The 170,669-nt window shown below is 56.1% G+C and carries 137 protein-coding genes, 1 tRNA gene, 1 riboswitch and 1 other annotated feature; of the genes, 35 read left to right on the plus strand and 103 right to left on the minus strand.

All coding sequences use genetic code 11. The annotated features are described in order from the left end of the window. Nucleotides 1-94: 94 nt before the first annotated feature. The 4 genes from BMW84_RS20835 to xylA form a co-directional block, all read right to left on the minus strand. Nucleotides 95-1,888, minus strand: coding sequence for a sensor histidine kinase (locus BMW84_RS20835; protein WP_091071689.1), 1,794 nt, complete (start codon nt 1,886-1,888; stop codon nt 95-97). Nucleotides 1,889-2,046: 158 nt separating this feature from the next. Further along, complete coding sequence (locus BMW84_RS20840) at nt 2,047-3,603, minus strand: response regulator transcription factor (RefSeq protein ID WP_091071691.1); 1,557 nt, start codon at nt 3,601-3,603, stop codon at nt 2,047-2,049. Between the two features lie 241 nt (nt 3,604-3,844). Next, a complete protein-coding gene (gene xylB / locus BMW84_RS20845) occupies nt 3,845-5,341 on the minus strand; it encodes a xylulokinase (protein WP_091071693.1) in 1,497 nt (498 codons plus the stop codon). 148 nt (nt 5,342-5,489) lie between these two features. Further along, nucleotides 5,490-6,806 carry a xylose isomerase gene (gene xylA, locus BMW84_RS20850; RefSeq protein ID WP_091071694.1) on the minus strand — a complete coding sequence of 439 codons (1,317 nt, stop codon included), beginning with the start codon at nt 6,804-6,806 and terminating at the stop codon, nt 5,490-5,492. Nucleotides 6,807-7,092: 286 nt separating this feature from the next. On the opposite strand from xylA, the gene BMW84_RS20855 reads away from it, so the two are divergent. Together BMW84_RS20855 and BMW84_RS20860 are read left to right on the plus strand one after the other, a co-directional pair. After that, on the plus strand, nt 7,093-8,253 hold the full coding sequence (locus BMW84_RS20855) for an ROK family transcriptional regulator (RefSeq protein ID WP_175498951.1): 1,161 nt from the start codon (nt 7,093-7,095) through the stop codon (nt 8,251-8,253). Nucleotides 8,254-8,390: 137 nt separating this feature from the next. Continuing rightward, on the plus strand, nt 8,391-8,591 hold the full coding sequence (locus BMW84_RS20860) for a hypothetical protein (RefSeq protein ID WP_091071698.1): 201 nt from the start codon (nt 8,391-8,393) through the stop codon (nt 8,589-8,591). A gap of 136 nt (nt 8,592-8,727) precedes the next feature. Here the strand turns inward: BMW84_RS20860 and BMW84_RS20865 are convergent, their stop codons facing one another. The 12 genes from BMW84_RS20865 to BMW84_RS20920 form a co-directional block, all read right to left on the minus strand. Next, on the minus strand, nt 8,728-8,961 hold the full coding sequence (locus BMW84_RS20865) for a glutaredoxin family protein (RefSeq protein WP_091071700.1): 234 nt from the start codon (nt 8,959-8,961) through the stop codon (nt 8,728-8,730). Between the two features lie 75 nt (nt 8,962-9,036). Next, a complete protein-coding gene (gene trxB / locus BMW84_RS20870; RefSeq protein ID WP_091071701.1) occupies nt 9,037-9,978 on the minus strand; it encodes a thioredoxin-disulfide reductase in 942 nt (313 codons plus the stop codon). A gap of 164 nt (nt 9,979-10,142) precedes the next feature. Continuing rightward, complete coding sequence (locus BMW84_RS20875) at nt 10,143-12,125, minus strand: heavy metal translocating P-type ATPase (protein ID WP_254773076.1); 1,983 nt, start codon at nt 12,123-12,125, stop codon at nt 10,143-10,145. Between the two features lie 1,090 nt (nt 12,126-13,215). After that, a complete protein-coding gene (locus tag BMW84_RS20880) occupies nt 13,216-14,187 on the minus strand; it encodes a hypothetical protein (RefSeq protein WP_139209663.1) in 972 nt (323 codons plus the stop codon). A gap of 417 nt (nt 14,188-14,604) precedes the next feature. Beyond that, nucleotides 14,605-15,900 carry a homocysteine synthase gene (locus BMW84_RS20885; RefSeq protein ID WP_091071706.1) on the minus strand — a complete coding sequence of 432 codons (1,296 nt, stop codon included), beginning with the start codon at nt 15,898-15,900 and terminating at the stop codon, nt 14,605-14,607. Nucleotides 15,901-16,272: 372 nt separating this feature from the next. Beyond that, a complete protein-coding gene (deoC, locus tag BMW84_RS20890; protein ID WP_091071708.1) occupies nt 16,273-16,950 on the minus strand; it encodes a deoxyribose-phosphate aldolase in 678 nt (225 codons plus the stop codon). A gap of 309 nt (nt 16,951-17,259) precedes the next feature. Continuing rightward, nucleotides 17,260-18,090, minus strand: coding sequence for a prohibitin family protein (locus BMW84_RS20895; RefSeq protein WP_091071709.1), 831 nt, complete (start codon nt 18,088-18,090; stop codon nt 17,260-17,262). 125 nt (nt 18,091-18,215) lie between these two features. Beyond that, a complete protein-coding gene (locus tag BMW84_RS20900) occupies nt 18,216-19,268 on the minus strand; it encodes a Gfo/Idh/MocA family protein (RefSeq protein WP_091071711.1) in 1,053 nt (350 codons plus the stop codon). Beyond that, nucleotides 19,265-20,230, minus strand: coding sequence for a DUF4432 family protein (locus tag BMW84_RS20905; protein ID WP_175498953.1), 966 nt, complete (start codon nt 20,228-20,230; stop codon nt 19,265-19,267). Before BMW84_RS20905 ends, BMW84_RS20900 begins: the two co-directional genes overlap by 4 nt. 384 nt (nt 20,231-20,614) lie before the next feature. Continuing rightward, on the minus strand, nt 20,615-22,567 hold the full coding sequence (locus BMW84_RS20910; protein WP_091071714.1) for a WD40/YVTN/BNR-like repeat-containing protein: 1,953 nt from the start codon (nt 22,565-22,567) through the stop codon (nt 20,615-20,617). A 398-nt stretch (nt 22,568-22,965) separates the two neighbouring features. Further along, nucleotides 22,966-24,042, minus strand: coding sequence for a bifunctional 3-deoxy-7-phosphoheptulonate synthase/chorismate mutase (locus BMW84_RS20915; protein ID WP_091071716.1), 1,077 nt, complete (start codon nt 24,040-24,042; stop codon nt 22,966-22,968). A gap of 1,010 nt (nt 24,043-25,052) precedes the next feature. Continuing rightward, nucleotides 25,053-27,308: a PAS domain-containing hybrid sensor histidine kinase/response regulator gene (locus BMW84_RS20920; RefSeq protein WP_091071717.1), complete on the minus strand. Its 2,256-nt coding sequence runs from the start codon at nt 27,306-27,308 to the stop codon at nt 25,053-25,055. Nucleotides 27,309-27,507: 199 nt separating this feature from the next. Here BMW84_RS20920 and BMW84_RS20925 point away from each other — a divergent pair, with 199 nt between their 5' ends. Continuing rightward, nucleotides 27,508-28,053 (plus strand): glutathione peroxidase, encoded by a 546-nt coding sequence (locus BMW84_RS20925; protein ID WP_091071719.1) that lies wholly within the window; start codon nt 27,508-27,510, stop codon nt 28,051-28,053. 144 nt (nt 28,054-28,197) lie between these two features. On the opposite strand, the gene BMW84_RS20930 is transcribed toward BMW84_RS20925, so the two are convergent. The 10 genes from BMW84_RS20930 to BMW84_RS20975 form a co-directional block, all read right to left on the minus strand. Next, nucleotides 28,198-28,542 (minus strand): 4Fe-4S binding protein, encoded by a 345-nt coding sequence (locus BMW84_RS20930; RefSeq protein ID WP_091071720.1) that lies wholly within the window; start codon nt 28,540-28,542, stop codon nt 28,198-28,200. Then, a complete protein-coding gene (locus BMW84_RS20935) occupies nt 28,539-30,152 on the minus strand; it encodes an FAD-dependent oxidoreductase (protein WP_091071722.1) in 1,614 nt (537 codons plus the stop codon). The genes BMW84_RS20930 and BMW84_RS20935 overlap by 4 nt, the downstream gene beginning before the upstream one ends. A 24-nt stretch (nt 30,153-30,176) precedes the next feature. Next, on the minus strand, nt 30,177-31,316 hold the full coding sequence (locus tag BMW84_RS20940; RefSeq protein ID WP_368086734.1) for an ABC transporter substrate-binding protein: 1,140 nt from the start codon (nt 31,314-31,316) through the stop codon (nt 30,177-30,179). A 44-nt stretch (nt 31,317-31,360) separates the two neighbouring features. After that, complete coding sequence (locus BMW84_RS20945) at nt 31,361-31,693, minus strand: 4Fe-4S dicluster domain-containing protein (protein WP_091071724.1); 333 nt, start codon at nt 31,691-31,693, stop codon at nt 31,361-31,363. Next, nucleotides 31,690-33,297, minus strand: a complete 1,608-nt coding sequence (locus BMW84_RS20950) for an FAD-dependent oxidoreductase (RefSeq protein WP_091071725.1) — start codon at nt 33,295-33,297, stop codon at nt 31,690-31,692. Before BMW84_RS20950 ends, BMW84_RS20945 begins: the two co-directional genes overlap by 4 nt. Nucleotides 33,298-33,367: 70 nt before the next feature. After that, nucleotides 33,368-34,150 (minus strand): ABC transporter permease, encoded by a 783-nt coding sequence (locus tag BMW84_RS20955; protein WP_091071910.1) that lies wholly within the window; start codon nt 34,148-34,150, stop codon nt 33,368-33,370. A gap of 120 nt (nt 34,151-34,270) precedes the next feature. After that, a complete protein-coding gene (locus BMW84_RS20960; protein ID WP_091071727.1) occupies nt 34,271-35,074 on the minus strand; it encodes an ABC transporter permease in 804 nt (267 codons plus the stop codon). 22 nt (nt 35,075-35,096) lie between these two features. Continuing rightward, nucleotides 35,097-35,873 carry an ABC transporter ATP-binding protein gene (locus BMW84_RS20965; RefSeq protein ID WP_091071729.1) on the minus strand — a complete coding sequence of 259 codons (777 nt, stop codon included), beginning with the start codon at nt 35,871-35,873 and terminating at the stop codon, nt 35,097-35,099. A gap of 199 nt (nt 35,874-36,072) precedes the next feature. Further along, nucleotides 36,073-37,383, minus strand: a complete 1,311-nt coding sequence (locus BMW84_RS20970; protein WP_091071730.1) for an outer membrane protein assembly factor BamB family protein — start codon at nt 37,381-37,383, stop codon at nt 36,073-36,075. Then, nucleotides 37,380-38,342: a phosphotransferase family protein gene (locus BMW84_RS20975; protein WP_091071732.1), complete on the minus strand. Its 963-nt coding sequence runs from the start codon at nt 38,340-38,342 to the stop codon at nt 37,380-37,382. The genes BMW84_RS20970 and BMW84_RS20975 overlap by 4 nt, the downstream gene beginning before the upstream one ends. Before the next feature lie 273 nt (nt 38,343-38,615). On the opposite strand from BMW84_RS20975, the gene BMW84_RS20980 reads away from it, so the two are divergent. Beyond that, nucleotides 38,616-39,707: an LLM class flavin-dependent oxidoreductase gene (locus BMW84_RS20980; protein ID WP_091071734.1), complete on the plus strand. Its 1,092-nt coding sequence runs from the start codon at nt 38,616-38,618 to the stop codon at nt 39,705-39,707. 259 nt (nt 39,708-39,966) lie between these two features. Here BMW84_RS20980 and BMW84_RS20985 read toward each other — a convergent pair whose 3' ends face one another. Together BMW84_RS20985 and BMW84_RS20990 are read right to left on the minus strand one after the other, a co-directional pair. After that, complete coding sequence (locus BMW84_RS20985) at nt 39,967-41,586, minus strand: response regulator (protein WP_091071736.1); 1,620 nt, start codon at nt 41,584-41,586, stop codon at nt 39,967-39,969. A gap of 4 nt (nt 41,587-41,590) precedes the next feature. Continuing rightward, nucleotides 41,591-43,423 carry a sensor histidine kinase gene (locus tag BMW84_RS20990; protein WP_091071737.1) on the minus strand — a complete coding sequence of 611 codons (1,833 nt, stop codon included), beginning with the start codon at nt 43,421-43,423 and terminating at the stop codon, nt 41,591-41,593. Nucleotides 43,424-43,566: 143 nt separating this feature from the next. Here BMW84_RS20990 and BMW84_RS20995 point away from each other — a divergent pair, with 143 nt between their 5' ends. The 3 genes from BMW84_RS20995 to BMW84_RS21005 all read left to right on the plus strand — a co-directional run bounded on the left by BMW84_RS20995 (nt 43,567) and on the right by BMW84_RS21005 (nt 46,710). Continuing rightward, entirely contained in the window at nt 43,567-44,454 is an 888-nt protein-coding gene (locus BMW84_RS20995; protein ID WP_091071739.1) for a carbohydrate ABC transporter permease, read from the plus strand. After that, entirely contained in the window at nt 44,455-45,291 is an 837-nt protein-coding gene (locus tag BMW84_RS21000) for a carbohydrate ABC transporter permease (RefSeq protein WP_091071741.1), read from the plus strand. A gap of 108 nt (nt 45,292-45,399) precedes the next feature. Continuing rightward, the gene (locus BMW84_RS21005; protein WP_091071742.1) at nt 45,400-46,710 is read left to right on the plus strand and encodes an ABC transporter substrate-binding protein; all 1,311 of its coding nucleotides are present in this window, start codon (nt 45,400-45,402) and stop codon (nt 46,708-46,710) included. An 87-nt stretch (nt 46,711-46,797) separates the two neighbouring features. Here BMW84_RS21005 and BMW84_RS21010 read toward each other — a convergent pair whose 3' ends face one another. The 5 genes from BMW84_RS21010 to BMW84_RS21030 all read right to left on the minus strand — a co-directional run bounded on the left by BMW84_RS21010 (nt 46,798) and on the right by BMW84_RS21030 (nt 55,265). Further along, nucleotides 46,798-47,928 carry an Ig-like domain-containing protein gene (locus BMW84_RS21010; RefSeq protein ID WP_091071744.1) on the minus strand — a complete coding sequence of 377 codons (1,131 nt, stop codon included), beginning with the start codon at nt 47,926-47,928 and terminating at the stop codon, nt 46,798-46,800. Between the two features lie 165 nt (nt 47,929-48,093). Continuing rightward, a riboswitch (cyclic di-GMP riboswitch) is annotated at nt 48,094-48,182 on the minus strand. Nucleotides 48,183-48,346: 164 nt separating this feature from the next. Beyond that, nucleotides 48,347-49,606 (minus strand): Nramp family divalent metal transporter, encoded by a 1,260-nt coding sequence (locus BMW84_RS21015; protein ID WP_091071911.1) that lies wholly within the window; start codon nt 49,604-49,606, stop codon nt 48,347-48,349. Nucleotides 49,607-49,854: 248 nt separating this feature from the next. Continuing rightward, the gene (locus BMW84_RS21020; RefSeq protein ID WP_091071745.1) at nt 49,855-51,540 is read right to left on the minus strand and encodes a glutamine--tRNA ligase/YqeY domain fusion protein; all 1,686 of its coding nucleotides are present in this window, start codon (nt 51,538-51,540) and stop codon (nt 49,855-49,857) included. Nucleotides 51,541-51,633: 93 nt separating this feature from the next. Then, nucleotides 51,634-51,904: a binding site (T-box leader), on the minus strand. Nucleotides 51,905-51,958: 54 nt separating this feature from the next. Then, nucleotides 51,959-53,518, minus strand: coding sequence for a tetratricopeptide repeat protein (locus BMW84_RS21025; protein ID WP_091071747.1), 1,560 nt, complete (start codon nt 53,516-53,518; stop codon nt 51,959-51,961). Nucleotides 53,519-53,645: 127 nt separating this feature from the next. Continuing rightward, complete coding sequence (locus tag BMW84_RS21030) at nt 53,646-55,265, minus strand: peptidase G2 autoproteolytic cleavage domain-containing protein (RefSeq protein WP_091071749.1); 1,620 nt, start codon at nt 55,263-55,265, stop codon at nt 53,646-53,648. Between the two features lie 204 nt (nt 55,266-55,469). Between BMW84_RS21030 and BMW84_RS21035 the strand changes: the two genes are divergently transcribed. The 8 genes from BMW84_RS21035 to BMW84_RS21070 all read left to right on the plus strand — a co-directional run bounded on the left by BMW84_RS21035 (nt 55,470) and on the right by BMW84_RS21070 (nt 65,276). After that, nucleotides 55,470-56,537, plus strand: coding sequence for an LLM class flavin-dependent oxidoreductase (locus tag BMW84_RS21035; protein ID WP_091071751.1), 1,068 nt, complete (start codon nt 55,470-55,472; stop codon nt 56,535-56,537). 251 nt (nt 56,538-56,788) lie between these two features. Continuing rightward, nucleotides 56,789-57,547, plus strand: a complete 759-nt coding sequence (locus BMW84_RS21040; protein ID WP_091071755.1) for an SDR family oxidoreductase — start codon at nt 56,789-56,791, stop codon at nt 57,545-57,547. Nucleotides 57,548-58,009: 462 nt separating this feature from the next. Continuing rightward, nucleotides 58,010-58,402 carry a nuclear transport factor 2 family protein gene (locus tag BMW84_RS21045; protein ID WP_091071757.1) on the plus strand — a complete coding sequence of 131 codons (393 nt, stop codon included), beginning with the start codon at nt 58,010-58,012 and terminating at the stop codon, nt 58,400-58,402. 776 nt (nt 58,403-59,178) lie between these two features. Beyond that, on the plus strand, nt 59,179-60,183 hold the full coding sequence (locus BMW84_RS21050) for a LacI family DNA-binding transcriptional regulator (protein ID WP_091071759.1): 1,005 nt from the start codon (nt 59,179-59,181) through the stop codon (nt 60,181-60,183). A gap of 200 nt (nt 60,184-60,383) precedes the next feature. Beyond that, complete coding sequence (locus BMW84_RS21055) at nt 60,384-61,796, plus strand: tagaturonate reductase (RefSeq protein WP_091071761.1); 1,413 nt, start codon at nt 60,384-60,386, stop codon at nt 61,794-61,796. Between the two features lie 13 nt (nt 61,797-61,809). Beyond that, nucleotides 61,810-63,297 (plus strand): UxaA family hydrolase, encoded by a 1,488-nt coding sequence (locus BMW84_RS21060; protein ID WP_091071762.1) that lies wholly within the window; start codon nt 61,810-61,812, stop codon nt 63,295-63,297. Continuing rightward, nucleotides 63,294-64,697 (plus strand): glucuronate isomerase, encoded by a 1,404-nt coding sequence (gene uxaC / locus BMW84_RS21065; RefSeq protein ID WP_091071764.1) that lies wholly within the window; start codon nt 63,294-63,296, stop codon nt 64,695-64,697. The genes BMW84_RS21060 and uxaC overlap by 4 nt, the downstream gene beginning before the upstream one ends. A 105-nt stretch (nt 64,698-64,802) precedes the next feature. After that, a complete protein-coding gene (locus BMW84_RS21070; RefSeq protein ID WP_254773078.1) occupies nt 64,803-65,276 on the plus strand; it encodes a hypothetical protein in 474 nt (157 codons plus the stop codon). A gap of 109 nt (nt 65,277-65,385) precedes the next feature. Here BMW84_RS21070 and BMW84_RS21075 read toward each other — a convergent pair whose 3' ends face one another. Then, nucleotides 65,386-65,670 (minus strand): KGG domain-containing protein, encoded by a 285-nt coding sequence (locus BMW84_RS21075; protein WP_091071766.1) that lies wholly within the window; start codon nt 65,668-65,670, stop codon nt 65,386-65,388. 167 nt (nt 65,671-65,837) lie between these two features. Here BMW84_RS21075 and BMW84_RS21080 point away from each other — a divergent pair, with 167 nt between their 5' ends. Continuing rightward, a complete protein-coding gene (locus BMW84_RS21080; protein ID WP_091071767.1) occupies nt 65,838-66,338 on the plus strand; it encodes a CarD family transcriptional regulator in 501 nt (166 codons plus the stop codon). Nucleotides 66,339-66,426: 88 nt separating this feature from the next. Here the strand turns inward: BMW84_RS21080 and BMW84_RS21085 are convergent, their stop codons facing one another. Beyond that, nucleotides 66,427-67,815, minus strand: coding sequence for a family 4 glycosyl hydrolase (locus BMW84_RS21085; RefSeq protein WP_217646147.1), 1,389 nt, complete (start codon nt 67,813-67,815; stop codon nt 66,427-66,429). 153 nt (nt 67,816-67,968) lie between these two features. Between BMW84_RS21085 and BMW84_RS21090 the strand changes: the two genes are divergently transcribed. Continuing rightward, the gene (locus tag BMW84_RS21090) at nt 67,969-68,844 is read left to right on the plus strand and encodes a helix-turn-helix domain-containing protein (protein ID WP_091071771.1); all 876 of its coding nucleotides are present in this window, start codon (nt 67,969-67,971) and stop codon (nt 68,842-68,844) included. A gap of 62 nt (nt 68,845-68,906) precedes the next feature. On the opposite strand, the gene rhaD is transcribed toward BMW84_RS21090, so the two are convergent. From rhaD to BMW84_RS21110, 4 genes are all read right to left on the minus strand, one after another. After that, the gene (gene rhaD / locus BMW84_RS21095) at nt 68,907-69,752 is read right to left on the minus strand and encodes a rhamnulose-1-phosphate aldolase (protein ID WP_091071772.1); all 846 of its coding nucleotides are present in this window, start codon (nt 69,750-69,752) and stop codon (nt 68,907-68,909) included. Nucleotides 69,753-69,802: 50 nt separating this feature from the next. Beyond that, entirely contained in the window at nt 69,803-71,059 is a 1,257-nt protein-coding gene (gene rhaA / locus BMW84_RS21100) for an L-rhamnose isomerase (RefSeq protein WP_091071774.1), read from the minus strand. Between the two features lie 633 nt (nt 71,060-71,692). Continuing rightward, complete coding sequence (gene rhaB / locus BMW84_RS21105; RefSeq protein WP_091071915.1) at nt 71,693-73,147, minus strand: rhamnulokinase; 1,455 nt, start codon at nt 73,145-73,147, stop codon at nt 71,693-71,695. Nucleotides 73,148-73,193: 46 nt separating this feature from the next. Beyond that, a complete protein-coding gene (locus BMW84_RS21110) occupies nt 73,194-74,345 on the minus strand; it encodes an iron-containing alcohol dehydrogenase (RefSeq protein WP_091071777.1) in 1,152 nt (383 codons plus the stop codon). Between the two features lie 347 nt (nt 74,346-74,692). Between BMW84_RS21110 and BMW84_RS21115 the strand changes: the two genes are divergently transcribed. Then, complete coding sequence (locus BMW84_RS21115; RefSeq protein ID WP_091071778.1) at nt 74,693-75,448, plus strand: DeoR/GlpR family DNA-binding transcription regulator; 756 nt, start codon at nt 74,693-74,695, stop codon at nt 75,446-75,448. A 125-nt stretch (nt 75,449-75,573) separates the two neighbouring features. Here BMW84_RS21115 and BMW84_RS21120 read toward each other — a convergent pair whose 3' ends face one another. Beyond that, entirely contained in the window at nt 75,574-75,951 is a 378-nt protein-coding gene (locus tag BMW84_RS21120) for a winged helix-turn-helix transcriptional regulator (protein WP_091071779.1), read from the minus strand. A 172-nt stretch (nt 75,952-76,123) separates the two neighbouring features. Here BMW84_RS21120 and BMW84_RS21125 point away from each other — a divergent pair, with 172 nt between their 5' ends. Continuing rightward, nucleotides 76,124-77,158: a zinc-binding alcohol dehydrogenase family protein gene (locus BMW84_RS21125; protein WP_091071781.1), complete on the plus strand. Its 1,035-nt coding sequence runs from the start codon at nt 76,124-76,126 to the stop codon at nt 77,156-77,158. Nucleotides 77,159-77,261: 103 nt separating this feature from the next. On the opposite strand, the gene BMW84_RS21130 is transcribed toward BMW84_RS21125, so the two are convergent. The 11 genes from BMW84_RS21130 to BMW84_RS21180 all read right to left on the minus strand — a co-directional run bounded on the left by BMW84_RS21130 (nt 77,262) and on the right by BMW84_RS21180 (nt 92,907). Then, nucleotides 77,262-78,890, minus strand: coding sequence for a glycoside hydrolase family 13 protein (locus BMW84_RS21130; protein WP_091071782.1), 1,629 nt, complete (start codon nt 78,888-78,890; stop codon nt 77,262-77,264). A gap of 4 nt (nt 78,891-78,894) precedes the next feature. Continuing rightward, on the minus strand, nt 78,895-80,622 hold the full coding sequence (locus BMW84_RS21135; protein WP_175498957.1) for a glycoside hydrolase family 66 protein: 1,728 nt from the start codon (nt 80,620-80,622) through the stop codon (nt 78,895-78,897). 124 nt (nt 80,623-80,746) lie between these two features. Continuing rightward, on the minus strand, nt 80,747-82,342 hold the full coding sequence (locus BMW84_RS21140; RefSeq protein WP_091071785.1) for an ABC transporter substrate-binding protein: 1,596 nt from the start codon (nt 82,340-82,342) through the stop codon (nt 80,747-80,749). A gap of 66 nt (nt 82,343-82,408) precedes the next feature. After that, a complete protein-coding gene (locus BMW84_RS21145; protein ID WP_091071787.1) occupies nt 82,409-83,287 on the minus strand; it encodes a carbohydrate ABC transporter permease in 879 nt (292 codons plus the stop codon). 43 nt (nt 83,288-83,330) lie between these two features. Continuing rightward, entirely contained in the window at nt 83,331-84,293 is a 963-nt protein-coding gene (locus BMW84_RS21150; protein WP_091071788.1) for an ABC transporter permease, read from the minus strand. A gap of 74 nt (nt 84,294-84,367) precedes the next feature. After that, nucleotides 84,368-85,999: a response regulator transcription factor gene (locus BMW84_RS21155; RefSeq protein ID WP_091071790.1), complete on the minus strand. Its 1,632-nt coding sequence runs from the start codon at nt 85,997-85,999 to the stop codon at nt 84,368-84,370. 3 nt (nt 86,000-86,002) lie between these two features. Then, nucleotides 86,003-87,745 (minus strand): sensor histidine kinase, encoded by a 1,743-nt coding sequence (locus BMW84_RS21160; RefSeq protein WP_091071792.1) that lies wholly within the window; start codon nt 87,743-87,745, stop codon nt 86,003-86,005. 325 nt (nt 87,746-88,070) lie between these two features. Then, nucleotides 88,071-88,844: a glutamate racemase gene (murI, locus tag BMW84_RS21165; RefSeq protein ID WP_091071793.1), complete on the minus strand. Its 774-nt coding sequence runs from the start codon at nt 88,842-88,844 to the stop codon at nt 88,071-88,073. Nucleotides 88,845-89,122: 278 nt separating this feature from the next. Then, the gene (gene rhaM / locus BMW84_RS21170) at nt 89,123-89,440 is read right to left on the minus strand and encodes an L-rhamnose mutarotase (protein ID WP_091071794.1); all 318 of its coding nucleotides are present in this window, start codon (nt 89,438-89,440) and stop codon (nt 89,123-89,125) included. Between the two features lie 70 nt (nt 89,441-89,510). Beyond that, a complete protein-coding gene (locus BMW84_RS21175) occupies nt 89,511-91,880 on the minus strand; it encodes a beta-galactosidase (RefSeq protein WP_175498959.1) in 2,370 nt (789 codons plus the stop codon). Nucleotides 91,881-91,995: 115 nt separating this feature from the next. Then, nucleotides 91,996-92,907, minus strand: coding sequence for a helix-turn-helix domain-containing protein (locus tag BMW84_RS21180; protein WP_091071796.1), 912 nt, complete (start codon nt 92,905-92,907; stop codon nt 91,996-91,998). Nucleotides 92,908-93,062: 155 nt separating this feature from the next. Between BMW84_RS21180 and BMW84_RS21185 the strand changes: the two genes are divergently transcribed. Beyond that, nucleotides 93,063-95,714 carry an alpha-L-rhamnosidase gene (locus BMW84_RS21185; RefSeq protein ID WP_091071797.1) on the plus strand — a complete coding sequence of 884 codons (2,652 nt, stop codon included), beginning with the start codon at nt 93,063-93,065 and terminating at the stop codon, nt 95,712-95,714. Nucleotides 95,715-96,076: 362 nt separating this feature from the next. Here the strand turns inward: BMW84_RS21185 and BMW84_RS21190 are convergent, their stop codons facing one another. The 7 genes from BMW84_RS21190 to BMW84_RS21220 all read right to left on the minus strand — a co-directional run bounded on the left by BMW84_RS21190 (nt 96,077) and on the right by BMW84_RS21220 (nt 108,170). Next, nucleotides 96,077-99,118, minus strand: coding sequence for a beta-galactosidase, LacZ type (locus BMW84_RS21190; RefSeq protein ID WP_091071798.1), 3,042 nt, complete (start codon nt 99,116-99,118; stop codon nt 96,077-96,079). A 220-nt stretch (nt 99,119-99,338) separates the two neighbouring features. Then, nucleotides 99,339-100,163 (minus strand): carbohydrate ABC transporter permease, encoded by an 825-nt coding sequence (locus BMW84_RS21195; RefSeq protein ID WP_091071800.1) that lies wholly within the window; start codon nt 100,161-100,163, stop codon nt 99,339-99,341. Beyond that, nucleotides 100,163-101,029 carry a carbohydrate ABC transporter permease gene (locus tag BMW84_RS21200; protein WP_091071918.1) on the minus strand — a complete coding sequence of 289 codons (867 nt, stop codon included), beginning with the start codon at nt 101,027-101,029 and terminating at the stop codon, nt 100,163-100,165. The genes BMW84_RS21195 and BMW84_RS21200 overlap by 1 nt, the downstream gene beginning before the upstream one ends. Nucleotides 101,030-101,145: 116 nt before the next feature. Continuing rightward, nucleotides 101,146-102,459, minus strand: a complete 1,314-nt coding sequence (locus BMW84_RS21205; protein WP_091071801.1) for an ABC transporter substrate-binding protein — start codon at nt 102,457-102,459, stop codon at nt 101,146-101,148. 301 nt (nt 102,460-102,760) lie between these two features. After that, a complete protein-coding gene (locus BMW84_RS21210) occupies nt 102,761-104,518 on the minus strand; it encodes a sensor histidine kinase (protein ID WP_091071803.1) in 1,758 nt (585 codons plus the stop codon). A gap of 26 nt (nt 104,519-104,544) precedes the next feature. Next, a complete protein-coding gene (locus BMW84_RS21215; RefSeq protein WP_091071804.1) occupies nt 104,545-106,098 on the minus strand; it encodes a response regulator transcription factor in 1,554 nt (517 codons plus the stop codon). A gap of 359 nt (nt 106,099-106,457) precedes the next feature. Further along, the gene (locus tag BMW84_RS21220) at nt 106,458-108,170 is read right to left on the minus strand and encodes a hypothetical protein (protein WP_091071807.1); all 1,713 of its coding nucleotides are present in this window, start codon (nt 108,168-108,170) and stop codon (nt 106,458-106,460) included. A gap of 171 nt (nt 108,171-108,341) precedes the next feature. Here BMW84_RS21220 and kduI point away from each other — a divergent pair, with 171 nt between their 5' ends. Genes kduI through kduD form a run of 3 tightly spaced genes read left to right on the plus strand, consistent with a single transcriptional unit; the run spans nt 108,342 to nt 110,757 of the window. Continuing rightward, entirely contained in the window at nt 108,342-109,175 is an 834-nt protein-coding gene (gene kduI / locus BMW84_RS21225) for a 5-dehydro-4-deoxy-D-glucuronate isomerase (protein WP_091071808.1), read from the plus strand. Between the two features lie 36 nt (nt 109,176-109,211). Beyond that, a complete protein-coding gene (locus BMW84_RS21230; protein WP_091071810.1) occupies nt 109,212-109,988 on the plus strand; it encodes a DeoR/GlpR family DNA-binding transcription regulator in 777 nt (258 codons plus the stop codon). A gap of 13 nt (nt 109,989-110,001) precedes the next feature. Further along, nucleotides 110,002-110,757 (plus strand): 2-dehydro-3-deoxy-D-gluconate 5-dehydrogenase KduD, encoded by a 756-nt coding sequence (gene kduD, locus BMW84_RS21235; protein ID WP_091071812.1) that lies wholly within the window; start codon nt 110,002-110,004, stop codon nt 110,755-110,757. Between the two features lie 65 nt (nt 110,758-110,822). Here the strand turns inward: kduD and BMW84_RS21240 are convergent, their stop codons facing one another. The 10 genes from BMW84_RS21240 to BMW84_RS21285 all read right to left on the minus strand — a co-directional run bounded on the left by BMW84_RS21240 (nt 110,823) and on the right by BMW84_RS21285 (nt 125,452). After that, nucleotides 110,823-111,965 (minus strand): WG repeat-containing protein, encoded by a 1,143-nt coding sequence (locus tag BMW84_RS21240; RefSeq protein ID WP_175498961.1) that lies wholly within the window; start codon nt 111,963-111,965, stop codon nt 110,823-110,825. Nucleotides 111,966-112,694: 729 nt separating this feature from the next. Then, the gene (locus BMW84_RS21245) at nt 112,695-113,603 is read right to left on the minus strand and encodes a SurA N-terminal domain-containing protein (protein ID WP_091071815.1); all 909 of its coding nucleotides are present in this window, start codon (nt 113,601-113,603) and stop codon (nt 112,695-112,697) included. Between the two features lie 40 nt (nt 113,604-113,643). Further along, nucleotides 113,644-115,743 carry a 3-keto-alpha-glucoside-1,2-lyase-like domain-containing protein gene (locus tag BMW84_RS21250; protein ID WP_175498963.1) on the minus strand — a complete coding sequence of 700 codons (2,100 nt, stop codon included), beginning with the start codon at nt 115,741-115,743 and terminating at the stop codon, nt 113,644-113,646. 7 nt (nt 115,744-115,750) lie between these two features. After that, nucleotides 115,751-117,121, minus strand: a complete 1,371-nt coding sequence (locus BMW84_RS21255; RefSeq protein WP_091071819.1) for an FAD-dependent oxidoreductase — start codon at nt 117,119-117,121, stop codon at nt 115,751-115,753. A gap of 237 nt (nt 117,122-117,358) precedes the next feature. Next, nucleotides 117,359-118,972, minus strand: coding sequence for a response regulator transcription factor (locus BMW84_RS21260; protein WP_091071821.1), 1,614 nt, complete (start codon nt 118,970-118,972; stop codon nt 117,359-117,361). After that, a complete protein-coding gene (locus BMW84_RS21265; RefSeq protein WP_091071823.1) occupies nt 118,947-120,704 on the minus strand; it encodes a sensor histidine kinase in 1,758 nt (585 codons plus the stop codon). Before BMW84_RS21265 ends, BMW84_RS21260 begins: the two co-directional genes overlap by 26 nt. An 84-nt stretch (nt 120,705-120,788) precedes the next feature. Next, nucleotides 120,789-122,147 carry an ABC transporter substrate-binding protein gene (locus tag BMW84_RS21270; protein WP_091071825.1) on the minus strand — a complete coding sequence of 453 codons (1,359 nt, stop codon included), beginning with the start codon at nt 122,145-122,147 and terminating at the stop codon, nt 120,789-120,791. Between the two features lie 139 nt (nt 122,148-122,286). After that, nucleotides 122,287-123,123 carry a carbohydrate ABC transporter permease gene (locus tag BMW84_RS21275; protein WP_091071827.1) on the minus strand — a complete coding sequence of 279 codons (837 nt, stop codon included), beginning with the start codon at nt 123,121-123,123 and terminating at the stop codon, nt 122,287-122,289. A 24-nt stretch (nt 123,124-123,147) separates the two neighbouring features. Beyond that, the gene (locus BMW84_RS21280; RefSeq protein WP_091071828.1) at nt 123,148-124,095 is read right to left on the minus strand and encodes a carbohydrate ABC transporter permease; all 948 of its coding nucleotides are present in this window, start codon (nt 124,093-124,095) and stop codon (nt 123,148-123,150) included. Beyond that, nucleotides 124,082-125,452, minus strand: a complete 1,371-nt coding sequence (locus tag BMW84_RS21285; RefSeq protein WP_091071919.1) for an FAD-dependent oxidoreductase — start codon at nt 125,450-125,452, stop codon at nt 124,082-124,084. Before BMW84_RS21285 ends, BMW84_RS21280 begins: the two co-directional genes overlap by 14 nt. A 261-nt stretch (nt 125,453-125,713) precedes the next feature. Here BMW84_RS21285 and BMW84_RS21290 point away from each other — a divergent pair, with 261 nt between their 5' ends. Next, a complete protein-coding gene (locus BMW84_RS21290; RefSeq protein WP_091071830.1) occupies nt 125,714-126,874 on the plus strand; it encodes a hypothetical protein in 1,161 nt (386 codons plus the stop codon). Between the two features lie 203 nt (nt 126,875-127,077). Here the strand turns inward: BMW84_RS21290 and BMW84_RS25180 are convergent, their stop codons facing one another. After that, nucleotides 127,078-127,206, minus strand: coding sequence for a hypothetical protein (locus BMW84_RS25180; protein ID WP_302848107.1), 129 nt, complete (start codon nt 127,204-127,206; stop codon nt 127,078-127,080). Between the two features lie 548 nt (nt 127,207-127,754). Here BMW84_RS25180 and BMW84_RS21295 point away from each other — a divergent pair. Further along, nucleotides 127,755-128,243: a pyridoxamine 5'-phosphate oxidase family protein gene (locus BMW84_RS21295; protein WP_091071832.1), complete on the plus strand. Its 489-nt coding sequence runs from the start codon at nt 127,755-127,757 to the stop codon at nt 128,241-128,243. Nucleotides 128,244-128,432: 189 nt separating this feature from the next. On the opposite strand, the gene BMW84_RS21300 is transcribed toward BMW84_RS21295, so the two are convergent. The 3 genes from BMW84_RS21300 to hmpA form a co-directional block, all read right to left on the minus strand. Then, complete coding sequence (locus BMW84_RS21300) at nt 128,433-129,854, minus strand: flotillin family protein (protein WP_091071833.1); 1,422 nt, start codon at nt 129,852-129,854, stop codon at nt 128,433-128,435. A 22-nt stretch (nt 129,855-129,876) separates the two neighbouring features. Next, nucleotides 129,877-130,431 carry an NfeD family membrane protein gene (locus BMW84_RS21305; RefSeq protein WP_139209665.1) on the minus strand — a complete coding sequence of 185 codons (555 nt, stop codon included), beginning with the start codon at nt 130,429-130,431 and terminating at the stop codon, nt 129,877-129,879. 236 nt (nt 130,432-130,667) lie between these two features. Further along, nucleotides 130,668-131,867, minus strand: coding sequence for an NO-inducible flavohemoprotein (gene hmpA / locus BMW84_RS21310; RefSeq protein WP_302848108.1), 1,200 nt, complete (start codon nt 131,865-131,867; stop codon nt 130,668-130,670). A gap of 131 nt (nt 131,868-131,998) precedes the next feature. On the opposite strand from hmpA, the gene BMW84_RS21315 reads away from it, so the two are divergent. From BMW84_RS21315 to BMW84_RS21345, 7 genes are all read left to right on the plus strand, one after another. After that, nucleotides 131,999-132,430: an RrF2 family transcriptional regulator gene (locus tag BMW84_RS21315; protein WP_091071838.1), complete on the plus strand. Its 432-nt coding sequence runs from the start codon at nt 131,999-132,001 to the stop codon at nt 132,428-132,430. A gap of 146 nt (nt 132,431-132,576) precedes the next feature. Then, a complete protein-coding gene (locus BMW84_RS21320) occupies nt 132,577-134,193 on the plus strand; it encodes an ABC transporter substrate-binding protein (protein WP_091071839.1) in 1,617 nt (538 codons plus the stop codon). 81 nt (nt 134,194-134,274) lie between these two features. Then, the gene (locus tag BMW84_RS21325; RefSeq protein ID WP_091071841.1) at nt 134,275-135,225 is read left to right on the plus strand and encodes an ABC transporter permease; all 951 of its coding nucleotides are present in this window, start codon (nt 134,275-134,277) and stop codon (nt 135,223-135,225) included. Between the two features lie 4 nt (nt 135,226-135,229). After that, nucleotides 135,230-136,075: an ABC transporter permease gene (locus tag BMW84_RS21330; RefSeq protein WP_091071843.1), complete on the plus strand. Its 846-nt coding sequence runs from the start codon at nt 135,230-135,232 to the stop codon at nt 136,073-136,075. A gap of 15 nt (nt 136,076-136,090) precedes the next feature. Continuing rightward, nucleotides 136,091-137,107, plus strand: coding sequence for an ABC transporter ATP-binding protein (locus tag BMW84_RS21335; RefSeq protein ID WP_091071845.1), 1,017 nt, complete (start codon nt 136,091-136,093; stop codon nt 137,105-137,107). Next, on the plus strand, nt 137,100-138,017 hold the full coding sequence (locus BMW84_RS21340) for an ABC transporter ATP-binding protein (RefSeq protein WP_091071847.1): 918 nt from the start codon (nt 137,100-137,102) through the stop codon (nt 138,015-138,017). The genes BMW84_RS21335 and BMW84_RS21340 overlap by 8 nt, the downstream gene beginning before the upstream one ends. Before the next feature lie 16 nt (nt 138,018-138,033). Then, entirely contained in the window at nt 138,034-138,480 is a 447-nt protein-coding gene (locus BMW84_RS21345) for a hypothetical protein (protein ID WP_091071848.1), read from the plus strand. Nucleotides 138,481-138,968: 488 nt separating this feature from the next. Here BMW84_RS21345 and BMW84_RS21350 read toward each other — a convergent pair whose 3' ends face one another. Continuing rightward, complete coding sequence (locus tag BMW84_RS21350) at nt 138,969-139,403, minus strand: phosphotransferase enzyme family protein (protein WP_091071850.1); 435 nt, start codon at nt 139,401-139,403, stop codon at nt 138,969-138,971. 115 nt (nt 139,404-139,518) lie between these two features. Then, the gene (locus tag BMW84_RS21355) at nt 139,519-139,935 is read right to left on the minus strand and encodes a VOC family protein (protein ID WP_091071851.1); all 417 of its coding nucleotides are present in this window, start codon (nt 139,933-139,935) and stop codon (nt 139,519-139,521) included. A gap of 284 nt (nt 139,936-140,219) precedes the next feature. On the opposite strand from BMW84_RS21355, the gene BMW84_RS21360 reads away from it, so the two are divergent. Next, on the plus strand, nt 140,220-140,690 hold the full coding sequence (locus tag BMW84_RS21360; protein ID WP_091071853.1) for a DinB family protein: 471 nt from the start codon (nt 140,220-140,222) through the stop codon (nt 140,688-140,690). 400 nt (nt 140,691-141,090) lie between these two features. Here the strand turns inward: BMW84_RS21360 and glmS are convergent, their stop codons facing one another. The 28 genes from glmS to BMW84_RS21500 form a co-directional block, all read right to left on the minus strand. Continuing rightward, nucleotides 141,091-142,923, minus strand: a complete 1,833-nt coding sequence (gene glmS / locus BMW84_RS21365) for a glutamine--fructose-6-phosphate transaminase (isomerizing) (protein WP_091071854.1) — start codon at nt 142,921-142,923, stop codon at nt 141,091-141,093. Between the two features lie 595 nt (nt 142,924-143,518). Continuing rightward, nucleotides 143,519-144,859: a phosphoglucosamine mutase gene (glmM, locus tag BMW84_RS21375; RefSeq protein ID WP_091071858.1), complete on the minus strand. Its 1,341-nt coding sequence runs from the start codon at nt 144,857-144,859 to the stop codon at nt 143,519-143,521. 88 nt (nt 144,860-144,947) lie between these two features. Further along, the gene (locus BMW84_RS21380) at nt 144,948-146,375 is read right to left on the minus strand and encodes a CdaR family protein (RefSeq protein ID WP_091071860.1); all 1,428 of its coding nucleotides are present in this window, start codon (nt 146,373-146,375) and stop codon (nt 144,948-144,950) included. Further along, nucleotides 146,368-147,198: a diadenylate cyclase CdaA gene (cdaA, locus tag BMW84_RS21385; RefSeq protein WP_091071862.1), complete on the minus strand. Its 831-nt coding sequence runs from the start codon at nt 147,196-147,198 to the stop codon at nt 146,368-146,370. Before cdaA ends, BMW84_RS21380 begins: the two co-directional genes overlap by 8 nt. 197 nt (nt 147,199-147,395) lie before the next feature. Then, entirely contained in the window at nt 147,396-148,010 is a 615-nt protein-coding gene (locus tag BMW84_RS21390; RefSeq protein WP_091071863.1) for an anti-sigma factor family protein, read from the minus strand. 130 nt (nt 148,011-148,140) lie between these two features. Beyond that, the gene (gene sigW / locus BMW84_RS21395) at nt 148,141-148,707 is read right to left on the minus strand and encodes an RNA polymerase sigma factor SigW (RefSeq protein ID WP_091071865.1); all 567 of its coding nucleotides are present in this window, start codon (nt 148,705-148,707) and stop codon (nt 148,141-148,143) included. Nucleotides 148,708-148,866: 159 nt separating this feature from the next. Then, the gene (ppc, locus tag BMW84_RS21400; RefSeq protein WP_091071867.1) at nt 148,867-151,659 is read right to left on the minus strand and encodes a phosphoenolpyruvate carboxylase; all 2,793 of its coding nucleotides are present in this window, start codon (nt 151,657-151,659) and stop codon (nt 148,867-148,869) included. A gap of 863 nt (nt 151,660-152,522) precedes the next feature. Continuing rightward, nucleotides 152,523-153,263: a M15 family metallopeptidase gene (locus BMW84_RS21405; RefSeq protein ID WP_091071868.1), complete on the minus strand. Its 741-nt coding sequence runs from the start codon at nt 153,261-153,263 to the stop codon at nt 152,523-152,525. A gap of 10 nt (nt 153,264-153,273) precedes the next feature. Next, nucleotides 153,274-153,783 (minus strand): phage holin family protein, encoded by a 510-nt coding sequence (locus BMW84_RS21410; protein WP_175498965.1) that lies wholly within the window; start codon nt 153,781-153,783, stop codon nt 153,274-153,276. A gap of 77 nt (nt 153,784-153,860) precedes the next feature. After that, nucleotides 153,861-153,965: a CD1375 family protein gene (locus BMW84_RS24945; protein ID WP_217646146.1), complete on the minus strand. Its 105-nt coding sequence runs from the start codon at nt 153,963-153,965 to the stop codon at nt 153,861-153,863. A gap of 3 nt (nt 153,966-153,968) precedes the next feature. Beyond that, nucleotides 153,969-154,337 carry a hypothetical protein gene (locus BMW84_RS21415; protein ID WP_091071870.1) on the minus strand — a complete coding sequence of 123 codons (369 nt, stop codon included), beginning with the start codon at nt 154,335-154,337 and terminating at the stop codon, nt 153,969-153,971. A gap of 29 nt (nt 154,338-154,366) precedes the next feature. Continuing rightward, complete coding sequence (locus tag BMW84_RS21420; protein ID WP_091071872.1) at nt 154,367-157,261, minus strand: hypothetical protein; 2,895 nt, start codon at nt 157,259-157,261, stop codon at nt 154,367-154,369. An 11-nt stretch (nt 157,262-157,272) separates the two neighbouring features. Continuing rightward, complete coding sequence (locus BMW84_RS21425) at nt 157,273-157,794, minus strand: putative phage tail protein (protein ID WP_302848109.1); 522 nt, start codon at nt 157,792-157,794, stop codon at nt 157,273-157,275. A gap of 92 nt (nt 157,795-157,886) precedes the next feature. Then, nucleotides 157,887-158,222, minus strand: a complete 336-nt coding sequence (locus tag BMW84_RS21430; RefSeq protein WP_175498966.1) for a hyaluronate lyase N-terminal domain-containing protein — start codon at nt 158,220-158,222, stop codon at nt 157,887-157,889. Between the two features lie 11 nt (nt 158,223-158,233). Next, nucleotides 158,234-159,154, minus strand: a complete 921-nt coding sequence (locus BMW84_RS21435; protein ID WP_091071875.1) for a DUF2793 domain-containing protein — start codon at nt 159,152-159,154, stop codon at nt 158,234-158,236. A 1-nt stretch (nt 159,155) separates the two neighbouring features. Further along, nucleotides 159,156-159,569: a phosphoglucomutase gene (locus BMW84_RS21440; protein WP_091071877.1), complete on the minus strand. Its 414-nt coding sequence runs from the start codon at nt 159,567-159,569 to the stop codon at nt 159,156-159,158. Between the two features lie 4 nt (nt 159,570-159,573). After that, nucleotides 159,574-160,632, minus strand: coding sequence for a baseplate J/gp47 family protein (locus BMW84_RS21445; RefSeq protein ID WP_091071879.1), 1,059 nt, complete (start codon nt 160,630-160,632; stop codon nt 159,574-159,576). Continuing rightward, nucleotides 160,625-161,062 (minus strand): DUF2634 domain-containing protein, encoded by a 438-nt coding sequence (locus tag BMW84_RS21450; RefSeq protein WP_091071880.1) that lies wholly within the window; start codon nt 161,060-161,062, stop codon nt 160,625-160,627. The genes BMW84_RS21445 and BMW84_RS21450 overlap by 8 nt, the downstream gene beginning before the upstream one ends. Beyond that, entirely contained in the window at nt 161,059-161,352 is a 294-nt protein-coding gene (locus BMW84_RS21455; protein ID WP_091071882.1) for a DUF2577 domain-containing protein, read from the minus strand. Before BMW84_RS21455 ends, BMW84_RS21450 begins: the two co-directional genes overlap by 4 nt. 6 nt (nt 161,353-161,358) lie before the next feature. After that, a complete protein-coding gene (locus BMW84_RS21460) occupies nt 161,359-162,321 on the minus strand; it encodes an XkdQ/YqbQ family protein (RefSeq protein ID WP_091071884.1) in 963 nt (320 codons plus the stop codon). A gap of 9 nt (nt 162,322-162,330) precedes the next feature. Beyond that, on the minus strand, nt 162,331-163,065 hold the full coding sequence (locus BMW84_RS21465; protein ID WP_091071885.1) for a LysM peptidoglycan-binding domain-containing protein: 735 nt from the start codon (nt 163,063-163,065) through the stop codon (nt 162,331-162,333). 1 nt (nt 163,066) lies between these two features. Then, nucleotides 163,067-165,370 (minus strand): phage tail protein, encoded by a 2,304-nt coding sequence (locus BMW84_RS21470; protein WP_091071887.1) that lies wholly within the window; start codon nt 165,368-165,370, stop codon nt 163,067-163,069. A 192-nt stretch (nt 165,371-165,562) separates the two neighbouring features. Next, on the minus strand, nt 165,563-165,985 hold the full coding sequence (locus BMW84_RS21480; protein WP_091071891.1) for a phage tail assembly chaperone: 423 nt from the start codon (nt 165,983-165,985) through the stop codon (nt 165,563-165,565). Between the two features lie 118 nt (nt 165,986-166,103). Next, a complete protein-coding gene (locus BMW84_RS21485) occupies nt 166,104-166,574 on the minus strand; it encodes a phage tail tube protein (RefSeq protein WP_091071892.1) in 471 nt (156 codons plus the stop codon). Between the two features lies 1 nt (nt 166,575). Beyond that, nucleotides 166,576-167,898, minus strand: coding sequence for a phage tail sheath family protein (locus BMW84_RS21490; RefSeq protein WP_091071893.1), 1,323 nt, complete (start codon nt 167,896-167,898; stop codon nt 166,576-166,578). After that, nucleotides 167,898-168,074: a hypothetical protein gene (locus BMW84_RS24875; RefSeq protein ID WP_175498967.1), complete on the minus strand. Its 177-nt coding sequence runs from the start codon at nt 168,072-168,074 to the stop codon at nt 167,898-167,900. The genes BMW84_RS21490 and BMW84_RS24875 overlap by 1 nt, the downstream gene beginning before the upstream one ends. Next, on the minus strand, nt 168,071-168,553 hold the full coding sequence (locus BMW84_RS21495) for a phage tail terminator family protein (protein WP_368086735.1): 483 nt from the start codon (nt 168,551-168,553) through the stop codon (nt 168,071-168,073). The genes BMW84_RS24875 and BMW84_RS21495 overlap by 4 nt, the downstream gene beginning before the upstream one ends. A gap of 314 nt (nt 168,554-168,867) precedes the next feature. After that, entirely contained in the window at nt 168,868-169,341 is a 474-nt protein-coding gene (locus tag BMW84_RS21500) for an ArpU family phage packaging/lysis transcriptional regulator (protein ID WP_091071922.1), read from the minus strand. Between the two features lie 292 nt (nt 169,342-169,633). Between BMW84_RS21500 and BMW84_RS21505 the strand changes: the two genes are divergently transcribed. Both BMW84_RS21505 and BMW84_RS21510 read left to right on the plus strand, forming a co-directional pair. Continuing rightward, nucleotides 169,634-170,062, plus strand: a complete 429-nt coding sequence (locus BMW84_RS21505; protein ID WP_091071896.1) for a helix-turn-helix domain-containing protein — start codon at nt 169,634-169,636, stop codon at nt 170,060-170,062. Nucleotides 170,063-170,106: 44 nt separating this feature from the next. Further along, the gene (locus BMW84_RS21510) at nt 170,107-170,520 is read left to right on the plus strand and encodes an ImmA/IrrE family metallo-endopeptidase (protein ID WP_091071899.1); all 414 of its coding nucleotides are present in this window, start codon (nt 170,107-170,109) and stop codon (nt 170,518-170,520) included. 73 nt (nt 170,521-170,593) lie between these two features. Here the strand turns inward: BMW84_RS21510 and BMW84_RS21515 are convergent. Next, nucleotides 170,594-170,667, minus strand: a tRNA-Pro gene (locus BMW84_RS21515). Nucleotides 170,668-170,669: the final 2 nt, after the last annotated feature.

Below are 170,669 nucleotides of genomic sequence, written 5' to 3' on the forward strand. Positions count from 1 at the left end.
TTCGTCTTTATAGACATATCATACCGCGCTCGTTTGAAAGCGGATACCCGACAGATTTAACGTAAAATCAGTGAAAATTAGACATTGCCCCCCGTCAGTTTCCTTTCAGCTTGTCATAGCTCACCGGAATCGTGAAAACGATTTTCGTCCCGAGGCCGTAGGCGCTTTCGATTTGCAGACCGTGGGCCTCGCCGTAATACATCGTCAGCCGCTGATGCACGTTGCGCATGCCGATCCGGCTCTCCGCTTCTTCGTCGGCGCTGGTGATTTTGGCCATAATTTCCGCCAGCCGCTCGTCGGTCATGCCGATGCCGTCATCCTCCACTACCACAACCACTTCTTCGTCCCGCAAGGCGACATTAACCTTTACATGCACCGTGCCTTCCTTATTCTCCAGTCCATGCACGACGGAGTTCTCCACGAGCGGCTGGATCACAAGCGGCGGAACCATGATCTCCGACGTCCGGGCATCAAATTCGATTTCAAACATCAGCCGGTCCTCATAGCGGAATTTCTGGATCTCCAGATACGAACGGATCATTTCGATTTCTTCCTTAATAGGGGCACGGTCTCTGCCGACCTCCAGGTTTTTGCGCATCAGCTTGCCAAGCAGACGGACGATATTGGCGATTTCTTTTTCGCCCTTTAAATGTGCATTCATGCGGATCGATTCCAGCGCGTTGAACAGGAAATGCGGATGGATCTGGCTGGCCATCATTTTCAGCTTGATCTCCTTCTGCGCCAGCTCCAGCTTGCTGTTCTTCTCATTGGTTTCGACGACCTGGTAGATCAGCCGGTTGATGCTGCCCACCATATAGTTGAACTGGCGCGACAACTGCCCGATCTCGTCGGTACCGTCGATATGCGACACGACCTTCAGATTGCCAAGCGCAACCTGGTTGAGCTGCCGGCTAAGCCGCAGCAGACGGTTCGTGGTCAAGAGCGAGATCGTATATACCAGAACCAGAGCCACCAGCAATACGCCGCTAATAATCATCAGCCCGATGACGCTCACCCGGTTGGCCGCGCTCAGAATGCTTTTGGTTTCGAATACGGAGATGACTTTCAGCTTGCTGACGCTCAGCGGCGGGGTCATTTCATCCACGATGACGTAGGAATCCTTGCCTTTCACCGTTGTACGGATGACCGCCTTGCTTGTCGATTTCAAATCCGTCCCGATATCGAACGTATCCAGCGTGCTCCCTACGAGCTCCGGGTTTTTGGCGGCGACAATGTAGCTCATCTCATCCGTGATAATCGTTTCGAACGGCTCCTGGTACAGCATTCCGTTCAATTCGTTTTGCGACACCTGAACCATAAGCACGCCGGTCTTTTTATATTCCGGAAAATACACCTGGCGGATCAGGCTCAGCTTGTTAATCGTCCATTTTTCGCTGTTCGCAAAGTTTTCCTTGTCGGGGATATACAGCCAGAATATATTTTTGCTGCTGAGCGCTTTTTTATACCAGAGCTTCGATTCGATCTCGGGCGTAAGCGGCACGATGGACATGTCGTCCACGAGCGTATTGTTTTCAATGAAAAAGCGGATATTCGAAACTTCCCTGTACTGCAGGATGTAGTCCTTGAAATCGGTATAGTTCAGATAAGCCTTGGTCAACTCCAAAATGTCCGGATACTGCGTGGTGACCAGCACCTTCAGCGACTTGTCAAAATACAGCAGGTTGGAGATATCCGTAGGCACGCGAAGCTTATTCGACAATTGGCTTTTGACTTTATCCACATTGTTTGTCGCCTGGTCGATCGCCCGGGTAAGCGCGGCTTGGCGAAAATAACTGGTCAGAATAATCCCGACGATCAGCACGGGAATCATGACTACCAGAATGTAGAATACCATTAGCTTATACCTGAATTTCAGATTATTGATCATGCGCACCAGCTTTTTTATCTTGATGGCCCCCTTCGATCACCGCTTCCGCGGTAAATGGCAAACAGGCCGTTCCCCGACCGGTCAGATCGGGAACAGCCTGGCTCACACACTAAGCATACGCGCAAAACCCGGGACGGGCAATAGCTCCTGCTCAGGTATTATTTCTCTTTGCGGAAGGCGGTGGGCGACACGCCGACATATTTCCGGAACTTGGCATTGAAATAATCCGCGTTCATGTAGCCGACCTTTTCAGCCACCTCGTAGACCTTCATGCCCTGGTTCAGGAACTGCTTCGCCTTCTCGATTCTTACTTTGTCCAAATACGTGTTAAAATGCTCGCCTACCTGCAGCTTGAACATTTTGCCTAAATACGCGCTGTTATAATTGAACACTTCGGCAAGCGCGCCAAGCTTCAGATTCTCGTTATACCGCCGCTGAATCAGATCGGTAATCCGTTTGATTTCATCGCCTTTTCCGCCGCCCATCCGCTTCGAAATCTGCTCCAGATAGGCTGCAATCCGCCCTTGCATCCCTGTCAGATTATCGCTGCCGTACAGCTCGCTCATCGGGGAAGGCACGTCGGCAATGGCTGCACGGACATCGGGATTGGCAGCCTCCAGGCGCGCGACAATGCTGCTTATGATCCGGATGAGGTTCTCCTTGAGATAAGCCTCCTCGCGTTTTTCGCCGACAAGCTTGCGAATGATCCGGCCGATCAGCCCGCCGACGGCTTCGTGGTTTCCGGTCTCGACCGTCAGCAGCAGCTGCATTTCTTCGTCGCGTTCCCCATCCGTCTCCAGGTCCGCTTCTTCAGCCTGGACGATGTTCTCCTCGGCCTCTTCCCATAAATCCGGAGTGCCGCTAAGCAGCGTATCGGGCGGTCCGAAAAAGGCATCCTCCAGACGTTCCACGGCTACGTCAAAGGACATTGCAACCTCCTCCGGGACCAAGGCGATTCCGCCTGTCGCGGCTCGGAAATCCAGCCCCTCACCGGAGATTATCCGGTTCAGCTCCTGCCAGAAGGCCGTTCTCGCCTCCGCACCGGTCAACGGCTGCTTCAGCAAAATCCCCAGATAGGGCGGCAGCGAAAACAGCAGTCCTCGTTCGGGCTTCACTTTCTGCTCCAAGAGGCCGCGAACCTGCTCCTCCCGGTAAGCCTCGCCTTTATGGAGGCCCTTCAGCTCGACCAGCACCACTTCCAGGCTGCGGTCCAGCAGTCCAAGAATGGCGGCGGCATCCTCCGCCGCTTCGGTATTCTCCCGCGGCTGCAGCAGGTCTCTCAGCAGCGTCTCGTCGTTGCGAACCGGTCCTTCCGCTTGCAGGCGCGACAGGAATTCCTCTTGCTCTATGGTCTCGCGCAGCTCTTTGAGATAGTTCAGCAGTTCGTCTTCGTCGACCGGCTTCAGCAGGTATCCGTCGACATGATAGGAAATCGCACGCTTAGCATATTCAAAATCGGCGTGGCCGCTGAGAATCAGCACATGGCAGTCCGCTCCCCGGTCGCGCAGCTCGGCAATCAGATCCAGGCCGTCCATCCCCGGCATCCGAATATCCGCAAGGATCAGTTTGGGAGCATGGGTCTGAAATTTCTCAAGCGCCTCGAATCCGTTCGCCGCCGTTGCCACCACGGTATAGCCCTGCTCCTCCCAAGGAATGAGCGTGCGCATTCCTTCCCGCAGCTTGGGCTCGTCATCTACAATCAGCACTTTAATCATATCATCATCCTCCCGGCAAAACTTCGGCTTGCTTCTATAATAGCATTAATTTTGGGTTAACCATGACTACAGAGAATGTTTGGACTTTCGGTCGCTGTTGTCGGGTGAAATCCGGAGACAGCATATGTTTACGATGCGAGCTTTCCAGAGAAAACTTTCGGTCGAACGCTCACGCTCCTGCAGTTCCAAACTTCTCTTCCGCCACTTCCCCTAAACTCTCAGTGTAAACCCATAATAGCCTTTATTGACGGTACGCAGCCAGCTTCTCGTTCAGCTCGCGGGTCTGTCCGTATACTTCTTGGTACAGCTTAAAGAGGCCGTCATATACCGCGGACTGCTCAGCGTTCGGCTTATACACATCCGCCGGACGGATAAAGCTCTCTGCGCATTCGCCGAGCGACTTGAACCAGCCGGCGCCATAAGCTGCGAGCATTGCCGCGCCCATGGCCGGGCCCTGCTCGCTTTCGAGACGGATAATCGAGGCCCCGAAGATATCGGCTTGCATTTGCAGCCAGTCTTCGTTTTTGGCTCCGCCCCCGATCGCTACGATTTCGTTGATCGTTTTGCCGGATTCGCGTACGATTTCGATCGACTCGCGCAGGGAGAACGTGATGCCCTCCAGCACGGCACGGGCGAAATGCGAAAGCGTGTGGCCGGAATCCATGCCGATGAAGCTGCCGCGGATGTTCGCATCGGGATGCGGCGTGCGTTCGCCCGAGATATACGGCGTGAACAGCAAACCGCTGCTGCCCGCCGGGATTTGGCTTACGCCGGCCAGCAGTTCATTGAAGCTCTTATCGGCGGCAAAGGTTTCTTTGAACCAGGTCAAGCTGTGTCCTGCCGCCAGTGTAACGCCCATAATATAGTAGGCATCCTTTTCCCCGTGGTTGAAGAAATGGACTTTGCCTTCGAGATTAAGATCTTTGTTGCTTTCATAGGACAAAACTACGCCCGAGGTGCCGATGCTGCACATCGTGCGTCCTTCGCCCAGGATACCGGCGCCAAGCGCCCCGCAAGCGTTATCCGCGCCGCCGGCGAATACTTTGGTGGTCGCCAGCAGGCCGGAGGCTTCGGCGATTTCCGGCAGCAGCGTGCCGGTTTGGTCAAACGACTCCACCAGCTTCGGACAAAGCGAGAGCGGCAGCGAGAATGCTTCGGCAATCTCCGCGCTCCATTCCTTCGCGCCGACGTCCAGCAGCAATGTGCCGGCAGCATCGGAATAATCCATGGCGTAGTCGCCGGTCAAGCGGAAACGCACATAGTCTTTCGGCAGCAGGAACTGCTTCGCGGCTTCCAGCACATTTGGTTCGTTTTCCTGTACCCAGAGGATTTTCGGCAGCGTAAAGCCTTCGAGCGCCTTGTTGCGCGCAATGTCGATCAGCTTGCCGCCCAGCGTCTTCTCGATTCTGCGGCATTGCGCCGTCGTCCGCGTATCGTTCCACAGAATAGCCGGACGCAGCACTTTGCCTTCCCCATCCACGAGCACGAGGCCATGCATTTGACCGGAGAAGCTGATTCCGTCAACCTGCGAAGGCTCCACGCCCGATACTTCCATCAAACGGCGCAGGCTGACCAGCGTTCCATTCACCCAGTCCTCCGGATTCTGCTCGCTCCAGTTCGGCTGCGGCCGGCTGAGCGGATAGCTCTCCGAATGCTCGAACGCCACTTTGCCCTGCGGATCGACCAGCACGGTCTTTACCGCACTGGTTCCCAAATCTACACCGATTACATATTTCATTCTGAACCTCAACCTCCTGAAATATCGGCTCCTACGGCCGTAATCTATAACAAAAGGGGCTGCCGAAGAATGCAATCTTCGGCAGCCCCCGTTTTCCTTCAGGCTGCTGCCCTCAGGGACCGGAGCCCATAAGGCCCGGCATTTGGGACTACTCAGCCAGGATGTATTGGTTCAAAGTGGCTTTGAGCAGTTCTTGACGGCCGGATTGGTTCGGACGCGGATTTTCGTTGTTCAGCGCGTAGTCGGCAAGGGAAGCCAAAGTAGCTCTGCCGGATACGATGTCGGCGCCGATGCCTTCTTTGAAGCTGCTGTAACGTTTGTCGATGAAGTCGTCGAATACGCGGTCTTCGATCAGCTTGGCAGCAACTTTCAGGCCTTTAGCATAAGTGTCCATGCCGGCGATGTGCGCCAGGAACAGATCTTCAGGTTCGAAGGACGGACGGCGTACTTTGGAGTCGAAGTTGATGCCGCCTTTGCCCAGACCGTCGTTTTTCAGTACTTCGTACAGGGTCAGGGTAGCGTCGTACAGGTTAACCGGGAATTCGTCGGTATCCCAGCCGAGAAGCGTGTCGCCTTGGTTCGCGTCGAGCGATCCCAGCATGCCGTTCAGACGGGCTACGCGCAGTTCGTGTTCGAATGTATGTCCAGCCAGGGTAGCGTGGTTCGCTTCCAGGTTGAGTTTGAAATGTTTGTCGAGGCCGTATTTTTGCAGGAACGAAATGGTTGTAGCGGCATCGAAGTCGTATTGGTGTTTGGTTGGCTCTTTTGGTTTTGGCTCGATCAGGAATTGGGCTTCAAAGCCGATTTCCTTCGCGTAATCCACAGCCATGGAGAACAGGCGGGCAATGTTGTCCAGTTCAAGACCTAGATCGGTGTTCAACAGTGTTTCGTAACCTTCACGGCCGCCCCAGAATACATAGTTGTCTGCGCCCAGGCGTTTGCCGACTTCCAGACCTTTCTTCACTTGGGCAGCGGCGTGTGCGTACACGTCAGCGTTGCAAGTGGAGCCTGCGCCGTGCATGAAGCGCGGGTTGGTGAACATGTTAGCGGTGTTCCACAGCAGTTTCTTGCCGGATTGTTTCATGCCTTGTTCCAGAATATCGACGATGGTGTCGATGTTGCTGTAGAATTCGCGCAGGCTTGCACCTTCAGGAGCGATGTCTACATCGTGGAAGCAGTAGTATTGGAGGTCCATTTTGTCCATGAATTCAAAAGCGGCTTCAGCGCGTGCTTTCGCTTTGTCCAGCCCGCTCAGCTTGTCCCAGCTGCGGATTGCCGTTTCGGCGCCGAACGGATCGGCTCCGCCCGCAGTCAATGTATGCCAATAAGCCATTGCAAATTTCAGATGCTCTTCCATCGTTTTGCCGGCTACGATTTCTTTAGGGTTGTAGTATTTGAATGCAAACGGGTTGGTGGAGCGGCTTCCCTCGTAAGAGATTTTGCTCACTGTTTCAAAATAAGCCATGAATAGAATCCTCCTTGTGTGTTCGCTTTATCCGCAAGCGTTTACAGGACCATCTTAGCACAATTTCGCGACTTTGTATATTGGTTAAACAAAGTTTTTTATTTTTTCAAAAACGTATGTTCAAAGGCTCGCAACAATTGCCGAAAGCACTGCGCCCGCCGCAAACATCCTGCTCTATCATTCCCCCGATGCCGCCGATTCATTATTGCAATTTGCTGGATATCGCTCTACACTAAGGGGCATACCCTAAATGAGAACGTTGCCAAAAAAGAAGGAAGTGTGCTTCGTGAAAGTTACCGGTGATCAGGCGCTGGTCAAAAAAATCAACAAATCGTTAATTTTACATACCATCCGCAAGCAAGCCCCCGTCTCCCGGGCCAAGGTCTCCGAAATGACCGGACTCAATAAAGCCACCGTCTCGAACCTCGTCGCCGAACTCTGCGGCCAGGAGCTAGTGACCGAAGCGGGGCCGGGTGAATCCAGCGGCGGACGCAAGCCGACGATGCTTCATTTCAATCAAGGCGCAGGAAGCGTTATCGGGATCGAACTTCGCGTCAAGCAGTTGACGGCCGTGCTGTGCGACCTCGGCGGAAGCATCCTGGAGGAACGGGAAACGGCGCTGGACCGCCACGATCTGCCTATTGTGCTGGAAAAAATGAAGTCGATGATCGCTGAACTATTCGCCGCCGCCCCCTCTTCCCCTTACGGCATTGTAGGGATCGGGGTAGGCGTTCCGGGCATGGTCGACGAGCATGGCGTCGTGCTCTTCGCGCCCAACCTCGGCTGGGAAATGGTCGATTTGCGCGCGCTGCTGGAAAATGAGTTCTCCGTCCCCGTCACCATCGACAATGAGGCCAACGCCGGCGCGCAAGGCGAGCTGAATTTCGGCGCGGCGCAAGGCGTCCGGCATCTGCTGTACATCAGCGCCGGCTCCGGGATCGGGTCGGGGATCATCATCGGCGGCGAGCTGTACAAAGGGGCCCGCGGCTATGCCGGCGAGACCGGCCATATGACGATCGAAGCGGAAGGCAAACCGTGCAGCTGCGGCAGCCGCGGGTGCTGGGAGCTGTACGCTTCAGAGAAAACTTACGACAATCCGGATCTCCGTCTACCGGCACAAACCACGGCCGGTCTTGTCAAGCATGCAGCCGCGGGCCAGGAGGACGCCCTGCGGCATTTTGCCGCTATGGGCCAATCGCTCGGGATCGGAGTCACCAATCTGATTAACAGCTTTAATCCTGAGCTGATCGTCATTGGCGGTGCTTTGTCCGAAGCGGAGCCCTGGCTGGCCGAACCGCTGCGGCGGGTCGTTGCCGAGCGGACGCTTCCCTACCATAAGCAGCAGCTCGAAATCACCTTCTCCAAGCTGGGCAGCCGTGGGACTAAAATCGGCGCTGGTTTTGCGGCAGTGATGCATTTTCTCGGCAACATCCGGATCTCGGTGTAACCCTTTGGACACATTTGGCTAAAAAAAATTGCACATATCTTCCTGCAATGCGGCAAAACGTGAAGCAATCCTATATAATATAGGTCAGATAAGTGTGACATTTATCACACCATTTTCCCTGAAATGGAGAGAAGTCCATGACCTATGTTGATTTGTCCGACATTTCGACGCAAATGTTCATTGTCGTACTGCTGCTCCTGCTCATCATCGCTCCGCTCATCAGCCTCGGCGTGCTGCGTCTGTTTCAATCCCGGAAGAAGTCCGGACTTATGCTTATATTCAGCGGAATTGCCGTATATGCCGTATTTCAAACGTTCATGTCCATCACCCATTTATAATTGGACCAGGGAACTTATGCATTTCGTTAATGCAAAAAAAGACCGCTCCACTTGCATGGCCCCCGCCAGAATGACTTCTGACAGCCGGGTTGCCTTCGCAAATGGAAGCGGTCTTTTGTGTATTTCAGCTCACCGTTTACTCAGTGGCGAGCGCTTTGGCAAATTGGGTTTTGTTCATGCCGACAATCTTGAAATCGCCGATGACGGTTACCGGTACGGCGCGCATGCCCATATCCCAGACCTGCTGGGCGTAGTCATCGTTCTGTTCGATGTTGCGCTCCTCATAGGAAATTCCTTTTTCGCTCAGAAAGCTTTTGACCTGACGGCAATGCGGGCAGTTGGTCGAAGTGTACACAATTACGTTTTCCATCGTTGATCTCTCCTCTCATATGCATGGAATCTTGTTTATTGTAGCACCGGAGTGCGGTTCGTTCCAAATTCAGGGTTACAGAATCACTGCGCTGTGCTCCAGCGATTCAATGTACTTCTCGGCGTCCATTGCCGCCATGCAGCCGCTGCCGGCAGCCGTAATCGCCTGTCTGTAACGGGTATCCTGTACGTCGCCGCAAGCGAACACGCCCGGAATGTTGGTCTCCGAGGTTCCCGGATTGGTGACGATGTAGCCATTCTCGTCGGTGGTGATTTGTCCGCCGAGGAAGCCCGTGTTCGGATGATGTCCAATCGCCACGAATACGCCGCTGGCTTCGATTACTTCTTCCTTGCCGGTTTCGTTGTTCAGCACTCTGAGGCCGTTAACGCCTCTTTCTCCGGCGGCCACTTCAAGCGGCGTACGGTTCAGTGCCCACTCCACTTTCGCGTTGTCGCGAACGCGGTCCTGCATAATCTTCGAGGCGCGCAGCTCGTTTCTGCGGTGCACCAGGGTTACTTTCGAAGCAAAACGGGTCAGGAAGCCGGCTTCCTCCAGCGCGGAATCTCCGCCGCCGACGACCACGATCTCTTTGCCGCGGAAGAAAAATCCGTCGCAAGTGGCGCAAGTGCTGACGCCGCGTCCGATATTGTCCTGCTCTCCCGGAATGCCGAGATACTTAGCCGTCGCACCGGTCGAAAGAATCAGCGTGTCGGTAACCAGCGGTTCCATGCCTTCCACATACAGCTTGAACGGACGGTCGCCCAGCTCCACGCGGTCCACCCAGCCGGTGATAAAGGTTGCGCCGAAACGTTCCGCCTGCTTGCGCATATTGTCCATCAGTTCGGGACCCATGATGCCTTCGGGGAAGCCCGGGAAATTTTCGATTTCGGTTGTTGTAGTCAGCTGTCCGCCGGGTTGCGGGCCTTCGATCACGAGCGGATTAAGGTTGGCCCGGGCCAAGTAGATCGCTGCAGTCAGCCCGGCAGGGCCAGTACCGACGATAATGGATTTGTACATAGCTATATCCTCCTTCAGATGGACGACTGAGACGTCTATTCTGTATCTAAATTAAAATAATTATAATCTAGAACTTATTATGAATAACTGAAGGAGAAATGTCAATATCACAGACTCGTGCCGCGAATATTTTTTGTGAACAATTCAATTTTAAACAATCTATATTAGCGGAGCAGGCGCAGGCCGTTCAGAATGACGAGGATCGTGCTGCCCTCATGTCCGACCACGCCGAACGGAAGTGCGATGCCTTGCACAAAATTGCTGATCATCAGCACGGCGATCACGCTCACCGCGAACACCATATTCTGCTTCACGATCCGCTGCGTACGCCGGGCCAGCCCGATCGTAGCGGCGATTTCCTCGATGTTGTCGTTCATCAGCACCACGTCGGCAATCTCCAGTGCCGCGCCGCTGCCCTTCATTCCCATCCCGACGCCTACCGTCGCCGTGGCCAGGGCGGGCGCGTCATTGACGCCGTCCCCGACCATCATGACATGCCCGTGTTTCCCGCGCAGCTCTTTAATATGCGTCACTTTATCCTCCGGCAGCAGTCCGGCGTAGACCCAATCGACTCCGGTCTGCCGCGCAATTGCTTCCGCCGTGGCCGGCCGGTCGCCGGTCAGCATCGCCACCTTGACGCCGAGTTTTTGCAGCTTGCGTACTGCAGCTGAGGCACTTGGACGTACCGTATCCTGCAGCGCGATCATTCCGGCGATTGTCTCCCCGCAGAGCATCAGCGACACGGTTTTTCCTTCTTCCTCCAGCCGGCCCCGCAGCTCTCTCCACTCCGTGCGGTCCTTTTGGTTCGCAGCGTCCGCTTCATCCAGGAGATCCGATTTGCCGATCCGCCACAGGTTTCCGCCGACCTGCCCTTCGATCCCCCAGCCGGTCACCGCCCGGCTGTCTTCGACCTCGCATCGCTCCAGCCCTTCCGTCTCCGCAAGCCGGACAATGGCCTCCGCCAGCGGATGGCGGGACAACGCCTCGATGGATGCAGCTACCGTCAGCAGTTCCGTCCGGGAATATCCGGCCGCGGCGATAAAATCCGTAACCTGCGGAATGCCCTCGGTCAGCGTGCCGGTTTTATCGAACGCTACAACAGCCGTACGTGCCATGTTCTCCAGATGGGCACCGCCTTTGAAAAGAATGCCTTTACGCGCGCTTTTGGAGATCGCGGACAGCATCGCCGGCATGATCGACGACACCAGTGCGCAAGGGGAAGCCACCACCAGAAACACCATCGCCTTGTAAAAAGTCGCGTTCCAGCTCCAGTCGAGTACAAATGGCGGCAGTGCAATCAGCAGTACGGTTGCCGCCACCACAATTCGCGCATATACGGATTCCAGGCGTTTGATGAACCGTTGGGAGTCCGGGACCTCCGTTTCCGCTTCTTCCACCATCCGGATGATTTTTGCAAAAAGCGTATGTTCCGCTTCCTTCGAGACCTCGATATACAGCGGCCCCTCCCCGTTCAACGTCCCCGCAAAAACTTCATCGCCGGAAGATTTCTCCACCGGAATGGATTCCCCGGTAATCGACGCCTGGTTGACGGCCGATTCTCCCCGGCAGACGACTCCGTCGGCAGGAATCAATTCGCCTGGCCGGACCAGCAGCAGGTCGCCAAGCGCCAGGGCGGCAATCGGAACTTCATTCATGGAGCCTTGCTCGATCCGCAGCGCCGTCGCCGGTTTGAGCGCGATCAAGGCGGAGATATCCTTTTTGCTCCGTTCCATCGTGTAACTCTCCAGCGCGCCGCTCAGTGCAAAAATAAAAATCAGCATTGCCCCTTCATTCCAATAGCCGATGGCTGCCGCTCCCAGTGCGGCGGCAATCATGAGCAGATTAACGTCGAGATCACGCTCCTTCACGAGCGTCTCCACGCCTTCTTTCGCTTTCATCCAGCCGCCCAGGGTATACGAAATCACGTAGAGCACCACGGAAAAAGCTTCGGACCACCCGCTAACCGCCCACGCCATCAGCATCAGCGCACCGCTCCCGAGCGCTGCTTGCATCTCACCGTTACCCAGCATCGCGAGCGGGTCAAACCGCCGCGGCTTCGGCGCTTGCGGCAGGCGTGCCCCGCCTTGCTGTTTATTTTCTTCCGGCACAGGCCGTGCCATGGGTCTTGAGGTTGTTGTTGCTTGCATAGAAATCACCTTTCCTTATCGATTTATTGGATCCAAATGATAATGAGAGCCATTATTAAAGCCCCTAAAATGACACATGCTGCCCCGGCATCGCCGGGACAGCATGTTAAATGAGAATGATAATCGTTTTTGTGATCATCCAACTAATTTTACTTCGTGCAACTTATAGCCCTACTATACCACATTCAGCGGGTTTGTAAAGACACGGAAAAGCCCATTTTCCGGGAATAGGCGTCCAGTGCCGCAGGTGGGGGACGCAGGATTGGCGCTGAGCTGCGTGGATGGTAACGACGCGGGGATCAGTTAGTGGTGCGGCTTAGATCCCCTGGGTGGCATGGGCGGCGGTGCGGATGACTTGTTGATGTTGGGCGCACGGTCGCGGTGACTGCCGGCTGTGAGCGGCGCGGGTACCCGATGATGGGGAAAGCTGCGGTATGGGTAACTTGTTGGCCGGGAGGCAGTGAACTGATAGTAGAGGGCAGAGTCGGTAAGGGACCATGTTAGGTGAGCGGGTTGGGACCTGTAGGTGGGGGCAGAATCAGAAGGGGAACCTTGTTGGCTAGGCGCGGGTACCTGATGGTTGGGGGATGCCGCGGTTGTGAATGGTTGGCAGGCGGCCGGAACGGTTGACAGGGGCGACCGTGTGGACGACTTGTTGATGCGGGCGTGCTGTCGCAGGAGACTTATGGGGTTAAGGCAGTGTCGGTGCGGAGAACTTTTCGGTTTAGCCGGATGTGAGCAGCTCACTATTGCTAACGGACCTGAGCGCCGTTATTTCGCTAAATTCGCTTTATTTCCCAATCCAACGGACCTGAGCGCCGTTATTTAGTGAAATCAGCCTCAAAATAGGCCGATCTAACACAAATAAGGGCTCCTGTGTCCGTTAGCGCAGAAAAAAGCGTCATTTTGACAAAATAACGGCTCCTGTGTCCGTAAGAATTCTGCATGCGACGGATTACGCATTCTCCCGTTTTTTACGCTCATGTACATTCTTGGATTGAGCGTTAAACGGACCTTGAAAAGCCGCCCCATGTCAAACGGGGCGGCTGAGTCAATGAACGCGGGCGTCATTTCCCGCGTTCAACAGCGGTTACAGCCATCCTCCGGCGGCTGTATCCACATGGTCCTGGCGTGCGATCCAGGTGAGGCACGCCGCACGCAGCAGCGCTTCGGTCCGCTGGGCCGCGCTGCAAAAGATCCCGCTCATGCCGATCCGGTACAGATCGGCAAGCGCGGCCGCCGCCGGCGCTCCGGCGGCCAGCACCACCGCCGCCGGCTTCACGCGCCGCACGGCGGCGAGTACGTCCCCCGCCGCCCGGGCGAAGCCGGCGGCGTCCTCCGGCGCGGCTTCGCCGGCCGCGCCGTCGATCACCACGAAATCGGCGATGCGCCCGATTTCGGCGGCGGCGGCTTGCCGCGTGGCCGGGGCGAGCAGCGCCCCGATCCGGCAAGCCGCCGCATCCGCGTGGCCGAGAGTCTGCTCGGCCACGTCCTCGATGAATTCGCGTAAACGCGCGAATTCGGAGGCGCTGGCGGGATACGGCGCCAGCAGGTCCAGGCGGCCGTCGCGCCCGTGCCGGTGGCGCTCGGCCACGGCCGCGAACAGCGCTTCCAGCTGCACGTCCTGCAGCACGGCCATGCGATAAGGCGACGCCGCAAGCTCCGGCGGCTGCAGGAGCGTGACGGCCGACCACATTCCTTCGGCCGATTCCAGCAACGCGGAAGCCGAGGCGCGCAGCCGGTAATAGATCCGCTGCAGCATCCGCTCGCCCACCGCTTCATCGGTTTCGGACAGCCAGCGGTTGTATAATTCGGCCAGCTCCGGCGCCTGCAGCCATTCTTCGCTGCGGATCAGGCAAGGCCCTCCGGGCATCGTCCCCGTGTCCTCCCGGAAAAGCCGTTCCCCCAAACCTTCATGCAGCACAAGGAACGTGGAATATTCCCTGCCCCGCTTCAAGTAATCACCTTGATACAGTTCCTGGTCGTTCTCCAATTCGTCCGCCGCAATAAATTCCGCCGCCGCGGAGGCCACCGAGGCCGCCCGGCACAACTCTGCTCCCAAAGCCCGCTCCTCGGCACCAAACCCGAATGGGCGATCTTCTTCTTCCTGAATCTGATCCTGCTGGCGTTCACCCTTCATCCTCGCACCCACCCTTTAGCTTTGGATTACTACCGGCTTCCGCATCTTCCGGTGCGCTCACGCCGGCATGTGAAGCTGCTACATTGTTATAGATACGGGAGGGCAGCCGGAAATATGCAAGCGGTATCAAGAAGGACAGCCCAAAAGCAATAACAAAGCCTCCCCTCCTTCTCTCAAAAAAAGGGCAAAGGAAAAAACCTCAAGACCCATAGACTCTCCCATGGTCTTGAGGTTCGAATGAACAGAACTTATCTTAAAAGAAGGTCTCCGGCGTATCCATCTGCCCACTCCAATCCGCGCCGAAGCCCGGTCTGGAGATACCGCAAACCTTGGCGACCCTTAGCCCTGCTGGCTAGCCGCGATCGCCTGCTCCAGATCATACAAAATATCGTCGATGGCTTCCGTACCAATCGAGATGCGCAGCAGTTCCGGGGTCACGCCGGCGGAGATTTGCTCCGCTTCGCTAAGCTGCTGATGCGTGGTGCTGGCCGGATGGATGATCAGCGATTTCGAATCGCCGACATTGGCAAGATGGGAGAACAGCTTGACGTTCTCGATGATTTTTACGCCTGCCGCCGCTCCGCCTTTGATACCGAAGGTCAGAATGGCGCCTTGGCCCTTCGGTAAATATTTCTTGGCCAGCTCATAGGAAGGATGGCTCGGCAGGCCGGCATAGCTGACCCACTCCACATCTTTGTGGTTCTCCAGGTACTGGGCCACCTTCAGCGCGTTCTGGCTGTGGCGTTCCAGCCGCAGGTGCAGCGTCTCAAGGCCTTGCAGCAGCAGCCAGGAGTTGAACGGCGAGATGGTTGCGCCCAAGTCGCGCAGCAGTTGGACTCTTGCCTTGATGATATAGGCTATCGGGCCAACGGCCTCCGTATATACGACGCCATGATAGCTTGGGTCCGGCTCGGTCAGGCCCGGGAACCTGCCGCTCGCTTTCCAGTCGAATTTGCCGCTGTCCACAATCACGCCGCCAATCGAAGTACCGTGTCCGCCGATGAACTTGGTAGCCGAGTGTACGACAATGTCGGCGCCGAATTCAATCGGTCGCAGCAAATACGGACTCGGGAACGTGTTGTCGACAATCAGCGGAATGCCGTGCTCATGGGCAATGGCCGCCACTGCTTCGATGTCGAGCACATTTCCTTGCGGATTGCCGATGGTCTCGGCATAGAGCGCTTTGGTTTTATCCGTAATCGCCGCCCGGAAATTGTCCGGATGATCGGAATCGACGAATTTGACGTTGATGCCGATCTTCGGCAAAGTTTGTGAGAACAGATTGTATGTCCCGCCGTACAGGCTGGAAGAGGACACGATCTCGTCTCCCGCACCCGCAATATTAAGAATCGAGAAGGAGATCGCCGCCGAACCGGAGGCCGTTGCCAGAGCACCCGCTCCGCCTTCAAGCGCTGCAATCCGCTGTTCGAAAACATCCGTCGTCGGATTCATCAAGCGCGTATAAATGTTGCCGAATTCCTTGAGCGCGAACAAATTAGCGGCATGCTCGGCGTCGCGGAATCCATAGGACGTCGTTTGATACAGCGGAACTGCCCGTGATAAGGTCGTTGGATCAATTTCTTGTCCGGCGTGAACGGCTAAAGTTTCAAACGACAGCTTGCGGTCTTCTGACATGGTGATTCCTCCCCGAAATTTTAAAATGGCTAATGCTGGATAAATGAATTGTACCTATTCTCTCACAAACCATGTGATTTGGAAAGAGAAAACTCTTATTATTCCACTGTGTTTTATATGAAAAATAATTTACGCAGCTTTCGCGCCGATACAGCCCTATGTACACGCTTACAATGCAGAACGAAGAGGTTCACCGAAGCAAGGCGGTCTGACAAACAAGCCTTCATTCTAAAGCAGCCCGAATCCACGAACCCCCTTAAAGTTAGCCGCTACGTCTACAATTCCGGAAAATCAAAAGTTCCCCTACATCCTCCCGCTTGTATAAAAGAGGAAACAGCATGCGCTATTTCCCCTTACGGACCTCTTTTTCAATTAATAGCCGCTTTGGTTCAGTTCGCCTTTGGCGATGGCTACGCCGCCGCTGGTGCCGATCCGTGTCGCTCCGGCTTCGACCATGACTTTCGCATCTTCCGCGCTGCGCACGCCGCCGGATGCTTTTACGCCAATTTCAGGACCTACGGTTGCACGCATCAGGGCGATGTCTTCCTTCGTCGCTCCGCCGGTCGAAAATCCGGTCGACGTCTTCACGAAATCCGCTCCGGCTTCCACAGCCAGCTTGCAAGCGCGAACCTTCTCTTCGTCGCTTAACAGGCAAGTTTCAATGATGACTTTGGTGAGCGCCTTGCCCCGGGCTGCATCGACCACTGCCGCGATATCGCGTTTTACCAGCTCGTTGTCGCCGTCTTTAAGCGCACCGATGTTGATGACCATATCCACTTCGCCTGCACCGTTCGCAATGGCATTGGAGGTTTCAAAAGCTTTCGTCTCCGGCGTGGATGCCCCCAGCGGGAAGCCGATGACGGTACATACCTTCACTTCAGGCGTATCCTTCAGCACTTCATGGGCAACCGCGACCCAAGCCGGGTTCACGCAGACGGAGGCGAATTTGTAGGCTTTGGCCTCTTCCGCCAGCTTGATGATATCGTCTTTACGCGCATCCGCCTTCAGCAGCGTATGATCAATGATCCGGGAAATGTTGTTTTCACTCATGGTTTAATTCCTCCAAGATTGTGGTGTTCTCGTACCATGTAATCATACCAATACGGGAACGCTTTGGAAAGCAATGGAGCGCAGCCCGGCCATCCTCCGCCTGTTTGCGGCTCGACCGCTGCCCGGAACGTTGTCTTCATTATTGAAAAAAGCCCTGGGCTGAAAATGCAGCTCAGCCGCGTCGCCCGCTCCACCAAGCTGGAAAACTACGAATCATTGAAGCGTAGACCTCCATACCACCTGCCTCGTATATAAAAAAGGCCGACTCCCTCCGGGAGCCAGCCTTTCTTTACGAAAAGACCTTTCATTTTACTTCTTGCTCAGCGAATCGATGTCGATAAACGGCGTCGCGCCGCCGGTCACGGATGGCAGCACGCCGTTCCATTTTTCCAGCGCCTTCTCCTGAACCTCGATTTGTTTCAGCTGCACCAGCTCCGGGGTCACTTCCTGTTTCTTCAGACGCAGCGACTCGGCTTCCGCCTGAGCTTGGGCGACCTTCTGTTTCGCTTCGATTTCTACGCGGCGCAGGTCATTTTCCGCTTTGAGCGCCTGCTGCTGGGCCACTTGCTTCGCTTCGATCGACTGGTCGAACGCATCGGAGAATTTGAAATTGACGATGTTGATGTCATTGACGATCAGGTCGTATTTGGCCAGCCGCTTGGTAAGCAGATCGCTGATTTCGCCAGCAACCACGTCCCGCCGGGTAATGAGATCCTCCGCCGGATATTTCGCCGTTACTTCCTTGACGATCTCTTGAATCGCCGGATTGATGATAATGGAATCGAAATTGCCGCCGATATTGTTCATCAGATTGTACGCCGAATCTTTATTAACCGAATAGTTCACGGCCACATGGGTCGAAACGGGCTGCAAGTCCTTGGAGGACGCCGACGTATCGGTCTCCGCCTTGGTAACCTGCGTGTTGACCTGGATGACCGTTTGGATGAACGGAATTTTCAGATGAATGCCCGGCGACAGCATGTTGTTGTTCAGCTTGCCGAAGGTTTTGTATAGGCCGATATGTCCGTACTGCACGCTAGCGAATGAATTGAAGGCGACCAGCACGACAATGAGCAAAATAGCTGCGATTGTAACGATTTTTCCCGGACGCATCCGGTTGACTTGCGGATTCACTTCCATGTTATTGAGCCTCCCCAGTGATAGTTCAAGCGATAGGTTTAGCTCTCTATACGGCTGGCACGGGGAGATGGTCGCAACATTTTTGCAGCAGCTGTAATCCGTTTGGAAAAATGGCGGAAGCGGCGCTACATTGAAACTACCGTACTCCCTGATGCGATAGCCGAATCCATGGCCAGCGACAGGCGCAGGTCGTCCAGCGCTTCCTTCAGGGAATAGAAGCTCTTGCCGGTCTGCATGTATTCGCCCATGGCTCGCAGCGCTTCGGCCATGGCGAGTTCTTCGTCGGATAGAGGTGCCGGATAAAACAGGTTCTTATACAGATGTTTGCCGCCTGCCCGCAGCTCGCGGAGCGATGCCGGTGCCAGGCTTCCTTCCATGCCATCCTGGATTCTGCGAATGGTCAAGGCCTCGAAAGCCCCGCCGCCGAGACTGCGGGTCACTTCGTTGTCGCGAATCTCCCCGTGCGAACCGCGGATCAGAATCCGGTTTTGCCGCAGGGGCGAGAAATATTGCGAACGGGTGAAATCGAAGACGGCGCTTTGCCCGCCCTCAAACGACAATAATGCAATATCCTGGAGCTCCGTCTCCACCTTATCCGTGACGCTCCGGCCCCGGACGGGAACCTCCAGCACCGGATGCTCGAACCGCTGGGCGACGATGCGGCAGCGTTCATCCGCCACTCCCAGCCAGCGCCGGATCAGTGCGATGCCATGGTAGCCGTGGCCCGCCGATACCTGCACATGCCGAACCTCGCCTACTGTGCCCGAGGCGATCAAGGCGGTTCGGGCGGCATGATGCGGCTGCAGCGGATACTGCTCAGCCACCTGGATACGCGGGTGCAGCGCCGCAAGAGCGGCCATCTGCCGCAGGCCGGCCTCGTCGGTTGCCGGCGGCGTTTCCGCCAGCACGGGGATGCCGCTTGCGGCCAGCTGTGCCAGCAGATCCGGCGCCGACGACTTGCTGACTGCAGCGACGAGGAAGTCGCATTCGCGGGCCAGCTCCCGCGGCGTGCGGAACAGCGGCAGCCCCCACTCTGCGGCGGCTGCGCGGTATTTGTCCGGATCACGCACGGCGATGCCGGCCGGCTCAAACCATTGCGGCAGCTGCCGGGCCAACCGCAAATACATCTCCCCGCGCCAGCCCAGGCCGATCAGACCGAAACGTGCGGGCTTGTTCACCGCGCACCTCCATCCGGAAGCGCCTTCGCTTCCACTTCTACTTCAAGCTGCCAATGGGCTTTCCCATAGCCGGCTACCCGTTTCACTTTTCCCCGGTTGAATGCCTCCTGCACGCTGTCCAGATAGCCGGTAGCCGGCTCGATGGCAAAGGTATAATCCCCGAACGCGCCGTAATGCGCCCATACCGCCAAATAGGGAACGTCATTCGGATCAAAGCGGAAGACAAGCCCCTCCCCGGAAGCCGGATCGCCAATACCGGCATACCCTTCCGCCAGTGGCTTGGTAAAATAATATTTCTCGGCATGACCGCCGGACGCCATCTCCAGCGTGGAAAGGTCCACGGCGGCTCCGTCTTTTGCTTGGGCGATCGGATAGCGGGCGTAGTCATGTTGACTCCCTAGCCGCCCACGATGGGAATAGGTTAACTGGATCTCCCCTTCTGCCGGAGAGACATTCAGCTTCATGCCCGGCTTGACCCGAAGAAGCGGATGGGCGGCCCAAAGATACGAAAAGGCCGTCTCCGCCCGGTTCTCCAGCTCGTAACGGAACTTCAGCACGTTGTCGCCGAGCGAAATGGTTTTTCGCAGCGTATATGGATAATCCACGCCGTCGATCTCCAGTTGCAGCTGCTCACCCTCCAGGACATGCCGCCAGGGGCGGTTCCAGACTTCACCGTGATCCGGAAAAGACAGATGCTTCCAGCCCTCGTCCGGGCAAGCCGAAGGCGTAATCGTCGGAAACATTTCATCCCATCCGCCCTGGTCGCCTTTCCCCCAATCCGCGGTCCCTTCCAGGGGGTCCCATGGACGGTCTGTCCGGTGAATCCACTCTTTTCCGCTAAGCTTATCGAACAGCGAGACGATTTTCCCGCCGCGGTGTGGAACAAGCGTTACCGTCAGACGGTCGTTCTCTCCGGTTACACATAAATAGCCCTGATTCCAAGATTCCCTCCATACACTCATCCGCATGTCCGCTCCTCCATCCGCATAAGAAATCCGGGACGCTCCGTCCCGGATCATTCGATTACTTGCTTAGCTGCTCCGGCGAGTCCCGCGTTGCGCGTCGCCCAGCTTGCCATATGCCTTCACAATACAGGAGTGCCGTCCGCCTCGCAATCCACGATATTCGGGAACTGATGGACGATTCCCTGATTGCTCAATATATAAACCGAAGGCTTTGCGCCGAAAAAGTCATTGTCCTCTCCGGCTGCGCCTCCCTGCCTTCTGATTTATTGCTTCATGTGGCTAGGCGCGTCAATAAGCACAAATGACCCGCGAGTAAGCCGCTATTTCGTGTGCATTTGCGGGTCACTGCTCATTCACAGCTTTGGCCTTCTGTTGCGGAACTTAATCTGCCGGGAGAATTGCGGGAATCAGTCCCTCCGGGAGCAGCCAGAATTCCTGCGGCTCACTCGACCCTCCCGCCGTTGCCTCGAACACCATATCGTCGCGCAGCATGACGGAATCGGCTTGCAGGGCAGCGTTAACATCCGCCCGTTCCGGGCGTCCCCCCTGCCATCGGTACACATATGCCGTCATCGGAAGGCCGTATACGGAGACTGCTTCGTTAACTCCATCGCGGTCCACGTCCCGCTCTGCGGCATGGCCGGTATCTACCCGCAGCACGCCGGCCGGTTGCCCTGTGCCGCCGATGCTGTAGTAATTGCTCAACGTTGCATTGGCTCCCAAGCTGCCGGTAATCTTCAGCTTCCAGCCGCTGAACAGCAGCGCCGCATCGGCATGCAGATCGTCCGCCTTCCGGTAATTGTACGTTCCGGCAGCGCCGAGATCGAAGTGCCCCTGCGGTGTTTTTAAATCCGCATAGACGTAGTTTTCGTCACCGGCAAGCGTAAAGAATGTCACTGCCACCTCACCCAGTTGGTCTAGCGTCTGCTGCGATACCACCGCTGCGCCCGCCGGCATTCCGGCCCAAGGCTTAACGGCCGGCACCTCTGCCGGCTGCCAATCCAGCCGGTTCAGCCCTTCCGCCTGTGCTCCGCCGGGCCGCGCCGATTGTCCTTGTATGGTTCCGCCCGCGCTATCCACGCTAAGAAAGGTGAAAATCCGCTTCCACTGCTTCCCGCCGTCATCGGTGGAGTAAAGCGTCGCCGGCGTATCGGTACTGCCGGTCGCTAACCAGCCATGCCGCATATCGCGCATCGTCAGCTGCGATGGCAGGTACCCCGGCAGCGTCTGCGCCGACTCGCTCCAGCCCGCTCCGCCGTCCGTCGTCCAGCCCACGCTGACCGCATTGTCGCAAGGCGCGCAATAGCCGGTCATATAGGCCGCTTTTTCATTCAGCGCAAACAACATCCCCGGACCTGCTCCAGGTCCGGAAGGAATTCCGCGATCTTCGCCGTTTTTGAACCCCGGGGCCGCCCCCGCGCCGGCTGTACTGTGATCCAGCACCGTCCGCCAGGTTGCGCCCCCATCCTCCGTATGGAACAGGGAGTACGCTGTCTGGTTCATCCCTGATTCTCCGATGCACTCGATCCAGGCATCGTTTGCTCCCGCCGAGCGGATGACCGCGCCGGTCAGCGTTAAGGTCTTGCGCTGCATCACGTTCTTCCAGGTAAGACCCCCATCCGTGGTCCGCACGATCGCAAAGGCATCCGGTGCCGCCGCCCCGTCGGCGGTATGCGCCGTTACTGCCCAGCCGTGCTTCCGGTCGGCATAATAAACATCGCCGACCAGGTGCTCCGGCGCCGGCAAACCGGACCAGGTTGCGCCGCCGTCCGTGGTCATGGCATTGCCGCTGAAGCCGGTATCCGGCGTTGTAAAATGCAGGTACCCGCCGTTCGGCGCGGCGCCGGCTTCCTCCCAGCGGGCGCCGCCGTCCGTGGTGCGGAGAATCTTTTCCGCGCTGACGAAGCCGTTGATCACCGCCCAGGCGCGCTCGCCGTCCAGGGCGTATATCGCAGACACCGTGCCGCTGCCGGTGTACTGCAAGGTCCACTCCGAGCCGCCGTTGCCGGTGCGGGCGATCCAGCCCTCGCCGCCGACCCAGCCGGCGGCGGGGCCAATCATCCGCAGCGCGGTCACGCTGCGGATCGGCTGCGGCTGCCCGGCCGTGCCGGCAGCCGGTGTGGCCGCGGCCACCGGCCCGCTGCTTGCGGAGGGCCGGGGCGCCGCGGCGCCGACTGCGGGCGGGGACGCGCCCGCAGGGGTTACAAGGCCGCCCGCCGGCGGTGGCGGCCCACCCTCTAGCCGGCGCTCCATGCCGGGGAGCTCGCGGCAGGCGAGCACCAGAACCAGGAGCGCCGCCAGCAGGACCATTATTTTCAAAGCTGTCGATTTCATCGCGTCCATTCCCCTTTTTTCACTCGCTATGGTTATCGCTAATCAACAGTATAAGCAGAGCGGGCAGCCCGGGGATGACGTTCCCGACGCTTGAAGGTTAAAATCTTGTCTTAACTGCAAGAAATATGTAAAGGCCGGCTGCTTATATCCCCTCTCTGCCGTTCCATATCCTGCGTGTTGAACCGTGCTCGCCTCCATTCCGGCTGATACCTCCGGTTAGCTCATGCTTGTTATAGAAAAAACGCAGGATGCCCCTTCGCCATAAACCGGCTGACGGAAGCATCCTGCGTCTGTTTAATATAGTAGATGTATTCGGTGGAGGCCACCCTCCAAGATGCTACTGCATAGCCCTGTCACCTGAAGCAGGCATCTCCGCGCTAGCTGAGCGGTTTCCCCGCTTACTTGTACAGGCCCGAAGCCTTCACGTCATTGAAGAATTGGTTGAACTCGTCAATGTTCAGCTGCTGCGCCGCATCGGACAAGGCCGTCGCCGGGTCGGGATGCACCTCGACCATGATGCCGTCGGCTCCGGCGGCGAGCGCCGCTTTGGCACAAGGGACAAGGATGTCTTTGCGGCCGGTGGAATGCGTGACGTCGACCAGTACCGGCAGATGGCTCTCCTGTTTCAGGATCGGCACGGCCGAAATGTCGAGCGTGTTGCGGGTCCATTTTTCGTAGGTGCGGATACCGCGTTCGATCAGCATGACTTGAGTGTTGCCGCGCGACATGATGTATTCCGCCGCATGCAGGAATTCTTCCATCGTTGCCGCCAGGCCGCGCTTCAGGAGCACCGGTTTGTTCAGTTCGCCGGCCGCCTTCAGCAGCTCGAAATTCTGCATGTTGCGGGCGCCGATCTGGATGATGTCGACGTAGTCGAGCGCCGGTTCCAAATGCGCCGGGTCAACGATCTCGCTGATCGTCAAGAGGCCGTATTCATCGGCCGCTTCACGCAGGATGCGCAGGCCGTCCATGCCGAGACCTTGAAAATCATAAGGCGAGGTCCGCGGTTTGAAAGCACCGCCGCGCATCACCTTGATACCGGCCTTCGCCAGCGCCGCTGCCACAGTGCGGGTCTGCAGCTCGCTTTCGACCGAGCACGGCCCTGCTACCATTACCGAAGCACCGCCGCCGATGGCGATGTCGCCAGGAAGGACAATGACTGTATCGTCCTTTTGGCTTTTGCGGCTGACGAGCAGGCTTTTCTTATGTTCAGCGGACTGCAGGTCAAGCGATGCGGAGAAAATCTGTTTGAAAAGGGTGCGGATCGTACCGCTTGTGAAAGGCCCTTTATTGCTGGCTACCAGCTTCTCCAGCATTTGTTTTTCCCGTTCCGGGTCAAATTTGGGCACACCCTGCTTTTCCTTTACCGCTCCAATCTGTTGCACAACCTCTGCACGTTCCGAGATGAGTTCCAGCAGCTGCGCATTGATCTCATCCAGCCGCCCTCTCAGCGAATCCAATTCCACGTTAACCATTACCTTCCACTCCTTTTCACAAGTTTTTAATGAATCCACCCATCTATCCAGACGCAAAAAGGCCCCTCATCCGCAAGGGACGAGGAGCCGTGGTACCACCCTAATTTAGAAGTCGCTTCATAAGCGGCGCGGCAGGAACATCTCCCATCTCACGCCTAGCGGCTTCTGTCTTGACCCGGTAACGCGGGGCGCGGGCCTCCCTACGCATCTCTTCTGCAGCAGAGACTTCAGGGGCCGACTCGGAAGTGAACTTCAGCGCCAATCTTCTCATGTGGGTGCTCTCAGTCTCCGGCAACCCTTCCCTGTTAAGGTCCGATTTCAGCGCTTACTCTCTTCGTCATTGTCATTCAATCCATATACAGCTGCGGGATTCCGCCAGCGGTTGCTGCTTATTCTAATGAAAAAGAGACTTCGCCGCAAGATTTCGCGACACCGCGTTAAAGCAAAGATGTAAAGATGGTTCGTTATACGGTTCCCGCACCCGTTCAAAATAGTTCTCCTTCATCAGGGACGACAGATGACGCGCCTCACAAAGATTGTTCTCCTTCACAAGGGGGCGGCAATTGCCGCTCCGCATAAGATTTGTGCACAAACCGTTTGGGGAAGGATGTCATTCCGAAGGATACCGGTCAGTGAGTGAAGCGTTCCCAAGCCCTTGGCCTGGCCAATAAAAAGACAGCATACTACTTAACGGACCTCAGCGCCGTTATTTGTTCAAAAACATGTGTTTAACCGTTCTAACGGACATGAGCGCCGTTATTTCCTCCATATTCAAGGGTATGAGGCCATATCTCTGTAAATAACGTCTCTCATGTCCGATAATCCGGGCATTTTTCGCCAAACAGCGGCTCCTGTGTCCGTAAAGAGTAGAGCAGGCTCGCTGCCGAGTTGAAGTAGCGAAAAAGAGATTAGGTATAAGAAGTTACCTTGACCCCAGCGCTGCATAATCCTATCCGCAACAGCTACCAGGCCGGCCGGTTGGCAAGAGCCGCTGAGAGCCTGTTCCCCCGCTAAAAAAACTTCGCGATTACGTTCGTAATCGCTTCGCTGCGCAGCGGTTTGCTGATGTATTCATCCATCCCCGCACCGAGGCAGAGCTCGCGGTCGCCCTTCAGCGCATTCGCCGTCACGGCCACAATGACCGGCCGGCGATCGGGCGACAGCTTGTCGTGAATCAGCCGTGTCGTCTCCAGCCCGTTCAGCTCGGGCATCTGCACATCCATAAAGATCATGTCGTACGCGGCGCGGTCCAAAAGCGCCAGTACTTGCCGGCCGTCCGCGGCGACATCGACGGTATAGCCGCGTTTCTCCAGAATTTTGCGCAGAACGATCTGGTTAATCTCGTTGTCCTCGGCGACGAGAATGCGCAGCGCCCGGCGGGGCGGGTGCTGCGGCTGCGAGGCGCCGGCGTCGTCCGCCGCCTCCTGCTCCTCTTTCAGCACGACGGTGAATATAAAGGTGGAACCGACATCCACGTTGGAATCCAGCACAATGCTGCCGCCCATCAGCTCCACCAGCTGCTTGGTGATCGCGAGTCCAAGCCCGGTGCCTTCATGGCGCCGGCTCATGAAATGGTCGAGCTGAAAAAACGGCTCGAACAACCGGCTGCGGGACGCCTCGGGAATACCGATGCCGGTGTCGGCCACCGACACCTGCAGCGTCACCCGGCCGCTGCAGCGCTCGCCGACGCGGATATGAACGGAGATGCCGCCGGTATTCGTAAACTTCACGGCATTGCCGACCAGGTTGAACATGATCTGCTTGAGCCGGTCGCCGTCGCCGATCAGCTTTTCCGGAACGCCGGAATCGTAGACCACCTCCAGCTTCAGCCCTTTGGCCTCCGCTTTCGGCTGTAGCAGCTCGAGCGAAGACGCGATGCACTCCTTCACCGCGAAGGGATCTTCGTGCAGCGCGGTTTTGCCCGCTTCATTTTTCGAGAAATCCAGAATGTCATTGATGATGCTCAGCAGCGTGTCGCCGCTCTGCCGGATAATGTCCAGATACTCATGCTGCACCGAACCGGGCTCGGTCGTCTCCAGCAGCAGATCGGTCATCCCGATGACCCCGTTCATCGGCGTGCGGATTTCGTGGCTCATCATGGCCAGAAACTCGCTTTTGGCCCGGTTGGTGCTCTCCGCCGTTTCCTTGGCGATCAGGAGCTTTTTCTGCTCGGTAATATCCTTGGCGATGATGTACGAACCGACGGTTGTATTGTTGATGATAATCGGCGCAATCGACGTCAGGACCTCGACCTCATGCCCGTCTTTATGGCGGATATGGGTGCCGTTCGGTTCTTTGGAATGATAATCATCGATCCGGAATTCGCCGCCCGAGTCGGACCGAACATTCATGATGCGCCGCACGTTCATCCCCGCCAGCTCGGGAATCGTATAGCCGGTCAGCTGGCAGGCCTGCTCGTTGCCGTTAATGATGTTTCCCTGCAGATCTAGGGAGATGATCGCGTCGTGATTGTATTTTTTAAGCGAAGTGTACCGTTCGATTGTCTCCTGAAGCTTGCGTTCCATCGCTTTGCGCCCGGTAATGTCGCGGCCCACGGCAAGCACATTCCGCTGTCCGCCATCCTCCACCAGGCGCAGGGTAAACTCAATCCATAAATAATGTCCGTCCGCATGAAGAATCCGCAGCTCCAGATTGTGCAGTTCTTCGCCATGAGGAAAATCGGCGCTGTTCAAATCCTCCGGATGAATCAGCCCGCGAATATCGCGCCCGACCAGCAGCTCCGGCTCGTAGCCGAGCACCTCCTCGATCGACGGGGAACAGTACAGGCAGTGGTTGTCCATCGTGGCATAATAGACAATATCCTTAATATTCCGGGCAATCAGCGGATAAAGCGCATCGTTGGCGGATTTCGGAGCAGCTTCTACCGTATCCTCGGCAATCTCGGTAACATGCAGTATGTACTGCGAAGCCCCGCTTTCAGCCCGGTCATGGATCCGCGTGATGTCAAGCAGCACCGGAACGGCAGCGCCCGAGGCCTTGACCATCTCCAGCCGCAATTTATAAAAGGACTTCGCTCCTGCATTCAAAGTCCCAATCATTTCATTGTACATCCCCGCGGACTCCCGCTGAAGCGAATCCGTAAACGCACAGCCCCGCAGTTGTTCTTCGGAAGCGCCCAGCAACAAAGCGACTTCCGGGCTTACGTTGTCCCATTTTCCGTCCGTGGACAAAATCGCCGCTCCGGCAACTCCCATGCGGTAACCTTGTCCCAGCCGAAGATCCAGCTCTGCCTGATGTCTTAACATATGATCCACCGCCCATTGTGGAGTAATTTCTTCAAATCTTTATTATTAATATCTTGCATATTTCTCCGAAAGTCAAATAGGAAAGACGGCCTAAAAAACTGCCGCATTATGGGAGATTTGACATCGTGCCTTTTGGTTGCTTACAATTTAATTGTTATCAATTTTATACTACATAACCTGAAAGGGATGAATCGCGCTTATGTCTATTTACGATTTTTCGGCCAATACCATCCGCGGCAAGGAAACTTCGCTCGAATATTACAAGGGCCAGGTGCTGCTGATCGTCAACACGGCGAGCAAATGCGGGTTCGCCCATCAATACGGCGAGCTGCAAAAACTCTACGAGCAGTATAAGGATCAGGGATTTACGATTCTCGGGTTCCCCTCCAACCAGTTCGGCGGACAGGAGCTGGAAACGAACGAGGAAGTGAATGTATTTTGCCAAATCAACTATGGCGTATCGTTCCCGCTGTTTGAAAAAATCGAAGTCAAAGGCGCGGACAAACATCCGCTGTTCGCTTATCTGACCCGGGAAGCGGGTTTTGAAGGCTTCGATACCGAAAATTCCAGCGGCCGGCTGCTGCATACGATGCTGTCCGAGCAAGATCCGGCGGCCCTGGCGAACGACGAGATCAAATGGAATTTCACTAAATTTCTGATCGACCGCCAAGGGAACGTCGTGAAGCGTTTTGAGTCATCCGTCGAACCGTTGGAGATGGAGTCCGCAATTGCCGGGCTGCTGTAACTCCAAGAACCGCCGGGAGCTTCCGTTAACCGTTAAGACCATGAAGCTTTCCCCGTAACGTGAAAAAGAGGATATCCCGCCGGAAGCTCAGCTTCCCCGGGATATCCTCTTTTAGTGCATAAAAATGCGTTTTGGTGCCCGCGCTTATGGGCCGCGATGCGCTGCCGTAAACCGTTCGAAGAACGGCGTCGTGTCCCGCTCCGCCATCGTGCCCGCGGCGCGCGGCCCCCAGCCGATCTCCGTCCGCCAGCTTCCCAGCAGGCCGGAAGCGGCCAGCTCCGCTTCGTCGACTTCCACGCTTGCATCGCCTTGCGGCGCAACGTACAGGGCATCTACCGGACAATACGCTTCGCACATAAAGCAGGTTTGGCAGTCCTCCTGCCGGGCGATGACCGCGAGCTTCTCTTCCATGGCGAAGACATTCGTCGGGCAGACCTTGACGCACAGCCCGCAGCCGACGCAGCGGTCCTTGCTGACCAGCTCGATCATAGCGCTACCCCCTCCGTATGCCGCAGCTCACGGGCATGTGGCACCGCTTCGGCCGACAGTGCAATCCGTCCGATGCCGGACAGGATCAGCCGGTGGGTCTGGGCCGGATCGAGCCGCGGATATTCGGCCAGCCGCTGCAGACCGCGGCTCTCCTTGCGGGCCAGCGCGGCGGTGTAAATCCAGCGGGCGGCGGCGAGCATGGCCGCCGCCTCCCGCGCCTTCACGATGCCCTGCACCGAGGCCGGAATCCGGCCGCCCAGCTCGGGCATCAGCCCATCGAGCCGCTGCAGCGCCGCGGCGACGACGGGCTCGCTGCGGAAATAATTGATCCGCAGCGGCAGGATCTCCCGCTGGACCGCGGCGGTCAGCGCCGCGGCCTCCAGCGTATGCGGCGCGTCCTCGCCCGCCGCAAGCCCGTAACGGCCGGCGGGGCGCAGCCGCCGGCTCTCCGCTGCGCGTCCCTGGGCCAGGGCGTAGCGGGCGGCGCCTTCGCCCGCCCAGGTTCCGCTGCACATCGCCCAGGAAGCGTTATAGGCGCCGCCGCCGGAGATGGCGCCGGTCACCTTCTCGCGGGAGGCGGCGTCGCCCGCGGCGTACAGGCCGGGGACCGTCGTCTCGCAGGCGTCCCCGGTAAGGCGCAGGCCGCCCGTGCCGCGCATCGTGCCTTCATAGCGGAGCGTGAGCGGGAATTTCTCCGTAAACGGATCGATTCCCGCCCGCTCCAGCGGCATGAAGAAGATCGGGTGGGCACTCCGAAGGAAGGCCCGCTTCTCCGGCGTATCGGCCAGGTCCAGGCAAGCGTAGACCGGCCCCGTAAGCATCAGCTCGGGAATGCTGCCGAAGGTACGGTCGCCGCGGTGCAGCGGCTGGCCTGCCGCGTCGTACAGCGTGGCCCAGGCCAGCATCCGGCCGCGGGTCACCGTGCCTTCTGCGAAGCTCGGTGCATACTGTCGGCTGAACTCCATGCCGGACAGCTCCGCGCCGGCTTCCGCCGACATCAGCAGCCCTTCGCCGGTCAGCACATTGCAGCCGAGGCCCTTGCTGAGAAAGGCGCAGCCGCCCGTGGCAATGATCACCGCATTCGCCCGGACCTCCCAGGCTTCGCCGGTCAGCCGGTTGATGCCTCTCGCACCGCCGACGCCATGCTCGTCGTGCAGCAGCTCCAGCGCAGGCGACTGATCCAGAATCTTTACCCCCGCCTTGCGCACGACGCCGCGCATCAGCTTCATGTATTCGGGACCGTGCAGATGCGTCCGCAGCGGCTTGCCGTCTTCGTCCTCCGGGAAGTAGTATCCCCAATCGGCAATCCGCGCCAGGTTATGCTCCACCTGATCCAGCACGCGGTGAATCCAGCAGTTCTCGGAGAGATAGCCGCCCGCCTTCAGGCGCTCCTGCACCGCTTGCTCCCGCAGCTCCGCCACCGGCGGAATGACGAGCAGCGTCGTGCCGCCCGGCGCGGTCGCCCCGCTCGTGCCCAAATACCCTTTGTCGGCCAAAATCACCTTCGCGCCTTGCAGGGCCGCGCTCCATGCCGCCCATGCGCCCGCCGGGCCGCCTCCCAGCACCAGCACATCCGTTGTCGTCGCCGATTGCTCTTTCTCCCGCGGCATGTCTCTTTTCCCCCTGTCCCGCCGTTATTTCAGCTGCCAGTCGCTGATGTTAAAGTCTTTCTTGGCCAGCTTCTCCTGCACAAGGAAATTTTTCGTGCCTTCGAGGAGCTTCGTACCGTCATCCGTAAAAGCGGTCTCCTTCAGATCATCGATCGGGCTGACCTGTTTGGCCAGCTCCGGCGTCGTGTTGTTGATTTCGGCGAGGAACTGGTAATATTCGTCCTCATGCTGCTTCAGGTCGGCCAGCGCTTTTTCCCGCGCTTCGTTCCAGACCTTGGCGAAATCCGGGAACTTCTTCAGGTAGTCATCGGACACCACAGTAGCGCTTGACCCCAGCAAATCGGGATGCTTGGAAGAGTCGTCCAGATGGGTGTAGCCCTCATCGATCAGCTTCAGCGCAGGAACGCCGGTATTCGTTGTAGCGTCAATATCCCCTCTTGCCAGCGCAGCCGTCGCATCCGGAATCAGCATGTGCACCAGCTTGTAATCCGTTACGCCCTCCTGCTGAAGCAGGCCGACGATATAGCGGTGCATGAACGACCCTTTCTGGATGGCGATCGTTTTGCCTTGCAGGTCCTTAACCGACGCCGGGCCTCCCTTCTTGCCGATCAGGTAGCCGACTGTATGCGCGGAGGACTGGGAGATCAGGCGGGTTTTGGCGCCGGAGGCGTAAGCGATGATTGCCGGCGTGTCGCCGAGGCTGCCGACATCCAGCCGGCCGCTGATCAGCGATTCCGTCTGGTCCGGCCCGTTCGGGAAGCCGGTCAGCTTCACTTCGGTAATGCCGTACTTTTTGAATTCCTCCTGGATGATGCCTTTGTAAAAGCCCCAACCTTCCGCGCCGCCCGGCAGATTCAGCTTATTCGAGCCGATATAGCCGTAATTGAGCACGGCCGGCACCTCGCGCTTCGCCTCGCCGCCCGCCGCTTCCGCCACATTGGCTCCGCCTGCGGCAGAGCCGTCGCTCCCGGCAGCGTTGTTGCCGCAAGCCTGCAGTAGCAGCATGATCGCCGTGGCTGCGGCTAGCAGCGTAACCCGGGCCCGCGTTTTCTTGAAGCGGGCGGCGGATCTTCCAATGGCAGCATGCCCCGTAATCACCGCCTCCTTCGCCGCAGCGGAATCTTTCAACCTGTTAACCTTCAGTGCATGAATTAAGTTTTTCATGTACGGTCCCCCTCGGTATCTGTGTGTAATAGAATAGGTTATCGTTAAAATCCGGCGCGTTGGCCGAGTTCATATAAATATTGATGCTGCGCCACCGGCCGGCGGCCTTTGCCCCAGCCGACCTTCTCGCGGTAGCCGCCAAGCAGGCCTTGCCGGGCCAAAGCATCCTCCGTAATTCCCGTCACCGCTTCGGAATCGGGCGCGACGTACAGCGCATCGACAGGGCAATACAGCTCGCACATAAAGCAGGTCTGGCAATCGTCCTGCCGGGCGATCACGGGAATGCCGTCTCCGCCCCGGTCAAAGACATTGGTCGGGCAGACCGCCACGCATTGATTGCATTCGATGCACCGCTCGGCGCTGAGAATCTCGATCACAAGGCAACACGCTCCTTCGCCACTTGCTCCGGCTGCACCCATACCTCATCGAGGCCGCCGCTGATCAGCCGGTGATGCTGCGCGCCGTCGCTTTCCTTAAAGTCCTCGCGTTTGTGCATGCCGCGGGTCTCCGTGCGGGCCAGCGCCGAGGCGTACATCCAGCGGGCGGTCGCGGTCATCGCCTCCGCTTCCCGCGCCTTGACGCCTTCCGGCGAGACGGTGATCGGGCGGCTGCGCTGCGCCTGCCACAGTTCATCCAAACGTCCGAGCGATGCGGTCAAGCCTTCGCCGGTACGGAACAGGTTGATGTCGTACGGCTTGACCTCCGCCTGCACGGCGGCGGTGAACTCGGCGGTACGTGCCGCCTCGCCCGGGGCCGCTCCCGCCTGCGCCAGCGGCGAGACGGACAACCCGGCCGGCGTGCGGCCGGCGGCATGGCGGCCGAGCGCAGCGGCGTAATCGGCCGCCCCCTCTCCGGCAAACGAGCCGGAGGACATGGCCCAGGCGGCGTTATGGCTGCCGCCGCCGGTGAACCCGCCGCAGATCAGCTCGCGGGTCGCGGCGTCGCCTGCGGCATACAGGCCGGGAACGCCGGTGCCGCATTGTTCATCCGTGATGCGGATGCCGCCGGTCCCGCGGACGGTGCCTTCCAGCCGCAGCGTGACCGGAAAAGCATCCTTGAACGGATCGATGCCCCGGCGGTCGAACGGCAGGAAGAAGTTCGTCTGCGACACCCGCAGGAGCGGCTGCAGATCTTCCGGCGCCTGGTCAAGCTTGGCGTAGACCTGCCGCCCGGCCAGCAGATTCCGGGCGATGACCGAGCGGCCCTTTTTCGAGCCGGCGCCTTCCACCACCGTACCGTCCTCATAAAAGAAGCTGGCGTAGCTGTAATATGCCGTCTTCGTTACGGAAGAGAACGTCGGGCAAATCGCGTAGGCATTGGAGAATTCCATGCCCGACAGGCTTGCTCCGGCTTCCGCGGCCATCAGGTAGCCGTCGCCGGTCAGCACGTTGCAGCCCAGCGCCTTGCTGAGGAACGCGCAGCCTCCCGTAGCAATGACGACGGCTCCGGCCAGCACGCGCCACGGCTCGCCGCCCTGCGTTCGCACGCCTGCGGCTCCGGCAACTCCGTGCTCATCTGCCAGCAGTTCCAGCGCCGGGCTGTGGTCCAGGATGCGGACGCCGGCTTTGCGGACCAGCTTGCGCATCAGCCGCATATACTCCGGCCCCTGCAGGCTGCGCTTGTAAGGGTTGCCTTCGTGGTCCAGCGGGAACGGATAACCGGCCAGACCCAGCCGGTTCATATTACTGTAGGTCCGGTCGAGCACCCGGTCCATCCAGGCATGCTCCGCCAGCTTGCCGCCCATCGCGTACCGGCTTGCTTTCGCTTCCTCGCGCTGCCGGGCTTCCGGCTTGACGTACCACACGCCCGTTCCGGACGGCGCCGTCGCTCCGCTGGAACCGCAGTAGCCCTTGTCGGCCAGCACGACTTTCGCGCCTTTGGCCGCGGCCGTCAATGCTGCCCACGTTCCGGCCGGTCCCCCGCCGATCACCAGTACATCCGCTGTCAACTGCAGCGGTTCTTGAAACGCCAAGCTGCTCATTGTTTTACCCCCTATGCATATTTTTCCTTGTTAGAAGAATTTGTTGGATAGTTAAAGACGGTTTCCTCTCCTAGCCCTGGTAGCTGTCGCGCCAGTGCAGCGCCTTGCGTTCAATGATCCGGAACAGCGAGTCGATCAGCTTGCCGACGACGGCAAAAATGAGAATGCCGACAAAAATCACTTCCGTGTCCGAATTTTGTTTGGCTTCATTGATCAGGAACCCAACCCCGGATTGCGAGCCGATCAACTCGGCGACGACCAGGCCGATCCAGGCGACCGCCATGGACAGCCGCAGTCCGAGCAGAATGCCCGGCAGCGCTGCCGGAAGCACCAGCCGCCGCAGCCGTTCCAGCGGACCGAAGCCCAGCACATGCGCCACCTCATAGAGCTTGTTGTCCACGCCGCGGATGCCGGCAAAGGTATTGATATAGACCGGGAAAAACGCGCCGGTTAATATAATCGCCACCTTGGACCACTCGCCGAAGCCGAACCAGAGGATGATCAGCGGCGCAATCGCGAGATGCGGAACGAGCCGCAGCACCTGGATACTCGGGTCCAGCACATATTCCGCCCGTCGGAATAGGCCGGTCACAATTCCCAGCAGCAGGCCGGCGGCTCCGCCGACGATAAAGCCGATGCCTGCCCGGTACAGGCTCACGCCGAGATGATGGGCCAGACCGCCATGTGCGGCCAGATCGCCAAACGTCGAAGCGATGGAGAGCGGCGCCGGCATAAATTGCGCCGAAATCCAGCCCGCACTCCCGGCAATTTGCCAAAGGATGAGGATTGCCGCCGGGATCAGTGCAGCGGTCACCCCATCGGACAATAGCTTTTTACCGCCAAATTTCGGCATAACTTTATCGTTGTTAGCTGAAATTACGGAGGCTGTTCCGCTGTAATCCCGGGCTTCAAGCTTCCCCTTGGCGTTGTTCAGGATGATTTCAATGCCTTCGCTCATGATGTAATCTCACTCCTATCCAAGGTAATGGTCCTGCCACCGGAGCAGCCGCTGTCCAAGCAGACGGACCAGCGTATCGCTGATCAGGCCGGCGGCGGCAAAAACGATGATTCCGACAAAAACAACCGGCGTATCGGCAAACTGGCGGGCATCCGACATCATATAGCCGATGCCCGAGGTGGAGGCGATCAGCTCGGCGACCACCAGCCCCAGCCAGGACAGCCCCAGCGACAGCCGGAGGCCCAGCACGATGTTTGGCACGGAGGCCGGCAGCACCAGCCGGACTATTTGCTTTGCGCGGCTGAAGCCCAGCACCCGGGTCACTTCAAACAGCTTGTTGTCCACGCCCCGGATGCCCATAAACGTATTGATATAGAGCGGAAAAAACGCTCCCTTCGCAATCAGCAGCACCTTCGATTCCTCGCCGATCCCGAACCAGAGAATAAAAAGCGGCACCACCGCCAGGCTTGGGATCATCCGGATCATCTGCAGCGTCGGGTCGAGCAGCCGTTCGGTCCGGCGGAATAGCCCGACCAGCAGGCCGAGTCCAAGGCCCAAACCGCCGCCCAGCGCAAACCCCGAGAGTGCGCGGACCGCGCTGATCCGGAAGTTGCTCCACAGATCGCCGCCGGCCGCAAGGTCGATAAACGACCGCGCAATGGTCGTCGGTGCCGGAAACAGCAGCTCGGAAATCGCGCCGGTCTGCGCCAGCAGTTCCCAAACCGCCAGCACCGTGACCGGCAGCAGCAGGCCGAGTGCGGTAAGCGCGGCTTTGCCCGGTTTGCCATCCGCTTTGAGCGTCGCCGTCCGGTTGGTCATCGTTGTTCTCCCCCTCTCATGCTTAGATCCCCGCTCCGTCGGTCAGCTCCAGCTCTTCCACCTTCTCAAAATAGCTCAGCACCTTCAGCCGCAGCTCCTGAAACGAGCTCGACGCCTTACGGCGCGGATAGGGAAGATCGATCGGCACGATCCGGCGAATCCGGCCCGGACGCGGCTCCAGAATGACGACCCTGCTGCCGAGAAACACCGCTTCGTCGATATCATGCGTTACAAAAATCATCGTCGTCCGGTTGGCGCGCCAGATATCCAGCAGAACCTGCTGCATATGCGCCCGGGTGAACGCGTCCAGCGCTCCAAACGGCTCGTCGAGCAGCAGGATCTTGGGATTGCGCAGCAGCGCCCGGGCAATCGCCACCCGCTGGGCCATGCCGCCCGACAGCTCGCGGGGATACGATTTTTCGAATCCCTTCAGCTTCACCAGCTCGATCAGTTCCTCCACCTTGCGGCGGATCTCCGGGTTCCGGAGCGGCAAATCGGAGGCGATGTTTTTCTCTACGGTCAGCCATGGAAAGAGGCGGTGCTCCTGAAAAATAAACCCCCGGTCGATCCCCGGTCCGCCGATCGGCATCCCGTCCAGCGCCACATCGCCCGAGAAGCCGCTGTCGAGCCCGGCGACGATGCGCAGCAGCGTGCTTTTTCCGCATCCGCTCGGCCCGATTACCGTAATGAACTCCCCGGCTTCCACCTTCAGGTCCACATCCTGCAGCGCCTGCACCTGCTTGCCCGCCGTGCCGAAGCTTTTATTTAGGGCCGATATGGATAACAACGCTTCCCCCATGTCTGTTCCTCCTTTGATGATGTTCCCGATCCGCTGAATGAAAAAAAGCAGAGGTTCCTCGTCTTGAAAAAGCCTGACGGGTACCTCTGCTGGAGCAGTCGGTTTAATTTAATTCAAATTAAATCAATCGGAATTTGTAAATTTAAAATAACACCTATGAGCAAGGCTGTCAACAAATATTCACATCTTTTAGGTCGGATTATTTTTGGTGCAGGGATGCAGGTTCTTTGAACGCATAGACTTTCCCTTTGCTCTGGACGATGATCATTCCGCTCTCCAGCAAGGTCGGACCATACCCCCGGCCTGTCGTTTTCAGCCGCAGCTCCGTTTTGCCGGTCAGCAGATTGATCGCCACCACGCTGCCGTCCGCGCGGGCAATGTACATGCCGTGGCCGAGCAGCTCAAACCGCGCGATGTCCCCGCCGCCGTAATAGGACACGAGCGATTGATTGGCGGTTTTGATGCCGTAGATGCTCGTTCCGTCGCTGAACAGCACCCGCCCGTCATACGGGCCGGCCGCATACATAAGCGATTGGCCGGAGCCGGCGGCGGAATAGTAGGTCGCCTTCGTCGCTGCCGGATCACTGTTTTTAGGATAGCCGTAGACTTTATTGCCTTCGTTGATGTACAGGTTATTGCCGTCGATCCAGGCGATGCCGCCGCTTCTGAGCGCGCCCTCCGGGTCAATACCCGCCGGATTGTACTCCGTTGTTTTCATTGACTTTCCGGTTTTGGCATCCAATGTATCGAGCGTTGTCAGCGGGACGAGGTCCATCAGGTTTCCCGAACGCTGCGCAAGCAAGGTGCCTCCGCCCGCATCGATGGGCAGCCGATGGTTATCGGCCTGCCACAGCTCTTTACCCGTACTGCGGTCAAAGGCATGCAAAATATTATAGGTATACGCCCCGGACACCGAATCCACGGCCAACACCAAATTTTCCGCCGCCAGAACAGGCTCATAAAATCTTTCGCTGTAATTGTCCTTCCATTTCAGTTTGCCGTCCTTCAAATTAAAGGCTTGGATATCCCCGTTAACAGCCAGCAGCTGGTCCTTGTCAATCAGCAGTTGGATTGCGCCTTTGGCGGCAGTCGGCGCGCTCCATTTGCCTTTGCCCGTAGCGGCATTTACGGCGACGATAGTTCCGTTCTGCGTACTGCCGTAAATGATGCCATCCTGGTACAGCAGAGGCAGTGTCATCTTGGCGCCGTATTTCCATGCCGTCTTTCCGGTTTGAGCATTCAACGCCAGCAGCTGTCCATTTTTGATGATAAAAATCTTCCCGCCCCCGGCGGCTGCCGATCCCCGGGTCACAGCATAGTCGTCGTCCTGGATGTCCATATCGCTGCTCCAAGCCGCCTTGATTTCCGGAAGTTGGTCGTAATAACCTCTGAAATTATTGGCTACATAAGAAGTATGGGCGGCCGCCTCAGCGCGGGGCTCCGGAACATTAGCGGAAATGACGCCTGCGCCGATCAGGCCGGCCGCAAGAACTAACTTGAGCTTTTTCATGAAAGATCCTCTCCCTGTTGTTGATTTGCCGTTCTCTCCAGAAGGCTCAGCATATACCGCTCGATTCGCTGCTTTATCAGCTGGTCCGTCAAGCCTGTAAAACCAAAGGCAGGCCAGCCGCTGTACACGGTCGGAGGTCCATCCAGCATGTCAAACAGCGACAGCAAATCCCAATGCGGCTCGTAGCTGAAAGCATCGCCTGCCGCCTCGCAGTAGGCCTCCAGAAAACGGTCTGCCGTCTCCGTCCCGTACATCATCGCCAGATTGACCCGGCAGTGCCCGATGTCGATCCCCGCCGGACCGATGCAGGCATTGACCCAATCGACGATGCCGCTGACGGCCCCGTCCTTCCATAAGACATTGGCCGGGTGATAATCCCTGTGGATGAAGCAGGTTTTCGACTTAGGCCGCAATCCCCGCGCGATGGCGAGCGCCGAAGACCATTCAGGGGCCAAGTCGGGCGACCATTCCTGCGGGGCCAAAGTGCTCAAGTCGTTGTAGGTCCGGTAGTTCCAGGCAAAATCCGTCGGCGGTACCGTACGGTGCACCTCGGCCAGCGCTGCGGCCAGTCCGTGCAGCCACCGCTCCATATCCTCCGGCTGCAGCACCACCTCGCCAGGCAGCAGCGTCATCAGCACCGCCGGTTCACTGCCCTCTACGGCTTCTTCGGAGAAGGCCAGCAGCCGTGGAACGGGTACGCCGCAGCCGCCGGCCGCTTGCAGCGCCGCAGCTTCATGGCGGGCCAGGTCCGGCTCCATCCGCAGCCAATCGGCGTTGGTGAACCGTCGCACCACCGCTTGCCGCAGGGTTCCTTCCTGCTGCAGATCCACCCTGTGCAGCGTCGAAGACGTGCTGCCCTTCAGCCGCTGCTCACCGGTCAGCACTGCAGCCGGCAAGAACGATGCCTCGATCCAGCGCCGTATAGGCTCAGGCATGGCTTGTCCTACATTGTTTTCCATGCATGCATCTCCTTTCCAATTCATCATATACCAAAATTTGTGTTTTCGCCTTGGATGATTTGCCGAATATTTATTACACTATAAGGTACAGGAAGCAACAGGTGTCACAGTGCAAACTTACATTCACATACTTACAATTTGTAAGTTATTGTGGTACAATTCACTTAGCTTTATGGACTGAAGACAAACGTTTCTCAGCAGGGAACACGGCTTCCCGTAAGGGAACTTTGGAATATAGATTTTACGACTTATCGGACAAGGGGCATGAGTACAATGAATAGTATTAAGGACAATACGAATCCTGAATTTGAATTCGGCATTTATACGCTCGGCGACATCGTCAAGGATTGCCACACCGGACAAACGATTAGCCCGCAGCAGCGGCTGCACGAGGTGATCGCTGCTGCGAAGCTGGCCGACGAAGCCGGCCTGGATGTTTTTGGCGTCGGCGAGCATCACCGCCTCGACTTTGCCATCTCGTCCGTACCGGTTATGTTGGCGGCCATCGCGCAGGTGACCCGGCGTATCAAGCTGACCAGCACCACGGTCGTGCTCAGCACCATCGACCCGGTGCGCGTCTTCGAGGACTTCGCCACGGTCGATCTTCTGTCCGGCGGCCGGGCGGAGATTATCGCCGGCCGCGGCGCGTTTATCGAGTCCTTCCCGCTGTTCGGCTATGAACTGGATGACGGCAAGCGGTTATTTGCCGAAAACCTGGAGCTGCTGATCGCACTGAACGAACAGGAAGTCATGACCTGGGAAGGCCGTTTCCGTGCGCCGCTGCATAACGCGGAAATCGCACCGCGTCCGCTGCAGCCGAAGCTGCCGCTGTGGGTCGGCGTGGGCGGCTCGCCCGACAGCGCCGAACGTGCCGGGGCGCTCGGCGTAGGCATGGCGATGGCGATCTTGAGCGGTAGCCCCGAACCGTTCCGCGAGCTTGCGGATGCCTACCGTGCCCGCGGTATCGCAGCGGGCCATGCGCCGGACAAGCTGAAGGTCGGCGTGACCAGCCACGGCTACATCGCCAAAACCGCAGCGCAGGCGCTTGATGATTACTACCCGTACTATTACAGCTACCGGAATGCCATCAGTCCGCACCGCTCGCCAAGCTACACCGTCTCGCGCGGCGAATTCGAATCGTCTGTCGCCCCCGACAACACGCTTGCCGTGGGCAGCCCGCAGCAAATCATCGAAAAGATTTTGTACCAGCATGAGCTGTTCGGGCATCAGCGTTTTATGGCCCAGCTCGACATCGGCGGTCTGCCGTACGCCAAAGTCGCGTCCGCCATCGAGCTGCTGGCGACCGAAGTCGCGCCGGTCGTGCGCCGGGAGATTGCCCGGAAGAATGCGGGCGCAGCGCGCTAAAGCTCGGCCTCCTCTTGGGCAAGAATGTAAATCAAGTGCAAATTCGGTGTCTCGTAACACAGGACGTAACTTAAACAGGGCAGCGATCTTCCGGTTACCGGAGGATCGCTGCCCTGCTTTTTAGCCCGGGTACAGAGTTTTCTGTACCCGGCACCAGTGTGGCGCCCAGGCCCGAAATAACGGCACCTCTGCCGTTATTCGCTGCCACATCCGCGGCGCTGGCACCAGCTGCGGCCACCCTAGCAACCGGGGCCACCGCTCATCTCTCGCCATCCTGCCCGGTCAGCTTGCGGTATTCCCGCGGCGTAAGGCCGGTCGCCTTCTTAAAGACCCGGCTGAAGTACTTCTCGTCCTCGTAGCCGACAAGCTCAGAAATCTGGGACAGCCGCAGGGCGGTGTTCTGCAGGAGCGCCTTCGCTTTGCCGACCCGCAAACCGGTCAGATAGTCGGACAGATTCTCGCCGGTGATCTGCTTGAATTTGCGCGAGACGTTCTCGCGGCTGACGAAAAACCGCTCCGCGATATGCTGCAGCGTCAGTTCGCGGGAATAATTCTGCTCCAGGTATTCCTTGATCTCCTGGATCAGCTTGCTGTCCGGCGTCTGGGCGCTGCCCTGCGCCAGCCGCCGTAGCAGCGCCTTGAGCTGGCGGCTCCAGCTCTCCGGCGCAAAACCTCCTTCGCTGTTCAGGCAGGGCTCGAGAACGATGTCTTCCTCCGGCCGCCAGCGCTGCAGGACCGTACGGAGTTCCGCCTGCATATGGCGGAACCCGCTTTCGGTCAGGAGGGGCAGCCCTGCGAGCCGGGCTGCCCACTCGTCGACGGCGCGTTCCATTTTGTCGCCGTCGCCGGACAGCACCGCCAGCGACAGCTTGTCAAGCAGCGCCGGAAGGTCCGGCACCTCATCTTCCGGCGCCTGCTGCGCATCCCGGAACGGATAGATTCGTCCCGCCGCATGCAGCAGATTGCGCTCGCTGAGGCCCCGGCAGGCTTCGCGGAATGCAGGCTGCAGCCCGCCTGCCAGCGCATGCGGCCGGCTCAGCCCGATGTCGACTTCGATACCGTACGCCTGCCGCAGCGCCTGGTTAATCTGTTTTGCTTTCTCCTGCGCATGCTCACGCACGTTCTCCTGCGTCTCTTCCTGCGATTCCTCTGGACTCCAGAACAACAGCGTGATATCCGCGCCCGGCTGCCAGCTGCGGAAGGCGTAGCCTCCCCCGCGTTCGGACAGCACTTCGTTGCATACGTTGGCCATTACGAAGGATGTAAGCAGAACATCGCCGCCGAACCGCTGCACGAGCCTGCAGCCCGAGCCCTGCAAAGTCATAACCCCGACGACGCAGCGCGCCGCCTGCTCCGGTAAGCCCAGCTCCTCGCGCATCGCCGGCCGGAGCTCGGCAAAGGAAGCATGGCCGGACACCAGATCGGACAGCGCCTTGTCCCAATAGAGCGGGCGCAGCACGTTGAGCTGCATGTTTTGCCGGGCAGCCTGCAGCCGCTCCGCTTCTTCGTCCCGCCACAGCTGAAAGGCATGCTCGGCGGCGGCAACGAGCTGCTTGCTGTTGATCGGCTTCAGCAAATAATCCGTCCCGCCAAAGCGGATCGCCGGCTTCACATAATGAAAATCCTGATACCCGCTGATCACGATGGTTTTCGTATGCGGATAATGGTTATGCAGCCATTCCAGCAGCTCCGCGCCGTCCACGAGCGGCATCCGCATGTCCGTAAACACGATTTCCGGCTGCGCCGCCCGCATAATCTCCATCGCTTCCCGGCCGCTGTCGGCCTCGAAGATTTCCGTGATCTGATGCTTCTCCCACGGAACAAAATAGCGGATGGCGTCCCGCACATGTTTTTCATCATCGACGATTAGTACCTTCATCTGTTCACCGCTCCCTTCCGCCTTCCCCGTTCAGCGGGATATATAATGTCACTGTGATTCCGCCGCCTTCCCCGCCGTCCAGCTTTAACCCGGCCGCAGCCCCCATTTGCAGCCGCAGCCGGGCCAGCACGTTGTACAGGCCGATTTCCTCCCGCTCGGCGTCGGCACGCTTTTCCAGCGCGGCGGCGATTTCCTCCAGCCTTTCCCGGCTGATGCCTTTGCCGTTATCCGTCACAGAGACGACCAGATCGCCGGCGGTGTCCTTGGCGCAGACGATCGAAATCCGCCCGTCCCGGATGCCGTCGGCAAAGCCGTGCTTGAAAATATTTTCGACAATCGGCTGAAGCATCATTTTCGGCACGACCGCATCCAGCGTCTCTTCTTCGGCCTCAATGTCCAGCCGCAGATTATCCTCCCCAAACCGTTCCGTCTGCAGGATCACATAGTTCTGCACATGCTCCAGTTCATCCCGCAGCGGCACCTGCGTCCGTTCGGTGTTCATGGAATACCGCATCATGCTGCCGAGGGAATAGATCAGGTCGTAGACCTTCGGTGCGTTGTACCGCAGGGACAAGCTGGCGATCGACTGTAGCGCGTTGTACAGAAAATGCGGGTTGATCTGGGCCTGGAGCGCCTTCAGCTGATTGGTTTTGTTCGCCAGCTCAAGCTTGTATTCCTTGACGACATAGTCGTTGATCGTCCGGGTCATCCCGGTGATTTTACGCGTCAGAAGCCCGATTTCATCGCCCCGCTCGGCATCCACATGGGCATCCAGCTTGCCGATCTGCACCTTCTGGGTAAAAGCGATCAGCTTCTTGATCGGACGGGTAAACCCGATAGAGATCAGCACGGCATTAAGGATGCCCAGCAGCACGAACAATACGCCGACAATCGTAATAAACCTTGTGAGGACGCGGGCGTCGCTGTACAAATCCTCATAGGGAACCAGCTTGATAATGCTGCCCTTAAAAAGCGGCTCGTCAATGTGGCGGTAGAACACGATGCCCTTGAAGCCGTCTTTTTTCCAGGCAAATTGTCCGCTGTCCGCTTGCGGCAGCTTGCTCCAGCCCGCGGTCACTGGCTTACCGATCCAGTCCTCGCCCGAGGCAAACAACGCTTCCCCCTGCTCGTTCAGCACGTACAGCCGCTCGGTGTCCGAATTGTACATCGATTTCACGATTCCCTCCAGCTCGGTCAGGCGAAAATCGAACGACAAATCGGCCAGCACCTCGGCGCTCGGCGCCTTGTACACCGGGAAATGCGCGGTAAACACCGGCACCGTTCCCGGTTTCCGATTCGGAAAACCAGATTTTACCCCGTACTGGTGATCCAAGTGCGTCACTTCAAGATACGGCTTGTACGTCTCCGGCATGGAGGCCGCTCCCTCCGCCGCCTGGACCGGTTCCTGGCGGAAGATGCCGCCGAGCAGCAGGTTGGATTGCCGCGATGCCCGCACATACAGGTGAATCTGAAACGTGTTCCGGTCGGACAGAAAAAGATTAAAGAGCTGCGTCGACACGATCGCCCTATTGTCGGGCACGGCCGAGTCCGCCGGCAGCGTTGCCGGATTTTTGGCGGTCAGCAGCGTCGTATAAAACGAGCTCGGCACATTGATTCCGCTGTACACCGACATCGCCCGCTGGTTCATGCCGCTGAAATAATTGTCCAGGTTGCTTTCGCCAAGCGTCAGAAGCCGCGTGTTCTGCTTCACCGACTGCTCTGTACCCGAATGTTTGGTATAGAAATAAGAGAACGTCACCGAGATCCCGAGCGGAATCACGGTCGCCAGAAGCACCAGCGCCATCAGGCGGGTGCGTATGCTGTTTCGGAAAAACATGCGCGCTTTCACTCCTCCGCAGCCGTATAGTCCCGCTGCAATATAATCCACTTTTATCATCATCAAATTGAGTGTTGATACCGGCTGACGCTTTTTATAATGAAGTTGTGAACGGTAGAAATATTATACAAAGGAGATTTCCTATGAGAAAAGCGCTTCGCTTATCCGGCGGCTGGGGACAGCAAATCGTGTTCCTCGGGCCCTGCCTGCTGTTTTTTCTGGTGATCGTGGTGACCCCATTTATTCTCGGCTTCTATTATTCGTCGACCGACTGGAACGGGCTGGATCTGGATAAAGCCGTCTGGACCGGCTCCGCCAACTGGCAGCGGATCTGGCATGACGACAAGTTCTGGACTTCGCTGCTCTTTACGCTGCGGTTTACGGTGATTTCCGTGGTATTCGCCAACGTGCTGGCGCTGGCTCTCGCTTTTATGATGATGGCCGCCCTCAAGACGAAAAAGATTCTTCGTACCGTCTTCTTCATGCCGAACGTCATCGGCGGCATCCTGCTGGGCTACATCTGGCAGTTTATTTTTACCAAAGGCTTCGCAACCATCGGTGAACTGAGCGGCATCCCGTTCTTCAAGCTGCCGTGGCTCGGCACGCCGGGTACCGGCTTCTGGGGCCTCGTCATCGTCTTCGTCTGGCAGACCGCCGGCTACATGATGGTTATCTATATCGCCTCGCTCGCCGGGGTTCCGAAGGATCTGGTGGAAGCCGCCCAAATCGACGGCGCGCGTGCGCCTCAACTGTTCCGAAGCGTGTATCTGCCTTTGATCATGCCGGCCATCACGATTTGCCTGTTCCTGACGACATCGAATGCGTTCAAAATGTTCGATCTTAACCTGTCGCTGACCAAAGGCGGACCGGGCACCTCCACCCAGTCGCTTGCCTATAACATCTATGCCGAAGCGCTGGTCAACAACCGCTACGGTCTCGGTACCGCCAAAGCGCTGCTGTTCTTCGTCGCCGTGTCGCTGATTACCGTGACCCAGGTGCTGATCACCAAACGAAAAGAGGTGCAGGCGTAAATGGATACCCGCAGATACCGTGGCAGCACGCTCACGCTCGAAATATTTGCCATTCTGCTTGCCGTCATCTTCCTGTCCCCTTTCTATCTGGTGCTGGCCAATTCCGTGAAAACGCTCAAAGAGATTCTTCTCGACGCGGCGTCGCTGCCGCAGGTGTTCCACTGGGACAATTACTCCAAGGTATGGGAAGCGATCGACTTTCCGCTGGCGTTCTGGAACTCGTTGTCCATCACTGTGCTGAGCGTCATCTTTATCGTCCTGTTCAGTTCGATGGGCGCTTACCGGATCGTTCGCCATCCGTCGAAGTTCAACAGCCTGGTCTTCCTGCTTCTCGTCTCCGCGATGATCATTCCGTTCCAGTCGCTGATGCTGCAGCTCGTGCGTGTCACCAGCATGCTGGAGCTGCGCGGCGAGCTATACGGCATCGTGGCCTGCTACCTCGGCTTTGGAATGCCGCTGTCGGTGTTCCTGTTCCACGGCTTTATCAAAACCGTGCCGCTGGAGCTGGAGGAAGCCGCCAGGGTGGACGGATCGAATCCGTACGGCGTCTTTTTCAAAATCGTGTTCCCGCTGCTCATGCCGATTATCGTCACGGTTATCATCCTGAACACGCTGTGGATCTGGAACGACTACCTGCTCCCGGTGCTCGTCATCGGCGGCAACAAGGACCTGACCACGCTCCCGGTGGCTGTCACGAAGTTTTTCGGGCAGTACACCAAGAAATGGGATTTGGCGCTTGCCGGCCTGGTGATGGCGATTACGCCGATTCTGCTATTCTTCCTTTCTCTGCAAAAATATATCGTCGAGGGGGTTACGACCGGATCGCTGAAGGGATAGCGCTTGCAACAATATCCACTTTTTCGAGCAAAATATTAAGTGTAAGTGAAACGCCGTTTGCTTTACGATGATTATGTAGAAACCCAAACAGACCAGGGAGGTTATACAATGAAAAGAAGGTTCGCTTTGATATTCGCAATCGTTTGCACGCTAATTATCGCAGGTTGCGGCAACGGCGGCAACAATAATTCCGCTAACAAGGCCAATTCTACGGAAAAACCGGCAGAAACCTCTGCAGCGGAAGCCACGGAAGCTCCGGCTAAGAAAGACGTAACGATCAAAATGTTCCAGTTCAAGGTCGAAATCGCCGAGCAGCTGAACGCGCTGGCCGAAGAGTACGAAAAAGAAACCGGCGTCAAGGTCGAAGTCGAAACGCATGGCGGCGGCGAAGATTACGGCGCGCTTCTGAAGGCAGAAATCGCCTCCGGCTCAGAGCCTGAAATCTTTAACAACGGCGGCTACACCGCCCTCGTTCCGTACATGGACCGCGCGACCGACCTGTCAAACGAGCCATGGGCCGCGAACCTGATTCCCACCTCCAAAACGCCTGCAACCGTAGACGGCAAGCTGTACGGCATGCCAATGAACGTCGAAGGTTACGGCCTCATTTATAACAAGGACCTGTTCGCTAAAGCGGGTATCACTGAAGAGCCAAAAACATTGTCCCAGCTGAAGGATGCTGTAGCAAAGCTGAAAGCTGCAGGCATCACGCCGTTTGAGGCGACCAATGAATGGTGGTCGATGGGGATTCACCTCGTGAACGTCGGCCTGGCCCACCAGCCTGACCCGAAAAAATTCATCGAGGACGTCAAAGCCGGCACGCAAACGATTAAAGGCAACGCTGTATTCGAGCAATGGCTCGATCTCGTGGACGTGATTTTTGACAACGCTCAAGACAATAAAGTGACGACCGACTACGCGACCCAAGTCGCCGAATTCGCCGCCGGCAAGGCCGCGATGATGATGCAGGGCAATTGGACGCAAGGCGACATCGACAAAGTTGATCCGAACCTGAACCTCGGCCTGCTGCCGCTGCCGATCAGCGATGAAGAAGGCACGATTCTCGTCGGCGTACCGAACAACTATATCGTTAACAGCAAATCCGCTCATCCGGAGGAAGCTAAAGCGTTCCTCAACTGGCTGGTCAGCTCCGAAACGGGCAAAAAATATTTGACCCAGGAATTCAAATTCATTCCGGCCGAAACGAACATCGAAGCCGCTGCGGCTGACATCGGCCAGGTAGCCGTCGCCGTACAAGAGAAATCCGCGACTGCCCTCGGCTGGAACTGGGATATGTTCCCGGACGGCGTAACCCAAGGCTTCGGCGCTGCGATGCAGGAATATCTCGGCGGACAGCTGAAACGCGATCAACTGCTGGAGAAGCTGGATAAAGCCGTGCAGGACATCGTAAAACAATAACGTTCGGCTGAGGCCGGATAAAATAAACAAAGGGCATTCACCAGGCCGCGTCACTAACGGCCTGGGAATGCCCTTTGTTGTTGTTGGCTAGTTTCGGTATAACGGGAACTTCTTCAACGCGTTCAACAGTGTCGTCGAGGCGTCCCGGAGCGCGTCCACGGGAGACTGGAGGTTCGCGTTCAAGGCCGTTTTCCAGGCTTGGAGAAGAGCTTCGCGCGAAGGATCGGAATAACCTAGGAATCCGGCGAATTGCTCCTTTTTCTCCGCGGAGAACTGCCCGGAGGTAAGGATGACCGTGTCGATGGTATCCTTGTCCGTTCCGGCTACCGCGATCAGCGCGGCGGCTTCATTGCCCCATGCCTTGTCGTCCGTTTCTTTCAAAACCGCATTGATCAGGAACGAAAGCGCCGCCGGGTCACCCTTAAAGGTACTGACCAGGTAAGCAAGGCTGTAGCGAAGGTTGGCATCGGACGAAGTCAGCAGCAAATTGCCGAACGCCTGCAGCGCTTTGTCGGACTTGAAGACTTTCAGCAGCTCAAGCGCCGCTCTTTGCCCCCATTCGTCCCCTTCCGACTTGGTGAACAACGCTGCAATTTCCTTAATGTTGCCTTCCAGGTTATGTACGGCAAAATCCTGCACCATCGCCGCCGACCAGGACGGCTCGCCTTTGACGATAATGGCTTGAAGGCCGGCAAGCAGCTGCTGGCGGTCGATATTCAGCAGTTTGGCCTGCTGGGCGGCTTCCTCTGCCGTCAGCTTGCTGTAATCTTTCTTGAACAACGTTTTAAGCCCGGTACGGATATCGGCGTCCAGCAGGGCCGGGTCCTTATAGACCACAGGTTTTGCCGAGGCGCTCGCCGTACTTCCACCAGCTGCCGCCGGCGCGGTGACCTGAATGACCACGCTCGCTTTGCCGCTGTATCCCTTCTGGGATACCGTTGCCGTAATTGCCGCTTTGCCTGCAGCGACGCCGGTAACGATGCCGGCCGAAGAGACCGAGGCGGTTTTGGCGTTGCTGCTGGCAAAGACGTACGTTACCTTAGCCGACGCCCTCAGCTTGGTTTTGAGGTCAAGTGTTGTGCCTTGTTTTAGCGACAGGACAGCCGATGTAAATTGGGGATTTACGGCCTTGACCGGAGCGGCCAGCGCCGGTCCGGCAGTAAGACTCAGCAGAATGACCAAGAGCAGCGGGACAAACGTTAAGCGATTTTTCCACATGAGGCGTATTCCTTCTTTCCTATTTCAATTCTTCGGGTTTGACGATTGCCGCCGTCTGGTTATGCTTCGCATACCTCTTGTAACGACGCAGCACTGCCGGATTTGCACACAAAAACAGCTCCGATTTGACGCAATGTCACCTCGGAGCTATCTCTATAAGATCCTTATGGCAACTTGGCAATCATGGCCGATTTAACGGCTTTAGACCCATAGCTTTGTGTCATCACCTTTCGGTGACTTTACGATTAACGCGGATATGTATTTCGTTTCCTCTACTTTAGCATGGCTATTTTTTCCTGTAAACAGATGCTGCCCATTGGTAGTGCGATGCAGAGAAAAAGGAGTTTTCCCGACCCAAGCCGGGAAAACTCCTTTTTGACAAAGCTTTGCCTGCGGCAGCCGCTTGGTGCCCGTGCAGCTACATAAACAGCTGTACGATCAGAAACAGGTTCAGCGCGACGACCAGCGCTGAAATGACCCAGCCTGCGGCGGTGGTGACCCGGTGGTTGACCAGCCCGCCCATAATGCGGCGGTTCGCGGTGAACATCACCAGCGGGATCAACGCAAAGGCAATGCCGAAGGACAAGACCACCTGGCTCATGACCAGCGCATGCGTCGGATTGATGCCGAAGGCGATAATCGCTAACGGAGGAAAGACGGTGATCGCCCGGCGAAGGTACAGATTGATCCGTTTGTTGATGAAGCCCTGCATCACGACGTCCCCGGACAGCGTGCCGACCGACGAGCTGGACAATCCGGCGATCAGCAGGCCAAGGCCAAAGGAAATCGCGGTCATCGGCCCTGAAATCTGCCGGAACTGCTGGAAGGCGATATCCAGATCCTCGACTACCAGCCCGTTTTTGAAAAAGAGCGCCGCCGAGACGATCACCATCGCCATATTCACCGCGCCGGCAATAACCATCGCAATAACGATGTCGAACAACTCCAGCTTGAAAATCTTCCGTTTCTCGCGGTCGTCCTTGCCGACCACGCGGTTTTGCGTCAGCGACGAATGCAGGTAAATCGCATGCGGCATCACCGTCGCGCCGAGGATGCCCGCTGCCAGCAATACGCTGTCCGTGCCGGCAAAGCTTGGCGTAAAGATCCCGGCAACCACGCTGCCGGCATCCGGCTTCGCAACGATCACCTGGAACAGAAAAGCAAGGACGACGACCATCACCATCCCAGCGATGCCGGCTTCAAGCGTCCGGTGGCCGCGCCGCTGCAGCTCCAGAATGGCAAAGGAGCCCGCTGCGGTAATCAGTGCCGCTGGCAGCATCGGGATGCCGAACAGCAGATATAAACCGAGGGCAGCACCGATGAATTCCGCCAGATCGGTCGCAATAATGACCAGTTCGCTTTGAATCCACAGAAAAATCGAAGTCCCGCGGGAAAAATTCTCCCGGGCCACTTCCGGCAAATTTTTGCCGGTGGCGATGCCGAGTTTGGCGGACAACGACTGGATCAGAACGGCCATCAGATTCGAAGCGGCAATGACCCAGAGCAATAAATAGCCGTATTTCGAGCCGGCTGTGATGTTCGTGGCAAAATTCCCGGGATCCAAATAGGCGACCGAAGCGATAAACGCCGGGCCCAGAAACGGGAGCAGCCGCTTCAGTCCTTTTACCTCTCCATTAAGCACCGCTTGCGCGGACAGCTTTTTGCGGGCTTTTGCCATTGGAGGCTGCCCTACTTGCCCTACTGCGCTTTGCTCCATGATTCTCGCCCTCCTCTCTCCCGAAAAAGTTGTCTATATACATGAAAAGTTGTCTATGCTCATTAAAGTTTCCTTGGTGCAACTTTTTGATATGCTTTATTATATGCTGGGATTTGAAAAATGTAAATGTAAATTTTCAGGAACCTTAAACCGGCTGGAAGTCCATTCATGATCTAGGATCCTGCTTCATGGCCACTGATCCATGTACATTAAGCCCTGCCCTTGTATCCGTCCTTCAGCGGCACAATCCGGTTGAACACTTTGCGTTCCTCACCGGTCAACACAAGATCGGCGCAAAAAAATCCGTGGCGCATAAATTGGAATTTCTCCCCCGGCTTCGCTTCCGCCGCGTACGGCTCCAGCAGGCAACCCGTCAGCACTTTGCGCGATTCCGAGTTGATGCAATCGCTCCAGCTTTCCCCTTCGCCCGGCGTCTCTTCACCAAGAAGCAGCTTGTCGTACAAATGCACCTCCGCCGGCACGGCATGCTTCGCCGGAACCCAGTGGATCGTTGCCTTCACTTTGCGTTCGTTGAAGCCGCTGCCGCTCTTCGTGCGCGGATCATACGTACAGCGCAGCTCCGTAATTTCGCCCGTGGCTTCGTCCTTGACGGCTTCCTCGCAGCGAAGGAAATACGCACCCTTCAGGCGCACCTCGCCGCCCGGCACGAGCCGGTGATATCCCGGCGCAGGGATCTCCATAAAGTCCTCGCGCTCAATGTACAGCTCCCGTCCGAACGGAACGAGACGTTTGCCAAGTTCGCGGTTCTCGCTGTTATTTTCCAGCTCCAGCAGTTCTTCCCCGCCTTCCGGATAGTTGATGATCGTCACCTTCAGGGGGTCCAGCACCGCCATCATGCCGGGCGCCGAAGCTTTGAGATCCTGCCGTAGACAATGCTCCAGCAGCGAAAAATCAATGACCGCCTGATTGCGCACCATACCGATTTCTTCCACGAACCGCCGGATGCTCTCCGGGGTGAACCCCCGGCGGCGCAGCCCGCGCAGTGTAGGCATCCGCGGATCATCCCACCCGTCGACGTAACCGCCGGCAACAAGCTGCCGCAGATAACGTTTGCTCGTCACGACACCGGTGAGATTGACCCGGCCGAATTCCCTTTGCTTCGGGGCTTCAGGGAATTCCAGCGCCTCCAGCACCCATTCGTACAGCGGCCGGTGATCCTTGAACTCTTGCGAGCACAGCGAATGGGTCACGCCTTCGATCGCATCTTGAACCGGGTGGGCATAGTCATACATCGGATAGATGCACCATTTGTCGCCCGTCCGGTAATGCGGCGCATGGATAATCCGGTAGAGCACCGGATCCCGCAAATTGATATTCGGCGAGGCCATATCGATCTTCGCCCGCAAAACCCTGGTTCCGGTAGGATATGCGCCTGCCCGCATCGCGGTGAATAGAGCCAGATTCTCTTCCGGCGTCCGGTTCCGGTACGGACTGTCCGTGCCCGGCTCGGTCAGCGTCCCCCGGGAAGCCGACAGCTCCTCCGCCGTCAGGTCGCATACGTACGCTTTGCCCTTGCGGATCAGCGCAACCGCGCAGTCATAGATGCGTTCCGAATAATCGGAGCCGAAATAAATATGCTCGCCGGGATCGCAGCCCAGCCACTTGATATCCTCGGTAATGGCCGTTACATATTCCATATCCTCTTTAAGCGGATTCGTATCATCGAACCGCAGATTAAATTGTCCACCGAACGCTTTGGCCAAGCGATAATTCGTATGGATGGCAAAAGCACTCCCAATATGAAGATACCCGTTTGGCTCCGGCGGAAACCGGGTGCATATCTCCCGGCCGTATACGCCCTCGGCAATATCGGCCTTGATGATTTTCTCCATAAAGTCGTCTTTCTCGGTCATGACTTCATTTATTCGCGTCATCTTCATCCCTCCTGTTTATTGGCAAACCGCTAATTCTCCAGGTTCTTGCAGCCTTTTTGGACAATAAAAAAATCCCACCTCCAAGACGTTGGTCTTGGGGACGAGATTGTTCGCGGTGCCACCCCAGGTTTATTAACATGTCGCCATGCTAACCTCTGAAAGTACGGCCATACGCCGGATCAAGCTCGCATGGGTTATACTCCGGCTCTGTAACAGGAGCGCCTGTCAGACCATCCCCGGTATTCCGCCGGTTCCGGTCCGCCGCTCGGAGGCTTGGTTCAGTCCGCGTGTCCCTGCCCCTTTTCAGCAACCGGGGCTCTCTGTGAGGTAACGTCGGACTTACTCTTCTCGTCGTCGCGTTTGTCATTGTTGCCTAATAGCATACCAGAATTTTTGCCGTTGTAAAGCGGCCTGGCGACTACGCCTCTCCGGTGAGCGCCGCCAGCAGCGACTGCGCCTCCTCATGGTCCGGAGCCAGCGTCAGCGCCTTGCGGGTGTATGCGATTGCGGATTCCAGATCATCCGCTTCATAGCGGCAGATCGCCAGGCAATACAGCACCGTAATATCCGGCGTTTCGCTTTCGGCCTCCAGCGATTGCCCAAGAAACCACTCGGCGGCGGCATACCGTTCCATTTCGAACAGCAGCAGTCCGGCGTCAAGCGCCAGATCGTACGGCTGCGGCATTTCGTAATAACCGGACCACATGGCATAAATACCGCTGCGCAGGTCTTCCAGCTCCTCGTCGCTCGCTTCCGATAGCAGACCGGATAACTGTTCGGCATTCTGGATAAACCATTCGGCATCGAAGCAACCCAGCCGCCAGAAGGCAAGGAACGGCTGAAGCTCCATAGACCCGATCTGCCGGTCCACCAACAGCTTCAGGCTGAAAAAGTCATCCGGTCCGAATCTGCCGATAAACCGGTTGTAGGCCAAACGGGTATGCCGAAGCTCCTGCGGCCGTTCGGTCATGGCAATGATGCCCACGTTAAGGTTTTTGTAATGATGCTTCGTAAAAAAGGATTGTGCCCCGCGCTGTCCGAAAACATGCGTCATAGCATGATAATTAGCCGTAAAAGACACGCTGCCGTGATGAATCAGCGACGGCGGCGCGGCAAACCTCCAGTTCTCCATCCGGTGGTCGCCCTTATCGGCGGTCAGCAGCAGGAACCCGGAACGGGATAAGGCGCCAAGCCGCTCCATGCAGGCGATCGCCGTATCCGGAAACAGGATATGCGAGTCCTCCAGCTCCGCCTGATACAGCCGGGTCGTCTCCCGGTATGGATAGTCCGGCGTTTCGTAAACTTCGGCGCGGCGGTAATGATACGCCGGAGCCAGCTTGCCGAGCAGCTCCCCCGGTTTCATGGCCTCATGGTTCTCCGGCAGCCCCAGCGAAATTTCGCATTCGAAGATGCGGCCTTCATCCACGTAGATCAGCTGCTGCGGAATGCTGTCAAAGAAGTAATTGGCAATGACGAATACCGGCTGGCTCAACGAACCGGCCGAAATGACCTCGCCGCTGTGCAGCAGATAAAGCTCCCGGTCCAAGGTCGCATCGAAGCGGGCGAAATCGAGCACGCCTTGCTCGCAGTAAGGCCGAAGCTTCGGATGGCGCTGCCAGCTTGTTATATTTTTATCCGAGAAATCGGTCAAAATATACCGGTAAGGCGGCAGCGCCATGCCCGATTCGGCCACCAGTCGCTCCAGCCGATGAAGGATATGAAAGCCCAGCCGGCCGGGACCGGCGCCGAGCTCTGCAATCACGACCGGCTCTTCCGGGTCGCCGAGCGCTGCCCGGTCCAGCAAAAATCCGAAGATCATCTCGGCGTACGCCTCGGCAATCATCGGATTGCTTGTAATATATTGCGGCACCTGGTCATTACGCCAGGCATCCGGCCCAAGTTCATTGTAGTAAGTCCGAAGCATTTCCCAGATCGGAGCCTCGCTGAAACGGTAATGCGGTTCGTCGTGTTCGTTCATGGATCGGTATACCTGCGCTTTCTCTCGGGATCATTCCTTTTCATGAAGCTAGCATCCCCGATCCTGGCGCATCTGTCAACTAACGGAGCCTGCAGGATGCCGGTAACGGCAGAAGTGAGCATTCTTGCTACTTTAAAAAGATCCGGACCTGGTTATCGCCTGTCCGTTTCATTACCCGATAGCCGGAGGAGGCCGCGGTTGCGATTCCATCCGCGTTCGGCCGGCAGTAGCCGCCGGCTACGCAGGAGCCGTCGTCGCGTACGAGCAGCTTGCCGACGAGGCCGACAGCCACCCACTCGTCCCGCTCGCGGCGCGGAATATAGGTCATTGAAGCGTTCCAGTCCGGGTTAAGCACAGGTTCGGTTTTGACGGAAGCGGCACGCACGATATGGCCTTCCTCATCCCGGATCTCCGGTACTTCGACCTCTGCGTACCGGATTCGATCCCATTCGTCGGTGACAAACAGCTTATGCCAGCGCAGGTCGCTGGCATCGGCGAGCACCGCCGGTCTGGCGCTGACGACGCCCAGAATATATTCGTCGCCTCCCGTTGCTGTCCGGATTTTGTCGCCGGAGTCGTCAAACGTGACGAAATACCCCGGCTCGATGGCAGAGCCGTCCGCCGTCTCGAACATCTCGGCATAATCGGCCGCCGCCGGCGAGATCACCGTGCCGTCCAGATAAAGATTTCCGGTGGAGCCTTCGATCACCGCGGCGTTCAGCGTCGGGCCGACGGCCAGGCCGTTCGCCAGATGCCAGGAATAGGCGAAACGGGTCGAACCGTTCTGGCCCATGATATGGGCGCCGGTATGGGTAGGCAACACTATCGTGTTCTCCCCTTCGGCATGCGAATTCGGGGCGAAGGCCTGGGTCATAAATCCTTCGGCATGGGAAGCCTGACCGTCGGCTGTCGTGTTGGCACCTTCTGCGTGGGCATACGGGCCGCTGGAGGACGTGCTGACGCCCTCCGCGTGGGAAAAAGACCCGCCGGCCGTCGTATTTGCTCCTTCCGCATGGGCAGAGGGGCCGCTGGCCGTCGTCTGGAAGCCCTCGGCATGCGCCGCAGCGCCGCTGGCCAGCGTCGTCTGGCCCTCCGCGTGGGCAAAATCGCCGAGCGCCCGCGGCCCAGGGGCAATGGTGGCATCAAAGGTGCCGCCTTCGGCATGCGAGGCAATGCCCCAGGCCACGGTGGCCAGCCCTTCGGCATGCGCCGCCGCGCCGTTCGCATAGTTCGAAGCGGCGTTGCCGAACGAATCCGGCCCGCCGCCCTCGACATGGGACGCTCTGCCCCCGGCGGAATTGCCTTCGCCTTCGGCATGGGCGTTCAGCGCGCCGGATTGCGTCTGGGTCTGAAAGCCTTCGGCATGGGAGTGATCTCCTGCCGCCTGCGTGCCGTTGCCTTCGGCGTGGGCCATCGTTCCGGAAGCAACGGTCAATGCGCCTTCCGCGTGGGCCCCATCTCCGGAGGACGTGGTGGCGTACCCCTCCGCATGGGAGGCCACGCCCGAGGCTACGCTTGATGTCCCCTCGGCGTGAGACGTATCCCCTGTCGCCTGTGCCAAATTCCCTTCCGCATGGGAGGCGTTGCCGCTGGCTACCGTCGTATTGCCCTCCGCATGAGACGTATCGCCGCTGGCCAGCGTCGAGTAACCTTCCGAATGCGAGGCGGCCCCGCTGGCCGTTGTTTCCAGTCCTTCCGCAGTAGCGGCAAAGCCGCTCGCCGTATTACCGACTCCGTTTCCCACCATGATCACCGCTTTCTTCCGTATTACCCTATAACTATGTCCACGGTTTTGCGGCAGCAACGGCCTGCTGTCCAATCCCTACAAAAATGTGTTTTGTCCCAGCGCCCGTTACGGAGATTACCAACAAGAAATTAACTTACTAAAGTTGAGAAACATTAAATTATATAGTAATATAGAATTAACGATATGAAAGTGAGGCGGATGAGGATGAGCGATTTTTCGCATTCGATGGAAATAGGAATCAGCACGTTTTTGGAGACGACCCCCGACCCGGCGACCGGGAAAATTATGAACCATGCCGAACGGCTGCGTAATGCCGTTGAAGAAATTGTGTTGGCCGATCAGGTGGGCCTTGATGTGTACGGCATCGGCGAGCATCACCGGATCGACTATGCCGGCAGCGCGCCGGCGATCGTCCTTGCTGCAGCGGCAGGAATGACCAAACATATCCGCCTGACCAGCGCGGTAACGGTCCTCTCCTCCGACGATCCGGTGCGCGTGTACCAGTCCTTCGCTACGCTGGACGGCATTTCGAACGGCCGTGCGGAAATCATGGCCGGACGCGGCTCGTTTATCGAGTCCTTCCCGCTGTTCGGCTACAGTCTTGACGACTACAATGAGCTGTTTGAGGAGAAGCTCGAGCTGCTGCTCAAGATCCGCGAGTCCGAGCGGGTCAGCTGGCCCGGCGGACATCGTCCGGCGATCCACAACCTGCCGGTCTACCCGCGGGCCGTACAGGACCCGCTTCCGGTATGGATCGCGACCGGCGGCAATCCCGAATCGGCCATCCGGGCCGGCATTCTCGGCCTCCCGGTTGCCTTCGCCATCATCGGCGGCATGCCGGAGCGTTTTGCCCCGCTGGTGTCGCTCTATAAGGAAGCGGCAGCCAAAGCAGGTCATGATCCGGGCAAGCTGCAGATTGCAACCCATTCGCACGGCTTTGTCGCGGACACGACCGAGCAGGCGGCGGATTTGTTTTATCCGCCGACCCAGGCCCAGATGAACGTGATCGGCCGCGAACGGGGCTGGAATCAGCCGTACACCCGCGCCACGTTCGACGATGCGCGCAGCCTGCGCGGCGCGTTGTATGTCGGCGACCCGGAATACGTCGCCGAGAAGATCCTGCTTTTGCGCAAAAATCTCGGCGTCACCCGCTTCTTCCTCCATGTCAACGTCGGCACGATGCCGCACCGCGAGGTACTCCGCGCGATCGAGCTGCTGGGGACGAAGGTTGCGCCGATCGTCCGCCGGGAGCTGGCGCGCGAAAGCGAATAACCGGAGGAATAGCCGGCAATGATGCCGTCCATACTAAGGAGGTTCCTGCATGTCTGCTGCGGCGGCTGTGCGGGAACCTCCTTTTTTGTGCCGATTCGGGGGTGGCTGCAACTTATTTTCAGCTATAATAGACAGTCCGGCGGAAGGTGTCGCCTACTTTACAAATGATTAAAATTTGAATATTGAAGATTTCAAGGGTAAGCGCTATATTCTTGGATGCAGAAACACAACTTGAGACAGGAGGAACGGCAATGAGACTGCAGGATAAAGTAGCTGTAATTACGGGAGCGGCCTCCGGCATGGGGAAAGCGATGGCCATTTTGTTTGCCAAGGAAGGTGCAAAGGTCGTCGTTTCCGACATTCATGAGGAGGCGGCGGGACAAACCGCAGCCGAGATCAAGGCGGCGGGCGGAACCGCGATCGCCGTCAAAACCAACGTCGCCGTGGAAGCGGATATTCAGCACCTGATCGACCATACGGTAACCGAGTTCGGAACGGTGGACATACTCGTCAACAACGCCGGCATCATGGACAATTTCGAACCCGCCGGCGATATTCAGGATGAGAGCTGGGAACGGATTTTCGCCGTGAACACGACCTCCGTCATGCGGGCCACGCGCAAGGTTTTGCCGATTTTTCTCGAGAAGAAAAAGGGCGTTATCGTCAATGTCGCCTCAGCCGGCGGACTTTACGGCGCACGCGCCGGAGCCATCTATACCGCGTCGAAGCATGCCGTTGTCGGCTTTACGAAAAATACCGGCTTCATGTACGCAAAGGAAGGCATCCGCTGCAACGCCATCGCGCCGGGCGGCGTGGAGACGAATATCGGCAGCTCGATGACCCGCATCAACGAATTCGGCATGGGCCGCATCCAGGCAGGCCTCGCGCTGAATCCGCGCAACGGCAAGCCGGAAGAAATCGCCCGGCTGGCGCTGTTCCTCGCCTCCGACGAAGCCAGCTTCATCAACGGCACGGTCGTAACCGCCGACGCCGCCTGGACTGCCTATTAACGACGCAGATTGTTGAAAGCTGCTCGATGAGTAACGAGCACTTGGGCAACAGACAACTGAACTATGATCAATGAATAATAGTAATGAGCAAAAGACTGCACTCTGTAACATATCTGCAGCCTGCAACGGATGCTTTCTACCCGCGAGTTTGGGGTGAGGGGCATCCGTTTTTTGTGCCATCTTTGTATTTGGGACCAGAGAAAAGAACACTGCTATTTTTGCATGGCACTACACTTTTCAAGGGATCCTGCATCTTTAGCATGAGTCCCATGTTTTACAAGGAGAGCTGCATTTTTCGCATGGACTCTGCGCTTTACAAGAAAAGCCGCATTTTTCGCATGGACTCTGGGTTCCCAGTTCTACTTTTCGTCACATCGCCCGTGCTGTAGTTTCGGTATACTCAAGCTGAAAACGGGCCTTAATTGGCAAAACGTTATATTTCATCTACAAGGACGTGAACCGATGAAACTTGAAATTGTTAAACGTTTTTTTGAACTGACCGAGCAGTTTAGCGCGGCGGAGGAAGATTACGCGGAGATTTTTCATCCGGAGATCGAACAGACGGAATATCCCAATGCTTTAACCGCTCAGGTGACAGTCAGCGACCATGCAACGCTGTTCCGGCGGATGCAAAACGGCAAAGGCCTGCTGGCCAAGCAAAGCTACGCGCTTCAGCGCGCCTTCGAAGCGGGCGACACGCTGATTGCCGAAGTCATCTGGACCGCCACGGTCGCCGTCGACGCCGGCCCTTTTAAAGCCGGACAAGAACTGAAAGCCTATTTCTGCTGCGTGTTCGAATTCAAGGACGGATTGATCCACCGCCAGCGCAACTACGATTGTTTTGATCGTTTTTAGAGTAATCTATCGAGTCAGACGATTATGGGCAAGTACAGGGGCAAATCTGTTGGCGGCATTCTTGCGGGTTGCACCACACAGGGGTCATAGGTCGAATGATTGTTGTGGCTCTCGGCTCGCGCTGTTGGTCATTAGACGCATTGTTTTGGAGCAGATCCCTCGTTTCTGATGGGTTTTAAGGCATTCGGCAGCTGTTTTGGTTTAATACCTCCGGGCTTACGGACCTGAGCGCCGTTATTTGTAAAAATTCAGCGATTCCAACCCACTAACGGACATGAGCGCCGTTATTTAAGCAAAATAGGCACTTTTTCTGCATCTCCAGCTGCAATAACGGCTCTCAGGTCCGTTAAAATGGGAAATAGTGTGTTTTTCCGAAAATAACGGCTCTCATGTCCGCTACAGTCGCAGTTTCCTCCAAACACCCGGAGTTTGCCTGCTACCAGCAGCGTAGAAGTGAACACGCTGTGAGTTGCTGTGAGTTGCTTTGACTTTCATGGATACCTTGACCGTAGTACACCATCGTGAGCATGAGGATAGAACCATCAGCAGTTGCAGCCCCATCTTTTTCCGCAAAAAACCCTTCGCTTTGCACGCCTCCACCTTCCCCTCAACCGTCGCCTCTACTCCCCGCGTCCACCTTTATCCACCGCCAATGTATACTCGATCTCCTCCGGGATACACATAATTTTCACGTGTGCAAAGTTGGTTTTCCTTGACATCTCATCTTCCTCTCTCTAAACTGAAAGCGTAATTAATCTGATTCCGGAGCGAGTAGCATGATCACGATAAAAGATATCGCCAAAATCGCGGGCGTCTCCCATACGACGGTCTCCAGGGCGCTGAACGGCAATCCATTGATCAAGCCGGACACCCGTGAACGCATCATGCGGATCGCCGCGGACATGAATTATGTGCCGAATTACAGTGCCAAGAACCTCGTCACCCGCAAATCGAACACGATCGGCCTGTTCTTCTCCAGCATCAATCAGGGAACGTCGGCCAGCTTTCTGGTAGATGCCGTCAAAGGGATCTCGCAGGTGCTGGATGAGAATTACCTTTTAACGGTCAGCGGGATCGACAGCATTGCCCATCTGGAAGCCATCCACCCGCGCCGGTACGACGGCATTCTGGTGATGAGCCAGAGCGACATGGACAACGGGTTCATCTACCACGTCAAGTCCAGCGGTATCCCGCTTGTCGTGCTCAGCAGGCATCTGGATGATCCGGCAATCACGAACGTTGCCGCCGATGACCGCAAGGGCGTCAAGGCCGCCGTGGATTACGCCTATGAAATGGGCCACCGTAAGATGGCGCTTATTGAAGGCAAATCCGGGTTCAAATCCTCGTCCGAGCGCAAACATGGGTATCTCGACAGCCTGATGTCGCATGGCCTAGGGCTTGATCCGCAGTATTTTGCCTCGGGAGACTACAGCATTGAGAGCGGGTATTCCGCGATGATGCGGCTGCTCGAGCTGCCCGTCCGTCCGACGGCCGTCTTTTGCTGCAACGACGACATGGCGATCGGCGCCATGAACGCCTGCTTCGACAACGGCGTCAGCATTCCGGGCGATATGTCGCTGATCGGGTTCGACGATATCATGTTTGCTCAATATACGAATCCCTCCCTGACCACCGTCCGCAAGCCGGTCGCTGAGATCGGCATTGAGGGAACCAAACTGCTGCTGCATTTGATGGAGCATCCCGACGCGCCGCCGGTACAGCGGTTAACGGAAACCGAGCTGATTCCGCGCCGGTCTGTGGCAGCGCCGTTGCAAAGCTAAGAAGGTACGCGCGCTCCCCCCGGAATGGAGTCTATGTTGGTTGGGGCTTTTCCGTTCAGGCGCACCGCTACACCGCGCTGGTTCCGGCGCGGCACATTGTAACCGGGCCCCAACCTCGCATGATTTAAAAAAGAGACTATTCTCTTTTTTTAAAAAAATGTTCACGTGTGCAAAACAAAATCAAAGGAGTTATGATCCCTATGACAAACGTCCGTTTATCCCGAAAAACGTTCCCGGAACTTCCTGTGTATCCTGAACGCGTCATCCAATTCGGCGAAGGCAACTTCATGCGCGCATTCGTGGATTGGCAGCTGCAGCAGATGAATAATCAAGGGCTGTTCGACGGCAGCGCGGTGCTGATCCAGCCGATCGCCCAAGGCCCGGGCGGCATGTTTGAGGAGCAGGACCATCTGTACACGGTGCTGTTGAACGGCATTTTGAACGGCGAAACGGTCACTTCCAGCGAAATCATTACGTCCGTCAGCCGCGTTATGAACCCGTACGAAGATTTTGCCGCTTTCCTGGCTCTCGCCGAAGACGACAAGCTGGAGTTCATCACCTCCAATACGACGGAAGCCGGCATTGCCTATCACGCGGGCGACAAGCTGGACGATGCGCCTCCGGCGAGTTTTCCGGCGAAGCTGACATTGCTTTTGCATAAACGGTACACGCTCGGCAAAAAAGGCTTCGTCATCATCCCGTGCGAACTGATCGACCGTAACGGCGAGAAGCTGCGCGAAGTGGTGCGTCAGTACGCGGCCGACTGGCAGCTCGGCGACGGCTTCCTTAATTGGCTCGATAAAGAAAACACCTTTTGCTGCAGTCTCGTGGACCGCATCGTTCCGGGGTATCCGCGTGCACAGGCGGCCGAACTGGAAGAACGTCTCAGCTACCGCGACCAGCTGATGGTAACGGCCGAGCCTTTCCTGCTGTGGGTCATCGAAGGGCCGGAATGGCTAAAGGAAGGCTTACCGCTGGCCGAAGCCGGACTTAATGTGGTCGTGACGCCGGATATGACACCTTACCGGGAACGCAAGGTGCATCTCCTGAACGGTCCGCACACGGCGATGGTGCCGCTGGGATTGCTGGCCGGCCTGCAAACCGTTGAAGACGTGGTGACCGACGCGACCTTCTCCGTGTTCGTCTCTGGTCTGGTCGACCACGAACTGATTCCGATGCTCGACCTGCCGGCCGATGAACTGAAGTCGTACGCCGCAGCCGTGCTGGAGCGGTTCCGCAATCCTTTTATCCGCCATGAGCTGAGCTCGATCGCGCTGAACAGCATCTCCAAGTTCAAAACCCGTCTGCTGCCCCTGCTGCTGCGTTACGCCAGAGAACGCCAAGCGCTGCCGCCGCTGCTTAGCCTATCCTTCGCCGCCCTTCTCTACAGCTACCGTGGTGATAAAATCGCGCGTCAGGACAGCACGGACGTTACCGCCTTGTTCGATCAGGCATGGGCCGATCCCGCGACGTTCGTCACGTCGATTCTGAAGGAAAGCAGCCTCTGGGGCACCGATCTGAATGCGGTTCCGGGCCTGGCCGCCCGCCTGAATGCGCATATTGCCGAACTGGAAGCGGCAGGCGCCCGCGCGGCATTACAACAACTGGTTTAAGGAGTGAAGCGAAATGAGAACCTTGATGAAAATGAACGGACGCGACAATGTTGCCGTTGCCCTGCGGCCTCTTCAGTCCGACGAAACGCTGGAGGAGCACGGCGTTAAGCTGACCGTTGCCGCCGATGTGCCACAAGGCCATAAAATCGCCCTCGCCCCCGTGGCCGAAGGCGAAACCGTCGTCAAATACGGCTATCCGATCGGCTACGCCACGGATACCCTCGCTCCCGGGGACTGGGTGCATACCCACAATATCCGCACGACGCTGGCCGGCGAAGAGCAGTACGAATATGTGCCGGAGCTGCATCCGGTAAAATACCCGCCTTGCCACTTGACTTTCGACGGCTACCGTCGCAAAAACGGCAAGGTCGGCATCCGCAACGACCTGTTTATCGTGCCAACCGTCGGCTGCGTCAACGGCATCGCCGAGCAGATGCTCTCCGAGTTCAAGGCAGGCCATCCCGGCCTTGGCACCTTCGACAACATCACCGTGCTCAAGCATCCCTACGGCTGCTCCCAGCTCGGCGACGACCACAAAATGACGCGCAGCATTCTGCTGGACGCGGTGCATCACCCGAATGCCGGCGGCGTGCTCGTCTTCGGCCTCGGTTGCGAGAACAACATCGTCTCCGAATTTAAAACACTCTTGGGCGATTATGACGAAACCCGGGTCAAATTTCTCGTGGCCCAGGAAGTCGGAAACGAAGTGGAAGCCGGGCTGGCGCTGCTCGAGGAATTGTATGTAGCGGCGCAGGACGACCGCCGCGAGCCGGTACCGCTGAGCGAGCTGAATGTCGGGCTGAAATGCGGCGGCTCCGACGGCTTCTCCGGCATTACCGCCAACCCGCTGCTCGGCGCCTTCTCCGACTTCCTGATCAGCCAGGGCGGCAGCTCGGTGCTGACCGAGGTTCCGGAAATGTTCGGGGCCGAGAAAATGCTGATGGCCCGCGCGGAGAACCGCGAAGTGTTCGACAAAATCGTCTCGCTGATCAACAACTTCAAGCAGTATTTTCTCTCCTACGGGGAGCCGGTTTATGAGAATCCGTCGCCGGGCAACAAAGCCGGCGGCATCAGCACGCTGGAGGACAAATCGCTTGGCTGCACGCAAAAAGCCGGCACCTCCGCCGTCGTCGATGTCCTGCAATACGGGGAAAAACTCACGCGTAAAGGCCTCAGCCTGCTGCAGGCGCCGGGCAACGACCTCGTGGCCGCCTCCGCGCTCGCCGCCGCCGACTGCCAGCTTGTGCTGTTCACGACGGGCCGCGGCACGCCGTTTGGCAGCTTTGTACCGACGGTCAAGGTCGCGACAAACAACGATCTGTTCAACAAAAAAGGGCACTGGATGGATTTCAATGCCGGTCCGCTGCTGGACACGCCAATGGAAGAAGTGCTGGAGCGATTTATCCAATATTTAATCGAAGTCGCCAGCGGCCGCAAAACCCGCAACGAGGAAAACGAGGTCCGCGAGCTGGCTATCTTTAAAACGGGGGTTACGTTATGAGTGCCGGATTTTTGAACGAAGATTTCCTGCTGTCCACAGACACGGCGCGGCAGCTGTATCACGGGTATGCCAAAGCGATGCCGATCATCGATTACCACTGCCATCTCGATCCGAAGGAAATCTACGAAGACCAGCCTTTTGCCAATCTCACTGCCGCCTGGCTGTATGGAGACCATTATAAATGGCGCCTGATGCGGGCCAACGGCATACCGGAACAGCGCATCACCGGCGACGCCTCCGATTACGACAAGTTCCTGGCTTGGGCGGTCACGGTACCGAAGACGATCGGTAATCCGCTGTACAGCTGGACCCATCTGGAGCTGCGCCGCTTCTTTGGCGTAGATCTGCCGCTGAACGGGCAGAATGCGCCGGAGATCTGGGAGCAGGTTAACGCCAAGCTGGCCTTGCCGGAATATACCCGCCGCGCGCTGATCGTGAATTCCGGCGTCAAGCTGGTCTGCACGACCGACGATCCGGCGGACACGCTGGAATATCACCGCAAGCTGGCAGAGGAAGAAACGCGCTTCAAAGTGCTGCCGACCTTCCGTCCCGACAAGGCGCTGAATATCGACGCCGCGGGATTCGCGGAATGGATCAGCCGTCTGGAGACGGCAACCGGCCGCAAGGCAGCGTCGTTTGCCGAACTGGTGAAGCTGCTGCAGGACCGCGTGTTATTTTTCCATGAACATGGCTGCCGTCTCTCCGACCATGCGCTTGATGTGCTGAAATACGAAGCGGCCGACCGTGAGACGGTGGAAGCGATCTATGCCAAACGCCTTAGCGGCAAGGCGCTGACTGACGATGAAGTAACAAAGTATCGCACGGAGCTGCTGATCGAGCTGATCGCGATGTACGAACGCCAGGGCTGGACGATGCAGCTTCATCTGCATGCGTACCGCAACAACAACACGCCGATGTTCCGCAAGCTCGGACCGGACACCGGGTACGACGGCATCAACGACCTGCCGATCACCGTCTCCCTGTCCCGTCTGCTGGACCGGGCCGAGAGTGGCTCCGGCCTGCCGAAGACGATTTTCTATTCGCTGAATCCGGGCGACTATCCGGCGCTGCTCGCGCTGATGGGCTGCTATCAGAAGGACATTCCAGGAAAAATGCAGCTCGGCTCCGGCTGGTGGTACAACGACACCCGCGACGGTATGCGCCGCCAGTTGACGCTGCTGGCCGACAATGGCCTCTTGTCCCGGTTTGTCGGCATGCTGACCGACTCGCGCAGCTTCCTCTCCTATACTCGCCACGAATATTTCCGCCGTGTGCTATGCGAGTGGATAGGTGAGCTGGCCCAGCGCGGCGAGGCACCGGATGATCTCGGCCTGCTCGGCGCGATGACTGAAGCCATCGCCTACAAGAATGCGGCTAAATATTTTGGCTTCGGCCTATAGGAACTTAAATTTAGACATTTAAAATTTTCACGAAAATGCAATGATTTTTTCATAAAATCCATAGCATTGCCGGCCTTTTCGTCTTAAAATAGGGGAAATACTTTATTGGTAAAGGCGGGAAGGCAGCTGGAGAACCAAGGATTCGAGGAGACCGTCGACGGGCTTCTGGCGCGGGCGGGCAACGGCGTCGCCGTGAAATACGTGCTGCGCTTTCCGGAAGACCGGATGGTCGGCGGCAAATATCAGATGAGCACGCATACGATTTATTTATATATAGAAGAAATTATCCGCCAATGCCGTTTGCTGTTCGGATCGATCGATCGGCTGAAGGAATATATGGCCGTCATCACCGCCCATGAGCTGGGCCATTCCGTGGATTCAGAGCTTCCGGGCCTGGCGGACCGGCTGGACAAATCGCTTACGATACGCGAGCGCGCCGAGATTCAGCTGCGGATCGAGGAGAATGCCTGGAAATACGCGGTCACGCTGCTCCCGGAAATCGATTCCGATTTCATGCGGCGCATCATCGATGAGTCGCTTTCTTCTTACCGTCTCCGGCTGGAGAACGAGATCGCTTAATTCTTCGATGACACCCCATAAATAAGGTCAGGCCCCGCTGTGGGACCTGACCTTATTTATGGGGTAATTCATCTTATGGGTAATTATCGAATGCGCTTATGCTATTGGATTAATTGTCACGCTGACGGGCCCGGGCCTCGCCGCCTTTACGGCCGGCTTCCTCGCGGCTCATTTTCCCGTCATTGTTGCCGCCGTTTGAGTTACCGCGGGATTCCCCGCCTTTTTCACCGATTTCCTGGTAAAATTCGCGGTCATGGCTGTTTGACGTAGCCTCGCCGCCTTTTTGGCCGATTTCCTGATAAAACTCACGGTCATGATTTCTGGATGTTGTCTCTCCACCTTTACGGCCGGCTTCTTCGCGGCTCATCTTCCCATTCTGGTTGTTGTTCGCCATTTTGAATTCCTCCTTGTTAGGTCTTGAGTTCGTGTTGCCATATATACTTTACCCTTGCCTCCCCGAATGAAACATCCTTATCTTCGAATCGACTCTGGGACTTGACAGGTATGTGGTATAATAAAGTCAGTCCGGTCATGACCAATAGATAACTACGGAGGTGCAAGATGCTGGTATCTGGAGATAGAGTTTTCCACCCGTATCACGGTGCAGGATTTGTAAAGGAGGTGGAGATCCTTCAGATTGCGGGAACACCGCAGGAGTACTATAACATCTTCATCCTTGCCAACAGTCTCAGCGTGTACGTCCCTACCCGGGATTCTGAAAAAACGGGCCTGCGCAAGCTTTCCAGCGCCGAGCAGCTTGAAGAAGCACAGAATCTCTTTTTCGCGGATTCCGCCAAGCTTCCGGTAGGCAGTACGGAACGGAAAAATATGTTCAAAAATAAACTGCAGTCGGGCACGTCAGCCGATCTCTACGGAATTCTCAGAGATATCCTGTGCAGCAAGCAGCATGAAACGAAATTAACCGCCGACGATAAGCATACGATGGATCATATTGTGCATGTGCTGAAAAGTGAACTGATGATGATCAAGGACCTCACTCCGGATGAAGCCGAACAGCTGATGAAGGATGATATTGAGCGCCGGTCAGCGACTTTCGGTTGATATGCAAAAAAATGCCCTTTCGTTTCCCGGACGGGAATACGAAAGGGCATGAATGGTTTATAGGGTTAACGAGGCTGGAGGCGCACCGTCATCCCAAGTTCCAGCCGGGAAGATAAGCTGCGGTGTTCGCCAGCATTTCCTGCAGCAGCGCCCGGGCATCCCGCACGCCGACGGCGACGAGCGGATCGGCGGTGAACGCGCGGAACGCAAGATTGGCGTCCTTGGCCAGCCCCGCTCTCAGCGTGGTCTCCTGATTCGCGACATGGCGTTGCACCAGCGATTCCACCTCTGCCGGCAGACGGCCGGCGGCTACCGGCGTCACCCGGTTATGCGACAGCACGGCATTCGTTTCGACCACACTGGGCAGCGGCAGCCCCGTCATTTGCCCGGTATTCGGCAGATTGACATTGGTGATCAAATCGCCGAGGCCCAGCAGCGCCTTGATCTGAAGCACGCCCTCTTCCCCGGAGCCCTCCAGCTTCAGCGGTTCTTCCCCGCGGACCAGCCGCTCCGAGCGCTCCAGCAGCCGCGTGCGGTTGTCGGTCCGCCACGCCACCGGCGTCAGGCCGAACTTCCAGTAGGCGACTTCCTCCGGTGAAGCCAGATAGGACCTGCCGCAAAATTCGGCCAGATGGCGGTCACCCGCAGCCGCGACGATGCCGTACCGGCGGAACAGATCGAATTTGACCCGGTGCGCGGAGTCGAAATATTGGTTCATCCAGTGCGCTTTTTTTGGCTTGGAGAATCCTTCTTCATAATATTTGTCGACAAACTGACGGTACAGCGGCAGCAGATCCCGCCCCTCATATTCCACGCTATCCATCCATGTGAAGTGGTTGATGCCGAGCACATTCGTCTTGATCTCCGCACGGTGCACGCCGTCAATGCCCTCCATATCTTCCAGCATCTCTGCCATCAGCTTCTGCACCTCGAATACTTCATGGCAGCAGCCGAACGCCTTGATCTCCGGGAACACCTCGTACAGCGTCCGCGTGCATAGTGTCATCGGATTGGTATAGTTGATTACCCAGGCCTCGGGACAATAGGCTTTGATCGCTTCGGCAAAACCGGCATATAGCGGAATGGTGCGCAGCGCGCGGAGAATGCCTCCGGGGCCGACGGTATCGCCGACCGACTGGTAAATGCCGTATTTCTCCGGGGTATGCACATCGGAAGCCATTTCGGTAAATGTCCCCGGCACAATGGAGATGATGACGAAATCGGCGCCGCGCAGCGCATTCTCCAGACGGTCCACTGCTTCGTAACTCCAGGCACCCCGCGATTCGGGGAGAGCCGTCAGGCGGTTGCCGATGATTTCATTTTTGCGTGCCGCTTCCCTATCAATATCGTACAGCTTTACGGTGCCGGACAGCTCCGGACTCAGTGCCAGATCGCTCATCAGCCCCCAGGCCCAGCCGCGCGAGCCACCCCCGATGTACGCGATTTGCAGCTGCTCCACGCGGTTACCGTTTTTAATCATGATTGTTTCCTCCTAAGGTTCGAGTAAAATCACTTTCCTCCTTTCCAAATTATCAAAACATTAGAATGATATCTCCGCTACAAAGCGCATTTAATTGTAAAACCCCGCTTATTTTGCTATATTGGCCAAAAGAGTTGGAAAGGAGCGCTTATGTCCATTCAACAGCTGCCCGATCTTCTGCGTTATGAAGATAAAAACGACCCGCTCCGCATCGAATTCGACCGGAGGACGGGCCGTTTCTCCATGGCGGTGAACCACTACCACAGCGAATATGAGCTTTATTATTTGTTCAGCGGCGAACGGAATTACTTCATCAAAGACAGCGCCTTCCCGGTACGGGCCGGCGATCTAGTGCTGGTGGACACGAATGCGGTGCATAAAACCTCCGAGCTCAGCGTGCCGAATCACGAACGGATCGTACTGTATTTCGAGCCCGCCTATTTCGACGGCTTCACGCCCGAAGAACGGGATTTTCTGCTTGCGCCCTTCTCCCACGGCTATCCGCTGGTGCGTCTGAACCTGCAGGAACGGCTGCAGGCGGAGAGCCTGTTAACCTCCCTGCTGACGGAGCTGCACGGCAAGCCACCCGGCTATCGGCTGCACGTCCGGCACATGGCCGGTGAGCTGCTGCTGTATACGGCCCGCTGTTTTCAGCGTCGCGGTGCGGAAGCAGATTATGAGCCGACCCCGGTGCAGCGCAAAGTGTCGGATATCGTCCGCCACATCAACCGGTATTTCGCCGAGCCGCTGGAGCTGGACGCGCTTGCGCAAGCTTTTTACATCAGCAAAAGCCACCTGAGCCGCGTATTCAAGGAAGTGACCGGCTTCGGCTTCACCGAATACGTCAACATCACCCGCGTGAAGGAAGCGGAGCGGCTGCTGCGCGAGACCGATCGGAGCATCACCCATGTCTCGGAGCTGGCGGGTTTCGATAACTTTTCCCATTTCGGCAAAATGTTCAAGCGGCTCACCGGCCTGACGCCCCGGGATTACCGCAAGATGAACAAGGCGGGAGATGGCTCTTAACGGGTGCATAAAAAAAGCCCGCCCCCCTGATTCACAGGTGGACGGACAACCGTATCCCCTATTTATAATTCCAAGATTCCCGCTTTCGGCGTAACGCGGAACGCGGCGGCCAGGTCGGCGAGCTGCTGGTCCGTAATTTTTTGCTTGATCTCGCGGCCACCGATCAGATTGTAGACAATGGCGGCTTTTTCGATCGTTTCAACGAGCCCGAAGGTCGCGTCCATCGTTGCCCCGGTCACGAAGATGCCGTGCTGCGGCCAGACGACCACGCGGTAATCCTTCATTTTGTCGGCGGTGGCGCGGCCGATGTCGCTGCTGCCGGGCACCATCCACGGAATGACGCCGACGCCGTCCGGGAATACCACGAGGCATTCGGTGCACATTTCCCAGAGCGTTTTGGTGAATTTCAGTTCATCCAGGTCATGGGTAAACGTCATGGCGATAACGTTGGTGGCATGGGTATGCAGCACGATGCGATGCGACGGGTCCACCTTAAGGCGTTCGATATGGCTCATAAAATGGGAAGCCAGCTCGCTGGTCGGCACCGCGCCGTTCCGCAAGCCCCACAGCACTTCCACGCTGTCACCTGCTGCGCTCACACGCAATACGCCAAGGTTGGCTTCCGGATCTTTAATGACATTGCGGAAATACTTGCCGGAGCCAGTGACGATAAAGTAGTTGCCGGCCAGCTCGGTGACCGGGAAGTTCAGCTTAATCGTCCGCTGCGCTTGGGTGATATCGATGTATTTGGCAACTTCCGCTTCGTCCAGCAAATAGCTGATGTTGCCGCCGTTCAGCTCATCCCAGCCGAGCGACCACATATGATGGGTAATTTCCGACATCTCCTGGATAAACGGCGCTTCGCTGCTGGCGATATAGCCTTTGGTTTCAATCACGGATGTACTCATGGATTTCTCTCCTTTGCTTTCTGCTGAAAAGGCGGAGGGCCGCCCTTTCGTTATCTTGTCGTCAGCACTTCGTTTTCGTATTTCTTCACTTCGGCCAGCCACTGCTCGCGCACCGGCATGCCCTGCGAAGCGCAGTAATAATCCCATACCGCGCCGAACGGATACGACTTGAACTCTTCCACCAGCGCCAGACGGGATGTATAATCGCCCGCAAGCTCGATGGCTTTCAGCTCGGCCACCGGCTCCAGCATCGCGCGGAGCAAGGCCTTGATGGTATTGCGCGTGCCGATCACCCAGGCGGCGATGTGGTTGATGCTGCCGTCAAAGAAATCGAGCCCGATGTTCGTGCGAGGCAGTAGATTGCCGCGGACCAGCTCGCGGGCGATGTCGAGCAGCTCGTCGTCCATCGTGACGACATGGTCGCTGTCCCAGCGGACCGGACGGCTGACATGCAGCAGCAGCTGCTCGCTGAACATGAGAATCGACGAAAGCTTATTGGAGATCACTTCGGTCGGATGGAAATGGCCGGCGTCGAGGCAAATCGCTTTGCCGCGGGTCAGCCCGTAGCCCATATAAAATTCATGGGAGCCGACGACATAGCTCTCGGAGCCGATCCCGAACAATTTGCTTTCGACAGCGTCGATGTTGTACTGCGGATCGATCGGCTCGCTGAACACCTCGTCGAGCGATTCCATCAGCCGCTTGCGCGGCGAAAGGCGGTCGACCGGCGTATCCTTATAGCCATCCGGCACCCAGAAGTTCGTCACGCAGGTCTGGCCCAGCTCGCGGCCGAAATATTCGGCGATCTTGCGCGACGCCTTGCCGTGGCGGATCCAGAAGCCGCGGATATCATCATCCGCATGGCTCAGGGTAAAACCGTCCGCCGCCTTCGGATGGGAGAAACAGGTCGGGTTGAAATCAAGGCCCAGCCCCTGCTCCTTCGCCCACTCGACCCATGGCGCAAAATGGCGCGGCTCCAGCTCGTCCAAATCAACCTGCTCGTCGGTATCGGCATAAATCGCATGCAAATTCACTTTATGTTTGCCCGGAATCAGCGACAGAGCCTTCTCCAGGTCCTGGCGCAGCTCCTCCGGCGTGCGGGCACGGCCCGGATAGCTGCCGGTCACGGCGATTCCGCCGCTCAGTTCTTTATCCTTGAACAAAAAGCCTTTGACGTCGTCGCCCTGCCAGCAGTGCAGGGAGATTTTGACCTGCGCCAGCTTTTCCAGTACCTCGTCGACATTGATGCCATGCGCAGCGTACAGCTTTTTGGCTTCGTTGTAACTATTCATGATGCTCTGATCCATGTGGTACCTCCTGAAAGTGTTGTGAGCATCCGCTCCATGGGGAGGTCTCCCCGGTGTATGTCTGACTGTAATCGCCTATTCAGCCCCGGATGTGGCGCTTCGCCCGCTGCCAGCTCCTGTAAGCCCACTCGATACTCCTCCCGGCTTGCTCCAACTCTCCGTAAAGCTAGCTTACGGACACGAGAGCCGTTATTTGGCGCAAACCGCCTGATTTCTCAGAACAACGGACACCAGAGCCGTTATTTGCCCCGAACCGGCTCTTTTTCAGGCCTAATGCCGCAAATAACGGCGCTCAGGTCCGTTAATTCGGGAAATAACCCCGATTCAGACGAATAGCGGCGCTTAGGTCCGTTAGGCCGACGGCTCAGGTCCGTTACCCGGGAAAGCTTAGTTCGGTCGACGGCGCTCGGCTCCGTGAGGCCGGAAAAGCTCGTTCGGCCGACGGCGCTCAGGTCTGGTACCCGGGGAGAACTTAGTTCGGACACCAGCGCTCGGCTCCGTGAGGCCGGAAAGGCCCGATCCGGGCGAATCGCAGCGCTCAGCCCGTTAGCCCGGAACGGCTCCGTTCGGCCGACGGCGCTCAGGTCCGCAGAGCGCCCCGCCCGCGGCACAGCCGCCGCTGCGCATGCCCGCTTACCGGGCATGCAGCCGCTCCCAGCGGAGCAGCAGCGCGTCCAGCTGCGGCACCGCGCGCGGGCGGTACGAGGTGATCGGGAACGAAGCCCCGATCAGCGCCCGCGCCTCCCCGATACCGGCCACCTCGCCGGTATGGATCAGCTGCACCGCGAGGTTGCCCAGCGCGGTGGCTTCCGTCGGGCCGGCCAGCACCTCGCGGCCGGTCAGATCGGCGGTCAGCTGGCACAGCAGACCGTTATTGGCGCCGCCGCCGACGATCTGCAGCACGTCGGCGGCGGCGCCGGTCAAGCGCTCCAGCTCTTGCAGATAGCTGCGGTAAGAAAGTGCCAGGCTGTCGAAGATGCAGCGGGCGATGGCCCCCGGCGTCTCCGGCACAGGCTGGCCGCTCTCTGCGCAGGCGCGGCGGATCTCGGCGATCATATCCGCCGGGTTGAGGAAGCGGTCGTCGTTGCAGGGAATCAGGCTGCGGAAGCCTTCGGCCTCCGCGGCCAGCTCCGCCAGCTCGGCGAAGCTGTACTGCTCCCCGAACAATCGCCGCACCTCCTGAATGAGCCACAGGCCCATGATGTTCTTCAGGAAGCGGTACGTGCCGAATGCGCCCCACTCGTTGGTATAGTTCGCTTCCATCGCTTCCGGGCTGTTGATCGGCCGGCTCAGCTCCACGCCGAGCAGCGACCAAGTACCGCTGCTGATGTAAGCGGCATGCCGCCCGGACCGGACCGGTACGCCCAGCACCGCCGAAGCGGTGTCATGCGTGGCGGCGATGACCAGCTCGCATTCCGGCAAGTCATATAACGCCATGAGCTCCGGCCGCAATCCGCCGAGTACCGTGCCCGGCTCGGTGAGCGCTGGGAACTGTCCGCGGCGCAAGGACAGCAGCTGCAGCAGCTCGTCGTCGAAATCGCGCGTCGCCAGGTTCAGCAACTGGGTCGTGGATGCGTTGGTGACTTCGATGATTTTGCGGCCGCTTAATCTATAGTAGAGATAATCCGGAACCATCAGAATCTGCTCCGCCCTCGCCAGCTCCTCGGGATCATGCGCATAAAGCTGGTACAGCGTGTTGAAATTCAGGCGCTGGATGCCCGTTTTGGCGTAAACGGCTTCCGGCGAAATCCGCGAAGCAACCTGCTCCATGACTCCTTCGGTCCGGCGGTCGCGGTAGGCATAGACCTCCTGCACCCGCTCGCCCCGCGCATCCAGCAGCACATAATCGACGGCCCAGGTGTCGATGCCCAGCGTGCAGCGGGCGATGCCTGCGGCTTTCGCCTTTTCCAGTCCGGCAATAATCTGCGCAAACAAATCATCGATATCCCAGAAACAGGAGCCATCCCGTTCGGTAAACCCGTTCTTGAAGCGGTGCAGCTCTTGCAGCTTAAGCACGCCGTCTTCTACTCTGCCGAGTACAAGCCGCCCGCTGGATGCCCCGATATCAACGGCGATATGATGGTTCATCATCGGAAATCTCCTTTTCAGTAAAAGGGGGTCACTCTCTCGTCCCCTACAAAATTTTGCGGAACAACGCGATAACTTCTTCCTTGGTCGGGATAAACGGATTGCCGGGCGCACAGGCGTCCTTCATCGAGTTCTCCGCCAGCAGGTCCAGATCGACTTCGTCCACGCCAAGCTCGGACAGCTTCTCCGGAATGCCGACTTCCTTGGACAGCGCCTTGATCGATTCGATCACGAATGCCGCGCATTCCTGATCCGTCTTGCCTGCGACCTGCAGACCGATCGCCTTGGCGATGCTGCGGAATTTCTCCGGCACGTATTTGGCGTTCTCTTCTTCCACGTACGGCAGCAGCATTGCGTTGCACACGCCGTGCGGCAGATCGTAGACGCCCCCGAGCTGATGGGCCATCGCATGCACGTAGCCGAGTCCGGCGTTGTTGAACGCCATGCCGCCCAGGAAGATCGCGTAGACCATTTGCTCGCGGGCTTCGATATCATGCCCGTTCTTGACCGTACGAGCCAGATTGCCGAAGATCAGCTCCACCGCGGCCAGCGCCGTTGCGTCCGTTACCGGATAAGCCCCCGGAGTCACCAGCGCTTCAATGGCGTGGGTCAGCGCGTCCATGCCCGTCGCCGCTGTCAGGGCGGCAGGTTTGTCGATCATCAGCTCGGGATCGTTGACGGAGATGGTTGCGAGGCTGTTTTTATCCACCATGACCATCTTGACCTTGCGCTCTTCGTCCGTAATGACATAGTTAATCGTCACTTCTGCCGACGTTCCCGCCGTTGTGTTGACCGCGATGATCGGCAGCGATTTGTTTTTGGATTTGTGCACGCCTTCATATTCCTTGATATGGCCGCCGTTGGTAGCGATGATGCCGATGCCCTTCGCCGTATCCTGCGGCGAGCCGCCGCCGATGGAGATCAGATAGTCGCAGCCGTTCGCATTCAGAAAGTCGACGCCGTCATGTACGTTTTTGCAGGTGGGATTCGGTTTCACTTCATCATACACGGCATATTCGATTCCGGCTTCATCCAGTACCGCCAGCAGCTTGCCGGCGATCCCGCTCTTCATCAGAAATTTGTCGGTAACTACCAGCGCCTTCTTCAGGTTCAGCTCCGCAATGTACGGACCGATATCCTTCAGACAGCCTTTTCCCATCATATTGATCGATGGAACATAAAAAACATGAGTGCTCATAACCTGACCAGCCTCCCAAGGCAATGTAGTGAAACCCCGGCTATCCCGCTTCTTTAAGGCTTCCCAGGTTGTGGCGCCTCGGGCTGGCCTTCGGGAACGTAGCGTGAGCCAACCAGCTTCCGGCATGACCCGGATACGCGCTGTCCTATGGGGGATAACCATCCTTATCGTAGCTCCGCAAATCTTTGTTGTCAACAAATAAAAGTTTAATTATGTTGTTTTTGTTGTATTAATGTCTGTTTTACAGAAAACAAAGCGTGCATTTGCATGTTTTTCTTATCCATATGTTGCAAACACAGATTTTCGCAGCTACACTTAAACCAGATTCTTCGGGAAAGGTGATTGCGATGCTGGCAGCGGAAAGACGCAAAAAAATTATCGATCTGGTTCATCAGGACAAGCGTGTGCTCGTCTCGGACTTGAGCCGCATGTTTGACGTTACGGAGGAGACGATCCGGCGCGATCTGGAGAAGCTGGAGAAGGACGGCATCCTCAGCCGCACCTACGGGGGCGCGATGCTGAACCGTCATACGAACGAGGATCTCCCTTTTGTCACCCGCAACGCCCTGAATACGGATATCAAACACAGTATTGCCCTTAAAGCGCTAGATTTGATCAAGGACGGCGATACGCTGATGGTCGACCCCAGTTCAACCTCCTTCGAATTCATCAAGCTGCTGGGCAACAAAAATAATTTGAGAGTCATCACGAATTCCATCAATATCCTGCATGAATTTTCGCGCTCCGGCATGGACATCGTATCCACCGGCGGCTCGCTGCGTCACCGCTCCCTGTCGCTGGTCGGCCCGGTTGCCCAGGAAACGCTGCGCCGCTACCATGTCGATGCCGCCGTCATCAGCTGCAAAGGGATCGACATGGAACGGGGCATTACCGATTCCAACGAACCGGAATGCGAGGTCAAAAAGGCGATGCTGCGCCAGGCGCAAAAAGTCATTTTGCTGGCCGACCATACCAAATTCGATCAAGTCGCTTTTACCGGACTGGCGGAGCTGCAGAATATCGACATTCTGATCACCGACCGCGAGCCTTCCGCGCAGTGGAGCAAACGGCTGGCCGAGCACGGCATTGAGGTCATCTATTGAACCTAAAAAAACGCATGGCTATGAGCCATGCGTTTTTTTAGAGCGGATTTCTGATGAAAAAAGACTGCTCCGTACAGCCGATCGCCGGCTTTGCGGGGCAGCCCTTGCCTAAGTTGATCCTAGTCCTAGGACGGCAGATCGGTCTGCTGCGCATTCATCATCCCCGCCCGCTGGTACGTTTCGCCCCATTTTCTCATCTCCAAAATAACTGGTACGAGCGTGCGGCCGAATTCGGTCAGGGAATACTCCACCTTCGGAGGCACCTGCTGGTATACCTCCCGATGCACGATGCCGTCCTCTTCCAGCTCGCGAAGCTGCAGCGTCAGCATCCGCTGGGTAATCGTCGGGCAGATCCGGCGGAATTCATTGAACCGCAGCGTGCCGTCGATCAGATGATAAAGCAGCACGCCTTTCCATTTCCCGCCGATGACATCAAGCGTAAATTCCACCGGGCAGCCCTCGGAATTCGGGCATTCGCCATATCCGCTTTTGCGGTTGCGCATTTCGATCCGCTCCTCACAGTATAAAAATGTATACTATACAACATTAATGTGCGTACTTATCATTTTGAAGTACATGATTTATATTGTCAATAAAGAAACGTTGCAGGCAGACTTGAAGCGGAAAAGTTCGCCCCAAACAAGCCGGCCTGCGCGATCCAAGGAGGAATTACCCATGACTACAGCAACGATGAAAGCGATTGGATTGTACGCGTATTTGCCGATTGAACGGGAAGACAGCCTGCAGGATGTCCTTGTGGACAAACCGGTTCCCACCGGTAAGGATATTCTGGTGAAGGTCAAGGCGATTTCCGTCAATCCCGTGGACGTTAAAATCCGCGCGCCGAAGGACCGGAAGGAATCGGCGCCGCGCATTCTCGGCTGGGATGTCGCCGGTGTCGTCGAGCAGGCCGGGCCGGAGGCCGTTCTGTTCAAACCCGGCGACGAGGTGTATTACGCCGGCAGCCTGGTGCGGCCCGGCGGCAACAGCGAGTTCCATCTGGTCGACGAGCGGATTGTCGGCCGCAAGCCGGCTTCCCTTAGCTTCGCGGAAGCGGCTGCGCTGCCGCTGACCGCGATCACCGCCTGGGAAGCGCTGTATGACCGGCTTGGCGTTTCACCGCAGCCGGAGAAGAACAAGGGCAAATCGCTGCTGATTATCGGCGCGGCCGGAGGCGTCGGCTCCATTGCCATTCAGCTCGCGAAGAATGCCGGGCTGACCGTAATCGGCACCGCATCCCGCCCCGAAACGGCGCAGTGGGCCCAAACGCTGGGCGCCGATTACACGATCAACCATTATGAAGCCTTTGGCCCGCAGCTTAATGCCCTCGGTGTACAAGAGGTTGAGTACATTCTGTGCCTTAACAGCACCGAAAAGCACTGGAAGAACATGGCTGAGGCGATCGCGCCGCAGGGCAAAATCTGCTCCATCGTAGAGACCGACGAACTGCTCGACCTGACGCTGCTCAAGAACAAAAGCGTCACCTTCGCCTGGGAGCTGATGTTCACCCGGTCCATGTACGAGACGCAAGATATGATCGAGCAGCATCGCCTGCTGAACGAGGTCGCCCGGCTTGCGGACGAAGGCATCGTGCGGACAACGGTAACTGAGAAACTGTCACCGATCAACGCCGCCAATCTGCGCAAAGCGCATGCGCTGCTGGAGACCGGCAGCACCATCGGCAAAGTGGTGCTGGAGCACTTCGAGTAACCGCCCGGCGGCTTGCCGCCCAGACGCGGCAACGGCCGGAGCTGAACGCTCCGGCCGTCTTTTTCATAGGGATAATGGAAAAATCCGCCCTTCCGCCTCTTTATTACGATAACCGGCCCGCAAAAGCCTCATACGGCCGCAGCGCCAGCTTGGCAAAATCCGCTGATTGGCGGTCGTAATTGCCGATGAGGATCTCTTCGGTCCGGCCCACAGCGGGCAGCGAAAGCGAAACCTCTTCCACCCCGAAGTTGGCAACCACGGCCCATGTCTCGCCCTCGTAACGGCGCAAGTACATAAACACTTGATCCGGCACGCCCTCCACCAGTTCAAATTCGCCCCAGACAATAATCGGGTGATTCCGGCGGAGCGCAATCAGCTTCCGGTAGCAGTGGAAAATGGAATCGGGATCGTCCAGGTTCGCCTGGACGTTGATCTCCTTATAGTTCGGATTGACATGCAGCCACGGCTCTCCGGCCGTGAAACCGCCGTTTGCCGAATCGTCCCATTGCATCGGCGTGCGGGCGTTGTCCCGGCCCTTGGCGTTGATGGAAGCGATGATGTCCTCTTTGGCGTAACCAAGCGCAAGACGCTCGCGGTACATGTTAACGCTTTCGATATCCTGGGCCTCGGAAATATCCGTGATCGGATAATTCGTCATGCCGATCTCTTCGCCTTGATAAATGTATGGCGTCCCTTTCATCAGGTGAAGCAGGATCGCGAGCATTTTGGCGCTCTCCCGGCGGTAGGCGCCGTCATCGCCCCAGCGCGAGACGATGCGCGGCAGGTCGTGATTGTTCCAGAACAGGCTGTTCCAGCCCTCGTCGCCGAGCTCGGTCTGCCACTTGGCCAGCACCTGCTTCAGCTCCGCGACGTCAAGCGGCTTCAGATCCCATTTGTCCTTGCCTTCCTGCTGGTCCAGGCCGACATGCTCGAACTGGAACACCATCGACAGCTCCTTCCGCTTCGGATCGGAATACAGCTTGGCGATGTCCGGCGTCGCCCCCCACGTCTCGCCGACTGTCAACACGTCATGCTTGCCAAAGGTCTCCCGGTGCATCTCCTGCAAATATTCATGCAGCTTTGGACCGTTCCCCGTAATGCCCTGATCGGGAATTTTGCCGACCAGATCAATGACGTCCATGCGGAAGCCGCCGACGCCCTTATCCAGCCAGAAGTTCATCATGTCCCATACTTCCTGCCGCACCCGCCCGTTCTCCCAGTTGAGATCCGGCTGCCTGCGGCTGAACAGATGCAGGTAATACTGCCCGCTGTCTTCGTCCAGTTCCCAGGCCGACCCGCTGAACGTCGATCGCAGGCCGTTCGGCACATCCCCGTTCACCGGGTCGCGCCACACGTAGTAGTCGCGGTACGGGTTGTCTTTTCCCTTGCGGGCTTCGATGAACCATGGATGCTCATCGGAGGTGTGGTTGACGACCAAATCCATAATAATCCGGATGTTCCGGGCTTTGGCCTCGGCGATCAGCTCGTCCATATCAGCCATCGTGCCGAACTCGTCCATGATATCCTGATAGTCGCTGATGTCGTAGCCGTTGTCGTCGTTCGGTGATTTATACACCGGACTGAGCCAGATCGCCGTGATGCCAAGCTGCTCCAAATAATCGAGGCGGTTGATGATTCCCCGCAGATCGCCGACGCCGTCCCCGTCGCTGTCCTGGAACGAACGGGGGTATATCTGATAAATCACCGCAGTGTGCCACCATTTCGAATTCACACTCTCACTCCTGTTCCTTGTATTTGACGACCAGCATCGTCCATACTTTCAGGCACGGCAGCGCAATTTGGGCCGCCAAACCCTGCTCATGTCCGGCAATCGCATATTCAGGATCACGCACGCCGCCGTCTTCCTCATCCGGACTGGCCGTATAAATGCGCTCGACCGGATGCTCCAGCAGGACAGTGCAAACGATACCATCCTGCGGTTCCGGACGCTGCCGCTTGCCGTGCTCCCAGTAGTCGTCCTCCAGGCCGGCAAGGTTGATCAAATGCACTAGCATATATCCCGGCATTCGTTTCACGATGGTCCAGACAGAGCCGGCCTCCCCGTTCGGGGCGAATGTCGGCGCGTTTTTTCCCTGAAAGCTGATTTCCGTGTTTACGCCTCCCGTATACGTATACGAGACGTCCTCCAGCGCCGGATGATGCAGCAGCGTGCCGAATCGTACGATGAAATCATAATACCTTCTGGCCTCAAGTGCAAACGTTTGTTGCATTTCGGCGTAATCGGGATAATACGGCTTTGTAAGCATTCCGCGTTCTTCTCCCAGCAGCAGATGATAGCCCCCGCTGGCGAAGATCGTCGCCATGGTCATCACGGCGCCGTTCTCGGCCCATTCGGGATCATTGCCGGCCGGCGGATAGAAGGAAGGCAAATAGGCCGACAAGATGACCGGCTTGGCGGGATTCAGCATCCGGGCATTGTCGATCAGCGCCTTCAGCTCCCGGAGATGGATGACCGGCGGCCATACTTCGATATAAATGGCCTCCTGGTCGGCGCAAGCCGTTGCGGCTACCGGGTAATTGCCCACGTTGTTGAAGATCAAACCGGCCTCCGGATCGATCTCCGTCACGGCGGCTTTCGTCCGGTCGATCAGGGCCGGATAACACTCGGCCAGATCCACGGGCTCCTCCTGTCCGCCGATGCGGCGGACCGCTTTTTTGGGGAAGCCGTACTGGTCCATATGGATGCCGTCGAAGCCGGCCTTCACGGCCTTGGCAAATTCCCCGACGATATGATCGGTCCACGGGGACCCGGGAGTAATGTCCATAATATAGAACAGATCGATCAGCTGGAACGGTTCACCGCTGCGCTGGTAGAGCCCCCATTCGGGGCGCCCCGCCAAAAAATCCTTGAGTCCCGCATACACCGCCCCGTAAGCCATGGCCGCCATCCCTTTGCCGTGAACGGCGGACAGCTTCTCCAGCACGACCCGGTAAGACATCGTCCGGCCCATCGGATCGGTAAATTCATCCCCTTCCGGGATGAGATCATCGTGCCGGTACATCCAGTCGTAGAACTGGATGACGTTCAGGTGGAATTTGTTCATGCTCTCCACGTCGCGCAGGTCTCCCGCCTCTCCGGAGCGGAAATCGCTCAAGAAGCCGTAACGCGGCGCGCGCCGCCAGTGGTCGGCAATGTCGTAGGCAGTGGAAGCCGCTCCCAGCCGTTCACCGTCCAGCAGCACGGCGACATCCGCCCCGTAGCCCGCCCACTCCGTCTCCTCCAGGAACAAAGGAACCGTCACTTGTACTCTTTCGCCCTTGCCCGCCGCAACGCGCAGCTTATCTGCGTAAACCGGACGCTCCAATTTATGAAATGCCACCTGTATTTCCAGAACCGCGTCCTCCGCGGTCTCCAGTTCAACCAGCAGATTTCCCGGCTGCCCCGGCCGGTATTGCGCACGATCCGGATAGGCATCCAAATGAATTAACGGTGTTATCAGCATTACAATCACTCCATTTCTTTTCATATAAGGGTTTGTGTAAAAGAAAGGGGCATAACCGCAAGGATTACACCCCTCTGCTGCCTATGGGCTTGCCCTGCTGATCCTTGCAGCGGGGCCATGCCGTTTATTTTTTGCCGCTCAACGCAAGCCAGGCGTCCAGCTGCTTCTGCGCTTCGGCAATGACCTTGTCGGCTCCCGCCGCCTTCTGTTTCTCCAACAGCTTCGGCAGGTTCTCTTCAGGATCGAGCTGGCCGGACTTCAGGCCGTCTACGAACGCCTTGTTGGCGTTGTCGATCGAGATCAGCTCGTTCTTCACCGGCTCCGGATCAAAAACAAAGCCGAAGATCCGCGAGGGGTTGGCGGAGACGATCTGGTTGAATTTTTCATAGTTCTGGTATTTGTTCGGATCTTCGCCGACACGGGTGTAGTTCAGCATCTGGTTGCCGATCTGCCACATAATATCATGATAATAGCCTACGTTATCGATGGTCTTGCCCTCCGGCAGCGCGATCTGGCCGTCTTTCAGCACATAATGCGTATCCTTGATCCCGAAGTTGAACAGCGTAAGAAGTTCCTTGTCCTTGAAGAAAAGATTGAGCAGCATCATGGCGCGTTCCGGGTCCTCGGAGGTTTTGGAGATGGATTGCATCGTCGCCGTCATTTTCCCGGTTTGCAGCCGGTCGATGTTCAGCGGAATCTGCAGCATCTCCCGGTTGGCCTTGATCGAGCCATTCGGCGAAAGCGTCGCCTTGCCGATCTCCATGTCCGCCACAATATCCATGTCGCCGACGAAAGCGAACCCTTTGCCCGCCTGCAGCTTCTTCCAGGCGTCCAGCCCCGGCGTCAGGGCGTCCTTGTTGATATAGCCTGCCTTATACCACTTGCTGGTCAGCTTGGCCAGCTCCATGTAACGCGGCGTCGTAAACGAATTGATCACCGTGTAGTCGTCGGGAGCGGTGCCCACCGCATTGATGGCGGCGATGCTGGAGATGGAATCCAGATTGCCGGAGGAATAGTAGGCCTCCAGCGGGAAGCTTGGCGCCACCAGCGGGGTAATGCCAGGCTCCTTCTCCTTGATGGTCTGGAGCATCGGCTCCAGCGCCTCAACCTTGCCGGACTTGAGCCCGCTGAGATCGAACTGGTATTTGTCGACCAATTCCTTGTTCAGGTACACACCTTGCGTTCCGCCCAGCTCCTGATGGGTGTGGATGCCGTAAAGCTTGCCGCCGCGTTTGGCGGGCTCATGGTAATCCTTCTCCACCGCTTCGATGTCGGGGCCGTATTTCGCCAGCAGATCGTCCAGCGGGAGCAGCGCTCCCTTGGTCACCTGCTGCTGGAAGCCGAGCCAATCGGCCGTGAACAGCAAATCGAATTTTTCCCCGGAAGCCATCATGAGATTGGTTTTGTCGCTCCAGGCTCCCCAGTCGATCGGGTTCAGCTTTACCGTCATGTTTAATTCCGGGTACTGCTGCTTCAAATAATCGTTCATGGCCTGCTGCACCTGGTCGCTGTCCTTCTGCGGCGCATCGGGGAACACCATGACGACCTCGTAAGGCTTAAGGCTGGATGTCCCGGCTGACGCTGTCTGCGACGCGCCCGGCGTGCCGTTCCCGCCTTTACCGGACGCCCCGCTGTTATCCGAGCTTCCGCATCCGGCGACAAGCGCGGATGTCAGCAGCAGCGACGATAATACAACCGAACTTTTATTGATCCATTTCATTCCAATACAACCTCCCTGGGATATATCATGTCTCTCTGTTGCTATACTAATCCGGCTCCGCCGGGATCAGCCTTTAACCGCACCAACCGTCAAACCTTTGACGAAATACTTCTGCAGGAACGGGAAGACGAGCACCAGCGGACCGATAGCGATCATCGCCATCGCCATGCGGATCGATTCCAGCGGCGTCGTCACCTGCGCCGTCGAGCTGTACGCCTTGTTGGCAATCGTCTGCAGGAACGAAGCGTTCATCAAGGTTTTGTTCAGCAGATACTGCAGCGAGAAGAGCTTTTCGTTCTGGATGAACACCAGGCTGGTGAACCAGTCGTTCCAGTACGATACCGTGATAAACAGGCCGATGGTCGCCATGACGGGCAGCGACAGCGGCAGGATGATGCTGAAGTAGGTGCGGAATTCGCCGGCCCCGTCGATCTGGGCGGAGTCGATCAGCGAAGGCGGGATGCTGTTCGTAAAAAACGTCCGCATAATGATGACGTTAAATCCGCCGATCAGTCCCGGAATAATGAGCGCCAGCAGCGTATCCTGCACATGCAGAAAACGCGTATACACGAGATACCAGGGAAGCAATCCCCCAGAGAACAGCATCGTGATCAGAATGTAGAAGCTGAGCGCGCCCCGCAGCGGGAACTCGCGCCGCGACAGCGAGTAGGCCAACGCCGAGGTCACGAACAGGCTGACGACGACGCCGACCAGGGTGACGAAGACCGACACGCCGTAGGCCCGGAGGATTTTATCGGCGTCGCTGATCAGATACCGGTAAGCCACAAGGCTGAACTTGCCCGGCCAGAAGCTGTATCCATGCGCCGTTACCCAATCCTCGTCGGCCAGCGAAATCATCAGCACCAGCCAGAACGGAATCAGGCAAGCCAGGCTGAATAGACCAAGGACGACGAGAATGAGCGGATGAGTCCGCTTTTTGATCATCATTTTTCACTCCAAACCGTGTTTTTCACGTTATTATGCGAACTCAGAACAGCGCATTCTCCCGGCTGAACCTGCGTACGATCAGATTGACCGACAGCACTAGAACGAAGCCGACGACCGATTGCAGCAGGCCCGCGGAGGAAGCAAGCCCGGTATCGCCGGTCACCATCAGGGCGTTATAGACGTAAGTGTCGATGACGTCCGTTGTCTCCTTCAGCATGCCCGAGGCCATCGTGGCCTGATAGAACAGGCCGAAATCCGCATTGAAGATGCGTCCGATCGCCAGCAGCGTCATGATGATAATGACGGGGGAGATCAGCGGAATGGTGATTTTGGTCATCTGCTTCCAGCGGCCGGCGCCGTCGATGACGGCGGCTTCGTAGTATTCGGAGTCGATGCCGACGATCGCCGCCAGATAGACCACTGCGGAGTACCCGACGTTTTTCCACGCGTTGACTACGGTCAGAATCCACGGCCAATGCTGCGCTTCGGCATACCAGTTGATCGGCTCCCGGCCGAGCGGCTCCAGAATGAACTTGTTCGCGAAACCGAGCTCCGGATTCAGGAAGCCGTACACGACATAGCCGACGATGACCATCGAGATGAAATTCGGAATGATGACCGTGCTCTGAAAAAACTTGGACGCGATCTTGTTCTTCACCTCGTTCAGCAGAATCGCCAGCAGCACCGCCAGCGCCGTGTTGAGCACCAGAAAGCTGACATTGTACAGCAGCGTGTTCTTGATAATCAGCCAGGCATCGTTCGAAGCAAACAGGAATTTGAAGTTATCCAGCCCGTTCCAGCGGCTCCCCCAGATCCCGTCCGTATAATTCAAGTCTTTGAATGCCAGAAAAATACCGAACATCGGCAGATAGTTGTTAATGAACATCAGCACAATCCCCGGCAATGCCAGAACGATCAACGCCCGGTACTTCCAGAGCCCGGCTCTCTTTTTCTTCGCGCGCGTTACGGGCGCCAGCGTCCTCGGCGCTTCTACCACAGCCATATGCCCACCTTCTTCGTTTGGATATGGCTTTATTGTAGCCCCGCTGCGGCATCCGGCCCGCCGTTTTTGTAACCTTAATTCATTCCTTTTGTGACTTTCCGGTATTCCTGCGGATTGACGTCGAACTGCTTGCGGAACATTTTGGTGAAATGGGAAAAGTTGCTGTACCCCACCTGCTGGGCGACGGCGCTGACCGTCATGGCGGTATGGTCCAGCAGATGGCGGGCACGGTTCATTTTGGCGGTGATCAAAAAATCGATCAGGCTCTGGCCCGTCTCCTTCTTGAACAGCCGGGACAGATACGCGGGGTTCAGCCCGACATAGCCGGCGACGCTCTCCCGGGAGATGTTCTCCTCCACATTCTGCTCGATGTAGCGGATGGAACGCTGAATGGCTCCGTCCGCCGCCTCCCCCGCAAACGCCGCCTCCATCACCGCCGTCGCCAGCCCTTCGGCCCAGTGCTTATATTGGCGCAGCCCGCGGACCGGAGCTGCGGCCCAATCGGAGAAGCCGGGCACTTCGCTGGCGCTGACGCCCTTCACCTGCAGTACATGGTACACGATCTGCATCGTGTCCTGGCGAACCGTATCCAGCTGCCGGCCCTGCAGGCACGGACGTTCCTCCAGCTCGGCGACGAGACGATGGATATAGGCGATGGCCGCCTCCCGTTCGCCGTTCAGCATCAGCGGAACGAGTCCCTGCACCTCAATGTCCTGCGGCACGGCGGTATCCGCCGTCCGCTGCGGCTGAGAGACATACAGCAGCACGGGCGACGTCCGGACCACGTTGTTGCGCTCCATCGCTTTGAGGCCCTCGCACAGCTCCGGCAGTTCCTGAAGCGGACGGAACGCGCCGACATAGCAGGTGACGGAGCAATAGAAAAAGCGGCGGCAGGCTTCCACGAACCGTTGTCCCGTATCCAGCAGCTCGCGCGGCCCCCGGGAACGGGACCGGTTCTCTTCCCCATTCCCGCCGTCCGCATACAGCAGTGCGAACAATACGCCGCTCTCGTCCGCGACCACCTCGCCGCGGCGGTTCTCCAGCCAAATCTCCTCTGCCGCTTTCTTGACGGCGTATTCCATGATCTCCTGGTCGCGGCCGTCCAGAGGCTTGCTCCATTCCTCGATGCTGATCAGTACCGGCAGCGCTTGATCATCGGCGACGAGTCCGACGCCGGCCTCCGCCAGCCCGCGTTCCAGAAAATCGCCGAACCCGAGTATGCGGCGGGACAGCAGATCCTGCCAAAAGCGCTCGATCCGGCGCGGCTGATCTTTTTGCCACAGCTCGCGGTATTTGCGGTACATCACGTTATAGCTCCGCTGGTCCTCTTTTTCGCGCACGGCCGCCAGCATTCCCTCGACCGCCGCCGACAGCTCGTCCCGGTCCACCGGCTTGAGCAAATAATCGAAGCTTCCGAGACTGACCGCTTTTTTAGCGTAAGCGAACTCGGAGTGGCAGGTCAGAAACAGCGACTCGGTCTGCGGGTAATGCTCCCGGACCCAGCCCACCAGCGACAGGCCGTCTTCATCGGGCATTTCGATATCGCAGATCAGGAGATCGATCCGCTCCCGCTCCATAATGGCTCTGGCTCCGTCGGCCCCGTTTGCCGTATGGACGCATTCGATGCCCAGCTCGCTCCAATCGCGGCAGTGCAAAATTCCTTCGACCGCGAATTCCTCGTCATCTACAATCAGCATTTGCACCATCGTCTAGTCTCCTTTCGCGTATTGGACAGGCAGGGTCAGCTTGACCCGCAGCCCCGAAGGCTCGTTGCCGCCGAAGACCAGGCTGGCCTGCTCCCCGTAACGCATCAGCATGCGCTTGCGGACGTTCCAAATTCCGATATGCTTCTCTTCCGAAGCGGGCTGGTATCCCGGAGCATTCAGCTCCAGCAATCGTGCGCCGTCCATGCCTTTTCCGTTGTCCGCCACTTCGATGACCATCCGCCCGTCTTCTCCGGGAGCCGCCTCAATCGCCAACCGGAAGACCTCCCCTTTCAGGCTGATGCCGTGAATCATCGCGTTCTCCACGAACGGCTGCACGGTCAGCGATGGAATGTAGGCATGGCGTAGCTCTTCGGACAGCTCGATCGAGAAATCGAAGGAATCGCGGTAGCGCAGCTTTTGGATTTCCAGGTAATTGCGGATATGCTCGAGCTCCTGCTCCAGCGTGATGCTGCTGTCCTTGGCCTGGAGCATAAAGCGGAAATATTGCACCAGATGGCGTACGGTTTTCTTCACAAGCTCCACCCGCTGCAAATCCGCCAGCTGATAGATGATGTTGAGCGTGTTCAGGAAAAAATGCGGGTTGATCTGCGTCTGCAGATGCTTCAGCTCCGCTTTCTGCGCGTTCAGCCGTTCCTCGTAAACGTCGATCTTCAGATGCTGGATTTCGTTCACCATGCTGTTGAACGCCTGGTTCAGCGCCTGGAATTCCACCACATTGGAATCCGGCAGCTTCGTCTCCATCGCTCCGTCCCGAATGCGGTGGATGCCCCCGAGCAGGTTCAGGATCGGCCGGATGACGATCCGCCGGAAGTAATAGAGATAGAACAGAAGAATGAGCAAGATCAGAAAAGGCAGTGCGTTAATCACCGTCTGGAACATATTGAGCCCGCGCAGCAGCTCCGAATTGGGAATCACGACGGCAAGGTTAATCCCCAGCGCCGGCGACTGGCTGGAAACGACGAACAGCTTCTCTCCGTTATGGGAGAACGAAAACGAGGAGCGCTGCTTCATCCGCTCGCCCGGCAGCCGGAACCCGGTCCCCAGCGACGGCGAGGTACGGGTCAGCACGTTGCCGTCGTTGTCGACGATCAGAACGTCGCCGCCTGCCTGCAGGTCGAGATTGCCCAGCGGGGAGCGGAGCGAATCCAGCCGGATCAGCGCCCCGATATACGTCGGATGGTCCAGGGCGTTGCCGACGGTCCGGTTCAGATAGTAGTCGCCTCCGATCCGGACGATGGTCCACTTGTATTGCAGACGGCCCAAGCGGTCCGAATCGTTCACCGCATCCGTAATCCATGAACGGATCTCGTCCATATACGCCTCCGTCGACCCCAGTACGTTGGACAGCGTCAGCGACTGGTTGGGGCCGGAATACAAGTAGAACAGATCCACGCTATGATAATAGGCCTGATAGGATTGGTTGCGCTGCATGATCCCCATCCGGGCAAAATAATACTCGGAGTCTGTCAGGCCGCTGCGTCCGAACTTTTGAAAATTCTCGTCATGGTCGACAATGTCCACCAGGTTAATCGTAATGTCCTCCAGGCTGTTCTCCATCATCTTCAGATTGGAATTCACCAGGTTCTGGTAAGATCGGGACACCTGGGCCAATACGACATCCTTGGCGTAATATCCCGCCGCGAACAGCACCGCCAGCAGCGGGATCGTTATGGCGGCGAACAGCTGCACCAGGCGCCGGCCCAGCGTTTTTTTTCGGGATTTCATCTTTGGTCCTTTCCCGCCGCCGGGCATCCGCCTAACCGCGCGATTAATAAATCTGATTATAAACCCAGATTCCTAGAATGGGCCAGCTTGAACGCTGCTGGTGATAAACGCCTTTCCCGGACAGGCCAAAAACCCCCTCCGGGCAAACCGCGGACAGCGCTTGTCGGATGCTGAACGCTGCCGCCGTCCGCCTAAAGGGGGAGAACCGACGTATGGTAATATCGTTATTCTCGCTGCCGACCCGCTGGGGATGGATACGAGTTATTGTATGCGCATGTTCAAACAGACCTACGGCATCACGCCGAAACCATACGCCAAACGCTGATCAGCGATCCAGCATTCCCAGCAGCTCGCGGTACCCGGACAGCAGCGCATCGTCGGTGACGGGCACGCCGGAGCGGAAGTACCGGATATCGCCCGTGCCCGCTCCCGGCTCGCCTAGTTCTTCCAATATGCGCTTCAGATTTTTGGCCGTCCCGGCCGCACCTGAAATGATGTCCACCTTCTCCGGAAACAGCCCCCGGATCACTGGCTCAAAGTACTGAAAATGAGTGCAGCCGAGCACGACGGTCCCGAATTGGCCCAGATCAAACGGTGCAAGAGCTTCGCGTAAATAAGGCGCCACCCGCTCCTCGTCGAACACGAAGTCTTCGGCCAGCCGGACCAAACCCGGCAGCGCCAGGCTCTCCACCAGATCCTCGTGGCCTACTTTACGTACCAAATCATGATACTTGCGCTCGTTTAGCGTCAGCGAAGTCGCCAGGACCAGCACTTTTTTATGCGTACCCTCCGCCTTCCGCACCGCCGGCTTCACTGCCGGTTCAATCCCGAGAATGGGAAAATCGTATTTCTGGCGCAGCTCCTCCACTACGACGCTCGTCGCCGTATTGCAGGCCAGCACCAGCGCCTTGACGCCCTGCCCGACGATAAACTCGGCCGCATCCAGTATATATTGCCGCACCTCCTCCTTCGGCTTTTCGCCGTAAGGCACATGCAGCGTATCCGCATAAAAAATGTAGTCCTCCCCGGGCAAAATGCGCAGCGCTTCATGAAGCACCGTCAACCCGCCGATCCCCGAGTCAAAAAATCCGATCCTCACTGCTTACCACTTCCTCTTATCGTTTAACGACCGACCCGATATTTCCTATCTTATTCAGCCGGCCGGCCCGTGTGCGTCAACCTGATCGTCCTTCTGAAGAAACCTGTCAGACAGGCCGTATCCATTTTAACACAACTCGGACGGTCCTGTTGCGGGAGCCGGAGAACGGAGGCAATATGTCTTGGCATTAGCGATCTTGCATGAGCCCCAACGCAAAAAACGGCAACGCCGTTATCACACGGGCTGCCGTCTGCAATTGTTCATCCGATGAAATATCCTTACGCGTGAAGCTCGAACACCGATTTCAAATCCCGGCTGACCGGGCTGTTGTCCGGATTCGTGTCCATAATATCCTTCATGTAGGCCCACCAGCGCTTGCAGACCTCCGTGCCGGACACTTCCGCCCAGCGCTCCTCGTCTTCGACCTCCAAATAAGCAAATAACAGATCGCTGGCTTCATCGAGAAAAATCGAATAATGGATGACGCCGTGTGCCAGCAGCATCTCTTTCATCTCCGGCCACAGCTCATCATGCCTGCGGCGGTATTCCTCGTGGCTATCGCTGAACACCTTCATTACCGATGCTTTGCGGATCATGGGATAATCGGCCTCCTGTCGGATTCGGGTAAGGTACGGCTTCCGTGTCCCATCCATTGTAGCAAAAGGCTCAACCTTTGCGCAGTACCAGTTCGTACACCGGCACGGCCGATATGTTCCCCAGCTCGGCGATGAGTTCAGCCGCATTTTCGCTCCAGCCGGCCATCGTTGTATTGCTGCTGACGACGCTGCCTCTGCGGATCGGGGAAATGTAGAGGTACATCCCGTCCTGCACCAGCCGCTCGGAGAACCGCTTGAGTCCGATCTCCCAGGTTTTTCCGTTGCTGAAATTGTCATTGATCAGCTCGCCGTCGATAAAGGCATAGCCGATGTCCCCGGCATATTCGATTTGCAGCAGCGCTTCCTTGATGCCGGTAAAGGCATCTTCCGGGAACGCCAGCACCGCTTTGTCGTTCTTCACCCGCTTCAGCTCAAAGCGGAGGTCCTTCTGCGGAAGGCGGAAACGGTAAACGGCGAAGATCCCGTCTTGCGCCCGTTCCACCCGTTCGCCGCCCGTCAGCGCGCCCAGCGGCGCTTCCCCGCCGAAATCCGGGAACACGCGCAGCACCGTCTCTTCGCTGCCGGTCACTTCGAGCTTCAGCTCATCGCCCGAGACCAGCAGGCTTGCGCTGGTCAGCAGCAGCCGCTCCCGCCCCCAGACTTCGGTCTGCCAGAAGCTCAAGCTTTCCTCATCGCTCAAGGTCAACAGAGAAACCCGCTGTCCAGTTGCCGTCGTCAGGCGAATCGGCGCGCCGATACCGGCGTCCGGCCGCAGAATCGTCAGCGTTCCCACTTCGCGGACGTCTGCCGCACCGTTCACCACGCCGGCCAGCGTTGCCGTCTCCAGCGCATATTCGGCCGGCATCCCTTTCGGAGCGACAAACACGTAATAAATATCGCCGTCCGCCTCCATCCGCGTGACCAGCTGGGCTGTCGCAGATTTAAGCTTCACGCCGTCCAGGTCGAAGTTGTACGGCAGCATGGCATATCCGTCTTTGCCGAGCCGCAGCGGACCCTCGGCCGGAAAGCGGATTTCTTCCGAGACGGTCTGCACGGTGACTCCGCCCGGAATCAGCAGGTCATGCGTCACGGCATGATCCTGATAATTGTTCAGGAACAAGAGTCCCGAGCCGTCCGCCGCGCGGACCGCATACCGCAGCGTGTCGACATCGTGCGGGTCCATCTGCGATGTATCCCCGGGCAGAACCGTTTTCGTGCGGCAGAACCACTCTTCAAAAGCCCGGAAAAAATAATGCTGCAGGCGCGTCCGGTGATACGATTCGCGAACCTGCCCGAACTCGCCGATGCAGGCATTGAAGTCGTACGAGATCTTCGGCGTCGCCAGATCGTTCAGGAACACATCCCGCTTGCCGGTCGGGTTGGAGCCGCCGTGGTACATGTAATAGCCGATCAGGTTGCAGCCTTCGGCGGTCTTGATGCCGGTCATCGCCGGAACGCTGATATACGGGAAGTCGAACCGGTAGCGGTAAAACGGCGTCATGCCCCCGCCCATTTCGCAGCAGGCGTACGGATAATCCTCGGGCGTATATTCCGGCTCAAAATTGTAGCTCCGCGGAATTTCGTTATTGTGCTTGTCCCGGAAAATATATTCCGGCGTCGCCGGATGCTCCTTCATCTCGCCGAAGCGGTCATGCTCGTAATAGATCCACGGCCAATGGGAGTATCCGCCCCACAGCGGCAGCATTTCTTCCGCCGGAGCCGAAGCGCCGCCCCATGCGGTGCACGTATAAAACGGCGTATCGAGCCCCGCGGCAATCGCCATCTCCTTCAGCTTCAGCATATGGGCTTCGCCGTCATGCCCCTGGGTCATCCACTCGTTGCTGATGCCCGTCGTCAGTGCCCATTGCGCCGCCGAGTGGCGGTGCTCGTTCTCGATCTGCGTGCCAATCACCGGGCCGCCGTCCTTGTACAGGAGCCCCTGTACCTGCATGCTGATCTGCGCATATAGCACGTCGACGTATGCCAGATAGGCTTCATCGTTCGATCTCACCTCGAACGGCCGTCCGAACAGCCAGTCCGGCATTCCGCCGTTGCGCATTTCGCCGTGGTCGAACGGGCCGATACGGATGATGACGTACAGCCCGTGCCGCGCGCACAGCTCGATAAACCGGCGGAGGTCGCGGCGGCCCGTCCAGTCGAACTGCCCCTGAATCTCTTCATGCACATTCCAGAAGATGTATGTAGCGATAATGTTGACGCCGCCCATCTTCATTTTGAGAATTTCGTCCTCCCAGAACCGTTCGTCGTACCTGGAATAATGGAATTCGCCGCAAATGCCGAAATACGGTTTACCGTTCTTTTCCATATAATAATTGCTGAAACCCAGCCGCTCGCCTGCGGGATTAACGCCCGTCATGCGGCTTTTTGCCGGGATTATATTCTTGCGGTCATCGCTGGCATCGATCCGGTATTCGCTCAAGTGCCACACCCTCCATACTTGTAATCGCCTTCATTTTCTCCATTGTACCTGCGCTTCTATAAGAATCCAATGAACGAAATGCGGGAAGTGATGGACGATCTTCGGATACGCTCCGCTACCCCCCGTCCCTTCCCAGCAACTTTTTATACGCGCCGGGCGTTATGCCGGTATGCTTCTTGAACACCTCGTTAAAGTGCTTGAGATCTTTGTAGCCGACCTTCTCGGCAACGGCGATGATTTTGTCGCCGCCGCTCTGCAGGAGATGGCAGGCCTCTTCGATCCGCAGCTTTTGCGTATATTCCGAAATCGTCATGCCCGTATGATCCTTGAACAGGCGGCAGAAATACGTCGGACTGAGGAACGACTGGGAGGCCAGCTCGTTTAACGTTGCGCCGATGGCATAGTTCGCTTTAAGGTACTGTTTCGATTTTTCGATCCATGCGGCATGGGGAGACAGCGCGCCGGCGGGTTGGCCCGAGGATTTTTTCAGAGACCGGAAAATCGTAATGAGCAGCTCGATCAGGTACGCCCGCAGCAGCTCGATGTATCCGTCGTCTTGGCGGGTAAATTCGGCCAGCATTTTCTGATACACGGATTCGATCAAGCGGTTCCCGCCGCCGAGGATTTTCAGATCATCGATATGTCCGGCCTCCAGCGCAAAGATCGAATGGAACGACAAGTAATGAATCACGTCGGCGAACTCCCGGTAATCCAGCAGATTGACGTCGATAAAATCCGGTTTGAACACGCAGTTATACACCATCAGCGGCGCCGCCCCGGGATCATCGAGCGATCGAAACTCGTGGGGAACATGGTAGTTGATGAGAAAAAGATCGCCTGCGCATACCTCGTATTGCTTATCTCCCAGGATATGAATGCCCGTGCCGGAAGCCACGTACGATATTTCAATAAAATCATGTTCATGCCGGTGCGGCGTAGCCGGTTCGCTGACATAGTTCATGTATATGGAATCCCCATGATTAAAAAAATGCTCGCCGGTGTCGCGGTATACCGGAACGTCGTTCATAAAATTCACCCCTCACCATAGCAAAATCCCCCCCAGAAAGCGGCGCGGCCGGAACCTATAATGAAGATGCCGGAGCCACTGAAACTGCTCCACATTGTAACCCGGAACGTCCAAAATTCAAAGCGGACTTCTCCGCGCAAAGGAGTTAAAACACATTGAACATTACGGATCTGAAATGCAATCGCATCGTTAATCCGCTCGGGTTCGCCATGACCCGGCCCCGACTGAGCTGGATTACGGAGACAGAGCAAGCAACCGTGCAGCTCGCCTGCCGCGTGCAGGTCGCTTCCGACGAAAGCTTCCGGCATCTGCTCCATGACAGCGGCCGGCGCGAGGACATCGACAGCCTTGGCTACGAGCCGGATTTGCGGCTCACGCCGCGAACCCGCTACTTCTGGAGAGTGCAGGTATGGTCCGACCTTGGCGACGCCATCAGCCCGCCCGCCTGGTTCGAGACCGCAAAGATGGATGAGCCTTGGGCGGGCCAGTGGATTACGCCGGACCTTGGCCCCGAAATTCATCCTATCCTCCGCCGGAGCTTTACGCTCGCCGGGGACATTGCCGAAGCGCGGCTCTACATCAGCGGACTGGGCTTGTACGAGGCGGAAATTAACGGGGTTAAGGTTGGCGGCGAGGTGCTTACGCCCTATTGCAACAGCTATAACAACTGGATTCAATACCAAACCTTCGATGTCACCGCTCTGCTGGCCGAAGGCGGCAATGCCATCGGGGCGATGCTCGGCAACGGCTGGTACAAAGGCCGGTTCGGCTTCACCGGCAAACCCGGCGGCAACTACGGCGACCGTTTTGCTTTGGTGTGCGAGCTGGTTGTGCGGTTTGCGGACGGCACCGAGCAGCGGATCGTCACCGACGAAGGCTGGAAAGCAGCGCCTTCGCATATTCTGGAGAGCAGCATCTATGACGGCGAGGTGCAGGATGCGGGCCGATTTTCGGCCGGTTGGTCCGCCTTCGGGACAGACGACGCCGGATGGAGCGGCGTGCGCCTGGCCGGCATCGATCCCGGCCTGCTGGAGGCGCGGCGTAGTCTACCCGTGGTCATCAAAGAGACGCTTGCGCCCGTACAGGTCCTGCACACCACGAATGGTGAAACCGTGCTCGACCTGGGGCAAAACATGGTCGGCTGGCTCCGCTTCAAGGTCCATGCCCCCGCGGGGCAGCGCATTTATCTGCAATATGGCGAAGAAATGCAGAACGGCTGCTTTTACCGGGAGAACCTGCGTACAGCCAAAGCGGAGTTCACCTATATTTCGAACGGACAGCCGGCCGAAGTGGAGCCACTCTTTACCTTTTACGGCTTCCGTTACGTGAAGGTGGAGGGCTGGCCCGGCGAAGTCCGCGCCGAGGATTTCACCGGCTGCGTCGTGTATTCCGATCTGGAACAGACGGGGCATATCGAAACCTCCGATCCGAAGCTCAACCGCCTTTTCCTGAATGCGCTTTGGGGGCAAAAAGGCAATTTCCTCGACGTACCGACGGATTGCCCGCAGCGCGATGAGCGGATGGGCTGGACGGGAGACGCCCAGGTCTTTAGCGGAACGGCTTGCTTCAATATGGACGCCGATGCGTTTTACCATAAGTTTATGTACGACCTGGCCAAAGAGCAGGCCTGGATCGGCGGCGGCATCGTTCCCCATTTCGTGCCCACCTTCGGCATGGCTCCGAAGCAGGGCATCGGCTTTGATTCCGGCGGCTCCTGCGCCTGGTCTGAAGCCGCGACCGTCATTCCGTGGAACCTGTATCTTCATTATGGGGATACCGCGATTCTGGAGCAACAGCTGGATAGCATGAAGGACTACGTCGACTTCATCCGCAGGCAGGATGACGGCGGCCGGCTGTGGAATACCGGCTTCCATTTCGGGGACTGGCTTGCGCTGGACGGACAAGGCGATTTCGCCGTCTACGGCGGCACGCCGACCGACCTGATCGCCACCGCCTACTACGCTTATTCCGCCGGACTTGCCGCCAAGGCAGCCAAGGTGCTGGGCAAAAATGAGCTGGCGGCGGAATATGCGCAGCTGGCGGCGGAAGTGAAGGAAGCTTTCTGCGCGGAATTCGTCTCGCCGCGGGGACGGCTGTGTGCCGATACCCAGACCTCTTATGTCCTTGCCCTGTTCATGGACCTTGTGCCGGAATCGTTTCGTCCGCGGATCGTAGAGTCGCTCCGGGGCAATCTGGAGCGCAACAACTATTACCTCAAGACCGGCTTTGTCGGCACGCCGTATTTATGCCGGGTATTGTCCGAGAACGGCCATAATGATCTGGCCTACCGGCTGCTGCTGAACGAGGAGTTTCCGAGCTGGCTGTACGCCGTGAACCTCGGGGCGACAACCATCTGGGAGCGCTGGAATTCGCTGCTCCCGGACGGATCGTTCGGCGATCTCGGCATGAACTCGCTGAACCACTACACCTACGGGTCCATCGTCGAGTGGATGTACCGCAACATGTGCGGCTTGCAGCCGCTGGAGCAGTCCCCCGGCTTCCGGCGCATCCGCCTCGCGCCGCAGCCCGACGCCCGGCTCGGCTACGCCAAAGCCTCCATCAAAACCGCGGCGGGGCTCTACGAGAGCGCCTGGCGGTATGCGGAGGACGGGCTTGGGCTGCATTACGACTTCCGCATTCCGTTCAATGCTCAGGCTGAGCTGGAACTGCCGTCGGAGGCGGCCAACGTGCGGATCAACGGCAAAGCGCTTGCCGATTGCGGGTTGGAGTACTCCGGGCAAGACGGCCGGGTACGCATTCTGCTGCGTGCCGGCCGGTACGAGGTGGCTCATCCGGTGAACGGATAGATCACTCTACTAGCATTTCCAGCGAACGGGGTACAGTACCTGTCCCCTAGGAGCTTAACGGACCTGAGCGCCGTTATTTGCACAAGAACAGGCTTTTCCAGGGTTTAACGGACACCAGAGCCGTTATTAATGCTAAAATTGCTGTTCTGGCTGCAATTTCGAGCAAATAACGGCTCTCAGGTCCGTTACTCTGGGAAATACCCTATTTCCGCCAAAATAGCGGCTCCTGTGTCCGTAAGGCATACGAGTGCAGGAGGCTCCCCCGCCATATCCCTTCTTTGTTTCCAACACACTTTTCCCATACCAAAAAACGGTATCGGCCCGGATCCCCCGGGCAAATACCGTTTTTTTATCCTCTATTCCTACTCCACGCTGGACAGGAAAAATTCAAACTCCAGCGGCTGGTCAGCCGGAATGCGATATTCCGGATGCACCGGCGCACCCCAGCTGTCGTCGCCGCCGACGCCCATCTGGCGGCCGGCTACGGTCACTACGGTATAGTGAACCGGCGGCAGCTCAAAGGCATGGCCGGCCTGCTCCAGCTCGAAAGCCGTGTATGGCGATACGTTGCATTCGAACGGTGCGGCCGGCGAAGCCGAGATTTGCAGCCCGGTCCCTTCGGCATTCGTAACCGAAAGCCGGCGGACGCCGGTGCGGTTGCCGGATTCCTGCGGCACCAGGTAACGGGACGGCAGCGCCGCGACTTCCCGGCAGAAGACGCCGAGCCTTGCGCCCTTCGCCCGGTCGATATAGTTTTCTTCCGGCCCCATTGCGTACCACTCGGTCCGGTCATGATCCGCCGACATCTTGAAGGACAAGGCCACAATCGGCAGGTCCGGAAGTCCGGCGGCGCCGCTGTACCGGCTGCGTACCCGCACGGTGCCATCCCCGTAGACCGTATACGCCGTCACGAACGACAATGCCTGATGGATGCTGAACCGGTAATCGAAGGAGACGGTCACCGCATCGGCTTCCTGCACCAGGTTCACTTCCACGCAGCGGCGGGCAACGCTGGCGGCAAGCCAGCAGCCCGCATGGTACGCGAGGTTGGTTCCCTTGTCATTGTCGGTCGTCGCCCGCCAGAACAGCGGCATCGGCGGCGCCGCGATGATTTCGCGGCCATGGTAGGTCAAGGAGACCAGCGATCCGACCTGTTTGGAGAACAGCGCGGTAAACCCTTCGCCGAGGACGCCGATCTGCACATCTCCTTCGACTACCTTAAGCTTTCCGGCGGCTTTCGCCGGCGCAGCCTTTGCTTCGACGACGAAAGCCGTCTCGCCGAAGGCAATTTCATACCCGGCATCTGCCCACAGCTCCGTTTCCTTCAGAAGCAGCGATGCCTGCAGGCTGTATTCGCCCGGCAGCTCCGTGTCAGGCAGTCGTACCGGTACCCGCACTTCGCTTTGCGGTGCAACATCGGCTTCCGCCGTCCACGTTCCCAGCAGCTCGCCTTCGCGGTATAGCCGGTATTCCAGCGCCAGATGCCCGGTGCCGGCAAACAGGCTCTCATTGATCAGGCGTATCCCGTCCCGCTCCGGTTCCAGCTTGTAGTTCTGATACAGGAATTTGACCTCCTGCATCTTCGGCGTCCACTCCCGGTCGGCATAGACGATGCCGTTGCCGCAGAAGCTGTAATCGGTCGGACGGTCTCCGAAATCGCCGCCGTAGGCGAAAAATTCCCGCCCGTAGCGATCCTTGGTCAAAATCGACTGATCGATATAATCCCAGATGAAGCCGCCCTGGTACATCGGGTATTTATTTTCCAGCTCAGTGTATTTGTGCATGCCGCCGACCGAATTGCCCATCGCATGCATATATTCGCAGCTGATATACGGTTTGGCCGGATCGCTGTTCAAATAGTCCTCGATGTCCGCCGGTTTGGCGTACATCCGGCTTTCCATATCGCTGGCCGCATCATAGGTCCGGTTATGGAACACGCCTTCATAGTGCACCAGACGGCTGTTGTCCCGGCTGCGGAACCAGTTCGCCACGTCCAGAATGACCTGGCCGGCATACGATTCGTTGCCGCAGGACCAGATCAGGATGGACGGATGGTTTTTATCCCGCTCCACCATCGAGATTGCCCGGTCGAGCACGATGCCGCGCCACTGCGGGTCGTTGCCGGGGATATTCCACGACGGCTCGACGGCCCCCATCTTTTGCCACGAGCCATGCGTTTCCAGATTCATCTCGTCGATGACGTAAATGCCGTATTCGTCGCACAGCTCATACCACAGCGTCTGGTTCGGATAATGCGAGGTACGCACGGCGTTGATGTTGCTGCGCTTAAGCGTGCGGATATCCCACAGCATATCTTCGCGGCTGATGGAACGGCCGGTGCGGCAGTTAAACTCGTGGCGGTTGACGCCCTTGAACACGATCCGCTTGCCGTTGATGCACATCAGCTTATCGATCATTTCAAACCGGCGGAAGCCCACCTTTTGCACAATCGCTTCTATAATATGCCCTTGCTCGTCTGTCAGGGACAGGCACAGCGTGTACAGGTACGGATTCTCCGCACTCCACGCCGCCACATTTCCGGCATCTCCGGTGAGCGTCAGCTCTTGCCCGCTGAAACTGCCTACTGCGGCCAGCTGCACGTTGCCTTGTTTGTCCTTCAGCTCAAGCTTGGCGCGCACGGTCTTCTGCGGAACTTCCAGCAGCTCCATGTATACGCTCAAGCTTCCCCGGGTGTACGTATCGTCCAGCTCGGCCCGTACTTCAAGGTCGCGGACATGGACTTGCGGGACGGTGTACAAATAGACGTCGCGGAAAATGCCCGAGAAGCGCCAGAAGTCCTGGTCCTCCAGCCAGCCCCCGGTGCTCCGCTGATAGACCTCAACGGCCAGCTTGTTCAAGCCTTCGCTAACGAACGGAGTCAGGTCAAACTCCGACGGCGTAAAGCTGTCTTCGGCATAGCCGACAAATTGCCCGTTCAGCCACACATAGAAAGCCGACTCCACCCCTTGAAAAGAGATGAACAACGGCCCGTTCTTCATGTTCTCCGGCAGGCGGAATTCCTTTACGTAGCTGCCGACAGGGTTATGGTCCTGCGGAATCTGCGGCGGGCGGACATCGCTGAGCCCGTCCCATGGATACATCGTATTGACGTATTGCGGCCGGCCGAAGCCCTGCAGCTGAATATGTCCGGGAACCCGGATATCTTCCCAGCCCTTGCAGTCAAATCCTGTCTCATAAAAAGCGGCCACCCGACTCGCCGGATTCGGCGCGTAGCTAAACTTCCAGCTGCCGTTCAGGCTGTGGCGCATCTCCATCGGCGCGCCGGCCTCCGCTTCCGCCATCGTCCGGTAATAGCGGTGGTCCGAATGGGCATCCAGCCGGTTGACCCGGAATGTACCCGGGTCCTCCAGCCAGTTTAATGTTGGGGTGAGTGCCAATTTCATTTCCTCCTATATATTGAGCTTCAAATATAGCCATTCGGGGGCAGGCCGCGACTGCCGAGAATGTTTGGATTTCCGGCCGCTGTTATTTGCAGATTTCTTGATCGAATACCGCTGTTGGCGGTAGAAATCTTCAAATAAAGGCGGACGCTACGCTCCTACAATTCCAAACTTCTCTTTCGTCGTCTTCCCTCATTTTAGTTTTCAGCCTCAATCCATATCTTTATTTCACCGAGCCGATCATGCCGGCAACGAACTGCTTCTGCATCAGGAAGAACACGAGCGCTGTCGGGATCGTCGAGATCACTACGGCGGCCATAATGACGCCGAAATCCGGCGAGTAGCTGGAGCCAAGGTTGGAGATCAGCAGCGGAATGGTGCGTTTTTCCGGCGTTTGCAGCACGATCAGCGGCCACATGTAGTTATTCCAGCTGGACATGAAGGTAATGATGCCGGCAGCGGCATACGTCGTCTTCATGGTCGGCATATAGATGCGGAAGAACAGGCCAAGCTCGGACAGGCCGTCCATCCGGCCCGCTTCCAGCAGCTCACGCGGGAACATCTTGGTGCTCTGGCGGAAGAAGAAAATCAGGAACGCGGTCGTAAACGTCGGAAGGACCACGGCAGCCGTCGTGTTTACGCCGATGAACGGCGCAGGCCCGGACAGCTTCGCGAACATTTGATAGAGCGGCACCATGAGGGCCGCGAACGGAATCATCATCGACAGCAGCAGCAAGTTAAAGACGATATCCTTCGCTTTGCTGCGGTAGATTTCAAAACCGTACCCGGCAAGCGAAGCGATCAGCATGGCCAAAATCGTCGTGGTTACGGCAATTTTCAGCGTATTCCACAAGGCAGGCACGAGATTGATCTGATCCGTCAAGTTCCGGATATTGTCGAACAGATGGGTGCCGGGCAGCATGCGGCCCTGGGTCACGTCAACCGAAAGGTTGGTGGCGCTGATGATCATCCACAAAAACGGGAAGATGGAGATAAGGGCGACGATGGACAAAAAGATATAAATCGGTGAACGGCGTAAGGTTCGCATTACTTATCATCACCTGCCAGTTTGATTTGAAGGAAGGACAGCACGACAACCATCAGCACAATCGAATAGGACACGGTCGCGGCATATCCAAAGTCCGGCGTGTACTTGAAGGACAGATTATAAATATATTGGGAAATCGAGAGCGTCGCCGTACCGGGACCGCCCTTGGTAATATTCATGATTTCATCGAACAGCTGCAGCGTGCCGATCGTCGAGGTAATGGATGTAAACAGGATGATCGGTTTGAGCAGCGGCATCGTTATCGAGAAAAACTGTCTCACGGACGAAGCGCCGTCAATGCGCGCGGCTTCATAGATGGAGTTGTCGATATTTTGCAGGGACGAGAGGAAAAAAATCATGTTGTATCCCGTCCAGCGCCACGTAATGGCGATAATAATCGTAATCTTGGCCCAGAACGGATGAGAGATCCACTGGATTGGTTCGGATAAAATATGCAGATTCATGAGCGCCATATTCACCAGTCCGTCATTGCCGAACAGGTATTTGAATACGACGGAATACGCAACCAGCGAGGTAACGCAAGGCAGGAAGATTGCAGTACGGAAAAATCCTTTGAAACGCAGCTTGCTGTCGTTCAGCAATACCGAAATTATCATGGCCAGCACGATCATGATCGGCACTTGTACAATCAGGAACAGGAACGTGTTCTTCACCGCGGTGAAAAACATTTTGTCGCTGAACAGACGTTTATAGTTGTGTAATCCTTCGAAATGAAGCTGGGCGCCCGCACCCGTTTTAAACGAAAGCAGCAGGGCCTGGATCATCGGGTAGAAGTAGAACAAACAAATCATCAGTACGGCGGCGGCGATAAACAGCCACCCGGTCAGTTTGGCGCGGTTGCGCATCGTATGGTTCACAGCTCTCAATCCTTTCTCTATACAAGCGGAAATCGCGATAACGGAGAAGCCGCCGCCCCCCGCGGCATGCGCGGAGGACAGCGGATCAATCCAATCATGGAAGCTTACTGAATTTGAGACTCCGCTTGCGACTGGGCGTCGCTGAGCGCTTTATCCACAGCCGTGCCGTTTAGGAAATTCTGCATTTCAACTTTGAGAATATCTTCAATGGCATAGGTATGCATGCCGTAGTTCACGTTCGGAATTTCTGCGGTCCACTTCGCAAAGTCGGAAATAACCTTTTGGCCGCCGAAGTATTCGTCCGCAGCGGAGTACGCTTCGCCGCTTGCCGCCGGTTTGTAGGTACCGATGACGCCGACGTCGGTAACGAGTTTTTGATACAGGTCGGAATCGGAGCCAAGCGTTGCCGCCAGGAAGTCGACAGCCGCTTCTTTGCCGTCATTGTTCAGCACGTACCAGGAGCTGCCGCCAAGGTTAGAGGCATGGACGGAATTCGCTGCGTTTTTCAATTTAGGGAAAGGTACGACCGCCCATTTGCCGGATTGATCGGCTTGCGCTTTGATGGATGGCGTAATCCAGTTGCCGGTCGGTACGGAAGCGACATCTCCGCTGTTAAAGCCGGCGAGGAAGGAGCTCCAGTCCGAATTGACTTTGACGATATTGGCGTTCATCAGCTCTTTGTACGTTTCAAAGGCTTCCTTCAGCGTGGCATTGTCCTTCAGGTCAGGCGTCGTGCCGTCGCTCTTCAGGTACCAGGAGCCGGCGGATTGGATCATCATGCGGATCAGACCCAGATCGTTCGGGTCCTGGGTCAGCATATCTTTGCCGGTTTTGGCTTTGATCGCTTTGCCGATCTCGATATATTTTTGCCAGTCGATATCCTGCAGATCGTTAACCGTGTAACCCGCTTCCTGCAGATAGTCCGTGCGGACGTACAGGCCTACAACGCCGGAGTCGAACGGTACGCCGTATTGCTTGCCGTTAAAGCTGGTCGGTCCAAGTTTGTAATCGGCGAAATCGGATGGCTTGATCGCGTCGCCCAGGTCCTGGAAGGCATCTGGATACGTTTGCAAGAAGCTTTGTGCGCGGTAGTCTTCAATCAGCACGATGTTCGGCAGGCCGGAAGCCGTTCCCGAGTTGAGGCCGGTGTTCAGTTTTTGGATGATATCGTCCTGGGCGTATTCCACGACATTGATTTTGGCGTCCGGATGGTTTTTCACATAAGCTTCCTTGGCCAGATTCATTGCAGCGATATTAAAGTTTTTGTCCCATGCCCAGACGGTGATTTCTTTGGTTTCGCTTTTGCCGCCTTCATTTGCCGTGTTTGCCGTGTTCGCGTTGTTATTGGAGTTGCTGGAGCAGGCTGCCGTCAGCAGCATCAGGCCGGTGAGCAAAAGTGCGGTAGCTTTTTTCTTCATGTAGATCCCCCTCATGCAAATTTGAAAGTGCTTTCTTTTAAAGCATAGCATCCTGGTCAGCGACTTCGTTAGAACTTAATTTAGTTAAAATAGTGATAATATTGTCTGCTGTATCCGCTTCCATAATACGCCGGTTAGCATTTATTTTTTCTATTAGCACTATTTTTAGGTTTGAATTTTGTCCCCTTTACCGCGAAAAAGACCGGCGCCGCAAACCGGCGCCGGCCTCGGCCGGGACTGTATAATTGGGCGGGCAAAACACGGACGCTGCCCAGCGTAATGCTCTCTATGCGAAGTTATCTCAGCACGGAATTCGGATCTGTACCTTCGTTCCCTGCCCCGGTGTGCTGGAGATCGTGACGCCGTATTCTTCCCCGTATAACAGCGTCAGCCGGTCATGAACGTTGCGGATGCCGATGCCGCTGAACAGCTGCCGGCTCCCGGACGGCGCGGGGATGACCTCCGGATTGTCGAGATCCATGCCGTCCCCGGTATCGACCACCTCGCAGTGCAGCGTATCCCGGTCCTTCATGATGGTCACGTAGATATAACCCGCATTTTTTATGTTAAAGGCATGAAAAAACGCATTTTCGATAAACGGCTGGAGCATCAGCTTTGGCACCTGCACGGACATGCAATCCGGCGAGATGAAATAATCGACTTTGATCCGGTCGCCGTACCGCACCTGGTTAATGTACACGTAATGCCGCAGATTGATCAGCTCTTCTTCCACGGTAATCGTTTCGTTCACATTGCTGATCGTATTCTGCAGCAGCGAGATGAGGGCATGGATCGTTTCCGTCGCCTGCTCCTTACTGCCCCGCTGCACCAGGATATTGACCGAAGCCAAGGTGTTGTATAGAAAATGGGGATTGATCTGCTGCTGAAGCGCCGCCAGCTCGGCTTTGCGCTGTTCCTTCTGGGTCTCCACCAGCTGTCCGACGTAATCGTTAAGCTCCTTAAGCATATAGTTGAATGCGGTGCTGAGCTGCCGGGTTTCGTAAGTTCCGGTCACGGACATGTAGTTATGGAAATTTTTTTGGGTCACATTGGACATTTTTTTGACCAGGGTGCGCAGGGATTGGGTCAGCTTTTTCGTTAAAAAGTAGATCACCAGCACCGCGACGGCCGCAATCGCCGCCACAATCAGAAAAATCGCCTTTTTGTCCAGCAGCTTGCCGATCGTTTCGTTTTTATCGATCAGGTTGACGATGTAGAAATTATAGGATGGCAGATAGTCGGCCAACACGATCACATCCCGGCCGTCCAGCGTCAGTTCCTGGCTCGCCTGGTTCGATTCGGTCATCTGCCGTGCGCTGTCCAGCAGTACCGGAGAGGTGGTGCCGATCTGATCGGTGCGGTTGCTCGAGACGACTCGTCCGGATTGGTCCAGAATGACGACATCGTTGCCCTGGCTGGTGAAGCTGGCATAATTCTGGCGGAAATCGGTCTCCCGGGTAAACATATAGAGCGTACCGTATATTTTGGAGGTGCCGGGAACGACCAGTGCTTTGGCTGCGACGAGATACCGACTCTGCGAATTCAGCGGACTGGCGTCCATGAAGCTGTAAAAAAGCTGGCCGCCACGCTCCGCAGCCGACGCCGTAATCGGAATGTTCTTCAGCTGCTCCGACGATCCGGACCAATAGGTCACGTCGCTGGTGTAGCTCCGGCCGTTCGCGCCGAGAATCGAGATGCCGATATTTTTGGCTCCGATGCCGGACTGGATACGGTCCATCTGGTCCCGCATGCTGAAATAACGTTTGAAGTTGGCAAGCGATGTGGCGTCCTGCTCGGTCATGAAACTGCGGATCGCCCCGCTCTGCGCCACGTCGATGGCGATGTTAACCGCGGCGTAATGCGAGCTGTCGAGCGCGCTTTTGATCTGGTTGATAATTTTGCCGTTGGTGATGCTGAACGTCTGCACGAACAGCTTCTGGGACATCTGCACCGTAATGCCGGCGATAAGCACCGTTACGAGAATGATGCTGATCATCATGACGACGAATATTTTACTGAATAAACTTTGATCTCTAAGCTTTCTGAGCCATTTTTCCATGAGGCCGCTTCAACTTCCTTCCCCTCTTATCCTTTCCGGTATTGGCTGGGGGATATGCCCATCAGCTTGCGGAAGACCCGGGTGAAATAGCTGTGGTCCGAATAACCCACCATGCCGCTGATTTCGGAGATGGTCAGGCCTTCTTGCTCTTTCAGCAGCAGGCAGGCTTTCTCGATCCGCACCCGGTTCAAATATTCGTTGAAGCCCTCCTTGTTATGCAGCGCAAAATAGTTGGACAGGTATGACGGGTTAAAATGGAACTGCCTCGCCACCTCTGTCAAGGTAAGCCCAGTCGCATAATGTGCATCGATGTACAGCATGATCTTCTGGATCACGGACGATCCGCTTCGGCTTTGGGTCAGGCATTCCGTCGCATCCTGCAGGAACAGCTCCAGGCGGGCCGCGGCTTCGCCGATGTGCTTGGCTTCATGGATCGCCCGGAAAAATTCATATTTGCTCTCGTCGAGCGCGCGGGCTTCATAGTGAAAATGCAGCAGCATGCCGATAATCTGGAACAGGCTGTGGCACAGGAACGATTTGAATTCGAACATTCCGGTATCCATCCGGCCAGGCATGGAGGCGACATAGGCGCTGAGGCGTCCGAACGCCAAATCGAACTCCTGCCGGCTCAGCTCGCCCGTAAAGGCTTCATGGTCAAACGCCGGACCCGGACCGGATCCCTCGCCGCGGTCTACCAGCAATTTGCGGTCCGGCAGGAAAAAGCGGCGGTCGAGCAGCCTCACCAGCTCATCCGCATAGATGGAATGCAGGTCATTCAGCCCGTTAAAGACCCGGCTGAGCGCCAGGCTCTGGAACATGTTCGCCCGGATGCCGGCAGAACATATTTGCTCCGCGAGCGTCAGCAGCGCCTCCCGGTGGTCCGGCGGGAGATTAAACAGGAAGCGCAGATGCCCGTCCTGCTGCGGCAGGCGGCGGACAACGATGGAGCCGCCGCCGATGTCGCCGCTGCCCTGAAGCAGCGAGCGGATGCTGCTCTCCAGCCATTCCTCCTTGCGGCCCGCGGCGGCGGAATCGTCGCCGGTATCGGCCAGCAGCATGGCGAAGCACGCATGCGGAAAGAGCGGCTTTAGCTCGTCCTCTCCGTACTCCACCGGATACCCGGAGAGCAGCTTGTCGAGCACGTAATCGGCGGACTGCCGCTTATCGCCGCCCCAAGCCCCTTGCTGGAGCTGCGGCATGCGCTGCGCCGTCTTTTTCAGCACGGCCAGCAGCGACTGCGGCTCCAGGCGCGGCTTCAGAATATAGTCGGCGACGCCGCTCTGGAAGGTCGAGCGCACATATTCGAATTCGCTGAAGCTGCTGAGCACGATCACTTCGATCTCCGGGTGCATTCGCTTCACAAGGCGGATCAGCTCTTCCCCGTCCATCACGGGCATGACGATGTCGGTCAGGATGATATGCGGCCGCTGCGCCTCGATCAGCTCCAGCGCCTCCCGGCCGTTTGCGGCCTCCCCGGCGATCTGAAACCCTTCGCTCTCCCAGTCCAGCAGGTGAATGATCCCCTGCCGTACCAGCATTTCATCATCGACCACTAGTAGTTTGCAAAACGTCGCGTCCATGGCAGCTCCTTTGCGTAAGGTGTTTAGGTAAAGCTCTATGTAAGTTACATATGACGATCCGTGTCCGTTAAAGTATGTCGGCGCAATAAAAGAAAACCCGCAAGAGGAAGGGTTCCAAGCTTACCCTATACAGGGCCCTCAACCGGCGGGTTATCGATCATTGCGTTTTGAAAACAGCGATGAAACGGCTTTCATTAATCTGCTTTACATTATAGGCACGAGCCTTTGGGCTGTCAATCGGCGGTGGCCCGGGCTTCGGGCGGCGCCTGCTCGCGACATAAATCAACGGCCGGCATGAATCGTACAGACAACGGGCGGCGGGCAGCGGTCGCCCCGTTGGTGCAACCTGTAAGCGCCGGCTATGCCGTATAATCTTCGAAGCTCACCGGCATGCCGTCCACCTGTGCGGAGAAGGCACCCGTGCCGTCGGCGCTCAGGCTGATGCGCTCGCCTGCACGGCTCACAGTGCTGAGCGCAAGTCCCGCCCCGCTAACCGTAAACTGCGGGGCATGCGCCTGCATCGCGTCCGCGAAAGCGCTCAGGCTAACAATTCCCTGCGACTCCGCTTCGCTAACAGCCACCGCGTCCACAACCACACCGCCGCGCACCGCGGACAACGTCACTTCCGTGTAGTGGTCCCGTTCCGTACAGCTATATCCGCCCGAGAGGAACACGGCGAAATACACGCCGTCCACGCGGCCGAACAACGCCTGCGGCCGCTGCAGCCACTCGCCGCGCGGCAGCACGCCGACCGGATGCGTGTCAACCGGAAGCGAGCTGCCCGAAGGCGCGATCGCCGGCGTGCCCTTCACCGGCGCCGTGAACAGCGCCGCCGTCAGGCTCCGGCGGAACAACACCTCCATATACCGGCTCTGATGACGGGGATCGCCTGCGGTGTATCCGGCGCCCGGGTGGAAAAAATAGAGCCGGTTCACGATGCGTCCGGGGCGAACCGGGAGCGAATAGGCCCAGCGCAGCTGTTCGTTGTCGAACTCCTCCACCCGTTCCCACAGGCCGCCGGCCCCGTAATCCCGCGTCATGTACGCGTACGAGTGCAGCTCGGCCTGCACCGGCCGGCCATCCGCCGCTTTGCGGATCACCCGCTTGACCTCGACAGGCTCGCCCCGGTCCAGCGCAAGCCGGCGGATCTCCTCCGGCACCGGGTAGCACAGCAACCCGGCATACTCCGTCCGCGGCATCGCCTCCGGCAGCGCAAAATCGCCGAACTGCACGTAGTCATGCAGCACGTTGGCATCGCCGGGCACGTCATGTCCGAGGCCGCGGCAATGCGGGCCCGCCCATCCGCCTCCCACATAATAAAGCGCCCGCTGCCGCCACAAATACTGCAGCATCTCTTCCAGCATCCGCCGCAGCTCTTCGTCCGCGTCTCCGACAAGCGACAGTGCGCAGTTGTACGCCTGCACCCAGTGCCAGAACCACGGCAGGCTGCCATATTCCGGCATCCCGTTCTCCTGCACGTAATTCAGCGTAGCCGCGAGACATGCCCGCCCGTCCTCGAACAGCTCCCGGTCGGCGAACAGGCGGCCAAAGATCAGTTTGGCCGCCGTGTATTTGGCCTCATGATGGCCGAAGGCCGCCATCGGCTTGCGATAAAAGCCGCTGGCATAGACGTAGGCCAGCGCCCGGTCGAGCAGAATGTCCGTCTGCTCGCTCAGCATTCCGCCGTATTCCCGGCGGAAATACGCTATCAGGCTGCCCATCAGCTCGGCGGGCAGCTCATGGGGCGGTGCCGCAGCCGGCACCGGCGCCAGCCCCAGCGGCCAGTGGCCGAGCAGCGGCGTGCCCGGCTGCCGGTTCTGCAGCAGCAGCACCTGCGTCAGCACGCTTTCGGCGGCCGCAGCCGCTTTTTCACGGTCAAAGCTCACTGCAAGCTCTGTATCCTTCGCCGCCGCAAACAAATAGGATGCGTAATAAAAATTGTTCCGCACATCGTCGTGAAACCATAAACCGCCTTCCTGCAGCGGCAGCCCTGCCGCTTTCTCTGCCAACCGCAGAATGATGTCCCGCTGCCGGCTCCAGTGATCCCCGGTTCCTCCGTTTTGTACTGTCATTGTTCATTCCTCCGCTCTTCTCCTATGAAATACACGTTCATTTTATCGCAAATGGCATTATAAATAAACATTAATGAACTTTTAATGGTTGAGATACACTTGTAATATGAACATAAATGGAGTAAATTGTACTTAGTTGAACTAATACTTAGGAGAAGGAGACTTTCATCCATGGAAAGACGTTTTGCTTCCCACCCGAACGAAGTCAAGCATTTCGATACCGAGCGGCTGCGCCGCGAGTTTCATGTACCCGTGTTGTTTGCGGCGGATGAGTTGAAGCTTGTGCTGACCCATGAGGACCGGATGATCATCGGCGGCGCGCTGCCGGTGAAAGAAACGGTCGCGCTCGCCACTGATCTGAAGGAGCTGGGCGTGACCTATTTTCTCGAGCGCCGCGAGCTCGGCATTATCAATGTCGGAGGCAAGGGTATTGTTGTCGCGGACGGAACCGAATATGACCTGAACGCGAAGGAATGCCTGTATGTGGGCAAAGGTACGAAGGAAGTACTGTTCAAGAGCGTGGACAGCACCAGCCCGGCGAAGTTCTATCTGAATTCCGCGCCTGCGCACAAGGAGTATCCGACGGTCAAAGCCACGCTGGAGACGTCCGAATTCGCCAACCTCGGCGATATCAAGAATTCCAACGAACGCTCGATTCACCGCCTGATTCATGCCAGCGGCATCCAAAGCTGCCAGCTCGTCATGGGCCTTACGCAGCTCAAGCCGGGCAATATGTGGAACACGATGCCTGCGCATACCCATCCCCGCCGGATGGAGGCTTACTTCTACTTTGAATTGCCGGAGGATGCCGTCGTCGTGCATCTGATGGGTGAGCCAAGCGAAACCCGCCATATCGTCATGCGCAACGAGGAAGCCGTCGTTTCCCCGAGCTGGTCGATCCACAGCGGTGTGGGCACAAGCAATTATACGTTCATCTGGAGCATGGCCGGCGACAATATCCGCTATGACGATATGGACCCCGTTTCCATGAAAGAGTTAAAATAGAACCAAAACTGTCTGTGGAAAGCTGAGGAACATCGCATGAACTACGTTAGACGGCACGAGATGATTATGGAAGTCCTGTTAGGCCAAAAAGAGGTTACAGTCCATGAGCTGAGCGACAAGCTTGGCGTGACGGGAAAAACAATCCGCGAAGACCTGAGCCGGCTGGAGGAGCAAGGCCTCATTCTCCGGGTGCACGGCGGCGCGATGCTGGCGCAGAGCGACCAGTTCGGCATTTTGCCATCCCGCGAGCCCCTCTCCACCTTCCCGAAGGAAAAAACGGAAATTGCCCAGCTTGCGCTGCAGCTCATCGAACCGGACGACATTATTGCCCTGGACGGCGGCAGCACGACGCTGGCCATCGCCCGCGGACTCGGCAATATGCCTCTGACCGTTGTCACCAACGACCTGTACATCATCAGCGAGCTGGTGCCGAGGGACCACATCCGTCTCGTCATTCCGGGCGGCTACCGGGTGCGCAATACCCTGGCCGGCGCCGAAGCCGTCGAATACGTGTCCCGTTTGAATATCAAAAAGGCGTTCGTCTCGGCCACCGCCGTTCATATTGAACACGGCTTGTCCGTATATACCGGAGATTCGCTTGAATACAAGCAGGCACTTGTCCGGACGGCCCGCAGCGTCTATGCGACCATCGATTCCCACAAGTTCGGCAAAGTTGCGCTTCGCACATTCGCCAAGCTGAGCGACATCGACCAGCTGTTAACGGACAGCGGCCTTCCCGTCGAGACGGCAGAGCTGTTCCGCACCGCCGGTGCCGACATTCGCTGCGGTCCGGATCATTCATTTAATCAATGAGGAGAGATAGATTATGTCTAATTTGTTCAGTCTTAAGGGTAAAACTGCAATGGTTACCGGCGCCGCGCAGGGCCTGGGCCAAGGCATCGCCCTGGCGCTCGCCGAAGCCGGCGCTGACCTTGTGTCGGTGTCGCTGACCGCAAGCGGGGAAACCGTGAAGCAGGCCGAAGCGTTTGGCGTCAAGGGGCTGGGCATCGAAGCCGACCTCGGCAATCACAGCACGCTGCAATCCGTATTTGATCAGGCGCTGGAGCTGACCGGCAAAGTCGACATCCTGGTCAACAATGCCGGGATCATCCGCCGCACACCGGCCAAGGACCACAGCGAAAAAGACTGGTTCGACGTCATCAACCTGAACCTGAACACCGTGTTCCTGCTCAGCCAGATTGCCGGCCGCCACATGCTGGAACGCGGATCGGGCAAAATGATCAATATCTGCTCCATGCTCTCCTACCAGGGCGGCATCAACGTGCCTGGCTACACCGCCTCCAAGCACGGCGTTGCCGGCCTAACCAAAGCGTTCGCCAATGAATGGGCGCAATACGGACTGAACATCAACGCGATTGCCCCGGGCTACATGGCAACCGAGAACACTGCGCCGATTCGAGGCGACAAGGACCGCACCCAATCCATCACCGACCGCATTCCCGCTGCGCGCTGGGGTACGCCGGAAGATGTGAAGGGACCGGCGGTGTTCCTCGCTTCCGCCGCTGCCGATTACCTGAACGGCCATGTGCTGTGCGTGGACGGCGGCTGGATGGCGCGTTAAACTTACGCCAAAAAACCGGATGCGGAGATTCTTCTCCGCATCCGGTTTTTATTTGCCTCTGTCTTTTATTGTTTCATTAGCGCTGCAGCCTGCGGCCAGACAATCATTCCGCTGCGGTTCATATACCCCATGATTTCCTCGCGCGAATCCGGAACGAGATAACTGATCACCGCCAATTCGCCGTTAAAGGAGTCAGCCCAATACAACTGCGACTTGATCACGAAGCGGCCGGATGTATTGATATAGCCGTATCGCTGCCCCTCGCTGGCCGGAGCCAGACCGCCTTTGAACAGGCCGCCGGCCGTAAAGCCCTGAATGACTTTAGCCCCCTTCTTGTTGATGTAAAAGGTGACGCCGTTACGTTCAACAAATGCCAGTCCTTCCGAAAACGGCTGTGCCATGCTGAACTGCGGCTTTAGCAGGTAATTCCCGTTTTTGTCGATATAGCCGTATTTGCCGTTCACATACACGGCCGCCGCTCCATCGGAGAACGGGGTGGCATAAACAAACCGCGGGGAGATGCGGAGTTTGCCCGTAGCATCGATATACCCGTATTTGCCACCGGCCGTAAGCGCTACGGCTGCCATGCCTTCGGAGAAATCCGATGTGGCGCTGTAACGGTAAGGGATGACCAGCTCACCCTTTGTGTTGATGTATCCCGAGGCTTTGCCCAGGTTGACCCGCGCCAGACCCTCGGAGAAGGGAAATGCCCGGTGATAGAGGGGCTGGATGGCCACCTTGCCTTGATTGTCGATATATCCGTAACGGGTCGATGTCGCTCCGTCAGCGGTCTGAACCTGCGCCGTATACAGCGCCCGGTCGCTATACAAAATCCCGGCGGCTCTCAGCTTGTATTCGAACAGCTTGCTCCCCGCCGAATCGAAATAATATTGCTTTTTGGCAGCAAGATCCTCAACGTACACCGTACCGCCAGGCTGGCCCGAATATCCGTAACCATCGTACACCGCCTCGATCACAACTTTGCCTTTGCCGTTGATAAAGCCGTATTTACCACCCACCTCGACGGGATACAGCTGGTCGGCTGTCTGTTCAGCCAAAGCGGTCGCTCCGGCTGTTTGCGCAGAAGTTACCTTCGCCGCTTGCGCAGGGGTCGCCCCGGCGGCCTCAGCAGCCAGCGCTTTGTTAAGCGGATGAACCGCCATATTCGTGCCGAACACCATCGTCGTCAATAGAAGGGTTAGAGCCATCTTTTTAAGCACCTGTTGTCCACGCTCCTCAGCGGCTAATTTCCATTCTTTAGTATAGACAGCCCTTGTACGGGTTTTGTTGTGCCGGGTTGGGAGGAAATTACAACAACTTCCCCGCGTGATTATCCGTTCAGCTTGCCATTGTGTGCCCTCTACTAACATTGCATTCCCCCTATTAGAAAAATGCTGCGGCGGCGGTAGTCTTACGGACACCAGAGCCGTTATTTGGCGAAAATGGCCATTATTCACGCACTAACGGACATAGGAGCCGTTATTAAGCGCAAAACGCCTCAAAATCATCCCAGCAAGGAGGAATAACGGCGCTCAGGTCCGTTAATCTGGGAAATAGTGCATTTTTCCCTGAATAGCGGCGCTCAGGTCCGTTAGCATCGTAGGCTCCGGATTCTATCCTCAAAATCATATACCTATTTACTTTACGCAGCGTGCTGATCCTACGTCCAACCGGCACTCCCTTCTGAAGCATTACTTTCAACACACTGGTTACCTCCAACGCCCCTCTCTTTCTGCGATCCACCTACACGTTACCCCTACATTCGCCGTACTTTACTTCTCCCCATCGAACCGGCATGCTTCTCCTACGTTTAACCGGTACTCCCTCCTTACGCATTACTTCAACACACACAGCTTGCGCTCTACCAAGGCACGGCGCATTCGCCATTCACTCACGAAAAAAAGCCCGGCAGCCAGATGGCCCCCGGACTAAACGCTTCACATTGTTATTGCGGCATACACCTGGCGGTCAACAGCAACCTCCGCCTGCCGCACCTGCTCACGGAACCAGCTAACGTAACGCTGCTTGTTCCATTGCTGCACCAGCGTGTCCCGGACGGTCTCGTAGGCCGGCGGCGCGGCCTGCCCGGCGATGCTGTCCTGATACGCCTGCTTCAACTCCGTCTCCTCCGGCCCCCCGTCCTGCTCCATCAGCCACGCCAGAAGACCCAGCACCGTGTTCGATACGACATACCGGTAATACGCCGATTCGCTGTACTCCCGCGGACCGTAGATCACTTCGCCCGCGGCGAGCCGGTCGGCACGCTCCCGGTTCTCCTGCTCCCATGCAGCCAGGAAATCTTCATAGCCCGCTGGCACGGCCAGCCCTGCCTTTTGCGCGGCCTGCTCCCGCACCCGGTCCTCGACCAGCCGCTGCAGCGTCAACTCCTTCAGCCGCTCCAGCGGAGCTTCGCCTCCGCACGAAGCGACCCAGAAATCGGCGGCCCCGGGATCGCAGCCCTCCGTCTGTACATAGGCGTCCAGCGCCGCAGCCCGCTGCTCCGGCATCCGGGCGGCGAATTCCCGCAGCGTAATCGCTGCCCCATTCACCGTGGCGACCACCTGTCGGCTTGCCTCCTGCACCTGCTTGCCCGAGTTCTGACCTTGTCCGCCCACCTCCCGCTCCCTTGTCGCCTGGCCGCTCACCGCCTGGCTTGCCGCCTGCTCCCCCACAGCCTGCTCGCTTATCGCCCGCTCACCTGCCGCCTCCAAGGGCACCTTCCCATCCACCGGTGCCAGAGCCGGCGATGGCCCCAAACGCAGTGCCAGCAGCAGCCCGCCAGCCAGCAACGCCATCGCGCCGCCGACTGTAAAACCCACCCGTTTTCCGCGCCGCCTCCGGCCCATCTCCGCCACTCCTTTTTCGCACCTTATTCCTTACTGCCGCTTATTGCACGACCTTCACATCATCGATCCGGGCCGTGGTGCTGTGCATGCGGATGCCGATTTTGCCCGCAGCGATCGGTGCCGGATCGGTCCATTGCAGCAGCTGCGCCCCGTTCACGGACCCGGTAATCGTTCCGCCGCTCACCGCCGCCTTGACCTCCGCCCACTGGTTCGCCGTAACTGCCACACTTGCGCTGCTGACCAGCGTCAGGGTGCCGGCGCTTTTTTTATACAGCTCCGCTTTGTCGTTCGCATCGTTCAGCCGGAACATGTAGTAGTTGTTATTATCGGCGTAGCGAAGAATCAGCCCTGCGTTCCCCGAAGCGTTCAGCAGCTTGAGGCGCGCCGAACACGTATAATTCGTCCAGGACGCGTTGCCGGCATACGCCAGCGCTTCGACCGAGGTCGCGCTCTGCGTCAGCGTCAGGCTGCCGTCCGCCGCCAGGCTCCAGGTTCCGCCGGAGACCGTCCAGTCGCTGAAACTGTTATCCTCGAAATCGTCCGCGAATATCGTCACCGGCTGCGGAATCGCGCTCTGATACTCAAACGCTCCGATATCCGGCGCCCCGAAATACAGCGTATTGCCCGAGAAGTCCTTGCCGCCGTTGCCGGCCACCGCCACGCCTGCATTCATCAGCGGCGAAGCCGTCTGAAGCTTGAACCCGTCCGCCGTTGCCCGGCTCAAAGCCGTTCCCGGGCTGACGAACTTGGGATCGCCCACGATTTTGGAAGGATCGTTCGCCACGCTGGCATTCAAGCCATAAAAGCTGTTGTGGTCGTACGTCATTCTTGGACTGTTCGTGTACTGTCCGCCCGCCCCATTATAAAAAATATTGTTCGTGTAATACGCCATTCCCGTACTACTGGCATGGGTCAGCGCGCGGTTTTGCGTGCCCGTACGGTAAATAACATTGTTGTAGATGTACAGGTTGCCGCCGCCGTTAATCAGGTTAAATGCCCCGTTGCCGTCGAGATCGTTGTTGCTGATGTTGTAGCGGAAAATATTGTCGTCGGTGTCGTTCATCACGAGCAGCGTTCCGCCCTGGTTGTTATGGCTGTAATTGTACTGATAAATGCTGGAGTTGACCTCCACGTCGAAATCCCACGGCTGGCCGTCCCCTTCCAGCTTCCGGGTATCAAAGGCTTCATTGTACTGAAAAATCGCGCCGGTCGTATAATACGCCCACTGTGCCGCCACAACGGCAATTGGGTCCAGATAACTCACCACGCCGGTATTCACGTCGCAGGCTTTGCCGATGGCATTCGTCGTATTGTATTCGATGAGCGGCGATACCGCAGCGCGGACAAGAATGCCGTCGCGGTGGATTTTCTCCACGTAGTTGCCGCGGATGACCACATTCGTGAACGCATCGAGCTTATGGGTCCAGGCACTGTTCGAAAAAGCGTCCGTCATCGTCTGGATGCCGGTGTCCGCCACATTGATCACCGTATTGTTCTCGATCAGAACATCGTCCCAGGTGCTTTCGGCCGCAGTGGCAGTCGTCCCCCGGGCATGGAAATTGATGCCCCCGGTGCGCCGGTCGGTACCGAAAACGTCGTGAATGTCGAGATTCTTAATGTAGATATGCTTAAAGCTGCCCGCACCGCTTCCTTCGCCGACGACCAGCACGCCATGCCGGCGCATATCCGTCGCCTGCTGGCCGCTCGTAATCTCCAGATTGTTAATTTCCCAATAGGAGACATTGCGCAGCCTAACGCCGAAACCTTCGCCGCCGACGCTCGTGTTGCCGAAATGGATCAGCGGCTTGGCGCCGCTCCCGTATTTATCGACCGTAATCGGACTGGACGCGGTGCCGGACCCCTTGAGATCCAGATACTGGTCGCTCCAGACGCCCCCCGCCTTCAGCAGAATGCGGTCGCCGGGACTAAAGGTAACGCCGTTTACCTTGCCCAGCGTTTTCCAGGCTGCGGTTTCGCTCGTTCCCGCCGCGCTGTCGCTGCCGGCTGCGGCATCGACATAATATGTCGTTCCTGCCGCCCGGGCAACCGGGGCCGCCGAACCGGATAACAGGCTGGTGAACAGCAGGCCGGCCGCGACGAGCAGCGGCACAACGCCGAGCCTGCTTCGTGTTTTTTTCATTAGACGCTCACTCCTTTGCCGTTTGGTATTCGGAAGTCCACGCTTCGCCCAGCCACGCGCCCTGCCGAAGTAATTCGCGCTGCAATTCGGGTACATCCACCCTCCGGCTGCTGCCGTCCGCTTCTGCCGCCATCGCTGCCGCCAGCCCGGCGGCCTGGCCCATGGCGAAGCAGTTGGGCATCACGCGCAGCGAGCCCTGCACGACACGGTCGGAGGAGGCTGCGCGCCCGGCCACCCAGACGTTGTCAAGGCCCACCGGCAGCATGCAGCGGTAAGGCACGCCGTGCGAGCGCCCCGGCGGCAGGTGATGGATATGCATCGCGCCCGAGCTGCGGGCCATGTGAATGTCGATGAAATACGCGTTGCGCGCGATGTCATCGGCAAAAGAAGCCATGCTCATAAAATCTTCCTGCGTTAGCACGTAATCGCCGACGATCCGCCGCGTCTCGCGGATGCCGATCTGCTCCCCGGTCGACAGCAGATGCGCCCGCTCGAACCCCGGCACATACGCCCGAAAGAAATCAAGCTGGCGCTTCACCAGCTTGCGGCCTTCCAGCGCGCCGCGCGTCAAATCCTCCGCCGACGTGCCGTCGATGCCGAAGACATGGCCGAAGTTGACCCCGACCAGATAATCGGCGATCCAGGCCAGGCCGGAGACGGAGTCGCGTCCCTGCGGCAGCTGCCCCTCGGCCTGCGCCTTCTGCACGGCAAGATGAAGCTGCTCCGTGTCGCCGCTCTCCTGCAGATATTGCATGAACCGCAGCCGGTCAACGTTCCCGAGCAGGTAACACATCGTCGCCGCCTGGAGCTCGCCGCTTTCACCGCCTTTATGAAACGGTGCGCCTGCCATGGCAGCCAGATCGGCATCGCCGGTCGCATCGATGACGGTTTTGGCCTGGATGATGCTGCGCCCGGACTTGTTGACGATGACCACACCGTTCACCTTGCGTCCTTCCGCATCCATCAGCGTTTGGCTGACGAACGTGTGCAGCAGCGTTTTGACACCGCTTTCAATAATCGCCTCGTCGTATACACGCTTCAGCACTTCGGGATCGATCGGCACCCAGTCCAGCTCGGTTCCGAAGCGCTCCCGGAATTCCGGCGCACTGCCGGCCTTCATCTTCTCCAGCAGCTCCAGGCCGATGCCGCGGATAATCGCTTTCTCGCCGTCGCTGTACGGACAAAAAGCGGGGACCAGGGCGACCGTACCCATGCCGCCCAGGAATCCCCGCTGCTCGATCAGCAGCGTACGCGCGCCCGCTCTCGCCGCCGACAGCGCGGCGGCAATGCCGGCCGGGCCGCCGCCTGTAACCAGTACATCCACTTCCTGCGATACGGATAACGCCTCCGCAGGCAACACTATTTTCTTCACGCTCATGCTTCTCCTCCTGGGTATACATAAGATGAACTTTAGATTATAACTTAGCCAGTACCGAACTTCCCCTCGATCCTTTTGCCTTTGTTATGTCCTTAGTCCATCTTGAATTTTGTTACTTTCTATTATAGGGAGAAGCCCGGGCGGGCAGCGTGTACCCTGATTGCCTGTTTGCATGCAAAGTTTTGACCTTGGAGACCGCGCGAAATAATGCGCCGCAATTATGCCGGCGACAGCCCCTTACGCTTCCGGTCCGCCGGATGGCGTGAATTGATTTTTGTACTCGCTGGGGCTTTTGCCGCTGTACTTCTTGAAGACCTTGGAGAAATATGCACGGTCCGAGAACCCCAGCGTGTATGCTACGTTCTCCACCGTCTCGTTCGGCCGGCCGAGCATCGTGATCGCCATATTGATTTTGTACTGGTTGACGTAATCGGTGAAATTAACGCCGGCCAGCTTCTTGAAATACCGCGAGAAATAACTCGCGTTCAAATGCAGATGCTCCGCCATGTCGACGGACGTAATCATCCGGTCGACATGCTCGTCAAGGTATTGGTCGATGGCCTGCAGGCGGATATCCTTGCCGGGATCGGTACTCGGCGCAAGCGTGTGCTGCCGCCACAGATTTCGCAGCTCCCGTTTGGTCAGGCGGGCCGCTTCTTCGATATGCACGGCTTGCTGCAGCCACACGAAGAAGTGGCTTTCCGCCGCGCCGCCCGATTCGAATACCATCTGGCGCACAAAGTCGCCGCAGATTTCCTTGACCAGCCGGGGCAGCAGCCGTTCGGAGGTCACCTGCTGGATCCACGGATTCACCGCCATGTCGATCCAAGCCGCGTTGCCTTCTTCCAGCGCCAGCGACAGCATGGACCGCTCTTTGTCCCAGCGCCGCTCGGTCATCGGCTGGTACTCCGTCCGCGGCTCCAGCGCGGTAATCGCCTTCGTCTCCCGATCGGGATCATAGAAGCCGGCGTCCCGGCAGTCGTTCAGCATCCGGTACACCGTATGGAATTGCGGAAGCGGCACCGTCTGTGCCGCATAAAAGCCCCGTACGTCCATCTTGAGATACTGCTCCGCTTTTTCCCGCACCGCATCCATAAAATCCAGCAGCGGCTGGAAGGAAACCGACGGGTCCGCCACATTCCATATTAAATAGATTCCGGCATCCTCTGTCATGATCGGCGTGATCTCCCGCGAAGCCGCGGACAGCTCCAGCGCGATATTAGCCACGGCAAAATGAATCAGCGGCAAATCCGCGTAGCGGTAGCGCTCGGTCAGCGAAGCGGCGTCGATATGAATGAAGCCCTGGCGGAAATACGGCAGCTTCCAGGAGATGCCCAGCCGTTCGCCGAGGAGCAGCGTCTGCTCCGCATCGCTTCCCGGTGACAGGAGCTGCTTCAGGAAGCTCAGCCGCAGCACCTCCTTGTTGCGCTCGATCGCCTGCCGGAACGAATAACGTTCCAGCAGCTCCTCGCGGGTGCGGAAGCGGCTAATTGCTTTGCTTACACTGGCTTTGAGCTGTTCGGGCGACAATTCATCCTTGATCAGATAATCGTCGGCTTCCAGCTGAAACGCCCGTTTCGAATATTGGAAATCCTCGTAGCAGGTCAGAAAAATCAGCCGTACCTCCGGTTTGGTGATGCGGAACGCCTCGGCCAGCTCAAGCCCGTCCATCCCCGGCAGGCCGATATCGACGATGACCAGATCCGGCAGCGTCTGATGGAACTCCTCCAGCGCCTGCCCGCTGCTTGAAGCCGAAGCCACCAGCTTCAGCTCCAGGTTCAGCGAATCCAGCAAATACGCCACATAGTCCAGCATCGGAACATCGTCATCGATCAGCATTACGGTCATCATCGTTATCGGCCTCCTTGCTGTTTGTAACCGGAATGGTTAGGGTAAAGCATAATCCGCCGCCCTCGCGCGGCGTTACCGTGATCCGCGCCTGATAGCCGTACAGCACCTGCAGCCGGCGCGCGGTATTGATCAGGCCTACGCCCTTCTCCTGCTGCTGCTGCGGCGCGTGATCATCCTCGGCTTCCGTCAGCCGCCGGCCTAGCCGTGTGATCATTTCGTCCGGGAGCCCCCGTCCGTTGTCGCTGATTGTAATCTGCAGCTTCTGCCCTTGCAGCTCCGTATGCAGTTCAATCAGCGGATGCTCCGGCCGCGAAGCAAAGCCGTGATAAATCGCATTCTCGACAATCGGCTGCAGCAGCAGCCGGGGCAGCTCAAGCGCTTCCGTCCCTTCTCCCAGCTCATAACGGAAAGCGATGTCCAGCCGGTTGCGGATCTGCATGACCTGGATGTAGCTTCCAAGCACCCTGCATTCCTCTTCCAGCTTCAGCGGGCGGTCGACATGGACATACGCGCGGAGCAGCTTCATCAGCGCGTCGATCATATTGCCGTGCACCGGATCGCCGGCCAGCAGCAGATTCACCTTGATCGAATTCAGCGTGTTCAGCAGAAAATGAGGCCGGATCTGCGCGGCGAGCGCCTGGAGCTCCAGCAGCCTTTTCTCCTCCTGCTCGCTCTCCACCTGCTGCAGCAGCCCGTTGATATCCTCCAGCATTTGGTTGAACGAAGCGGACAGCACCGCGACCTCGTCCTTGCCTTTGACCGGAATCCGCACATCCCGTTTGCCGCCGACATACTGCTTCACGCTCGAGCGGAGCAGACTGATCGGGCGGTTGATATGCCGGACCCAGAGCATGGACAAGATCAGAAACGCCACGAAAAACAATCCGACCACCGAAAGCGTTACCAGAAATTCGCGGTTGATCTGGCTGTCGATGAGTCCGCGGGGCATCTCCCCGGACAGCACCCAGCCCGTCTTCGGGATGTCTACCTTGTTCACCAGCCTGTCTCCGGATTTCACCGCCGCTCCCCCGCCCTTCACGGCAATCAAGCCGCCGGAACGGTCGGTCAGCGAGAACAGGATATCGGGATTGCCCGTATCCAGCAGGCTGTGGAAGTACGCTTTCGGAATGCCGATATAGAGCGTGGCCAGCTGCTCATGGTTGCGCGGATCGATAATAAAACGGGCGGCGTAGTAGTAATCGGGGCCGGAAGGGGCCGCGCCCGAAGGAAACCACTGGAGTGCCGTCGTCTCCTTCCCGTCCAGCCGGCCGCTCTCCTGCACAAAATCGGCCGGCAAGGGGGAGAAAATCGGCGCGTTGTCGTCGCCGAGAATGATTTTGTCCGCGCGGTTGACCAGCATCAGCTTGAGATTGGCATCCGACGACTGCATCGACAGGATAGCCGCCATGGACTTCAGCCGGGAGTAATGGGCAAAGGTCTGGAAATCGGCAAAGCTTCCGGCATCCTTCAGATGCCGAAAGCTTTCCAGAATATCCGGGTTGTTCGATTGGGCGAAATAAACGGAGGCAAACGAGATATTGTCGATCGTTTTTCCGATCTGGTTGGCGATGACCGTAAGGGTCTCTTCGTTTGAGCGCGCCAGCTTGTCGCTGACATTCTGCTTCACCGAAGAATACGACCAGAAGGTAACGGCGATAAAGGGGAACAGGATCAGGATCAGAAACGAAAACTGCAGTTTGCGATGGAACGAAAAGCGGGTTAGCCATTCCATGATGAGATCATCCTTATCCTGTAAGCTCCATAACGTCCTTTTATTATAAGCCCTTACCGCTGCCGCCGGCCTGACATTATCTTCTTATTTGTTCGCTTCGACCACTTTTTTCACTTCGTCCGTCATTTCCGCTTTCACGTCATCGAAGCTGCGGTTATCGAGCATGTAGCTGGAGAAACCGTTCTCCACAATCGTTTTCAGCTCGGAGCCGTAAGGCACGCTGAAGGTATCCGGCATTTGGTTGCGCGGATCGAACAAGGTGTTCGCCAGGGACTCGGTGTCGATCAGATCCTGGTTGTCCTTGAAGAATTCATTGATCAGCGCTTTGCCGTCCACGCCTTTGTAGGCCGGAATCTCTTTCGTAAACTTGGCCGATTCCTTCGTCATCCAGCGGATAAAGTCATACGCGGCATCCTTATGCTCCGATTTCGCGCCGATCGCCAGCCCGCCGCCGGAGATGTTGGTCATGCCCAATTCGGTGGAATCCACGGAACGCGGCACCGGCGCATACACCATCTGGAATTCATGCGGGAATTTCTCGAGGTTCAAGCCTGCTCTTACCGCATAGCTCGGCACGACCAGCATGCTGGCATTGCCGGCAAAAAACTGCTGAAGGACATGGTAATTGGAGGCCAGTACATCGGCATACGGCTCCACGCTTTTGTCTTCCTGTTCCATCGCCCGGCGCAGCTCGAAGAAATATTTAAAGGACGGGTCGTCGAAGATCGGGTTCAGGTCGGCATCGAGCTGCGGATTCGGACGCTCGGTGTAGGCGATGATATTCGGGTATTCGCCCCAGGTATGGAAGTAGGTGCCGTAATGCCCGTCCATGGTCAGCTTTTTCGCATAGCCGCGGAAGTCATCCCAGGTCCAGCCCATTTCCGGAAGCTGCAGGCCCGCTTTGTCCAGATGCTCGCGGTTGAACACGGTGAACCATTGGGTCGAGCTGTTCAAGAGCCCGTAGATGTTGCCGTCCAGCTTGATCACCTTGTTGTATTCGTCTTCGGACTTTACACCTTCCTTGTCAAAGAACGGGTTAAGCGGTTCCACAACGCCGCGCGAAGCGCGTTCCAGCAGTTCCTCTTCGTTGCCGGTCATGAAGACGTCCACCACTTCGCCGCTCGCAACCAGGATGTCCAGCTTCTTCATGAAATCCGTGCTGTCGCTGTTCTGTACCAGGGAGACATACTCCACTTCTACTTTATCCTGGGATTCATTGTAGGCTTGAACGGCTTGATACATCGGTTCCTCCGGCTTGCTTGCCTTAAAGGTATAGAATTTAATCTTCTCCTTGCCTGCCGGCTGTTCGGATGCTGCTGCTTGTTCGGTCGATGCCGGAGCGTCCGTTGCCGCTGCATTGTTGCCTCCGTTGTTGTTGTTGCCGCATGCGGTAATGGAGAACAGCAGACACAGGCTGGTCAGCCATATGGATGTTTTCTTCAAAATCGATTCCCCCTCGTATTGGTTGCTGCAGGCTCATTATACTATCCCGCTTTCGCCCATACCGTGTACTGGATTGCGGTGGGCGCGTAGACATTTTTGACCTTTGGCCGGAGCCTTACGGCGCCTGCCTGAATCCCTCTTACCCTTTTACCCCGCCAATGGCAATGCCTTCGATAACCTGCTTTTGCAATGCCAGGAACAGCGCCAGCAGCGGCAGGATTGCCGCAACGGAGGCCATCATCATGACCGCGATGCGCGTGCCGAATTCCTCCTGGAAAAACTGCATCCCGAGCGGAATCGTGTACAGCTTGGTCGAGTTCAGCATGATCAGCGGCCCCTGGTAATCGTTCCAGGTCCAGATGAACTTGATTATGCCCACCGTTGCCAGGATCGGCCGGCTCAGCGGCACCATGACGCTCCAGAAGATGCGGAGGAATCCGGCACCGTCCAGCTCGGCCGCTTCCAGCAGATCGTTGTGGATGCCCGCCATGAACTGCCGCAGCAGGAAGGCGAAATAACTGGAGAACATGCCCATCAGGATGAGCGCGCCATGGGAGTCGTACAGTCCCAATTCCTTGATCAAAATATACCGCGGCACCAGCGTCGCCTGCTCCGGAATCATCATGAACGCCAGCATCAGGCTAAAGACGAGCCCTCTGCCCTTGAAGTCCAGCTTCGACAAGGCGTAGCCGGCCATCGAGGAGATGAGGATCGTCGCCAGCGTGGAGATCAGCGCGATCTTGATCGAGTTCATGTAGAACAACCCGAAAGAGACGTCGCCCAGCCACACCGCTTTGAAATTGCTCACCAGATTCCATTCCTTCGGAATCCACTGGATCGGAAACGTCCACACCTCCCGTTCCGTTTTGGCCGCGGCGGACAGCATCCAGATCAGCGGCAGCAGGAAAAATGCGGACAGCACGGCGAACAGCACCGTCAAAACCAGGTTGCTTGTCTTGAATTTTTTAAGTGTCATGTCACGGGTTCCTTTCGCTAGGGTCTAATAATGGACTTTCCGGCTTTGCGTAATCCACGTAATTGAGGTTACAAGCATGATGATCAGGAACAGCACCCAGGACATTGCCGAGGCGTACCCCATCTTGAACCGCTCGAACCCTTCCTCGTAGATCTGGTACACAATGACCGTACTGGAGTAGTTAGGACCGCCGTTCGTCAGGAACTTGATCATGTCAAACACTTTAAAGGAGGAAATCGTACTCGTAATTGCCAGGAAAAACGTCGTCGGTCCCAGCAGCGGCACCGTAATCCGCCGGAACTGCTGAATGCCCGTTGCCCCGTCAATCGTTGCGGCTTCGTACAGTTCCTCCGGAATATTCGTCATGCCTGCCAGAAAGATAATCATCTGATACCCGAGAATCTGCCAGACATAAATGACCATGATGGCGATCAGCGAAAAGCTGGTGTCCACCAGCCAGCGCGGCGGATGGGACATCCCGAGCTGGATCAGCAGCTGGTTCAGCGGACCTTTGGACGGATGGTAGAGCGCCTGCCAGACCGCGGCGATCGCGACCGTAGAACAGATATAAGGAATGAAGAAGGCAACTTTGAAAAAGGTTTTGCCGTACAGCTTTTTATGGATCAGCGCCGACAGGATAATGCCCAGGAGCATCGTCAGCGGCACCGTCCCGACTGTAAACAGCACGTTGTTCTTCAGTGCCAGTATAAAGTGATTATCCTTAAACAGGTTAACAAAATTGTCGATCCCGATAAAATGGATGGCCGACAGCCCGCCGACCAGATTCCATTCGGTAAAGCTCAGAAACAAGCTGAACAGCAGCGGGAACACCGACAGAATCAGCATGCCGATCACTTCCGGAGCGATAAAAATCCACCCTGCCCACTGCTCGCGCCGTTTGCGGGTCCAGTAGGCACGTTTTGCCGGCGCAGCCGCCGTCTTCTGCGCAAGAACCTGCTCACTCACCGGCATGCACCTCCGATTCCACGGCGGCGTCCGGCAGATAGGCGCCCTCTTCCTTCAGCCGCCGGCGCAGCTCGGCTATATCTACGGCGTGCACGTCGGACTCCGCCTGCTTCGATGCCAGTGCCGCCGCCAGTCCTGCCGCCTCGCCCATCGCCAGGCAGACCGGCATCACCCGTACGCTGCCCAGCACCTGGCGGTCGCAGGAGATGCTCCGGCCGGCCACCAGCACATTGCGCAGGCCCTTCGGCGTCAGGCAGCGGTACGGAATGCCGTGCGATTCACCCGGACCGTACAACGTAATCGCCAGGCTGGAGCCGGTCCCGCTCTGCTGCTCCTTTTTGTTCCCGTGGATGTCGAGAAAATAGCTGTTGCGGCAAATCTCGTCCGTAAAGCTTCTGCGTTCGATATAGTCTTCGGCGGTCAAAATATAATCGCCAATGATCCGCCGCGATTCCCTGGTCCCGATCAGCGTGCCGGTGCTCATGACAAAGGCGTTGCCGAAAGCGGCGGGATGAACATCGGCCAGCATATCACGGTACGCCTCCGCCATTCTGCGGCCTTCCATCATCGCCTGGGAGACAGTGAACGTGTCGGTGTTGTCCACGCCCCACAGATGTCCGGCGTTAAAACCGACGGCCTGCGGCGCGATCTGATTGTTGCACAGATGCGTGTCCGGAATGCCCGGATAGTCGCCGGAACGGAACGCCTCGTGAATCGGGCTGTCCGGATTTTCGGCATGCAGCTTCGGGCCGTTCAGGTAGGCGTAGTCGTCCACGTTGCCGAGAACGAAGCAGTGCGTCGCCGGCTGCAGCTCCCCGGTCGTCTCGTCGCCCTTCTCGTATTCCGCCCCCGCCCAGGCAGCGACATCCCCGTCGCCAGTGCAGTCGACGTATACGTTGGCGCGGAACGCCTGAAGCCCGCCTTTATTCAGCACGACGATGGCTGTCACATTGCCGTCTTCGTCCCGTTCCACATCGGCGAGCGTGGTCAGGAACAGCACGCTGGCGCCGGCTTCCGTCACCAGATCGTCGTAGACCCGCTTGAGCTTCTCCGGCTCGATCGGCACCCAGTCCAGCGCATCCGGACGGACATGCGGCATCTGCGCCTTCAGGGTCTCGAACACTTTTTCCGCCAGGCCGCGGTAGACAATCTTCTGTTTATCGGAAAACGGGCACCAGGCCGGAACCAGCCCCGAGGTGCCCATGCCGCCCAGGCTTCCGGTCGCTTCGATCAGCAGCGTGCGCGCCCCTTCCCGGGCCGCCGCAGCCGCTGCGGTGCATCCCGCCGGACCGCCGCCGACGACAATGACGTCAAAGTCGGTATTGAAAGGAATTGGTTTGCTTCTGAGTGTGTAACTATCCATATAAGCCTCGCTTTCCCGGCAGCCTTTCATGCGTGAAGCCCGGCCGCCGTGCTTCTATGGATTCATTGTAGCAAGCGGCATTTGCGATTACGGTATAGCCTGCCGACCCGTTCATGTGCAATATTTTGACTTGAATTTGGGAGAGGGTACTGTGGAGGCCTATGGGCCCGTGAAGGAGCGGGCGTTGTACCCCCGGCTCTTGACAGCTCGCGGTGAAAAGCTTATGGGTATATACATACAACATCCGGGGGGGGAATGATCATGACCATCTTGGCGGTGTATCGCTGGGGAGATAAAGCCGTATTCGCATCAGACTTCCGCGTTTCGTTCCGTGCCGGAAACCAGGTAGATGTGATGTCCAAGTTTATGCGTTTTGGAGATCGGCTTGGGATTTTTATTGCCGGCGATGTGAGCTTATGGAGAGGCGCCGTGCCGATTATTGAAGGCGTTAGGGATCGTCTTACTTTAGAGAATGCGGTTCAGGACGATGGACCGTTAAAGCTGGCCCTGCAGCGTTATACCGAGTCGCTCAATACTGCAAATCATCCGTCTTATGGCGGAATCGGGGTAATGGTGGATGCCGAAGGGCAAAGGAACGCCGTATTTAGCATCAACGGGCAAGCGGGATACGGCGTTTCTATCTCCTCTATAGAGGACGGATGTACGGTGATGGGAAGCGGCCAGGCCGTCCCGATGATTCAGGAGCATCTTCGTCTTCAACTGGAAGCCATCACTTCGCGTCTCGATGATCCCTATGATGTCGAAGCTTTTCTAAGCCGCGAAACGTTGAATTGGATTAGCCGCTGCGGAGCATCCGCCTTTCGCAAATTGGGCATCACCCCTGCCTTGGCTACTTCACGGGTAGAGCAAGGCAGCTTCAATATGACCGGGGTAGAAGTCAACGGCAGCGTCATTTCAGTCGATGATGGATCTTCAACACACTATCATTATACTTTTGAGCGTATAGAGGATCAGATCATGCTGCTCGACCATCGTAAACAGAGAAGTTTTATGGTAAACGAGATTGTGGACTTTTCTGTGCGTACAGACGATGAACTCTTCGACCCGGAAGGATTAAGCGAGGGATTCGACCCCACCCCCTATGCGGTCGAGGGCAGCGTATTTTTCATGAACCAGCGGGTTACTGGCTCAAGAGTGACACGCCAACTCTTTCGGACCGCGACATTTGAATATCGCAATCAAACGCTGTGCCATCCGGGATACGAGCTGTTGGCCGGACAAGTCTTGACGGAGCTCGACGTGCACGAAAGAGAAGCCTATCAGCCTACCAGGGAAATCGGCTTAGTGATCCCCCCCGAGAAAGTCGGCTCGTTTGTAGCAGGGGTCGGACATCAGATCCAGAATCATGAATGGATGGCGGAGCATATCGCCAATTACCATGAAATCTACCGAAGCGCATGAATGTGTCCCGCCGGCATCATCCCGTTTTACCATTTAAAAGATAAAAATGAGGCAAAAGCGTTATTTTTTCAAAATCGGTGGTATAATGAAAGCAACAGCAGTAAACAAAAAGAAGACGCGATGCGGACACATCGCGCCTTTGACAAAAGCCGGCGGGAGACCACGGCGTTGATGAGTGAAGAATCGCCGGTTAAGGGCCCAACCTATCCCCGGCGGTTTTTCTTTTTGCGGCCTTGCCTCCAAGTGCTGAGCAGCTTCGTAACTCCTGCCGAGATCGTGACGAGCTTGACCAGCCCGTCGAGCACCTTAAGACAAACCTCAAGAAATGACATGGCATCACCTCCTTTCGGAGCTACGCCATGCCTGTCCCGCCGGATGTTTTGTCTCTATTATTATACCATTTTTTGATAGATTGCCCTAGAGAAATCTACGTTTTTACCCGCTGTAAACCCGCATTCCAGCGCTATTTTCCCACTTGCGACGCATGCCGTGCATTCGCTTCCTGCAGCACTTCGCCTGCTCTCTCCGCTTAATCAGCTCGGTCCGTTCTTTACCAGAGAAGGAGTGGCTTTTATTCTAGGGAGCGACAGTCTAACGGACACAGGAGGCGTTATTTTACGAAAAATCAGCATATCTGCAATGTTACGGACCTGAGACCCTCAAACCCCCGTTCTTTATGCCCATTTTCTTCATGCCAAGCCCCTTTCTCTTGCATTAAGCTCGCTAGCGCCATGACCGGATTCAGCAGAATCCACAGCAGCACCAACATTTTATGACAACTGCTGAATTTGTTCCGCATGTGCGGTTCATCCACCTCCTTGAATGACTGCCATTAAACGGGGTAATAATAATACATCATGAAAAAAAGAGGTGCTTCCAGATGAACCAGCCTGTAGATAACCGCCAAGAGACCATTGAAAAAGTCCGCGACCTGATCAAAGGCATCGATGTCGCGATGCTGACCACCGTTACGGATGAAGGCCTGGTCTCGCGGCCGATGAAAACCCAGGAAGTGGAGTTTGACGGCGATCTCTGGTTCCTGACCAAAAAGGATACCAGCAAATATGACGAGATCAAACATAACCAGGAAGTAAACGTGGCTTACGTGGACAAGTCGTATGTCTCGATCCGCGGAAACGCCGAAATCGTCACCGACCGGGATAAAGTCAAGCAATTCTGGACGGTAGCGCACGAGAAGTTCCTGCAGACGACGAGCGACGATCCCAACGTCATTCTGATTAAGATCAACACGCACACGGCCGAGTATTGGGAAACGGGCAATTGGGTAAAGGTCGTGAAGCATTTTGTCCAGCGGATGGCCGGAAAAGACCCCGAAAACGCCGAGCTCAACAAAACCGTCCAACTGTAAGCTCAGGCAAATGAAGGCGTAGTTAAACGCTCTCATGATTACCCGGACGTTGTTGTCTAGCGATAACTATTCCCTGCCGATCCACTTCAACCTCCAAAACTGGAGGTTAAGCAATCTAATTCAAAACAGCCCCATGCAGCGCGAAAAGCATTTTCCGCTGCACGGGGCTGTTTTGCGAAAATTACCGAATTACTGCTCTTTGTTCCGGCCAAGCAATCCGCTCAGCGCCTCCGTTACGTTCATCCCGGTCAGCGTCTGGGTCAGTTCAGGCACCTGCGCCATGATTTTGGCGATGTCGCCGGTGATTTTGTTCACTCCGGAAGAAGCGCCGTCCTGAGAGATTACCGTAATCTTGTCGACCTTGGCCAGCGGGGAAGCGATCCGTTCCGCCAGCTCCGGCAGCACTTTCAGGAACTCCACGGTGAGCGCGGCTTGCGTGAATTGTTTGTACGCTTCGGCTTTTTTCTCCAAGGCTCCCGCTTCCGCGGCCCCGGCCAGCTGCACGATTTCCGCATTCGCTTTCCCTTTCGCCAGCTCCGCTTCCGCCGTGGCCAGCCCGCGTTTGGTCGTTGTGGCCGCCTCGGCTTCCGCCTCGAGAATTTGCCGCTGCTTGGCAGCTTCCGCCCGCATGATCGTCGCCTGATTCTCTGCTTGGGCCGGCTTGATGACGGTGGCCTCCAGCTCCTTCTGTCTCAGTTCCACTTCGATTTCGCGGACGGTCCGGTTGGCTTCCGCTTCCATCTGCGTGATTTTGACCTGCTCGGTCACGAGCGACTGCTTGATCTTGTTCTGCTGCAATTCATAGGCCAAGTCCGCCTGCGCTTTCTTGACTTCCGTCTCCAGCTTGAACTCAGCCTGCTTGATGTTCAGCTCTTTCTCGAACAGCGATTCCTTGGCGCGGGCCGCCGTTTCCGCTTCAATGGTGGACTGGTGCGCATTCGCTTTGGCGATGGAAGATTCCTTTTCAGCCTCGGCCTGCTTGATCTGAATGTCGCGTTCCGCTTCGGCCTTGGCGATGCTGGCGTCGCGGCGAATCCGTTCAATCTCCGGAACCCCCATGTTGTCGATGTACCCTTTGTCGTCGGTAATCTTCTTGATCGTGAAGCTGACGACCTCCAATCCCATCTTGTCGAGATCCTCCGAGCAGGTCTCCCGCATCTTGCTGTTGATTTCATCCGGCGTCTTCAGAATGGACTCCACCGTCAATTGCCCGATCAGGCCCCGCAAGTGGCCTTCCACCGAATGCAGGATAATCGTCTCGCGGTCTTCCTCCGGGCGGTCGATGAACTGCTCGCTGGCCGTCAGAATCGCGGTCGGATCGCTTTTGATCTTGATCTGGGCTACCGCCTCCAGGTTTAGCTTGATGCCCTGCCGGGAGAACATCGCCTGCGCCGGGATGACATCGAAGCTCATCAGCATCATGGAGATGGTTTTGCTGTTCTGAAAGCCGGGGATGACGAACGTCCCGCCGCCTTGCACGACTCTTTTTCCGCCGAGACCGAATACGATCATCGCCTGATTGGGCGGTACCTTTTTATACGCGTTCACGATGCTGAGCAGGGCCAGCAGGATAACAACAACAATGCCCCCGATTAAATATAGAATGACCATTCGGTTCGACACTCCCTATGAATTATAATTGTTCGATCTCCCTCTCGAAGAGGGCTACGGCCGCCAATCCTTTGTCCACTTTCAAAATAATCACCCGGTCGCCCTTCGCAAGCACCTGGCCGGCATCCGCCCGTATGCCAATGGAACGCATCGTGCCGTGCAGCACGTACTTCATCTCCCCGACGCCGCTCTCCCCGGCAGGAACGCTGACGTACCCGAGCTGGCCCGTGGGATCATAATCCAGCTCCTTCATGCTGCTGTCGTACCGGTTCATCACCCGGGCCAGCAGCGCATACATCAGGCAGCCGAGCACCAGGGCGATCAGTGTGCAGATGATCAGTACCGCAAGCATAGTTAATGTACTGAACCGTGTCATTACATAACCGGCGCCGCCCCACGCCGCAACAAACACCATCAGCGGGAGGATGGGCACGAAACCCGTTCCTCCGGAATCGCCGCCCCCCACATGCATATGGCCCGCCAGCCCATGCCCGTGGAATCCGCCGCTGAGCAGGAGCAGCAGCCCGACCCAGAAGCACACGATAAATACTGTAATGATGGGAATCCCCTCTTTCACGATATCAAATAACCGTTGTTATAGGAATTTATTGTTCTCCTCCAAGCATTCCTTTTACCCTGCAGGGCTTTCGGTTGATGATTGAATCTTACGCCTGTTGCCGTTATATGTAAAACATTGCAAAACGCACAAGAAGCCAAAGGTTGCACCCTCTTCACGAATGAAGGCGCATTCTTTGGCTTACTTCTTAAGCGGAGCTATCATTTGCTCGTTGTTGCTCGTATTTTCAAAACGCTCTAGTTGCCGCTCAATTGCAGCGCCGGACCGAAGAATTCATAATGAATCTGCTCTTCTTTCATCCCCAGCGCGCGCAGCTCACGAATCATCGCTTCCATAAAAGGAACCGGTCCGCACACGTACGCATCGCCGCTAACGTCCACATAAGTCTTCAAAGCTTCAGCCGTAATGACGCCGTCCGGGCCCTCGGAATAAAAGATTTTAAACTTAGCGTTGCTCATCGCAGCGGCGTGCTTCTCCACGTCGTGGCGGAAAGCGGCAAGCGCCTCGTTCCGTGCGGAATGCAGGAAAACCGTCGGCCGGTCCGGCGTGACATTCGCTACCGTCTCGAACATGCTCATCATCGGCGTAATGCCTACGCCGCCGGAAATGAATGCGACTGGCGTAGTTTTGGATGTATCCAGCAAAAACTCGCCGGCCGGCGCGCTGACTTCAACCGTGTCGCCTTCGTTCACTTGGTTGTGAAGATAGACGGAGACAACGCCGTTCGGATCATTTTGCTCTTCACGTTTCACGGAGATGCGGAATTCATCCGCACTTGGCGCTTGGGATAAGCTGTATTGACGGATCATCGTGTATTTTTCGCCGGGAATATGTACCCGTACTGAGATATACTGGCCCGGTTTGTAATCCGGTACTTGGGAGCCGTCCGCCGGTTTCAAATAGAACGAAGTGATATTGGCACTCTCCTGCACTTTGCGGGCTACCGTAAACAGCTTAAAGAAATTCCATCCGTTCTCCTGCTCCCGGGCTTCTTTATACATGTTGTCCTCGACCCCGATGAACGCATCGGCAATGACGCCATACGCCTCACCCCAGGCTCCAAGGATCTCATCCGTTGCCGCATCGCCCAGCACTTCCTTGATCGCCTTCAGCAGAAACTCGCCGACAATCGGGTAGTGTTCAGGCTTAATGCCAAGGCTGACATGCTTGTGCGCGATCTGGACGACGGCCGGAAGTATGTTCTCCAGGTTGTCGATATGGACGGCCGCCGCATACACCGTATTGGCGAGCGCTGCCTGCTGGCGTCCTTGCGCCTGATTGGCATGGTTGAACACATTCAGCAATTCAGGGTGGGCTTCAAACATGTTCCGGTAAAAGACGCTGGTAATGGTTGTGCCGTGCTCGGCTAAAACCGGTGCTGTGGATTTCACAATATCGCGGGTGTGCTGAGATAACATGATCATCGTCCTCCTCATTTTGTACGAATTTAATATATACTAATTTTAAATTTAAAGATATATTTCAAATACCACTTTAACAAAACGGACAATAAATATGATATATTTGTAACATTCATCACATACCATTCCTGGGAAACGGAGCAAACATGCGACTGACCTTATATACGGATTTTTCTCTGCGGATTCTTCTCTATCTCGGAGCCAAACCGCAAACCGAGCTATCAACTATACAGGAGATTTCGCAGGCTTATCAGATCTCCAAAAATCATTTAATGAAGGTCTCGCACGAACTCGGCAAGGCGGGATATATCGAAACGGTAAGAGGACGCGGCGGCGGAATCCGGCTTGCTCGCGAGCCGTTAATGATAAATATCGGAGAGGTTGTACGGCGGATGGAGGACGACTTCTATCTGGTGGAATGCTTTAATGCTACAGGCGGCAGCTGCCCCATCTCTCCGGTATGCGGACTTAAAGGCGTGCTGGGCAAAGCGCTGCAAGCCTACCTGCAGGTGCTTGATGAATATACGCTGCAGGATTTGCTGGTGAATAAGGATGAGCTGCGGAGGATATTGCATTGAAGGGGCCTAACTCAAAAATCCCCCATCGCCAACATCCTCCATGTTACATATATGTAAAATCTAATCCATTGTAATCCCGACTATTCCGATGTATAATTCAAAAACAACGAGTGATAATGCTCACAGACAATGGAGGAGAGAGACAGATGAAAAGAGGGTTATCGGGATTTGCAATTTTAATGGTATTAACATTGTTGATTAGTGCCTGCTCCAGCGGTAACAATGCAGCATCAACCAATACAAACGCCTCTCCGGCGGCTTCGGCTGAAGCTTCGGCCAGCACGGAACCGAAAGACGGCGGCAACCTGATTATCGGAGTCGCTTCCGATCCGCAGGTGCTGAACCCGAACTATGCAGGCGACCGTGTCAGCCTGACCATCGACCAGGCGCTTTACGCGCCGCTGTTCCAGGTGAACAATGGCAAGAAGACCTTTTATCTGGCCGAGAGCCTGACGCCTTCCGCCGACAATCTGACGTATACTTTGAAACTTAAAGACGGTCTGACCTGGCATGACGGCGAAAAGCTGACTGCTGATGACGTCGTATTCACCATCAACAGCATTTTGGACGAGAAGCAAAACAGCTTCCTGCGCGCCAACTTCCTGATCAACGACAAGCCGATTACGGCTACCAAAGTGGACGATCTGACGGTCGAATTCAAGCTTCCGCAGGTTAGCCCGGCTTTTGAAGCGACGCTGGTGCAAGTGTCCCCGATTCCTAAGCATATCTTTGAAAATGAAGCCGACATCGAGAAGAGCACCAAAAATGCCGCTCCTATAGGTTCCGGTCCGTTCAAATTCAAAGAATACAAAGCCGGCGAATACCTGACCCTGGAACGCTTCGACAACTACTTTGGCGGCAAGCCGCATCTGGATTCCGTCACGTACCGGATTGCCAAGGATGCCAACGCGGCGAACCTGGCCCTGCAAAACGGCGAAATCAACGTGCAGTACCTTGATCCGAAGGATGTAGCAACCATTCAGGCCACCAACAACTTCGAAATCCTGCCTTACAGCGAAGGACGCCTGGCTTATCTGATGTTCAACGCGAATAGCGATACCGGCGCCCTGGCTAAAAAAGAAGTCCGTCAAGCCCTGTCCCTGGCCCTCAGCCGCGACGAGCTGATCCAGACGGCTTACACATCCAGTGAATATGCAGATCCGGCGAAGTCCTTCCTGACTCCGGATGCCCTGTATTTTACCAATGACGTAACGACGTTCGACAATGATGCCGCCAAAGCCAAAGAATTGCTGGCAGCAGCCGGCGAAAGCAACCTCAAGCTGAGATACATCGTTCAAAGCGGCAACAAGGCACAGGAAGCCATCTCCCTGTATGTGCAGCAGAAGCTGAAAGCCATCGGCGTGAATGTCGAACTGCAGAACATGGACTCCTCCGCCTGGGTGCAGAAGTTCATCGATCCTAAGGCAACCGACTATGAACTGGCCCTGACCGGTTATATCATGGGTTATGATCCGGATGCTTACCGCATTCTGTTCACCACCGGCGCTTCTTCCAACTATTCGCACTACTCCAATCCGGAAGTCGACAAGCTGCTGAATGAGGGCGCAGGCGAAGCCGATACAACCAAACGTGCCGATATCTATAAAAAAGCGCAGGAGCTCGTAGCCGAGGATGCGCCAATCTATCCTATCGCTTATACTAAGACTGTCGTAGCGATCTCCAAAAACTACGGCGGGATCGATGAAGCGGTCCTGAAACCGGTCGTTATTTTCGAAGACCTGTCCAAAATCTATCAGAAATAAGACGTACAAAATAAGTACGGCAAAAAATAAGCTGGGCTTCCAGCTTATTTTTTTGCCGATCATGAGCTGGGAGAATCACGTATGAGACAACTCATCGTCCGTAGACTGCTGCAGACCCTCCCGATGCTATTTTTCGTATCGGTCGTCTGCTTTGCCATGATTAAGCTGGCCCCGGGAGATCCGGTACTGTCCTTTGTCACGCCTAATATGCATGCCGAGGATATTGAGCGGATCCGCCACAATCTCGGGCTGGATAAGCCGGCCTACATCCAATACTTCATCTGGATCAAAGAATTGGTCCAAGGGAATTTCGGTTATTCCCTGGTGAACCACCAGCCGGTGCTGGGACAAATTCTGGAGCGCCTCCCTGCTACCGCCGGGCTGATGGGCAGCGCGATTGCGCTCGCCGTTCTGCTCGCGATTCCGCTCGGCCTGATCGCCGGCGCCCACCGCAACCGCTGGGTGGATAAGCTGATCAATTTTATATCCTATATCGGGATTTCCGTTCCGTTATTCTGGCTGGCCATCCTGCTGATGTATCTGTTCGCGATTAAGCTGCATCTGCTCCCAAGCATGGGCATGCGCACGATCGGCGTGGATTCGGCGGCTGACGTCCTGAAGCACGGCATCTTGCCCTGCACGGTGCTGGCCTTCGGCTTTCTTGCCACCTATGTGCGTTATATCCGCTCCAGTACGATCGGCCAGCTTAAGGAAGAGTATGTGCAGATCCAGTATGCCTTCGGGTCGAAAAAGTCGACGATCCTGTTCCGCCATGTCCTGAAGCATGTGCTGCTGCCGGTAATTACCTTGCTCGGGATGTCGATGGGCGATCTGGTAGCCGGGGCCATTGTCACGGAGACCGTCTTCTCCTGGCCGGGCATCGGCTCGCTGGGCATGACCGCCGTCCGTGGTATGGATTATCCCGTCATTATGGGGATTACGCTGTTCTCGTCGCTGATGCTGATCATCGGCAACATGACTGCGGATATCCTCTACAGCTTCGTCGATCCGCGCATTAAATTAAAGGGGTGACCTCATGAATCGCAGTAAATGGAATAACTTAAAAGCGGAGCTGTTTACGAACGGTCTGGGCGTCGCCGCGCTTATGATTCTGGTAATCTTTACGCTGGGCGCGATCTTCGCTTTCCTGTCCTCATATGACCCGAATGCCATGGATGCGACAGCCCAGCTTAAACCGCCGGGCGCCGCCCACTGGTTCGGCACCGACGACTACGGCCGCGATTACCTGGCCCGGGCGCTTTATGGCGGCCGCGTCTCGCTGCTGGTCGGCTTCGCCTCCATGATTGTGGCGACCGTCATTGGCGTCGCCGTCGGGGTCATCAGCGGCTATTTCGGCGGCTGGCTCGATAATCTGCTGATGCGGATGCTGGATATTATCATGTCGATTCCTTCCTTCCTGATTCTGCTGCTGCTCAGCGTCTTCCTGAAGCCAAGCGTCGGCAATATCATTATCATCATTGCCCTCCTGATGTGGATGAGCGTTGCCCGGGTCATCCGGGCCGAGACGCTGACTATCAAGGAGCGCGAATATGTGCTGTACGCCAAGGCCTCCGGCCAAAGCGCCTCAGGCATTATCTGGCGGCATATTCTTCCCGGCCTGATTCCGGTTACCATCGTAGGGGCAACCAACAACATCGCATCGGCGATCATGATGGAATCCTCGCTGAGCTTCCTTGGCTTCGGCGTGCAGCCGCCGAATGCTACCTGGGGCAGCATGCTGAACAGCGCCCAGGGCTATATCGCCCAAGCGCCGTATCTGGCGCTGTTCCCGGGACTGATGATTCTGCTGACAGTGCTGAGCTTTAATGTGCTGGGCGACATTTTACGGGTCGGCTTTGAACCGAAGCTGATCCGCCGATAGGAGAGTGAACACATCATGAGTGAACGACTGCTCTCTGTAGAAGATTTGCAGGTCTCGTTCTCTACCCGGGACGGGGAGAACCAGGCCGTCCGCGGCGTCAGCTTCCATATCGACGCCGGGGAGACCGTGGGCATTGTCGGGGAATCCGGCAGCGGCAAAAGCGTGACGGCGAAAGCCATCATGTCCCTGATCACCCCTCCAGGCAAGATTACCTCCGGGACAATTGAGTTCCATGGCAGAAACCTGGCCGGACTGCCCGAGAAAGAATGGCGCAAACTGCGCGGCAACCGGATCGCGATGGTCTTTCAGGACCCGATGACCTCGCTTAATCCGGTTAAAAAGATCGGCCAGCAGTTAACCGAAGTCATCCGCAGGCACCGCGGATTAAATAAAGCTGCAGCCTATAAGGAAGCTGCAGAAATGCTGCGCCAGGTCGGCATCCGTGATCCGGAGCAGCGGCTGAACCAGTATCCGCATGAGTTCAGCGGAGGCATGCGCCAGCGTGTGATGATTGCGATGGCCCTCTCCTGCCAGCCGGAGCTGCTGATCGCCGACGAGCCGACTACGGCGCTGGATGCGACGATTCAGGCGCAGATTCTGGACCTGTTCAAGGAACTGAAGGGCCGGTCGGATACGGCTGTCGCCCTGATTACCCACGATCTTGGAGTCGTGGCGCAGGTCTGCACCCGCGTCATCGTTATGTACGGCGGACTGGTGATGGAGGAAGGCAAGGTAGAAGATATTTTCTACCGCCCGCAGCATCCTTACACCCAAGGCCTGTTGCGCTCGATTCCGAAGCGCGGCGGCGGCTCGCGCGAGCGGCTGATCCCGATCGAAGGCACCCCGCCCGATCTGCTGGATCCGCCCCCGGGCTGTCCGTTCATGGAGCGCTGCCCGCATGCCTTTGAGCGCTGCAGCCAGCGTCCCCCGGTGACCGAGCTGTCTCCGGGACACCGCTCCATGTGCTGGCTGGCCGAAGGTGCACAGCAGCCGCTGGCTGCCGCTGCAGAAGGAGGATCCGCCGGTGAGTGAGAATAAGATATTGGTAGACGTAAATAACCTGAAAAAGCATTTCTCCAAAGGCAAGGACCTGCGCGGACGCGATACCTCCGTGCTGAAGGCGGTGGACGGCGTCAGCTTCCAGATCCGCCGCGGCGAGACCTTCGGGCTGGTCGGCGAATCCGGCAGCGGTAAATCTACCGTGGGCCGCTGCCTGCTGCGGCTGTATGATTACACCGGCGGCGAAGTGTCGTTTGACGGACAGCCGCTGGGCCGCCTGGGCGAGAAGCAGCTGAAGCCTTTCCGCAGACGCATCCAGTCGATCTTCCAGGACCCCTACTCCTCGCTGAATCCCAGCCTGAACGTGCTGGAGCTGATCAGTGAGCCGATGAAGATTCACGGCGTATATCAAGGCGACGAGCGGAAAGAAGCAGTCGCTGCGCTGCTTGAGAAGGTAGGGCTGAAGCGGGAGCATCTATACCGCTACCCTCATGAATTCAGCGGCGGGCAGCGCCAGCGGATCTCGATTGCCCGAGCGCTGTCGGTCAAGCCGGAATTCGTTGTCTGCGACGAGCCGATCTCGGCGCTGGATGTCTCGGTTCAGGCTCAGGTCGTCAACATGCTGGAGGATCTGCAGGCCGAATTCGGGCTGACCTATCTGTTCATCGCCCATGACCTGTCGATGGTGCGGCATATATCCGACCGGATCGGCGTGATGTACGGCGGACGGCTGGTGGAAGTAGCGGACAGCGATGAGCTGTACGACAATCCGCTTCATCCGTATACCAAAGCGCTGCTCTCCTCCATCCTGGAGACAGACCCGATGAAAGCGACTGAGCGTATCCAGCTGGACGGCTTCTCCGTCTTGCGCGGCGAAGGCGAAGCGGCGAAATTGCAGGAAGTAAGTCCAGGCCACTATGTGGCCTATGATTTCAAGGAATAAACGGGAGGTTAGGATAATGACGGAAACAGTGAGCAAGGTTAAATTGTCGCAATGGGACGCGCTTCTGCTGGAGTCGCTGCGCGGACTCGGCTGGTCTGACGAGCAGCTGCTGGGAATCACCTCCGCAGCAGAGCTGCCGGTAGATAACAGTCCCTTTGAATTTGACTATCAGGAGCTGGCTTCCTTTGCCGCCCAGCAGCCGGAAGCATTCCGGCAGGCCGTAACGGAAGGCTACCAGATCAAGTACAATACGATCCGCGGCATTCGCAGCTGGATCCTAGTCGCGCTCGGCATCGAGCCGAAGCTGGAATTGGAAGAAGGCAAAGAAGCTGTGGAGGTATCCTTGACGGCTCAGCAAAAAGAACGCGTAGCCGAAGTGTTGTCGTTCGGCTGGCAGATCACCGGCGAGCCGGCTGGCCCGCAGGACAATGGCGTTTACCGGATCGAACCGATCCAGCGGTAACGATATAGCAAAGCAGCCCCCCGGTATATTTCGGGGGGCTGCTTTTTCGTACGTGCTTCTATGAACACTAACATACCGAAACGGCGCTTTAGAATGCGTAATAGACTTCCTTCCCATCAAGAAAATCGCGGCAGAGCGTGCTGCAAATTTTTGCGGAATGCTCTTTAATCCAGCCGTTTCGTCCGGGATCGTTTATAAAAAATAGATAACTAATGAAAATATCCATGAATATTTGTCCTTCGATATACCGGCCGGATTTCCTTCGGCTACAATGACATTGCCATACTGAAAATCGGCATGGATATTTCCCCAGGCGTTTGCCCTTGAATCTAGCTCTGCCGACTGCTCTTTGACGATAGACAATACGCTTTGGATAACTTCATAATCATCTGGAGTGAGGATCCCTAGACTTATTCCCTGTTCAAGTTCAATTAATGCCTCATCAATCCTATTGGAGTCGTATATCGGCCTGCTTAACTTTAGAGGAATTAAGGTCCGGAGAATATATGTAATTCAGCTAAATATTCACCTAATTTATAAATGATCTGATCTATGTTTTCTTCGTCTGGCGCCAGTGTCGAGCCATCCATCCATTCAAGAAGAGTTGCATATGTGGGGCCGAATCGTTCAGAGATATATTCCGTAACCAACGCCCCATCTTGATTTACAATCGGCCGCTGTACTTTCAAAGTGCCTTTTTTATCAACTTCTCTAAGAAAAACCATTTCCGACTCTAATCCGGCCCGTGTATGCTGCAATCCGGATAACCCATCTGATACCGGCCTATGAATTCGTAACAAGTAACTTCTGTCGTCAGAGCTATTTTTCACTCTAAAAGTAATGTTTTCATTGTGCCTAATGAATTCAATAATTGGATCAATGAACGAATAGTGCATGAGCGCTTTCTCAGCTTCGACTATCACAATATCATCTCCTCATAATGCTCATGTAAACAATGTCCAAAAGCGAAGAAGACGCCGAGAAAGTTGCCTGGCGTCTTCCATAGCTAATCCAAGTATGAGTGGCACTCCGTTATCCTTAACCTTGAGCTGCATCCGCTTTCATGTAATTGATTGCCCACATATGGCCGTCCAGGTCCTCGAAAGCCCAATGATACATGAACCCATAATCCTCAGGTTCTTCGTACGACTTCCCGCCCAAGGAGACCGCCGTATTTACGATTTCATCCACCTTTTCTTGACTCTCGAAGGCCAATGCGATCGTCATTTGTGCATACTTTTCCGTATCCACGGCTTCCTTCTGCGTGAGCGACTTTAAAAGTTCTTTGGTGAACAGCATGACCTGCAGATTGTCGCCGATCACGATGGCTGCCGACTGCTCATTCTCGGGGAATTGCGGGTTAAGCTCGAATCCGAGGCCAGTGAAGAACACCTTCGATTGTTCTACGTTGGTTACAGGCAGATTGATGCTCGTGAATGTGGACATTAACGCCATTTTTGAACACCTCGTCGTCAAATTGGTTTGTAGTCATTGATGTCTTCGTTAATCAAACCCAGTATATCAACGAACTTCTCAACGTACCAGCGTTACATGTAAGCCCGATTCTGTTTGTCGATTCACAATGAACTGTTCTGTGAAAATAAAGTATTAGACTAAAATCGTTGATTTAACAACGTATTTGAATTGAAGAATTCCCGTTAGTCAATTAGCACGCTTTCTTTTATTCGAACATTCAATCGTATATAATTAATTAACATCGGCTAAAGGAGACTAAATTAGTGAACTCAATTGATTTAATTCTTCTAAATTTCAATGAAGTACGAAGAAGAAGTATCAAAGTTTGGACATCTATTCCTCAAGAAAAACTAATATGGAAACCCGATAACGAAGCAATGACTTGTATAGAGATGATTAGGCATGTTTTAGAAAGTGAATATTATTATCATCTAGCTATCCAAAATCGAGGTAGCTTGGCAATATTTGATTCTCCTTTCGAAAAACAACCTTTTTCTACCGTAGATGCAGAATTGAAATTTGCAGAACCATTTAGAAATCACTTCTTAGAAACTATTAAGTTATTTTCTGAAGAGGATTTAACAAGTATTAAAATTGATCGTTCAGATTCAGGTTATATAAGAAGTTTGGGTGACATGTTACTAAGAATCGCCTATCATGAATCAGTCCATACCGGCCAATTGCTCGATTACTTAAGAACAGCAGGGATTCCAAGAGTGCGTGTTTGGGATTAATCTATCTCACAGGTGTTATCACTTAGGTGATACACCTTTTCTTTTTTTTAGATACTACGCATTTTGCGTCAAATGCTACACCAAACCTCCACTTATCTTATTCCACTTTACTGCCAGGTAGCTGAATGAAGTGCCCGCCAGTCTATTACTTTATTCTCTTTAAATATAAACCTCATATCGAGTCTACTCCCCCCCGCCCATCTTCAAAGCTGTCCGATCTGCCTGTTATGCAGCCGTACCGGCGATTCATTTGTTCTGTACGGCTTGTCATGCCGGAATCGGGTGGACCCGCAAAAAATAAGCCGAACATTATAGGATATCATCCTTAATGTCCGGCTTACTCTAGTTGTGTTTCCAAGCTTTATTATTGTCTAAAAAGCTGAAAAAGCTATATTTCCTCTTACTCGACCGTAACGCTCTTTGCCAGGTTCCGTGGTTTATCCACGTCATGGCCAAGTGCCAGGGAAGCATAGTATGCCAGCAATTGCAGCGTAACTACGGACAATGCGGCGGTAAGAACCGGCAGCGTCTTAGGAATCACAAACGCTTGGTCAACCGATTTCAGCAGGTCGGTCACATGCTCTTCGTGGGTGATGGCCAGAACGTCTGCGCCGCGGGCCTTCACTTCTTTGATGTTGCTGACGGTTTTCTCCAACACGGACTCTTGGGTCGCCAGGGCAATTACCGGAACGCCTTCTTCAATGAGCGCCAGGGTACCGTGCTTCAATTCGCCCGCAGCGTAAGCTTCGGAGTGAATGTAGGAGATTTCTTTCAGCTTCAGCGAACCTTCTTGGGCAACTGCGTAATCTACGCCGCGGCCGATGAAGAACAGGTGTTTATGCTCGGCGATTTGCTCGGCATAGTCTTTGATTGCCGCTTTTTGCGCCAGGATTTCTTCGACTTGCTCCGGCAGAGATTGCATGGCTGTCAGAATCTCAGCCACTTGATCTTCGGTTTGCGTGCCGCGCACTTCGGCCAGATACAGTGCCAGCAGCGAGAATGCGATCAGCTGGGAAGTATAAGCTTTGGTGGAAGCAACCGCGATTTCCGGCCCAGCCAGGGTGACGAGCACACTGTCGGCTTCACGGGCGATGGAGCTGCCTACTACGTTAGTTACAGCCAGCACATGCGCACCGTTGGCATGGCCTTCGCGCAGCGCTGCCAGCGTATCGGCAGTTTCGCCGGATTGGCTGACTACGATTACCAAAGTTTCCGGCGTTACAATCGGTGCACGGTAACGGTATTCGGAAGCAATGTCATTTTCGACCGGAATCCGGACGATGGATTCGATCAGGTTACGTCCAACGAGGCCAGCATTGTATGCTGTACCGCAAGCCACGATCTGGATGTTGCGGATGTTCTTGATTTGTTCTTCGGTCAGATTCAGCTCAGGCAGAATCACCTTGTTGCCTTCAGCGTTCATACGGCCGCGCATCGTGTCGCGGTATGCCTTAGGCTGCTCGTGGATTTCTTTCAACATGAAGTGCTCGTAGCCGCCTTTTTCCGCTGTTACGGCATCCCAGTCGACAGTAATCATTTCCCGAGAAATAAAATTGCCTTCAATCGTCATCAGTTCGACAGCATCCCGTGTCAACACAGCCATTTCGCCGTCGTTCAAAATATATACGTTACGGGTGTATTCCAGCAGAGCCGGAATATCGGACCCGATAAAGTTTTCGCCTTCGCCAAGACCGATAATCAGCGGGCTCGCTTGACGCACAGCCACCAGTTTATCCGGCTCGTATTCGGTTAATACGCCCAGCGCAAACGCACCGCGCATGAACGTAATAGCCTTTTGTACCGCTTTAACAATGTCTCCATTGTACTCGCGGGCAATCAGGTGAGAGATGACTTCGGTGTCAGTTTCCGACGAGAAGTGGCATCCGGCAGCCATCAGCTCTTCTTTGAGCTCCAGGTAGTTTTCAACAATGCCGTTATGCACGACAGAGAATTTTTGGCTTTCATCCGTATGCGGATGCGAGTTCGCGTCCGAAGGTTTGCCGTGGGTCGCCCAGCGGGTATGCCCGATGCCGGCGCTGCCTGTCAGCGGAGTCGTTTCCAGCCGCGATTCCAGGTTGGCCAGACGTCCTTGCGCCTTCACGACTTGCAGACCTTCTTTGGTGAACACGGCGATGCCCGCCGAATCGTAACCGCGGTACTCCAGCTTCTTCAAGCCTTCCACCAAAATCCCCTGCGAATTCTGACTACCGATATATCCCACAATACCACACATAATAATTTCCTCCGTCCAATTTATCGTAGTATGGCGGCGTGAGGAAAGAAACGTGCCGTGCGGCAAGTTCAGGAGAATTTGCAGATATTCAATTTTCCAATGCTTATGGCAAGCTTATCGCTTAAGGTAAACATCGCTCATGAAATGTACAGTCTTCTCCCCTGCCGCGGCCAACCGTTTCCGGTTTTCCGTCGTACGCACACCCATGAATAGTTGATTCTCATTGCACCCACGAAAGTATTGTCCGAAAAGTTGCCCTTTCGTTTTCCGCTTTCGTTTACGGCTCTGGTGCATCACCGGGAGGTCCCCGCCGAACATTCCGAACACCTCCACCTCGTCAGCTTAACTTGCCGTGATCCGGATCCGCTTGCGGCCAACAACGTGGCTGCAGCTTCTCCTTCTCCCCCGCGCGAAATCAAGCTCTGGCGCTTAAATGTGTGAACCTTACGATCCTCGCTTTCCTTCTGGAATGACACTTAGTCTATTATATGCACCTGACATCGCTTTGGCAATGCCGTTCTGAGCATATTTGTGAAAAAGCCGGCGCATCTTTTCATAACTCCCGGATGCGCCGGCCCTACACTATAAATGTAAATTAAACTAATTCGCGCTGCACGACTTCAACAATCTGTCCGACGTACAGATCGAGTTCTGTTTTGTCCGGTCCTTCCGCCATCACGCGGATGAGCGGTTCGGTGCCCGATGGGCGCACGAGCACGCGGCCGTTGTCGCCGAGCTTGCTCTCCACTTCGCCAATGGCGGCTTCGATCGCCGGATTGTTCGGATAATTGGTCTTGTCTTGAACGCGTACGTTCACCAGTACCTGCGGATATTTCTTCATCATCGATTTCAGCTCGCCGAGCGATTTGCCCGAGGCTTTCATCGTCTCCACGAGTTGAATCGCAGTAAGAATGCCGTCACCGGTCGTATTGTAGTCGAGGAAAATGACATGGCCGGACTGTTCGCCGCCCAGATTGTAGCCGCCGCGGCGCATTTCTTCCATGACGTAACGGTCGCCGACCGCGGTCTTGGCGGTATTCAGCGACACCTTCTCCGCCGCTTTATAGAAGCCGATATTGCTCATGACGGTCGAAACGATCGTGCTGTCCTTCAGCTTGCCGGCACGGTTCATCGCATCCCCGCAGATGAGCAGGATGAAGTCGCCGTCAACTTCGTCGCCGTTCTGGTCGATGGCAATCAGGCGGTCCGCATCTCCGTCAAAGGCCAGGCCAAGATCGGCGCCGGAACGCAGCACCTCTTCGCGCAGCTTCTCTGGATGCGTTGAGCCTACCCCGTCGTTGATGTTCAGGCCGTCCGGCTCTGCGCCGATAGCGATCACTTCGGCGCCAAGCTCGCTGAACAGGCGCGGAGCCAGTTCATAGGCTGCGCCGTGCGCGCAGTCCAGTACAACCTTCAGCCCGTCGAAACGATGGGCAATCGTCGTCTTCAAATAGTCGAGATACAGATATTTCGCATCGTTGTTAACTGTTACAGTACCCAGTCCGGCACCTACCGGACGCGGCAGCTCATCCTGTTCCGCATCCATTAGTTCTTCGATACGCAGCTCGGTTTCATCGGTCAGCTTAAAGCCGTCGGCGCCAAAAAACTTGATGCCGTTGTCTTCCACCGGATTATGCGACGCCGAGATCATGACACCGGCATCGGCTTTGAGCAGCCGGGTGATGTACGCAACGGCCGGTGTGCTCAGTACACCGAGGCGGATGACTTCCGCGCCGATCGACAGCAGGCCGGCAACCAGTGCCGACTCCAGCAGCGGGCCGGAAATCCGCGTATCCATGCCGATTACGACTTTCGGTTTCTCTACATTGCTTGTAAGAACGTATCCCCCGCAGCGGCCGATGCTGTAAGCCATCTCCGCCGTTAATTCCTTATTTGCCACTCCGCGCACGCCATCGGTGCCAAAATACTTTCCCATTCTTATTCTCCCTCTTCTTACGCTTCGTTAGCTTAATAAATTATTGTATGAACGATTTCAACTTCCGTGTGCCTAAGCCCGCTAATCCTCAAGCTCCGCCGCCATTCCCGTCGGTTCCGGCCGCGTCACTGCTTGGCCCTGCGCCGTCCGTCGCCGGCGGGGCAGTTGCCCCGGAGTTCCCCGGCAGCTCCGCACCGCCTCCGGGGTTAAAGACGCCGTCCACGCTCGGCTCGGGCGTGACCGCTCCGCTCGCCGCGTCCGTGGCCTCCGGCGTCGTCGTCGCGTCCGGTGAGCGCAGCTCCACCGTGACCGTCTGCCGCTGCCCGGGATTCTGCAGCGAAATGAATCGCGGCAGCGAGATCTGCAGCGGCAGCTGATGGATGCCGGCCGTCAGGCCGCCGGCATCGGCTATCACGCTGATGCTGTCCTGATCCAGCTGGTCCAGCAGCGTAGGGGCGCCGGATACCGTCAGGCTAACGGTGGATCCGGCAGCATCGGTGATCGCGGCATGGAGTCCGCTCGCTACGCCTTCCAGCTTGATCGGAATATTGTCTATCGTCCGCTGGCCGATTTCGGCTATCGAGACCGTGACATTGATGGTGCCGGGATCAATCTTGGACAGACCGTCCGGCGGTTTCAGCTCCAGCTTCGTCTGCTGCGTTCCGGCCGCGTCGAACTGGCTCAAATCGAGCGTAGCCTGATAGGAAGATACGCCGGCCAGCGCAGCATCCGTGCCGTATACGGTCACCGTATCCTGCTCGGGCGTAACGCGAGCCAGCACCAGCGAACCGGGCAGCTGGCCGGTAAAGCCAATATCCAGCGGCAGCGTTTTGTAAGGCAGCGTAATGGGCAGCTCTACAGACGCGGTTGCCGGACTGATAACCGCGTCCTTGATTTCGTTGCCATCGCTGTCATATGCGTAGAGCTTCAGCTTTTTCTCCTTGACCGTCTCGTTTTCGCCGTCCAGCTCCATGACACCCTGAACCTTGGCGACCTTTCCAAGCTCACTGGCCGCCAGCGTCACCTCTGCCGTAGCCGGTTCAATGACCGGCGTGCCCAGCAGATAACCCTCCGCCGGAGCGCCTTTGGTGATCAGCTCAATCGGGAACGACTTCGAATTGCGCAGTTCGATATGTACCGTAATATCCTGCGGATTCATCGACTCCAGCGTTACGCCGCTGGGCAGCGAATAGGACAACGGCAGCGTGTTTTCGCCGGGCTGCACGTTGCTCAGGTCCAGCATGACGCGGTATGCGTCGGAAAATTTGAAGTTCAGATCGGATTTTTTCCCCCTGACCTCCATCTGTACGCTATCGACCGATAGCGGGTCCATCACATATTTTTCTTCATCCAGACCGGTCAGCTCGATCTTAACGTTCTCGATGATCTTCGAGGTCGTGCTGACGGTCGTCTGGCTGATCGGCTCGGTATCCACATGCACAATCGTCCATAAAATAATCCCGAGAGCGAGGGCCAGAATTTTGTTGAAGTTGTTGTTCTTCATCCATTTATCCATTGTTCCCCCTGCCTCTCCATTTCCAGAACGCGCTGCTCTTCTCCTTCAAAAGCGAGCTTGTCCGCAGTTCCTCATACAGCTTCGAGATGAGCGACTCTTCTTTGATGTCGCGCACGATCTGCCCGTTGATCGCCAGAGAGATTTGTCCCGTCTCCTCGGACACGACCACGGATACCGAATCCGCGACTTCGCTGATGCCGATAGCGGCCCGGTGCCGCGTACCCAGCTCCTTGCTGATAAACGGATTCTCCGAAAGCGGCAAATAACAGGCGGCCGCGGCGATTTGCCCGTTTTGCATGATCAGCGCACCGTCATGCAGCGGCGTGTTCGGGATAAAAATGTTGATCAGCAGCTCCGAACTGACCACGGACCGCATAGGAATGCCGGATTCCGTAAATTCGTTCAGCCCCGTCGCCCGTTCGAATACGATCAGCGCGCCGATTTTACGCTTGGACAAATAATTGACGGCCTTAATGACTTCGCCGATCAGCTTACTGACTTCCTCATCGTTCTCCGACGTCCGCCCAAAAAATTTCCCGCGGCCCAACTGCTCCAGCCCCCGCCGCAGCTCCGGCTGAAAGATGATAAATATCGCGAAGATGCCGAACGTGAACATCTGGTTCATCAGCCATTTCAGCGTATAGAGGTCAAGCAGCGTGCTGAGCGCCCAAATGACGACAAGCACCATAACCCCCTTCAGGAGCTGGATCGCGCGCGTGCCCCGCACCATATTGAGCGCTTTGTAGATGATATAGCTGACGATCAGGATGTCGATTATATCTTTAATGGATTCTTTCCATGTTAACTCGGTAAAATAGCTCATGCCCAAACCCCCGTCATTTATATTAGCTGGGTTTATGTAAAATGTCTGTAAGATCGTTTCTTTCTTAGGTTATAACGTTCAGGCCCCGGTTGCAAGTTTGACGCCGGCAATGCGCGAAAGTTCCGCAGACAACAAAAAGGCGCCATCTTTTCGGAAAAAGAGGCGCCGGCGTCTTCTGCCAAAAACTACCTTGCGTGCTAACGGTAGGCTACTTCTGAGAACATGTTTGTCACTTTATACCAGATCCAGCTTACCGCCTGGTCTATACTTTTGACTTGACCCGAGATGTGGGCTGTCGAAGCCTGATACAGGGAACCGTCGATCACAGTCACATTGCCGTCCACTTCGCCGTATACCTGCGTTTTCCCGTTCTCCACCGTCAGATCGCCGGATACGATATTTCCGGAAGGTACGATGACCGTATCTCCTTTAATGACCACTTGATCAAGATCGCTGCCTCTGACGACAAGCTGCGTATTCTGGTTCCAGAACGATGCGAAGCTCATCAGCATGACCACGATAAATACCGAAGCCGCAGTAAGCGCGGGATGGCGTTTGATCCAGGTGACCATAAAGCGTTCCTTCTTGGATTTCGGCAGTGCGCCCATAATCCGGTCCACGATATCGTCCGAAGCGACCGGGGTCTGGTGCATCAGGGAAAACATCAGCATATCGGTTTGTTCCAATTCTTTGAACGTTGCACGGCAATCCGGACAGGATAGAAGATGCTCCTTCAATTCCCTCTGCTGCAGATCGGGCAAGTCGTCATCCAGGTAATCATGCATCATAGAGACGGCCAGTTTGCATTCCATAGGAGCCAATCCTTTCATCATGTGCTATTTCGTTATCCCCGGATACGTGATGTAGGCAGGGCTCTTCAAAACTTGTTCAACTAACATACGCAGCGAAAACAGAGGCGTTTCATAAAAAGGTAACAAAAAGTTATAATTTCGGGCCCAATTTTTTCCGCAAAAATTCCCGGCCGCGATGGACCCGCGTTTTGATCGTCGTTACAGGCATGTCGAGCACTTCGCTGATCTCCTGAAGGGACAAATCCTGCAAATATCGCAATATCATCACCGACCGGTATTTCACCGGCAGGCTGTCGATGGCTTCATAGATCAAACTTTGCGTTTCCGATAGCAGCAGCTCCGTCTCCGGCGTCACATTGTCGCTTGGAATCATGGAGTAGCCGTCGATGCCTTCCTGGTCGTTCATCTCGGCATCCAGCGAGTATGTCGGCTTCCGCTTACGCAGCCGGTCGATGCACAGATTGGTGCCGATCCGGTAGATCCAGGTCGAAAACTTCTGTTTGTCGTCATAGCGGTCCAAATTTCGGAATACGCGCAAAAACGTCTCCTGAACGATATCCTCCGCTTCATGGCGGTTGTTCAGCATCCGGTACGCCAAATGATATATTTTGTCTTTATACAGTTCCACAAGCTCGGCAAATGCTCTTTGGTCGCCCTTTAAGGCGAGTTTGGTCAATCTGCCTTCCAGATTCTCCACCTGTTAACTCCCCCAGACTTGTACAAGCAATTAAATCGTAATTCATGTCAGGGTAAAAATCAATAAATTCCTGGATACATCCTTAACGTTAAAAAACCGTCCAGCCTGCTCAGGCTGGACGGTATGGCGAGCAATAATGGATCGCGGGCTGCAGCAAGATCAGCCGGTGTTCCGAAGACCGGAAGCAATGCCGTTGATCGTAAGCAGAACCTCGCGCAGAAGCTCGGCGTCGTCACCCTCGGCCTCGCGCAGCGCACGCAGCTCGGAGAGGAGCTGGACTTGCAGGTAGCTGAGCGGATCGACGTAAGGGTTGCGCAGACGAATCGACTCCTGAATAACCGGAACGTTATCCAGAATTTCCTGCTGCCCGGTAATCTTGAGGATCAGCTCCGAGGTCAGCTTGAATTCGGCTTCGATTTGTCCGAAGATGCGCTTGCGCGCTTCTTCGTTTTTGCCCATGCCGGCATATTCCTTGGCAATGATCAGATCCGCTTTGGCAATCGCCATTTGCAGCGTATCCACGAGTGTCGTGAAGAACGAGAAGTTGTTATACATATGCTGCATAATCTTCAGGTTCTCTTCTTTGCCGTCGTAGAAGCTTTGCAAGCCGGTTCCGGCCGCATACCATGCCGGGAGCAAATAGCGGCTTTGCGTCCAGGCGAAGACCCATGGAATGGCACGCAGGTCCTCGAAGCGGTCGCTGTTTTTCCGTTTCGACGGGCGGGAGCCGATGTTCAGCTCGCCCACTTCCGGCAGCGGCGTCGATTCCTTGAAGTAGGACAGGAAATCCGGATCGCGGAAGATCAGGTCCTGATATTTTTTAAGCGAAACCTCGGAAATGCGGGCCACGATTTCGTCCCATTTGGCTTCATACAGATCCGTCTGCGGTGTCCGGGCATGAATCGCAGCCGTTACGAGCGCCGAAGTCGCTTGTTCCAAACTGCGGTAAGCAATATCCTTCATCGAATAGCGGGAGGAGATGACTTCGCCCTGCTCCGTAATCTTGATGCCGCCGCCGATCGTCGAGGCCGGCTGGGCCAGAATGCTGCGGTTCAGCGGCAGACCGCCGCGACCGAGTGCACCGCCGCGTCCGTGGAAGAACTTCAGCTTCACGCCGAAATCGTCGGCTGTAGCCGTAATTTCTTTAAGCGCTACACGCAGCTCCCAGTTGGCGGTTACCACGCCGCCGTCTTTATTGCTGTCGGAATATCCGAGCATAATTTCCTGCAGGTTGTTCATGGCCCCTACCGCTTCACGGTAGATCGGCAGGTTCAGGAGTCGGCGCATAATTTGCGGCGCATTGTGCAGGTCGTCGATCGTTTCGAACAGCGGTACCGCCTGCAGCGTGCAGATGACCGTGCCGTCGTTGTCTTTACGGAACAAACCAACCTCTTTGGCGAATACCATCACCTCAAGAATATCGCTGCCCGCCTCCGACATACTGATCAGGTAGCTGGAAATGCACTGCTTGCCGTATTCCTGCTGCGCTTCGTAGATGGCCCGGTACACGTCGAGGCATTCTTCCGTGCTTTCGCTGTAATTCTGATACGGCGAGGTCAGCGGGCGCGGATCGTTCAGCAGCTTTTCCAGAAGCGTGATCTTGTCGTCTTCGGCCATCGTCGCGTAATTGTCGGCCATGTTCATTTTATTCAAAATTTCCGTCATGGCATTCTCATGCTCCTTGCTGTGCTGGCGCACATCCAAGGTTGCCGTGTGGAAGCCGAACAGCTCCACCTGACGGATCAGTTTCTTAATATAAGTGTCGGCTACATAGTCCGCAAAATGATGCCGCAGGCTGCGGTCGATCACGTTGAGGTCTTCGATAAACTCCTCCGGCGAGGCATAGCGTTCCGGGCTTCCTTTTTTCTCGTCGTCCAAAACGTTCTGGATCTTCGAAATCATGTAGCTGAGCTTGATGCGGTAAGGCTCTTTGTCATTGCGCCAGGAATCCTCGCGGGTCAGGCTGATGAGGCTGCGGTCCTTCTCGATGGAAGCCGTCAGCTCCGGCGTAACCTTGACGATGCTGGTGCTGAAGCTCAAATACTGCATCAGGCTGCGCATGATCCGTTGATATTCGCGGATGGCCAGCTTGCGCTGTAAACGCAACGTCTGGAGCGTCACTGCCGCCGTCACGGACGGGTTGCCGTCGCGGTCGCCGCCGATCCAGGAACCAAACCGCAGGAACGTCGGCACATGCCAGTTCTGGCCCGGATAGTATTTGCTTAGACATCGTTCAAGTTCTTGGTAAACGTCCGGCAGCACGGTGAACAGCGTCTCATGGAAGTAGTACATGCCGTTGCGCACTTCGTCCAGTACTGTCGGCTTGCGGTCGCGCAGTTCATCCGTCTGCCACAGAGTGATGACTTCATTAAGCAGCTTCTCGCGAAGCTGTTCGCGTTCCCTGAAGGTCAATGTCGGATTATCCAGTTCCATCACATCGGTAGAGATGCGTTTGTGGATATCCAGAATGGCGCGGCGCATCGCTTCTGTAGGGTGAGCGGTCATGACCAGCTCCAGCGACATGCCGTTCATGATCTCACGCACATCCTCATGCGAGAAATCCCGTTCGCGAAGCTCCTGAATCGCGCTCTCGATCGAGCCCGGCTGTACGGTCTCCCCAGCGGAACGCTCATAGTCGCGTTTACGGCGAATGCGGTGATTCTGCTCAGCGATGTTGACTAATTGGAAATAGATCGCGAACGCCCGTATCACTTGGTGGCGAATCTCCGGATCCAGCGCATTAATCAGCTCTTTAAATTCATTGTGCAGTTCAGGCAAAAATAATGAGCGCAGCGATTTGCTCGTCTCGCGGATTTTCTCCACGATCTCAAGCAATTCGTTGCCGCCTTGGTGTACCAAGACTTCGCCCAGTATATTCCCCAGGAACCGTACGTCACGCCGCAGCAAGTTGTTGGAGTTGTTCTTGCTGGCGGCAGTCGTAAGTTCGGTCATGCTGCTCCCCCCATCTCTTCCGAAATATTGCGTTAACCTTTGTCTATTTTGAAGCTTTCCTCATATCATACAATAAAACTTCGGGGAAATCTTCAACTTTATTGCGCGGTAAAGCGATACAGTAAATACGATTATACACCATATCGGCTATTTATGCAGGTTAAAAATAATTATGTATCTCTTCTTATTATAATGGCTGCGGGGAGCGGGGAATATGTACATCCGTAATTTGCGGGGAACGCGAAAAAACCCGGCCCTTAAGGGCCGGGGCGGGAGGTTATGTACATAAAAGGTATTGGGCACGTTCGGAGTAACGTTTGGTGTTGATTCGGCAGGCAAGCCGCGCTCGATTAGATGGCTTGAGCTGATTAGTGGGATAATGCCCCACTAAATCTGCCCAAAATGCCGAAATAACGCAAATAGAGGGAAAACGTCCCCCTAATTCGCCCAAAAACAGCATTCTGAAGACATCAAGGCCAAATTAGTGGGGCTTTTTCCCATTGAATTCTGATTCAAGGCTCTCGGCGAAAATTAGTGGGACATTTTCCCCTTGTATATTTGCTTAGTTCCTTTTTACCTTTGTTGAAGCTGCAACTTCGGCTTGGGGTTCCACAGTTACTTTACAGCTCAAACTCGCAATGGGAGCTTACCCTTTGATAGATACTCAAACAACAAACCATCCAATTCTTTTACATCTGCAACTCCTTCATATTCTCGAACCGGAGCCTGACATTCTACTTTGCAGGGTCTATTCAACTTGGAATTCGATATTCAATCCGCAGAATCATTTTATACTGAGATTTCCATTTGGCAGGGACAATTACTTACACAGTTGTTCGAAGCAACCTCAATACTGCCCGCGCTTACTTTCCGGTGACGATTTCTACCGTCTGTTCCGCTGCTACATAACCCACATTCGCACCAAGTGCTTCGGCTACGGCACGCACCGGCGCATAGGTCACGCCGTCTTCAATAAAACCGTCGGCAATTTTGACGCCGTTAACCTTAATGGGATTTGTCATTTCGCATTTCACCAGCTGTTCCTCCTTTGCGTTCATGATCCGGTATGCCGCCTCAACCGCAGCATCGGAAGGCTTCGCTCCGCTCCGTAATTCAGCCAGGGACAGCCCAAGACACATCTGCAAATGCGGATAGTCCTTGAAGCTGCTCCAATCGCCGCCCCACTCCATGCCAAGCGCTTTGGCTTCCTGTACCACTTCAGTCCAGTCAACCGTCCGGTCGCCATCGCCGTCGCGCTTCATATCCCAAGACACGCCCGTCCCGTCCGGCAGCAGCAGCGCAAAGTCCACCGCGAGCCCGTAATTATGATAGCTGTAACCGCTGCGCGCATTCGTCACTTTCGGCAGATCCGGCCGCGCCTTCACCTTGGACACTCCGGCGGCGTCCAGTTCCGTCTGCGTGCGGCCTTGTGCATAGAGCTTGTCCTGCTCCGCGGCCGTACGCATACCCTGCGTAATTAGGATGGGTACGCCTTTGGCAAAGCAGCGATCGATTAGCCGTCGGACGGCAGCGCTAAGGACGGGATGCAGGCCGATGAGGCGGACGGCGGATTTGGCTTGGATTTTTTCAATAGTTAATGGCATTACTGACCTCCTAGGCAGATTGATCATTATCGGGATGTTCAGGCTTGGCCGGGTTGTTTTTGGATTTATCGTCACTGAGCTGTAGCAGAAAATTTTTGACCTCCTGCGGCAGCGGCACGCCCAGCACGCCCAGATTTTCAACGATGCTTAAGCCTTCCCGCCCTGCATAGAAATAGATGGCCGCCGTGCGGAAGATCGGGATTCCCGGCTGAATCCAGTCGTCCATGAGCGAACACAGGCCGACGATAAACAGCAGCACCGCTTTGCGGACGCCGCCCCAAAACATCACCTCGGAGCTAACCGTCTTGGTCCGCATCGCACCCAGCACCCCGGTACCGTAATCGCCGACGATTAGCACAATCAGCACCAAGAGTCCCCGATCCCATCCGCCCAGCAGCCCCGCCACACTTCCCAGCACACCTGCCATAGCCGTAACTCCCCCCATCGCCACCTCCCGGCTCCCGGAGCCGATCGCGGCTGTATATATTGTCGTAACAATTTGTTTGATCGGATTCAGCATGTCACTCCTCCCTCAATATGAATAGCCCCCGGATGAGATCCAGGGGCAAAATAAAGACGCCTTCGCGGGCGCCGTCGTCACGCATGATCCATCAATTTTTGCACTTCTTCCCGGATAACAGCCGGTACATCGTCAATGGTCTTTACGCCTTTGCGGATCAGGTCCGCGTAGATTTTAGCCATGGTTTAGTTCACCTCCGCGCCTAGAGTCAAAATTTTCTCATATAAATCAGTTAAAGCTACCTGAACAGCCGTTGTTTCTTCCTGCGACGCAAGCATTTGTTCCAATAAAATCTGCATGTTTTCTTCTTGGGAAAACTCCCTGTCTTCCAGTTTGAAGAATAACTGATCCGTCTCTACATTGTAATAACGTATTGCATTTTTACCTCTGACAGTTTGAGGCTGCGCCGTATCAAGAAGCATGTTACTGTCGATAACTCGGGAAGTCCATCCATCAGGCGTAATAAAACCTTCGGGAATTTCATTCAAAGTATGATGAGCCGACATGATACGTAGTTCAACTTCATTTTCAATAGGTCCTGAAATAATTGCCATAGTATTATAGCCTCCTGATTTATATTCGTTTAACTTCTCACCATTTGCCAACGGGAACCAAAAACTTCAATAGTTGGTGGATAAGAATCTTTAAGATATTCGATTTTGTGATAGACAATACCGTGATCACTGTTCATGCTGTATGCCCCTGCCCAAGATCCGTTGGTTCTATAGCAGAACGTCCCACCTGATTTGGTGCCATAGGCGATATAACGTCCATCACCGGAAATGTGCGCTGAAGCACCGTAACCATCAGCCGATAAAGTAAGCGCCTTTCCAATTGAATTTGTGGAGTTTGTCCTTCTAAGAAGCACGTTCCGATCACCGCTGGATCCACGATGTCCGTACGCAATGAGCGCTCCATCTACGGTAGTTCTATAACTTATCCCCATTTCTCGAGAGTAGCCATAGTCTATAGTAGTTGCGTAGTACAATCCATAGGATATTCCAGATCCCCCGTCATGATAACCGCATGTTATTCCATCCGTGCTAAGTAAAGCGAACTGCCCGTTATTACTGTGTCCGAAGGAAATACCATAACAAGAAGTACTTCTGGGAAGACTATAGGCCGTGTAGTAATAGATATAACTTGATGAGGAACATTTGAAATGATACAAGTAGTTGGAAGTAATGCCCATAGGCACGAATAGATCACCGGCGCTCTCATTGAATGCCATTCCCGTAGAATAAGTTGGAAGGGACTGCGTAAGGGCAAGTGAGAAATTATTGTCCGCTATCCGATGGAATAAACGAACTGCATAACTTGAAAACGATGCAGCAATCCATTCTCCTCCATTAGGTGAACAACATAAATCATAAATAGCCTCAGTGCCGGAATAGAGTAAATATGGAGTGCCCACCGTTCCCCAAATATCTACAGAGGCCAAATATAATTCCCCTGTATTGTCAGAAAAAACAATGAGCCCATCATGAACCCAATCGACAAAATGTGTTTTCGTACGCGTCAGTGTCGACACCAGCACGAAGCTATCATAATTCCTGCGATAGACTTCAATAATATAGCCGTTATAACTGTATCCGGCGTATGCGACAGCTAGAAATTTTCCGTTAGGAGAAAATTTTGCCCTGCCAACAACATTGTTTGACGTCGCATTCGTTTTTGCCGAGCCTAATCCTGAAGCAGCTGTCACAGTGTTATCAAATAATACGTAATTAACTTGTTCCCCACCTACATAGGAGCCTGTCATTACCGTATTTCCTGTCCCCGAATATTTACCGATGTTAACCCCATAGGCGATATTTTCAGGCACAAGATTATTCACGGAGAACTGGACTTGGGAGTTTGAGTCGATATACCCGGTAGCACCATACGTATTTTTTCCTGTAACGAGACCTTGTGTTGTCGGAGCAGACGGGTGCCTTATGATCTCCGTGATATCTTCATAGCCACAGATTTGAAATTTCGTGTTCGAACGGTTAGTCATAGTCCCTGCAGTGCCTGCTATTGTCGTCCCAGATAATACATTTGCTGCAGGAACCGTCACTCCCGGTATAGTAATTGCCGTATCATAGATCCCTGCCGCTTTTACAATCGCAGACGGCCCCGGAGTTACTGTCCCTCCAGTCTGTACGGCCAATGTCCCCGTCACATCGCCTGTATCGGTTGCTGCTGTCTTCCCCGCGCGAATATCTCCTGCTGCTGCAGTACCGGAGCCACCCGCGCTATCTGCCAAAAAATCCGTCCCTACTTTGCGAAATGTATAGGGTTTGCCGGCTAGTAGTTTGCTGGCAGCATACGCAATACCTTTTTGATCCTTAAGCGGAACAGCGCCCAATCCATTTACATTAAGTGTTGGACTAGCTGAGTTAGCCGCATGCGGAACAATCGTAATACCGAACCCATCCGGTAAGCTCGCAGGTGCTGGGGTGAGTGTTACGGTATAGGCTGCGGCTGTCCCTGCTGTAGAAGCATAGGCGGGTTGCCTGATATAATCTACCAATGTAGTTTTCCCATCCAATTGTGTCTGAATTGCGCTTGTTACACCATCCAAATATCCATACTCTGTATTGCTTACCGTGCCTGTCCCGATTTTGCTTGCATCAATAGCTGCCGCAGCATTAATATCCACATTAACAATCGACCCGGCCGTAATGATTGCAGTTCCAGTTCCTGCCGCCATGGTAATATCCCCGGTAATGGCGGGAAGACGAGCTGCGGATAAAGTCCCGCTCGTTAAGTCTGTAGCAGAGCGGGTTGGCAAATCAGCTAACGATGCCCCGGTCTTGCTGATTTTGGTCCAGGCAATTGCCGCCGCGCTGTTTACATCAGCATCAACAATAACGCCTGGAGCAATTGCTGTTACTCCATCTCCTGTACTTGTGATGTCACCCGTATGATTGGGATGAACGTAATTGTTCGCCCCCGTTGCAACCCCATCCAGCTTCGCTTTATCCGTCGCGGACATCAGACCAGCGGCACTCGTCGTAGCTGCTACCGTCGACGCTTTGGCATTCCAGCTTGTTTTTTCTGCATCCGTTGTAAATCGATGGGTTGTATCTTCAACGACCTCCAAAGCGTTAACTGCTCCCCACGCCGCACTGCCGGCGGTTGATCCTGCCTTTAATACTTTGCCATTATTGGCTGTACCCGTTGCAGGTACGTGTTGGTTGCCGTCTCCGGTAGGATGCACATAACTATTTGCCCCTGCCGCCACCCCATCGAGCTTCGCTTTATCCGCCGCGGACATCAGGCCTGCTGCGCCCGTTGTAGCCGCCGACGTCGAAGCCTTGGCATTCCAAGTGGTGCGCTCCGCAGCCGTAATATGCTTAATCGCATCAGTGGTATGATCCTGAACGGCTTTCACAGCCGTATCCAAAATGTCCATATTGCCGTTCAAGTCAGCGATATCGACAATGTCTGTTCCGTCTGGCTTTTTGAGTCCCAAATTGCCCGTCGTCTTCATGATTCACACTCCTATTGGTATACTCTTAACTCGTTCCACGTTTTAGCATGCGCAACATTCCAGGTGAGCACTTTGACCGAATCCCACCATGTATAGGTGAACACATAGCTACACTCCAGATGGGCCGGCTTGATTTCTTCAATGATTTGAATGAGCCCTGACATATTTGCCGGTATTCCAAGCGTGCCTACAAACCGGACTTCAAAACGGTATTCCCCAGGAAGCTCTGCCACTTCGACATCCCCGCCTGAAAAAGCGGAAGCTGTTCGCCGGATCATCTCCGGCGTTGTGGTGCCGTTGCCGCGTAGCTTGGCTTTGATCATCTCTCTGCGGGTGGCAAATGACTTTGCCTGATCCGTGGTTAACCCAAGCAGACACTCCCAGCGGGAGAGTCCCCAGGTCGCCGATTCGATAATACTCTGCCTGGAGCTGTCTTCGATGGAAGAGGCAAGCAAACCGCATTCATCCCCAGCAGAGTCCTGAATGCGTTCCATTTCCTGGACGCCTTTATAAAACTCAGGAAGATACCTCATAAGGTCTATCGGCTGAAGCTCCGGCCCTTCCTGCAATGGGCTATCAACCGAATAGGGTAAAACTCCGTATACGTTATTGCCATAGGCCATGGTTACACCCCCTTGAGCTGATTCCAGGTCAGCGGCCCGAGAGGCATATAATTGTGAGAATGAGTTTCAGGCGGAAATACAGCCGGTTTTCCGTCTACTCCGGACCAAGGAACACTATCGGCGGACTGAGCATAGTCAACCTTCCCGTTGTTATTCGTATCGTAAATACTCTTCAGCATATCTCCAGCAGTCTGGGAAGCGGCCAGTAGAATGTTCCCGGCGGAACTTCCGATATACAGCTTCCCCGTGTCCGTGCAAAAACCCATTTCACCTGCTGAAAGTACCCCCAACGCACTTTCAAGGCCGCGACGGATTTGGATCAATACATTTCTAGCCATATCCCTGCCTCCTAGAATGTGCCGCCGTCGATGACGGCTACCATCATCCGATTGCCGTTCGCTGCATCGTATATGATACTGCTGCCGTCAATGTTAGCGGCAACACCGTTGCCGTCCACCTGTATTCCTTTACCGGCATTAACTGTCTGAAGTGCTCCGCCTGTACGCACCCAAGCACTGCCGTTCCAGCTGTAAACCTTTTGCTCATCGTCGACGTAAGCAGACCAGCCGACGGCAGGTGGATAGAACACCCAAATAGCAGACTGATATTCTGCGACCTGCGTTGATTTCCCCAGCCATGCACCAGTTGCACCGGCTGCCACAATGTAGCGGTCGCCTTCCGCCGGACTGGCTGGAGGGGTACTCAAGTTTTGGTCTTTTACGGATGCTTGAGGTTCGATATTATGTTTGGCGAGCTCAATCTCGTTACGGATCTTTTGCGCTGACCACAAATCGGTAATTGCCGTTCCCGCGTCATTAATAACCCGGTGTTTTGCCGCATCATCGATGTGTGTTTTGATTTCTGCCGCCGTCTTGACATTGGTACCGTCCGATACCTTGTTGACATGTCCGGCGCTTATATCCGCTTTGAGCACTTTAGCATAAGTTACCCCGTCCGTGATATCATCGACGGTCCCCGATAAATCCGTCAGTTTTTGCGAATTTACCCGTCGCCACGCCGCACCGTCGTCGAAATACAAATATCCGCTATTGGTCCCGCTGCTCACATAATAGAAGCGCCCGGCCGCTGCCACTCCCGGACGCGAAGCTTCAGGTCCTGACAATGCGCGGCCAACAAAAGAATTGGAGGCTCCATCTCCGATATAAATCTCTTTCGTATCGGTACAAAACCCCATTTCCCCGGCCTGAAGCGCCCCATACGTTGACAGCTCTGCGCGGGTGCCCCGTTTGATTTGAATGGTTTGTGCCATTTTACACCCCTTTTTTAAACGTTCCGCCGTCAATTAGTCCCACAGATTTGTAGCGTTCAAGCTCATTTTGCACCGCGGTGAGTCCCGTTTGCAGCACATTAATATCCTCCGCTTCAACGGTATCGCCCGGCGTTTCATAGGTTACATACACCTCAGGAACCTGTGCATACACGGCAATCAGCCGCTTCCAGGGCGCCTCATCGGGAAAAGATACTGCAAAGTTGCGGAGCTCTGTCCCGCTGTAACCGGGACCGGTAAAGACGGTTATCGTCTGACTGTTGATATTGTCATGAGCTAAAAATCCGTTGTACGCCCCGTTTTTCAATTGAATTTTTTCTTCGATGACGTAAGTGCCGCCGTTTGCTCTTTTATTCAGCTTTTCTTTGAAAACATCAATTTGTCCAGGATACGGCATTACGCTACACCTCCAAAATAGCAGCGCCGAATAGAGGAACTTCGGTTTCGCTGAGCAGCACATTACCGGTTCCCCCGTTCAATTTAAGATCGCTATAGTCGACGACCCCCTCCGCACTCAGCAGCAGTGATCCGATCACCGATTGGCTGATATAGGTTGCATCGAATGCCTTTTCTTTACGGTATTTTTCCAAAATGACCTGAAACGCCTGAATCACTGCCTGAAGCGCATATCCGGAGGCCAAACGGACCTTGGCATTGACGCTGATCGTTTTCCCGGCAGCCGATACTACGGTGACTACCGCTCCTACAGGAGCTTGGCCATCCCCTTGTCCCGAAGCGGGATCGATATATTGCTGCACTTGAGCCACTAAATGTTCGGAGGCAGGCCGCTTTTCCGCATCCACGATAACGACCTTAACCGTCTTAGGACCGGCCCATAATGGAAAAACCCTAGATCCCCCCACGCCCTCAATCTGCTGCGCCCACTCCATATAGTGGTATTTATTGCCGCTCGTTGAAGGTCTTCTGGCCGTATTTAAATAGCGCTGGCGCAGACTTTCATCCGTTTCGGCATCCGTACCGGGAACCAACAATTCCGTAACTTCTCCGCGGGCCAAGCCAGAGATATAGTCCAGCGGTAAAAGCGTGCCGGTATACCGGTTCCCTTCATCCCCGGCGCTTTCGCATTCCAGCCGGTAGCTGCCGGGAGACAGCTTCTCGACGGCGGTATAGTTCATAAGCTCTACCGTAAAGCGGCTGCCGAGCGGAACATCCACCAGTTCGCCGCTGCCGCCATAAAACTGTCCGCGAAGTTGCGCTTTGCCCGCCGGTCGCCGGGTGATGCCGGTCCAGGCCACGCAGCGCTCCAGGTATTCGCCATCGGCCGTATCGGCAAAATACAAATTGCGGTTCACATCCAGCTCCGCATACATCTGCGCCATTTCCGCCGCGGCAGGAGCCAGCGCATCGTAGATGATGCTGCCTTCGCGTTTATCCATGGTTTCCGGAACGCGGTTCAGCATCCGCAGCAGCACCGTCTCAAACGTTTGATCCTCATACAAGACCCATCAACTCCCTTCTCAGAGAAAAATCGCCGTAAATGCTGACAACGGTACAGCTGTAGCTGGCCGTATCGCCTTCAAATGCCACTTCCACATCCTCCAGGGAACGGATGCGTTCATCCTGCAGCAGCGCTTCGCTCACTATCCGTTTCAGCTCCGAGCGGGCCAAGAGCCGCTCCCGGCCCACCACCAGATTCCATTCCGTCCCGTAATCGGAGCTATAGATCAAGTGAGCAAAACGTTCGGTTTGCAGCACTTTGGCCGCTGCCTGTTTCACCGCATCCAGCGTGTCAATGCTGCCGCTGATCCGGCCACGCTCAGTATCCAGGCGGTATGTCCGGCTTGGACCGGGCGTCTGCAAGTCTAGGGAGCCGGAGCCTGTAACCAGCTGCGAAGTGATCGGCCCATCCTTGCCGATGGCGGGAATCATGGCTCCACCAGCCGATCCAGCACGATATAGCTTTGTCCGCCCTGCATGCGCATCAGCAGCACCCGGTCTCCCGGCATCAGTCCGCGGCGAACGGTATGCTTCGTCCCATTAAACTCCACACTGCTCTCCATGACCGTCTCCGGCAGCACCAGTGCTGCACCGGATAGCCTGATCCGTTGATTCAGCTCCACTTCCAGCGGATCCGCTACAGTCACGAGCCCATAAGCCAGAGACACCGGGTTGGTATTCGCAACTGCGCCGAGGCTCGCTTTTTTGATAATATCCAACATAAATGGCTACACCACCTTAATATCGAGGGACATCGTATGTTCCCCTCCGGAAATTTTGTGGCTGCACTGATCGACCAGAAATAACTGGGTCTCCATCTCCTCCAGCAGCACATAAATGAAATTCCCCGCCCGGACGCGCAAATCGCCGATGGCCTGCACGGACAGGCTGTATTTCTCCCGGTTGTGCAGCTTCAGCAGATTGTTGGCCTTTTCCATGATCTGTGCGTCATTGGCCTGGTCATCCGCCTTTTGATAGAGCTGCAGAATCCCCCAGCGCGCCACATTGTCTTTATCCGCAACCGGGAAAAACTCGCGTTTGCCCGTCACCTCGTTGTCCTTATATAGAAAAATCGTATTGTACGTATCGTCGTCGATGCTTTTTTTCAGCGAATAATCGTAAAGGGAATGTCCGGCGCCCAAAATCACATTCAGCAGCATATGCTCCGGCCCGCGAAGCGTCAGCTTTCCAAAGTCATCGTAAAAGGCCATCAGTCTGCCCTTGTTCTGCAGCTCACCGCCGACTGCATTCATGATGATATCCAGCAGTTTCTTGTCATCTTCAATTAATGAAGGAATCCGGTACTCCGCCGCATCCAGCGCTCCGGTCTTTAGGCCGTGGTCCTTGGCGATTTTGGAGATCAGTTCGCTGGCCGTTATATTTTGCAGCACATAGGTGCCGTTAGCGAGCAAATAGCGGACCTGATCATAGGCGGTCACTGAAATCTCCTGATCCGATCCGGTATCGATGCTGAATACAAAACCGTAAAACACGTCGATGCCGTCTTTGCTGAATTGGAGGATATCCCCGTTTTCGATCTTGAATTTCGGATGCTGATAAATGCCGCTGTCCACAAGCTTAAGCTCCAGAGTCGCTGGCTTGCCGGATCGGGCTGTTTTCCATGTAATATCGGTCGCAATGCCGGCAATATCCCAGATTCCGCCGTCTTTGTTTTTGATAAGCAGTTCCATGGCGCCCTCCTACGACAGCTTGATGACTCTGCCGATTTTGAGCTTTTTGGTCTCGCTGTCCGAGATACCGTTCAGCTTTTGGAGCTGTTTCCACTTGCCGCTGTCGCCAAGCATCTTCTGGGCAATGCCGCTGAGCGTATCCCCCGCTTTAATCGTGTACGTTTTAGGAACGCTCTTGTCGTTGGGGCGTTTCGTCTGAACCTTGACCTCTTTGTCTACTGTCTTAACGGCCAGCGATTGGTAGAACTCATATTTTTTAAGTGCAAGCTGGTATTCAATATCTCCTGAGGAGCCGGCGCTAAGCTTCCAGGAGAAGCTTTCGATGCTCATTGGCATATTTACGCCAAGATCCCCCTTGTCCGCCTGATCCGAAGCTGCTTCGGCATCCACTTTGGTTGAGCCTGAACTTCCTTTCAAGCTCTGCAGCCCGCTGAACACAAACCGGATTGGCTTGCGGCTGGCCATCCATTTTTTTATCAAAGTAACATACTCATAAGGCCTAAGCAGCCGATCAGCTTCCTGCTCCGGATAAACCACAAACGGGTAATACTGCGCCGGAAAAATACCCTCGAGCGAAATCTCCGCTAGCTTCGGATACATAATGGCATTAATTTCGCCGCGGTCGACGATCGTGTAGCTTTTACTGTCGCCCGCTTCTTTGATCTCCAGCGTTTCCGGGTTGACGGGCAGCCGGATCACTTCCGCAAAATTATTGAAGCCCAGAAAAAAACCGTACTCTTCCACGTTATCCGTACACCCCCTGTGCGGTGGAGATGAACTCCTCGTTCAGCTTTTGCCCGATTTTGTTGATGATGGAGTCAATATCTCCTGCATTATTAATGTTGCCCGTTGTTACCTGCACTGTAGGCGTAAGCTCCACAAAATTTTGAATCGACTGGATCTCGGCCAGCTCGCGAAGCATCTTCAAGTCGTCACTGGAAATATCCACGCTGTTCTTGATATCGCCGATTTCGTTAACACGGTTAACGGTGTTGAGGTTGTTCCCGGTAATATTAGTGGTGCTGGCAAATGGGTTGGACGTCGGTTGAGGTATCGGTGGATTCTGGACTGGTGGATTCGGGACTGGAGGATTTCCTGTTATTTTGGATTCATCCCCTGGATGCTTTTTGTTCCACTCCTCGAGGATCGCATTTGGATCTTTACTATCACCTTTTCCCAATCCAATAGAGTCCTTTAACTTGTCCATATCGAAATCCTTGGTCCAATCCGCTGCGGCATCAAAGGTTCCTTCTATTCCCTCTTGAAGGCCTTCTTTGAATTTGCTGCTGTCAACATGCTCAAGCTCCAGATTCACCTTGGAATCCAAACCTATAAATTTGCCGACCGCTCCGATGACCTTATTAATGCCATCGAGCAAGAAGTTTACCGCATCAATAATACCGTTGGTAAATCCGGTCCAACAATCAATAACAAAACCTACAAAGTTTGCAACGATCTCTCCGATGCCTCGGAACAGTTCCGCCATGAAATCCCGCACCGGTTGCAGCGCCGCAATAATGCCAAGGAATGCGACGATCAATCCAATAACCAGACCGATGACGAGTGCTATCGGGTTGGCACTCATGACGGCATTATAGATTGCCGTAGCTGTAGTAACGATCCCCATTGCGATAGCCTGCATATTTGTAGCAATCGAGGCGGCGAGCATAGCCAATCTATAGGCAATTACACCGGCAACGATCCCTAAAATTATTGGTAAGACTACCGGAAGCGTAGTGCTTAACACATCCCATAAGTAAAGTGCTCCCTGCACAACACCCATGAATCCTTCTGCCAACATGCCAAGCCCCGCGGATAATCCATCAATAACCGGCTGAAACGACCCGTCGGCGAATGCCTGATTCAGCATATCAAGCAAAGGCGACAAAGCCTGTAACGCCCCTTCTCCGATAGAAGCCAAGGAATTATTGTAATTGCCAAGAAGCGCCTGCCACTGGTTGACCGGCGAGTCCATCATCGTTTGCAATGCAGTGCTGGTCATTCCCGCCTTATTCATGATTCCGTCAAGCGTACTCAGGAAGGCTTCCATATTTCCAGTCTTCGCTACAATATCTAACCCGCCCATATCCGCCTCATCTAAATTGAGCATCGAGGCCAAATCGCCTGAATCTCCGTCAAACGCGGATTGAATTGCAGATGAAGTATCACCGATATCTTTCTCTTCCGGTGATAACATGCTTAGCCTTGTCGAGTAATCCATCAGCTTGTCCAGTTGTTCCGTATTCTGGGTATGAGGATAAAAGGTCAATGCGCTCTGCATAGATTTGTTTACGTCTTGGCCCGTAACCAGCGCACGCTGCTTGAATTTTTCAAACATTGCGCTACCGACGTCATTTTCACCGGTTTTGGCTTTGAACATGTCTTCCCATTTCTGTTGTTCAGCCGCCGGTGCCAGCACCTTTTCCATAGTGTCTTTTACTTTGCCATATACGCCGCTGACTTTGTCAAAGACACCCGTCATCTTATCCCAGGCACTGGATTGCTTCGTAGCCTCTGCCGTGCCGCCTTTTGCAGCATCATTTAATTTTTCCTGGGCTTTTACTGCTTGTTCAATTGGAGGCCCAATCTTACTGCCAAGCGGCTCTTTCCCGTTATTCACAACATCATTCAGCTTCGTTTGGGCGCGCAATGCATCTCCCTTCGGAGCCTGAAACTTTGTTGCCCCAGCGTCAGATCCGCTGTTCATCGCGTCATTCCGCTTTGCCTGCCTATGGACAGCTCCTCCTTCCGGAGTCTTCAACTTTTCATAAGCGGGGGCTTTTCCACGGTTGGCCGCATCAGCCAGTTTCTTTTGCGATTTGACTGCACTGCCAGAGGAGCCTTCAATTTGCGCAGATGAAACATTGTAATTGTTAACGATGTTATATACGGGATTATTAACAATTTTCAATTTGATTCGGTTCAACGTCGCAGAAAATGATGCGGAAAGATTGGCCGACAACTGGTTGGTAACTTGTTTTGATAAATCGGTGATCCAATTGTTGTTGACCTGCTGAACGCCGGCTATATTGGCCTGATTAAATGCCATTCATTCACCCCCTTCATTTCTTTCTCCCCTTGCTCCGCGCACGGTCGCGTTTCTCCTTGTCCACGCGAACGGAGATCATCGCATAGATCGCCGCCCGTTCGCGGGTGGACAGCTTCATCAGCTCATGCGGCAGGATGTGCAGCTCGTGGAGGGCGTAGTACGCCAGGTTGGCTTCGCCGTCGCCCTCGTTGATCAGTTTTTTACTTCGTCCACCAGCTCGTTCATGTCGGTGCCGAAGCCGTTAAGCGCCTGTACACGCTCTCCGAGCGCAGCGAATTCGCCGGGCAGCAGCATTTTGCGCAGCAGCGACTCCGCACCGAGCACGCCATAGGAGCGCTGCAGCTCGCTATTTTTCAAATCAGGGTGTACGATGCTTGAGGTCATCAGCTTGGCCATATAGTCATTGGGATCGATTTCGGAGGTATACACACCGTTCTTCCCTTTGACCTTCCGGGTAGCCGCCTTACGGCATTCCTGGTTCTCGTCCTCCGTCATGCTGCGCAGCTTCCAGGCCGCCGCTTTACCGTCCTTATCCTTGAATCGCTGCGAAACCACAAATTCCTCTGTCGTATCGCAAGCGGCATTTTGGGCAAAAAATAGACTCAGTTCGCTCATATTCATCCTCCTAAGGGAATTGTTCATCTGCCAAGCAGAGAAAAGACCCGCCGTGAAGCCTCACGTCCGGGCCGTTTGCTCGTGCCGGAATAGTATGGTTATAGATTACGCGCTGGCATTACTGGCCTGAGCCGGCCGGAGCGACGAACGCCTGCATCAGTTCCACATCTTCAAACGTAAAGCTGACTTCCTCTTCCAGCGCATCCGATTCCGTATCCAGCGATGCCATAATTACGCTGTCCAGATTGACGCCTTTCAGCATGATGCGCTGCGCGCCAACCGTAGAGGACGGATCCTCGTTGGTGACGACGATATCGAAATACTGGTCAATGCCGGTCTTCATGTAGTCCAGCATCAGCTGCCGGAAACGGCTCGTCATATAAAAAATCGTCATCGAACCGCTTCCCGACCAGCCGGTCGCTTTATGCTGCACGCCGCGGCGTCCGAGCGTTTTCACTTCCGCCTTCTGTTTTTCAACAGTGGCCTCCAGCGTCTTCACGTAGAACATTTCCTCCGTCTGGCCGTTGATCGTGGCGTAGGCCCGGCCCTCCTGGCCGGACAGGGTATCGCTCGCTTTAAGGAATGTCATCTTAAACCACCTTCACTTTCATGTATACTTTTTCAACCGAATCCACCGGCTTCACGGCGACCTCAAGCAGCACGCTGTCGGTATCGTCGCCAGGCGTTACGGTAATGTCCTTTTGCGCGTCAAAGCCCTCAATGGCTCCGATGCCCTGCAGATCGTTCATGTAATTCACGCATTGCGACCAGAACAGCGCCCGGCCGTCCGCATGGTTCGGCACTTTGCCGATAAAATAATTCTCGAAGATCCGCTTCAGATCGCCGGAGATCGCATCCAGCACGCGCAGCACGCGGTTTTTGGCAAACGGTTTGCCTTTATTGGGCGAAAATCCTGTAAAGGTGTTAATGTCCTGCTCCACAACGGCACGTCCGTCGTTATAGGTGAACAGCAGTTCGCCGCCCGAGAGCGTCTCTACCGTCTCAGAATGGCTGAGCCGCACATCCGCATCGACCGCATCGTCATAGGCTTGGTAAGTAAGCGATTCGTTTACCGCAGCTGCCGCGGTAGCGCCGGCTACCCAAGCGGTTGCCTGCGTTTTACTGATCACCGTGCCGTCGCTGAGGATAACCCCGTTGGCGACACTGATAATACCTTCATAATCGGCGGCAGCGTAATTCGCCAGCACCGCCTGCACTTTTTTGCCTTCGGTTTCACGCAGACGTTTGACGAAGGAGGTATACAGCGCCTTAAGCGAGCTGTCATCGGAGAGAAGTGCCACCGTCTGGAAATCTTGGACTTCCAATTTTGCGAGAAAATCGCTGTAATTCGCATTCGTAACGGCGCCATCCGCCCCGCCGGTAAGCGGCATACCTGCCGTCAGCGCCAGGGTAGCGGGACTGTTTTCCGCAAAAACCACATAATCATTCGCCTTCAGCTCCGCCGCACTGCCCACGGTTTGCTTGTCTACCTCCGCGCCGGCCAGCAGCGTAGTCACGTCAAAGCGGGTAGCATTGTCGATATTTTTCTCGATGACAACTGAGAGATCGTTGCCGCGTTCGCCGCCGTACCGGGCCGTGACACGCAGGCCGTTACCGGTAATCGTCGCTTTTGCGCCTTCGTTAAGCCGGTACAGCAAAAGCGTACCCCCACGCTTGAGCACTTCCCGCACCGGAAGCAGCACGCTTGCCGTCAGGTCATAGCCGAGAAGTTTACTGAAGTTGTCCTGCGCCGTCACCTTAACAATCGTACCCGCTTCGCCCCAAGGCAAGGATAACGCCAAAGCGGCAACGCCGCGCTCACCCATTTTTCCAATCGAACCGTCCGTTGTAGCTACGTTCACGTATACCCCCGGACGCACCTTATTCTGTGTCAACCAATTTCCGCCTGCCATTAAATAACCTCCTTATTTAGAAAAAGCTTCAGCATTTCCCTCGCTTCATCCAGCGAATACGTTTGATCTTCCTTCAGCACTACGTTCAGCGCATCTCTTTCCACGCGGCTGAAGCGCGCCGATTGCAAAATCTGTTTTTTTCCGAAAGTATCGGGGCCCTGCAGTGGTTCTGTCATCCCAATCGTTCCTCCTCCAGCAGTTTGGCCATCCGGATCTCATCCTCCGTCTGCAGCTCCAGCAGCAAAGGCACCATGAACTCGGCAGTAAGAAGCGGCCCCTTCTCCGCAGTTCCGGCTTCCCAAAGCAGCTTGAGCATGCGAAACTCGGAGGAGCCGTTCACCTCTTCAGCCAGTGCCTCGCACACCTTGTCCGCCAGTCCTTCCGCCTCAAGGGCTTCCCCTTGCTCATAGCGGATACCGAACCGGTATACGGCCAAATACCTGCCTCTGCGCTGCCGCTCATGGGCGGCCGAGATCAGTTCCAGCGTGAAATACGCCGCAGCCGGCTTCTCTCCCTCCACATATAGCGGCGTCTCCGGAAAAGCCCGGTTCAAGCCGGCCGCGATATACGCTCTAACCTGATGTACCGTTATTGGTCCCTCCCTTCGGTTAATATAGATATCAAAAACGGATACCCTCCACCAATGGGAAGGCATCCGCTCTTGCAGGGCAACGGGGCAAAGATCTTTTCACCGCTCGGTGTACCCGGCCTGTCCGGCGGGGCTAAATGGTGGAGCATTCATGCTCCTGCGGTGTCTTTGTCCTCGATTGCCATGGTATAATCATACCCCCTTTATTTCCTTGCGGAGGCGGAGGAGCGGCTGATTTAGGAAGAGGTTCCGGAGAGATTAGGTCGGGGAGGCAGCGGGTTTACGCTGGATTCATGGAGGCGCCGGTACATCCCTTAGCAGCAAAAAAGCCGCAGCATCTCGAATGGAGATGACACGACCTTAGGCGGCGGATTATCAAGTTATGCTTTACGTTTCGCCTTGATCAGCGGCCCCAGCGGCAGCAGCCCCAAATCGGCAAAAGCGAGTGCCATTTTATAAAATGCCTTGGAGCGAATCTTCACGTAGGTATCTTTGCTGACCGGTGGATCAAATACATGATTGTATATCGTGTAATCGTACATCTCGTCCCTTTTTAAATAACGCTCCCTCACCAGCTGCTGTTCTCTATCCTCCAGCCGCTCCACGACCGAATCTATCGCCGCGCAGTAAGCTCTTCGGGCCGCAGGAACATCTACATTATATACGGCAACGGCTGCGGTAGAATCGGAAACAGTGTTTGTGGGGCCATGAAAACGTTCCGTATACCCATAAGTAGTCTGGATCTCTCTGGCCTCGAACGTAACAGTTTTATATATACGGTACTTTTCAAGCATATTTTCAATGGCATTTTGGGTCAGGCGACGGTCAAGCTCAGGTAAAATCGATAACTGCATCATTCAGGTTGCCCCCTTCGGATTGGGTAATAGAAATGAATACGGAAATTCTGCGCGACATATGCTATAATGCTCGTGTTCGCATTTTGTTCGCGTTTTTCTATAATGTACCATTTCATTACCAATCCGTAAAACGTCGTTATAAGCGGTTTTGGGGCAAAAACAGACATTTATCCCCTCAATTCTTACCTTTTGGGATGTTTTTATAGCTTTACTTTTACCATTTGGTAATGGTAATTTATAGTTGGCATTATTGCATGAACTGAACATTATCGGACAGGAGTTGTTTGGCATGGCTGAAACGTTTGGGGATTATTTAAGAAGACTCCGGGAGCAAAAGGGGCTGAGCATTCAGCAATTAGCCGCTCACGCCGGAATCAGCGGGGCACAGATCTCAAGGATCGAAAACGGCATTCGCGGGATTCCAAAACCGGCGACGCTGCGCAAGATTTCTGAAGCCGTCGGCATCGGCTATGAGGAACTCATGGAACATGCCGGTTATTTGAACGAAACGTCTGGAGCGAAAGACCCGATGGACATGCCAGCGTGGGCTACTTCCAAAGACAAACGCGATTTCCGAAAAATGCTGGAGGATGACGGTGAGTTGATGTTTGATGGAATTCCTTTAAGCCAGGAAGACCGGCAGCGGATTAAAGATGTGTTAACCGGATTGTTCTGGGAAGCAAAGCAGATGAACAAGCGAACACCACAAGATAAATGAAGCTTTGCCAAGCATTGACTATAACAAGCTGCGGGTGAATCAAGATGGATGAGCTGATTAAACGATTGGTCAAAAAATATAAAACCACCAACCCCTTTGAACTGGCCGAAGCTCTGGGTATTCATATCCGCTATATGGACCTGGGAAGCTGCACCAAAGGGTTATACTTCCGTAAGCTCAGACGTAGATTTATTGTCATTCATTCCGATTTACCGGTAGAGTGGCAGCGTTTTGTGTGCGCCCATGAGCTTGGCCATGATCGTCTGCATAAAGGTATTAACCGATTTTTTCTGGAGGAGCATTCGTTTTTTGCGCCGGGCAAGCTGGAACGGCAAGCTAACCGCTTTGCGCTTAAGCTTTTGACGGCAGGCATGGAACCGGATCAGGATGAGCCGCTGCAGCGCTATTTCATGCGGATCGGCATCCCGCCGGAGGTTTCCTACTGGCTCGAAGAGTGAGGAGATTTCAGCTGAAAAACAAACAAAAAACTCCTACCGAAGTAGGAGCTTTCTGCCAGCCTAGGCTGTGTGATCGGGATGACACGATTCGAACATGCGACCCCCTGGTCCCAAACCAGGTGCTCTACCAAGCTGAGCTACATCCCGTT

The organism is Paenibacillus sp. NFR01 (genome assembly GCF_900111565.1).
Taxonomy (GTDB): domain Bacteria; phylum Bacillota; class Bacilli; order Paenibacillales; family Paenibacillaceae; genus Paenibacillus_AQ.

What these genes read in the sequence shown, in the direction of transcription:
- BMW84_RS20835 (WP_091071689.1), bottom strand. Translation starts at nt 1,888, where the DNA reads ATGATCAATAATCTGAAATTCAGGTATAAGCTAATGGTATTCTACATT.
- BMW84_RS20840 (WP_091071691.1), bottom strand. Translation starts at nt 3,603, where the DNA reads ATGATTAAAGTGCTGATTGTAGATGACGAGCCCAAGCTGCGGGAAGGA.
- xylB (WP_091071693.1), bottom strand. Translation starts at nt 5,341, where the DNA reads ATGAAATATGTAATCGGTGTAGATTTGGGAACCAGTGCGGTAAAGACC.
- xylA (WP_091071694.1), bottom strand. Translation starts at nt 6,806, where the DNA reads ATGGCTTATTTTGAAACAGTGAGCAAAATCTCTTACGAGGGAAGCCGC.
- BMW84_RS20860 (WP_091071698.1), top strand. Translation starts at nt 8,391, where the DNA reads ATGACCTATGTTGATTTGTCCGACATTTCGACGCAAATGTTCATTGTC.
- BMW84_RS20865 (WP_091071700.1), bottom strand. Translation starts at nt 8,961, where the DNA reads ATGGAAAACGTAATTGTGTACACTTCGACCAACTGCCCGCATTGCCGT.
- trxB (WP_091071701.1), bottom strand. Translation starts at nt 9,978, where the DNA reads ATGTACAAATCCATTATCGTCGGTACTGGCCCTGCCGGGCTGACTGCA.
- BMW84_RS20875 (WP_254773076.1), bottom strand. Translation starts at nt 12,125, where the DNA reads ATGCAAGCAACAACAACCTCAAGACCCATGGCACGGCCTGTGCCGGAA.
- BMW84_RS20885 (WP_091071706.1), bottom strand. Translation starts at nt 15,900, where the DNA reads ATGTCAGAAGACCGCAAGCTGTCGTTTGAAACTTTAGCCGTTCACGCC.
- deoC (WP_091071708.1), bottom strand. Translation starts at nt 16,950, where the DNA reads ATGAGTGAAAACAACATTTCCCGGATCATTGATCATACGCTGCTGAAG.
- BMW84_RS20895 (WP_091071709.1), bottom strand. Translation starts at nt 18,090, where the DNA reads ATGGAAGTGAATCCGCAAGTCAACCGGATGCGTCCGGGAAAAATCGTT.
- BMW84_RS20905 (WP_175498953.1), bottom strand. Translation starts at nt 20,230, where the DNA reads ATGAGTGTATGGAGGGAATCTTGGAATCAGGGCTATTTATGTGTAACC.
- BMW84_RS20910 (WP_091071714.1), bottom strand. Translation starts at nt 22,567, where the DNA reads ATGAAATCGACAGCTTTGAAAATAATGGTCCTGCTGGCGGCGCTCCTG.
- BMW84_RS20915 (WP_091071716.1), bottom strand. Translation starts at nt 24,042, where the DNA reads ATGGTTAACGTGGAATTGGATTCGCTGAGAGGGCGGCTGGATGAGATC.
- BMW84_RS20920 (WP_091071717.1), bottom strand. Translation starts at nt 27,308, where the DNA reads ATGTTAAGACATCAGGCAGAGCTGGATCTTCGGCTGGGACAAGGTTAC.
- BMW84_RS20925 (WP_091071719.1), top strand. Translation starts at nt 27,508, where the DNA reads ATGTCTATTTACGATTTTTCGGCCAATACCATCCGCGGCAAGGAAACT.
- BMW84_RS20930 (WP_091071720.1), bottom strand. Translation starts at nt 28,542, where the DNA reads ATGATCGAGCTGGTCAGCAAGGACCGCTGCGTCGGCTGCGGGCTGTGC.
- BMW84_RS20935 (WP_091071722.1), bottom strand. Translation starts at nt 30,152, where the DNA reads ATGCCGCGGGAGAAAGAGCAATCGGCGACGACAACGGATGTGCTGGTG.
- BMW84_RS20940 (WP_368086734.1), bottom strand. Translation starts at nt 31,316, where the DNA reads ATGAAAAACTTAATTCATGCACTGAAGGTTAACAGGTTGAAAGATTCC.
- BMW84_RS20950 (WP_091071725.1), bottom strand. Translation starts at nt 33,297, where the DNA reads ATGAGCAGCTTGGCGTTTCAAGAACCGCTGCAGTTGACAGCGGATGTA.
- BMW84_RS20955 (WP_091071910.1), bottom strand. Translation starts at nt 34,150, where the DNA reads ATGCCGAAATTTGGCGGTAAAAAGCTATTGTCCGATGGGGTGACCGCT.
- BMW84_RS20960 (WP_091071727.1), bottom strand. Translation starts at nt 35,074, where the DNA reads ATGACCAACCGGACGGCGACGCTCAAAGCGGATGGCAAACCGGGCAAA.
- BMW84_RS20965 (WP_091071729.1), bottom strand. Translation starts at nt 35,873, where the DNA reads ATGGGGGAAGCGTTGTTATCCATATCGGCCCTAAATAAAAGCTTCGGC.
- BMW84_RS20970 (WP_091071730.1), bottom strand. Translation starts at nt 37,383, where the DNA reads ATGAAAAAGCTCAAGTTAGTTCTTGCGGCCGGCCTGATCGGCGCAGGC.
- BMW84_RS20975 (WP_091071732.1), bottom strand. Translation starts at nt 38,342, where the DNA reads ATGGAAAACAATGTAGGACAAGCCATGCCTGAGCCTATACGGCGCTGG.
- BMW84_RS20980 (WP_091071734.1), top strand. Translation starts at nt 38,616, where the DNA reads ATGAATAGTATTAAGGACAATACGAATCCTGAATTTGAATTCGGCATT.
- BMW84_RS20985 (WP_091071736.1), bottom strand. Translation starts at nt 41,586, where the DNA reads ATGAAGGTACTAATCGTCGATGATGAAAAACATGTGCGGGACGCCATC.
- BMW84_RS20990 (WP_091071737.1), bottom strand. Translation starts at nt 43,423, where the DNA reads ATGTTTTTCCGAAACAGCATACGCACCCGCCTGATGGCGCTGGTGCTT.
- BMW84_RS20995 (WP_091071739.1), top strand. Translation starts at nt 43,567, where the DNA reads ATGAGAAAAGCGCTTCGCTTATCCGGCGGCTGGGGACAGCAAATCGTG.
- BMW84_RS21000 (WP_091071741.1), top strand. Translation starts at nt 44,455, where the DNA reads ATGGATACCCGCAGATACCGTGGCAGCACGCTCACGCTCGAAATATTT.
- BMW84_RS21005 (WP_091071742.1), top strand. Translation starts at nt 45,400, where the DNA reads ATGAAAAGAAGGTTCGCTTTGATATTCGCAATCGTTTGCACGCTAATT.
- BMW84_RS21010 (WP_091071744.1), bottom strand. Translation starts at nt 47,928, where the DNA reads ATGTGGAAAAATCGCTTAACGTTTGTCCCGCTGCTCTTGGTCATTCTG.
- BMW84_RS21015 (WP_091071911.1), bottom strand. Translation starts at nt 49,606, where the DNA reads ATGGCAAAAGCCCGCAAAAAGCTGTCCGCGCAAGCGGTGCTTAATGGA.
- BMW84_RS21020 (WP_091071745.1), bottom strand. Translation starts at nt 51,540, where the DNA reads ATGACGCGAATAAATGAAGTCATGACCGAGAAAGACGACTTTATGGAG.
- BMW84_RS21025 (WP_091071747.1), bottom strand. Translation starts at nt 53,518, where the DNA reads ATGAACGAACACGACGAACCGCATTACCGTTTCAGCGAGGCTCCGATC.
- BMW84_RS21030 (WP_091071749.1), bottom strand. Translation starts at nt 55,265, where the DNA reads ATGGTGGGAAACGGAGTCGGTAATACGGCGAGCGGCTTTGCCGCTACT.
- BMW84_RS21035 (WP_091071751.1), top strand. Translation starts at nt 55,470, where the DNA reads ATGAGCGATTTTTCGCATTCGATGGAAATAGGAATCAGCACGTTTTTG.
- BMW84_RS21040 (WP_091071755.1), top strand. Translation starts at nt 56,789, where the DNA reads ATGAGACTGCAGGATAAAGTAGCTGTAATTACGGGAGCGGCCTCCGGC.
- BMW84_RS21045 (WP_091071757.1), top strand. Translation starts at nt 58,010, where the DNA reads ATGAAACTTGAAATTGTTAAACGTTTTTTTGAACTGACCGAGCAGTTT.
- BMW84_RS21050 (WP_091071759.1), top strand. Translation starts at nt 59,179, where the DNA reads ATGATCACGATAAAAGATATCGCCAAAATCGCGGGCGTCTCCCATACG.
- BMW84_RS21055 (WP_091071761.1), top strand. Translation starts at nt 60,384, where the DNA reads ATGACAAACGTCCGTTTATCCCGAAAAACGTTCCCGGAACTTCCTGTG.
- BMW84_RS21060 (WP_091071762.1), top strand. Translation starts at nt 61,810, where the DNA reads ATGAGAACCTTGATGAAAATGAACGGACGCGACAATGTTGCCGTTGCC.
- uxaC (WP_091071764.1), top strand. Translation starts at nt 63,294, where the DNA reads ATGAGTGCCGGATTTTTGAACGAAGATTTCCTGCTGTCCACAGACACG.
- BMW84_RS21075 (WP_091071766.1), bottom strand. Translation starts at nt 65,670, where the DNA reads ATGGCGAACAACAACCAGAATGGGAAGATGAGCCGCGAAGAAGCCGGC.
- BMW84_RS21080 (WP_091071767.1), top strand. Translation starts at nt 65,838, where the DNA reads ATGCTGGTATCTGGAGATAGAGTTTTCCACCCGTATCACGGTGCAGGA.
- BMW84_RS21090 (WP_091071771.1), top strand. Translation starts at nt 67,969, where the DNA reads ATGTCCATTCAACAGCTGCCCGATCTTCTGCGTTATGAAGATAAAAAC.
- rhaD (WP_091071772.1), bottom strand. Translation starts at nt 69,752, where the DNA reads ATGAGTACATCCGTGATTGAAACCAAAGGCTATATCGCCAGCAGCGAA.
- rhaA (WP_091071774.1), bottom strand. Translation starts at nt 71,059, where the DNA reads ATGGATCAGAGCATCATGAATAGTTACAACGAAGCCAAAAAGCTGTAC.
- rhaB (WP_091071915.1), bottom strand. Translation starts at nt 73,147, where the DNA reads ATGAACCATCATATCGCCGTTGATATCGGGGCATCCAGCGGGCGGCTT.
- BMW84_RS21110 (WP_091071777.1), bottom strand. Translation starts at nt 74,345, where the DNA reads ATGAGCACTCATGTTTTTTATGTTCCATCGATCAATATGATGGGAAAA.
- BMW84_RS21115 (WP_091071778.1), top strand. Translation starts at nt 74,693, where the DNA reads ATGCTGGCAGCGGAAAGACGCAAAAAAATTATCGATCTGGTTCATCAG.
- BMW84_RS21120 (WP_091071779.1), bottom strand. Translation starts at nt 75,951, where the DNA reads ATGCGCAACCGCAAAAGCGGATATGGCGAATGCCCGAATTCCGAGGGC.
- BMW84_RS21125 (WP_091071781.1), top strand. Translation starts at nt 76,124, where the DNA reads ATGACTACAGCAACGATGAAAGCGATTGGATTGTACGCGTATTTGCCG.
- BMW84_RS21135 (WP_175498957.1), bottom strand. Translation starts at nt 80,622, where the DNA reads ATGCTGATAACACCGTTAATTCATTTGGATGCCTATCCGGATCGTGCG.
- BMW84_RS21140 (WP_091071785.1), bottom strand. Translation starts at nt 82,342, where the DNA reads ATGAAATGGATCAATAAAAGTTCGGTTGTATTATCGTCGCTGCTGCTG.
- BMW84_RS21145 (WP_091071787.1), bottom strand. Translation starts at nt 83,287, where the DNA reads ATGATCAAAAAGCGGACTCATCCGCTCATTCTCGTCGTCCTTGGTCTA.
- BMW84_RS21150 (WP_091071788.1), bottom strand. Translation starts at nt 84,293, where the DNA reads ATGGCTGTGGTAGAAGCGCCGAGGACGCTGGCGCCCGTAACGCGCGCG.
- BMW84_RS21155 (WP_091071790.1), bottom strand. Translation starts at nt 85,999, where the DNA reads ATGGTGCAAATGCTGATTGTAGATGACGAGGAATTCGCGGTCGAAGGA.
- BMW84_RS21160 (WP_091071792.1), bottom strand. Translation starts at nt 87,745, where the DNA reads ATGAAATCCCGAAAAAAAACGCTGGGCCGGCGCCTGGTGCAGCTGTTC.
- rhaM (WP_091071794.1), bottom strand. Translation starts at nt 89,440, where the DNA reads ATGATCCGCAAAGCATCGGTAATGAAGGTGTTCAGCGATAGCCACGAG.
- BMW84_RS21180 (WP_091071796.1), bottom strand. Translation starts at nt 92,907, where the DNA reads ATGAACGACGTTCCGGTATACCGCGACACCGGCGAGCATTTTTTTAAT.
- BMW84_RS21190 (WP_091071798.1), bottom strand. Translation starts at nt 99,118, where the DNA reads ATGAAATTGGCACTCACCCCAACATTAAACTGGCTGGAGGACCCGGGT.
- BMW84_RS21195 (WP_091071800.1), bottom strand. Translation starts at nt 100,163, where the DNA reads ATGCGAACCTTACGCCGTTCACCGATTTATATCTTTTTGTCCATCGTC.
- BMW84_RS21200 (WP_091071918.1), bottom strand. Translation starts at nt 101,029, where the DNA reads ATGCGCAACCGCGCCAAACTGACCGGGTGGCTGTTTATCGCCGCCGCC.
- BMW84_RS21205 (WP_091071801.1), bottom strand. Translation starts at nt 102,459, where the DNA reads ATGAAGAAAAAAGCTACCGCACTTTTGCTCACCGGCCTGATGCTGCTG.
- BMW84_RS21210 (WP_091071803.1), bottom strand. Translation starts at nt 104,518, where the DNA reads ATGGAAAAATGGCTCAGAAAGCTTAGAGATCAAAGTTTATTCAGTAAA.
- BMW84_RS21215 (WP_091071804.1), bottom strand. Translation starts at nt 106,098, where the DNA reads ATGGACGCGACGTTTTGCAAACTACTAGTGGTCGATGATGAAATGCTG.
- BMW84_RS21220 (WP_091071807.1), bottom strand. Translation starts at nt 108,170, where the DNA reads ATGACAGTACAAAACGGAGGAACCGGGGATCACTGGAGCCGGCAGCGG.
- kduI (WP_091071808.1), top strand. Translation starts at nt 108,342, where the DNA reads ATGGAAAGACGTTTTGCTTCCCACCCGAACGAAGTCAAGCATTTCGAT.
- BMW84_RS21230 (WP_091071810.1), top strand. Translation starts at nt 109,212, where the DNA reads ATGAACTACGTTAGACGGCACGAGATGATTATGGAAGTCCTGTTAGGC.
- kduD (WP_091071812.1), top strand. Translation starts at nt 110,002, where the DNA reads ATGTCTAATTTGTTCAGTCTTAAGGGTAAAACTGCAATGGTTACCGGC.
- BMW84_RS21240 (WP_175498961.1), bottom strand. Translation starts at nt 111,965, where the DNA reads ATGGCTCTAACCCTTCTATTGACGACGATGGTGTTCGGCACGAATATG.
- BMW84_RS21245 (WP_091071815.1), bottom strand. Translation starts at nt 113,603, where the DNA reads ATGGGCCGGAGGCGGCGCGGAAAACGGGTGGGTTTTACAGTCGGCGGC.
- BMW84_RS21250 (WP_175498963.1), bottom strand. Translation starts at nt 115,743, where the DNA reads ATGAAAAAAACACGAAGCAGGCTCGGCGTTGTGCCGCTGCTCGTCGCG.
- BMW84_RS21255 (WP_091071819.1), bottom strand. Translation starts at nt 117,121, where the DNA reads ATGAGCGTGAAGAAAATAGTGTTGCCTGCGGAGGCGTTATCCGTATCG.
- BMW84_RS21260 (WP_091071821.1), bottom strand. Translation starts at nt 118,972, where the DNA reads ATGATGACCGTAATGCTGATCGATGACGATGTTCCGATGCTGGACTAT.
- BMW84_RS21265 (WP_091071823.1), bottom strand. Translation starts at nt 120,704, where the DNA reads ATGGAATGGCTAACCCGCTTTTCGTTCCATCGCAAACTGCAGTTTTCG.
- BMW84_RS21275 (WP_091071827.1), bottom strand. Translation starts at nt 123,123, where the DNA reads ATGACACTTAAAAAATTCAAGACAAGCAACCTGGTTTTGACGGTGCTG.
- BMW84_RS21280 (WP_091071828.1), bottom strand. Translation starts at nt 124,095, where the DNA reads ATGCCGGTGAGTGAGCAGGTTCTTGCGCAGAAGACGGCGGCTGCGCCG.
- BMW84_RS21285 (WP_091071919.1), bottom strand. Translation starts at nt 125,452, where the DNA reads ATGGATAGTTACACACTCAGAAGCAAACCAATTCCTTTCAATACCGAC.
- BMW84_RS21290 (WP_091071830.1), top strand. Translation starts at nt 125,714, where the DNA reads ATGACCATCTTGGCGGTGTATCGCTGGGGAGATAAAGCCGTATTCGCA.
- BMW84_RS25180 (WP_302848107.1), bottom strand. Translation starts at nt 127,206, where the DNA reads ATGTCATTTCTTGAGGTTTGTCTTAAGGTGCTCGACGGGCTGGTCAAG.
- BMW84_RS21295 (WP_091071832.1), top strand. Translation starts at nt 127,755, where the DNA reads ATGAACCAGCCTGTAGATAACCGCCAAGAGACCATTGAAAAAGTCCGC.
- BMW84_RS21300 (WP_091071833.1), bottom strand. Translation starts at nt 129,854, where the DNA reads ATGGTCATTCTATATTTAATCGGGGGCATTGTTGTTGTTATCCTGCTG.
- hmpA (WP_302848108.1), bottom strand. Translation starts at nt 131,867, where the DNA reads ATGAGGAGGACGATGATCATGTTATCTCAGCACACCCGCGATATTGTG.
- BMW84_RS21315 (WP_091071838.1), top strand. Translation starts at nt 131,999, where the DNA reads ATGCGACTGACCTTATATACGGATTTTTCTCTGCGGATTCTTCTCTAT.
- BMW84_RS21320 (WP_091071839.1), top strand. Translation starts at nt 132,577, where the DNA reads ATGAAAAGAGGGTTATCGGGATTTGCAATTTTAATGGTATTAACATTG.
- BMW84_RS21325 (WP_091071841.1), top strand. Translation starts at nt 134,275, where the DNA reads ATGAGACAACTCATCGTCCGTAGACTGCTGCAGACCCTCCCGATGCTA.
- BMW84_RS21330 (WP_091071843.1), top strand. Translation starts at nt 135,230, where the DNA reads ATGAATCGCAGTAAATGGAATAACTTAAAAGCGGAGCTGTTTACGAAC.
- BMW84_RS21335 (WP_091071845.1), top strand. Translation starts at nt 136,091, where the DNA reads ATGAGTGAACGACTGCTCTCTGTAGAAGATTTGCAGGTCTCGTTCTCT.
- BMW84_RS21345 (WP_091071848.1), top strand. Translation starts at nt 138,034, where the DNA reads ATGACGGAAACAGTGAGCAAGGTTAAATTGTCGCAATGGGACGCGCTT.
- BMW84_RS21355 (WP_091071851.1), bottom strand. Translation starts at nt 139,935, where the DNA reads ATGGCGTTAATGTCCACATTCACGAGCATCAATCTGCCTGTAACCAAC.
- glmS (WP_091071854.1), bottom strand. Translation starts at nt 142,923, where the DNA reads ATGTGTGGTATTGTGGGATATATCGGTAGTCAGAATTCGCAGGGGATT.
- glmM (WP_091071858.1), bottom strand. Translation starts at nt 144,859, where the DNA reads ATGGGAAAGTATTTTGGCACCGATGGCGTGCGCGGAGTGGCAAATAAG.
- BMW84_RS21380 (WP_091071860.1), bottom strand. Translation starts at nt 146,375, where the DNA reads ATGGATAAATGGATGAAGAACAACAACTTCAACAAAATTCTGGCCCTC.
- cdaA (WP_091071862.1), bottom strand. Translation starts at nt 147,198, where the DNA reads ATGAGCTATTTTACCGAGTTAACATGGAAAGAATCCATTAAAGATATA.
- BMW84_RS21390 (WP_091071863.1), bottom strand. Translation starts at nt 148,010, where the DNA reads ATGGAATGCAAACTGGCCGTCTCTATGATGCATGATTACCTGGATGAC.
- ppc (WP_091071867.1), bottom strand. Translation starts at nt 151,659, where the DNA reads ATGACCGAACTTACGACTGCCGCCAGCAAGAACAACTCCAACAACTTG.
- BMW84_RS21405 (WP_091071868.1), bottom strand. Translation starts at nt 153,263, where the DNA reads ATGCCATTAACTATTGAAAAAATCCAAGCCAAATCCGCCGTCCGCCTC.
- BMW84_RS21410 (WP_175498965.1), bottom strand. Translation starts at nt 153,783, where the DNA reads ATGCTGAATCCGATCAAACAAATTGTTACGACAATATATACAGCCGCG.
- BMW84_RS24945 (WP_217646146.1), bottom strand. Translation starts at nt 153,965, where the DNA reads ATGGCTAAAATCTACGCGGACCTGATCCGCAAAGGCGTAAAGACCATT.
- BMW84_RS21415 (WP_091071870.1), bottom strand. Translation starts at nt 154,337, where the DNA reads ATGGCAATTATTTCAGGACCTATTGAAAATGAAGTTGAACTACGTATC.
- BMW84_RS21420 (WP_091071872.1), bottom strand. Translation starts at nt 157,261, where the DNA reads ATGAAGACGACGGGCAATTTGGGACTCAAAAAGCCAGACGGAACAGAC.
- BMW84_RS21425 (WP_302848109.1), bottom strand. Translation starts at nt 157,794, where the DNA reads ATGAGGTATCTTCCTGAGTTTTATAAAGGCGTCCAGGAAATGGAACGC.
- BMW84_RS21430 (WP_175498966.1), bottom strand. Translation starts at nt 158,222, where the DNA reads ATGGCTAGAAATGTATTGATCCAAATCCGTCGCGGCCTTGAAAGTGCG.
- BMW84_RS21435 (WP_091071875.1), bottom strand. Translation starts at nt 159,154, where the DNA reads ATGGCACAAACCATTCAAATCAAACGGGGCACCCGCGCAGAGCTGTCA.
- BMW84_RS21440 (WP_091071877.1), bottom strand. Translation starts at nt 159,569, where the DNA reads ATGCCGTATCCTGGACAAATTGATGTTTTCAAAGAAAAGCTGAATAAA.
- BMW84_RS21450 (WP_091071880.1), bottom strand. Translation starts at nt 161,062, where the DNA reads ATGATTCCCGCCATCGGCAAGGATGGGCCGATCACTTCGCAGCTGGTT.
- BMW84_RS21455 (WP_091071882.1), bottom strand. Translation starts at nt 161,352, where the DNA reads ATGTTGGATATTATCAAAAAAGCGAGCCTCGGCGCAGTTGCGAATACC.
- BMW84_RS21460 (WP_091071884.1), bottom strand. Translation starts at nt 162,321, where the DNA reads ATGGAACTGCTTATCAAAAACAAAGACGGCGGAATCTGGGATATTGCC.
- BMW84_RS21470 (WP_091071887.1), bottom strand. Translation starts at nt 165,370, where the DNA reads ATGGCATTTAATCAGGCCAATATAGCCGGCGTTCAGCAGGTCAACAAC.
- BMW84_RS21480 (WP_091071891.1), bottom strand. Translation starts at nt 165,985, where the DNA reads ATGAGCGAACTGAGTCTATTTTTTGCCCAAAATGCCGCTTGCGATACG.
- BMW84_RS21485 (WP_091071892.1), bottom strand. Translation starts at nt 166,574, where the DNA reads ATGACATTCCTTAAAGCGAGCGATACCCTGTCCGGCCAGGAGGGCCGG.
- BMW84_RS21490 (WP_091071893.1), bottom strand. Translation starts at nt 167,898, where the DNA reads ATGGCAGGCGGAAATTGGTTGACACAGAATAAGGTGCGTCCGGGGGTA.
- BMW84_RS24875 (WP_175498967.1), bottom strand. Translation starts at nt 168,074, where the DNA reads ATGACAGAACCACTGCAGGGCCCCGATACTTTCGGAAAAAAACAGATT.
- BMW84_RS21495 (WP_368086735.1), bottom strand. Translation starts at nt 168,553, where the DNA reads ATGCCTTCCCATTGGTGGAGGGTATCCGTTTTTGATATCTATATTAAC.
- BMW84_RS21500 (WP_091071922.1), bottom strand. Translation starts at nt 169,341, where the DNA reads ATGCAGTTATCGATTTTACCTGAGCTTGACCGTCGCCTGACCCAAAAT.
- BMW84_RS21505 (WP_091071896.1), top strand. Translation starts at nt 169,634, where the DNA reads ATGGCTGAAACGTTTGGGGATTATTTAAGAAGACTCCGGGAGCAAAAG.
- BMW84_RS21510 (WP_091071899.1), top strand. Translation starts at nt 170,107, where the DNA reads ATGGATGAGCTGATTAAACGATTGGTCAAAAAATATAAAACCACCAAC.